The organism is Paractinoplanes ovalisporus (assembly GCF_016834655.1).
Lineage (GTDB): Bacteria > Actinomycetota > Actinomycetes > Mycobacteriales > Micromonosporaceae > Actinoplanes > Actinoplanes ovalisporus.
This window is the reverse complement of the sequence record NZ_JAENHP010000015.1, coordinates 1-225,491: the sequence shown is the minus strand read 5'-3', so window position 1 is coordinate 225,491 and position 225,491 is coordinate 1. Positions and strand designations below refer to the sequence as shown.

The 225,491-nt window shown below is 69.5% G+C and carries 214 protein-coding genes, 10 tRNA genes and 3 pseudogenes (1 of these 227 running past the window's edge); 107 read left to right on the top strand and 120 right to left on the bottom strand.

Features of this window, described 5'->3' with window-relative positions; genetic code table 11:
• The 3 genes from JIG36_RS34740 to JIG36_RS34730 all read left to right on the top strand — a co-directional run.
• Positions 1–771, top strand: partial view of a BUD32 family EKC/KEOPS complex subunit gene (locus JIG36_RS34740; RefSeq protein WP_203380648.1) — the 3' portion only. 249 nt of this gene lie to the left of the window's left edge; 771 of the gene's 1,020 nt are visible here — the last part of the coding sequence; the start codon falls outside the window, past its left edge; its stop codon occupies positions 769–771.
• Positions 772–810: 39 nt separating this feature from the next.
• The gene (locus JIG36_RS34735; RefSeq protein ID WP_203380647.1) at positions 811–1,539 is read left to right on the top strand and encodes a maleylpyruvate isomerase family mycothiol-dependent enzyme; all 729 of its coding nucleotides are present in this window, start codon (positions 811–813) and stop codon (positions 1,537–1,539) included.
• Positions 1,540–1,652: 113 nt separating this feature from the next.
• Positions 1,653–3,485: a CocE/NonD family hydrolase gene (locus JIG36_RS34730; RefSeq protein ID WP_307873030.1), complete on the top strand. Its 1,833-nt coding sequence runs from the start codon at positions 1,653–1,655 to the stop codon at positions 3,483–3,485.
• On the opposite strand, the gene JIG36_RS34725 is transcribed toward JIG36_RS34730, so the two are convergent.
• Positions 3,450–3,875, bottom strand: coding sequence for a MerR family transcriptional regulator (locus JIG36_RS34725; RefSeq protein WP_203380646.1), 426 nt, complete (start codon positions 3,873–3,875; stop codon positions 3,450–3,452). The two genes, JIG36_RS34730 and JIG36_RS34725, sit on opposite strands and share 36 nt — an antisense overlap.
• A gap of 59 nt (positions 3,876–3,934) precedes the next feature.
• Between JIG36_RS34725 and JIG36_RS34720 the strand changes: the two genes are divergently transcribed.
• Positions 3,935–4,633, top strand: coding sequence for an SDR family oxidoreductase (locus tag JIG36_RS34720; protein WP_203380645.1), 699 nt, complete (start codon positions 3,935–3,937; stop codon positions 4,631–4,633).
• On the opposite strand, the gene JIG36_RS34715 is transcribed toward JIG36_RS34720, so the two are convergent.
• Positions 4,630–5,319 carry a 4a-hydroxytetrahydrobiopterin dehydratase gene (locus tag JIG36_RS34715; protein WP_203380644.1) on the bottom strand — a complete coding sequence of 230 codons (690 nt, stop codon included), beginning with the start codon at positions 5,317–5,319 and terminating at the stop codon, positions 4,630–4,632. The two genes, JIG36_RS34720 and JIG36_RS34715, sit on opposite strands and share 4 nt — an antisense overlap.
• Positions 5,320–5,386: 67 nt before the next feature.
• Between JIG36_RS34715 and JIG36_RS34710 the strand changes: the two genes are divergently transcribed.
• Positions 5,387–6,163, top strand: coding sequence for an inositol monophosphatase family protein (locus JIG36_RS34710; RefSeq protein ID WP_203380643.1), 777 nt, complete (start codon positions 5,387–5,389; stop codon positions 6,161–6,163).
• Positions 6,164–6,167: 4 nt separating this feature from the next.
• On the opposite strand, the gene JIG36_RS34705 is transcribed toward JIG36_RS34710, so the two are convergent.
• The 5 genes from JIG36_RS34705 to JIG36_RS34685 are packed head-to-tail and all read right to left on the bottom strand — an operon-like array spanning position 6,168 to position 10,150.
• Positions 6,168–7,127, bottom strand: coding sequence for a DUF1152 domain-containing protein (locus JIG36_RS34705; RefSeq protein WP_203380642.1), 960 nt, complete (start codon positions 7,125–7,127; stop codon positions 6,168–6,170).
• Between the two features lie 3 nt (positions 7,128–7,130).
• A complete protein-coding gene (locus tag JIG36_RS34700) occupies positions 7,131–8,075 on the bottom strand; it encodes a DODA-type extradiol aromatic ring-opening family dioxygenase (protein ID WP_203380641.1) in 945 nt (314 codons plus the stop codon).
• The gene (locus tag JIG36_RS34695) at positions 8,072–8,941 is read right to left on the bottom strand and encodes an alpha/beta fold hydrolase (RefSeq protein ID WP_203380640.1); all 870 of its coding nucleotides are present in this window, start codon (positions 8,939–8,941) and stop codon (positions 8,072–8,074) included. Before JIG36_RS34695 ends, JIG36_RS34700 begins: the two co-directional genes overlap by 4 nt.
• On the bottom strand, positions 8,916–9,410 hold the full coding sequence (locus JIG36_RS34690) for a cupin domain-containing protein (RefSeq protein ID WP_203380639.1): 495 nt from the start codon (positions 9,408–9,410) through the stop codon (positions 8,916–8,918). The genes JIG36_RS34695 and JIG36_RS34690 overlap by 26 nt, the downstream gene beginning before the upstream one ends.
• Positions 9,410–10,150 carry an SDR family oxidoreductase gene (locus tag JIG36_RS34685; protein ID WP_203380638.1) on the bottom strand — a complete coding sequence of 247 codons (741 nt, stop codon included), beginning with the start codon at positions 10,148–10,150 and terminating at the stop codon, positions 9,410–9,412. Before JIG36_RS34685 ends, JIG36_RS34690 begins: the two co-directional genes overlap by 1 nt.
• Before the next feature lie 38 nt (positions 10,151–10,188).
• Here JIG36_RS34685 and JIG36_RS34680 point away from each other — a divergent pair, with 38 nt between their 5' ends.
• The 5 genes from JIG36_RS34680 (at position 10,189) to JIG36_RS34660 (ending at position 14,207) form a co-directional block, all read left to right on the top strand.
• Positions 10,189–10,956 (top strand): IclR family transcriptional regulator, encoded by a 768-nt coding sequence (locus tag JIG36_RS34680; RefSeq protein WP_203380637.1) that lies wholly within the window; start codon positions 10,189–10,191, stop codon positions 10,954–10,956.
• Positions 10,957–11,037: 81 nt separating this feature from the next.
• Complete coding sequence (locus JIG36_RS34675) at positions 11,038–11,505, top strand: cupin domain-containing protein (protein WP_203380636.1); 468 nt, start codon at positions 11,038–11,040, stop codon at positions 11,503–11,505.
• Positions 11,506–11,507: 2 nt separating this feature from the next.
• Positions 11,508–12,974, top strand: a complete 1,467-nt coding sequence (locus JIG36_RS34670; protein ID WP_203380635.1) for a flavin-containing monooxygenase — start codon at positions 11,508–11,510, stop codon at positions 12,972–12,974.
• Between the two features lie 150 nt (positions 12,975–13,124).
• Entirely contained in the window at positions 13,125–13,733 is a 609-nt protein-coding gene (locus JIG36_RS34665; protein WP_203380634.1) for a helix-turn-helix transcriptional regulator, read from the top strand.
• Between the two features lie 21 nt (positions 13,734–13,754).
• Complete coding sequence (locus JIG36_RS34660; protein ID WP_203380633.1) at positions 13,755–14,207, top strand: DUF3291 domain-containing protein; 453 nt, start codon at positions 13,755–13,757, stop codon at positions 14,205–14,207.
• A 189-nt stretch (positions 14,208–14,396) separates the two neighbouring features.
• On the opposite strand, the gene JIG36_RS34655 is transcribed toward JIG36_RS34660, so the two are convergent.
• Together JIG36_RS34655 and JIG36_RS34650 are read right to left on the bottom strand one after the other, a co-directional pair.
• The gene (locus JIG36_RS34655; protein ID WP_203380632.1) at positions 14,397–15,380 is read right to left on the bottom strand and encodes an MsnO8 family LLM class oxidoreductase; all 984 of its coding nucleotides are present in this window, start codon (positions 15,378–15,380) and stop codon (positions 14,397–14,399) included.
• Positions 15,380–16,753 (bottom strand): hypothetical protein, encoded by a 1,374-nt coding sequence (locus tag JIG36_RS34650; RefSeq protein WP_203380631.1) that lies wholly within the window; start codon positions 16,751–16,753, stop codon positions 15,380–15,382. The genes JIG36_RS34655 and JIG36_RS34650 overlap by 1 nt, the downstream gene beginning before the upstream one ends.
• On the opposite strand from JIG36_RS34650, the gene JIG36_RS34645 reads away from it, so the two are divergent.
• Positions 16,742–17,074, top strand: coding sequence for a hypothetical protein (locus JIG36_RS34645; RefSeq protein ID WP_203380630.1), 333 nt, complete (start codon positions 16,742–16,744; stop codon positions 17,072–17,074). The genes JIG36_RS34650 and JIG36_RS34645 overlap by 12 nt on opposite strands.
• Before the next feature lie 181 nt (positions 17,075–17,255).
• Here JIG36_RS34645 and JIG36_RS34640 read toward each other — a convergent pair whose 3' ends face one another.
• From JIG36_RS34640 to JIG36_RS34625, 4 genes are all read right to left on the bottom strand, one after another.
• Complete coding sequence (locus JIG36_RS34640; RefSeq protein WP_203380629.1) at positions 17,256–19,253, bottom strand: S9 family peptidase; 1,998 nt, start codon at positions 19,251–19,253, stop codon at positions 17,256–17,258.
• 27 nt (positions 19,254–19,280) lie between these two features.
• Positions 19,281–19,712, bottom strand: coding sequence for a helix-turn-helix transcriptional regulator (locus JIG36_RS34635; RefSeq protein WP_307873029.1), 432 nt, complete (start codon positions 19,710–19,712; stop codon positions 19,281–19,283).
• A 186-nt stretch (positions 19,713–19,898) separates the two neighbouring features.
• Complete coding sequence (locus JIG36_RS34630; RefSeq protein WP_236048802.1) at positions 19,899–22,793, bottom strand: helix-turn-helix transcriptional regulator; 2,895 nt, start codon at positions 22,791–22,793, stop codon at positions 19,899–19,901.
• A gap of 60 nt (positions 22,794–22,853) precedes the next feature.
• Positions 22,854–23,399 (bottom strand): hypothetical protein, encoded by a 546-nt coding sequence (locus JIG36_RS34625; protein WP_203380626.1) that lies wholly within the window; start codon positions 23,397–23,399, stop codon positions 22,854–22,856.
• A gap of 257 nt (positions 23,400–23,656) precedes the next feature.
• Here JIG36_RS34625 and JIG36_RS34620 point away from each other — a divergent pair, with 257 nt between their 5' ends.
• The 6 genes from JIG36_RS34620 (at position 23,657) to JIG36_RS34595 (ending at position 29,849) form a co-directional block, all read left to right on the top strand.
• Positions 23,657–24,790 (top strand): ROK family protein, encoded by a 1,134-nt coding sequence (locus JIG36_RS34620; RefSeq protein WP_203380625.1) that lies wholly within the window; start codon positions 23,657–23,659, stop codon positions 24,788–24,790.
• Positions 24,791–24,882: 92 nt separating this feature from the next.
• A complete protein-coding gene (locus JIG36_RS34615; protein WP_203380624.1) occupies positions 24,883–25,926 on the top strand; it encodes an ABC transporter substrate-binding protein in 1,044 nt (347 codons plus the stop codon).
• On the top strand, positions 25,923–26,753 hold the full coding sequence (locus tag JIG36_RS34610) for an ABC transporter permease (protein WP_203380623.1): 831 nt from the start codon (positions 25,923–25,925) through the stop codon (positions 26,751–26,753). The genes JIG36_RS34615 and JIG36_RS34610 overlap by 4 nt, the downstream gene beginning before the upstream one ends.
• Positions 26,729–27,451 carry an ABC transporter ATP-binding protein gene (locus JIG36_RS34605; RefSeq protein WP_203380622.1) on the top strand — a complete coding sequence of 241 codons (723 nt, stop codon included), beginning with the start codon at positions 26,729–26,731 and terminating at the stop codon, positions 27,449–27,451. Before JIG36_RS34610 ends, JIG36_RS34605 begins: the two co-directional genes overlap by 25 nt.
• Positions 27,448–28,782: an LLM class flavin-dependent oxidoreductase gene (locus JIG36_RS34600; protein ID WP_203380621.1), complete on the top strand. Its 1,335-nt coding sequence runs from the start codon at positions 27,448–27,450 to the stop codon at positions 28,780–28,782. The genes JIG36_RS34605 and JIG36_RS34600 overlap by 4 nt, the downstream gene beginning before the upstream one ends.
• On the top strand, positions 28,779–29,849 hold the full coding sequence (locus JIG36_RS34595; protein WP_203380620.1) for an LLM class flavin-dependent oxidoreductase: 1,071 nt from the start codon (positions 28,779–28,781) through the stop codon (positions 29,847–29,849). Before JIG36_RS34600 ends, JIG36_RS34595 begins: the two co-directional genes overlap by 4 nt.
• Here JIG36_RS34595 and JIG36_RS34590 read toward each other — a convergent pair.
• A complete protein-coding gene (locus JIG36_RS34590) occupies positions 29,833–31,308 on the bottom strand; it encodes a calcium-binding protein (protein ID WP_203380619.1) in 1,476 nt (491 codons plus the stop codon). The genes JIG36_RS34595 and JIG36_RS34590 overlap by 17 nt on opposite strands.
• Positions 31,309–31,402: 94 nt before the next feature.
• Between JIG36_RS34590 and JIG36_RS34585 the strand changes: the two genes are divergently transcribed.
• Complete coding sequence (locus JIG36_RS34585) at positions 31,403–31,714, top strand: hypothetical protein (RefSeq protein ID WP_203380618.1); 312 nt, start codon at positions 31,403–31,405, stop codon at positions 31,712–31,714.
• Here the strand turns inward: JIG36_RS34585 and JIG36_RS34580 are convergent.
• Positions 31,704–32,171, bottom strand: a complete 468-nt coding sequence (locus tag JIG36_RS34580; RefSeq protein WP_203380617.1) for an SAM-dependent methyltransferase — start codon at positions 32,169–32,171, stop codon at positions 31,704–31,706. The two genes, JIG36_RS34585 and JIG36_RS34580, sit on opposite strands and share 11 nt — an antisense overlap.
• 322 nt (positions 32,172–32,493) lie before the next feature.
• Here JIG36_RS34580 and JIG36_RS34575 point away from each other — a divergent pair, with 322 nt between their 5' ends.
• On the top strand, positions 32,494–33,234 hold the full coding sequence (locus JIG36_RS34575; protein ID WP_203380616.1) for an SDR family NAD(P)-dependent oxidoreductase: 741 nt from the start codon (positions 32,494–32,496) through the stop codon (positions 33,232–33,234).
• 94 nt (positions 33,235–33,328) lie between these two features.
• Positions 33,329–33,817, top strand: coding sequence for a MarR family winged helix-turn-helix transcriptional regulator (locus JIG36_RS34570; RefSeq protein WP_307873028.1), 489 nt, complete (start codon positions 33,329–33,331; stop codon positions 33,815–33,817).
• A 39-nt stretch (positions 33,818–33,856) separates the two neighbouring features.
• On the opposite strand, the gene JIG36_RS34565 is transcribed toward JIG36_RS34570, so the two are convergent.
• Positions 33,857–34,873: a LacI family DNA-binding transcriptional regulator gene (locus tag JIG36_RS34565; protein WP_203380615.1), complete on the bottom strand. Its 1,017-nt coding sequence runs from the start codon at positions 34,871–34,873 to the stop codon at positions 33,857–33,859.
• A 265-nt stretch (positions 34,874–35,138) separates the two neighbouring features.
• Here JIG36_RS34565 and JIG36_RS34560 point away from each other — a divergent pair, with 265 nt between their 5' ends.
• From JIG36_RS34560 to JIG36_RS54365, 8 genes are all read left to right on the top strand, one after another.
• The gene (locus tag JIG36_RS34560; RefSeq protein WP_307873027.1) at positions 35,139–36,470 is read left to right on the top strand and encodes an ABC transporter substrate-binding protein; all 1,332 of its coding nucleotides are present in this window, start codon (positions 35,139–35,141) and stop codon (positions 36,468–36,470) included.
• Positions 36,471–36,540: 70 nt separating this feature from the next.
• Positions 36,541–37,455, top strand: coding sequence for a carbohydrate ABC transporter permease (locus JIG36_RS34555; RefSeq protein ID WP_203380613.1), 915 nt, complete (start codon positions 36,541–36,543; stop codon positions 37,453–37,455).
• Positions 37,452–38,336, top strand: a complete 885-nt coding sequence (locus JIG36_RS34550) for a carbohydrate ABC transporter permease (RefSeq protein ID WP_203380612.1) — start codon at positions 37,452–37,454, stop codon at positions 38,334–38,336. Before JIG36_RS34555 ends, JIG36_RS34550 begins: the two co-directional genes overlap by 4 nt.
• Positions 38,333–39,796 (top strand): FGGY-family carbohydrate kinase, encoded by a 1,464-nt coding sequence (locus JIG36_RS34545; protein WP_203380611.1) that lies wholly within the window; start codon positions 38,333–38,335, stop codon positions 39,794–39,796. Before JIG36_RS34550 ends, JIG36_RS34545 begins: the two co-directional genes overlap by 4 nt.
• Positions 39,793–40,425, top strand: coding sequence for a class II aldolase/adducin family protein (locus JIG36_RS34540; protein ID WP_203380610.1), 633 nt, complete (start codon positions 39,793–39,795; stop codon positions 40,423–40,425). The genes JIG36_RS34545 and JIG36_RS34540 overlap by 4 nt, the downstream gene beginning before the upstream one ends.
• Positions 40,425–41,399: a ketose-bisphosphate aldolase gene (locus JIG36_RS34535; protein ID WP_203380609.1), complete on the top strand. Its 975-nt coding sequence runs from the start codon at positions 40,425–40,427 to the stop codon at positions 41,397–41,399. Before JIG36_RS34540 ends, JIG36_RS34535 begins: the two co-directional genes overlap by 1 nt.
• Positions 41,396–43,000 (top strand): fucose isomerase, encoded by a 1,605-nt coding sequence (locus JIG36_RS34530; RefSeq protein ID WP_203380608.1) that lies wholly within the window; start codon positions 41,396–41,398, stop codon positions 42,998–43,000. Before JIG36_RS34535 ends, JIG36_RS34530 begins: the two co-directional genes overlap by 4 nt.
• The gene (locus JIG36_RS54365; RefSeq protein ID WP_203380607.1) at positions 43,001–44,479 is read left to right on the top strand and encodes an FGGY-family carbohydrate kinase; all 1,479 of its coding nucleotides are present in this window, start codon (positions 43,001–43,003) and stop codon (positions 44,477–44,479) included.
• Positions 44,480–44,790: 311 nt separating this feature from the next.
• Here the strand turns inward: JIG36_RS54365 and JIG36_RS34520 are convergent, their stop codons facing one another.
• The gene (locus tag JIG36_RS34520) at positions 44,791–45,654 is read right to left on the bottom strand and encodes a universal stress protein (protein WP_203380606.1); all 864 of its coding nucleotides are present in this window, start codon (positions 45,652–45,654) and stop codon (positions 44,791–44,793) included.
• 42 nt (positions 45,655–45,696) lie between these two features.
• Positions 45,697–46,569 carry a universal stress protein gene (locus JIG36_RS34515; RefSeq protein WP_203380605.1) on the bottom strand — a complete coding sequence of 291 codons (873 nt, stop codon included), beginning with the start codon at positions 46,567–46,569 and terminating at the stop codon, positions 45,697–45,699.
• A 249-nt stretch (positions 46,570–46,818) separates the two neighbouring features.
• Between JIG36_RS34515 and uppS the strand changes: the two genes are divergently transcribed.
• On the top strand, positions 46,819–47,601 hold the full coding sequence (uppS, locus tag JIG36_RS34510; protein WP_203380604.1) for a polyprenyl diphosphate synthase: 783 nt from the start codon (positions 46,819–46,821) through the stop codon (positions 47,599–47,601).
• A 95-nt stretch (positions 47,602–47,696) separates the two neighbouring features.
• On the opposite strand, the gene JIG36_RS54360 is transcribed toward uppS, so the two are convergent.
• Positions 47,697–49,250, bottom strand: a complete 1,554-nt coding sequence (locus tag JIG36_RS54360) for a M28 family peptidase (protein WP_307873026.1) — start codon at positions 49,248–49,250, stop codon at positions 47,697–47,699.
• An 80-nt stretch (positions 49,251–49,330) separates the two neighbouring features.
• Positions 49,331–50,368 (bottom strand): LacI family DNA-binding transcriptional regulator, encoded by a 1,038-nt coding sequence (locus JIG36_RS34495; protein WP_203380603.1) that lies wholly within the window; start codon positions 50,366–50,368, stop codon positions 49,331–49,333.
• Positions 50,369–50,424: 56 nt separating this feature from the next.
• Here JIG36_RS34495 and JIG36_RS34490 point away from each other — a divergent pair, with 56 nt between their 5' ends.
• Entirely contained in the window at positions 50,425–51,234 is an 810-nt protein-coding gene (locus tag JIG36_RS34490) for a phytanoyl-CoA dioxygenase family protein (protein WP_236048716.1), read from the top strand.
• A 141-nt stretch (positions 51,235–51,375) separates the two neighbouring features.
• Here the strand turns inward: JIG36_RS34490 and JIG36_RS34485 are convergent, their stop codons facing one another.
• Entirely contained in the window at positions 51,376–52,092 is a 717-nt protein-coding gene (locus JIG36_RS34485) for a GNAT family N-acetyltransferase (protein ID WP_236048715.1), read from the bottom strand.
• 476 nt (positions 52,093–52,568) lie between these two features.
• Here JIG36_RS34485 and JIG36_RS34480 point away from each other — a divergent pair, with 476 nt between their 5' ends.
• Both JIG36_RS34480 and JIG36_RS34475 read left to right on the top strand, forming a co-directional pair.
• Positions 52,569–52,778: a dodecin gene (locus tag JIG36_RS34480; protein ID WP_202992302.1), complete on the top strand. Its 210-nt coding sequence runs from the start codon at positions 52,569–52,571 to the stop codon at positions 52,776–52,778.
• 172 nt (positions 52,779–52,950) lie between these two features.
• Entirely contained in the window at positions 52,951–55,188 is a 2,238-nt protein-coding gene (locus JIG36_RS34475; RefSeq protein ID WP_203380600.1) for a hypothetical protein, read from the top strand.
• Between the two features lie 327 nt (positions 55,189–55,515).
• Here the strand turns inward: JIG36_RS34475 and JIG36_RS34465 are convergent, their stop codons facing one another.
• Both JIG36_RS34465 and JIG36_RS34460 read right to left on the bottom strand, forming a co-directional pair.
• Positions 55,516–56,253, bottom strand: coding sequence for a phosphotransferase (locus tag JIG36_RS34465; RefSeq protein ID WP_203380598.1), 738 nt, complete (start codon positions 56,251–56,253; stop codon positions 55,516–55,518).
• Positions 56,254–56,481: 228 nt separating this feature from the next.
• On the bottom strand, positions 56,482–56,868 hold the full coding sequence (locus JIG36_RS34460; protein ID WP_236048714.1) for a MarR family winged helix-turn-helix transcriptional regulator: 387 nt from the start codon (positions 56,866–56,868) through the stop codon (positions 56,482–56,484).
• A 90-nt stretch (positions 56,869–56,958) separates the two neighbouring features.
• Between JIG36_RS34460 and JIG36_RS34455 the strand changes: the two genes are divergently transcribed.
• Both JIG36_RS34455 and JIG36_RS34450 read left to right on the top strand, forming a co-directional pair.
• Positions 56,959–57,783, top strand: coding sequence for a TIGR03086 family metal-binding protein (locus JIG36_RS34455; protein WP_203380596.1), 825 nt, complete (start codon positions 56,959–56,961; stop codon positions 57,781–57,783).
• Between the two features lie 229 nt (positions 57,784–58,012).
• Positions 58,013–58,513, top strand: a complete 501-nt coding sequence (locus JIG36_RS34450) for a DUF6624 domain-containing protein (protein WP_203380595.1) — start codon at positions 58,013–58,015, stop codon at positions 58,511–58,513.
• A gap of 470 nt (positions 58,514–58,983) precedes the next feature.
• Here JIG36_RS34450 and JIG36_RS34445 read toward each other — a convergent pair whose 3' ends face one another.
• Together JIG36_RS34445 and JIG36_RS34440 are read right to left on the bottom strand one after the other, a co-directional pair.
• A complete protein-coding gene (locus tag JIG36_RS34445) occupies positions 58,984–59,430 on the bottom strand; it encodes an NUDIX hydrolase (RefSeq protein ID WP_203380594.1) in 447 nt (148 codons plus the stop codon).
• A 24-nt stretch (positions 59,431–59,454) separates the two neighbouring features.
• Positions 59,455–59,706 (bottom strand): transposase, encoded by a 252-nt coding sequence (locus JIG36_RS34440; RefSeq protein WP_438870781.1) that lies wholly within the window; start codon positions 59,704–59,706, stop codon positions 59,455–59,457.
• Between the two features lie 228 nt (positions 59,707–59,934).
• Between JIG36_RS34440 and JIG36_RS34435 the strand changes: the two genes are divergently transcribed.
• Positions 59,935–60,513 carry an AAA family ATPase gene (locus JIG36_RS34435; protein WP_203380593.1) on the top strand — a complete coding sequence of 193 codons (579 nt, stop codon included), beginning with the start codon at positions 59,935–59,937 and terminating at the stop codon, positions 60,511–60,513.
• A gap of 420 nt (positions 60,514–60,933) precedes the next feature.
• Here the strand turns inward: JIG36_RS34435 and JIG36_RS34430 are convergent, their stop codons facing one another.
• Positions 60,934–61,458, bottom strand: coding sequence for an adenylyl-sulfate kinase (locus JIG36_RS34430; protein WP_203380592.1), 525 nt, complete (start codon positions 61,456–61,458; stop codon positions 60,934–60,936).
• A 190-nt stretch (positions 61,459–61,648) separates the two neighbouring features.
• On the opposite strand from JIG36_RS34430, the gene JIG36_RS34425 reads away from it, so the two are divergent.
• Positions 61,649–62,236, top strand: a complete 588-nt coding sequence (locus JIG36_RS34425; RefSeq protein ID WP_203380591.1) for a DUF4304 domain-containing protein — start codon at positions 61,649–61,651, stop codon at positions 62,234–62,236.
• A 167-nt stretch (positions 62,237–62,403) separates the two neighbouring features.
• Here JIG36_RS34425 and JIG36_RS34420 read toward each other — a convergent pair whose 3' ends face one another.
• Entirely contained in the window at positions 62,404–63,531 is a 1,128-nt protein-coding gene (locus JIG36_RS34420; RefSeq protein WP_203380590.1) for an MFS transporter, read from the bottom strand.
• Positions 63,532–63,596: 65 nt separating this feature from the next.
• Here JIG36_RS34420 and JIG36_RS53590 point away from each other — a divergent pair.
• Positions 63,597–63,803, top strand: a pseudogene (locus JIG36_RS53590) (GntR family transcriptional regulator); the annotation flags it as partial.
• 95 nt (positions 63,804–63,898) lie between these two features.
• The gene (locus JIG36_RS34410; protein WP_236048784.1) at positions 63,899–64,993 is read left to right on the top strand and encodes an aminotransferase-like domain-containing protein; all 1,095 of its coding nucleotides are present in this window, start codon (positions 63,899–63,901) and stop codon (positions 64,991–64,993) included.
• Here the strand turns inward: JIG36_RS34410 and paaI are convergent.
• Both paaI and JIG36_RS34400 read right to left on the bottom strand, forming a co-directional pair.
• Positions 64,927–65,340: a hydroxyphenylacetyl-CoA thioesterase PaaI gene (gene paaI / locus JIG36_RS34405; RefSeq protein ID WP_203380589.1), complete on the bottom strand. Its 414-nt coding sequence runs from the start codon at positions 65,338–65,340 to the stop codon at positions 64,927–64,929. The genes JIG36_RS34410 and paaI overlap by 67 nt on opposite strands.
• On the bottom strand, positions 65,333–65,587 hold the full coding sequence (locus JIG36_RS34400; RefSeq protein ID WP_203380588.1) for a hypothetical protein: 255 nt from the start codon (positions 65,585–65,587) through the stop codon (positions 65,333–65,335). Before JIG36_RS34400 ends, paaI begins: the two co-directional genes overlap by 8 nt.
• Positions 65,588–65,730: 143 nt before the next feature.
• Between JIG36_RS34400 and JIG36_RS34395 the strand changes: the two genes are divergently transcribed.
• Positions 65,731–66,948 carry a YndJ family transporter gene (locus tag JIG36_RS34395; protein WP_203380587.1) on the top strand — a complete coding sequence of 406 codons (1,218 nt, stop codon included), beginning with the start codon at positions 65,731–65,733 and terminating at the stop codon, positions 66,946–66,948.
• Positions 66,949–67,049: 101 nt separating this feature from the next.
• Positions 67,050–67,361 (top strand): annotated as a pseudogene (locus JIG36_RS34390) (hypothetical protein); the annotation flags it as partial.
• Positions 67,362–67,438: 77 nt separating this feature from the next.
• On the opposite strand, the gene JIG36_RS34385 reads toward JIG36_RS34390, so the two are convergent.
• Complete coding sequence (locus JIG36_RS34385) at positions 67,439–68,347, bottom strand: alpha/beta fold hydrolase (protein WP_203380585.1); 909 nt, start codon at positions 68,345–68,347, stop codon at positions 67,439–67,441.
• Between the two features lie 581 nt (positions 68,348–68,928).
• On the opposite strand from JIG36_RS34385, the gene JIG36_RS34380 reads away from it, so the two are divergent.
• Positions 68,929–69,219, top strand: a complete 291-nt coding sequence (locus JIG36_RS34380; RefSeq protein ID WP_236048713.1) for a hypothetical protein — start codon at positions 68,929–68,931, stop codon at positions 69,217–69,219.
• 36 nt (positions 69,220–69,255) lie between these two features.
• On the opposite strand, the gene JIG36_RS34375 is transcribed toward JIG36_RS34380, so the two are convergent.
• Both JIG36_RS34375 and JIG36_RS34370 read right to left on the bottom strand, forming a co-directional pair.
• Positions 69,256–69,663, bottom strand: coding sequence for a TIGR03618 family F420-dependent PPOX class oxidoreductase (locus tag JIG36_RS34375; protein WP_203380583.1), 408 nt, complete (start codon positions 69,661–69,663; stop codon positions 69,256–69,258).
• A 9-nt stretch (positions 69,664–69,672) separates the two neighbouring features.
• Positions 69,673–70,275 (bottom strand): DNA-3-methyladenine glycosylase family protein, encoded by a 603-nt coding sequence (locus tag JIG36_RS34370; RefSeq protein WP_203380582.1) that lies wholly within the window; start codon positions 70,273–70,275, stop codon positions 69,673–69,675.
• Between the two features lie 162 nt (positions 70,276–70,437).
• On the opposite strand from JIG36_RS34370, the gene JIG36_RS34365 reads away from it, so the two are divergent.
• Positions 70,438–70,677 (top strand): hypothetical protein, encoded by a 240-nt coding sequence (locus tag JIG36_RS34365; protein WP_203380581.1) that lies wholly within the window; start codon positions 70,438–70,440, stop codon positions 70,675–70,677.
• Here the strand turns inward: JIG36_RS34365 and JIG36_RS34360 are convergent.
• The 9 genes from JIG36_RS34360 to JIG36_RS34320 form a co-directional block, all read right to left on the bottom strand.
• Positions 70,674–71,450 carry an SAM-dependent methyltransferase gene (locus tag JIG36_RS34360; protein WP_203380580.1) on the bottom strand — a complete coding sequence of 259 codons (777 nt, stop codon included), beginning with the start codon at positions 71,448–71,450 and terminating at the stop codon, positions 70,674–70,676. The genes JIG36_RS34365 and JIG36_RS34360 overlap by 4 nt on opposite strands.
• A gap of 49 nt (positions 71,451–71,499) precedes the next feature.
• Positions 71,500–74,181, bottom strand: a complete 2,682-nt coding sequence (locus tag JIG36_RS34355) for an FtsX-like permease family protein (RefSeq protein WP_203380579.1) — start codon at positions 74,179–74,181, stop codon at positions 71,500–71,502.
• On the bottom strand, positions 74,178–77,333 hold the full coding sequence (locus JIG36_RS34350) for an FtsX-like permease family protein (RefSeq protein ID WP_203380578.1): 3,156 nt from the start codon (positions 77,331–77,333) through the stop codon (positions 74,178–74,180). Before JIG36_RS34350 ends, JIG36_RS34355 begins: the two co-directional genes overlap by 4 nt.
• Positions 77,327–78,004: an ABC transporter ATP-binding protein gene (locus JIG36_RS34345; protein WP_203380577.1), complete on the bottom strand. Its 678-nt coding sequence runs from the start codon at positions 78,002–78,004 to the stop codon at positions 77,327–77,329. Before JIG36_RS34345 ends, JIG36_RS34350 begins: the two co-directional genes overlap by 7 nt.
• Positions 78,001–78,873, bottom strand: a complete 873-nt coding sequence (locus tag JIG36_RS34340; protein ID WP_203380576.1) for an ABC transporter ATP-binding protein — start codon at positions 78,871–78,873, stop codon at positions 78,001–78,003. Before JIG36_RS34340 ends, JIG36_RS34345 begins: the two co-directional genes overlap by 4 nt.
• A 28-nt stretch (positions 78,874–78,901) precedes the next feature.
• The gene (locus tag JIG36_RS34335) at positions 78,902–79,786 is read right to left on the bottom strand and encodes an SDR family oxidoreductase (protein WP_203380575.1); all 885 of its coding nucleotides are present in this window, start codon (positions 79,784–79,786) and stop codon (positions 78,902–78,904) included.
• 429 nt (positions 79,787–80,215) lie between these two features.
• Positions 80,216–80,800, bottom strand: coding sequence for a TetR/AcrR family transcriptional regulator (locus JIG36_RS34330; protein WP_307873025.1), 585 nt, complete (start codon positions 80,798–80,800; stop codon positions 80,216–80,218).
• Between the two features lie 244 nt (positions 80,801–81,044).
• The gene (locus JIG36_RS34325; protein WP_203380574.1) at positions 81,045–81,620 is read right to left on the bottom strand and encodes a TetR/AcrR family transcriptional regulator; all 576 of its coding nucleotides are present in this window, start codon (positions 81,618–81,620) and stop codon (positions 81,045–81,047) included.
• Positions 81,617–82,543 (bottom strand): SDR family NAD(P)-dependent oxidoreductase, encoded by a 927-nt coding sequence (locus JIG36_RS34320; RefSeq protein WP_203380573.1) that lies wholly within the window; start codon positions 82,541–82,543, stop codon positions 81,617–81,619. Before JIG36_RS34320 ends, JIG36_RS34325 begins: the two co-directional genes overlap by 4 nt.
• Positions 82,544–82,672: 129 nt before the next feature.
• On the opposite strand from JIG36_RS34320, the gene JIG36_RS34315 reads away from it, so the two are divergent.
• From JIG36_RS34315 to JIG36_RS34300, 4 genes are all read left to right on the top strand, one after another.
• Positions 82,673–84,208 (top strand): caspase family protein, encoded by a 1,536-nt coding sequence (locus JIG36_RS34315; protein WP_203380572.1) that lies wholly within the window; start codon positions 82,673–82,675, stop codon positions 84,206–84,208.
• 138 nt (positions 84,209–84,346) lie between these two features.
• On the top strand, positions 84,347–84,610 hold the full coding sequence (locus JIG36_RS34310) for a hypothetical protein (protein ID WP_236048712.1): 264 nt from the start codon (positions 84,347–84,349) through the stop codon (positions 84,608–84,610).
• Positions 84,607–85,155: an RNA polymerase sigma factor gene (locus JIG36_RS34305; RefSeq protein ID WP_203380570.1), complete on the top strand. Its 549-nt coding sequence runs from the start codon at positions 84,607–84,609 to the stop codon at positions 85,153–85,155. Before JIG36_RS34310 ends, JIG36_RS34305 begins: the two co-directional genes overlap by 4 nt.
• The gene (locus tag JIG36_RS34300; RefSeq protein ID WP_203380569.1) at positions 85,152–86,021 is read left to right on the top strand and encodes a hypothetical protein; all 870 of its coding nucleotides are present in this window, start codon (positions 85,152–85,154) and stop codon (positions 86,019–86,021) included. Before JIG36_RS34305 ends, JIG36_RS34300 begins: the two co-directional genes overlap by 4 nt.
• Positions 86,022–86,075: 54 nt before the next feature.
• Here JIG36_RS34300 and JIG36_RS34295 read toward each other — a convergent pair whose 3' ends face one another.
• From JIG36_RS34295 to JIG36_RS34275, 5 genes are all read right to left on the bottom strand, one after another.
• A complete protein-coding gene (locus tag JIG36_RS34295; protein WP_203380568.1) occupies positions 86,076–86,753 on the bottom strand; it encodes a siderophore-interacting protein in 678 nt (225 codons plus the stop codon).
• Between the two features lie 122 nt (positions 86,754–86,875).
• The gene (locus JIG36_RS34290) at positions 86,876–87,283 is read right to left on the bottom strand and encodes an MmcQ/YjbR family DNA-binding protein (protein ID WP_203380567.1); all 408 of its coding nucleotides are present in this window, start codon (positions 87,281–87,283) and stop codon (positions 86,876–86,878) included.
• 66 nt (positions 87,284–87,349) lie between these two features.
• Positions 87,350–88,459, bottom strand: a complete 1,110-nt coding sequence (locus JIG36_RS34285; protein ID WP_203380566.1) for an acyltransferase family protein — start codon at positions 88,457–88,459, stop codon at positions 87,350–87,352.
• Positions 88,459–89,031 (bottom strand): hypothetical protein, encoded by a 573-nt coding sequence (locus tag JIG36_RS34280; protein WP_203380565.1) that lies wholly within the window; start codon positions 89,029–89,031, stop codon positions 88,459–88,461. Before JIG36_RS34280 ends, JIG36_RS34285 begins: the two co-directional genes overlap by 1 nt.
• A complete protein-coding gene (locus JIG36_RS34275; protein ID WP_203380564.1) occupies positions 89,024–89,533 on the bottom strand; it encodes a SigE family RNA polymerase sigma factor in 510 nt (169 codons plus the stop codon). The genes JIG36_RS34280 and JIG36_RS34275 overlap by 8 nt, the downstream gene beginning before the upstream one ends.
• A 198-nt stretch (positions 89,534–89,731) precedes the next feature.
• Here JIG36_RS34275 and JIG36_RS34270 point away from each other — a divergent pair, with 198 nt between their 5' ends.
• Entirely contained in the window at positions 89,732–92,344 is a 2,613-nt protein-coding gene (locus JIG36_RS34270) for a glycosyl hydrolase (protein WP_203380563.1), read from the top strand.
• A gap of 57 nt (positions 92,345–92,401) precedes the next feature.
• Here the strand turns inward: JIG36_RS34270 and JIG36_RS34265 are convergent, their stop codons facing one another.
• Positions 92,402–93,424, bottom strand: coding sequence for an SMP-30/gluconolactonase/LRE family protein (locus JIG36_RS34265; RefSeq protein ID WP_203380562.1), 1,023 nt, complete (start codon positions 93,422–93,424; stop codon positions 92,402–92,404).
• Positions 93,425–93,629: 205 nt separating this feature from the next.
• Here JIG36_RS34265 and JIG36_RS34260 point away from each other — a divergent pair, with 205 nt between their 5' ends.
• Positions 93,630–93,833 carry a cold-shock protein gene (locus JIG36_RS34260; protein ID WP_203380561.1) on the top strand — a complete coding sequence of 68 codons (204 nt, stop codon included), beginning with the start codon at positions 93,630–93,632 and terminating at the stop codon, positions 93,831–93,833.
• A 104-nt stretch (positions 93,834–93,937) separates the two neighbouring features.
• Here the strand turns inward: JIG36_RS34260 and JIG36_RS34255 are convergent, their stop codons facing one another.
• Positions 93,938–94,870 (bottom strand): hypothetical protein, encoded by a 933-nt coding sequence (locus tag JIG36_RS34255; protein WP_203380560.1) that lies wholly within the window; start codon positions 94,868–94,870, stop codon positions 93,938–93,940.
• A gap of 132 nt (positions 94,871–95,002) precedes the next feature.
• On the opposite strand from JIG36_RS34255, the gene JIG36_RS54355 reads away from it, so the two are divergent.
• The 4 genes from JIG36_RS54355 (at position 95,003) to JIG36_RS34235 (ending at position 98,742) form a co-directional block, all read left to right on the top strand.
• On the top strand, positions 95,003–96,493 hold the full coding sequence (locus JIG36_RS54355) for a GGDEF domain-containing protein (RefSeq protein WP_203380559.1): 1,491 nt from the start codon (positions 95,003–95,005) through the stop codon (positions 96,491–96,493).
• Positions 96,494–96,537: 44 nt separating this feature from the next.
• Positions 96,538–96,951, top strand: a complete 414-nt coding sequence (locus tag JIG36_RS34245) for a hypothetical protein (protein ID WP_203380558.1) — start codon at positions 96,538–96,540, stop codon at positions 96,949–96,951.
• Positions 96,952–97,047: 96 nt separating this feature from the next.
• A complete protein-coding gene (locus tag JIG36_RS34240) occupies positions 97,048–97,794 on the top strand; it encodes a hypothetical protein (protein WP_236048711.1) in 747 nt (248 codons plus the stop codon).
• Between the two features lie 405 nt (positions 97,795–98,199).
• Entirely contained in the window at positions 98,200–98,742 is a 543-nt protein-coding gene (locus tag JIG36_RS34235) for a hypothetical protein (protein WP_203380556.1), read from the top strand.
• A 215-nt stretch (positions 98,743–98,957) separates the two neighbouring features.
• On the opposite strand, the gene JIG36_RS34230 is transcribed toward JIG36_RS34235, so the two are convergent.
• Complete coding sequence (locus JIG36_RS34230) at positions 98,958–99,926, bottom strand: hypothetical protein (protein ID WP_203380555.1); 969 nt, start codon at positions 99,924–99,926, stop codon at positions 98,958–98,960.
• Between the two features lie 1,131 nt (positions 99,927–101,057).
• The gene (locus JIG36_RS34225) at positions 101,058–101,420 is read right to left on the bottom strand and encodes an ankyrin repeat domain-containing protein (protein WP_236048710.1); all 363 of its coding nucleotides are present in this window, start codon (positions 101,418–101,420) and stop codon (positions 101,058–101,060) included.
• Between the two features lie 60 nt (positions 101,421–101,480).
• Between JIG36_RS34225 and JIG36_RS34220 the strand changes: the two genes are divergently transcribed.
• From JIG36_RS34220 to JIG36_RS34205, 4 genes are all read left to right on the top strand, one after another.
• Positions 101,481–102,893: a Fic family protein gene (locus tag JIG36_RS34220; RefSeq protein WP_203380554.1), complete on the top strand. Its 1,413-nt coding sequence runs from the start codon at positions 101,481–101,483 to the stop codon at positions 102,891–102,893.
• Positions 102,894–102,978: 85 nt separating this feature from the next.
• Positions 102,979–104,121, top strand: a complete 1,143-nt coding sequence (gene ligD / locus JIG36_RS34215; RefSeq protein WP_203380677.1) for a non-homologous end-joining DNA ligase — start codon at positions 102,979–102,981, stop codon at positions 104,119–104,121.
• A gap of 11 nt (positions 104,122–104,132) precedes the next feature.
• Positions 104,133–104,927 carry an endonuclease/exonuclease/phosphatase family protein gene (locus JIG36_RS34210; protein WP_203380553.1) on the top strand — a complete coding sequence of 265 codons (795 nt, stop codon included), beginning with the start codon at positions 104,133–104,135 and terminating at the stop codon, positions 104,925–104,927.
• 9 nt (positions 104,928–104,936) lie between these two features.
• The gene (locus tag JIG36_RS34205; protein WP_203380552.1) at positions 104,937–105,722 is read left to right on the top strand and encodes an AAC(3) family N-acetyltransferase; all 786 of its coding nucleotides are present in this window, start codon (positions 104,937–104,939) and stop codon (positions 105,720–105,722) included.
• On the opposite strand, the gene JIG36_RS34200 is transcribed toward JIG36_RS34205, so the two are convergent.
• The 5 genes from JIG36_RS34200 to JIG36_RS53585 all read right to left on the bottom strand — a co-directional run bounded on the left by JIG36_RS34200 (position 105,709) and on the right by JIG36_RS53585 (position 113,874).
• Entirely contained in the window at positions 105,709–107,700 is a 1,992-nt protein-coding gene (locus JIG36_RS34200; protein WP_203380551.1) for an alpha-1,4-glucan--maltose-1-phosphate maltosyltransferase, read from the bottom strand. The genes JIG36_RS34205 and JIG36_RS34200 overlap by 14 nt on opposite strands.
• Positions 107,701–107,745: 45 nt before the next feature.
• Positions 107,746–111,663, bottom strand: coding sequence for an nSTAND1 domain-containing NTPase (locus JIG36_RS34195; RefSeq protein ID WP_203380550.1), 3,918 nt, complete (start codon positions 111,661–111,663; stop codon positions 107,746–107,748).
• Complete coding sequence (locus JIG36_RS34190) at positions 111,660–112,022, bottom strand: CU044_2847 family protein (protein WP_203380549.1); 363 nt, start codon at positions 112,020–112,022, stop codon at positions 111,660–111,662. The genes JIG36_RS34195 and JIG36_RS34190 overlap by 4 nt, the downstream gene beginning before the upstream one ends.
• Before the next feature lie 28 nt (positions 112,023–112,050).
• Entirely contained in the window at positions 112,051–112,644 is a 594-nt protein-coding gene (locus JIG36_RS34185; RefSeq protein WP_203380548.1) for a hypothetical protein, read from the bottom strand.
• A 141-nt stretch (positions 112,645–112,785) separates the two neighbouring features.
• A complete protein-coding gene (locus tag JIG36_RS53585) occupies positions 112,786–113,874 on the bottom strand; it encodes a calcium-binding protein (RefSeq protein WP_203380547.1) in 1,089 nt (362 codons plus the stop codon).
• Positions 113,875–113,958: 84 nt separating this feature from the next.
• Between JIG36_RS53585 and JIG36_RS34175 the strand changes: the two genes are divergently transcribed.
• On the top strand, positions 113,959–114,477 hold the full coding sequence (locus JIG36_RS34175) for a hypothetical protein (protein ID WP_203380546.1): 519 nt from the start codon (positions 113,959–113,961) through the stop codon (positions 114,475–114,477).
• Positions 114,478–114,503: 26 nt separating this feature from the next.
• On the top strand, positions 114,504–114,962 hold the full coding sequence (locus JIG36_RS34170; RefSeq protein WP_203380545.1) for an SUKH-3 domain-containing protein: 459 nt from the start codon (positions 114,504–114,506) through the stop codon (positions 114,960–114,962).
• A gap of 54 nt (positions 114,963–115,016) precedes the next feature.
• Here JIG36_RS34170 and JIG36_RS34165 read toward each other — a convergent pair whose 3' ends face one another.
• Positions 115,017–116,039, bottom strand: coding sequence for a zinc metalloprotease (locus JIG36_RS34165; RefSeq protein ID WP_203380544.1), 1,023 nt, complete (start codon positions 116,037–116,039; stop codon positions 115,017–115,019).
• A 192-nt stretch (positions 116,040–116,231) separates the two neighbouring features.
• On the opposite strand from JIG36_RS34165, the gene JIG36_RS34160 reads away from it, so the two are divergent.
• The 3 genes from JIG36_RS34160 to JIG36_RS34150 all read left to right on the top strand — a co-directional run bounded on the left by JIG36_RS34160 (position 116,232) and on the right by JIG36_RS34150 (position 118,656).
• Positions 116,232–116,726: a hypothetical protein gene (locus tag JIG36_RS34160; RefSeq protein WP_203380543.1), complete on the top strand. Its 495-nt coding sequence runs from the start codon at positions 116,232–116,234 to the stop codon at positions 116,724–116,726.
• Between the two features lie 114 nt (positions 116,727–116,840).
• A complete protein-coding gene (locus JIG36_RS34155; RefSeq protein ID WP_307873024.1) occupies positions 116,841–117,650 on the top strand; it encodes an oxidoreductase in 810 nt (269 codons plus the stop codon).
• Between the two features lie 7 nt (positions 117,651–117,657).
• Positions 117,658–118,656, top strand: a complete 999-nt coding sequence (locus JIG36_RS34150) for an AraC family transcriptional regulator (protein WP_236048709.1) — start codon at positions 117,658–117,660, stop codon at positions 118,654–118,656.
• A 4-nt stretch (positions 118,657–118,660) separates the two neighbouring features.
• On the opposite strand, the gene JIG36_RS34145 is transcribed toward JIG36_RS34150, so the two are convergent.
• The 8 genes from JIG36_RS34145 to JIG36_RS34110 all read right to left on the bottom strand — a co-directional run bounded on the left by JIG36_RS34145 (position 118,661) and on the right by JIG36_RS34110 (position 126,661).
• Positions 118,661–119,659, bottom strand: a complete 999-nt coding sequence (locus JIG36_RS34145; protein ID WP_203380541.1) for a radical SAM protein — start codon at positions 119,657–119,659, stop codon at positions 118,661–118,663.
• On the bottom strand, positions 119,656–121,857 hold the full coding sequence (locus JIG36_RS34140; RefSeq protein WP_203380540.1) for a phosphoketolase family protein: 2,202 nt from the start codon (positions 121,855–121,857) through the stop codon (positions 119,656–119,658). The genes JIG36_RS34145 and JIG36_RS34140 overlap by 4 nt, the downstream gene beginning before the upstream one ends.
• On the bottom strand, positions 121,854–122,327 hold the full coding sequence (locus tag JIG36_RS34135) for a hypothetical protein (protein ID WP_203380539.1): 474 nt from the start codon (positions 122,325–122,327) through the stop codon (positions 121,854–121,856). The genes JIG36_RS34140 and JIG36_RS34135 overlap by 4 nt, the downstream gene beginning before the upstream one ends.
• A 7-nt stretch (positions 122,328–122,334) precedes the next feature.
• Positions 122,335–122,985, bottom strand: coding sequence for a GGDEF domain-containing protein (locus JIG36_RS34130; RefSeq protein WP_203380538.1), 651 nt, complete (start codon positions 122,983–122,985; stop codon positions 122,335–122,337).
• A gap of 6 nt (positions 122,986–122,991) precedes the next feature.
• Positions 122,992–123,684, bottom strand: a complete 693-nt coding sequence (locus tag JIG36_RS34125; RefSeq protein WP_203380537.1) for an HAD family hydrolase — start codon at positions 123,682–123,684, stop codon at positions 122,992–122,994.
• Entirely contained in the window at positions 123,684–124,775 is a 1,092-nt protein-coding gene (locus JIG36_RS54350; protein ID WP_203380536.1) for an enolase C-terminal domain-like protein, read from the bottom strand. Before JIG36_RS54350 ends, JIG36_RS34125 begins: the two co-directional genes overlap by 1 nt.
• A 2-nt stretch (positions 124,776–124,777) precedes the next feature.
• A complete protein-coding gene (locus JIG36_RS34115; RefSeq protein WP_203380535.1) occupies positions 124,778–125,725 on the bottom strand; it encodes a radical SAM protein in 948 nt (315 codons plus the stop codon).
• A 240-nt stretch (positions 125,726–125,965) separates the two neighbouring features.
• Positions 125,966–126,661, bottom strand: coding sequence for a class I SAM-dependent methyltransferase (locus JIG36_RS34110; protein WP_236048708.1), 696 nt, complete (start codon positions 126,659–126,661; stop codon positions 125,966–125,968).
• Between the two features lie 281 nt (positions 126,662–126,942).
• On the opposite strand from JIG36_RS34110, the gene JIG36_RS34105 reads away from it, so the two are divergent.
• From JIG36_RS34105 to JIG36_RS34090, 4 genes are read left to right on the top strand one after another with little or no spacing between them, the layout of a single operon-like run.
• Positions 126,943–128,211, top strand: coding sequence for an MFS transporter (locus JIG36_RS34105; protein ID WP_307873023.1), 1,269 nt, complete (start codon positions 126,943–126,945; stop codon positions 128,209–128,211).
• Positions 128,208–129,218, top strand: coding sequence for an SAM-dependent methyltransferase (locus JIG36_RS34100; protein ID WP_203380532.1), 1,011 nt, complete (start codon positions 128,208–128,210; stop codon positions 129,216–129,218). Before JIG36_RS34105 ends, JIG36_RS34100 begins: the two co-directional genes overlap by 4 nt.
• Positions 129,219–129,260: 42 nt before the next feature.
• Positions 129,261–130,205 carry a GNAT family N-acetyltransferase gene (locus JIG36_RS34095; protein ID WP_203380531.1) on the top strand — a complete coding sequence of 315 codons (945 nt, stop codon included), beginning with the start codon at positions 129,261–129,263 and terminating at the stop codon, positions 130,203–130,205.
• On the top strand, positions 130,202–131,440 hold the full coding sequence (locus tag JIG36_RS34090; protein ID WP_203380530.1) for an ATP-grasp domain-containing protein: 1,239 nt from the start codon (positions 130,202–130,204) through the stop codon (positions 131,438–131,440). Before JIG36_RS34095 ends, JIG36_RS34090 begins: the two co-directional genes overlap by 4 nt.
• Before the next feature lie 6 nt (positions 131,441–131,446).
• On the opposite strand, the gene JIG36_RS34085 is transcribed toward JIG36_RS34090, so the two are convergent.
• Entirely contained in the window at positions 131,447–132,646 is a 1,200-nt protein-coding gene (locus JIG36_RS34085; protein ID WP_203380529.1) for a PucR family transcriptional regulator, read from the bottom strand.
• Positions 132,647–132,736: 90 nt separating this feature from the next.
• On the opposite strand from JIG36_RS34085, the gene JIG36_RS34080 reads away from it, so the two are divergent.
• The 3 genes from JIG36_RS34080 to JIG36_RS34070 are packed head-to-tail and all read left to right on the top strand — an operon-like array spanning position 132,737 to position 135,664.
• The gene (locus tag JIG36_RS34080; protein ID WP_203380528.1) at positions 132,737–133,807 is read left to right on the top strand and encodes a ferredoxin reductase; all 1,071 of its coding nucleotides are present in this window, start codon (positions 132,737–132,739) and stop codon (positions 133,805–133,807) included.
• 8 nt (positions 133,808–133,815) lie between these two features.
• A complete protein-coding gene (locus tag JIG36_RS34075) occupies positions 133,816–135,006 on the top strand; it encodes a fatty acid desaturase family protein (protein ID WP_203380527.1) in 1,191 nt (396 codons plus the stop codon).
• A gap of 10 nt (positions 135,007–135,016) precedes the next feature.
• Entirely contained in the window at positions 135,017–135,664 is a 648-nt protein-coding gene (locus JIG36_RS34070) for a maleylpyruvate isomerase family mycothiol-dependent enzyme (RefSeq protein WP_203380526.1), read from the top strand.
• A 172-nt stretch (positions 135,665–135,836) separates the two neighbouring features.
• Here JIG36_RS34070 and JIG36_RS34065 read toward each other — a convergent pair whose 3' ends face one another.
• The gene (locus JIG36_RS34065; protein ID WP_203380525.1) at positions 135,837–136,379 is read right to left on the bottom strand and encodes a hypothetical protein; all 543 of its coding nucleotides are present in this window, start codon (positions 136,377–136,379) and stop codon (positions 135,837–135,839) included.
• A complete protein-coding gene (locus JIG36_RS34060) occupies positions 136,376–136,735 on the bottom strand; it encodes a PadR family transcriptional regulator (RefSeq protein ID WP_203380524.1) in 360 nt (119 codons plus the stop codon). Before JIG36_RS34060 ends, JIG36_RS34065 begins: the two co-directional genes overlap by 4 nt.
• Positions 136,736–136,943: 208 nt before the next feature.
• Here JIG36_RS34060 and pdxR point away from each other — a divergent pair, with 208 nt between their 5' ends.
• Positions 136,944–138,359 (top strand): MocR-like pyridoxine biosynthesis transcription factor PdxR, encoded by a 1,416-nt coding sequence (gene pdxR, locus JIG36_RS34055; protein ID WP_203380523.1) that lies wholly within the window; start codon positions 136,944–136,946, stop codon positions 138,357–138,359.
• Here the strand turns inward: pdxR and JIG36_RS34050 are convergent.
• Positions 138,356–139,180, bottom strand: a complete 825-nt coding sequence (locus JIG36_RS34050) for an enoyl-CoA hydratase/isomerase family protein (protein ID WP_236048752.1) — start codon at positions 139,178–139,180, stop codon at positions 138,356–138,358. The two genes, pdxR and JIG36_RS34050, sit on opposite strands and share 4 nt — an antisense overlap.
• A 78-nt stretch (positions 139,181–139,258) precedes the next feature.
• Here JIG36_RS34050 and JIG36_RS34045 point away from each other — a divergent pair, with 78 nt between their 5' ends.
• The 7 genes from JIG36_RS34045 to JIG36_RS34015 all read left to right on the top strand — a co-directional run bounded on the left by JIG36_RS34045 (position 139,259) and on the right by JIG36_RS34015 (position 143,546).
• Positions 139,259–139,615, top strand: coding sequence for a winged helix-turn-helix transcriptional regulator (locus JIG36_RS34045; protein WP_307873021.1), 357 nt, complete (start codon positions 139,259–139,261; stop codon positions 139,613–139,615).
• An 80-nt stretch (positions 139,616–139,695) separates the two neighbouring features.
• Entirely contained in the window at positions 139,696–140,289 is a 594-nt protein-coding gene (locus tag JIG36_RS34040) for a hypothetical protein (protein ID WP_203380521.1), read from the top strand.
• Between the two features lie 102 nt (positions 140,290–140,391).
• Positions 140,392–141,309, top strand: a complete 918-nt coding sequence (locus tag JIG36_RS34035) for an NADP-dependent oxidoreductase (protein ID WP_203380520.1) — start codon at positions 140,392–140,394, stop codon at positions 141,307–141,309.
• A 225-nt stretch (positions 141,310–141,534) separates the two neighbouring features.
• Positions 141,535–141,738 (top strand): hypothetical protein, encoded by a 204-nt coding sequence (locus JIG36_RS34030; RefSeq protein ID WP_203380519.1) that lies wholly within the window; start codon positions 141,535–141,537, stop codon positions 141,736–141,738.
• Entirely contained in the window at positions 141,735–142,667 is a 933-nt protein-coding gene (locus tag JIG36_RS34025) for a hypothetical protein (protein ID WP_203380518.1), read from the top strand. Before JIG36_RS34030 ends, JIG36_RS34025 begins: the two co-directional genes overlap by 4 nt.
• Positions 142,651–143,172, top strand: a complete 522-nt coding sequence (locus JIG36_RS34020) for an RNA polymerase sigma factor (protein WP_203380517.1) — start codon at positions 142,651–142,653, stop codon at positions 143,170–143,172. Before JIG36_RS34025 ends, JIG36_RS34020 begins: the two co-directional genes overlap by 17 nt.
• The gene (locus JIG36_RS34015; RefSeq protein ID WP_203380516.1) at positions 143,172–143,546 is read left to right on the top strand and encodes a hypothetical protein; all 375 of its coding nucleotides are present in this window, start codon (positions 143,172–143,174) and stop codon (positions 143,544–143,546) included. Before JIG36_RS34020 ends, JIG36_RS34015 begins: the two co-directional genes overlap by 1 nt.
• Before the next feature lie 126 nt (positions 143,547–143,672).
• On the opposite strand, the gene JIG36_RS34010 is transcribed toward JIG36_RS34015, so the two are convergent.
• Positions 143,673–144,326, bottom strand: a complete 654-nt coding sequence (locus tag JIG36_RS34010; protein ID WP_203380515.1) for a response regulator — start codon at positions 144,324–144,326, stop codon at positions 143,673–143,675.
• A 70-nt stretch (positions 144,327–144,396) separates the two neighbouring features.
• Positions 144,397–145,560 carry a sensor histidine kinase gene (locus tag JIG36_RS34005; RefSeq protein ID WP_203380514.1) on the bottom strand — a complete coding sequence of 388 codons (1,164 nt, stop codon included), beginning with the start codon at positions 145,558–145,560 and terminating at the stop codon, positions 144,397–144,399.
• 157 nt (positions 145,561–145,717) lie between these two features.
• Between JIG36_RS34005 and JIG36_RS34000 the strand changes: the two genes are divergently transcribed.
• From JIG36_RS34000 to JIG36_RS33985, 4 genes are all read left to right on the top strand, one after another.
• Positions 145,718–146,173, top strand: a complete 456-nt coding sequence (locus JIG36_RS34000) for a DUF6326 family protein (RefSeq protein ID WP_203380513.1) — start codon at positions 145,718–145,720, stop codon at positions 146,171–146,173.
• A gap of 351 nt (positions 146,174–146,524) precedes the next feature.
• Positions 146,525–146,758 carry a hypothetical protein gene (locus JIG36_RS33995; protein WP_203380512.1) on the top strand — a complete coding sequence of 78 codons (234 nt, stop codon included), beginning with the start codon at positions 146,525–146,527 and terminating at the stop codon, positions 146,756–146,758.
• 264 nt (positions 146,759–147,022) lie between these two features.
• Positions 147,023–147,652, top strand: coding sequence for a hypothetical protein (locus JIG36_RS33990; protein WP_203380511.1), 630 nt, complete (start codon positions 147,023–147,025; stop codon positions 147,650–147,652).
• Positions 147,653–147,912: 260 nt separating this feature from the next.
• Entirely contained in the window at positions 147,913–148,314 is a 402-nt protein-coding gene (locus JIG36_RS33985; protein ID WP_203380510.1) for a protein kinase family protein, read from the top strand.
• Positions 148,315–148,405: 91 nt separating this feature from the next.
• Here JIG36_RS33985 and JIG36_RS33980 read toward each other — a convergent pair whose 3' ends face one another.
• Complete coding sequence (locus JIG36_RS33980) at positions 148,406–149,101, bottom strand: helix-turn-helix transcriptional regulator (protein WP_203380509.1); 696 nt, start codon at positions 149,099–149,101, stop codon at positions 148,406–148,408.
• 49 nt (positions 149,102–149,150) lie between these two features.
• Between JIG36_RS33980 and JIG36_RS33975 the strand changes: the two genes are divergently transcribed.
• The gene (locus JIG36_RS33975; RefSeq protein WP_203380508.1) at positions 149,151–149,813 is read left to right on the top strand and encodes an alpha/beta fold hydrolase; all 663 of its coding nucleotides are present in this window, start codon (positions 149,151–149,153) and stop codon (positions 149,811–149,813) included.
• Between the two features lie 87 nt (positions 149,814–149,900).
• Here JIG36_RS33975 and JIG36_RS33970 read toward each other — a convergent pair whose 3' ends face one another.
• The 3 genes from JIG36_RS33970 to JIG36_RS33960 all read right to left on the bottom strand — a co-directional run bounded on the left by JIG36_RS33970 (position 149,901) and on the right by JIG36_RS33960 (position 152,737).
• Positions 149,901–151,295, bottom strand: coding sequence for a Kelch repeat-containing protein (locus tag JIG36_RS33970; RefSeq protein WP_203380507.1), 1,395 nt, complete (start codon positions 151,293–151,295; stop codon positions 149,901–149,903).
• A gap of 470 nt (positions 151,296–151,765) precedes the next feature.
• Positions 151,766–152,203: an AAA family ATPase gene (locus JIG36_RS33965; RefSeq protein WP_236048706.1), complete on the bottom strand. Its 438-nt coding sequence runs from the start codon at positions 152,201–152,203 to the stop codon at positions 151,766–151,768.
• 72 nt (positions 152,204–152,275) lie between these two features.
• Positions 152,276–152,737: a hypothetical protein gene (locus JIG36_RS33960; RefSeq protein WP_203380506.1), complete on the bottom strand. Its 462-nt coding sequence runs from the start codon at positions 152,735–152,737 to the stop codon at positions 152,276–152,278.
• 51 nt (positions 152,738–152,788) lie between these two features.
• On the opposite strand from JIG36_RS33960, the gene JIG36_RS33955 reads away from it, so the two are divergent.
• Positions 152,789–153,322, top strand: a complete 534-nt coding sequence (locus JIG36_RS33955) for a hypothetical protein (RefSeq protein ID WP_203380505.1) — start codon at positions 152,789–152,791, stop codon at positions 153,320–153,322.
• Between the two features lie 63 nt (positions 153,323–153,385).
• Here the strand turns inward: JIG36_RS33955 and JIG36_RS33950 are convergent, their stop codons facing one another.
• Together JIG36_RS33950 and JIG36_RS33945 are read right to left on the bottom strand one after the other, a co-directional pair.
• Positions 153,386–153,754 carry a hypothetical protein gene (locus tag JIG36_RS33950; RefSeq protein WP_203380504.1) on the bottom strand — a complete coding sequence of 123 codons (369 nt, stop codon included), beginning with the start codon at positions 153,752–153,754 and terminating at the stop codon, positions 153,386–153,388.
• A 19-nt stretch (positions 153,755–153,773) separates the two neighbouring features.
• A complete protein-coding gene (locus tag JIG36_RS33945) occupies positions 153,774–155,234 on the bottom strand; it encodes an MFS transporter (protein WP_203380503.1) in 1,461 nt (486 codons plus the stop codon).
• A 99-nt stretch (positions 155,235–155,333) separates the two neighbouring features.
• On the opposite strand from JIG36_RS33945, the gene JIG36_RS33940 reads away from it, so the two are divergent.
• Both JIG36_RS33940 and JIG36_RS33935 read left to right on the top strand, forming a co-directional pair.
• Positions 155,334–155,966 carry a TetR/AcrR family transcriptional regulator gene (locus JIG36_RS33940; RefSeq protein WP_203380502.1) on the top strand — a complete coding sequence of 211 codons (633 nt, stop codon included), beginning with the start codon at positions 155,334–155,336 and terminating at the stop codon, positions 155,964–155,966.
• 241 nt (positions 155,967–156,207) lie between these two features.
• A complete protein-coding gene (locus JIG36_RS33935) occupies positions 156,208–156,570 on the top strand; it encodes a VOC family protein (protein ID WP_307873020.1) in 363 nt (120 codons plus the stop codon).
• A gap of 61 nt (positions 156,571–156,631) precedes the next feature.
• On the opposite strand, the gene JIG36_RS33930 is transcribed toward JIG36_RS33935, so the two are convergent.
• Positions 156,632–156,901: a hypothetical protein gene (locus tag JIG36_RS33930; RefSeq protein ID WP_203380500.1), complete on the bottom strand. Its 270-nt coding sequence runs from the start codon at positions 156,899–156,901 to the stop codon at positions 156,632–156,634.
• Between the two features lie 38 nt (positions 156,902–156,939).
• Here JIG36_RS33930 and JIG36_RS33925 point away from each other — a divergent pair, with 38 nt between their 5' ends.
• A complete protein-coding gene (locus JIG36_RS33925) occupies positions 156,940–157,692 on the top strand; it encodes a formylglycine-generating enzyme family protein (protein ID WP_203380499.1) in 753 nt (250 codons plus the stop codon).
• A gap of 3 nt (positions 157,693–157,695) precedes the next feature.
• Here the strand turns inward: JIG36_RS33925 and JIG36_RS33920 are convergent.
• From JIG36_RS33920 to JIG36_RS33870, 11 genes are all read right to left on the bottom strand, one after another.
• Positions 157,696–157,768: transfer RNA gene (locus JIG36_RS33920), tRNA-Val, on the bottom strand.
• A gap of 4 nt (positions 157,769–157,772) precedes the next feature.
• Positions 157,773–157,845: transfer RNA gene (locus JIG36_RS33915), tRNA-Lys, on the bottom strand.
• Between the two features lie 4 nt (positions 157,846–157,849).
• Positions 157,850–157,923: transfer RNA gene (locus tag JIG36_RS33910), tRNA-Ile, on the bottom strand.
• Positions 157,924–157,928: 5 nt separating this feature from the next.
• Positions 157,929–158,019, bottom strand: a tRNA-Ser gene (locus JIG36_RS33905).
• A 5-nt stretch (positions 158,020–158,024) separates the two neighbouring features.
• A tRNA-Asp gene (locus JIG36_RS33900) sits at positions 158,025–158,096 on the bottom strand.
• A 42-nt stretch (positions 158,097–158,138) separates the two neighbouring features.
• Positions 158,139–158,211 (bottom strand) — tRNA-Gln (locus JIG36_RS33895).
• Between the two features lie 12 nt (positions 158,212–158,223).
• A tRNA-Leu gene (locus JIG36_RS33890) sits at positions 158,224–158,296 on the bottom strand.
• A 6-nt stretch (positions 158,297–158,302) separates the two neighbouring features.
• Positions 158,303–158,375 (bottom strand) — tRNA-Phe (locus JIG36_RS33885).
• A gap of 8 nt (positions 158,376–158,383) precedes the next feature.
• Positions 158,384–158,456: transfer RNA gene (locus tag JIG36_RS33880), tRNA-Arg, on the bottom strand.
• A 247-nt stretch (positions 158,457–158,703) separates the two neighbouring features.
• Positions 158,704–158,826, bottom strand: coding sequence for a hypothetical protein (locus JIG36_RS53580; RefSeq protein WP_268919790.1), 123 nt, complete (start codon positions 158,824–158,826; stop codon positions 158,704–158,706).
• Between the two features lie 134 nt (positions 158,827–158,960).
• The gene (locus JIG36_RS33870) at positions 158,961–159,368 is read right to left on the bottom strand and encodes a cellulose binding domain-containing protein (protein ID WP_203380497.1); all 408 of its coding nucleotides are present in this window, start codon (positions 159,366–159,368) and stop codon (positions 158,961–158,963) included.
• Between the two features lie 97 nt (positions 159,369–159,465).
• On the opposite strand from JIG36_RS33870, the gene JIG36_RS33865 reads away from it, so the two are divergent.
• A complete protein-coding gene (locus JIG36_RS33865) occupies positions 159,466–162,459 on the top strand; it encodes an AfsR/SARP family transcriptional regulator (RefSeq protein WP_203380496.1) in 2,994 nt (997 codons plus the stop codon).
• On the opposite strand, the gene JIG36_RS33860 is transcribed toward JIG36_RS33865, so the two are convergent.
• Both JIG36_RS33860 and JIG36_RS33855 read right to left on the bottom strand, forming a co-directional pair.
• On the bottom strand, positions 162,389–162,874 hold the full coding sequence (locus JIG36_RS33860) for a hypothetical protein (protein WP_203380495.1): 486 nt from the start codon (positions 162,872–162,874) through the stop codon (positions 162,389–162,391). The two genes, JIG36_RS33865 and JIG36_RS33860, sit on opposite strands and share 71 nt — an antisense overlap.
• Positions 162,875–162,938: 64 nt before the next feature.
• Entirely contained in the window at positions 162,939–163,574 is a 636-nt protein-coding gene (locus JIG36_RS33855; protein ID WP_203380494.1) for a hypothetical protein, read from the bottom strand.
• A 167-nt stretch (positions 163,575–163,741) separates the two neighbouring features.
• Here JIG36_RS33855 and JIG36_RS33850 point away from each other — a divergent pair, with 167 nt between their 5' ends.
• On the top strand, positions 163,742–164,284 hold the full coding sequence (locus JIG36_RS33850; protein ID WP_236048705.1) for a hypothetical protein: 543 nt from the start codon (positions 163,742–163,744) through the stop codon (positions 164,282–164,284).
• Between the two features lie 42 nt (positions 164,285–164,326).
• Here JIG36_RS33850 and JIG36_RS33845 read toward each other — a convergent pair whose 3' ends face one another.
• The 7 genes from JIG36_RS33845 to JIG36_RS33815 form a co-directional block, all read right to left on the bottom strand.
• A complete protein-coding gene (locus JIG36_RS33845) occupies positions 164,327–165,091 on the bottom strand; it encodes a GntR family transcriptional regulator (RefSeq protein ID WP_203380492.1) in 765 nt (254 codons plus the stop codon).
• A 61-nt stretch (positions 165,092–165,152) separates the two neighbouring features.
• The gene (locus JIG36_RS33840) at positions 165,153–166,634 is read right to left on the bottom strand and encodes an FGGY family carbohydrate kinase (protein ID WP_236048704.1); all 1,482 of its coding nucleotides are present in this window, start codon (positions 166,632–166,634) and stop codon (positions 165,153–165,155) included.
• On the bottom strand, positions 166,628–168,073 hold the full coding sequence (locus JIG36_RS33835; protein ID WP_203380491.1) for an FGGY-family carbohydrate kinase: 1,446 nt from the start codon (positions 168,071–168,073) through the stop codon (positions 166,628–166,630). The genes JIG36_RS33840 and JIG36_RS33835 overlap by 7 nt, the downstream gene beginning before the upstream one ends.
• A complete protein-coding gene (locus JIG36_RS33830; RefSeq protein WP_203380490.1) occupies positions 168,070–168,909 on the bottom strand; it encodes a class II fructose-bisphosphate aldolase in 840 nt (279 codons plus the stop codon). The genes JIG36_RS33835 and JIG36_RS33830 overlap by 4 nt, the downstream gene beginning before the upstream one ends.
• A gap of 30 nt (positions 168,910–168,939) precedes the next feature.
• Positions 168,940–169,713, bottom strand: coding sequence for an ATP-binding cassette domain-containing protein (locus JIG36_RS33825; protein WP_203380489.1), 774 nt, complete (start codon positions 169,711–169,713; stop codon positions 168,940–168,942).
• Positions 169,710–170,735 (bottom strand): ABC transporter permease, encoded by a 1,026-nt coding sequence (locus JIG36_RS33820; protein WP_203380488.1) that lies wholly within the window; start codon positions 170,733–170,735, stop codon positions 169,710–169,712. The genes JIG36_RS33825 and JIG36_RS33820 overlap by 4 nt, the downstream gene beginning before the upstream one ends.
• A 1-nt stretch (position 170,736) precedes the next feature.
• On the bottom strand, positions 170,737–171,822 hold the full coding sequence (locus JIG36_RS33815) for a substrate-binding domain-containing protein (protein WP_203380487.1): 1,086 nt from the start codon (positions 171,820–171,822) through the stop codon (positions 170,737–170,739).
• Positions 171,823–172,312: 490 nt separating this feature from the next.
• On the opposite strand from JIG36_RS33815, the gene JIG36_RS33810 reads away from it, so the two are divergent.
• From JIG36_RS33810 to JIG36_RS33800, 3 genes are all read left to right on the top strand, one after another.
• Complete coding sequence (locus JIG36_RS33810) at positions 172,313–172,804, top strand: peptidase inhibitor family I36 protein (protein WP_203380486.1); 492 nt, start codon at positions 172,313–172,315, stop codon at positions 172,802–172,804.
• A 289-nt stretch (positions 172,805–173,093) separates the two neighbouring features.
• Positions 173,094–176,495, top strand: a complete 3,402-nt coding sequence (locus tag JIG36_RS33805; protein ID WP_203380485.1) for a neuraminidase-like domain-containing protein — start codon at positions 173,094–173,096, stop codon at positions 176,493–176,495.
• Between the two features lie 210 nt (positions 176,496–176,705).
• Positions 176,706–176,933 carry a hypothetical protein gene (locus JIG36_RS33800; protein WP_236048703.1) on the top strand — a complete coding sequence of 76 codons (228 nt, stop codon included), beginning with the start codon at positions 176,706–176,708 and terminating at the stop codon, positions 176,931–176,933.
• Positions 176,934–177,274: 341 nt separating this feature from the next.
• On the opposite strand, the gene JIG36_RS33795 is transcribed toward JIG36_RS33800, so the two are convergent.
• The gene (locus tag JIG36_RS33795) at positions 177,275–177,610 is read right to left on the bottom strand and encodes an immunity protein CdiI family protein (RefSeq protein WP_203380483.1); all 336 of its coding nucleotides are present in this window, start codon (positions 177,608–177,610) and stop codon (positions 177,275–177,277) included.
• 644 nt (positions 177,611–178,254) lie between these two features.
• A complete protein-coding gene (locus tag JIG36_RS33790; RefSeq protein ID WP_203380482.1) occupies positions 178,255–181,950 on the bottom strand; it encodes a DUF4365 domain-containing protein in 3,696 nt (1,231 codons plus the stop codon).
• A gap of 603 nt (positions 181,951–182,553) precedes the next feature.
• On the opposite strand from JIG36_RS33790, the gene JIG36_RS33785 reads away from it, so the two are divergent.
• Positions 182,554–183,363 carry a hypothetical protein gene (locus JIG36_RS33785; protein WP_203380481.1) on the top strand — a complete coding sequence of 270 codons (810 nt, stop codon included), beginning with the start codon at positions 182,554–182,556 and terminating at the stop codon, positions 183,361–183,363.
• 300 nt (positions 183,364–183,663) lie between these two features.
• On the opposite strand, the gene JIG36_RS33780 is transcribed toward JIG36_RS33785, so the two are convergent.
• Together JIG36_RS33780 and JIG36_RS33775 are read right to left on the bottom strand one after the other, a co-directional pair.
• A complete protein-coding gene (locus JIG36_RS33780; RefSeq protein WP_307873019.1) occupies positions 183,664–184,398 on the bottom strand; it encodes an XRE family transcriptional regulator in 735 nt (244 codons plus the stop codon).
• Positions 184,399–184,537: 139 nt separating this feature from the next.
• A complete protein-coding gene (locus tag JIG36_RS33775) occupies positions 184,538–184,705 on the bottom strand; it encodes a hypothetical protein (RefSeq protein ID WP_203380480.1) in 168 nt (55 codons plus the stop codon).
• Positions 184,706–184,830: 125 nt separating this feature from the next.
• Between JIG36_RS33775 and JIG36_RS33770 the strand changes: the two genes are divergently transcribed.
• Positions 184,831–185,379, top strand: a complete 549-nt coding sequence (locus JIG36_RS33770; protein WP_203380479.1) for an HD domain-containing protein — start codon at positions 184,831–184,833, stop codon at positions 185,377–185,379.
• A 3-nt stretch (positions 185,380–185,382) separates the two neighbouring features.
• Here JIG36_RS33770 and JIG36_RS33765 read toward each other — a convergent pair whose 3' ends face one another.
• The 3 genes from JIG36_RS33765 to JIG36_RS33755 are packed head-to-tail and all read right to left on the bottom strand — an operon-like array spanning position 185,383 to position 187,046.
• Positions 185,383–185,835 carry a hypothetical protein gene (locus JIG36_RS33765; protein WP_203380478.1) on the bottom strand — a complete coding sequence of 151 codons (453 nt, stop codon included), beginning with the start codon at positions 185,833–185,835 and terminating at the stop codon, positions 185,383–185,385.
• Positions 185,828–186,301, bottom strand: a complete 474-nt coding sequence (locus tag JIG36_RS33760) for an NUDIX domain-containing protein (protein ID WP_203380477.1) — start codon at positions 186,299–186,301, stop codon at positions 185,828–185,830. Before JIG36_RS33760 ends, JIG36_RS33765 begins: the two co-directional genes overlap by 8 nt.
• Before the next feature lie 10 nt (positions 186,302–186,311).
• Positions 186,312–187,046: a helix-turn-helix domain-containing protein gene (locus JIG36_RS33755; RefSeq protein WP_203380476.1), complete on the bottom strand. Its 735-nt coding sequence runs from the start codon at positions 187,044–187,046 to the stop codon at positions 186,312–186,314.
• A gap of 355 nt (positions 187,047–187,401) precedes the next feature.
• Between JIG36_RS33755 and JIG36_RS33750 the strand changes: the two genes are divergently transcribed.
• The 5 genes from JIG36_RS33750 to JIG36_RS33730 all read left to right on the top strand — a co-directional run bounded on the left by JIG36_RS33750 (position 187,402) and on the right by JIG36_RS33730 (position 191,862).
• Positions 187,402–187,596, top strand: coding sequence for a hypothetical protein (locus JIG36_RS33750; protein ID WP_203380475.1), 195 nt, complete (start codon positions 187,402–187,404; stop codon positions 187,594–187,596).
• A gap of 1 nt (position 187,597) precedes the next feature.
• On the top strand, positions 187,598–188,293 hold the full coding sequence (locus JIG36_RS33745; protein ID WP_203380474.1) for a DUF2637 domain-containing protein: 696 nt from the start codon (positions 187,598–187,600) through the stop codon (positions 188,291–188,293).
• The gene (locus tag JIG36_RS33740) at positions 188,290–188,610 is read left to right on the top strand and encodes a hypothetical protein (protein ID WP_203380473.1); all 321 of its coding nucleotides are present in this window, start codon (positions 188,290–188,292) and stop codon (positions 188,608–188,610) included. Before JIG36_RS33745 ends, JIG36_RS33740 begins: the two co-directional genes overlap by 4 nt.
• Positions 188,611–189,167: 557 nt before the next feature.
• Entirely contained in the window at positions 189,168–190,349 is a 1,182-nt protein-coding gene (locus tag JIG36_RS33735) for an FtsK/SpoIIIE domain-containing protein (RefSeq protein ID WP_203380472.1), read from the top strand.
• 124 nt (positions 190,350–190,473) lie between these two features.
• Positions 190,474–191,862: a recombinase family protein gene (locus tag JIG36_RS33730; RefSeq protein ID WP_203380471.1), complete on the top strand. Its 1,389-nt coding sequence runs from the start codon at positions 190,474–190,476 to the stop codon at positions 191,860–191,862.
• A gap of 576 nt (positions 191,863–192,438) precedes the next feature.
• On the opposite strand, the gene JIG36_RS33725 is transcribed toward JIG36_RS33730, so the two are convergent.
• The 6 genes from JIG36_RS33725 to JIG36_RS33700 form a co-directional block, all read right to left on the bottom strand.
• The gene (locus JIG36_RS33725; RefSeq protein ID WP_236048701.1) at positions 192,439–192,966 is read right to left on the bottom strand and encodes a nucleotidyltransferase family protein; all 528 of its coding nucleotides are present in this window, start codon (positions 192,964–192,966) and stop codon (positions 192,439–192,441) included.
• A gap of 29 nt (positions 192,967–192,995) precedes the next feature.
• A complete protein-coding gene (locus tag JIG36_RS33720; RefSeq protein ID WP_203380469.1) occupies positions 192,996–195,227 on the bottom strand; it encodes a transglutaminase TgpA family protein in 2,232 nt (743 codons plus the stop codon).
• A 55-nt stretch (positions 195,228–195,282) separates the two neighbouring features.
• A complete protein-coding gene (locus JIG36_RS33715) occupies positions 195,283–196,410 on the bottom strand; it encodes a DUF58 domain-containing protein (RefSeq protein WP_203380671.1) in 1,128 nt (375 codons plus the stop codon).
• Between the two features lie 212 nt (positions 196,411–196,622).
• The gene (locus JIG36_RS33710; protein ID WP_203380468.1) at positions 196,623–197,612 is read right to left on the bottom strand and encodes an AAA family ATPase; all 990 of its coding nucleotides are present in this window, start codon (positions 197,610–197,612) and stop codon (positions 196,623–196,625) included.
• 20 nt (positions 197,613–197,632) lie between these two features.
• Complete coding sequence (locus JIG36_RS33705; RefSeq protein WP_438870783.1) at positions 197,633–200,302, bottom strand: fibronectin type III domain-containing protein; 2,670 nt, start codon at positions 200,300–200,302, stop codon at positions 197,633–197,635.
• An 87-nt stretch (positions 200,303–200,389) separates the two neighbouring features.
• Positions 200,390–201,823, bottom strand: coding sequence for a fibronectin type III domain-containing protein (locus JIG36_RS33700; protein ID WP_203380466.1), 1,434 nt, complete (start codon positions 201,821–201,823; stop codon positions 200,390–200,392).
• Positions 201,824–202,011: 188 nt separating this feature from the next.
• Here JIG36_RS33700 and JIG36_RS33695 point away from each other — a divergent pair.
• Positions 202,012–202,096 (top strand) — tRNA-Leu (locus tag JIG36_RS33695).
• Here the strand turns inward: JIG36_RS33695 and JIG36_RS33690 are convergent.
• Both JIG36_RS33690 and JIG36_RS33685 read right to left on the bottom strand, forming a co-directional pair.
• On the bottom strand, positions 202,078–203,418 hold the full coding sequence (locus JIG36_RS33690; RefSeq protein ID WP_203380465.1) for a recombinase family protein: 1,341 nt from the start codon (positions 203,416–203,418) through the stop codon (positions 202,078–202,080). The two genes, JIG36_RS33695 and JIG36_RS33690, sit on opposite strands and share 19 nt — an antisense overlap.
• Before the next feature lie 38 nt (positions 203,419–203,456).
• Positions 203,457–203,912 carry a GNAT family N-acetyltransferase gene (locus JIG36_RS33685; RefSeq protein ID WP_203380464.1) on the bottom strand — a complete coding sequence of 152 codons (456 nt, stop codon included), beginning with the start codon at positions 203,910–203,912 and terminating at the stop codon, positions 203,457–203,459.
• A 269-nt stretch (positions 203,913–204,181) separates the two neighbouring features.
• On the opposite strand from JIG36_RS33685, the gene JIG36_RS33680 reads away from it, so the two are divergent.
• The 3 genes from JIG36_RS33680 (at position 204,182) to JIG36_RS33670 (ending at position 207,884) form a co-directional block, all read left to right on the top strand.
• Complete coding sequence (locus tag JIG36_RS33680; protein ID WP_203380463.1) at positions 204,182–204,814, top strand: TetR/AcrR family transcriptional regulator; 633 nt, start codon at positions 204,182–204,184, stop codon at positions 204,812–204,814.
• 388 nt (positions 204,815–205,202) lie between these two features.
• Positions 205,203–206,216, top strand: coding sequence for an SDR family oxidoreductase (locus JIG36_RS33675; RefSeq protein WP_203380462.1), 1,014 nt, complete (start codon positions 205,203–205,205; stop codon positions 206,214–206,216).
• Between the two features lie 168 nt (positions 206,217–206,384).
• Positions 206,385–207,884 carry an MFS transporter gene (locus JIG36_RS33670; RefSeq protein WP_307873018.1) on the top strand — a complete coding sequence of 500 codons (1,500 nt, stop codon included), beginning with the start codon at positions 206,385–206,387 and terminating at the stop codon, positions 207,882–207,884.
• 136 nt (positions 207,885–208,020) lie between these two features.
• Here JIG36_RS33670 and JIG36_RS33665 read toward each other — a convergent pair whose 3' ends face one another.
• A complete protein-coding gene (locus tag JIG36_RS33665) occupies positions 208,021–212,829 on the bottom strand; it encodes a diguanylate cyclase (protein ID WP_307873017.1) in 4,809 nt (1,602 codons plus the stop codon).
• A 70-nt stretch (positions 212,830–212,899) separates the two neighbouring features.
• Positions 212,900–213,478, bottom strand: coding sequence for a TetR/AcrR family transcriptional regulator (locus JIG36_RS33660; RefSeq protein WP_203380460.1), 579 nt, complete (start codon positions 213,476–213,478; stop codon positions 212,900–212,902).
• 337 nt (positions 213,479–213,815) lie between these two features.
• Here JIG36_RS33660 and JIG36_RS33655 point away from each other — a divergent pair, with 337 nt between their 5' ends.
• Complete coding sequence (locus tag JIG36_RS33655) at positions 213,816–214,733, top strand: carotenoid biosynthesis protein (RefSeq protein ID WP_203380459.1); 918 nt, start codon at positions 213,816–213,818, stop codon at positions 214,731–214,733.
• A gap of 450 nt (positions 214,734–215,183) precedes the next feature.
• Entirely contained in the window at positions 215,184–216,113 is a 930-nt protein-coding gene (locus JIG36_RS33650) for an alpha/beta hydrolase family protein (RefSeq protein ID WP_438870782.1), read from the top strand.
• Between the two features lie 90 nt (positions 216,114–216,203).
• On the opposite strand, the gene JIG36_RS33645 is transcribed toward JIG36_RS33650, so the two are convergent.
• A complete protein-coding gene (locus JIG36_RS33645) occupies positions 216,204–217,142 on the bottom strand; it encodes a LysR family transcriptional regulator (protein ID WP_203380458.1) in 939 nt (312 codons plus the stop codon).
• A 157-nt stretch (positions 217,143–217,299) separates the two neighbouring features.
• On the opposite strand from JIG36_RS33645, the pseudogene JIG36_RS54685 reads away from it, so the two are divergent.
• Together JIG36_RS54685 and JIG36_RS52545 are read left to right on the top strand one after the other, a co-directional pair.
• Positions 217,300–217,596 (top strand): annotated as a pseudogene (locus JIG36_RS54685) (SDR family NAD(P)-dependent oxidoreductase); the annotation flags it as partial.
• A 73-nt stretch (positions 217,597–217,669) separates the two neighbouring features.
• On the top strand, positions 217,670–218,056 hold the full coding sequence (locus JIG36_RS52545; protein ID WP_369076887.1) for an SDR family oxidoreductase: 387 nt from the start codon (positions 217,670–217,672) through the stop codon (positions 218,054–218,056).
• A gap of 194 nt (positions 218,057–218,250) precedes the next feature.
• On the opposite strand, the gene JIG36_RS33635 is transcribed toward JIG36_RS52545, so the two are convergent.
• From JIG36_RS33635 to JIG36_RS33625, 3 genes are all read right to left on the bottom strand, one after another.
• Positions 218,251–218,766, bottom strand: a complete 516-nt coding sequence (locus JIG36_RS33635; protein ID WP_203380457.1) for a PPC domain-containing DNA-binding protein — start codon at positions 218,764–218,766, stop codon at positions 218,251–218,253.
• A 31-nt stretch (positions 218,767–218,797) separates the two neighbouring features.
• Positions 218,798–219,880 (bottom strand): tartrate dehydrogenase, encoded by a 1,083-nt coding sequence (locus JIG36_RS33630; RefSeq protein WP_203380456.1) that lies wholly within the window; start codon positions 219,878–219,880, stop codon positions 218,798–218,800.
• Between the two features lie 98 nt (positions 219,881–219,978).
• The gene (locus tag JIG36_RS33625; protein ID WP_203380455.1) at positions 219,979–220,881 is read right to left on the bottom strand and encodes a LysR family transcriptional regulator; all 903 of its coding nucleotides are present in this window, start codon (positions 220,879–220,881) and stop codon (positions 219,979–219,981) included.
• A gap of 117 nt (positions 220,882–220,998) precedes the next feature.
• Between JIG36_RS33625 and dctA the strand changes: the two genes are divergently transcribed.
• The gene (gene dctA, locus JIG36_RS33620) at positions 220,999–222,345 is read left to right on the top strand and encodes a C4-dicarboxylate transporter DctA (RefSeq protein ID WP_203380454.1); all 1,347 of its coding nucleotides are present in this window, start codon (positions 220,999–221,001) and stop codon (positions 222,343–222,345) included.
• A 1-nt stretch (position 222,346) separates the two neighbouring features.
• Positions 222,347–223,453: a glycerate kinase gene (locus JIG36_RS33615; protein ID WP_203380453.1), complete on the top strand. Its 1,107-nt coding sequence runs from the start codon at positions 222,347–222,349 to the stop codon at positions 223,451–223,453.
• Between the two features lie 121 nt (positions 223,454–223,574).
• Here the strand turns inward: JIG36_RS33615 and aroQ are convergent, their stop codons facing one another.
• Together aroQ and JIG36_RS33605 are read right to left on the bottom strand one after the other, a co-directional pair.
• On the bottom strand, positions 223,575–224,180 hold the full coding sequence (gene aroQ, locus JIG36_RS33610; protein WP_203380452.1) for a gamma subclass chorismate mutase AroQ: 606 nt from the start codon (positions 224,178–224,180) through the stop codon (positions 223,575–223,577).
• Positions 224,181–224,327: 147 nt separating this feature from the next.
• Positions 224,328–225,269, bottom strand: a complete 942-nt coding sequence (locus JIG36_RS33605) for a MerR family transcriptional regulator (protein ID WP_203380451.1) — start codon at positions 225,267–225,269, stop codon at positions 224,328–224,330.
• Between the last annotated feature and the right edge of the window lie 222 nt (positions 225,270–225,491).

The following is a 225,491-nucleotide window of genomic DNA, read 5'->3' as shown; positions in this document are numbered from 1 at the left end:
CAGTACGGTTTCGGGTCGACCGGCTTCGGCGTGTGGCGTGAGGTCGCCGTGCACACGATGACCACCGAGTGGGTGCTGGAGGGCGGTTTCGGCGGGTTCCCGCTGCTGCACCACTGGCGGATCCGCCCCGAACCGCCGGGCCCGGCCGACGCCGCCGAACTGGAACGCTGGGTAAAGCACTGGGACGGCGACGAGGCGGTCCGTTCCCGGCTCGAGGCGATCAGCGCCGCACCCGAAACCGTCGTGCTGTTCATGGAACACATTCCGTCCACCGTGGACCAGTGGCTGGCCCGGCAGGGCGACGACGCGTACGCCTTCGTCGACCGCCTCCTGCACGACGGGTCCACGTTCATGCGGGCGCGGGGCATGACCCATTTCGACGCGCACTTCCGCAACCTGCTGACCGACGGTGACCGCATCTACTTCGCCGACTTCGGCCTGTCCACGCACGCCGGGTTCGCCCTCGACGCCGCCGAGTCCGCCTTCGTACGCCGGCACGCCGACTACGACCACGCCTACACGGCCACCCACCTGACCCGCTGGCTGGTGAGCACGCTGCTCGACGTGCCCTGGCCCGAGGTGATGGGGCGGCTGCGCGCGCACGCCTCCGACCCGGCCGGTCTGGGCCTGCCGGACGCGGCCACCCGCATCGTGGCCCGCCACCTGCCGGTCGCCCTGGTGATGGGCGACTTCTTAGACGCGTTCGAGACCGTCAGCAAGAAGACCCCGTTCCCGGCCGCCGAGGTCGCGCGGTCGCTGCCCGGCGGATAATCGCTGTCCCTGGCTCGCGCCGGGTGGTAGACAGCGTCGGTGGACAGGATCTTGGAGCTGATCGACGAGCGTTCCGCGGCGTTCCGGGCTGCCGTGGCCGCCGCACCCAGCCTTGACGTGCCGGTGCCCAGCTGCCCCGGGTGGACGCTCGCCGACCTGGTGGGGCACATCGGGAACGGGCGCCGCAAGTGGGCCGCCATCGTTGCCGCCGGGCCGGCCGACACGCCCGTGGCCTGGGAGGCCGTCGAACCGGGGGAGGATGTCGACGCCTGGCTGGCCGAGTCGACGCGGTTGATGCTGGACGCGCTGCGCGAGGCCGGGCCTGAGCAGGGCTGCTGGACCTGGTGGGGTGACTCGCAGTCCCCGCAGAACTGTGGCGCCGCCGCCCGGCACCAGCTGCAGGAGATCGCCGTCCACACGTACGACGCCCAGCTCGCCGGCGGCGCCCCGCAGCCGCTGCCCGACGAGGTCGCCCTCGACGGCGTCGACGAGTTCCTGCGGACCTGCGCGTCGACGACCAGCCCGTGGCCGCACGCCCCGGCCACCCTCGACCACCGGGTCACCGGGGGCCGCACCTGGCGGTTGTGGCTGTCGGCCGACGGCGCCCGGCTCGGCGAGCCCACCGACGCTCCGGCCGACGGCACCCTGGAGGGCACGGCCAACGAGCTGGTCCTGCTCTTCTACGGCCGCGTCGAGCTGGATTCGCTGAAGCTGGACGGCGACCGCCGGATCTACCAGCAGCTCATCGACTGGGACCCGTCCGCTTAGGTCATTCTTCGCGAGAAAGTCAATCCTCCGTACGGATCGGAGTTGACTGTGCCGTAAGGGCACATGTTCTGCTCCGGAGCGAGATCATTCCGCTCATCCTCGTGGAGGAGTTCGTGAAATCAGTACGCATGGCCGTCGTCGCCCTGGCCGGCGTCGCCGCGGTGACGGGGGCGAGCGCCGCCGCGGTCGCGGCCGGAAAGCCGGCCGTCGCCACCGCGACCAAGCCGGTCACCCACGCGCAGAACGACCGCGTGATCGAGGGTGCGGCCTGGACCCAGCACTACTTCCCGACCACCGGAGGCGCCGAGCTGCACGCCGATGTGCTGCGCCCCGAGGGGATGAAGGCCGGAACCAAGGTGCCGGTCATCCTCTCGATCGGCCCCTACTTCGGGCACTCGGGGGAGCGGAGCAAGGAAGACTGGAAGCACGCCGGCCCGTCCGACCGGTTCTACGACTTCCTCACGGGCACCAAGCTGTTCGACAAGGGCTACGCGTTCGTGATGGTCGACTCGCGCGGCTTCGGCGGTTCGAGCGGCTGCCTCGACTTCGCCGGCCGCGACGAGCAGGACGACGTGCGGGCCGCGATCGACTGGGCTTCGAAGCAGCCGTGGTCGACCGGCGCGGTCGGCATGTACGGCAAGTCGTACGACGCCATGACCGGCCTGATCGGCAACAACCTGAACCAGGACGCGCTGAAGGCGGTCGTGGCCCAGGAACCGGTCTGGGACCCGTACCGTAATCCCCATTCCAACGGCATCCCGCGGCAGAACTCGCTGACCGTGCCGGCCATCTACAGCAGCCTCGCCCTGCTGCCGCAGATGCCGGACGACGACGCCCGCTATAAGGCCAACGCCGCGTACGAGGCCAACCACCCGCAGTGTGTCGACCACTATGGATCCGGCTATCTGGTCAGCGACCAGCGGTCCCCGTTCTGGCGGGCCCGCGACCTGCCGAAGCAGGCCCGGGGCAGCGACACCCCGCTGTTCGTCACCCAGGGCTTCATCGAGGACAACACCAAGCCCGAGGACATGGACGAATACCTGGCCAACCACAACGGTCCGAAGCGCGCGTGGATGGGCCAGTGGAACCACGTACGGGGAAATGACAAGGACGACGCCGGGCGGCTGAAGATGGGCCGGGACGGCTGGTTCGCCGAGACCCTCGCCTTCTACGACCAGTACCTCAAGGGCGTGAAGCCGGCCGCGAAGTACCCGGCCTTCGCCGTGCAGGACAGCACCGGCAAGTGGCGGGCCCAGGACAAGTGGCCGGTCATCGACCGCACCGGCACCGTCTCGCTGGGCGGCGGCACCTACGTCGACGACGGCGGCACCGACGCGTACGCCGCTCTGATCGAGGCCGGCAGGCCCGTCCCGCCGCCGCCGGCGCCGGACCCCAACGACACCGAGGGCGGCGCCGGGGCGCTCGAGCCGACCATCCCCAAGGACCTGGCCGCGCTGCAGGTGAAGCGGATCCAGGCTGGGAGGACCACCTCGGCGATCTACAAGTTCTCCCAGCCGGTCGGTCAGGCGACCCGCCTCGTGGGCACGCCGCGGGTGTCGATCGCCGCTCGCGGGCCGGGCAACGTGATGGTCAAGCTCTACGACGTCGGCCCCGGCGGCCAAGCGGTGATCATCAACGAGAACGCGTCGGTGCTCACCGGCGGCCGCACGGCCTTCGCCCTCAAGTCGACCGACTGGACCCTGGCCGCCGGTCACGTGCTGGGCGTCGAGATCGGGGCCGTGCAGACCGGCTCGTGGTTCGACGTGCCGACGCGGGAGCGGATCCGGGTCGCCGACGCGCGGCTGACGCTGTCGGTGGACGACCCGGCCGACGACGTGGCCACCGCGGGGAAGCCGGCCGTGTTCCAGGCCACCTACCTCCAGCGGCACCAGGTCAACCTGACCGCGGCGCTACCGGCTTCCTTCTCGGTGCCCGCTGCCCGCTGAGGCCAGCGCGTCGGCGTAGTCCTCGACCTCCTGGTATGTGCAGCCGCTGGCCGGCGTGCCGGAGAAGGCGATGACCGCGTCGAGTCGGTCGCGGGCCCGGATCAGTTCGGTGATCTGGCCGTCGATGCGTTCGCGCTCGGCGGCCAGACGGGCCCGCGACTCCGGGGTGCTGACCTTGGCGTCGACACACGGCAGCAGCTCGGCGATCGTGCGGCTGCTCAGCCCGGCCGAATAGAGCAGCTGGATCAGCTGGACCCGCTCGACCGCGGGCTCCGGATAGTGCCGCTGCCCCGACGAGCTCCGCTCCGAATACAGCAGGCCCTGCTCCTCGTAGTACCGCAGAGCGCGGACGCTCACCCCGGCCCGATCGGCCAGCTCTCCGATGCGCATAGTGACTCCCGTCGCAGCCCTTGCCTCTGACGTCAACGTCAGGTTTTAGCGTAGCCGACATGCAGATCAACGGAGCAATCGCACTGGTCACGGGCGCCAACCGGGGCATCGGCCGGCAGTTCGCCACCCAGCTCGTCGAGCGCGGCGCGGCCAAGGTCTATGCCACGGCCCGCCGCCCCGAGACCCTCGACATCCCGGGCGTCATTCCGGTACGCCTCGACGTCACCGACCCGGCCTCGGTGGCCGCCGCCGCGCAGGCCGCCCCCGACGTCAACCTTCTGATCAACAACGCCGGCGTCTCCACGTACCACGGCCTGGTCGACGGCGATCTCGACAAGATCGCCCTCGAGATGGAGACGAACTACTGGGGTCCGCTGCGGATGATCCGGGCGTTCGCCCCGCAGCTCGGCGGGGGCGCCGTCGTCAACGTCCTCTCGGCGCTGTCGTGGTTCGCCTACCCCGGTTCCGGCGCCTACGCCGCGGCCAAGGCGGCCGCCTGGAACCTGACCAACGCCGTACGCATCGAGCTCGCCGCCCAGAAGACGCTGGTCACCGGCGTGCACCTCGGGGCCGCCGACACCGACATGATGGCCGGTTACGAGGGCCCCAAGGCCGACCCGGCCGACGTGGCGCGGATCGCGCTCGACGGCGTCGAGGCCGGCCGGATCGAGGTCGTGGTCGACGACTGGAGCGCCATGGTGAAGGCGTCGCTGGCCAACGACCCGGCCGAGTTCTACGCGACTCTGCCCAGCGCCTAGGAGGCGGTGCAGACGCAGGCGCGGTTGCCGTCCTGGTCGGCCAGCACCGTGAACGACGGCGCCTCGCTGTCGTCGACGATCTTGCCGCCGGCGGCGACGGCGGCCGCGATGCGCTGCTCGGCCACCTCGGGCGCGACCCAGACGTCGATGTGGAAGCGCTGACGCGGGGTGTCGTGCTCGTCGGTCTCCTGGAACCACAGGATCGGCACCCGGCCGGTCGCGTCGCGCACGTCGTCGCCGATCGTGCCGCGCCCCTTGGCGTCGGTGCTGCCGGTCAGCAGCGCGGCCCACATCGGGGCGACCGCCGCGGCGTTCGCGGTGTCGAGGGCCAGCTCGATCGTGGTGATCGAGGCCGGGTCGGCGGGGATCGACCGCTCGGCGGCGACCTCGCTGATCCGGCGGGCCAGGTCGAGGTCCTGCTGCGTGGTCCACTCGACGCGGTGCTCGGTGCCCTTGTCGTCGCGGTAGACGGCGTCGTCGCTGATCAGTTTGAGGTCGACGAAGCCGTCGCCGATCGTCACCCGGGGCTGGTGGCCCAGCGACTCGCCGGCCCGCGCCACCGCGGCCACAAAATCGGCGCCCGCGCCGAACGAGCCGGTCACGAAGCGGGCGTGCAGCCCCTGGCCCAATTTGCGCCAGTCGGCGAGGCCGGCGGCGGTGATCTGTTCCATGCTCAGCATTTCCATGGAATGCGACCGTAGACCCGGTTCCGGACGATCGGCGTCCGGTTCCGGGCTGATAGCGTGGCCGGTGATGACACGCGATCTTCACCAGGCCCGTGACCTCGCCGCCGTCCTGGCCGTCCGAGCCGGTCAGCTCCAGCTCGAGCGGCGCGACACGCTGCGGATGGGCGCACCCAAGGCCCACGCCAACGACGTGGTCTCCGACGTCGACATCGCCAGCGAGAGCCTCATCGTCGACGCCATCCGCGAGCAGTGGCCGGACGACGCGGTGCAGGCCGAGGAGGGGCACGGCGGCGAGGGGTCCAGCGGCTGGATGTGGGTCATCGACCCTCTCGACGGCACCCGCAACTACGTTTCCCGTACGGGACCCTGGTCGGTCTGCATCGCTCTTTATGAGGGGGACGAGCCGCGGGTCGCGGTCGTGCACGAGCCGGTGGCCGGCGAGACGTTCAGCGCCGTCGACGGTGGCGGGGCGTTCCTCAACGGCGAGCGCATGTCGGCGCCGGCCGGCCCGCCGTTGGGTCAGGCCCTGGTCGGCGTCAGTTTCCAGCCCAACCCGAAGACCCGCGCCCGGGCCGGCCGGGTCGTCGAGCGGCTGCTGCCCGTGGTCGGCGACATCCGCCGGCTGCCCGCGGCGCTCAACCTGGTCTTCCAGGCCGCCGGCCGGCTCGACGGCGGCGTGGCCCTCGACACCAACCTGTGGGACATCGCGGCCGGCGCCCTGATCGCCCGCGAGGCCGGCGTGGTGCTCGGCGGCCACGGCGACGACTTCACCACCGAACTCACCATCGGCGCCGCGCCGTCGCTGTGGCCCGAGCTGTCGGAGCTGTTCCGCGCCGCTGCCTAGGGCCCTAGTGCGGGTATGCGCGAGGGATGCGGGTCGCCACCGAAGAGCGGAAGGCCTCGATCCGGGTGATCACCTGGCGGCGGCCCACGGTGTGCTCGATGCGGTCGAGGTAGAGGCAGCGGGCGGCCAGCTTGTCGAGGTCGACGGTGAAGTAGACCGACATCAGCGGGTTCACGAACAGCGTGCTGCCGCTGGTGCGCCGGGTGAACTGCACGTTGCCGAACTCGCCGTTGGTGGCCGCCGCGATCTGCCCGTTGACGATGCTGGGGCGGTCCGGTGTGGCGGCCTGGGCGTGGGCGACGGCCTGGCGATAGAGAACGGCTTCCCGGCTCGTACGGGGAATGGAAAGCGCCCCCAGATAACCGTCCTCCCGGTCGAGCGCGGCCAGGTTCTCCAGCACCTGCACGTGGTTGACGCCGTCGGACGCGTCGATCCCGAATCCCAGGCAGGTCACCAGTTTCACCGGCACGTCGAGCCCGGCCACGGCACCCACACTGGTCAGGTCTTCCACGGGTGTGCCGAGCCCGTTCTCGTCGCCGCGCAGCAGAATGTCGGTGCCGCCGTCGACCAGCACGATCGCGTCGATGCCGAGCCGCTCGACCAGATAGCCGTACGCCTCCCGCAGTGTCTGCACACCGAGCGGCGGGAAGGCGTACACCGTCGAGGGAAGGTCTTGTGAGTCGAGCCAGCGGGCCAGCGCGCCCTCGGGGAAGTACCAGTCGGGCGTGGTCGTCGCGGGCGTCACCTCGACGACGTGCTCGTTGACCCACGCCGCACGGTCGACCAGTTCGAGCTCGGAGAACGACAGGTTGGCCAGGTGCACTTCGGCGCCGCGCTGCCACAGAGACAGCGCGAGCGGCAGGCCGGCATAGACGTCGAAGCCGCCGCCCGCGCCGGCGATGAGGATGCGGCGGGCCGGGGCGAGGGCGGCGAACAGGGGAGGGGTGCCGAGCGAGAACGTCACCCGTCAATGATCGTTGATGACCTCAACCTGGAAGGTGGTGCCGATGCCCATGCCGGTGATCCACTCGGGGACCGGCTCGTAGCTGTCCCACACCAGGGGGAGGCCCACGGCGGCGGCGCCGACCAGCCAGGTTCGGATCTCGTGGCCTCCGCTGCCGGCCTCGTGCTCCAGCTTGTCGTGACCCAGCGCGACGATCGGGGCGAGGTCGCCGTCGGTGAGCTGCCGCAGGAACCACCGGTCCCACTCGGCGTTCACCGGGGCCTCCGGGTTGCCGGCCATCGCCCGTACGCGGGGCTCCCGCACCGCCGCGAAGGCGCGCGCGTCCTTGCGGCCGTGGATCAGCGACTCGCGCTTGTCGCCGACCACCGACGGGTCGCGCGGGTCGTTGGAGGGCAGCCAGTGCGACAGGCCGCCGCTGGCCACGATCAGCACCCGGTCGTCCGATGAGGACTGTCGGATCGCCTTGCCCAGCGCGGTTCCCAGCGCCACGCAGCGGGCGAGCGTCGGCAGCGGGGGAGCGGCCGTGTTGAGCACGAGCGGCACAACCGGCACCGAGAAGCCGGTCGTCATCTCGTAGCTCTGCACCACGCCGTGGTCGACCGTGAGCGCGTACGACAGGGAGACGTCGAACCCGGCGTCGTCCAGCCCGTCCCGGATCGCCCAGGCCAGCCCGGACGCGACCGGCAACTCCCCCTCGAAGCTGCCGAAGTCGCCGAACCCGATGGCCTTCTCGACGCCGAGCACGAACGGCGGCATCTGGTCGTAGAAGTTGGCGTGGAAGTGGTCCGGCCCGATCACCACGACCGCGTCCGGCTTCTTTTCAGAGACCGCGGCCGCTACCCGTGCGGCGTCGGCCAGGAACTTGCTGCCCGGCCCACCTGGAATAGACGGCAGCAGCGTGGCGAACGGCGAGTGGGACATGCCGACGAAACCCACGATCTCACTCATGCGGCCGGATCCTTCCGAAGGACGAAGAAATCGTGGTGGGCGCGCAGGTATTCGGGGACCTTCTCCCACTGCGGCCAGTGCCCGGCATCGGCGATGACGTGCAGACGGGCGTCCGGCAGCCACGACAGCAGCATGTCGGCTTCGTCGAGCCCGCCGGTCGGGTCGTGCTCGGTCCACAGCAGCAGCGTGGGGGCGGTTATCTTACCGACCCAGCCCGGTTCCCACGCGTACGCCTTACGCACCACCGGATCCTGCAGCACGAGCGTGTTCGTCATGGCCTGCACGAACCCGGGCCGGCGGTAGACCGCCCGGCGCAGGTTCACGAGTTCGTCGGTCACCATTTCCTTGTGGTGGAACAGGAACTCGACCCGCCGCCGCACGGTCTCGTCGCTCGGGTCGCGCACCGCCGCCATCGTGCTGTCCCGCATCCGGGCCATCACCTCGGGCTTGTTGGCGATGTTGCCCGGCGTGTTGAGCACCAGCCGATCGACGCGCGACGGGTGGAACGCGGCCGTCCACGCCACCACCCAGCCGCCGAGCGATTCGCCGCTCAGGTGCGCGCGCTCGATGCCCAGGGCGTCCATCAGCCCGATCAGGTGGTCGGACAAGACGTCGATGGTGTACGGGGTGTCGGGCGTGCCGGACCAGCCGTGCCCGATCATGTCGTACGCGGTGACGCGGAAGTCCTCGGCCAGCCCGGCCAGATCCCGCGCGTACGCCTCCAGATGCCCGCCCGTCCCGTGCAGCAGGACCAGATCGGGCCCGGCGCCGGCCTGCAACACCCGCGTCCGTACGCCGTTCACGTCGACGAACCGCAGGGTGTGCTCGACCGTGGCCAGCTCACCCCAGATGCTGATGTGTGTCATGAACCTTCCTCGCCTCGTCCACGGTGACCAGTCCCGCGCTTTCCCGGCGCGCGATGCCGAAAAGGGCCAGCAGCCGCGAGTTCTCGATGGTGAGGAACTCGACCGGCTCGTCGGCGGAGTCGTTGTAGTGCCGGTGCCACGTCCACGGCGGCGTGTAGACGAACGCGCCCGTCTCCCACGACTCCGTCTCGTCCTCGAGCTCGGTGTGCCCGCGTCCGCTGATCACGTAGTGCACGGTCTCGTGGTAGTGCCGCTGCATGTCCGAGCTGAGCCCGGCCGGGATGGTCTGCCGGAAGATCTCGAACGTCTTCGTCGGCAATGTCCCGGCGATCCGCAGCGTGGTCGGGTTGTGCACCTTCGCCGCGGGCAGCGTCTTTAGGTCGGTGTCGTGCACGACGAAGGGCCGCTCCTCGCCGGGCTTGACCACATCCGAGATAGCGCCGAGGAATGCCGCCATGTCGAAGGACATCAGGGTGTCTCCGTTCTGCCGCCGTCGACCGTGAGCACGGTCCCGTTGACGTAGCTTGCGGCCGCCGAGGCGAGAAACGCGACGGCCGCGCCGATCTCCTCGGGCTGACCGGCGCGTCCGGCGGGCACGGTCGCCACGTCGGCGGCGTCCAGGTCGTCGTAGTTGCCGGCCCGCGCGCTCAGAACTTCGCGGCGCCGCTCGGTCGCGGTCGGGCCCGGCGCGACGCAGTTGACCGTCACGCCCCGGTCGGCGAACTCGCGCGAGAGCAGCTTGGCCGCGCTGGTGACGGCCGCCCGCAGCACCACGCTCGTGGCCAGGTCGGGCTGCGGCTGCCGGACGGCGGTGGACGTCACGAACACGATCCGGCCGAACCCGCGCTTGGCCATGGCCGGCAGCGCCGCCCGGGCAAGCCGCAACGGCCCGCGCAGCAACAGGTCGAACGCCTGCTGCCAGCCGTCGTCGTCGACGGTCAGGATGCGTCCGGGTGGCGGCCCGCCGGCGTTGAGCACCAGCACGTCGGCCGCCGCGGTCACGCGCGGGAGGTCGGTGGCGAGGTCGGCGACGACGGTGGTCACTCCGGCCCCCGTACGCTCGGCGATCGCGGCCGCCGCCTTGTCGAGCCGGTCCGGGCGGCGGCCGGCGAGCACGAGGTCGTGGCCGTCGCGGGCCAGGGCTTCGGCGGCGGCGAACCCGATGCCGGAACCGCCGCCGCCGACGAGGGCTGTTCTCCTGTGGGACACGGGGTTAGCCTGACCGCCATGACCGTGGAGGCCCTACCGTGAGTCCCGCTGAGCGGGACGGCAGCTCGCTGGGTGGTCTCGACCGGGCGGCCGCGATCCTCGGCGCGTTCGACGAGCAGCACCGCGAACTCAGCCTGGCCGCGCTGGTCGCCCGCTGCGGACTGCCCCGCTCGACCACCCACCGCACGGCCGACAAGATGCTCAAGCTGGGCTGGCTCGACAAACCGGCCGACCGCTACCGCGTGGGCAACCGCATCTTCGAGCTGTCCGGCCTGGCCCCGGTGCGCCACCAGCTGCGCGAGGCGGCCCTGCCCTATCTGCAGGACCTGCACCACGCGACCCGGATGACCGTGCAGCTGGGCGTGCTCAGCGGCACCCAGGTGCTGCTCGTCGAGAAGATCACCGGCCATCGGCCGATGCCGATGCTCTCGCAGGTCGGTGCGTTGCTGCCGGCCTACTGCTCGGCGCTGGGCCTGGCCATCCTGGCCTACAGCGACGAGGACGCCGTACGGGCGGTGGTCGAGGCCGGAATGCCGCGCCGCACCCCGCGCACGATGACCACGGCGACCGCGCTGCGCCGGGAACTGGCCGCGATTCCCGACCGGGGGCTGGCCGTCGAGCGGGAGGAGGGCAACATTGGGATCAGCTGCGTGGCCGCCCCGATCTTCGGCCCGCTCGGCGCCGTGGTGGCCGCGGTCTCGGTCACCGGGCCGACCGCGCTCGTGCGGGCCGACCGGGCCGGACCGGCCGTGCGGCTGGCCGCGGCCGCCACATCCCGGGCCTATTCCAGCTTTCCGTCCCGCTGAGCGGGACCCGGGTTTGGGCCCTCCGCCGCCGGGCCGCAGGCTGTGAGCCAGCTAACAGCCAGGCGAAGTGGAGGAGGAGCCGTGAGCCTTGGTGGCGGTTACATGCTCAGCTCGCGCAAAGGGACGCAGATCCCGGCGATCGGCCTGAACATCACGATGAAGGCCAACGGGTCCGCGACCCGCGACGCCTACTCGCTTTTCGAGTACGCGATCCCGCCGGAGACCAACGGCCCGCCCGCGCACATCCACACCCGCGAGGACGAGTCGTTCATCTGCCTGGCCGGGCGGCTCGACGTGTCACTGGGCGACGAGGAGTTCGTCCTCGAGTTCGGGGACTACCTCTACCTGCCGCGCAACGTCGTGCACACGTTCCGGAACCCGTACCAGGATGAAGCTCGGGTGATCTCGGTCGTGTCGCCGGCCGGGCTCGAGGCCTACTACCAGGCGCTGGGGGAGCTGCCGCCCGGGCCCAAGGACATGGCCACGCTCAAGCCGATCATGGAGGAGTTCGGCATCGAGCTGCAGTTGCCGCCGGGCGGGGGTCACTGACCATGCGCGTCGGGATCATCGGAGCGGGTGTGGCCGGCCTGGCCACCGCCAAGACGCTGCTGCAGGCCGGGCACGAGGTCGTCGTCTTCGACTCGGCGCCGGACGTGGGCGGGGTGTGGAGCCGCACCCGCCGCTATCCCGGCCTGACCACCCAGAGCGCCAAGGCCACGTACGGCCTCTCCGACTACCCGATGCCGAAGGAGTTCCCCGAGTGGCCGACCGGGGAGCAGGTCCAGTCGTGGCTCGAGTCCTACGCCCACGAGTTCAAGATCGAACCGCACCTGCGGCTCGGTGTCCGCGTCACTCGGGCCGTGCGCTCCTCGGCCGGATGGACGCTGGGCCTGTCGTCGGGCCCGGACGAGACCTTCGACAAGCTCGTGGTGGCCAACGGCGTGTTCTGCGAGCCCAACATGCCGGTCTTCGAGGGCCAGGAGGAATTCCAGGGCGAGATCCTTGCGGGTACGGAGATGCACGACGCCTCGCTCGCCCGGGGCAAACACGTTTTGGTCGTCGGCTATGGCAAGTCGGCCTGCGACGTGACCGTGCCGCTGAGCGAGGTCGCCGCCAGCACCGACGTCATCGCCCGGCAACTGCTCTGGAAGGTGCCCCGCAAGATCGCGGGCGTGGTCAACTTCAAGATGCTGCTGCTGACCCGCATGGGCGAGGCGCTGTTCCGCTACCACCGGTTGCGCGGCTTCGAAAAGTTCCTGCACGGCCCGGCCACCCCGATGCGCCGCGGCATGCTCAACTCGGTCGGCTCGGTGTCGGTGCGCCAGTTCAAGCTCAAGCAGCTCGGCCTGGTGCCGGCCGGCACCATGGAGGGCATCGTCAAGGGCGCAATCGGGCTGGCCACCGAGGGTTTCTTCGAAGGCGTGGAAGCCGGGAAGATCCGCGTGCACCGCGACACGACCATCGGGCGCCTGCGGGCCGGGGAGGCCGAGCTGTCGGACGGCACGGTCCTGCCCGCCGATCTGATCGTCTGCGCCACCGGCTTCCGGCAGGGGGTGCCGTTCCTCGACTCCTCCGTCCAAGAGGCGATCTTCGACGAGCGCGGCAACTTCCAGCTGTACCGGCAGATCCTGCCGCTCGGCGTGGACGGGCTCTACTTCAACGGCTACAACTCGTCGTTCTTCAGCCCGCTCAACGCCGAGATGGCGGCCGTCTGGATCACCGCCCACCTGGCCGGCCTGGTGCCGCTGCCCGCGCCCGAGGAGATGCGCCGCCGGGTCGAGGCCCAGCTCGCCTTCATGGACGAGGCCACCGACCGCCACCACAGCCGCGGCACCAAAATCATCCCGTTCTCGCTGAAGAACGCCGACGAGGTGCTGGACGACCTGGGCCTGAACATCGGCCGGGGCGTGCGCGCGTCGCACTGGATCAACCCGGTCGACCCGTCGGCCTACCGCGGCGTGACGCCGGCGCTGATCGCCCGGCTGCGCGCCCGCGAGAGCGTCCTCTCCGACGCCTGAGGACCGCATTTCTTCAGGCCTGAGAACTGCGCCGGCCCGCCTCGTGGCGGCGGGCCGGCGCGGGTCGTCCTATCCCCGGACACGCCCGGCCGCGGGAGCCGGTCTTTGCGGCCGGCGGACACGCCCGGGCGCGGGGGTAGCGTCGACGCCATGTCGCTGGAGGCCCTGGGGGCGTTGCGGGAGCCGCTGCGCCGAGCCGTCTACGAGTTCGTCGTCGCGCGGGCCGAACCGGTCGGCCGCAACGAGGTGGCCGAGGCGGTCGGTGTCGGCCGCACCCTGGCCGCATTCCACCTCGACAAGCTGGCCGAGGCCGGGCTGCTCGACACCTCGTACGCCCGGCGCACCGGCGGCCCGGGCGCGGGACGGCCGGCCAAGCTCTACCACCGCTCCGAGACCGAGCACGCGGTGACGCTGCCCCCGCGCGACTACCGCCTGCTGGCGACCGTGCTGGCCGACGCGGTCGAGCAGGCCGGGGCCGAACCCGCCCTCTATGCCGCCGCGCGGGAACAGGGCGCCAAACTGGCCGGGGGCGAGCTGATGCCCCGCCTCGAGGAACTGGGCTATGAGCCGTACGAGGACGCCGGCCGCACCATCCGCCTGCGCAACTGCCCGTTCCATGCCCTCGCCCAGTCGCACCCGGGTCTGGTCTGCGGCATGAACCTCGCCCTGCTGCAGGGCCTGACCGGCGCCGACGCCCGCCTCGACCCGGGTCCGACCGGCTGCTGCGTGGCCCTGTCTTCTAAAAACAATCCCGATTGACATAGAGTTTAGGCTGACCGCATGGCCGACCACGAACTCGCGCAGCTCAACATCGCCCGGCTGCGGGCCCCGCTCGACAGCCCCGAACTCGCCGACTTCGTCGCCCAGTTACCCGAGATCAACGAGCTTGCCGAGAGCTCACCCGGCTTCGTCTGGCGCCTGCAGGACGACTCCGGCGACGCGACCGCCCTCCGCCCGTACGGCGACGACGTCATCGTCAACCTCACGGTGTGGCAGTCGGTGGAGGCGCTGCGGAACTTCACCTACCGCACCGGCCACCTGGGCCCGCTGCGGCGCCGCCGCGACTGGTTCGTCCCGCTGGACGCCCCGCACCTCGTGCTGTGGTGGATCCCGGTCGGCCAGCGGCCCGACCTCACCGAGGCCGCCGACCGGCTGGACGACCTGCGCCGGCACGGACCCACACCCGAGGCGTTCACGCTGCGGGAGCCGTTCCCGGCGCCGGTCAACGCGTGATCAGCAACCGAGTCGGTCGGCCTCGTTTCGTACGGGCGACGCCGGGGTGCTGGAGCTCGACCACGAGCAACTCGATCTGCCGGCCGGCCCGCCCTGACGATCCTGACCTTCAGCGTCCGGCCGGGCAGTCCGGCCGCCGATTCGCCGGCCTTCCTCAGCAGCTGAGCCACGCCGCACGCCCCGGTGGGCTCAGCCCCTGAACAGCGCCGCCAGTGCCGCGTCCGAGGCGGCCAGGGCGTCGCGGTCGAAGGTGCTGCCCGCCGTGACCAGCTCGGCGGCGCCAGTGCGCTCGAATAGCTCGGCCAGCCGGCTTTCCACGTCGGCCGGCGTGCCCGCGATCGCCGCGGCCAGGGTCTGGTCGAGGTACTGCTGCTGGCGTGTGCTCCTGGCCGCCGCCTTGACCTCGGCCACCGGGATCAGGGGCGGGAACACACCCGTCGTACGGCTCTGGGCCATCGCCCACGCCTCCGGCAGCAGCAGGTCGGCGGCTTCGGCGGCGGTGTCGGCGACGAGCACGTCGAGGCTGACCGCCACCCACGGTTCGGCCTGCTGTTTCGACGGCTGGAAGGCGCGTCGGTAGCCGGCCAGCGCGGCCAGCCCCGGCCCGGGGTCGCCGCCGATGCCCAGGATCGGTCCGCCCACGATCACCGGCAACCCGAGTCCGGCCGCCAGCTCCAGCCCGCGGCCGGTGGCCAGCACGTAGACCGGCAGACGGCCCTCGGGCTGCGGGTGCAGGCTGACCTCCGCCGTACCGTCAAGAAAGCTCTGTAGCTCGGCCAGGTCGGCCGCGAAATCCCGGTCGGTCTGCCGCAGCGCCCGCCGCACCGGCGCGGTGAAGCCGGGGGAGCGCCCCAGCCCCAGATCGACGCGGCCGGGCGCGAAGGCGGAGAGCGTGGCGAACTGCTCGGCCACGACAAGCGGCTGGTGGTGGGGCAGCATCACACCGGCCGACCCGATCCGGATGGTCGTCGTCGCCCCCGCGACCGCGGCCAGAAGCACGGCCGGGGCCGAACCGGCGATCCCCGGAACGCCGTGGTGCTCGGCCACCCAGAACCGGTCATAGCCGAGGCGTTCGGCCCGCTCGGCCCGCGTCACCGTGTCGCGCAGCGCCGCCGATCCGCCTTCCCCGGCGCGGGTACGGGACCGGTCCAGCAGCGAGAGGCCGTTGATCATCACCCCTGGTTCAGCGCTGTCGGGGGAGGGCTTTGTTCCCCCGGCCCGGCGATCTGGTTGCGGGCGGCGATGGTGGCGGCGAGCATCATCTCGTCCGCGCGCATCTCGGCGTCGTAGTCGCCGATGTGGAACCCGCCGCGCCTCCGTCGGCCGATGAAGCCGTCCAGCCGGTCCAGGACCGGGCGCGCATGGACGCCCATAGCACCGAGCACCCGCAGCGCCCGGGGCCCGAGCAGGTCGTCGAACAGATACTCCGACAGCGCCTCCACCACCTCGGCGGCCGCCGCCGGACCTTCGTGGCGCCAGAGCGCACCCGCCGTGTCCACCTGCCCGAATCCAGGGGTACGGAAGAGGTTCCGCAGCTGCCGGTGCTGCCGGACGGTGAGCCCACCGTTCTCGCTGATCCAGGTCAGCAGCGCCGGGGCCAGACGGTCGCGGCGACGGTCCTCGGGGCGCCCGGCGAGATAGCGGTCGGCCACCGTCCGGTCGGACGTGATCCGGAGGAGGGCGAGCACCGCGTGTGGCGACGGGTGCTGCCGCAGCAGGGGGACCGCGTCCGCGGCGGCCGGACCGATCCGGCCCAGGATCCGGAACGTACTGGCCGGGGTGTCGTTTCCGGCGGCCCGCACCGTGGCGATGAGTTCCGGCACCGCGGGCGCCGCCGCCGGGCCGAATGCGGCCAGCACCCGCATCGCCAGACCCGGCGGGGAGTCCGGGCGGGCCGCCAGAAGCTCCCGGGCGGCCGCCACTGGTGCTCGCGGATCGGCGCCGGCCCGGGCGAGCGCGCGGAACGCCTCGCCCAATCGCGGCTCGTCGCGGACGAGCATCGACCGCACCAGATACGGGAACGCCCGGTGGTCGCCGACGCAGCCGAGCGCGGTCGCGGCCACCGGGCCGAGCTCGGGGTCGTCCAGACGTTCGGCGAGTGCTTCGACGGCCAGCCGGGACGCGGTCAACGAGGCCGCCACCGCCCGCAGCGCCGCGCCTTCCTCCCGCAGACCGGTGAGCACGGGGGTCAGCCGGCCGGGGGCCGCGCGCCACGTACGCATGGCCTCGACCGCCATCCGTACGCCTTCGAGCCTGACCTGCACCCGCGGGCTCTCGGCCGGATCGGTCAGCCGGTGCACCCAGGCATAGCAGTCCTCTTCCCGGTCGAGCCGGGTCAACGCCAGCGCCCACCGCTCGCCCCCGGTCCGCCCGCGCCCGGCCCCCGGAACGTCGGCTTCGAGATCGGCCCGGATCGCCGCGTTCCATGCTGCTTCTTCTGCGCCCTTGCCTTCGCCTCGGCTCAGGACAGCCACGTTGGCCAGCAGACGGACGGCCAGCGCCGGATCCGACCGCAGGCTCTCGAGAAGGGAACGATGCTGCGGCAACCGGTGCCAGGGCAGCGCATCCACGAGCGCGGCCCGCACCACCGGATCGCCCGCGACATCCAGGGCCGCCAGGGCCCGATCGAGTTCGGCAGCACCTACCAGTACCGTCGCCGCGGCCCGCCGGACCTGTGGATCCTCGTCGCCCAGAGCCGCCTCGGCGGCATCCGCCACGAGCGGCCAGCCGGGATTCTGAAAGCACAGATCATCCAGCAGCTCGAACAGCGTCCGCCGAACCGAAACCCGCCGATCCGCCGCAAAGCCCAGCAGCCGGCGGGTCATCACCCCGTCCCGATCCGCCGCGACCCCGTCGAAGACACGTGACCGCAAGTCGCCGGGATCCAGAACCTCACCCGAGTCCAGCCCGGCGTCCAGCCATCCCCAGTCGTCCTCGGCCGCGCTCACACCGCTCGGCGCAGGGCGCCCTTCCCGTAAGTCATGAACCGATCTTCACCCACGGCCCGCCCCACAGCAACGTCATTGCGGACGGTGACCTGAGCCGCGGCTAGCCGAGCGACTCCGGGCGCTGCCAGTCGTGGCCGAGGACGTGGTGGTCGAGGAAGGCGAGCACGGTCTCGTACCAGGCCTTCGCGTTGCCCGGCGTGAGGACCCAGTGGTTCTCGTCGGGATAGTAGAGGAACTTGTGCGGCACGCCCTGTTCCTTCGAGCGCGACACCAGGTCCCACCACAGGCGCAGGCCCTCGCCGATCGGGACGCGGTAGTCCTTGTCGCCGTGGATGACCAGCATCGGGGTCGTGATGGCGTCGGCGAAGCGGTGCGGTGAGTTCTCGTGCCGGCGCTCGGGGCTCATCTCGCGCGTCCAGTAGAACGAGTAGTCGGTGGTGGCCGAGAACTGGTCGAGCGCCCACAACGAGGCGTGGGTGACGATGGCGTCGAACCGGTCGGTGTGCCCGGCGATCCAGTTGGCCATGTAACCGCCGAACGAGCCGCCGGCCGCGGCGGTGCGGGTCTCGTCGATGTCGGGGCGGGCGACCACGGCGTCGGTGATGGCCATCAGGTCGGTGTACGGCGCCTCGCCCCACTTGCCCCAGCCACGCTTGATGAACTCGTAGCCGTAGCCGGTGGACAGCGCCGGGTCGGGCATCAGCACCGCATAGCCGCGGGCCACCCACACCCACGGGTTCCAGCGCCACGACCACGAGTTGAACGACGCGGTCGGGCCGCCGTGGATCTTCAGCACCAGCGGCACCGGGCCGTCGGCGCCCTCGGGCAGCGCGAGCCAGCCGCGCAGCGGGGTGCCGTCGGCGGCGGTCGCCGTGAAGTCTTCGAGCCGGCCGGGCAGCTCGGGCTGCTCGACCGGGCTGCGCAGGAATGCGAAGGGCGCCGGGCTCTCCAGGCTCACCCGCACGGGGGCCGGCGCGCTGTCGATGGCACTGCGCATCGCGTACGCCCACCGGCCGTCCGGTGCGATCCGCACGTCGTAGTAGAAGCCGTCGTCGGGGGTCAGCCGGGTGACCTGGCCGGTCTCGGCGTCGACCCGCCACAGCGGCGCACGCCCGTTGTCGTCGGCCGCCAGGATCAGCGCGGCGCCGTCCGGCGTCCAGCGGGCGGGCCCGGGCCACCGGTCCCACTCGGCGGTCAGCGCCCGCTCGGCGCCGCCATCGACCGGCACGACCGCCACCCACGTGTCGCCCGGCTCCTCCAGGCTGGACCGGGCGCGCACCGAGCAGGCCACGCGGGTGCCGTCGGGTGACAGGCGCGGGGACCCGTACTCGTGGCTGGGGTCGGCGGCGATCTCGCGGCGCGCACCGGTCGCCACGTCGATCGCGACCAGCGTGGTCCGCAGCGATCCGCCCGGCTCGTCGACCGCCCAGGTGGCCACGACCGTGCGGCCGTCGGCGCTGAGATCCCAGTCGCCCTCGGTGTCCAGCGCCGACCCGACGTGGCCGGTGAGGTCGCGCAGTTCGAGCTCGTCGACGTCGAGCAGGCCGGTCACCAGCCGGGGCCGCGCCGGACCGAGGTCGTGGTCCCAGAAACGCACCGGATAACCCTCGTGCAGCACCGCCGAGACCCCGGACTCCTTGCGCTGCTTGCGGACCTCCGGGTCGGAGTCGACACCCTCGGCCGCGGGCAGCATCGCCGAGGCGGCCAGGAACGTGCCGTTCGCGCTGACCCGCACGCCGTGCAGGCCCCCGGGCAGCTTGGCGATCACCTGCGAGTCGCCGCCGCCGGCCGGTTGCCGCCACAGCGCGGCCGACTTGTCGTCGTCGTCCTCGCCGTCGGGCGCGGGCCGGGCCGAGGTGAACAGCAGGTCGCCCTCGGGGGTGAACGCGGCCGCCGCCTCGCCCTTGACGCTGCGGGTCAGGCGCCGGGCGGGTCGCTGCCCCTCGGGGTCGACCTCCCACAGCGCCGTGCTGTAGCGGTTGTTCTCCTTGGTCGGCGTGCCCACCCCGACCACGAGCCGGCGACCGTCGGGCGAGAGCCACAGCCCGTCGACGTGCGGGAGACGGACGTACGCGTCAAGGTCAGCGAAGGCATTCACCGGTCCACTTCTACCACCGCCGCCGCTTCACCGCGCGCCCGCTCGGACAAGTCCCGCCTCGGCCAGGCGGGCCGCGGCGGCGGCACGGCGGGAGACACCCAATTTCGCGTACGCCCGTCCGACGTGTATCGAGACCGTGCCCGGGGCGACGAACAGCCGGGCGGCGATCTCCCTGTTGGTCAGCCCGTCGGCCAGGAGCGTCACCACCTCGGTCTCGCGCGGGGTGAGGGCGGCGATCCCGGGAACGTCCCGCTCGGCGGCGAAGGCCCGGTGCGCCCGCGTCAATTGCCGGCGGGCGCCCTCGGTGTCACCGGTCGCGGCCAGGGCAGCGATCGCCTCCAGCCAGCCGCCGTCGCCGGTCTCGAGAAGCCACGTCCCGAACTCCAGGCCGCCGTGCATCATTCCCCCTGCCCGGCCGCGCCGCACGACCGCCGGACCAGGCTGCCCCACCCGGCTCACCCGCACATCCGGGTGCTTACGGACCCTTCCCACGTAGGGGCTGGGACGCGGCCGCACCGGACTCAGACGCGGCCGTCCGGATCGCCGACATGAGCTCTCAGACGCGGCCGTCCGGATCGCCGCCATGAGCTCTCAGACGCGCGCCGATCGGCTCACCGCGACCGCCCGGGTCGCCGCCGCGAGCTCTCAGACGCGCGCCAAACGGCTCACCGCGGCCGCCCGGGTCGCCACGCCGAGCTTGAGATAGATGCGGGACACGTGGGTCTCGACCGTACGGATGCTGAGGTGCAGTTCGGCCGCGATGTCGGCGTTGGAGCGTCCCGAGGCGACCCGCGCGGCGATCTCGGCCTCGCGCGGAGTCAGGGCGACCGTCTCCTTCTCGCGGAGGCGGCGGATGCTCGCTTCCAGGTCACCGGCGCCCGAACCGTCGAGGACAGTCTCGGCCCGGTCGAGCGCACGCCGCACCGCGTCACCGGCACCGGCCCGCTTGTGCAGGCCCGCGGCCGCCACCCAGGCCCGCCCGGCGACCAGCAGCAGCTCGGCCTCGGTGAGCCGTCCGGCCGCCTGCTCGGCGAGCTGGGCGGCCGCGGCCGGGTCGTCGTGGCCGGTGGCGTACGCGCGGGCCAGCAGCACCAGCCCGGCACCCACCCCGCGGCCCGGGTCGGCGACCCGTCCGGCCACCGCGGCCCAGTGCGCGGCGTCGTCACCGTCGCCCCGGCCGGCGGCGACCTCGGCCAGCACCGTGCAGGCGATGAGCCGGTTGTGCGGATAGAGCGCGGGCAGCTCCGGGCCGCCACCCGCGGCCCTCAGCTCGGCCGCGCCGCGTTCCTGCTCACCGGCCGCGATCCGGGCGAAGGCCAGCATCGCCCGCGCGGTGGCCAGCCAGCCCCGGCCGGTCGCGGCCGCCGCCACGGCCTGCTCGCCGGTGGCGATGGCGGCCGGGAAGTCACCGGCGCAGCGTTGCAGCCAGCAGCGGGTGAGCAGCGCCAGGGCCAGCGGTTCGCCGGCCCCGGTCAGCCGGGCCAGGTCGACGGCCTCCTCGGCGATGAGCATGGCGTCGCCGATCCGGCCCAGCCGCGCCAGCATCAGGGCCTGCATCGCCAACAGGTACGGCAGCACGAAGCTGTGCCCGGTGCGGACCGCGATCTGCCGGCACCGGTGCAGCCGGCGCAGCGAGTCCTGCGGACCGTCGACATAGAGCCCGGCCCAGCAGAGCCAGGCGAAGACGTCGAGCCGGTCGGCGATCTCGGCGTCGGAGAGCGTGTCGATCAGCGCCGTCCGGGACAGTACCGCCCCGTCGCCGGTCATGCCGCGCATCGCCCCGGCGATCGCGGCCGAGGCCGTTCCCGGCACGAGCGCTTCGACCTGTGCGAGCCGGCGCCCGGCCTCACCCAGCTGCCCGCGCATCAGCGCGTAGGTCGCCAGTTGCAGCAGCAGGGCGTCGGCCTGTTCGGCGCCGGGCATCCGGTCGAGTTCGGCCGCGAGCAGGGCCTGCGCCTCCTCGTGCCGGTCGAGCAGCCGCAGCAGCGCCCCGGTGTAGGCGACCGCGGCCGCCCGTTCCGGGTGCCCGGATCCGATCAGCTCGTCCAGGACGAGGCCCATGCTGGCCCGGGCGTCGGCCAGCCGCCCGGCGGCGGCCTGCCGATCCGCGAGATAGCCGACGAGCTCCGCCCGGGAGGGAAGGCCGCCCCCGGCGAGGTCACGGGAGGGAAGGCCGTCCCTGGCGAGGTCACGCGAGAGAGGGCGGTCCCCGGCGAGGTCACGCGAGGAGGGGCTGGTGCGGTCGCGGCTGGACAGGCCGGTGCGGGGGAGGTTGGGCAGCAGCCGCAGCGCGGTCTGCATCCACTCGGCCGCTGTCGCCGGGGCCTGCGCGCCGACCGAACGGGCCGCCTCGATCAGCGTGAGCGCCGCGCCCACGTCACCGATCGCGGCCGAGCGGGCCACCTGGTGCGCGCGGGCCCGTGGGGGCGCCCCCACCCGTTCCAGGCAGGCGGCGGCGCGGGCGTGCGCGGCGAGCCGCCACCCGGCCGCGGCCGAGGCGTAGACCACGTGCCGGATCAGCGGGTGCCGGAAGCGCAGCCGACCGGTTCCGGCGACCACCTGGAGCACGTCGCGGGCCACCAGTTCGTCGACGCACCGCAGCACCGCGCCCGGCGGCAGCTCGGCGATCTCGGCGATCAGCGGCGGCTCGCACTCGTCGCCGCCGACGGCCGCGGCCGCCGCGACCAGGCGGCTGTCCGGGCCCAGCATCGCGAGTTCGGCGCCGAGGGCGGCCCGCACCTCGGGCGGCAACGCGGCCAGGGCCGGGTCCAGGTCGTCCGGCGTACGGGCACCACCCGCGGCCGCGATGCCGCAGCGCAGCAGCGCGTCGACGTAGAGCGGGTTGCCACCGCTGAGCCGGAACAACTGACGGGTCTCGCGGGGGTCGGCGTCCGGCCCGAGCAGACGCCCCACCTCCCCCTCCTCCAGTGGCGTCAACGTCATCCGGTGATGCGCGGCCCCGGCCGGACCGGCGGTGAGCGCAGCGGCCAGCCGGTCGGGCGCCTGGGCCGGGCGGTAGGCCAGCGCCAGCACGACCGGGCCGGCCGGCGGGTGGCGCACCAGGTAGTCGACGAGGTCGATGGTGGCCGGGTCACCCCAGTGCACGTCGTCGAGGATCAGCACCAGCCCGTCCGGTTCGGCCGCCACCTCGAGCAGCCGGCGCAGTGCCCGCAGCGTGCGATGGCGGGCGACCGCACTGTCATCCGCGGCCCGCCCCGGGCCGGCCCGCAATCCGTCCAGGATCTCGCCGAGCCGCTCGGTGTCCTCGTCGCCGAGCCGGTCCCGCAGCCGTTCGGCGTGGGTGCGGACGAAGTCGTCGAGCGCGCCGATCAGCACCGCGAACGGCACCTCGTGCTCGTACTCGCTGGCGCGGCCGGCCAGCGTACGGTGGCCCCGGGTGCGGGCATGGGCGGCCAGTTCGGCCAGCAGACGCGTCTTGCCGATCCCCGGCGCGCCCGCTATCTCGAGCACCTGCGGCGCGCGGGCCGCGGCCGCCACCGCCCCGATCGCCGTCCGCCACTCGTTCTCCCGGCCGACCATGGCCCGCACCCGACCGCCACCCTCCGCAACCCGTCGCCGGGGCGAGGGTATCGAAGGCGATCAAAGACGGGCGGACATCTGGCGGGCCAGCCCGATCATCGTCTCGGTGTCCTCGGCGGTCTTCGCCTCGTCGCGCGAGCCGGTGTAGACCTTCGCGATCTCGCCGATCCGGTCGCCCTGCCGGAACGACACGATCGTCTCGTGCCCGGAGGTCACCGCGTACGCCTCGTCGCCGAGCCCGCTCACCGGCTCGTTCCCTTCCTGGTAGGCCTTCTGCTCGTCGAACTGCCCCTGGGTCTTGTCCTGGTAGGCCGAGACCGTGGCGACCAGATGAAACCCGGCGCCGTCGGCCTTGAACCCGCAGTTCGCGACGATCGGTCCGTCGGTCGGCTCGGGCGTCTTGACGGTCGTCCCGAAGACCGCCTCCACTTCGGACGTCTTGAGCAGCGCGCACACCTTGGCGCCGCTGCCCTGGCTCGCGGCCTGGGCGGCGGCGACCGGATCAGCGGCGCCCGCAACGGATTCCGGGGCGTCTCCGCCGGAGCATCCGGCCACGGCCGCCACGGCCACGACCGCGCCCAAGCCCACCATCCTGGTGCGTGTCACAAATTCCTCTTTCGTCGTCCGGTCGGTAAGCGGGCCGGCCGTGCCCGGCTGCCAGCTAACTACGCCGCCGGCGGGGCCGGGATAGAGCAAACGGCATATTTCCCGGCCCGCGGCGTGCCGGGCGGAGAAGGCCGTGAGCGAGAGCGGTCCCGAGTCGCACCCATGCCCCGGCGACACCGCGGGCCGACTGTTACCGACCCTGAAACGTCCCGTCACGAGGCGCGACCCGGCGGCCGGCGGCGGGCTAGCGTGCGGAGATGACCCGGCACAGCGACTCGGCGGGTGCGGTGCTGCGCGCCGTTCTCGACCACGGGCCGGTTCCCCGCAGTTCGGTGGCGCGGGCGACCCGGTTGTCCGCGGCATCGATCAGCGGCGTCGCGGCCTCGCTGCTCGACCGTGAGCTGATCCGGGAGGCGCCCGAGGCGGCCGGCCCTCCGGGGATCGGCCGTCCGCACGTGCCGCTCGACATCAACCCCGAAGCGGTCGCGGTGGTCGGGGCCCACATTGCGGTCCCGCACGCCACGGTCGCCCTGCTCGACCTGCGCGGTCAGGTCATCGCCCAGCACCGCACGCCGCACGACGGGCGGGATCCGGCAAGCGTGCTGGCATCCCTGGCCGAGCGGATCCGGACGCTGCGGGAGAAGCGCGGGAAGCGCCGGATCCTGGGGGTCGGGGTGGCGACCGGCGGCTGGGTCGACGCGGTCACCGGCACGGTGGTCGAACACCCGGCCCTGGGCTGGCGCGACGTGCCGGTGGGCGCGACGCTGACGGCCGAGACAGGCCTTCCCGTACGGGTCGACAGCAACTCCCGCGCCCTGCTGCGTGCCGAGCAACTCTTCGGTGCGGTCGCCGGACGGGCCCGCCAGAGCGCCGTGCACCTGTTCGTCGGCAACGTGGTCGACGTGGCCTTCGCGACCGGTGGCGTGGTGCATCAGGGCCCCCGTTCGGCCGCCGGCGCCGTGGCTCACCTGAGCGTCGAGGGCTGCGCCGAGCGCTGCTCCTGCGGCCGGACCGGTTGCCTGCAAGCGGCAGTCTCCGAGCAGACGCTGGTGTGCCGGGGCGGGGCGACCGACCTGCTGTCCATGGTGGCCGCGGCCCAGAACGGCGACGCCCGCGCCCTGGCCCTGTTCGAGGAGCGGGCCCGCCTGGTCGGGCGGGCCGCCGCGCTGCTGCTCGACCTGTTCGACCCCGAGGTGCTGGTGGTGGCCGAGGCGGGCGCGAACCGCATCCCGGCCTGTCTCGAGGTGCTGCGGGCCGAGGTCGCGGCCTGGTCGACCGCGGGCGCCGACGTGCCCGAAGTGGTCCGGGCGACCAGCTTCCCGGCCACTGTCCTGGCCGTCGCCGGTGGGGCGGTCGCGCTCGATCAGGTCTACGCGCGGCCGCTGAGTTAATTCAGTCCGGCGTTTAGTTGCCTTCTTCTCCTAGCTGCATAGTATGAATTGAAGCGCGCGCCCCCCGACTTCCGCCTGAACGGAGCCCCCTTGTGAGGAGACTGTCATTCCTGCTGACCGCGGTGCTGTTGGCCGGGTGCGCGAGCGACGACGGCGGCGCCACCCTGGAGCTGACGGCCGCCCTGCCCGAGAAGGTTCCCAGCGGCACCGAGATCCGGATCGGCGACCCGGCGATCCAGGCCGTCCTCGGCGCCTCGGGCCTGGACAAGGAGCTGAGCGAGGCCGGGGTCGAGGTCGAGTGGGCCAACATCAGCGGCGGCCCGCAGAGCATCCAGGCCTTCCGCGCCGACAAACTCGACTGCAGCGCCGTCGCCGACATCCCGTCGCTGTTCGCCGCGTGGACCGGCACCTCGACCAGGATCGTGTTCCAGTCGGTCACCGTCGACCCGCTGACCCATCCCATCTATCAGCTCGGGGTCGCGCCCGGCGTCGCCGTGACGTCCCTGGCCGACCTGCGCGGCAAGAAGATCGCCTACAGCGCCGGCCAGGCCCAGGGCGCGCTTGTGCTGCGGGTGCTGCAGAAGGCCGGCCTGAGCCAGAAGGACGTGACACTGGTCGAGCTGACCAGCACCGGTGATTCGTACGTGACCGCTCTGGGCAGCAAGGCCGTCGACGTGGCCCCGATCGGGGCGGCCAACGCGAAGATCTACAAGGCGAAATACCCGGGCGCGACCGCGATCCTCACCGGCATCCGCGACGACGCGTCCACCCTCTACTGCCTCACCTCCTCGGTGCAGGACGCGGAGAAGGCGGCGGCGCTGAAGGTCTACGTCGGGCTGCGGGCGCGGGCGCTGCTCTGGCAGAACGAGAACCCCGACGGGTATTCGAAGGCGTATCTGCAGAAGGTGCAGGGGCTCGGGCCCGAGGACGCCAAGGATGTCATCGCCAGCGACGGCGTCAAGGGCATCCCGGCCACGTGGGACAACGCCATCGCCCGCCTCCAGGCCACCGCCGACCTGCTCGCCACCGAGCAGAAGCAGGAAAAGCTCGACGTGAGCACGCTGGTCGACCGGCGCTTCGAGAAGGTCGAGGCCGACGCCGTCGGCTCGCAGGTGGTCAGCGGTGATGCCGCATGACCGTCATCGAGGCCCCGGCCCCGGCCTTCGAGGGCGACGAACGGGTCGTACGCCGCCGGCTCGGCCCGGGCCGCCGCTTCCGGGGCGCCTTCTGGATCGGCCCGGCGGTTGTGCTGGCGCTCTGGTCAGCCGGCTCGGCCACCGGTCTCATCAAGCCGGCCATCCTGACCGCGCCGTGGGACGTGGTCATCGCCTTCCAGGACCAGTGGGTCAACCACGACCTGCTCGGCAACGTCCTGTCGTCGCTGGCCCGGGCCGCCTCCGGGCTGGCCTTCGGGGTGGTCGCAGGCGGCGTGCTGGCTGTGGTCTCGGGGCTCTCCCGGGCCGGCGAATCGCTGATCGACGGGCCCATCCAGATCAAGCGGTCGGTGCCCACGCTCGCGCTGATACCGCTGTTCATCGCCTGGTTCGGCATCGGCCAGGAGATGAAGATCGTGACCATCGCCCTGATCAGCCTGGTCCCGATCTATGTGCACACGCACAACGGGCTGCGCGGCATCGACGGCAGGTACGCCGAACTGGCCGAGACCATCGGCATCGGGCGCGGCGAGTTCGTCCGGCACATCGTGCTGCCCGGCGCCCTGCCCGGGTTCCTGCTCGGCATGCGGTTCGCGGTCACCTCGTCGCTGCTCGGGCTGGTCGTGGTCGAGCAGTACAACGCCACCGCCGGCATCGGTCACATGATCACGCTGGCCGAGCAGTACGGCCAGACCGACGTCATCGTGGTCGGCCTCGTCATCTACGGCGTCTTCGGCTACTGCGCCGACACCGCCGTCCGCCTCACCGCCAGGAGGGTGCTCGCATGGCGACAGACACTCGAGGGCTGACCACCACCCCGGCCGTACGGGTCCGCAACCTCCACCGCAGCTTCAACGACAACGGCGGCGTGCTCAACGGGCTCGACCTGGACATCGCGGCGGGCGAGTTCGTGGCGCTGATCGGGCGCTCCGGCACGGGCAAGAGCACCCTGCTGCGGGCCCTGGCCGGGCTGGACCGGGACGTCGCCGGTCGCGGGCGCATCACCGTCCCGCCATCGGTGTCGGTCGTCTTCCAGGATTCGCGGCTGCTGCCGTGGAAACGGGTGCTCGACAATGTCACCTTCGGTCTGCGCGGCCACGGTTCCGGCGAGCGGGGACGGCAGGCGCTGGCCGAGGTCGGCCTGGCCGGGCGGGAACGGGCCTGGCCGTTCGAACTGTCCGGAGGCGAGCAGCAGCGTGTCTCGCTCGCGCGTTCCCTCGTACGGGAACCGCAGTTGTTGCTGGCCGACGAGCCGTTCGGGGCGCTGGACGCCCTCACCCGCATCCGCATGCATGCGTTGCTGCGCCAGCTCTGTGCCGCCCACCGGCCCGCGGTCCTGCTGGTCACCCACGACGTCGACGAGGCCGTCGTGCTGGCCGACCGGGTCATCGTGCTCGACGGCGGCGTGGTGCGGGCCGACGTGCCCGTCGACCTCGGGACCCGCTCGCGGGACGACCTGCGCGCATATCTGCTCGACGAACTGGGAGTCGAAGGGGAGGGCCGATGAGCCGCCGACTGCATTTCAACCTGTTCCTGCACGACACCGGCCACCACGAGGCGTCGTGGCGGCTGCCCGGCTCCGACCCGTACGCCAATCTCTCGCTCGCCGCCCACCAGCATCTGGCCCGCGTGGCCGAGGACGCGAAGTTCGACTCGGTGTTCCTGGCCGACAGCCCGGTGCTCTGGAGCGATCCCGGTCGCCGCCCGGCCGGCAAGCTGGAACCGACGCTGCTGCTGGCCGCGCTGGCCGTCAGCACCAGCCGGATCGGGCTGATCGCGACCGCGTCCACGTCCTACAACGAGCCCTACAACCTGGCCCGCCGGTTCGCTTCGCTCGACCACCTCTCCGGCGGCCGGGCCGGCTGGAACATCGTCACCACCGCCGGTGACGCCGCTGCCCGCAACTTCGGCCTGGCCGACCAGCCGTTGCACCGCGCGCGGTACGAGCGGGCCGACGAGTTCCTCGACGTCTCCACCAAGTTGTGGGACAGCTGGGCCGACGACGCCACGATCGCCGACAAGCAGGCCGGCGTGCACGCCCTCCGCGACCGGGTCCACGAGATCGGCCATGAGGGTGACTTCTTCCGGGTCGAGGGCGCGCTGAACGTGCCGCGCTCGCCGCAGGCCTACCCCCTGCTGGTGCAGGCCGGGTCGTCCGAGGACGGCAAGGATTTCGCCGCCCGCTGGGCCGAAGCCGTCTTCACCGCGCAGCCCACCCTGGCCGAGAGCCAGGCCTTCTACGCCGACCTCAAACGCCGGGTCGCCGCGGCCGGCCGCGACCCCGGCCACGTCGTCATCCTGCCCGGCATCGTGCCGGTCATCGGCGCCACCGAGGCCGAGGCGCGCGAGCTCGACGCCGAACTCGACCGGCTGATCGCGCCGCGGTACGCCATCGGGACGCTCGCGCACACGCTGCGCGTCGACCCTTCGGTGCTGCACCTGGACGAGCCGCTGCCCGACGATCTGCCGGGTGAGGACGAGATCGAGGGCGCGAAGAGCCGCCGCACCCTCATCGTGGACTGGGCCCGCCGCGAGAACCTGACCGTGCGCCAGCTCATCGGCAAACTGGGCGGTGGTCGCGGGCACCGAACCTTCACCGGCACCCCGGTCCAGGTCGCCGACACCATCCAGCACTACTTCGACAACGGCGCCGCCGACGGGTTCAACATCATGCCGGCCGTGCTGCCCTCCGGGATCGAGGCCTTCGCCACCGAGGTTGTTCCCATTCTTCAGGAGCGCGGGCTTTTCCGTACGGAATACGAAGGCTCGACACTGCGCGAGCACTACGGGCTGCCCCGCCCGGCCAACCGCTTCGCCCTGCAGGGAGTCGCCCGATGAGTCCCACGTTCCTCTGGTACATCCCCAACACCGTCGAGCCCGGGCACCGCGGGGACGACGCCGTCGCCGGCTACGGAACCCTGGAACACAGCGTCGATCTGGCCCGCACGGCCGAGGAGCACGGCTGGTCGGGGGCGTTGATCGGCACCGGCTGGGGGCGGCCCGACACGTTCACGGTGGCGACGGCGATCGCGGCCCGGACGACCACGTTCCGCCCGCTGGCCGCGATCCGGCCCGGCTACTGGCAACCGGCGCACTTCGCGAGCGCGGCCGCCACGCTCGACCACCTCAGCGGTGGGCGGCTGCTCGTCAACATCGTGAGCGGGCGGGACAACCTGGCCGCGTACGGGGATGTCGAAGGGGACCCGGCGCAGCGCTATGCCCGTACGAAGGAATTCATGCACCTGGTTCGCCGGCTGTGGACCGAGGAGAACGTGACGTACGCCGGGGAGCACTTCCGGGTCGCCGGGTCCACTGTGGTGCCCCGGCCGTTCGGCGGCGGGCCCAGGCTGTACTTCGGCGGCGCTTCGGCGGCGGCGGAACATGTTGCGGCGACCGAGGCGGACGTGCAGCTGTTCTGGGGTGAGCCGTTGGCGGGCATCGCCGAGCGGATCGACCGGCTGCGGGCCCTCTCCGCCGACCGGGAGCTGCCGCCGCTCGAGTTCGGGTTGCGGATCACCACGCTCGTACGGGATACGACCGAGCAGGCCTGGCGCGACGCGGAAGCGAGAGTGGCCGCCATGGCCTCGGCGTCCGGCCCCGGCGACCTTCTGCGCGACCGGCACGGGCCCGCGGTCGGCCAGCAGCGCCTGCTCGACCTCGCCGAGCGGGGCGACGTGCTGGACAGCTGCCTCTACACGGCCCCCGGCCGCCACGGGGGCGGTGGCGCGGGCACGACATGGCTGGTCGGCACGCCGGACGAGGTGAGCGACGCCCTGCGCCGGTACGCGGACCTGGGCGTCACCCACTTCGTGCTGTCGGACACGCCGTACCGGACGGAGACCGCCCGCGTGGGTGACGCCCTGATCCCGCGTCTGCGCGACGCCGTCGTCAGCGCGCGTTCGTGACGGTCAGCGTGGGGATCTCGTCGACATCGGTCAGGAGGGCGCGATGCCCGACGCCGTCGTGGAACGAGAGCCACCGCACGTGCCAGACGCCGGCCGGTGAGGACGCCTCGATCGTGCCGCTGAACTCCCAGACACCGTCGGTGGCGGTGCCGGAGACGAGGCGCGTGCTCGACATGTAGGCGCTGGAACCGTGATCGCCGACCGGGGCCAGTGCGAGCGTCCAGTCGTTCGGGGTGGTGACGCCGGAACGGTCGTCGGTGATGCGCAGGAGCAGCCGTACGGTCCGGTCGGCGCCGTTGTCGACCGTCCGCGATGTCATCCAGCGGGCGCCGGCGAGGTCGGCCACCGGGTCGGCCTCGTCCGCGACGCCGGTGACGGTGAGCGCCATGTCCGTGGCCGACGCCGACGACTCGCGGCCGGCCCGGTCGACCAGCTCGATCGAGTTGACCATCCACTCGCCCGGGACCGCGTTGGCGGGCATCACGCCCGAGAACTCCCAGATGCCGTCGGTCGCCGTACCCGAGACCAGCCGGGACCCTCTCACGTAGACAGCCGGACCGCCGTTGTTGTTGGACAGGATGACGTAGCCCGAGGCGACGCCGGACCGGTCGTCGGTCACCCGCATCCGGAGCCGGACCGGGCGGGGCGCGCTGTTGTCGAGCGTGGCCGGCGTGACCCACCGCAGGGAGGAGCGGTCGAGCACCGGTCCCGCCTGGTCGGAATCCCCGGTCACGGTGAACGAGGGCAGCTTGGTGAGATCGGCCGGCGAGCTCAGCCGGTTGACCCGGTCCTCGGCCACACCACCGATCGCCCGGTACTCACCGGCCGGCAGGAAGGCGGGCACCACCGCGCGGAAGTCGTGGACGCCGTCGTTGCCGGTGCCGGAGAGCAGGCCCTGGCTGGTGAACCGGACGGTGACCGAGCCGTTGCTGTAGTTCAGCAGGGCGTACCGGATCCCGGCCCGGTCGTCGGTGACGCGCATCCGCAGGTGCAGGATCCGCTGGGCGGAGTTGTCGACGGTGGCCGGGCTGTCCCAGCTCGCCGTGCCGGTGTGCAGAACCGGCGCCTGAAGGTCGGAGCAGGAAGTGGCCGGGGAGGTGTCGGCCGCGTCGCGCAGGCAGCTGTTGATGCCCGGGCCGCCCTCGAGATAGTCGGCCCCGGCGCCACCGGAGATCCGGTCGTCGCCGGCGCCACCGTTGATGGTGTCGTTCCCGGTGCCGCCGTCGATGACGTCGTTACCGCCGAGGCCGTCGATGGTGTCGTTGCCACCGAGACCGCAGATGACGTCGTTGCCGGAGGTTCCGCGGAGCCGGTCTTTCCCGGCCGTGCCGACCACCGTGCAGGCCCGGCGCACGCCACCGGCGGTCGTGCTCGCCGAGGCGGCCTCGGCTGGGACCGGCCCGGTCATCGCCACTGCCAGCCCACCAACCATCACCGGCATCAGATAGCGCAGCCGCACCCGGTTCCCCTTTCCCCGCCTCATCGGTCGGCCGCACAGTCGGCATCCGGGACGGCGAGTTGAGGTCCGGACCGGGCGGGTCGAGGATGTCCGCGTGAACGACGATCGATCGGTGGCCGTGACCCGGCTGTGGGACGCCCATCTCGGCACGCCCTTCCCCGGCCGGTTGAGGTCGGTCGACGTCGCGGGCGTCACGATGGTGCTGCTCGACGCCGATGTGGCGGGCTGTGTCACCACCTGGCTGGACAACGGCGGCACCCTCGACGAGCGGCGGTGGGACACCCTCGCGACCTGCGAGCTTCACCTGGAACGGGTGCTGCCGGAGCTGTCCGGGGCGGAAGCCGCCTACTTCCAGCGTCTGCACGACATGGCGGTGCTGGTGCTGGAGTCGCCGCCTACGGCTTGAAGTAGTCCGCCATCATGTCGCTGACCCATCCCGGCTGCGTCACGCCTGTCGGGACGAACTCGGCCATGGCCGGCTTCAGGTCGATGACCGGGGTGCCGGAGATCGCGTCGAGCCCCACCACGGTCAGTTCGCGCCCCCGGACCGACTCGATCGCGCAGCAGGTCACCCCGATACGGTTCGGCCGTCGCGGGCCGCGTCCGGCGAAGATGCCGACGGGCGGAAGGTCGGCGCGGCCGCGATACGGGCGTGGTTCGCGGTAGTCGCCGTCATCGGTGAACCGGTCGAAGACGAACAGGACCTCCACGTGCGAGAAGCCCTCCAGCCCCTGCAGGCACGCCTCACCGAAGCGCTCGTCCACGGTGATCGTGCTGCGGACCGCACCCCAGTTGTCGGTGTTCTGAACATCCGTACGCTCGTTCCGGACCGTACCGATCGGGGTGATCTCGAAGCTGGGCATGCCCGGCAGGCTAGCGCGCCGGGGTCAGCAAGCGGTGCCCGGCGCTCGTGGGGAGTCGCGCTGGTGAGCCTGGCCCTGACCGCCGCCGCCATCGTCGCCGCGGCCCGGCAGACCTCGTACGCCGACCACATCGACCACCAGTACCGCGCTGGCCGCGGACTACCGGGCGGGCCGCCTGGACGGCGACCTGACACTGCTGCCCGACGCGCGCTCCCCGGCTGGTGGTGGGTGACCTGGACCGACGTGATGAGCATGACATGTCATCTATCGCCTCCAGGGGCTATGCATGACATGTCACGCAATTGAGCGTCAGGAGAAGGACATGGGACAGCTGGATGGCAAGACGGCTCTGGTCACCGGTGGCACCAGCGGGATCGGGCTGGCGTCGGCCCGGCGGCTGGCGGCTGAGGGGGCGACGGTCTTCGTGACCGGGCGCGACCAGGGCAAACTCGACGAGGCGGCCGCCGCCGGCCTGGTGGCGATCCGCAGCGACGTCAGCGACCCGGCCGACCTCGACCGGGTGTTCGCCACCATCGCGGAGCGCGGCCGCGGGCTCGACGTGCTGTTCGCCAACGCCGGCGGCGGTGAGTTCGCGACGCTCGGCGACACCACCTGGGAGCACTACGAGCAGACGTTCCACCGCAACGTGGGCGGCACGGTCTTCACCGTGCAGAAGGCGCTGCCCCTGCTCAACCCGGGAGCGTCGATCGTGCTGACCGGCTCGACCGCGGCCGACGGCAGCAGCTCGGCGTTCGGCATGTACGCGGCGACCAAGGCCGCGATCCGGTCGCTCGGCCGCACCTGGGCGGCGGAACTCGTCGGCCGGGGCATCCGGGTCAACACGATCGTGCCGGGGCCGGTCGAGACGCCGGGACTGGCCGGGCTCGCGCCCGACGCCTCGCAGGTCGACACCCTCTTCAAGGGCCTGATCGCGAGCGTGCCGATGGACCGGCTGGGCCGCCCCGACGAGATCGCCGACGCGGTGCTGTTCCTCGCGTCCGGCCAGTCGAGCTTCATGACCGGCGCCGCCCTCTACGTCGACGGCGGCGCGAACCAGGTCTGACCGCCGGTAAAAGCGACCAGGTCTGACCGCGTACAAAGCGACCAGGTCTGACCGCGTACAAAGCGAACCAGGTCTGACCGCCTATAAATGACGGGTGACCGATAGCCCGTGGCTGGACGACGACCAGAGCCGGGTCTGGCTCGCCTGGATCCGTCTGCAACTGCGCATGACGTACGAGATCAATCGTCAGTTGCAGGCGGACAGCGGGCTCTCGATGGCCGACTACGACGTGCTGACCGGGTTGAGCCAGATCCCCGGGAACCGGTTGCCGATCAGCGCGCTCGCCAACCACCTGGGCTGGGAGCGCAGCCGGGTGTCGCACCACGCGAAGCGGATGGCGACCCGCGGGCTGGTCGTGATGGCGCCGGCCGAGGCCGACCGGCGGGTGACCGAGGTGGCGCTCACCGACGACGGCTGGGGTGTGCTGCGCCAGGCCGCGCCGGGGCACGCGGCGCTGGTCAAGGAGCTGTTCTTCGGTGACCTGCCGAGCGCCGACCTGCCCGGGCTGGCCGGGTCGCTGGAGCGGATCTACGCCGGCGTCCTGAGGAACGGCACGCTGCCCCCGCCCCCGATCAACACCTGAGCTCGCCGCGTCGATCATCAGCGGCGAAGGACAGCGGGCTCAACCCAGCAGCGCCGACGAGAGCACGTCGTCGCGGGGCGGGGTGTCGTCCTCCGGCGGCAGGGTGGCGCTCAGCATCACCGTGCGGGCGGGCTGGCCGGGGGAGCGCAGGCGGTCGAGCAGCAGCTTGCCCGCGGCCTGCCCCAGCTCGTACGCGGGCTGGTGGATGACGGAGATGGCCGGGGTGAGCAGGCCCGTCCAGGGCGCGTCGTCGAAGACCACGATCTCGACGTCGAGGCTGGGCCGCAGGCCGCGTTCGCGCAGCACCTGCAGGACACCGACCGCCATCATGCTGTTGGCGACCAGGATGGCCTCGACCGGAGCGGCGCCGGCCCGGCCCAGCAGCTCGTCGGCCGCCTGGCGCCCGCCCTGCTCGTTGAACGCTGCGTAGTGGATCAGCTGTTCGTCGATCGGGAGACCGGCCTCGAGCAGGGCCTCCCGATAACCCAGCACCCGCTCACTCGCTGTGAACACGCGCCGGGGGCCGGTGATGCAGGCGATCTGCCGGCGGCCCCGGGCGATCATGCGGTCGACCGCCGAGCGGGCGGCCCGGCGGGAGTCGATCAGCACGGTGTCGACGGCCAGGTCGGGGCGCAGCGGACGGTCCATCGTGATCACCGGCAGGCCGCGGGCCAGCAGCTGGTCGACCGGGCTGGTGGCCGAGGTGGGAGTGATCAGCACGCCCGACACGCGGTACTGCTCGGCGCTGTTGAGGTAGGCCGCTTCCTTTTCCGGCTGCTCATCGGTGTTGCAGAGCACCAGCGAATAGCCCGCGGACTGTGCGACGTCTTCCACGCCCCGGGTGACCTGGGTGAGGAACGGGTTCTCGATGTCCGCGATGATCAGCGCCCAGGTCGCCGACGTCTGCTGCCGCAGCGAGCGGGCCAGGGTGTTGGGCACGTAGCCGAGTTGCTTGGCCGCCTCGCGGACGCGCTCGGCCGTCGCCGGGCGGACCGCCGGGTCGGAGGTGAAGACCCGGGAAACCGTCGCCGTCGATACCTCGGCGAGTCGCGCCACATCACGGATCGTGGTCAAGGTGGGCCTTTCCGGGGGCGAGGGAGTGCCACAGATTACCTGCTTCACAGGATCGGCCGTGACCCCGAGTGAAGGCGAATGTAAACGATCCCATGGAATGAGGGCAAGACGTTTCAGGTCTGTCACCACGCGATGACCATCAAACACAGATAGCCAGGTGAAGAGCTCTTGTGTGAGTGATGAGGTTCATGTAATCGTCTACATCCACCGGGCCTAAGCGGCCTCCACCCCCGTGGAAGGACCCTTCGTGAAACGGCACAAGACATTCATGGCGGTTGCCGCGGCGACCGCGCTCAGCATCACTTTGGCCGGGTGCGCCGGCGGCGCCAGCAAGGACGAGAGCTCCGGCGGCGAAAGCGGAACCTCGGGCACGCTGACCTTCCGGTCCTGGAGCCCGATCGAACAGACGACGAAGCAGATGGTCGACACCTTCACCGCGGCCAACCCGGGTTCGAAGATCGACTCGACCATCTTCAACTACCCCGAATACCTGGTCGACCTGCAGACCCGCGCCTCGTCGAACACGATGCCGGACATCATCGGCCTGCAGCCGGGCGCGCTCACCCAGCAGTACCGCACCAACCTCATGCCGCTGCAGGACTGCGCGTCCAAGACCTGGGGCGCCGACTGGCAGAGCAAGTTCTACCCGATCGGTATCGACCAGGCCCGCCTCGGCAACCCCGACGGCGACGAGAACTTCTACTCGCTCCCGCTGCTCGTGCAGACGGTCAACCTCTGGGCCAACACCAAGATCTTCGAGGAGAAGAACGCCCAGATCCCCAAGACCTGGGACGAGCTCAAGTCGACGGTCGACCAGCTCAAGGGCGGCGAGTACGCGCCGTTCATGCTCCCGGCCAAGGACAGCTGGCTGCGCAACGTCGTGTTCCTGCAGATCGCCAACAACATCGCCCCCGGCCTGCCGTACGAGGCCGAGGACGGCACCAAGTCGTGGGCCGACCCCAAGCTGGTCGAGGCGTTCTCCTACTGGCAGAAGCTGTTCACCGAGAAGATCGCCCAGGACGGCGCGATCGGCCTGGACGCCTACCCCAGCGGCGCCAACCAGTTCGAGGCCGGTAACGCGGCGATGATCCCGCTCGGCGCCTGGTGGATCCAGCAGTCCGACCCGAGCAAGACCGGCCTGCCCCCGCTGTCCGAGGGCATGAGCGGCTACCAGCCCTTCCTGTTCCCGACCATCCCGGGCGGCGCGGCCGAGTCGCAGTTCGTCGGCGGCATCGACGTGGCCCTGGGCATCAGCAAGAACACCAAGAACCCGGACCTGGCCTGCAAGGCGCTGACCGACTTCATCGCCGGCGCCGGCGCGCAGAAGCTGATCAACACGTTCAACGACCTGCCCGCCGTGACCGGTCTCAACCCGGAGAAGTTCACCAGCGACAAGCAGAAGCAGATCTGGGACACCTTCACCACCGACTGGATGCCGAAGGTGAAGTACTCCCGCTACCTGAAGAGCCCGGAGATGGACACCGCCCTCGGGGACGCGCTGTCGGCCGTCGCGACCGGACAGCTGACGCCGCAGGCTGCCGCCGAGAAGGTGCAGGCCGCGCAGCAGAAGGTGAAGTGAGCGGCGCGAGCCGCCCTACCTCCGCGGGCGGGAGCACCCCTCCCGCCCGCGGGCCACGGAGCTGAGCATCATGACCTCTGCAACCCTCGCCCGGCCGAAACCGCGCCGGGACTGGCTTCCCGGCACGCTGTTCCTGCTGCCGACGTTCGCGTTGTTCGCGCTCTTCGTCGTCTACCCGATCGTCTACAACGTCCAGGCCAGCACGCTCGACTGGGACGGCGTCAACGTCGGCGAGTTCGTCGGGCTCGGCAACTACACCGAACTGCTCAAAGACCCGATTTTCGTCACCACGCTGAAGAACTCCGGCTGGTGGATCCTGCTGACCATCGTGCCGCAGGCGCTGATCGGCTTCTTCCTGGCGCTGCTGCTCAACGAGAAGATCCGCGGCCGTTCGATCTACCGGGCCATCTTCTTCGTCCCCGCCGTGCTCTCGCCGGTCGTGGTCGGCATCGTCTGGCAGCGGATGCTCGACCCGTTCAACGGTGTCTTCGCCAAGATCGGCCGGGCCACCGGGCTGGAGTTCCTGACCAAGGGCTACCTGGCCGACCCCAAGACCGCCATCTTCGCGGCCATCGTGGTCAACGTCTGGATGTGGACCGGCTTCTCGATGCTGTTCTACCTGGCCGGCCTGCAGCTCATCGACGACAGCGTGCTCCAGGCGGCGAAGATCGACGGCGCGAGCACCTGGAAGACGGTCACCGCCATCATCTGGCCGCTGCTCAAGTCGACCCACCTGTCGCTGCTGCTGCTCGGCATCATCGGTTCGCTGAAGACCTTCGAGCTGGTCTACGTGCTCACCGAGGGCGGGCCCAACCACGCCTCCGAGATGCTGCCGACCTACACCTTCAAGCAGGCGTTCCAGCTGCAGAGCGTCGGCTACGCGTCCACCATCAGCGTGGTGCTGCTGGTCATCGCGGTGGTCAGCTCGCTGTCGATGGTGCGCGCGTTCGGCTCGGGCTTCCTCACCGGAGATGACAAGAAATGACCATCACCGACCAGCCCCAGACCAAGCCGGCCCCCACGGCGACAACCGATTTGCCCGTACGGGGGAAGAAGCGCCGCCCCCACTGGGCGCACCTGATCCTGACCCCGATGGCGGTGCTCTGGCTCATCCCGATCGTCATGGTGCTCGGGTTGTCGCTGCTGCCCACCTCGAACCCGTCGACCACGGCGTACGGGCTCTTCCCGGCCGAACCCTCGTTCGGCAACTACATCGAGATCTGGACCAACAACCCGATCCTGCGGAATCTGATCAACAGCGCGCTCATCACCGTGCCGTCGGTGCTGCTGGTGATGCTGTTCGGCTCGATGACCGCGTTCGCCCTGGCCCGGTTGCGGGTGCCGCTCAAGGCGGTCATCTTCGGGGCCCTGACCCTGGCCCTGATCCTGCCCATGTCGAGCATCGTGGTCTCGGTCTTCAAGATCCTGCAGAGCATGGGCCTCTACAACAACCTGCTCGGCCTGGTGCTGGTCTACACGGCACTCGGCCTGCCGTTCGCGGTCATCATCATCCGTACGTCGTTCCTGGCCGTGCCCGAGGAGATGTACGAGGCGGCCGTGCTCGACGGCGCCAACAAGTTCAGCGTCTACTGGAAGATCTATCTGCCGCTGAGCAAGCCGGCCCTCGCGGTCGTGGCCGTGTGGCAGTCCATGTCGAGCTGGAACGACTTCCTGCTCCCGCTGGTCACGTTGCAGGACAACGAGCTCAAGCCGCTGACGCTGATCCCGCTGGCCTACCGCGGGGTGTTCCTGAGCCAGCCCGGCGCGCTGTTCGCGATCCTGGTGCTCATCTCGATCCCGATCGTGGTGGTCTTCCTGGCCGTGCAGCGGCACCTGGTCAACGGCCTGTCCGGAGCGATCAAATGAGCCTGCTCGGCCTCGACCTCGGCACCAGCGGCGTGCGCGCCGTGGCGGTCGACCACGCCGGCCGCGAGCTGGCCGGGGCGGCGCGGTCAACGACGCTCGCCCGCCCCGGTCCCGGCCTGGTCGAGACCGACACCGAAGAGGTCCTGGCCGCGTCGATCGCGGTGCTGGCCGAGGTGGCCGCGCACCCGGCCGTGCGGGCCGACCCGCCCGAGGCGCTCTCGTTCAGCGTGCAGGGTGAGGCGGTCGTGCCGGTCGGCGCCGACGGGGTCGCCCGGGCGCCGGCCCCGGTCAGCATGGACCGCCGCGGTGCCGCCCTCGCCGCCCGGGTCGCGGCCGAGCTGGGCGAGGACACGATTCAGCGGATCACCGGGCAACCGGCGCACCCGATGTTCTCGGTCTACAAGGTCGCCGGCTGGACGGGCGCGACGGGCCTGCGCTGTCTCGGCGACTACGTTGCGGCCCGGCTCGGGGCCCGGCCCGCCATCGACACCAGCATGGCTGCCCGCACCGGCACGTACGACGTGGACGCCGGTGCCTGGTCGGCCGCGATCCTCGGGGCCACCGGCGTCGACGAGCGGCTGCTGCCCGAAGTGGTCGCTCCCGGCACGGTCGTCGGCAAGCTGACGACCGCGATCGACGGTCTTGTGGCCGGGCTGCCGCTGGTGGCCGGCGCGCACGACCAGGCGGCGGCCTACCTCGGCGGCGGAGGGCGGACCGGGGAACGAAGCGTGGTCAGCTTCGGCTCCAGCGACTGCCTCACCGTGGGCACCACGGCCCGGCCCCGCGCGCTGGTGGGGACGGGCCTGGCGACGTACGCGATGGGTTCGAGCGGCTGGCTCACGCTGGCCGGCACCGCGGCCGGTGGGTGGGCGCTCGACTGGTTCGCCCGGCTGACCGGCGGTGACCCGGACGAACTGTTCGAGCAGGCCGCGTCCGAGCCGCCGCGCGTGCTCGTGCTCCCGTACTTCGCCGGGTCGGGCACCCTCGACAACGACCCCCTCGCTCGCGGGGCCGTGGTCGGGCTCGACCTGAACACCAGCCGCGAGGATCTGGCCCGCGCGTTCCTCGAGTCGTTCGGCTTCGAGATCCGCAAGATCGTGGCGGCGCTGGGCGAGCGGGACATCGACCCCGGGGCCGTGCACGCGGTGGGCGGCGGGGCACGCAGTTCGCGCTCGCTGGGCATTCGCGCGTCGGCTGCCGGTCGGCCCCTTACGCCCGTACGGGGAAATGCCTCGGCTCGTGGTGCGGCGCTGCTCGCGGGAGTGGGCCTCGGGCTGTACCCGTCGATCGACGCTCTGCCCGCACCCGACGCCGGTCCGGCGCTGACCCCCGACCCCGCGACCACCGACTGGTACGCCGCACAGGCGCGGCGCTTCCGTGACCTCTATCCGACCCTGATCCCGCACGACCGCAGCTACCCGGAAACGCCGGACCTGCCGGAAACAAAGGAGCAACCGTGACCGACCTCGACCTCCAGGCCGTCAAGCAGAGCGTGCTGGACTACTGCCTGCTGTCGATGCAGTACGGCCTCAACTTCAACACCCAGGGCAACATCAGCGTACGGCTCGGCGAGAACCGCTTCCTCATCACGCCGACCGACCTGGAGTACGACCGGATGACCGCCGACGACATGGTCGTGGTCGACGCCGACGCCAACGTCCTCGGCGGCCCGCACCAGCCGTCCTCCGAGGTCACCGTCCACCTGGCCGTCTATCGCCGCCGCCCCGACGTGAACGCGATCGTGCACACCGAACCGGTCTTCGCCAACGTGTTCGGCGTCGCCGGCGAACCCATCACCGGCGCGCTGGTCAACATGGTCATCTACACCAAGGGTGACGTGCCGATCATGCCGTTCGCGCTGAGTAACCGCACCGAGTTCGGCGACGCCATGTGCGACGTGATGGGCGACCTCAACGCGGTCGTCTGGGCCAACCACGGGCTGCTGACCGTCGGCGACAACCTGCGCGACGCGTTCAAGACCACGGTCGCCGTCGAGAGCGCGGCCAAGGTGCTGGTGCACGCCCGCGCCCTGACCGACAAGCCGATCGTCCTGGACTACAAGTCCCTCGGCATCACCGGGTCGCTCTGATGGCCCTCGTCACCCTGCGCCAGGCGCTCGACCAGGCCCGCTCCGGCGGCTACGCGGTCGGCGCGTTCAACGTCAGCGACGTGCTGCAGGCCGAGGCCGTGCTCGACGCGGCGGCCGAGGCCGAATCGCCGGTCATCCTGGCCTCGCTGGCCGGCGTCACCGCGCACGCGAGCGACGAACGGTTCTGGGCCGGCCTGCACCGGCTCATCGACGGCTACCCGCAGCTGCCGATCGTGCTGCACCTCGACCACGGGCCCACGTACGAGACGTGCGTGCGGGCCATGGACAACGGGTTCAGCAGCGTGATGATCGACGGCAGCCTCAACCACGACGGCCGGCCCGCCACCTTCGACGAGAACGTGGCCGTCACCGCCAAGGTCGCTGCCGTGGCCCACCCGCGCGGCATCTCGGTCGAGGGCGAGCTCGGCACGATCGGCGGCTCCAAGACCGACGGATCCCGGGCGGCGATCGTGCTGGCCGACCCCGACCAGGCGCGCGAGTTCGTGGCCGCGACCGCCGTCGACGCGCTCGCGGTGGCCATCGGCACCTCGCACGGGGCGTACAAGTTCGACTCCCCGCCCGACGGCTCGGTGCTGCACATGGCCCTGATCGAGAAGATCGCGGCCCAGGTCCCCGAGACGCACCTGGTCATGCACGGCTCGTCGTCGTTGCCGGCCGAGCTGCGCGAGCAGAACAACCGCCACGGCGCGGGCCTGCCCGAGTCGTGGGGCGTGCCGGACGCCGAGAAGGTCCGCTCGATCGCCATGGGCGTCCGCAAGATCAACCAGGGGATGGACTCGCACCTGGCGTTCAGCGGGGCCGTCCGCGAATCGCTCGGCACCGACGGGCTCAACGTCGACCCCGCCCCCTATCTGCGCGCCGGTCGCGAGGCGATGCAGCGCATGGTCGCGGCCCGGATGCGGCTGTTCGGTTCGGCCGGTCAGGCCGGCTACATCGGGGGGAGCCAGTCATGATCGATCACGTCTACCTCGTCGCCAACGGCGACCAGCGCCTGTCGGCGAACCGGCTCTGCTGGCCCGCCCAGCAACGGTTCGAGGCGCTGCTGGTGGCCGCGCTGGAGGCTCGCGGCGTCACCGTCACCCGGGCCCACCCAGCCGAGACGCCGGAGGGCCACGGCTTCATCGCGTCGCAGGCCCAGGGACTGACCGTGTTCGCCGGCATTCCGGCCGACGCGCCGGTCGTGATGGCCGAAGGCGTCTGGATGTTCTCGCAGCAGGTGCTGGGTGGCCTGCTGCGGCACCGCGGCCCGGTGCTGACCGTCGCCAACTGGGAGGGGGAGTGGCCCGGACTGGTCGGCCTGCTCAACCTCAACGCCTCGCTGGCCAAGGCGGGCCGCGCGTTCGAGACGGTGTGGAGCCGCACCTTCGACGACGACTGGTTCTCCGACCGGCTCGGCGAGTGGCTGCGCGACGGCATCATCCGGCACGACGTGTCGCACGTGAAGCCGTTCGACGGCTCCTCGGTCGGCGGCCGCGCCCGCGAGGTGGCCGGCGAGGTCGTGGCCGGCATCCGCGCCCGGGGCGTCATCATGGGCGTGCTCGACGAGGGCTGTATGGGCATGTACAACGGCATCATCCCCGACGAGCTGCTGTTCCCGCTGAGCGTCTTCAAGGAGCGGCTGTCGCAATCGGCCCTGTACGCCGAGACCCTGCTCGTCGCCGAGGAGGAGGCGGCGCGGTCGCTCGACTGGCTCACCGAACGCGGGATGACGTTCCACTTCGGCACTGATGCCGAGACCGAGCTGACCCGCGAGCAGGTGATCCTGCAATTGCGGATGTACGCGGCCATCGCGCGCATGGCCGACCGGTTCGGTGTCGACGTGATCGGCATCCAGTACCAGCTCGGCCTGGCCGACGTGCTGCCCGCCTCCGATCTCGCCGAGGGGCTGCTCAACAACGCCGAACGGCCGCCGGTGACCCGGGCCGACGGCAGTGTCATCCGCGACGGCGAGCCGATCACCCTGTTCAACGAGGCCGACGAGGGCTCCGGGCTGGACGCGCTGCTCACCACGAGGATCAGCCGGGCGCTCGGCCAGCCGGTGGAGACGACCCTGCACGACGTACGGTGGGGGGACGCCGACGCCAGCGGCACGGTCGACGACTTCGTGTGGGTCTTCGAGATCTCCGGTGCCGTCCCACCCTCGTTCAACGTCGGCGGCTATGCCGGCACCGATTCGAGGCGCCAGCCCCCGCTCTACTTCAAGATGGGCGGTGGCACCGTGCGTGGCGTCTCCCGCCCCGGCGAGCTGGTCTGGTCGCGCATCTGGGTCGAGGGCGGCGAACTGCACATGGACCTCGGCCGGGCCACCGTGGTCGAACTGCCGGCGGCCGAGACCGAACGCCGCTGGGCCGCGACCACGCCCGAGTGGCCGATCATGCACGCTGTGCTGCACGGGGTGAGCCGCGACCAGTTCATGGCCCGCCACAAGTCCAACCACATCCAGGTCAGCTACGCGCTGGACGCGGCCGCCGCCGACGAGGTGCTGGCGGCCAAGGCGCTCGCCGCGCAGCAGCTCGGCCTGAACGTCAACCTCTGCGGGATCCAGGAGGACTGAGTGGACGTGTTTCTCGGCGTCGACGTCGGCACCGCCAGCACCAAGGGCGTGGCCGTCTCGGCGGACGGCCGGGTCGTCGCCCGGGCCCAGGTCGCGCACGGCACCAGCAACCCGCGACCCGGCTGGTTCGAGCACGACGCGGAAACCGTCTGGTGGGCCGACTTCCGGCGCGTCATCGGAGAGCTCACCACCGAGACCCGGCACCGTCCGGCCGGGCTCGCGGTCAGCGGGATCGGCCCGTGCCTGCTGCCCGCCGACGAGGATGGCCGGCCCCTGCGGCCGGCCATCCTGTACGGCATCGACACCCGCGCGTCGGAAGAGATCGAGCTGCTCACCTCGCGGTGGGGTTCGGAGGCGATCGTCGAGCGCGGCTCGGTGCTGACCTCGCAGGCGATCGGGCCGAAGCTGCTGTGGCTGTCTTTGCGGGAGCCGTCGGTCTTCGCGGCCACCCGCAAGCTGTTCATGGCGAGCTCGTTCCTGGTGCACCGCCTGACCGGGGCGTACGTGCTCGACCACCACTCGGCCAGCCAGGTCAGCCCCCTGTATGACCAGCGGAGCGGCACCTGGGACGAGAAATGGTGGGACGAGATCGCGCCGTCGGTGCAGCGCCCGCCGCTGGCCTGGGCCAACGAAGTCGCCGGCCGGGTGACGCCGTCGGCGGCCGCGGCGACCGGGCTGCCTGTCGGGTTGCCGGTGACCGCGGGCACGATCGACGCCTGGGCCGAGGCCGAGAGCGTGGCCGTGCGCGACCCCGGCGACGTGATGCTGATGTACGGCAGCACGATGTTCCTGATCGCGATGGCCGACCGCCGGTTGACCAGTGCCCACCTGTGGCCCGCGGTCGGGGTGCGTCCCGCGGTCACCTGTCTGGCCGGCGGCATGGCCACGGCCGGCTCGGCCACGGCGTGGCTGTCCGACCTGACCGGCGCCGATTTCGCGTCCCTCACCACCGAGGCCGCCGACGTCCCCGCCGGCAGTGAGGGCCTGCTGATGCTGCCCTACCTGGCCGGCGAGCGGACGCCCATCTTCGACCCCCGGGCCCGGGGCGTGGTGGCCGGGCTGACCCTGGCCCACACCCGGGGCCACCTCTACCGGGCGGCGCTGGAGGGCGTGGCCTTCGGCGTACGGCACAACCTGGCCGCGATGACTTCGGCAGGCGTTCGGCCTGCCCGTGTTGTTCCCGTCGGCGGAGGCACCACCGGCGACCTGTGGACCCACATCGTCAGCGACGTGACCGGCCTGGAACAGGTGCTGCCCCGCGAGACGGTCGGCGCCGCCTACGGTGACGCGATGCTGGCCGCCGAGGCGGTCGGGGCGGCCACCGCGTCCGAGACCGCGGCCTGGAACCCACCCGTACGCCACATCAAGCCCGACCCGGCCGTGGCCGGCCTCTACGACGCTCGTTTCGACGACTACCTGGAGTTGTACCGCTCGACGGCCCCGCTGATCCACCGCCTCGGAGAGGATGCGACCGGGTAGGTCCTTCGGCCCTGCCGCTGCGGGTTCGGCTGCGGAACGCTCAAGGGGGAAGGACTGATCGCTCGGACCTGTTGCGGCACCGGGTCCCGCCGGACCCCACCGCCCATGCACGCCGCCTCCCGGACACGGATCCGGCCGAGCGGCCGGGAACGGTCACCGAGGTGATGTCGCCCGGCCACGGTGACGGGGGATTACGCCGACGAGTCCGCGCGGGCGGTCGTCACTGTCCTCGCCCGTACGGTGCCCGGTGTGGTTTCGGTCCGCACCGAGGTGCCGACGGCCTGACCGGTGGCCCGGCCGTCGGTTCCGGCTCAGTGGTCGCCGTGGGCCACGGCGACGGTGCAGGCGGCGTGGCGCAGCAGGTGCTGGCTGACCGAGCCGAGCACCATGCCGCGCACGGCGCCACGTCCCCGGGTGCCGACCACCAGCAGCTGAGCGTCCCTGCTCGCCTCGACCAGCGCGGCCGCCGGGTGCTCGACCACGGCCTCGGCGGTGATGGAAAGCTCCGGGTGCTTCCGCCGCCAGTCGGCGACGAGTTCGTCGAAGGGGCGGCGCTCCTGTCCGGTCACCGCGCGGGCGACCATCGGGCTCTCCTCCCAGATGCCGGTCACGGGGGGCCAGGCTCGGATCACGCGGAGCGCGACGTTGCGGGCGACGGCCTCCTCCACGGCGAACGCGAGGGCGAGCTGCGCCGGCGCGGAGTCGTCAACGCCGACCACCACCGGCGCGTCCGCGGCCGGGTCGCCCCGCACCACGACGACGGGGCACTTGGCGTGGGCGCTGACGGCCACGCTGACCGAGCCGAGCAGGCCGGTGACGGCGCTGTGTCCCCGGCAACCGAGCACGATCAGGCTCGAGTCGGCGGAGCGGCCGATGAGCTCGAGCGCGGCGCTGTTGTGAACAAAGGTGATGTGGGTGGGCACCGACGGGTGGGTCTGCTTGGCCAGGGCGACGGCCTCGTGCAGCGCGCCGCGGATGGCCCGGTCGGTCTCGCCGTCGGGCCAGACCGACGGCGCCGGAACCGTCGAGGTCGCCGGCAGCCAGGTCGGCCACTCGTAGGCGTACAGGAATTCCACCGGGGCGCCGGTGCGCAACGCTTCGTCCAAGGCCCATCGGGCGGCTGCCTTGGCGTCCGGGGAGCGGTCGTAGCCGACGGTGATTCTGCGGGCGGTCATGATGGCGTCTCCTCTCGGGAGGGTCGTGCCGGGCTGTTCCCGTCAGGCCGGGCGCGGCCGGACGACGTGGACGGGGCAGGCGGCGTGATGCAACAGCTGTAGGGTCGTGGAGCCGAGGAACGCGCCGGCGAGCAGTCCGTGGCCGCGGTGTCCGACGATGACCAGGCGGGCGTGCCGGGACGCTCGTTCGAGGGCGAACCCGGCGCTCTCGTGGGTCACCACGGTGGTGATCGGGACGTCCGGGTATTTGGCGGTCCAGGGGGCGAGCTGTTCCTCGAGCCGCTCACGCTCGGCGGCATCCTGCTCGGGGGTGTCCACCGTTGGCGGTGCCACGTCGGACAGCCACAGCGGGATGACCGGCAGGTAGCTGCGCACGATGGTCAGCGGGCAGTTCTGCTCGGTGGCCGCGGTGAAGGCGGTGTCCATGACCAGGTCGGCGGAGGGCGAGTCGTCCATCCCGACCGCGATCGGTCCACCGGCGGTGGCGGCGTGACCGCGGACCACGACGACGGGGCAGGCGGCGTGGGTGGCGACGCGCTGGCTGACCGAGCCGAGCAGCAGCCCGGCGAAGCCGCCGCGGCCGCGGCTGCCCAGCACCAGAAGTTCGGCTTCGCGCGCGGCTTCGAGCAGCCGAGGGGTGGCCTGCCCGATCAGGGTGCTGGTCTCGATGGTGACGTCCGGCGCGATCTCACGGGCCCGGTCCCAGGCCGCGGCCACGACCGCCTCGGCCAGTTTGCGGGCGACATCGACGTATTCGTTGCCGGCGGAGTAACGCGCCTCCTGCCAGTCCCAGTCGAAGGCGTACACGATCCGCAGGGGCCGACGGCGGCGCGCGGCCTCGTGCGCGGCCCAGTCCACGGCGACGGTGCTCGGCTCGGTGCCGTCGGTCCCGACGACGATGGCTCTGGTCCTCATGGCTCCTCCTTCTCGAGCTCTCCTTTCATCGTGATCCGTGTCGATATTCCGCAGGCAGTGCGTGAGGTCCCGTACCGGCAGGACTTCCGGCCCGCGTATCGGGCGTGCGTCAGCGTCCGGCCGTCCCGACCCGCACGCTCCACGGCACTGAGGGGCGCCGGGTCAGGGCCGGCGGCGCTTTGTGAGGGTTCTGTGCAGGAACCGGGGAGACCACGGAGTTCGGGGCTTCGCGGTGGTTGGATCCGGCGCATGTGGAAGTCAGTGAAGGGCGCCGCCTATTCGCTCTACGCGCGGCGTCTCCGGGCCCAGTTGGACGGCGCGAGCCTGCCGCGGCACGTGGCGATCGTGATGGACGGGAACCGGCGCTGGGCGCGTCAGGCCGGGTTCGCCGACACCCGGGTCGGGCACCGCTACGGCGCCGAGCACCTCGACGAGGTTCTTCAGTGGTGCGCCGACATCGGTATCAAGCACGTGACCGCGTTCGTGGCGTCCGTCGACAACCTGCGGAAGCGGGACTCGGGTGAGGTCGACAACCTGATGCGCATGATCGAGGAGGTCGTCGCCGAGCGGCTGACCCGGTCGTCCAGCGTCTGGCAGGTGCACACGGCGGGCCGGCTCGACGTGCTGCCCGACTCCACCCGGCACGCGCTCAAGCTGGCCGAGGAAGCCACCCGGCACCACGAAGCCGGGTTCCACCTCAACGTGGCCATCGGCTACGACGGGCGCGAGGAGATCCTCAACGCGATCCGTTGCCTGCTGGAGGAGGAGGGGCGAGCCGGGCACAGCATCGACGACATCGCCCAGCGGCTGAGCGCCGACCAGATCGCCACCCACCTCTACACCAGCGGGCAGCCCGACCCCGACCTGGTCATCCGGACCAGTGGCGAACGGCGCATGTCCGGTTTCCTGCTCTGGCAGGCCGCCTACTCCGAGCTGCATTTCACCGACGTCTACTGGCCGGGCTTCCGGAAGGTCGACTTCCTGCGGGCGCTGCGGTCCTACGCCGCGCGCCACCGCCGCTTCGGCGCCTGAAACCGGCCGCTCAGCGGGGGAGCAGGTGCTACGACGCGGAACGGCCGCCAGGGGCATACCGTTCGTATGCCCCTGGCGGGTGGTGCGACGAGCTTCTAGAAGTGGGCGTGACCGTGCACGTCGACCGCGGCCGGAGCGGAGCGGGCGGCGGCGGCCGCGGGGCGCGGCGGGATCGAGGAGATGTCCTGGGCGAAGGTCGCCACCGCGGTCGCGACGGCGTCGGCGTTCGTGTCGAGGGCGAACGTGTTCACGTTGCCGACCAGCTTGTACTTCTTGCGCAGCTGGGCATAGACGGCCTTGTCGGCGCCGTCGCGTTCGGGCGTGAAGCTGTCGCATGCCTGGTGGTAGCACGGGTCGTAGGCCACCCCGGCGATGCCGCCCCACTTGGTGACGTCGTCGGCGGTCTTCTCGACCTCGGCCCCGGTGAACAGGCCGCCGGCCGGGATGCCGGTGCCGATGAACGGGCCGTAGTCGGAGCGGCCGGTGAAGTCGGAGGCCGCCGTGGCCTGCTTGCGGGCCGCGAAGAACTTCAGGAAGACCTGCTCGATCTGGGCCGAACCGGCCGGCCCGGGACCGGCGCCGGTGGCGGCCGAGTCGTCACCGTCGTACACACCGAATGTGTAGTTGGGTGAGCCGATCATGTCGAAGTTCAGATACAGCTTGATCTTCGCGTGGTCGGCCTCGGACAGGCTGTTCACATAGAACGTCGAGCCGACCAGGTTGGCCTCCTCGGCGCCCCACCATGCGAACCGCAGCTTGTTCTTCGTCTTGAGGTTGCGGGCCTGCAGCGCGGTTTCGAGGATGCCGGCGCTGCCGGTGCCGTTGTCGTTGATGCCCGGCCCGGCCGGAACCGAGTCGAGGTGGGCGCCGGTCATGACGACGTTGTCGGCGTTGCCGTACCGCGATTCGGCGATGACATTCTCGGTCTGGCGCACCTCGGCCACGGTGTCGGTCGTGATGGTGACGGTCAGGCCCGCCGTGCCGGCGAACGCGACCCCCTGCGGGTAGGACACCGCGATGACCGGGATGCCGACCGGGTCGCCGAGCGTGCCGAGGAAGAGTTCCTGCCGGTCGGGCGTATCGGTGTTGCCCTGGTTCATCATGATGACGCCGATCGCGCCGGCCGCCTCCGCGTTGGCCGCCTTGACGCCGAAGTTGCAGGTGCCGCGCTGCACGAGTGCGATCTTGCCGGCGACACCCACGAAGTCGGCGGCCTCACAGCCCGAGCTGCTGGTGTTCGGCGTGGTCAGCTGCAGGTCGACCGGGACGACGGCGCCGGTGGCGGTGCCCGGGCCCGAGCAGTCCATGACGTCGTAGTCGACCTGATCCACGTACGTGGTCGGGGTGGGTGCAGTTTGCGCGAACGAGGAAGCGTCGTCCTCGCAGAAGTTGAACGAGAACGGCTGGCGGGTCACCTTGTAACCCGCCGCCCGCATCAGCGTCGCCACATAGTCGGCGCTGCGGGTGAACCCGGGCGTTCCCGAAGCCCGGGTGTTGCCGTTGAGCTTGGCGATCGCCTGGAAGGCCACCAGATGCCGCATGACACCGGCCAGGGTGACGGCCTTCGCCAGGTCCTTCGTGGAATTGCCGGAAGCCTGTGCGGGCTGCGCGACGGTGAATCCGCCCAGCAGCACGGCCACGGCGGTCACCGATAACAGACGAATGGAGCGAGACACCACGTTGTGCTCTCCTCTGCTTCAGAGATGATCGTGATATCCACCAACCTAAATTAATCGATTGGTTGACCGGCACCACCATTTGACGGAGCGCTGCCTCGCACTTCGAGGTGGTGCGGCACGATGATCCGGCGCGCGGGCGGCGGATCATCGCGGCGGCTGACCCGCTCGGCCAGGCAGGACAGGGCGGCGCCGGCCAGCGCGGCCTTGTCGGGCGAGACGGTCGTCAGCGCGGGATTGGCGTACCGGCCGTCCTCGATGTCGTCAAAACCGGCCACCGCGATATCACCCGGCACGCTCAGCCCGCGTTCGATCGCGACGTGCATGGCGCCGAGGGCGAGCTGGTCGCTGAAGCAGAACACGGCGTCGACCCGGGCGCCGCCGTCGAGCAGCCGGTGCATCGCCGCGGCGCCGTCGGCCCGGTGCAGGCTCTCCACGTCAAGTTCCAGTTCCTTCCCGTACGGGATTCCGGCCGCGGCCAGCGCCTGCCGGTATCCCTGGGCCCGCCGTGCCGCCGTGCCGTTCTCGAGGTGTGGCTGCAGCCCGATGGCGGCGATGCGGGTGCGGCCGCTCGCGATCAGGTGGGTGGTCATGGCGGCGGCCGCGGCCACGTTGTCGATGGCGATGTGGTCGTAGAGGCCCTCGGCGTCCTGCTCGCCCAGCAGCACGAGCGGGGCGCTGTCGGGCCGGCGGGTCAGCTCGGCCGGCGACAGGGCCCACGGGCTCACGATCAAGCCGTCGACGGCCTGACCGCGTACGCCATCGAGCAGTTCTCTTTCCCGGGAGGGATCTCCGCCGGTCTGCTGCACCAGAAGCGTCCACTCGTACGTCTCGGCGCCGTCGGCCAGATGCCCCGCCAGCTCGCCGAAATAGGGCGAAGCGATCTCGGGCAGCACGAGCGCGACCAGCCCCGACCGACCGCCGCGGAGGTGGCGCGCGGCGGCGTTCGGCTTGTACTGCATCTCGTCCAGCACCCGCTGCACGCGCTCACGGGTCTCGGGCGCGACCAGCGGAAAGCCGGACACCACGTTCGACACCGTGCGGACGGAGACGCCGGCGCGCTCGGCGACCTGCCTCAGGTTGGCTCCCACGCGGCCATCCTACCCAGCACTTGCAACGTGGCATGCCACGTTGCAATATGAGAGTCATGAATGTTGGCGAAGCCGCCCGCGAGGCGATCTACACCGATGGCATCACCGCCCTGCGCGGCGCGTTCAGCGCTTCCTGGGCCGACACCATGCGCGAAGACATCGAGACCGCGTTCGCCGAGGCCAAGGACCGCCCCGGCGGCGCCGTGGGCCGCGGCCCGAAGCGGTACTACGTGGAAATTCACCCGGAACAACTACGCGGCTTCGTCGATCTGGTGACCCATCCGTGGGTGACCGCGGTCTGCACCGCTGTGCTGGGCCCGCAGTACGAGATCGTCGAGCTCGGCTTCGACATCCCGTTCGCCGGTGCGGTCAACCAGCCGTGGCACCGCGACTTCCCGATGCCCGCCGTCACCCGCGACGAGGGCCGGCTCAACTCGCTCGCCTTCAACCTGACCGGCGTCGACACCACCGACGACATGGGCCCGTTCGAGATCGCCCCCGGAACCCAGTTCGACGACAGCCCCGAGTTCGGCCACGAGATGTTCCCGCCGAAGCCGCACTACGCCCGCTACAACGAACTGGCCGTCCGCAAATACCCCCAGCGCGGCGACATCTCGGCCCGCTCGGCGCTGACCATCCACCGCGGCACCGCGAACCGGTCCGAGCTGTCCCGCCCGGTGCTGGTGCTGGGCGTGGACGCCCCCGACGCCACGAACGGCGACAAACACGACATGGCCGTGACCCGCCCCTATTGGGAGGCGCTGCCGCCGGAGGTCCGCGACCACCTGCGCTGCCCCGTGGTCGACAAGCTGACCCCGATCACCCAGAAGCACACCATCGAGGGCCTGGTGATGGGCGAGGCCTGACCCCCGATTCTGGTCGCGTCCTGTCCATGTACGGGGCCGGATCCGGTCGCGGTTCGGCTTTGTCACGCCCATGGCCGGGCTGGTTCCTGGTTCTGGTTTGGTTGCGTGGTGGGTCGGGGTTGGTTCCTGGTTCTGGCTTGGTTACGCGGCGGGCCGGAGCCAGTCCTGGTTCTCGCGCAGCACCGTGAACCCGGCCGACTTGTAGAGCGCCACCGCCCCCACGTTGGCCGACGGCGTCACCACAGCGACCGCGCTCGCCCCACGCCCGGCGAGCGCGGCGCACACACCCCGTACGACATCGCGCCCGTAACCGTGCCCCCGGTGATCCTCATGCGTGCCCACCGGTTCGAGCAGCCCGCACCGCCCCACCCCCGCGAACCACCCGGTCGCCGCGGCCGCCGGCTCGCCCGACGGCGTGCGCACCAGCATTTCGACGGCCAGCCCCGCCGCGGGCGAAGCGTGCATCCGCTGCCACTTGTCGAGCGTGAAAATGGAGTTCGCAAACGAGGCCCTCTGAACCAGAACCCGATCCCCGGCCGATGCGTAGTCAACCGCTTCGGCCCGGCTCTCCACCGCCCGAGGCGCCCAGGACATGACCGACCAGCGTTCCTCGTCGCGCCCCCACCCCGGCATGGGCACACCGTCCACCGCCCGGTCATCCCCCTCGGCCAGGTCGGCCGCCAGAGCCTGCCGGTCGGCCCCCGGCGCCGCAGTCACCCGCAGCACGCCACCATCGGAATAGCCCGCCGCCACCGGTTCGTCGTCGACGGTCCAGAGCAGAAACTCCGCCCCGTCGAACCGTGTCTGCCACCCGAGATCCCCCGGATGCACACCTCCGCCCGGCGCATCCACGGGCATCCACTCAGCGAGCGGCCGGAGAGCTCGCCCCAGGTCAGCCGTACCCAGTCGGTGCCGTACAAGAGACCCCATAGCCCGGCACCGTAGCCAGCCCGCCCCGCCGCCGCGACGCATTTTCAGCGAACCGGGCTCACGTCAGCGGAGGGGCTGTGGACGACAGCGAGAAAGTGTCAGACCCGCCTGGTTGACTCACCCCACCCAGTGACCGGGGTGGGGTGTGTAGGGGAGTGGCGTGGCTGTGGATGGCGGCGGAAAAGTGTCGGACCCGCCTGGTTGACTCGCCCCACCCAGTGACCGGGGTGGGGTGTGTAGGGGAGTGGCGTGGCTGTGGATGACCACGGAAAAGTGTCAGACCTGCCTGGTTTGCTCACCCCACCCAGTGAACGGGGTGGGGTTTGCAGGGCCGGCCATAGTTTCCGGGGGCGCGGTCGGCCGGGGTCTGGTTGAGTGGGGAGATCCGACTCGAGGAGGCTGTCATGGGCAATCACGTCTACCGGCTCACCGAGGTCGTCGGGAGCAGCCAGGAGAGCGTCGACGACGCCATCCGCACGGCGATCCGCAAGGCGGCCCAGACCGTACGCAATATCGAGTGGTTCGAATCGCAGGAGATCCGGGGCCAGGTCGTTGACGGTGACGTCGCCTACTTCCAGGTCCGTGTGAAGATCGGCTTCCGCGTCGAGGACTGACAAAGCCTAGGACTGACAGAACAGTGCCGAGGGAGCACATGGCGGCTCCCTCGAGCACGTACTAATACCCGCTCCAGGGCGTATTTCTGACTCCGCCGGCGCCTGCCCGCGATGCGAATGTGGGCCGTTGCACCGCAACCGTCGACGAAACACGCCCGTAGGGAACATCGCCATGAACCGTGCGGCACAAGGAATCCTGACCGTAACCCTCATCGCTGCCGTGGCGGCGAACGGAACCGTCGCGCGTGCTCAGCCGAGGGCGCCCTCGACGAACCTCGGGTGGCAGACCGACGAGGACGGCGACGGCCTCACCCGTGAGGTCGAAGCCGCCGCGGGGACCTGCTCCTCCCGTACGGCTTCGGCGCCGGGTGTGGATTGTGCCGCCCTGGCCGACCCCAGAGACACCGACGGCGACGGCATCTCGGACCGGATGGAACTGGTGGGGACACCGTCGCTTCCGCTGCCGTCGTGGGGCGCCGATCCACGGCACAAGGACCTCTTCGTCGAGGTCGACTTCATGCGCCGCACGCTGGCTGAGAACAACGCCGGGACACGGCGCTTCATGAGCGCGGCGGTGGCTCGCAAGTTCGCGGAGTTCTACGGCGACCACGCGACCACCGACCCCGTGGTGCGGGCCCGGCACGCGGCCTCGCTGCAGAACCCCGACGGCAAACCCGGTATCTCGGTTCATCTGGACATCGGCCGGGCGCCCGAGACCGCGGCCGACGCGACGATCTTCGGGGACTGGGGCGGATATACGGCCGTGGACGCGGTCAAGGAGGGCGACACCTACCGGGGGGTGCGCGCGAGCCAGGCCTGGCCGATCCACATGCGGGCCGAGCGGCGCGGCATCTTCCGCTACCACCTCGCCTACAGCGGTGGCGGTGGACAGACCGCGCCCGGTTTCACGGCGTCGTACAACTTCGACAGCTCGTTCGTGGCGCCGCACGAGACCGGTCACTCACTCGGGCTGGGGCACGCCGGCGTCTACGGTCTCGAACCGGACGTGAACTGCAAGCCGAACTATCCCAGCATGATGAACTACGCCTTCGGCTCGGGATCGACCGGTTTTGCCGACGGCCGGATCACCGAGGGGCCCACCCTCAACAATCTGTCGGTCCAGGAGCACGGTGTGGCGGCCAACGCCTCGGACGCGTTCTTCGACCGGCTGACGACCGTGTTCGGCTACTACGTGGACCGGGTGCGGGGTCACGTCGACTGGAACCGCGACGGTGAGTTCGCGCCGGCCGGGGAGTACGTCAGCGCCTACGTGAATCTGTCGCTGGGCGGTGGCGGCTGCGAGTACACCCGGTGGAACAAGACCCGGGTCGCCGATCTGCGGAGTGCCCAGTCGCCGGCCCTGGTGCGGCATTCCGGCCGGCTGTACGCGTTCGTGGTGTCGAACGGTCAGGTCCGCTACTCGACGTCGGCCTCGGCGTGGGCCTGCCCGGAACCGGAGCCGCAAGGCTGCCGGGGCGCGACCTGGTCGAGCTCGCAGGGTGCGGGCGCTCCCGGCCGCATGGTGACGGTCGACGCGGCCGAGGTCGGTTCCGCGACACGGCCGGTGCTGCTGGTCGTGGCCGGCGACGACCAACGCAACCTGTGGCAGCGGCGCAGCGTCACGGTGGCCGGCCAGGAGCAGTGGACGCCGTGGACGCGGCTCTCCGGACAGGCTTTACCCGGCAGCGGCCCGACGATCGTCCGCGACTCCACCCGTACGCTGGTGTTCGCGGTGGCCCCGGACAACCGGTACGTGACCTGGAACGCCGGAAGCGCCGGAGTCACGGGACTTCCGGCCCCGATCTTCTCCTCGGCCGGAGGCGCGTTGTCCCGCCCGGCCGGCTCGATGTTCCGTCCCGGCGCGGTGATCGCGACGCTCAACGGGCAGGCCGGCCTCTACGCGCTGTTCGCTGGTGCCGACGACAAGCTGGACCTGTGGTACCGCAACCTGGGGACGCGCCGCTGGGAGAAGACCGACCTCATGGAGAGCCGGCCGGGACCGGTCGCGGGTGCGCCCGCGATGGCGTGGGTTCCGCCGGGCCGGATCAGCGAGCAGGGCCGTCTCTACATCGTCTACGCCCGCGGTTCCGACCGGGTCGCCCGCATGATGATGTCCCACGTCCGGGTCACCGGTGGCGTGAAGCGGCAGCGGGTGGGCCTCGACGTCCACTTCGACAACAAGTGGCGTACGGCCTCGGGCGTCGACCTGTTCTACGAGAAGCCGTTCAGCATCAACGTGGCCGCCGCCATCACCTATGCGAGCAGCGGGGAGGTGTGGCTGCACCCCAAGGCCGACGGGATCAACAACAACGCGTACCGCAACTACGACGACTGGTCGGTCCTGCGGGTCGGGGTCTGCAAGGACGTCGTCAACCCGGGCGGGCTGGTGAGCAACCCGATCCGCTGTTGATCCCTGACGGTGCACCGCAGTCAGTGCAGCCAGTTCGACCGGGTCTCGCTGGTGTTGCCGCCGGCCACGTCACCGTTGCTGACGCGGGAACTGTTCTACACGGCTGTACTCGGGCCAGGAGCGGCCTGCGCATCGTGGGTTCCGAGGAGGCCGTACGGGTGGCCGTCACGACGCCCATCGCCCGCGCGAGTGGCCTGTTTTCCTCGGCGGTCCAGCGTTGCTGGGCGGTGAGCGCCCTGGCGTTCCCGTTGCATTCCGCGCTGCCACTTCAGGCGTGCGGGCTTCTCATGTGGCTCGTGGTGCCCAGGTCCTTTGTGTGTCGGATCGTCACATCCGGGCTCGTAGCACGTCGAACTCGCAGCCCGGGGCGGACGGGTCGAAGCCGTGCTCGATCAGCCAGCGTGACGCGCACAGGCTGCGCAGCGACCACCAGGCGCGGATCACGTCGACGTCGACATCGGTGCCGTAGCCGGCCAGCAGATCGTCCAGGCGGTCCTCGTGGCCGAGGGTCAGGGTGGCCAGGTCGTGCAGGGCGTTGCCCCGGCCCGCCTCGGACCAGTCGATGATGCCGGTGACTTCGTCGTCCTCGGTGAACACGTGACTGATCTGCAGGTCGCCGTGGGCGAAAACCGGCTCCCACGGCCCGAGCGCGACCTCGGCGATCTCCCGGTTGCGCGCGACCAGATCGGCCGGAAGCAGCCCCCTCGCGACCAGCAGTTCACATTCGGTGTCGAGTTCGGCCGCCGTCTCGTCGCGGTTCGGACCGGGCCAGGGCGGCAGCGGCGCTTCGTGCAACGCCCGGATGGCAGCACCGGCCGCGGCCCACGCCGCCGGCGAGGCGGTCGACGGCTTCCCGAGGCGCCCGAGGGCCTGACCACGCACGGCAGCGATCGCCAGCGCGGGCGGTTGATACCACCGGATCTCCGGCGTCGGTACCGGTGCCAGGGCCATCGCCTCGACCTCGACGTCGGTGCGTCGCCGGTCGGAGTCGACCTTCAGAAAAACGTCACCCACGCGCAGGGTCGCGCGTTCGGTGTGGGCCACCACCACTTGGACCTCGTTCATGACGCCATCCGCGTGGCCCGTTGGCGCAGCGTCATTCGGTTTAGCTGGGCGTCGGATCGTTCGGGTGGTGTCTTCGGTTTGCCGGGCGTTGGGCCGTTCCGAGGGTGTGTTCGGGTGACGTTTTCGGTTTGCCGGGTGTCGGCCGTTCCGGGGGTGTGTTCGGGTGGTGTCTTCGGTTTGCCGGGTGTCGAGCCGTTCCCGGGGGCGTGTTCGGGCGGCGTCTTCGATTTACCGGGGCGTCAGGCCGATCAGAGTGCGTACGAAGGCCTCTCGATCGCCGGGTGGGAAGGCGGCCAGCAGGTCGGCTTCGGCGGCGCGGATCTCGGCCTGGACGGCCTGGTGCAGACGGCGGCCGGCCGGGGTGAGGGCCAGGAGGCGTACGCGGCGGTCGTCCGGATCGGGCTCGCGGTCGATGAGCTCGCGCTTCTGCAGCTCGTCGAGCACCGGGATCAGCCGCGTCTTGTCAGCGCCGATGCCGGCCGCCAGGGCCGCCTGGGTGCGCATGGGCCGCTCGCGCAGCGCGGTCAGCACGGCGTAGGCCCACATCGAGATCCCGTGCCGGTCCAGGATCGGCCGCTCCATGGCCAGCAGCTGACGACCCAGCCGAAACACCATGGCGCCAAGATCTTCGCGCTCCTCCACGGTTCTACTCCTACCACCCTCGCTCCCTTGACTCTTTAGTAAGCGCATGCACATGATAGGCGCATGCTTACGAATAAGCCGGATCCAAGACCAGCTGACGCTGCTGCCGTCCGTGCCGGCGTCGCCCTGGTAGCGCGTGTCACCGATGCCGACCTGACCCGCACCACGCCGTGCGCCGGTTGGGACTTGGCCGCTTTGCTGGAACACATGACCGACCAGCACCACGTCTTCGCCGCAGCCGCCGTCGGCGGCCCAGGCTCGGCGTCGTCGAGTGGCAGCGTTTCGAAGCCGATGCCATCCGACAGCGGCATGCCGGAGTCGCTGCCATCGAGCAGTGGCATGGCGGAGTCGGGGCGGTCCGGCGGTTGCACGGCGGAGTCGGGGCGATCCGGTGGCGGTATGCCGAGCTCGGTGCAGTCGAGTGGCGGGCGCCTGGAGTCAGTGGCAGCGGGTGGTGGCGTCGCGGAGTCGGCGCGGTCGGGCGGCGGTCGGCCGGAGCTGGTAGCCCCTGCAGGAGGCGTCGTTGAGCGTTACGAGCGGGCGGCCGAGGCGGTGGTGGCGGCCTTCGCCGCGGTCGGGGAGCTGGAGCAACCGTTCATGATTCCCGAGTTCGGCCGGCCCGTGCCCGGCCGCATGGCGATCGGGTTTCACCTGGTCGACTACGTCGTGCATGCCTGGGATGTGGCCCGCACCCTGGGCATGCCCTACACGCCGGGCTCCGGCGAGCTGGCCATGGCGCTGGCCGTTTCCCGCGCCGTTCCGAACGGCCCGGAACGCCTCGCCGCCGGCTCGCCTTTCGCTCCCGCGCTGCCGGTCCCGCCCGGCGCTGATCCGATGACCGAGATCCTGCTGCTGCTCGGCCGCGACCCGGAAGCTCGTCCCCGGTGAACTGCGGCTCCTCAGCGGCCCAGACGAGCGCCACCCGTTGTGGTCGGCGGTGACCGACGGCGCCGAGCAGGTAGCCCGCAGCCTCGTGTCGCGCCTTCAGGTTCCGTCCCGCCGTTCGCCGGACACGGTGGGGGAGCTTGGCGCCTCATCAATTCTTTACCATCGATACACATCAATGCCTGAGTGGGACCGCCCCGGCCGGCCCGAGCGGTGTCCTAGCGTGCCCGTCATGACTGACGACGAGCTGGCCCAGGAACTGATCACGATGACGGACGAAGACCGGCAGCTGCAGGGCGGCGCCCTCAGCAACGACTTCGCCGCCCAGTTGGCGCATCGCCGGGTCACCGTACGCAACGCGGACCGCCTGGCCGAGATCCTGGACAGCCACGGATGGCCGGCGACCAGCGCAGTCGGTGCCGAAGCCGCCCGCCGGGCCTGGCTGATCGCCCAGCACGCCGACCGTCAGCTGGACGTTCAGCGGAGGGCGATGACGCTCATGACCCAGGCCGTGAACGCCGGCGAGGCGGATCCGCAGCACTTGGCGATGCTCCGGGACCGCATCCTGGTCAACGAGGGCCGCCCGCAGATCTACGGCACCCAGATCGCCGGCGTGATCGACGGCGCCCCCGTCCCGTGGCCCTGCGAAGACCCCGACCGCATGGACGACCGCCGCGCCGAGGTCGGGCTGGACCCGTTCCTGGTCCACGTCACCCGCCACGCACCCGCCTGACCACACAAGCGAGCGTCCGCACCGTGCAGCTCGGCGCGCATCCGCCGGGTTGTGCACTTGAGCGTTCGCGTCGCGTCGCATGCGCGTGTTCGCTTGGCTGGGTGTTGGCTTGGCTGGGTGTTGGCTTGGCTGGGTGTTCGCTTGGCCGCGCGTTCGAGCGTTGTGCCGTTGAAGCTCCGCCGCCGCCCAAGCCGAAGAAGCCAGTGGTGTCCAAGCCGAGCGCGCATCTCCGCCGGGCTGGTCGTGCGCGTTTGAGCACTCGGATCGTGTCGCGTGGTGCGCGTTCGTCTGGCTGTTTATGTCGTGTTCGCGACGTGCGGTGCGCGTTTGGCCGGCCAGGTGCTTGAGCGCTTTGGTTGTATCGCCGGCTGGCTTCGGTCGCGAGAACCGGGCTCTGGCGCGAACTTGGTGATGATGATGACGGGCTGGTAAGGACGCTTTCGTCGACGTCTGCGCTCGAGCGATGTGGATTACCAGCCGCGCAGGGCCAGACGCTCGCCTCGACTGATGGCCCCCAATGCTTCTCCTACATAGTCCACAAGATCGGCCGGAAGCATCTCATCGTCGATCCATCGCAGCTCACTGCATTTGTCCGGCTCGGCGATGCGCGGCTCGCCGTCCCAGCTGTCCACGAAGAAATAGAGATGAAGATATTCGGAATCATCCACGTCTTCGGGAGCGGAATGCATGACCAGAGCCAGATGACAGCTGGTGGGGTCGGCTTCGATCCCCAGCTCCTCTTGCAACTCCCGAACCAGGCCGGTGACGGCATCCTCGCCACCATCGAGGTGGCCGGCCGGAAGGCTGAGTTGTCCGTCCCGGTAGCCGGTGCCCGTCCGACGCATCACCAGCAATCGCTGTTGGTCGCGAAGGATCCCATACACCGCAACGGCGGCTCGGAAAGGCTGGAACGGCACCGAGAGAGCGTATCGATCCGGTAATCAGTCGGCGAGCAGTACCCGTTTGCGGAGGAGATCAAAGCCGGCTCGGCCATACATCTGGCGTTTGATCATCTTGATGCGGTTGACGTTGCCCTCGACCGGTCCGGAACTGAAGGGCCGGCTCAGCCCAGCGGTGACCGCGGCGAGGTCGGCGGTCAGGCCGGTGGCGAAGCGGCTGATGCCGGGCAGTGCTGCCTGTTCGGCTGTGGTGATCCACGCGCCGAATCTCTCGCCGTGCAGGTGAGTCATCATGTCGGCGAAGGAACGGACCAGTTCGACAGCCGGGCGCGGCGGGGTCGGCCATTGCGTCCATCACACAGTTCGCGCCAAAGCCCGAAACTCGCGACCATCGAATCCATCCGATCGAGGTGGTACCCGAAGTCGCGATCAACCCGCAGGTCAACGCGTCACTCGAACGCGAAGTAGTCCCTCGTCGCGGTAGATCCGGGTACCCCAGGTCAGGGTCGATATGGTGACGAGATGGCGCGACTCGTCCATCTGAACGGCCCGCCGGGCATCGGGAAGTCCACGCTGTCGGCTCTTTTCACCGACCGGAACCCGGGCACCCTGAACCTCGATATCGACGCCCTGCATCGCCTGGTCGGTGGATGGCAGCACGAGCAGACCGACACGTGGCCACTTGTGTGGTCCCTGGCCCGGGCGATGGCGGCCACCCATCTGGACGGTGGGCGCGACGTCGTTGTGCCTCAGTACCACGGCCAGCTCGATGAGATCGCAGCACTCGAGGACCTCGCCCGCATGCACGGGGCGGACTTCCGTGAAATTGTCCTGCTCGACGAGCAGGAAGCGGCGATCAATCGTTTCAACCTCCGCGCCAAGGACAGCGACGATCCGTGGATACGCCATCACCACCGTCTCATCGAGTTGAGCGGCGGCGCTGCCGTGCTCGAAACCATGTACGTCAACCTGATCAAGGTTGTACGTCAACGCCCCGGAACGACGGTAGTGCCAAGCACAGAGGGTGCAGTGGCGGAGACATACAAGCGTCTGTCAGACGCCTTGCGCGAGCCGAGCTCCCGGCGACCCGACTCGAGGTGAAGCCCGACAGCGGGACCCGATTTTCTCGCCGAGATGGGACCGAGACTTGCGCTCACAACCAGCCGGCCGTGGCTGGCTGGTTGTGAGCGTGTGAGCGTTTGAGCGTTCGGTTCGTGTCTTGTAGTGCCCATTCGTCTGGCTGTACGCGTTCGCGTTCGCGTCGTGTGGTGCGCGTTTGGTCGGTCGGGTACTTGAGCGTTTTGGTTGTGGCGTCGGCTGTGGCTGGCTGGTTGTGCGCGTTTGAGCGTCCGCGCCGTATCGTGTGGTGCGCGTTTGAGCGTCCGCGCCGTATCGTGTGGTGTGCGTTTGGCCGGACGTGTGCTTGGGCGTTCTGGCTGTGGCGTCGGCTGTGGCTGACTGGTTGTGTGTGTTGAGCGTTCGCGCTGTGTTGGTCCGCTGCGTGTTTGCCTGACTGTGCGATCAAGCGCTCGCGCACCAGCCGGTCAATGTGATGATCTCCTGGGCGATGCCGGCGACCGGGCGGGCGTCGGTTGGCACGCGGTGTACCCAGCTTGCGACCGTTTGTTCCAGCTCGCGGGCCATGCGGTCGCTGCGTTCGATGTGCAGGTCCAACGTCGTGCCTATCTCGCGTCTCGCCAGTCTTGCCCGCGCCGTTGCGTCGTCGGCTGTCAGGAGGACTGCGGCTACCGACGGTTCGTCGCCCATCGCCGCGGTCAGGTTTTCGACGGTGCGCACGCTCACGGTGTTCGTGTAGATCAGGCGGTGGTAGCCGAGTGCGCGGTAGTTGGTCCACATCGCGGCCAGATTTCGCTCAGCCAGGTTGTGTTCCCACGGTGGAGGGAAGGCCAGGTCGAGGTTGTCGCCCTCGATCAGGCAGTGCCGGACGCCGGCCGCCGACAACTGGGCGTGGATCTCGTTGCCGACACTGCTTTTCCCGACGCCGGAACGGCCGCCCAGAAACAGGACCTCGCTTCGAGTCGTCACCCGGGCACGCTACCGGTTGGCGCACCACGAGGCGGCCCGGCCATGGCGGTGCAGGCGGCGGGAAGGCCACCGCGGCGGAGAACACGGCGTGCGTTCTGGGCTCTGGCTCAACCGCGTGAACGAGCATGTCGTCGGTTCTTGTTCGCCGTGCTCTGATAGCCCTGTGACAGCCAGAGAAGCCTTTGGGGCGATGGTCAAGACGCACGTTGGTCCGCCGCTGCGGGAGGCTGGATTCAAGGGTTCGGCTCCGACTTGGCGGTTGAGGTCACCGGCCGGTGATGTCGCGATCGTCAATCTGCAGAAGTCCTCGTACAACGACGGCGACGAAGTCAACTTCTACGTCAATCTGGCCGTGCTGCCCGCAGCGTGGTGGGAGTATTTGATCGACGAAACACCGCAGAGACGGCCGGCCAATCCGGTCGAGCGGGATGGCCTGCTACGGCGTCGTTTGGATCCGCCGGTGAAGTTTCGTCTCCGGGACGGCTGGGTCGTCGGCGGCGCGGATGACGCGGATGACGGGGGCATCGTCCTGGGCGAACAGCTCGAGCAGGTTGCGATTCCCGAGTTGCGGGCGCTCCTGGATCCGGGCGGCCTGGCCGCCTTCGTCGAAGGTGACGCACCTGGATGGTGGGTGACGCGGCGGAAGGAACTCGCCCTCGCCTACGCAGTGGCCGGCGAAGGAATGACTCCGCGACTGCAGCGGGTCCTCGACGATTTCGATCGCTCGCCGCACGATCCCCGTGATGCGAAACAAGCGGCCTGGCTCCGCAGGCGGTGATGGCTGAGCGAGCGAACGAGCGAACGAGCGAACGAGCGAACGAGCGAACGAGCGAACGGACGAGCGAACGAACGGACGAGCGAGCGAACGGACGGACGGACGAGCGAACGGACGGACGGACGAGCGAGCGAAACGAGCGAAACGAGCGAAACGAGCAGGCGTCCAGCTCAGCCGGGCACGTCAGCGGTCGGCCGTGCGAAGGCGGGAGCGGACGCGGGGAAACGGGCCGCGGCAATGAGGGCGGCCACCCCGGCAGCCACCCCGCCCAGGACGAAACCCGTTGCGGGAGAAGCGAAATCGGCCAGGAAACCGGCGGCCGCGGCCCCGACGGCGGTTCCGATCGCGGTGGCGGTGGCGAGCCAGGCGAAGGCCTCGGTGGCGGTTCCGGCCGGGGCGGCGGCGTCGACCATGGCGTAGGCGCTGGCCAGGATCGGGGCGATCGCGGTTCCGGCCAAGGCGATCAGCACAGGTGGGGCGACGGCCAACAACAAGTGGCCCAACCCCAGCGCGGCCAGCAGGAGCGCGAACGTGCGGCCGTCGCGGGCGCCGCCTCCGAGGCGGGCCGCCAGCACGCCGCCGGCCAGGGAACCGGTGCCCCACAAAGCGAGCAGCCAACCCGCGTGGGATCCGGACGACGCGGTCACGGCCACCTCGGTCGCGCCGAAGACGATGCCGACGCAGGCCAGGACGACCACCAGCGCTCGCATCAGTGGGGAGGCAAGAGCGGTTTCCCTCGTACGGGGGAAGGAACTTGATCTCCAGGAGCGGGAGACCGGCGAGAGCGCGAACGCAGCGGTGGCCACGACCAGCACTGCCCCGGCCGAAGCCAGCGCCACGCCCGTGCCGGCCAGGGAGCCGACGCCGAGGGCCAAGGGCGGGCCGGCGATCCACGTCAGTTCGGTCGCGGCGGCGTCGACGGCATAGGCGCGGTGCTCGGATCCCTTGTGCAGCAACGGAATCAGCGTCCGCATGCAGGCGCCTACGGGTGGGGTGGCCAAGCCGAGCAACGCGGCCAGGGCCAGCAGCGCGGGCAACGGCGTACGGGAAGGAACCAGGGCGAAGGCAGCGAGCGCGAGCCCGGCCAAGGACGCGGAACCGAGCAGCACCACCGTCTGGCCGCGCCGGTCGGCGAGGCGGCCGAGCAGGGGACCGCCGAAACCCTGGGCGACGGCGAGCGCGCCCGCGGCCGAACCGGCGGCGGCGTACGAACCGGTGAGGTGTTCGACGTGCACGAGCAGGCCGATGCTGAACGTGGCGAGCGGCAGGCGGGCGACGACCGACGTGGAGAAGAGCATGCTTCGACCCTCGCGCCGGACTGGTACAAAGAACAGATCCAGTCCCGGCGCGAAAGAGGGGACCAGTGGAGCTGCTGCTGACCGTCGCGAGGGAGCAACCGGGCACGCTGAGCGCGCAGATCCGGGGGCAGGTGCGCGATGCCGTACGGGCGGGGACGCTGCGCCCGGGCACACCGGTGCCGTCCACCCGCGACCTGGCCCGGCAGCTCGGCGTCTCACGGAAGGTGACGGTCGACGCGTACGCGCAACTGGCCGCCGAGGGTTATCTCGCGCTCCGCCAGGGCGCGCAACCGCGGATCGCGCCCGGGCCGTTCCCCGGCGCCGCCACGATGCCCGCTCCGATCGGAGCGATGTCCTCCGCTTCGACCTGCGCCCCGCCCGCCCCGACGTCTCCGCATTCCCGCGCGCGGCCTGGGCCCGCTGCCTGCGCGAAGCGGTCGCCGGCATCACCGCCGACGATCTCGGCTATGGCGACCCGCTCGGCAGCGGCGAACTGCGTGACACCCTGGCCGACCATCTGGGCCGGGTGCGGGGCGTGGTCGCCGTCCGTGACCGGATCGTGGTGACCACCGGTTATCTGCAGGGCCTCGGGATGATCTGCCGAGCCCTACGGGCGCGCGGTGCCCGGCGCATCGCCTGCGAGGACCCGTGCAACGTCGAGGAAGCGCGGATCGCCGCCCGGGCCGGGCTCGAACCCGTACGCGTACGGGTGGACAGTCTTGGTCTGAAGGTGGACGAGCTGGCGTCGGCCGGGGTGGACGCGGTGATCCTGACGCCCGCGCACCAGCACCCGACCGGCGTGGTGCTGGCCCCGAAGCGACGGGCCGCGCTGGTGGCGTGGCTGCGGGCGACGGGGGCGATCGCGATCGAGGACGACTACGACGCCGAGTACCGCTACGACCGTCCCGCCGTGGGCGCGTTGCAGGGTCTCGACCAGCAACACGTCGTCTATGCGGGCACGGTGAGCAAGGTGCTGGCGCCGGCGCTGCGGCTGGGCTGGATGGTGCTGCCGCCCACGCTCGTGCCCGCCGTGCGCGAGGAGAACCAGGGCGTGTTCCGCATCGAGCAGCTGGCGTTCGCGCGCTTCCTGCAGCGGGGCGAGCTCGATCGTCATTTACGGCGCATGCGTACGCGATACCGCCGTCGCCGGGACGCCATGGTGGCCGCCCTCGGCGAGTTCCTGCCTTCGGCCACCGTACGGGGTATCGCCGCCGGTCTGCACGTGACGGTCGAGCTCCCGGCGCCGGTGGACGTCGCCGCGGCCCGCGCGCGGTGGATCGCCCTGGCCACGATGGCCGACTACGCGACGGACCCGGACGGGTGGCCGCCCACGCTCATCCTCGGTTACTCGCAGATGACCGAGGACCGATTGCGAGCCGCCGTACGGGAATTGGCTCAGCTGATCGGACGCCCGAGTGACCGGCTGCGCCCGCGGAACTCGGCCAGCACCGTTCCGTCCTGACGCGTGACGGTCACGTCGTAGAGCCCCGACCGCCCGCGCCGGGCCCGCTCCACGGCGTGGGCGGTCAGCTCGTCACCGGCCTTCCCCGACTCGAGAAACGTGATGTCGAACCCGGCGGCAACGGTGATTTCCCCGTACGTGTTGCACGCGACCGCAAACGCACTGTCGGCCAGCGACGCGAGCAGCCCGCCGTGCACCAGCTCGTAGCCGTTGAGCATGTCGTCGCGCACCACCATGGCGAGCACGGCCCACCCGGGCCCGACATCCCGCAGCTCGATGCCGAGCCCCCGGCTGGCCGTGTCGCGCCCCAGCATGATCTCCGCATAGCGGCGAGCGTCCTCAGCCATCCAGCGAACCTAACACCACGCCCGCGTACGCCCGTTGCCCCTCGTAGTCGGGGTGGAGGCTGGTCGGCCGGGGCCGTTGGTGGAGCGTGTCGATCTGCCGCCCGTTGATCCACGCATCGTCCCTCCTGCACACCGCCGGTGTCACCGACGCGCTCGGCAGCGTGGACGAGGGCAACGGGTCGCTGAGCGAGTGGCCGGAGAACGCGTCGATGTTGCGTCCCGGGTCGACGACGGCGGCGTAGCGCACAACGGTCGGCGAGCCCTCGGGGCGCTCAGGGCCACGCTGCCCGCCCGACGTGGGGAGCGGTGGCGGCCGGTGGACGTGCCGGTCTGCGAATCCGTGGTAACTTGAACGTGTTCAGTTGAACGTGTTCAAGAAGTGAGGTCGCCATGGATCGGCTCAGTGGGGCTGGGTGGGTGGGGCTGCACGCCGTGGTGGCGGTGTGCGTGCTGCTGTTCGTGCCGCTCGGGCTGGGGGCGCTGGGCCGGGCCGGTCGGCTCGCGCGCTGGTGGCCGGTGGTGGCGGTGCCGGCCGTGGTCGCGATGGTGGTGCCGCGCGGGCTCGGGGCGGCCTTGCTCTGTGTGCCCTACCTGGTGGCCTGCTGCGCGGTGCCGGTGCTGCTGCGGCGCGATCGGCTGGTGGCCTTCGCCGCGGCCTGCCTGCCCGTGGCGGCGGCCGGGCTGCTGGCCGAGCGGGGTGGTTACGCGCTGCTCGGCTTCCCGCCCGGGATCCTCGGGCTGACCGCCGCGCACTTCCACGTCGCCGGGTTCGGGGCGTTGCTGCTGCTCGCGCTGCTCTCCGACCAGAACCGCTATCTGGCCCCGGCCGGCGTCGCGATCGTCGGATTCGGATTTGTCGTCGGCGGAGAGACCGGTGACCTGATCGAGCTTCTCGGCGCCGGGGTGCTCAGCGCCGGGCTGTGGCTGGCGATCGCGACCCGTACGGGAAAAGCGGCTCGTCTCCTGCTCGGTCTGAGCCTGGTCACGATGGGGCTCGCGCTGCTCTACGCGTCGGGGCAGGTGGTCGACCTGCCGCACCTCAACCTGACCTGGATGGTGCTGACCCACGGCGTGCTCAACGCGGCCGCGGTGCTGGTGGCGCTGTTCGTCGCCTACGCCGGCCGCGAGCAGTCGCACACCTGGACGCACCACGTCGGCGCCGGTCGGGAACGCTTCGAGGCGGCCTCGCGGGCGCTGCTCACCTGGGAGATGCACCGCCGGGCCGGGGCCTGGGTCGACCCGGCCACGCCGCCCGCCTTCACCGGTCAGCACATGCGTTCCGACCTGGGGTTCGGCCGCCTGCGGGTGCCGGAGCCGTGCGAGGTGCTCGAGGTGGTGCGCGACCCGGCACGCACGTCCCTGCACTACCTGGCACTACCCGGCCACACCTTCCACGGCGACGAACGCTTCACGGTCCGGCTCGACGACGACGGCACCGTACAGTTCGTCACCGAGGTCACCGCCCGCCCGGCGCGTTGGATCAGTCAGATTGCCGGGCCGGCCGTGCCGTTGGTGCAGTGGCTCTTCATCGCGCGTTGCGCCCGAGCCCTGACCCGGGCCGACGCCGCCAGTCAGGCCAGCCCGCGCCGAGGCGTGGACGCCGTCTGAGGCTGCCCGCTGCGTACGCGCCCTGACCCGGGGCGACAGTTCCACCGGGGCCCGCCCGCGTCGAACGCGAGGCGTCGCACGGGACACCCGCGACTCGCGGCGACCAGCAGGCGCTCGAGCAGCTGCGCACGGTCAGCCGCGTGATCACCGAAAGCCCCGCGCTGCGCGCCCGCGAACTGCTGTCGATGACCCGCATCGCCGACGCGCCGGCCGAACACCTCGCGGCCGACACCGGAGACCCGCTGACGGCCCGGGTGGTCGCCCACTCGTTGCTGGCCGTCCAGCGGTCCCTGGTCCTGCTGGTGCGCGAGATGGTGCTGGCCGGCGAGCTTCCGACCGGCGTGGCCGAGGGCGTTCGCTCTGCTGGAAGGGGGATCGGCGCATACGCGACCCGCCCGGCGGCAGTGGCCTGACTTGGCGGTGCACGTGATAAGTGGGCTGGGCGGCCAGGGCGGCGCTCCACATGTGCCCCGGCCTGTGCGGCCGGAAGTCAGCCCGTGTGGCGGATGGTCGAGTCGGCGATCCGCTCGGTGAGCCCGGGCGAGAAGAACGGGTGGTGGCCCATGCCCGGCACGATCTCCAGCCGCGCCGCCGGGATCTGCGCCGCGAGTGCTTCGCCGTGAGCTGGGGGGAACAGCGGATCGGCGCTGCCGTGCAGGACCAGGGTCGGAGCGGTGATGGCGGACAAGGAGGCCCGCCGGTCGTCGTCCCAGCGCCGTCCGGCGAGATCATGATTCGAGGCGGCAGCGATGTTGTGGGCCCGGGCGTAACAGTGTTCGACGAACTGACGTGCGGCGGGTTCGTCGAAGGGCAGGACATCACCGTTGAGCACTCGCCAGGTCTCAATGTCGGCGTCCATGCGCAGCTGCGGCGTCGTGCCGGGCGTCCTCGCCGAGGCCATCACGTGGTCGAGGAACCGGGCCGTCGGGGGCGGGAGTTCATCGGCCCGGGCGGGCTGCCCCGCCATGGCTCGCGCCCACGCCGGGCCGGGGTTGTTGGCCATCGGAGACGACGCCATCAGGGTCAGTGTGTGCACCCGGGCCGCCCGGTGCACGGCAAGCCACTGCCCGATCGTGCCGCCCAGCGATATCCCGACGATGTGCGCGGCCGTGACGCCGTAACCGTCGAGAACGGCGACCGTGTCGGCTGCCATGTCGGCCAGCGCGTACGGATGCGTGGCGAAGTCAACGCAGTCGGAACGGCCGGTGTCGCGATGATCGAACCGGATCACTTGCCGACCGCCGGCCACGAGCGCCTCCAGCAGCTCGTCGGGCCAGCCGATGCCCTGGGTGGATGTGCCCATGACCAGCAGAACGGCCGGGTCAGCCGGGTGGCCGAAACGCTGCGCCCACAGTCGCAACCGCCCAGGGCCGACAAACTTCTCGTCACCAGTAAGCATGCCGGGCACCGTAGCGACTACCGGATCGGCGACAAGCCACTACCGGCGGTAGTCAAGAATCGGGGTCATGAGATAATGGTGGAAGGTGAGAGGGCGACCTCGACTCCACCGAACTGGCCCTGCTGAAGGTTGCCCGGAGCAGGGGGATGACCTGGCAGGACATCGCCTTCGGCCGGGTCTGGGAAGCCGGCGGATGCGCGCCGCCGGGCCCACCAACTCGGGCTCCGACGCCTCGGACCGCGAGACGCGCCACAGGGAGAACGCGAAGAAGCCGAGCAGGGCGAAGCCCAGCAGCAGCGTGATCTGCCCGGTCACCGGCACCACGAACGCCACGATCGACGCCACGGCCAGGAGACCGAGCTCGACCCGGCGCCCCGATTCAAGAACAAGTTCCCGCACCCCGTACGACCGGAGCGCCGCGACGCCACGACCAACGCGATCAGCACCACGACCGACCAGCCCAGTAGGCCTCACTTCGACAGCGGCGCAAACTGCCGGCCCCCGACCTGCCCACCGGCTGAACCGGGGCAAAACCGCGTCGTTATCCTCGGGAGCCGGACGGCGGGAGGATGGCGGAGACGATGACGGCGCTGCGGTGGTACGGCGGGATCGCGCTGGTGGTGTTCGGCATCGTGCCCACCGTCATGCTCGCGCTGCTGGTCAGCGGTGGGCACACCCCGTCGTCGGTGGGGTGGCTGCTGATCGGCGGGATTCCGCTCGTCGGGGCCGCGGCCGTGTTCGCCGTACGGGGAATGGTCGACGCCAACCCCGAGACGGCCTCGCGCCGGCTGCACCTGAGCATGGCCCTGGTGGCCGGCGCGGACCTGCTGATGCTGGGCGGCAATGCCCTGATCAGGATGGGCGCGAACTGACGGCCGAGGCGCGACCGCCGATCGAGGGCGGGCGGGTCAGTCCGACAGGTCGCCCCAGACGTGCCAGCGCTCGACCACCAGGCGGCCGCTGACCCGGGGGTAGTCGCGGTTGGGATACGGGTTGCCGGTGTAGGCCCGCGACAGCGCGTCGATGTCGGCCAGGTCCTCGTCGTCGGTCAGCTTGTCGATGCGGCCCTGCAGGCTCACGTGGGTGTACCAGTTGTCGCCGGCCAGCACGGTCAGTGAGACGCGCGGGTCCTTCCGCAGGTGCTTGAGGCGGGCCCGGCGGCCGTCGAGGTTGAGCAGGATGCGCCCGTCGTCCTCGTACAGATACCAGGTGGCCACGGTGACGGGCCGCCCGTCGGCGGCGACGGTGGCCATGACGGCCGGGTTCGGGAGCCGGAGCAGGGCGACGACCTGCTCCGACAGGGGTTCGGTAGACATGCCGGAAGCCTACGGGGCGGCCCCGAGGTAGTGCTTCCAGAGCAGTCTTGCGGCGATCGCCCGCCACGGCCGCCAGGGTTCGGCCCGCAGCATCGTCTCGGCCGTCGACGGCAGGGCCTCCAGCTGCCACAGCTCGGCGATGGCGGCCCGGACGGCGAGGTCACCGGCCGGCCACGCGTCGGGGCGGCCGAGGGCCGACAGCCGATAGATGGCCGACGTCCACGGGCCGATGCCGGGCACCGCCTGCAGCTGCCGGTCGACTGCGTCGTCGTCCAGGCCGGCCAGCGCGTCGAGCCGCAGCGAACCGTCGACGATGGCGGTGGCCAGGGCCCGGGCGTAGCGCGCCTTCTGCCGGCTGAACCCGGCCGCGCGCAGCTGCTGGTCGTCCAGGGCCAGCAGGTTCTCGGCGGTCAGCGGGTCGGCCAGCGCGCGGACCCGGTCGAAGGCGGCGCGGGCCGAGGCGAGCGACACCTGCTGCTCCAGCATGATGTGCACGAGCGAGGCGAACCCGGGCGGGCGCGCCCACATCAGCGGCTGACCGATGGCGGCGAAGCGCGGCTCGCGCCGGGCGAGTTCGTCGACGCCACGGCGCATTTCGGCCTCGGAGAGCATGCCTACAACGGTAGTGATCCGTCCGGGTGGCGGCGGATGGCCGGGTGGCCGACCCCCTGCGGTGGAGAAACCGATCTTGAAGTCGCGTCGCCGCCCGTTCCGCGCCGTCTGCGCTCACACTTTCGATCATCGTTCGTGACGTCGGCAACGGGGGAGACACAGATGGCGGTTGTTGTCAGCATTGACGGTCTGGTCGACGAGTTCGTCTCGACCACACGCCGCCACGGGGTGGAGGTCGAGCGGTGTGCCGTCGAGGACGAGGTGCGCGAGCGACTGGCCGACATCGCGGAACGGCTGGGCGTCAGCGTCGACGCTGTGCTCCGCGACTACGTACGCGGTGACTGGGGAAGCCAGATGGCGCTGGCGGTGCTGGCCCAGATCCGTGACGAGAGGTTGCTCTAGGGTTTCCGGGCCAGGCCGCCGAACTGGTAGACGTCGGTGTCGGCGGCCGGGTCGCCCGGTTCGGGGCGCCAGCGGGTGCAGGTGACCACGCCCGGTTCGAGCAGGTCGAGGCCGTCGAACCAGCGCAGCATCTGAGCCTTGTAGCGCAACGTGATCGGGGGTGTGGCGGTGGCGTTCCACTGTTTCGCGGCCGCCGCCGACTCCTCGGGTTTCACCTCGAGCGTCGGGTGCGCGACGGCCAGATAGCTGCCGGCGGGCACGGCGGCCATCAGGCGGGAGACGATTCCGTACGCCTCCTGGTCGTCGGAGATGAAGTTGAGAACCCCGAGCAGCAGCACCGCGACCGGCTGGTCGAAGTCGAGCGTGCGCCGCGCCTCGGTGAGGATCGTGGTGGTGTCGCGCGCGTCGGCGTCGATGTAGTCGGTGACGCCCTCGGGGCTGCCCTGCAGCAGGGCCCGCGCGTGCGCCAGCACCAGCGGGTCGTTGTCGGCGTACACGACCCGGGTCGCCGGCGCGATGGACTGCGCGACCTCGTGGGTGTTGTCGGCGGTGGGCAGGCCCGAGCCGATGTCGAGGAACTGCCGGATGCCGGCGTCGGCGGTCAGATGCCGCACGGCGCGTTGGAGGAACGCCCGATCGGCCCGCGCGGAGGCGACGATGTCGGGCAGGAACTGACGCACCTGGTCGCCCACGGCCCGATCAGCGGCGAAGTTGTCCTTGCCGCCGAGCCAGTAGTTCCAGATCCGAGCGGTGTGCGGCACATCGGCGTTCATCGACCACCCTCCTCAATGGATCGACCATAGATCACGACCACTACGGTCGTCACTGACCGCCGACCCGGAGGATCTCGCTCAGGCGGCGGCGCCGGCGGACGGCCGACTCGGCCGCCACGACCGTGACCACGGTGACGGCCAGCGCGACCACGGTGACCGCCTCGATCGTCCACCACGGCGTCACCGTGGCGGGGTCGACGGCCTGGCCGGTCAGCCGCCGCAGCGCCAGCGGGCCCAGCGTGAGCCAGCCGAGCAGGGCGCCCAGCGCCGGGCCGCACAACGCCGCCAGCACCGCGGCCGGCAGCAGCTCGCCCACGGCCACGCGGCGGGTGTCGCGCCGGCGCAGGCCCAGGGTTCGCAAGCGGGCCAGGGTTTCCCAGCGCTGCGGGGCGCTGGCCGTGGCGGCCAGCGCGAAACCCAGCAGGCCCAGGACGAGCAGGATCGCGGCGGCCACCAGGCTGAGCCGCAGCAGGCCGGAGCTCAAGGGGGCCTCCCGGCGTTCGGCCAGCAGGTCGGTGCGGGCGGTGACCTGGGCCCCGGACGACCTGGCGGCCTGCGCGGCGCCGGGGCCGGTGGCCCAGACGGTGTTGGGCTCGAAGACCATGCCCGCGGCGGTGGCGGCCGCGGCGTCGACCACCACGACGTCGTCGCCGGCGCCCAGGGCGGGAGCGGCGCCGGCCGCGGTCATGTTGATCGCCTTGTAGGCCGGGCGGGGCAGGCGGAACGCCATGCCGGGGGTGAGGCTTCCATCCCCCGTACGAACCAGGGCCGGAACCAGGTCCCCGGAGCCCGAAGGGATCGGAGGCAGGCCCGGCAGCGGAGTGTCGGCCAGCAGCGCCCGGAAGGCCGCCGTGTCGACGACGATCAGGCGGGCCGTGACCGTGGTGTCGTCGCCGATGAAGCGGGCGTTCTCGGTCACCTGAGCCGCGACCGCATGCCGCACACCGGGGGCGGCCGCGATCTTCTTCGCCACCTCGGGCGTGGAGCTCGCGGCCTCCGAGCTCACGTTCAGGCGTACGTCCGCTCCGGTCGTCTGCCAGGCGCCCTCGGCCAGGCCCTGCTGCGTGGTGGCATAGAGGGTGGTCGCGAAGGATCCGAGGGCGATCGCGGTGGTCAGGGCGAGCACGGGCAGCACCCGCGAGGCCGTGGCAGCCGCGCGGGCTGCTCCGAACAGGGCCAGCGGCGAACGGGAGCGCAGGGCGAGCCGCAGCACGAGCCGGGTGCCGGGCGGCAGCAGACGCGCGAGCATCAGCGCGACGGCCACGGCGCACAGGGCGGGGGCGGCGGCGGGCAGGTCGGCCTCGACACCGCGCTGGTTCAACGCGACGAGCGCGGCCAGGGCCAGCGCGACCACGGCCGCGTCGAGGGCGAAGCGCCGGATCACCTCGGTGCGGCGGGCCCACCGGCGGGCGCTGCGGTTCGCGGGCGTACGGCGGTCACGGGTGGCCCGGGCCGCCGCCAGCGTGCCGAAGACGGGCCCGGCGCAGAGCGCGACCAGCACGAACGGCACCGCCCAGGTCAGCGCGGCGCTGCCCACCAGCAGCACGGTCAGCCCCAGCCCGAGCAGGGCGGCCGGCACGGTGACCGCGAGCGATTCGACGACCAGCTCGGCGGCGAGCGCGGGCAGCGAGGCGCCACGCTGCCGGGCGGTGGTCAGGGCGGCCGCGCGGCGGCGGGTCAGCAGCTCGGCGGCCAGCGCGACCACGAGCAGGGCGACCGCCAGCACCCCGATGAGCAGCACGGACGCCTGGGCGGTGGCGGTGGCGATCTGGTCGCGCAGGTCGCGCAGCACGCTGTCGAGCTGGGTGGCCCACTTCAGCGACGTGTCGCGGGCGGCCGAGACCGCCGATCCCGCCTTCAGCGTGGCCACCTCGGCCGCCAGGGCCTGCGCGGACTGCCAGGTCAGGGTTTCCGGGTCGGCGTCGAAGCGGACCGCACGGCGCAGCTGGTCGGAGCGGAAGGCCAGGCGGGCGTCGGGCAGCGACTCCGGCGAGAGCAGGCCGCCGAACCGGGTGCTGCCGAAACCGTCGCGGTTGGCGGCCGGGTTCAGCACCCACGGCGCGAGCCGCCAGGCCGGATCGCCGGCGTCGACCGGCCGGAAGACTCCGCTGACCCGCACGTCGTACGGGTTGCGGCGCTCGTCCTGCACCGGGATCCGGTCGCCCGGACCCACGCCGAGGGCGGCCGCCTCCGGCTCGGACAGCCCGACCTGCACCGGCCAGGGGCGGCCGTTGAGCGGGACCTCGAGGAACTCGTCGTCGGTCGCGGCCTGCGGCTCCCGGCCCGCGACCCAGGTGACGGCGGGCGTGCCCTTGGTGGTGAGCAGATATTCGAGCTGGAGCCGGCGCTGGACACTGCCGTCGGTGACCATCAGCGAGATGCTGGAGACCGTGGAGACCGGTGGCAGCAGGGCGGAACGCAGCCCGGGGTCGAGGTCGCCCTCGGCCAGGGAGCCGAGAGCGGCCACGTCCTCCGCGAGCTTCGGGGCGCGCATCCGGCCGCCGGTGGGTCCGTAGTCGTCCGGCCAGTCGGCCTCGACCCGTACGGCGGCGTCGTCCGAAGCGTTGCGCACCGCCTCCCGGGTGGCGTCGTCCGATGTGGATCGGACCAGCGGCGGGGTGGCGCCGGCCAGCAGGACCACGGCGCTGACGACCAGGGCGACCAGCATCAGCGGCCCGGCGTCGGCCCGGGCGCGGCCGCGGATGCTCGGCCAGTGCAACGGCAGCCTCATGACGCCACCCGCAGATGGGCGGCGTCGGCCCGGCTCGCCTGCACGAAGACCGCGGCCCCGACGGCCAGCGCGCAGGCGCCGACCAGCACGGCCAACAGGATCGCCTCGGCGCCCCAGGGCCAGTGCGCGACCGCGGCCGGAACGGCGGCGGCGCCGGTGTCGGAGCGGATCAGCAGCGGCGCGACCAGATACGAGGCGAGCGCGCCGACCCCGGTCCCGGCCGCGAGCAGCGGCAGCACCACGAGGGCGTGCTCACCGATCAGCGCGGCCCGGATGCCGTTGCGGGACACCCCGATCCCGCGCAGCCGGGCCACCTCCACCGCCCGCGCCTGCACGTCGCAGACCACGTGCAGCAGCACTCCGCCGAGCAGCAGCACGACCGCGGCCACCACCAGCACGCGCAGAACCGCCGGATAGGAGGCGCGCAACGGGCTGCCGGTCAGACGGTCGGTTTCCCCCGTACGCGTCGACACCGCCCCCAGACGCAGCGCACCGGCCCGCTCGGCGGCGTCGGCGCGCGCCGGATCCCCGACCCACCAGTCGGTCACGGGCGAGTTCACGTTCCCGCGTACGGCCATGACCCGCGTCAACGAGTCCACGTCGGCCAGCACGGCGGCGGCCCCGGGGGCGGACGGCACCTGGGGCACGATGTCGCTCACGACGGCGTCCACGGCGGTCTGGTCGACGGCGAAGGTGAGCTCGGAACCCCGGTGGGCGCCCACGGTCGCGGCGAACCGGGACGAGACGACAACCGGGATCGGCCCCGGGTCGGGGAAGGCCGTGGCGACCAGCACGCGGCTGGCGGGCGTGGGGTCGGCGAAGCTCACGGCGGCGCTGAGCCGAAGCCGTACACCGTCGAAACTGACCTTCTCGCCGTTGAGCTGACTGGTCTCGGTGGAGGCGGGCCGCACCGACCACGCGGGTCCGGCCGGGCCGCTGTCCGTTCCGGCGGCCGGCAGGGTCAGGGTCGCGTCGACGGCGGCCACGTGCTGAACTCCCGTCTCGCCGAGGATCGGCAGCGCGACCCCGACCAGCCGCAGCCCGGCGATCGGCGCGCACCCGGCGATCGGGTGCCGGCGGCCGTCCAGCGGCAGCGGGTCGGGGGTGCAGGCCGTCCGCAGCCCGGTGGCGTCCTCCAGGATCAGCTGCGGCGAGACCGTGACCGGCTTGCTCCCGGTGACCGTTCCGGTCAGCGTCAGCGATCCGTTGCGGGGCAACGCGACCCCGGTCACCGGCGCCGAGGGCCGCAGCGGACCGGTCACCTCGGCCCAGTCCCGGTCGTCGTCGATGCGGCCGCGCAGCAGGGCGTCGGCGTGGCGGGTGTCGACGGCGACCAGGCGGGGCACCGAATCGGGGCCGCCGAGCCACTGGCCGACCACGATGTTCTGCCGGGCGACCGGCCCGACCGTGCCGCCGGTGGCCTCGCGCACCACCGCGCTCTGCCCGGTCACCGGCACCGCGGCCAGCGAGACGGCCAGGTCGGTGCCCACGGACAGGTCGGCCTGGTCGCGCTGGGAGGTCTGCCAGGTCGAGCCGAACGCCGTCCCGAACGTGGCGGCGGCACAGCCCAGGCAGATCAGCAGTCCGGCGGCCAGGGCCTGCGGGCGCCGGGCGGCCCCCGAGGCGGCGAGCGCCGGCGTGAACCCGCGCGCCCGCCCGGCCAGCCGCTCGGCGAGACGCAACAGGGGCGGCAGGATGCGCAACGCCACCGCGGCTCCGGCGGCCAGGATGAGCGCGGGCGCGAGAACCCGTACGGCGTCGGCCCGATAGCCGCCCGCGGCGGGCTGGGACCGCAGTTGCCACCAGCCGACCGCGGCCAGGCCCAGCAGCAGCACGTCGAGACCGGAGCGGGCGAGCAGTTCGCGCTGGGAACGGCGGTCCCCGCTGCCGGTCGCGGGCCGGGTCGCCAGCAGCATGTGCAGCCCGGCCAGGCCCACCGCGCCGCAGACGACCACGAGCAGCTGAGCCGCGGTCACGGTCACGCCCGCGGTGAGCCCGGCGCCGGCCAGCGGAGGCAGGTGGGTCAGGGCCGAGTAGAGCAGCGACGATCCGGGCACGGCCAGGGCGACGGCGAGCACGGCGATGCCACCCGCTTCGGCCGCCGCCACCGCGGTGAACTGCCGGCGGCTGATGCCGATCGCGGCGAGAAGGTCCGATTCCCCCGTACGCACCCCGGTCGTCAGCCGCACCGCCAGCGCGAGCGCGATCACCGTCAGGAGCAGCCCGATCACCGCCAGCGCCAGAACCGCCCCCGAGGTGAGCTGCTGCTGGTTGCGGGCATTGATCAGCACCTGGGGCAGCGGCGACGAGACCCGCTCGATCTCGATGCGGTCGCCGAGCGTGCCGCCCAGCCGGCGGTCGGCCCGCAGCAGCGAGGCGGTCAGCTCGTCCAGGCCACGGCTGGTCGGCGCGGACAGGTCGGGCCGGGCCGAGACCTCGAGCCGGCTCAGCGCGGACCCGCCGGCGAACAGCTCGTCGAGGTCGACCAGGAACGGTCCGTACGCGTGGATCTGCCGCGCCGACGTGCTCTCGGCCGGGTCGGGGTCGTAGCCGGCGCCGCCCAGCGGATCGCGGTCCCAGCCGGCGTCCTGCAACGGGCGGACGACCGCCGCGACGACGACGGTCACCGGGGGTCTCGGGTCGCGGCCCAGCTCGGCCCCGAGCCGTACGGGATCACCGACTTTCAGCCCGAGGAGGCGGGCGGTGCTCTGCAGGACGGCGGCCTCTCGCGGTTTCTGAGGCCACCGCCCCGACACCAGGGCGGCCCGGGCCGGCAGGTCCTCGATGCCGGCCAGATATCCGCCGCCCTTGACGCCCGACCCGGCGTCGTCGGCCACCGGCAGCAGCCGCATCGCCGACGAGGCGCGGGTGACGGTCGTCGCGGTGAACGGCGCGACCGACGAGGTGAGCACACTCCTGGTGTCGTCGGCGACCGACCGCGCGTCGGCCGCGCCCACCCCCGACACGTACGCGGTGACCGTGACGTCGTCCGGATCGGCCCGGGTCGCCGACACCTCCACCGCCCGCTGCGAGGTCTGCGTGATCAGCAGCGCGCTCGTGCCGAGCAGGGTCGTGCCGATCACCAGGACCACCAGCAGCGAGCTCAGCAACGGCCACTGGGCGCGGGCCCGCCGGGCGGCCAGGATCAGCACGTGACCTCGCCGTCGGCGATCCGGATGACCCGGTCGGCCAGTGCCATCATCACGGGGTCGTGGGTGGCGACGACCGCGGTGACGCCCTCGGACTCGACCACACCGCGCAGCAGCGCCATCACGGCCAGACCGGTCTCGGCGTCGAGCTGGCCGGTGGGCTCGTCGGCGATGAGCAGCCGGGGCGAGGCGGCCAGGGCCCGGGCGATCGCCACCCGCTGCTGCTGGCCGCCGGAGAGCTCACCCGGGCGCTGCTGGGCGTGGTCGGCCAGCCCGACCAGATCGAGCAGCAGGGCCACCCGCTTCTCCCGCTCGGCCGGGTCGGACTTGGCCAGGCGCAGCGGCACCCCGACGTTCTCGGCCGCCGAGAGCACCGGGATCAGGCCGAACGTCTGGAAGACGTACGAGACCCGTTCGCGGCGCAGGCGGGACAGGCCGTCCTCGTCGAGGCCGGTGACGTCGAGCCCGTCGACCACCACCGTGCCGGCGTCGGGGCGGTCGAGCCCGCCGATCACGTTGAGCAGCGTCGTCTTGCCCGAGCCGGACCGGCCGACCAGCGCCACCATGGTTCCGGGCTCGACCTCGAACGACACGTCGTTCAGGGCGTGTACGGCGGACGGGCCGGTGCCGAAGGTGCGGTGGACACCCTGGACGCTCAGCAGGGCGCCGGTCACGCGTCGGGCCGGATCGTGATGTGGTCGGGCTCCAGCGCCAGCCGGACCCGTCTGGTCAGCGCGAGCGCCTCGCGGTAGTCGCGTGGCACCTGGATGCGCCCGGCCCGGTCCATCACGGCGTACTCCTCGGCGATCACATGGGTGCCGCCGTCCTCGGCGGTCGCGGTGCGGCGCAGCACCTCGCTGCTGGTACGCCCGTCGCGGATGGCCACGGTGCGTTCGACCTGCCCGCTGACGGCCGGGTCGTGGGTGACCACGACGACGGTGACGCCGAGGTCGCGGTTGACGTCGCGCAGCGCGGCGAACACCTCGGCCGAGGTGGCGGTGTCCAGTTCCCCGGTCGGCTCGTCGGCCAGCAGCACGTGCGGCCGGTTGGCCAGCGCGACGGCGATCGCGACCCGCATCTGCTGCCCGCCGGAGAGCTGCGCGGGCCGCCGGTCGGCGAAGCTGCCCACACCGAGCGCCTCCAGCAGCTCACCGCTGCGCTGACGGCGCTCGGCGGTCGACACCCCGGACGCGGTCATCGGCAGGTCGACCATCTGCCGGGCGTTCAGATAGGGGATGAGGTTGCTGGCGGTCTGCTGCCGCACGAACCCGACGGTCTGCCGGCGGTAGCGCACCCGGTCCCGCCGCGACATCGACAGCAGGTTCCACCGGTCGACCCGGGCCCGGCCCGCGGTCGGGGCGTCGATGCCGGCCAGGATCGACAGCAGCGTCGACTTGCCCGACCCGGAGGCGCCGACGACGGCCACCATCTCGCCCCGCTCGACGACCAGGTCGAGGCCCTGCAGCGCCTGCACCTCGACCGGCCCGGACTGGTAGATCCGGACGAGGCTCTCGCACTCGATCAGAGCACCGTCGGCCGACATCGCTTACCTCCGCATTTCAAGATCCTTGTTATACCCGATAGGCGCCCGACAGGATGTCCTCGACCAGCGTCGGGCCGGTCGGGGTCCACTGCAGCAGTTCCCGCGTACGGGCCGAGGAGCCGATCAGGTCCTGGCCGAAGAACCCGCCGACGACGCCGAAGTGCTCGTCCGCCTCGTCGGCACCGACCGCGCGCACCGGCAGGCCGAGGAAGGTGCCCAGCGCCTCGGCGATCTCCCGGGTGGCCACGGACTCCTCGGCCACGGCGTGCATGCGGGTGCCGGCGGGCGCTTTCTCGAGGCCGAGCCGGATGAGGCGGGCGGCGTCGGACCGGTGGACGGCCGACCAGCGGTTGGTCCCGTCGCCGATGTAGGCCGAGAAGCCCTGCTTGCGGGCGGCGGCGGCCAGCCAGTTGACGAAGCCCCAGTCGCCGGCGCCGTGCACGCTGGGCGCGAACCGGACGGCGATGCCGCGCACTTTGCTTTCGAGGACCAGGTTCTCGCTGCCGCCGCGGTCCGAGCCGGGGCCGACCGCCGGGGAGGGGTCGTCTTCCCTCACTGCCCGGCCCTCTGTGATGCCGGACAAGCCGTTGGCGACCACGAACGGGCGATGGGTTCCCTCGATGGCGGCCAGCATCGTCTCGACGGCGGCGCGTTCGGCGCGGTCGCTCTCGTCCGGATTGGCCCAGTCGTGCTTGTTGGCCAGGTGGACGACGGCGTCGGACCGGCTCGCGCCCGCACGCAGCGAGCCGAGGTCGTCCAGGTCGCCGCGCAGGGCGGTGGCGCCCTTGGCCGCGAGCGTTTCGGCGGACTTGTCCGAACGGGCCAGGCCGATCACCTCGTGGCCGGTGGCGAGCAGTTCGTCGACGGTCGCCGAGCCGATCCAGCCGGTGGCTCCGGTGACAAAAACACGCATGTGCGTGCCTCCTTCATGAGTTCCGAGTCATCGTGCCTCGAAACTGTATACCAAAACGGTGCACGGTGTCTCGTTATTAATGTCACCCCTTCGGTAGAGCCCGGGTGTTGGCAAGATGCGCGTTTGTGTCGCGCTCAGGCGTGCATGTGGTGCGCGTGTGTCGCGCTTAGGCGTGCATGTGGTGCGCGTCTGTCGCGCTCAGGCGTGCATGTGGTGCGTGTTTGTGTCGCGCTCAGGGTGGACGTGGTGCGTGTTTGTGTCGCGCTCAGGCGTGCATGTGGTGCGTGTTTGTGTCGCGCTCAGGCGTGCATGTGGTGCGCGTTTGTGTCGCGCTCAGGCGTGCACGTGATGCACGTTTGTGTCGCGCCCGGGGGCACGTGGTGCGCGTCTTCTGTCACTTGGAGGCGTGCGCGTGGTGCGCGGTTCCTGTCACGCCCAGGCGTGGACGAGGTGCGCGGCGAGCGCGTCCGTCTTCAATCGGCGGCCGGAGAGGGCGGCCAGGACGAGCGGGCCGCACAGTTCGGCCACGGCCATCTCGTCGTCCAAGGGGACCATGGCCAGCTGCGTACGCAAGCTGTCCAGAACGACCCGGGCCGGTGCGGCCAGCAGATCCTCTTGCGCCATCAGGTCCCGTACGGCGGGATCGTGCTGAGCCTCCCCGAGCAGCGCCCGATAGGCGGCTCCGGCGGGGGAGTCGGTGAGGAAGCGAGACAGCGCGTCCAGAAAGTCCGTGACCGTCCGGGCCGGCTCGGTGCTCGGGGTGACCGCCAGTTCGCCCCGGGCGTCGGCCGCGCACGCCTCGATGAGGATGTGCGCCTTGGTCGGCCACCAGCGGTAGACGGTCTGACGGCCGACGCCCGCCCGCTCGGCAATGCCCTTCATGGTCATCGCCGCGTAGCCCACCTCGAGCAGCAGATCGTCGACGGCGTGCAGCACCGCCAGGCGCGCGTCCTCGCTGCGCGGCCGGCCCGGTGCGCGTTCGATCACGACCGGGCCCCGCCGTTCCTCAGGCACTCCCGCACGATCGAGCTCCCGCCGTTGTCCGCGCCCTGTGGCGTCGGTGTGCGTGCGTGGTTGTCCGCGCGTTCTTGCGCGTTTGGGTTGCCGGTGTTGTTCGGGCGTTGTGTCGTCGGTGTGCGTGTGTGGTTGGCGGCGCGTTTTTGCGCGTTCGGGTTGGCGCTGTTGTCCGCGCGTTGTGGCGCTGGTGTGCGCGGGCCGTTGTCCGGGCGCTTCTGCGCGATCGAGCTTCCGCCGTATCTCACGAGCGGGCCCCGCCGGCGAGGAGGCGGATCAGGATCTGCAGGCCGGTGCCGATCTCGGGCCAGCCGGTCTTGGGCAGGATGCGTCCGCTGGCCTCGGCGTCGATCAGGCCGTGGGCGGTGGCGAACAGGAGGATGGCGAGCTCGTTGCCGTCCGTGGCGGGTAGCAGGCCGGTCGCCTGACCGTCCGCGACGATGGCGCCGAACTCGCCCAGCGCCTCATCCGCGGTCCGGGCCAGCGACTCGCCCAGCCCGGCGATGTCGGGGCGGTTGAAGAGCAGTCGATAGCGCGCCGGATGGTCGCGGCTGAAACGGACCGCGACGTCGAGCGCGTCGAGCAGGCGTTGCTCGGGTTCGCGGTCCGAGGCGCGGACCTTCCGCCATTCGTCGGCCAGGGCGTGGAAGTCGGCGTTCGCTACGGCCGCGAGCAGCTCGTCACGACTGGCGAAATGCTTGTAGGGCGCGTTGTGGGAGACGCCGACCGCGGACCCGACCGCGCGCAGGGTGACGGCGGCGTCCCCGCCGGCGTCGAGCAGGTCGGCCGCGGCGGCGATCAGTCGCTCGGCGGTGTTCATCGAAGCTGTGCGGGTTCCTCGTCCGGTCGCAGGTGTACGAGCCGCTTGGAATCGTCCCACAGCTTCGCCGCGCGCTGTTCGTCGTAGGAGACGCGGGCCGACCGTACGGCCGAAAGGTTGTTCTCCTGGGCCTGGAAATACTTGCCGGTGACGCCGGCGTAGTCGGGCCCGGCGGCCAGCGCGGCCAGGGAGGCGCCCGAGAACGCGGTGTCGGAGGTGGTGACGCCGATCCGCCGCGACACCCACTTCATCGCGGCGCTGGTCGCGAGCCTCCGGGCCGGCCCCGGCAACCCGCGCAGAAGCCCGGTCTCGGGCACGGACCCCGGGTCGTACGCGATCGAGGAGACCTTGCTGCCGTGACGACGCAGACGGCGGTCCATCTCGTACGCATACATGACCGTGCACAGTTTCGAGGTGGAGTACCGCTTCCCGGCCGACAGCGTCGCGGCCCTGGACAGGGCGACAGCATCCGGCTCGACGGCCTTGCCCACCAGCCGCCCGTCCATCGAGTCCGGATCGTGGGTCCCGCTGGCGGTCCAGACCACGCGGCCGTGGTCGCTCAGGCGGGGCAGCAGCAGCTCGACCAGCAGAAAATGCCCGAGACAGTTGGTCGCGAAGGTCGTCTCGTACCCGTCCGCGCTGAACGTGACATCCCCGTCGAACCGGCCGCCCGCGTTCAGGAGAACCGCGTCCAGCTTCCGGTCGACCTGCCCGGCCGCGGACCGCACCGACGCCAGCGACGACGTGTCCACAGCCAGGGTCGTGGCGCTCACCCCGTGACCAGCGCGCAGCTCGTCGGCGACCGCCCGCATCCGGTCGGGGCTGCGCCCGGCCAGAACCAGGTCGACCTTCTCGGCGGCCAGCGCCCGAACCGCGGCCAGCCCGATGCCCGAGTGCCCGCCCGTAATCAAGATCGTCGTCATGCCGCTTCCTCCGGTCCAGGTTGACGCTGTCAACCTACGCGTCCAGGTTGACAGCGTCAACCTCGCTCGGGTGATCGTCGCTGAAATCCGACATCGATCGGCGCTCGGAAACGGGTTCTCATGGAGGTCATGAGGCCGGGTCGATTCGCGCTCGTCATCGCCTGTGATGAATACGAGAACGCCTCGCTGCAGCGTCTGAGCGCGCCGGGTGCGGACGCCCGCGCGCTCGCGGCGGCCCTGGGTGACCCGTCCATCGGGGCCTTCACCGTCGACACGGTCGTGAATGCTCCGCACGGCCGGGTGACGCGCCGCGTGAACGAATTTCTGAGCGACCGGAAACCGGCCGACCTCGTGCTGATCCATTTCAGCTGTCACGGGCTCAAGGACAACAGTGGCGAGCTCTACCTGGCCGCCGCCGACACCGATCCGCGACTGCTGCCGGCCACCGCGCTCTCGTCCACGGTGCTGTCCGGGTTGGTCGCCGACTGCCGGGCCCGGAGCCTGGTCCTGCTGCTCGACTGCTGCTTCGGCGGCGCCTTCGAGCGGGGCTTCCTGCGACGCGGCGGCGCGGCGGTGGACGTACGGGACCGGTTCGACTTCGCCGGGGCGGGCCGTGGGCGCGTGGTCATCACGGCGTCGACCGCTCTGCAGTACGCGTTCGAGGGTCCCGACCTCAGCGGTACGGGCGCGCCGGGCACGTCGGTCTTCACCGGCGCGCTCACCGAGGGCGTCGTGACCGGGGCAGCCGACGCCGACGGGGACGGTTACGTGGCGCTGGGCGAACTCTTCGACTTCGTCGACGAGCGGGTGCGCGAACGCAACCCGAACCAGACGCCGAGCAAGTGGGAGTTCGGAGTGCAGGGCAAGCTGCTGATAGCCCGTACCGCCGCCGGTCCGACCGAGCCCGCCGCGACCGCCGGCATGCCTCCCGACGCCGGCACCACGATCCCCGTGCCTGGCGATCCTGCCGCCGGGGCCGGGGTGGGTGGGCCTGCCGCCGAGGACGCCGTCCCCGGCCGAGGACGCAGCCCGAAGACGATTGCCGTCGCGGCCGGCGTCGTGCTCGCGGCGACGGCGACGGTGATCGGAATCTGGCGGCCTTGGATGGGGGACAGTGAGGCGAACGGTTCGGCGCCGCCCGGTGGTGCGAGCAGCTCGAGCCCGACCTCGGCGGCCGCGAGTCCCGAAGCGAGCGCCGCACCGGACAAGCTGCCCGCGGCCGCCGCCAACTGCTCGGAGAAGAACCGGCTCCCGCTCATCGCCGCCGACCACGATCCCGTGACCGCCCCGGCGGTCTACTTCAGCGTGTGCATGGACGAGGTGGAGGGTAAGCGCCGGGGCGTGGCCAAGGTCGACTCCACCGTGCCCGGCCTGCGCGACGCCTCGGTGGACTGGCAGGTGACACTGCACAACTGCCGGGACGCGAAGGACGCACGGCGCCAACCACCCGGCGGTCAGGGCGAGTTCGAGCGGTGGGAGTTCGACATCGGCCAAGCGGGGTCCATGGCCACCGCGCTGTTCCCCCTCGAAGGCCCATGGCGGACTCAGGCCATCGCCGACAAGTTCCAGGTCACCGACGCCGCCGGAACAAAGTGGAGCCTGCCCGAGGACCCGCAAGGCAGCCATCGCCCGTTTGTCGGCTACACGCCCGCCGAGTGCAAGTAGCGACAACCCGTTGAGTCTCGCCCCCGTTATGCCCACGGGCGCTATCTCTCTCATCGGGTGATGCAGGCGGTGGCCACCCGATCGGATGCATGACGGCGGTACCGGTTGCGCCCAAGGCCCCCTCACAACCTTTCCCTTATGACGGAGATGGAGGGGTTAGCAGTGATTCTCGTGGACTGGACGCCCGTACTGGTCGCGTTTGCGCCGCTGGCGGTGTCCGTTGTCGCCGACATTCTTGGCCGCTTCCGGCGGACGCGTAACGCATCGGTCGTCAGAGCGATGAGCACCTTGACCGCGCAACTGGCCGCCGCCGGAACCGGCGGGACGGTCACCCATGTGGACCGGCGGGGCTGCCGCTGGGTGGTCACGGTCGGCGCATCAACCGGAGCTAGCGAATCGTGAACGCCGGCCATCGCGACGATGAGAAGCGTCGTCAGCTCAAAGGGCTGATCCACCGCTACCACACCAGGATGGTGCGCTGGATCGCCTTCAAGACCGGCGACCGTGAGGTGGCCGAAGAGCTTGCTCAGGAGGTGTGGGAGCAGGTGTGGAAAGGGATCCGGGTGATCGTCGACCAGAAGGATCCGTGGCCGGAACTGCGCCAGATCAGTTACGACCGGGCCCGTACGCGTGTGCAGATGCAGATCCGTCGCAGCAGGAAAGTGCCGCCCGCGGAAAGCGCCTACGGGGACGGGCCGGCGGACGAGGACTCGATCAACTCCGCCGACGTCCGGCTTGACCTTTGCGCGGCGCTGAGTGAGCTGACTCCTCGTCAGCAGCAGGCGCTGTATCTGCGCTATACGCAGGACCTGAACACCGCCGATGTCGGACGGGAGATGAACATGACTCGCCAAGGTGCGGCTGCACTGCTGGGAAAGGCCCGGGAGGCGCTGAGGTTGTCGCGCCGGCTGCGAGGGTGGAACGACGACGAACAGGTGAGCTCGTGACGTTCGAAGACCGGAAGTTGACCGAACTCGACGACGCGCTGCGTGAGCTCGGCGCCCATGCCAGGGTCACGCACACCCGAGCCGAGCTCGACTCCGTGTACGAGGCGGTTCTGGCTCGGGTCGCGCCGGTGGAAGAGCCGCAGACACCCGCGGTGCCGAGGCCGCGGGGGCGCGAAACGCCGCGACCGTCACGGAGCCGGTCCGGCTGGCTCGGCGGTGTCGGCCTGCTGGGGGTAGTGGCTTTGACGGTGGCGGTGGTCGCGGTTCCGCGGCCGTTTGTCCTCGACAGTCACCTCGCCGGGCGTCCGCCGGTGCCGCCGGTCGCGAGCAGCCTTCCGCAGGCGGCGCCGGTTTCGCGTGCGCCGGTGGCCGGCACCACGCGGCCTCCTCAGCATGAGGTGTCGAGCCCGTTGCGGAGTGATGCCGGTCCCGTCTCCGCGCCACAGCCGACGCCGTCGTCATTCCCTGAACCTGCCGTCACCTCGACCCGCACCCGCGACGTCGAAACGGAGCGCCCGATCACCGCGCTGACTCGTGTCTCGGTGGCCTTGGGGGCGGCGACGGTCTCCCCGGCTCCACAGAAGGCGACGTGCGCCGAGGGCCTGACGATGACGTTCGTGCAACCGGTCTCCCTGAACGAGCCCGGCCGGCTCACCTACCGGTGGCTGCGGTCCGACCAGGCCATCGCGCCAGACAAACACCTCGACTTCATGTCTGCCGGCACGCAAGCCATCACCACGACCTGGCAGCGCTGGGGCGAGGCGGGCGAAGTGATCGACGGCTGGCAGCAGCTGGAGGTTCTGGCGCCGGACGCTCAGAAGGGCGAGCGCATCACCTTCCGTGAGGTGTGCCCGGCGAACGGCTGACGGCGGAGATGACCGTGAAGGCCGACAAGACAACACGCTGGAAGGTGGCCCGGCTCAGTCGCGGCCGGCGCCGAAACCGGGGCGACCCGCTGCCCATTGGGGCTGGAGGAGGACGGCGCGACGGGGCCAGCCCCGCTGCTCCACGAGGTGACGCTGCACCAGCCGGCACGTGTCGCTCTCGCCGGCCACGTAAGCGACGCCCGGCCGGGCCGGCAATGTCAGCTCCTGCACGGCGCGCAGCAGCACCCGCGACGCCACGGCTGAGGCGCCGCCCCGGTGGACCCACGGCAGGGGAGTGAAGGCGCCGAAATCCGGCACCTCGTTGGCGGCGTCGGTGGTTTCGAAAACGCCGTACGTCGGAGCCTCGTGACCCAGGGCCGCCCGCATGGCCAGCAGCGGCACCGCGCCCGTCTCGTCGCCGATGAACAGGTGGTGGGAGGCCGTCTCGTCCAGCGTGATTTTGCTGCGCGGGGGCTCCACGGTGACGCGGTCGCCCACCGCCACCTCGCGGGCCCACGTGCACCCGGGCCCGCCGGCGTCGTGCAGCGCGATCCGCAGCGTCACCGAGGCCGCCCCAGGATCATGCCGCCACAACGAGTAGACCCGCCGCTGCGGAACCTGGACCACCAGGTGGGCGCCGGGCCGGCAGCGCAGACGGCGCAGTTCCGGGCCGATCAGCTCGATCTGCCGGATGTGTGCGGCCACGTCGGACACCGCACGCACCCTGGTCATCAGGGCGGTCTGCCGCGAATAAGGCATCAGCGCGGCACCGGGAGGAGGGGACAGGGCATCAACAAGGCTCCGGGAGGAGGGGACAGGGCATCAACAAGGCTCCGGGAGGAGCGGACAGGGAATCAACAAGGCTCCGGGAGCTGGACGGCCAGGAACTTGGGGGCCTGCATGCGGTAGCTGTCGGTCACCAGCTCGGCGATCTCGGTCCAGTCGGTGTGGTCGCCCAGCACGGCGGCGGCCACATTCCGGCCCCACGGCGCCCGGAAGAACGGGAACGCGGCGGTCAGGCCGAGCAGGTCGTCGGCGGGCACGCGGAACGTCATGACGATCGGGGGCTCGCCGTTGACGACGTGGCGGGCGTATTCGGAAAACCGTACGGGATCGGGGGTGTAGACGTGGGCGACGGTGCGGGTGCGGATGCGCCAGCGGAGGCCGATCCAGGCCGGTTCCTCGTACGCCTCGGGGAGCCGGCGGCAGATCGGGCGCAACCGGTCGAGGATCTCGGGTGGCACGTCTCCTGGATGGGACATGCGCCGACCCTAACGAGTGGGTACGACAAGACGGCCCCGACGGCGGGGGACGACAAGAACGGCGGCCTACTTCAAGGACCCATGAAGCTCCACCGGCCGGGGAGCGCGGGCCGCGGGGATCCGTACGGGGGAAGGCATCGGCCCGGCCGCCAGCAGCAACCGGCGACTCAGCGGCCGCTCGACGTAGCGGTGCACCAGGCAGGCCAGGCCCAGCATGAGCACGGTCGTAGCGGCGACCACGACCCAGACCGGCAACGCGGTGTGCACGTACGCGGCCCGGATGACGATGTGGCCCAGCTCGTTGTGCAGCAGATAGAGCGGATACGTCAGGGCGCCCGCGATCGTCAGCCACCGCCACTGGATACGGTCGGTGTGACCCAGCGCGACCGCCAGCAGCACCGCGAAGGACAGCGTGACGATCAGCAGGCCCGGCCACGACGGGACCGGGAAACCGGCGTTGACGTCGTGCATCCGGTCGTCGACGCGGGCCAGGCAGACCAGCCAGGCGAACCCCGTGATGCCGTACAGGAGAGGGGTGGGTCCGAATTTGTGGATCAGGAACAGGGCCATGCCACCGATGAAGTAGGGGGCGTAGTCGCTGATCGTCAGCGCGTTCAAGGCGGGGCTGCCGAGGGTGGGCGCGAGCACGGCGACAGTCATCCACACCGTGCACAGCAGCACCGCCCGGCGATAGGTCAGACCGCCCCGGGCCAGCACGAACGCCATGATCAGATAGAACTTGAGCTCGATGAACAGGGTCCAGTAGACGCCGTCGACCGGGTCGTGGCCGAGGGGCTGCTGCATCATCGTCAGGTTGACGGCGAGGTCGAGCAGGCTGGGCCGGTCGTCCGACAGGGGAAACGCCATGACCGCCAGGCCGGTGATCACGACGGCCGCCCAGTAGGCGGGGAACAGCCGGCTCACCCGGGAGGCGAAGAACTGCCCGAGCGTGCGGCCCCAGCTGCTCATGCCGATGACGAAGCCGCTGATCAGGAAGAACAGTTCGACGCCGAGGAAGCCGTAGATCGTGACGTGGACCGTGGTGGGCAGGAAGTACTCGGGCAGGCGGACGCCGTCGATGCGCCACGCGACGGTGTAGTGGTACGACAGCACGGCCAGGGCGGCGAGCAGGCGCAGGCCGTCGATCGCGGCCAGCCGGGGGCGGGACCGGGCCATCAGAGCTTCTCCAGTCTCAGCGCGTACGCGTCGAACTGGCCGATCCCGCTCAGGATCACGCGGACCGACCCGGCCGAGGGCACGGTGATTTCGAAGTCACGGGCCACGCCGTCGTCGGTGCATTGCAGGGTCTGCTGCTGGTCGACCGTCTCGTTCACCATGACCGTCACCGGGAGCGGCGCCGGGCCGGCGCAGCCCACCCGCAGCCGGTAGTTGCCCCCGTCCGCCTCCAGGCCGACGTCCTGGTCGTGCTCGGCCATCACGTCGGAGTGGCTGGCGCCGGGCACGAGGGCGGCGGCGATCTCGGTCTTGTCAGCCCGGCCGCGCCAGAGCATGTCCGAGGCGTACGTGGAGGCGGACGCGCTGGCGGCGGGCGTGATCGTGCCGTCGAGGTTGCGCTGGCTGACGATCCAGGTGCCGCCGACGGCGATCACGACGGCGGCGAGGGCGGCCGCCCGCACGGTGGCCCGCCGGTGCACGGTGCGCCGGGCGGCCTCGGCGCCGGGCGGCCGCACCTGGGGCAGGGTGTCGCGGCGCAGGTCGTCGAAGAGGGAGTTCAGCGGGTCAGGCACGGCGGACCTCCTCCGAGGGCTGGTGCAGCTGGGCGGCGAGGCCGGTGCGGCCGCGATGCAGCCAGGACTTGACGGTGCCGACGGCGACGCCTTCCCGTTCGGCGATCTCGGCCACGCTCATGTCGCCCAGGTAGTGCAGGACCACCGCGCGGCGCTGCACCGGCGGCAGCGCGGCCAGTGCCTGCACCAGTTCGATGCGCACGGTGGTGGGGCCGTCGACCACGGGCTCCTGCGGTCGCTGGCGGCGCAGGAACGACAGCGCCGTACGGGAGCGCCGCCAGCGGCTGACCGCCAGGTTCCAGGCGACCCGGCGCACCCAGGCGACCGGGTCGTCATAGCGCGAGACCTTCGACCAGCGGCGCAACGCGCGGCAGAACGCCTCCTGGACGACGTCCTGGGCCTCCTGCCGGTCGCCGAAGTACGCGTACAGCTGCACGGTCAGGTCGGCGAACTGGGCCGCGTACACCGCGTCGAAGTCCGCCGAGACATCATCGGCCGGCATCGTCGTCGGTGCTCCCCTCGTCCGGGTCCTGCGTCGTGATCGTCACGGCGACTACACGCGTCACCGGCGATCAAGGTTGCACCTGATTTTTGCCCGTCTACCGCCGGATGCTTCCCGAACACCGTGTATTCACGTTCGTCAAAGCCCAGTACCGTGAGAGCGCTCTCCCCGTTCCCCCAGACTCGGAGTCCGTCCCTGATGAAATCCCGACGAAAACTCGTCTCCTCCTTGGCCGCGGCCGCGCTCGCGGCCGGAGCCGGAGTACTTGCCGTGACGTTGACCAGCACTGCCGAGGCGGCCACGGTCGGCGCCGGCAGCTACACCGAGACCCTTCCGGCCGGCGCCAAACTGCCCACCGGTTGTGGCGCCATGTCGACCAACCCCCGCCAGTACGTCACCTCGAACGCCCCGGGCGGCGCGGTGCCCACCAACGACTGGTGGTCCTCGCTGCTGTTCAAGAAGGGCGACGACTGCAACTTCTCGCAGCCGCTGTTCGCGGGCCCGGCGTCCTACCGGCCCACCGCGAACGGTCTGGGCCTGTCCTACCAGACCGACGCGGCCATCAGCGGCAGCGGCACCGGCGTGGGGGAGTACCACTACCCGTACGCGCAGCACATCGTCGTCGGCGTGGCCGGGCTGAACGCACCCCGCGCGCTCGTCGACGGCTGGAGCGACTGGACCGTCACGCCCAGCTGGACCGACGGCGCCCGCACCATGAAGGCCACGATCGGGCACGGTCTGCCGCTGTCGTACTACCGCATCACCGGCGGTGACGCCCAGCTGAGCATCGTCGGGCCGCCCACGATCTGGCAGAACGGCAACGGACGGATCGGCTTCTCGATCGGCGGGCACGACTACGTGGCGTACGGCGCCCCGGGGTCGACCTGGACGCAGTCGGGCAACAACCTGCGCTCGACGCTGAACGGCCAGGGTTACTTCTCGGTCGCGGTGCTGCCGACCGTCTCCAGTGCGAGCACGGCCGACAAGATCGCGCTGGCCGACCAGTACGGCACCTACGCGCACAACCACGTCACCGGCACCCGCATGACGTACAGCTACAACCAGGCCAACGGCACGGTCTCGACCACGTACGCCTTCACCACGCAGAACCTCGGCGGCAGCGGCGGCAACGGCACGGTCATCGCGCTCTACCCGCACCAATGGCGCTACCTGTCCGGATCAACCCCGCTTTCCCGTACGTACGTCTCGCCGCGCGGCGCCATGAAGATCGTGCTCGGGACGCAGTTCCAGACGTCGATGAAGTATTCGGGTGTGCTGCCCGAGCTGCCGGCCGTCGGCGACTCCAGCGGCGCCGACCTGACCCAGATCACCACGCTGCTCACCAACGAGCTGAACAACCCGGCCGACTTCAAGGGCAACGACACCTACTGGACCGGTAAGGGCCTGGGCCGGGCGGCTCGGATCGCCGAGATCGCCGACCAGCTGAACATCACGTCCGTACGGGACTCGGCTCTGAACGTCATCCGCACGCGTCTGACCGACTGGTTCACGGCGTCGGCGGGCAAGAACGAGCGGGTCTTCTACTACGACAAGAACTGGGGCACGCTGATCGGCTACCCCGCTTCGTACGCCTCCGACGAGGACCTGAACGACCACCACTTCCACTACGGCTACTTCATCGCGGCCGCGGCCACCCTGGCCAAGTTCGACCCGGCGTGGGCCTCGACCTCCCGGTACGGCGGCATGGTCGACCTGCTGATCCGCGACGCCAACAACTACGACCGCAACGACACCCGGTTCCCGTACCTGCGGGACTTCGACATCTACGCGGGTCACGACTGGGCCTCCGGGCACGGCGCGTTCGGTGCGGGCAACAACCAGGAGTCCTCGTCCGAGGGCCAGAACTTCGCCAACGCGCTCATCCAGTGGGGTCAGGCCACCGGCAACACGGCCATCCGCAACGCCGGCATCTGGATCCACACCACGCAGGCGGCGGCGATCAACGAGTACTGGTTCGACGTCCGCAACGAGAACTTCCCGGCCAACTGGGGCCACAACTACTCGGCCATCGTGTGGGGGTCGGGCGGGGCGTACGCGACCTGGTTCTCCGGCGAGCACGAGATGATCGTCGGTATCAACATGCTCCCGATCACGGGCGGCCAGCTCTATCTCGGCGAATACCCGGCGGCGGTCCGGAACACGTACGCGGAAATGGTCCGCAACAAGGGCGGCGAGCCGACCGTGTGGCGGGACATGCTGTGGCAGTACCTCGCCCTGGGTGACCCCGACGCGGCGATGGCCAAGTGGCGGGCGGCCGGCAACTACACGTCCGAGGAGGGCGACAGCAAGGCCCACACGTTCCACTGGATCCGCAACCTGCAGGCCCTCGGCCAGGTGGACGCGTCGGTCGCGGCCAACCACCCGTTGGCGAAGGTGTTCAGCAAGAACGGCGCCAAGACGTACGTGGCCTCGAACATCACGAACAGCGCGCTGACCGTGACGTTCACCGACGGGCGGACGCTCGCCGTCCCGGCCGGCAAGACCGTGGCGAGCGGCGCGGTGAACTGGTCCGGCGGTAACGCGACCGGCGGCGGTGTTTCTCCGACCACTCCGCCGACGACGCCTCCCACTACTCCGCCTACTACTCCTCCGACCACTCCGCCCACGACTCCTCCGACGACCCCGCCCACGACCACGCCGCCGACCGGCACGGCTTGGGCGGCCAACACCTCGTACGCCATCGGTGCCGTCGTCACCTACAGCGGCGTGCGGTACCGCTGCATCCAGGCCCACACCTCGCTGGTGGGCTGGGAGCCGCCGAACGTTCCGGCGCTCTGGCAGCGGCTCTGAGCCGTCCCGCTGGGGCGGTGGGCATTCACCGCCCCAGCGGGACCCTTTCTCACTTGCTCAGCTCAGCTCGACGCGGGCGATCGCCTTTTCGGTGAGACTGCCGAGCCACAGGGTGTCGCCGTGCCGCCGCACACCGGTGGCCATCACGTAACGCCCGGCGGGACCGTGCAGCGCACGCAGCACGGTCCCGTCGCCGTCCACCTCGGCGGCGATCGTGTGCGGCAGCGGTTGCGGCTGCAGGCGGACCGGCAGCACGGCCGCGATCCGGCGCAGCATCGGATGTGGCAGCAGCTTCTCGGCGAGCGCCACCCGCGGGCTGGCCAGCGCGATCCAGTAGGTGCCGTCACCCGCCGACGACATGTTGTCCGGATAGGCGGGCAGGTCGTCCAGCACCGTCTTCGCGCCGCTCGGCAGGGCGAGCCGGACCAGGGTGTGTGACACGGTCTCGCACAGCAGCAGCGCGTCCTCCGACGGCGTCAGCGCGATCCCGTTGGGGAAATAGAAGCCTTCGGCCACTACGTCCGTACGGCCGGAGCCCGGCTCGTAGGCCAGCACGCGCCCGTTGGGCCGATGTTCGAGCAGGTCGCGCCGCCAGTGCGAAACCGGGAACCGGGTGGAGCTGTCGGTGAAGTAGACCGTGCCGTCCCGGGCCACGGCGGCGTTGTTGCACAACAGGATCCGCTCGCCGCCGACCCGGTGCGCGAGGTCGGTGATCGTGCCGTCGTCGGTCAGCCGCAGCAGCCCCCGGTAGGCGTCGCAGACGATCAGGCTGCCGTCCCGCGGATCGACCTCGATGCCGAGCGGCCGCCCACCGGTGTCGGCCACCAGTTCCGGCACGTCACCGGCGTGTGCGTCGGGCCGCCAGCGCCAGATGTGGCCCTGCTCGGTTCCCGTGTAGATGTGACCTTCCGGCCCGACCACGACGTCTTCCGGCCCGTGCCCGTCCGGCAGTTCCAGCTTCTCGACCTCGTCGAGCCGCGTGTCGTCGGGCGCCCACACGCCGTCCAGCGGCGGGGGAGTGGTCGCGGGTAGCTTCGCCGGCCGGATGAGCCACGGCGCGGGCGGACGGGGGATCGGCATCCTCGCATCTTCGCCGCACCGGCCGCGCCACGAAAGTGGCAGCCCGTGCTCACCGTGCTACGTTGGTGCCGTTGCAGTTCTGATTTCCTTTTGGACGTGTTCTCTCGACGCCTGACGGGTCTTTGAGCCCGCTCGGCGTCTTTTTTGCTTTCACGGGGCGATCACGGCCGCGACATGTCCTTCCCAGTTTGAGAGGAAGTAGCACATGGCTACTGGCACCGTGAAGTGGTTCAACGGCGACAAGGGCTTCGGCTTCATCACGCAGGACGGTGGTGGCGCCGACGTGTTCGCCCACTTCTCCGCCATCGCGACCTCGGGCTACCGCAGCCTCGAGGAGAACCAGCGCGTGGAGTTCGACGTCGAGCAGGGCGCGAAGGGCCTCCAGGCGGCCAACATCCGCCCGCTCTGATACGGGTGTGACGGCGGCCGGTCACCCCTGGCCGCGGATACGCGATCGCGTGATCTTCCAGGGGTGACCGGCCGCCTCGTCATCGCACCGCCGCCGGCGGCAGATCAGTCGATCGATCCCAGGTCGTCCAGGCCGGCGCCGAAGTACGGCAGGGTGGACAGGTCGATCTTGGTGGCGTCGGCCGGGGCGTCGATCGGGGCCGGGTCGCTCACCTCGAGGCGGGCGGCCACGCGGCCGGTCGCGCCGTCGACGAACTGCAGCACGTTCATCTCGGCCGCGGTCAGCTTGCCGTTGTCGATCCACAGGTCGAGCACGACCGGCTTGTCGGCCGGGGCCTTCTTCGGAAACTCCGACGCCATCGACGGCTGGACCGCCGCGACGAACCGCTTGGCCTCCTCGTACGCCTTCGTGGTGGACGAGGTGACGACGAGGTGCTTGTCGTCGTTGCTGTCCCGCACGACCTGGGCGCCCTCGAGCAGGTTGGTAGCGCTGGTCGTGAACTCGGCCAGGGCCTTCTCCTGCTCGGCCGTGGTGCCCTTGGCCGGCGTTTCGGTGAGGGCGGACGGGTCGAGCGAGACCCACTTGCCGTTGAAGAAGGCGTCGTAGTCGCTGCCGCCGCCGCTGAGCTCCTTGACCTCGGCCGGCGTGGCGCCGAACTTGGCCGCGAGCTCGGTGACCGGCGCCTTGACATAGACCAGGCCGCCGACGAACCGGACCTCGGTGCCGCTCACCCCGTCGATGGTGGCGGCCAGGCTGGACTTGTCGTCCTCGGTGCCGGCGCCACCCTTGTCGTACGACATGGTGATGGACGAGTTGAACATCTGCTTGACCACGGCGGCGTCGGCGTCCTTGCCGGCCGCGGCGACCAGATCGTCCGGGTTGCCGGTCAGCTTGAGGGTGAAGCCGGCCTGCTGGGCGTCGGCCAGCTGCTGAGCCGCGTTGCGCAGCTCCAGCTTCGGCTCGAGCGCCTGGAACTGCTGGGCGGCACAGCCACCGAGAAGCGCGACGGTGGCGACACCGGCGAGAAGAGTACGCATTGATCCCCGTTTCGATAAAGGCTGATTCAGCGTACGGGGGCGGATCAACCCGGTTTCCGACCGGCTTCGCGGCAACCGAGGGGCAACCCCAAGGCTTTCCCGTACGCAACCAGGCGCCCCGAAGCTGGTCGAGTGACCATCGCCCTCGCCCGGCACCGCTCCGCCGCCTGGCAGCTGTGCCTGGCCGCCGCGCCGGTCGCCGTTCTGCTCTACTACGGCCTGCTGCAACTGGGCAGCGAGTGGGCGGCCGCGGCCGTGGTCGTCTACGGCAGCGCCAACGGCCTGCTGGGTCTCTGCTCACTGGTCGCCGCCCGCCGCCACCCGGCGCTGCGGCCGATGCTCTATCTGCTCGCCGCGGGCGGCCTGTCCTCGGTCGTGGGCGACCTGATCTTCTACACGCTGGCCCTGCGCGACGGCGAACCCCCGTTCCCGAGCGTCGCCGACCTGTTCTACCTGGCCCTGTTCCCCTTCGTAGCGGGCGCTTTCCTGGTCGTCATCCGCCGCCGCACTCCCGGCTGGGACGCCGCCAGCGTGATCGACGCGGCCATCGTCACGGTCAGCGCCGGCTACCTGACCTACGAGTTCGTGATCGCCCCGACCACCCGCGTCACCACCGGCGACCTGGCCTCGATGGTGGCCGTCGCCTACCCGGTCGGCGACCTCATGCTCATCACGGTCGGCGCCCGGCTCATGCTCGGCGCCGGCCCCCGCACGCTGCCGCTCAAGCTGATCGGCGTCTACCTGGGCGCGCTGCTCTACGCCGACAGCACGTACAGCGTGCAGACCCTGGCCGGCTCCTACCGCACCGGCAACTACCTGGACGCCATCTGGATGGTCGGCTGCTTCCTGTTCGCGGCCGCGGTGCTGCACCCCGACCTGCCGAAGATGGCCGAACGTTCCCCGACCGCCACCCCCGACGCCACTCCGGCCCGCCTGCTGCTGCTGGCCGGCGCCGCCGTCATGGCCCCCGGCAGCATGATCGTGCAGTACCTGCGCGGCGACGCGCCGCACGTCGTGGTCGGCGCGACCGCCTGCATCGTGCTCATCCTGCTGGTGCTGGGCCGCATGGCCGGCCTGGTCGGCGCGCAACGGCACACCGCGATCACCGACGAGCTGACCGGCCTGCGCAGCCGCCGCTTCTTCGTCCAGGCGCTGCGCTCCGAGACCACCCGCCGCGGCCGCTTGAGCTTGCTGCTGCTCGACGTCGACCACTTCAAGAGCGTCAACGACACTTTCGGCCACGACGGCGGCGACCGCGTCCTGACCGAGGTGGCCCGCCGCCTCGCCGACTCCGTACGCGGCGACGACCTGGTCGCCCGTTACGGCGGCGAGGAGTTCGCGGTCCTGCTACCTCGAGCCGACGAGGCCCGAGCCGCCGAGATCGCCGAACGCATCCGCGAGCGGATGGCCCGCGATCTGATGCCGGTCGGCGACGGCCGCACCCACCGGGTAACGGTCTCGATCGGCGCCGCCACCATGCCCACCACCGCCCCCGACGAGGCAACCCTGATCCGCCGCGCCGACGAGGCCCTGTACGCAGCCAAACACGCCGGCCGCAACCGGGTGGTCACCGCCCAGCCGGCCACGGAAATCCTCAACAACGAGCCCGTGGCAGTCGATTGAGCACTCGTCGATCACCCGCGCAACGCCAACCCAGGGATGTCGTGATGAAGAAGGCCGCTCTTTTCCTCGCCCCGCTCGTCGCCGCGAGCATGATGGCCGCACCGGCCCAGGCAGCCGGCCACTCCATCCTGGTCGGAATGACCGCGGCCCAGGTGGAGGACGCCAACTCCCGGTGCGGGGACGACGCGGCGATCCGGACGACGGTCAAGCTGCGCAAGAAGCACATCGCTTCTTTCCTGGCGGTGGACCTCTACATCGGCAAGACCTGGAAGGGTTCTCGTACTCACGATGTCGACGTGGACGGCAAGACGAAGGTCTCGTTCCTGACCTGCGTGCCCTACAAGATGTTGTTCAGCCCCAAGACGGGTGCGTACTACAACACGAAGATCATGGTCACGACGATGCCCCGCTCCCGCGATTCGCGGACGGCGACCATCAAGCAGTTCGACGACTGTTGAACCAGGGTCATCCTCCCTGGGCGCGTCGCCTTGAGCGGCGCGGCGAGTGCCTACCGGCCGCTCACGCCCGTTCGCCAACTTCAGCGCTCACAGGCGATGACCGCCGTTTCTGCCCACGCCGGCTTTCCGGTTGGTTCGACGGCGCATCCAGAGCAGCCCAGCGATCTGGACGACAAGACCAAGGGCCATGCCACCCGATGCCGGCTGATGGCATACCGTTTCGCGGTGATCGATACCTCGACTGAGCTTTGGGACCCGCCGCCGTCCCGGCCCAGCCTCGCGCCCGCTTGGATCGGCGCGTCCCTTTCCTCCGTGATGATCCTCGCGCTCGTCGCCGCGGGTGGCGTGGTCGTCTATGCATCGAACGACGAACGCTACCGCGAGACCGGTGACGTCTGTTCCCGTCTCGACATCTCGGCCGTCGCCGCTCGCCTCGGCGATCCCTCGCTGCGACCGCGGCCGTCGGTGAACGCCGGTGCCTGCGCCTACGTCGTCGAGAACAAGAACGGCCTCTGGGCCGGCTACGGCAACGTGCAACTCGCGTACGGCGCGAACGCGGCCGCTGCGTGGATCGGGTGGCGATACAACAAAACCGAGGGGAGCCCGCGCGATGTCCCGAATCTGGGACGAGCCGCGCGCCTCGACTCGCAGGCAAGGAACGTCGACGGCACGGCGGTCTGCTCCGTGCACCTCGACGTGCTCGACTCGAACCTGAGGCTCACCGCCAGCCTCGGCACCGACGCCGACATACCGTCGCGTCCGTGCGACGACTTGGAAGCGCTCGGCAACGCCATGATCGAAAGCACCCGAACGTCCCTGACCCGCCTCGCCGAGCGCCTCTGACCGCGGGTCAACACTGACTGGTCACGGCTCAGCCCGCCGTTTGACCCCCATCGCTGGTCGGCGTCGCTGCGGCACGCCCCGCTGCATCACCGCAAGCCGCCAAGCCGAGTGTTGGCGAACGGGCCGGCCAAGGGTGGAGCCGAGCCGAGACCGCGCGTTGTATGCGGCGGATCCGGATGCCGACCACTCGGCGGCGGCGGTACGTAGCACTGGGGGCGCCGAGCCGCGTATGCGCGGACAAGGGGGCGACATCAGCCAACTGCGGGTCGGCTTCCCAAGCCATGATCAGCCGATGGCGGCCCGGCACCGTCGGCGTATAGTGCGGAGCCGATCTTGATCGGATGACGACTGCCCGAAGCTTGAAGGAGCACGATGTCAAGCTCGGTCCGCCGACGGGCACACACGGTGACCGCTGTCCTGGCCGCCCTGGCCGCCCTGGCCGGGTGCAGCGCCACGACGAGCGCCGACGAGACGCCGCAGCCGCTGACCGACGAACAAGCAGGCGCGGCGTGCCGGCGCAGCCTCACCGAGCTCAACGGCGAGACCGCTAGCCGGCTCAAGCAGCGCTTCGTGGCCCACGACGGTGACAATCAGATCCGCGTCTACGTTTCCGAACCCGACGAGTGGATCAGCACCTGCCGGGTCGGCGCCGCCGGGGTAGAAGAGACGTTCGGCGGAAGAACGAACGTCGGGCCACCCGACCGGATCACCTTCTACGGCGGGGCGGACGCAGTACTCAAGGCACACTTGCTGGTCGGGCGCCTGCCCTCCAAGGCGACCTCGATCACGGCATCACTGCCGTCCGGTGCCACGCTCACCGGCTCCACCGACGGCAACTTGTTCGTGATCTGGGCGCCAGGCACCGCGGTCGAGGGTGCCCAGCTGACCGCACACGCCGCGGACGGCACGACGGTCACCACCGGGACGGCTCCGGGCCTGGGCGACTGAACGCGGACGCGTGCGGCGTCAGCACGCGCGGAACGCGGCAGATCCGGATGTTGCCGGCGCCGGACGCTCGGGCTCATGCTCTTTGATCACGCCGGTGGGCGACGTACCCGCAACCGCCCGCCGCCCCACAGGGCCGAACGGGTAGGCGCCCGCGCCACACAGTGCTGGTTCGGGCCCGGCGCTGACGCCACCGATGAACTTCATCAGCGGAGAGGTCAGGTAGGGATCGTCCAGGCGAGACAGAAGCAGCAACACCCGCCGCATCCGAGCAAGATCGCAGCGCCAACAATCCTGCCGATTGACATGTCGAGCGCCCGACCCCTAATGAGGCCGGACGTCGGGTCCACGCCGTAACCACCGCAGCTCTCACACAGCGAACCGAACAGCAGCGGACTCGGGTTGCGGCCGGAGCCACCGCAGACAGGGCATTCCGGACCGGTGCCCGGCGACAGCGTCGTTACCTGCCCCGCGTACGTAAACGCCTCGAAGGACAGAAGCGCAGCGAGCGGCCCCAGCGTCGCAATGACCACATAGCTGAAAATTACGGCATCCCCAGCGTTCTTGATTCCTGCCGAATCGGTGCACACCACCGCCGGGGCGTTGCTGGGAACGCCGTTGAAGCCTGTGGCCTTGGAGATCTTCTCCAAGGCGTCGTTCCACAAGGCGGTGCCGTTAAGCCAGTCCGGCAGGGCCGCGGTGACAGCCTTTGTGGCCGGGTACAGCGCGTCGAGCCAGCCCGGTATCGCGTTCAGACTCGCGAGCACAAAACCGACGATATATAACCCCGCCAGCACCTCCACAAAGACGCCCGCGACTCCATCAACGCCGCGGAGCACGACCGGCCAGCGGTGCCGGTGAAACCGCTGCGACCAGCGCCACTCCAAATTCCACAGACGTGCGAAGAACATCAACAAGACGAATGCGAACAGGAATGTCGCCAGGAAGACTGGCCACGCGTACTGCGCCCTGCTGCATCGGTCGGTGTACTCCGCTACGGCGCGAGCTCCGATCACAGACGCGATCCCGGTGGCTAGTCCACTGATGATTAGTTTGGCGGGTGCTTTTACCACGAACCCGCCCAGCCACCCCTTATACCCCACCCGGACCAGGAAGGCGAGTGGCAGCAACGTCGTGAGGATGAATCTAAGCAGCGCTAGTCCGACATTACCCAAAGTGTCAAGCATGTGCGGGTGTCCCCACGTCGCCGTTAACATTGATGGCGCTGGCTGCCTGCGGCTGCCATTGCTTCGGGCTGCTTTCCGCCGCGGGCTGCCACCGTTGTGTCTTGGCACCAAATGTGTCTCTGATGGACCTATGGTGCTGTAGCGGCCCGAATCTAGCTAGAGTCGCGTAGGGATCGTCACCGTAGAACCGCCGCTGCGACCAATCCTTAGCTTCGCGATCCTGTAGTAAATAATTGTGGGAATCGTCAGTAATCGCCGCCTGTTGATATTTTTTGGTGCCATTCATGTTAGGAGTACTGAACTACGTGAAAGGCGTTGCAGGGATGGGCCGGTGGGCTAGACTCACCCTCCGAACGAGCGAGGGGGGGTCGTCCGTGTGCCGGCCCGTTCCGCAGGGCGCTCCTCGCAGTGGTCGCAGGCCGCCGACTCGAGGTGCGGCCAGTTACGCCGCAGTATGTTGCCCGAACTGAGCCATTACCGGGCGGAGAAGCAATCACAAAAATATGCCGCGGTCTTGGGCTTAGCACAGCTCCGGCGCCAAACGGCATGATCGGTTCCCTCGACAAGAGATGATCAACCAAGGGCGATCTCATGATCCACCGGGGCTCATCAGCCAGCCGCACAGGTTAAGGAACAAGCCCGGAGATGGTCGATCTGGCCGGGTTCGGTCATTGCGAGGGTTGAAATTTGCGAAGCGCCCGGCTCCTGGCTTGATCAGGTTCACTGTTCTCGGCAGATCCGTCCGTGTGGTCAAGGCGGGCGCCGCGACAGCGGAGTGTCGTGGCACGGTGGTCGTCGATGACGATCGCGCCTGAACGAGGTGACCGCCGGCGCGTCCGGTAGCGGTAATCGTCGGAGCGCGCCGGTACCGTGAAACCGTGCCAAAGATGGCCGTGCAGGACGTGACCGGGATTGTCGGCGGCCTCGCTGCTGACGGGATCACCGTGTGGGTCGACGGCGACTGACCCGGCTCCGAAAGACCTTCTCGACGTTCATGCCCTGGCCGGCAAGTTCGGCTACGAGATACCCCCGACCCACACCGGCCCGTCCGAAGGACCCGCAGACGCCGGCCTGACGGAAACGTAGCGACACCACCGTCGAGCATCTTCGGCGCCGGAGGCGTGCGGCGGTCTATCGTCCGGGCATCCGGCTGCGGTCGTGAGTCGTGTGTGTCCACGCCTGCAGCAACTCCACCGCCAGCCAGTGGCCGTATTGGCGGGCGAGGCTCAACGCCGTCGCGCCGTCGTGCATGGTTGCGCCGGGGTCGGCTCCGCGGGCCAGCAGGAACGCGGTGGTGTCGACATGGGCCTGCTTCCCGCTCTGCGCCGCGCCGTCGCCCTCCATGTCCACGGCGTGAATGAGCAACGTCATTCCCTCCGCGTTCGCGTCTTCGATGTCCGCGCCTTCGTCGAGCAGCTGTCGCAGACGCGGCAGATCCCCGAACTCCACGGCGAGGTGGGCCGGTGTAATGGACGGATCACGGTCGACGGTCACGACCAACGAGGATACGTCCGGGCGGCGCGGCAACGGGGTGTCGTGGCACGATGGCCGTCGATGACGATCGAGCCTGACGACCCGCGGCTGCGGTTCAACACCCTTACGTGGGCTGACGTCGACCCCGACCGGCACCCGTTCGATGCCGATGCCGTGTTCGATGTCGTACGGGCTTTGGCCCCGGCCGGCGGCGTGCCCGCGCCCTACCGGTACGACCCCCGCCACCGCTTCGACAACGCCGGGCACGACGAGCGCTGGAACTGGCAGCGCGCGATGACGATCGCTCTCGTCGAGCACTACGGCGACTGGGCCCGCGGCTGGGCCGCCCAGACCGCCGGGCGTACGGCGGACGGCGCGCTGGTCGTGCGCTGGAGCGGCGCCCAGGATTCGATCACGACGCCGGACGAGACGCTCGACGCCGTCGCGGGGGCGTTGTCGGACTGGCGGACGTTCCTCGAAGAACTGGCCGAACTCTTCGAACGGTATCTGCCGCTGCCCGCCGACCCCCGCGCGGCCGCCAAGGCCTGGGAAGCCACGACCGCATCGCTGGTCGCGACGGTGGCGGCGCGGTCCGGCGAGGACGAGTTCTGGCATCCGGTCTGCGTCCTGGCCCTGAAGTGGTTCCTCACCGTGGCTGAGGTGCCGGGGGAGGACCACGACGCGCTCGTCGACGAGGCGGTCGGCGGGCGGTTCTGGAGCTACGTCTCACCGCTGGGCGCCGAGGTCGCCGACGCCGCGGAGTCCCTGGCGGCGGCGCTGACCGGCGTCACGCCGCCACCGGACGACGCGTGGCCCGACACCTGGCCGCAGGACTGGCCGAGCCGGCGCAGCACCGAACTGCCGGCCGCCGAACGGGCCCCGCGGATCCTCCCGCCGCCGGTCCCGGACGCCCTCGCAACCTGGCTGCGGGTCCGGTCGGCGACCCGATGGGAGCACGCCACCGAGCACGTCACCGGACCGGCGCGCACCGCCCGCGACGGCATCGCCAGAATCCTTTCGAACCACCGGTACAACGCCTTGGACCTGGTGCGGGCGGACGTCGCCGAGGGCGGCCCGCTCACGTTCGCGCGGCTGGAGATGTGGCAACGGAAGGTTCTTGCCGTTACCACCGCGCCGTTCCGCACCACGCCCGCCTATGCCCGGGACGGCCGGGAACGGTACGCGTACCGCGACGAGCTGCCGGAGCTGTTCGAGGCCTGCCTCGCCGAGGCCACCGACCCGGCCGTGCCGCTGCCGTCGCGGGCCGCGCGCGTGTATCTCGACGTGCTGCATTTCCACCCGTTCGCCGACGGCAACGCGCGGTCGGCGGCGCACGCGGTGTACTTCGTGCTGGCCCGCGAGGGAGTGGTGTTGGACCGGGCGGCGGCGCTGCTGATGACCCGCTGGCCCGCCGCCGACTCCCACGGCGCCGAAGGGCTGGCCCGGCTCATCGCCGTGCTGATCCAGCAGACAGCCGCTGAACAGGGAAAATGACACCGATGTAGTTAGGTGATCTTTCCGCGTACCGGTTGCCGGGCCGGAGGAAGTGGTGATCACTGGGAAGGTGATCTCCGCGCCGATGCTTGCGGCTGCCGGGCCGCTTCCGGGCGGTCCGGGGTGGGCGTTCGAGTTCAAGTACGACGGCGTGCGTGCCATAACCGAGGTGTGCGGCGGGCGGATCGAGGCCCGGTCGCGCAACCTCAACGACATCACCGCCAGCTATCCCGAGCTGGGGGAGTTGCCCGGTCTGCTCAACGGCCGCGACGCGATCCTGGACGGCGAGATCGTCGCGCTCGAGGGGGACCGGCCGTCGTTCGCCCTGCTCCAGCAGCGCATGCACGTCGACACGCCGAGCCAGGCCCTGATCGGCGCCGTCCCGGTGCTCTACTACGTGTTCGACCTGCTCGGGCTGGACGGCGAAGACCTCACCCCGCAGCCGTACGCGACCCGGCGTGACCTGCTCTCGGGGCTGGGTCTGGTCGGTGCCCACGTACGGGTCCCGGCCCGCTTCACCGAGGCCGACGGGAGAACCGTGCTGCGCGCCGCCGAACTGGCCGGCCTCGAAGGAGTCGTCGCCAAGCGGCTGGCGTCGCCGTACCGTACGGGAAAACGCTCCTCCGACTGGACCAAGATCCCGCTCGTCAAAACCCAGGAGGTGCTGGTCATCGGCTGGAAGGCGGGCTCCGGTCGCCGCTCCGGCACGATCGGCTCGCTGCTGTTGGCCGTCTATGACAACGCCGACCGGCTGGTGTTCGCCGGGCACGTGGGCACCGGCTTCTCCGACAGCGCGCTGCGGCACCTGCAGACCGAGCTCGCAGCGCTGTCCCGCCGCACCCCACCGATCGAGGGCGTGCCCCGCGAGTATGCGCGCGTCGCCCACTGGGTCGAGCCGGCCCTGATCGGCGAGGTCGCGTTCCGCAACTGGACCCCGGACGGCCGCCTGCGTCACCCCTCGTGGCGGGGCCTGCGGACCGACCGTTCCCCGGCCTCGATCCGCCGCGCGCCCGAACCCGTACCGCCGCCCAGCCAGGGCACGGTGATCGGCGCGATGCAGACCCCGGACGGCCGCTGGCGGGTCGAGGCCGTGCGCCGTGGCCGGCAGGACTTCTACCGCATCATCCACGGCGACAACGTCATCGACGGCCTGGCCATCGCGACCGTGGAGCGGCTGCTGGGCGAGGCCGGCGTAAACCTCGGTGACCTGATCGAGGGGGCCGCGTAGGGTGTCTCGCCGTGCGCATCGTGAGCGTGAACGCGTGGGGCGGGGCCCTGTTCGACGAGCTGGCGGCGTGGCTGCCCGCGAGCGGCGCCGACGTGGCCTGCCTGCAGGAGGTGACCCGCACTCCGGGCGTGACCGGCTGGACCAGGTTCGAAGACGCGGAACGGTCCCTGCCGCAGCGGGCCGACCTGTTCGGCGACGTACGGGCCGCGCTGCCCCGTCATCAGGCCCTGTTCCTGCCAAGTGACGCCGGTCCGGTCGAGGCCTCGGGCCGGCGGCACCACCAGGAGTTCGGCGTGGCGACCCTGGTGGCCGAGCACCTGCCGCTCGTCGGCGTCGACACGGCGTACGTGCACGGCGCATTTGTCGATCACGACGAGTGGACGTCGACCCACCGCCCGCGCAACGCGGTGGCCGTGCGCACCGTCGACCGTCCGTCCGGCCGCGCGATCTGCGTCGTGCAGGCCCACGGGCTTCGCGACGAGGCGGGCAAGACCGATTCCCCCGTACGGCGTGAGCAGGCGCTGAAGCTGGCCGAGCTGGTCGCGCGCATCCGCCGTCCCGACGATCTGGTCGTGCTGTGCGGCGACCTCAACCTGCTCCCCGGCAGCGAGACGTTCACGATCCTGGCCGCCGAGGCGGGCCTGACCGACCTGGTGGGCGCCGCCGACACCCGCACGTCGCGCTACACCAAGCCCGTACGCCACGCGAGCTACCTGCTCGTCTCGGACGTGGGCGCGGTGAAGCACTTCGAGATCCTGACCGCGCCCGAGGTCTCCGACCATCGCCCCCTGATCCTCGACATTTAGGGCCCCCACATGCAGACGCTTCCGCACACGGCCGCCTCGCTGGCCACCGACCTCCGCGCCCTCGGTCTGGCCCCCGGTGACACCGTCATCGTGCATTCGTCGATGCGGGCGGTGGGTTCCCTGGCCGGCGGGGTGCAGGCCGTCGTCGAGGCCTTCCTCGACGTGCTGACCCCGGCCGGGACCCTGGTGGTGCCGACCCACAACCCGGCCAACTCGGACCCGGCCGAGTGGACCCGGCCGCCCGTGCCCGAGGCGTGGTGGCCGGTGATCCGCGAGCAGAGCCCCGGCTTCGACCCGGCCCGCACCCCCAGCCAGCACATGGGTGTGTTCCCCGAGCTCGTCCGCACCTGGCCCGGCGCCCGGCGCAGCTCCCACCCGCAGGTGTCTTTCGCCGCGCTGGGTGCGAGCGCGGCCGACGTGACCGGCAACCACCCGCTCGAGGACGGGCTCGGCGACGGCTCGCCGCTCGGGGCCGTCTACCGCGCCGACGGCAAGATTCTGCTGCTCGGCTGCGGTCACGACCGCAACACCTCGATGCACCTGGCCGAATGCCGCCAGACGCCGCCGGTGATGGCCGACCACGGCGCCGCGGTCCGCGAGCCGGGAGGCGGCAGCCGCTGGGTCACCTGGACCGCGCCGGACGCCGACGCCTCGGACTTTCCCCAGATCGGCGCCGCCTATGAGGCGCAGGGCGTTGTCGACCTCGGAACGGTCGGCAGCGCGCCGGCCCGGCTGATGCCGCAGCGGGCGGTGGTCGACTTCGCCACCGCGTGGCTGCCGGTCAATAGGGCCTGACGTGGATGATGTGGACGGCCTCGGTCTCCGGGCCCAGCCGCACGAAGGCGTTCTGACCCCAGTTCCAGTGCTGGCCGGTGATCAGGTCGTGGGCCACGAACGTGTCGGTCCAGCCCAGACCCAGCTCCGGCATGTCGAGGCGGATCGTCGTCTCCCGCGTCTGGGACGGGTCGAGGTTGGCCACCACCAGGATGACGTCGTCGCGGTCGTAGACCCGGCGGGCCTTCGAGAAGACCAGCACCTCGGGGTCGTCGGCGGAGTGGAAGCGCAGGTTGCGCAGCCAGTGCAGGGCCGGGTGGGCGCGCCGGATCTCGTTGAGGCGGGTCAGGAACGGCGCCAGTGACTGCTCGCCCCGCTCGGCCCAGCGGCGGTTCTTGTACTGGTACTTCTCGTTGTCGATCTGTTCCTCGGCTCCGGGGCGGGCCACGTTCTCGACCAGCTCGTAACCGGCGTAGATCCCGTACGTGGGAACCAGGGTCGCCGCCAGCGCCGCCCGCATCACCCACCCGGGCGGCCCGCTGCGCTGCATGAACGGCGTCAGGATGTCGTGCGTGGTCGGCCAGAAGCTGGGCCGCATGTACGCCGCCGCGGGCCCGGACAGCTCGCGCAGATACTCCTCGATCTCGGCCTTCGAGTGCCGCCAGGCGTAGTACGTGTACGACTGCTGGAACCCCACCTTGGCCAGGTTGTGCATCATCGGCGGCCGGGTGAACGCCTCGGCCAGCCAGATGATCTCCGGGTGGTCCTGGGCGACGTCGGCGATCAGCCACTCCCAGAACTCGACCGGCTTGGTGTGCGGGTTGTCCACCCGGAAGATCGTCACGCCGTGGTCGATCCAGAGCTGGATGATCCGGCGGACCTCGGCGTAGATGCCCTCGGGGTCGTTGTCGAAGTTGAGCGGATAGATGTCCTGGTACTTCTTCGGCGGGTTCTCCGCATAGGCGATCGAGCCGTCGGCCCGGGTGGTGAACCACTCCGGGTGCTCGGCGACCCACGGGTGGTCGGGCGCGCAGTTGAGCGCGATGTCGAGCGCGACCTCCATGCCCAGCCCGCGGGCCCGCTCCACGAACGCGTCGAAGTCGTCGAACGTGCCCAGGTCGGGGTGGATGGCGTCGTGACCACCGTCGGCGGAACCGATCGCGTACGGGGATCCGGGGTCGCTCTCGTTCGCGCGCAGGCTGTTGTTGGCGCCCTTGCGGTTGATCCGGCCGATCGGGTGGATCGGGGTCAGGTAGATGACGTCGAAGCCCATGCCGGCCACGGCGTCCAGGCGCTCGGCGGCCGTCCGGAAGGTGCCGCTGACCCAGCCGCCGGCCGCCTCGTCGAAGTGGGCGCCCTCGGAGCGCGGGAAGAACTCGTACCAGGCGCCGTAGAGGGCTCGTTCCCGTTCGACCAGCCACGGCGTGCGCGGGGTGGCCGACACGTGCTCGCGCAGCGGACGTTCCCGCAGCTCCCGCACGACGGACGAGGAGAGACCGGCGTTGAGCCGTACCTCGGGGGAAGTCGCAGTGTCACGCAGCGCGGCCGCCGCGTCGTCCAGCACGGCCACCTGTTCCTTGGTGCGCACCACCTCGGCGACCGCACGTTCCAGAACGCGGGCGCCCTCCTCGAGCATCAGTTCGACGTCGACCCCGGCGCCGACCTTGATGACGGCGTCGTGGTTCCAGGTCCCGTACGGGTCGGACCAACCCTCGATCCCGTACGACCAGAGCCCCGCGCTGTCGGCCGAGACGGTCACCGCCCACGCGTCCAGCCCGGCGTTCACCCTCGTCATGGGCAGCCGGCGTTCCCGTCCGGCCGGGTCGACCAGCACGACGGTGGCGTTGACCGCGTCGTGCCCTTCCCGGAAGACCGTGGCCGTGACCTCGAATTCCTCGCCCACGACGGACTTGGCGGGGCGGTTGCCGCCGTCCACGACCGGGGCGACGTCAACCACAGGAATCCGGCCGATGCGGCGATGCGTCGGTGAGGCGCTCATGCCCCGACGCTAGAGGATCCCCGGGGTGGCCGCTCGGTGAGCGCGCTAGTCTCCGCACTTCGGAGGGCCGGGTTCGCCCGGGGCGTACCGCTGCCATTCGTCGCCGGTCGGGCCCCCGAAGCGGGCGCAGAACTCGTGGTGGGCCACTGTCGGGCTCGGCACGAACCAGGCGCGGGTGTGGAACTCCTCGTCCACGGAGACGAAGAAGGCGTTGTCCTCGCTCAGCGCCAGGCCCTCGATCTTCTTGGTGTGACCCGGGCGGCTGCCGATCAGACGGCCGGTGCCGGCGTCCCACAGCCGGACCCCACCGGTACGGGCGTGACCGGAAGCGATCACGGTGCCGTCGGCGTTGAACGCGAGCGCCGTGATGTCCTCCGCGCCCGGGTCGAACATCTTCCTGATCGAGCGGCCCGTCTTCGGATCGCGCAGGTCCACGGTCGATCCGTCGCCGACCGCCAGCAGATCGCCGTTCCTGGTGTAAGCCGCCACGTCCGGATCCTCACGCAGATCCGCGCCGATCTCGCCGGAGAGCGCTCCGGTCGTGATGTTCCAGAACCGGATCCGGGTGTCCGAACCCGCTGTCATCAGGGTGCCGTCGGGGCTGAACTCCAGATCCGCTATGAGGAAGTCGTCGCCGGTGCGGATCTCGCGGACCTGGCGGCCGGTGGCGATCTCCCAGACAAAAACCCGGCCGTCGTTGTCGGCGGAGGCCAGGTGGGTTCCATCCGCACTGAACGTCATGTCGGTGCCGGCCGACGGCAGAGGTGGCACGATCTCGCGGCCGGTGCGGACGTCCCACAGCCGGATCAGGCCTTCGTTGCCCGAGGTGGCGGCGATGCCGTGTTGCCGGTCGGCGGCCAGCCAGTACACCCCGTCGGCCGAACCGCGCAGGGGGACACCGTACGGGCGTCCGGATGCCGCCTCCCGCAGCTGAACCGTGTTCTCGTCGTCCGTGTCGGCGATGAGCGACGAGGTGGGCGTCATCGTCACCGCCAGCCGCCGTGCACCGGTGGTGTCCAGCGGCGCGGTGGTGGCGCGGCCGGTGCTGGAGTCCCAGAGCCGGACCGTCCCGTCGGCGCCGCCGGTGGCCAGGACCTTGCCGCTGCCGTTGAACGCCACCGACCACACCGTCGCGTCGTGGGCCGTGATCGGTGCCCCGAGGGCGACGCCGGCCGCCGGATCCCACAGGCGGGCCGTCCGGTCGACCCCGGCCGACGCGACCCGCGTGCCGCCCGGGCTGTAGGCCACCGAGAGCACGGGTTCCTCGCCGGTGTCGACCCGCTTCGAGCGGCGTGTTCCGAGGTCCCAGAATCCGACCCCGCCGTCGTTGTCACCGGTGGCGAGCCTGGTGCCCGCCTGGTTGAAGGCCAGGGTGCGGACAGCCGACCGGTAAGCCGGATCGTCGTCCGGGTTGGACAGGCTGAAGGCGACGGCGCCGGATCGTGGGTCGCGCAGCTCGACCGTTCCCGAGTGGGCCGCCGTGGCGAGCCATCGGCCGTCCAGGCTGAACGCGACCGCCTCGACCCGGTTGGGATATCGCATGGGGGTGCCGACCGGCTTTCCCGTACGCCGATCCCACAACCGCACGCTGCCGTCCCCGCCGCCCGTGGCGAGCCGGGTGCCGTCGGCCGAGAACGCCACGGCGTTGACCCGGTTACTGGACGCGGCGAGCGGCGACCCGATCGCCCTGCCGGTGGCGGTGTCCCACAGCCGTACGGTGCCGTCGACCGAAGCCGTTGCCAGCGCGTCTCCCTGGGGCGTGTAGGCGAGCGCCAGTATCGCCCGTGTGTGCGCGGAGACCGGCGGCCCGGCGGGTCGTCCCGTGCCCGCCTGCCAGAACCGGATGGTGCCGTCGTCGCTGCCGGAGACCAGGTGCACGCCGTCGGGGGAGAACGCCACCGTCGTGACCGGGGCGGAGCCGCCGGCCAGCACGGACTGCTGTCCGGTGAGGAGCGTGGTCATGGCGGCACCGGCCTCGGTGGTCGGCGACCCCTGCCAGGCGGCCGCCGCCAGCCGCCGGGCCGTCGCCGGCCGGGTGGCGTCGATGCTGACGCTCTGGGCCGTGAGCTGGCGGGACAGGGCGATGACGTGCTGCTTGTCGGCGCGGCGGGCGTAGACGATCGCCAGCGTCGCCGCCACCGTGGCCACGACGGTGAGAACGGCGAGGCCGGCCTGGAACGTCCGGCGGACCACGACCATCCGGCGCGCGGCCCGTCGGCTGGCCGTGACGAACGCTGCGGTGTTCGCGGGCAGGCGCCGGTCGTCCAGCCACCGCTCGCCGTCGGTCAGCTCCCGGCTTCCGAGCAGTTCGTTCGCCTGCTGCCGCCCCTCGACCCGTTCCAGCCACCGGTAGAAGCCGTCGTCCTGCTCGACCCACTTCTGGAGCCGGTTCCAGTCCCGGATCAGGGTGTCGTGGGCCAGCTCGGCTCCCGGCTCGCCGTCCAGGTCGCGGGCCACCACCAGCCGCCGGTCGATGAGGGCGGCCAGCACGTCGTCGGCGCCGTCCCCGCCCAGGGTGCGCAGCTCGTCGCGGGTGCGCGGACGGCGTACGGCCGGAACGTTGCGCGCCGCCTCAGCCGGCCGGACCATCGCGATGAGCACGTCACGCACGACCGCCTCGGGCAGCCCGCGGATCGCCCGGTCGCACCACGTGGTGATGCTGCCGCTCAGCCTGCCCAGCCGTTCGTAGGCGGCGTGGGTCAGCCGGCCGTCCGACCGGTCCTCCCAGAGCTGTCTGAGCGCGACTTCGAGCAGCGGGAGCACCACCGCGGAGGCTTGCGGCTGTGTGGCGCGGACGTCATCGATGATCCGTTCGGGCAGGCCCGGCTCGATGCCGAGGCCGACCTCCTTGGCCGGCGCCTCGATGATGTCGTGCAGTTCGGCGGGGGCGAGGGTGGCCGGAACGTTGATCAGCCGGCCGGCGAGCGCCAGCAGGTCCGGCGCCTGCTGGGCCAGCCGGGGGTAGAAGTCGTCCCGCATCACCAGCAGGACCGTGCGGCCGGGCCGGGCGCCCAGAGCCTCGATCCCCGCGCCGGCCCCTTCGCCGGTCAGCGTGGCCTCGAACTGGTCCACGACCAGCAGTTCGTGCTCGGGCCCCGGGCCGGCCGGCACGTCGTCGCCGGCGCGGATCACCGTCGTCGACCAGCGCGCGCTGCCGGGCAGTCCGCCCTCGGCGAGCGCGGGGAGCAGGCCGGCCCGCACCAGCGACGACTTCCCGGCGCCGGAGGGTCCGAGCAGGATCCTCAGTTCGGGCCGGCCGTCCAGACCTTCGAGCAGCTGCCTGACCGCGGCCGTCCGGCCGTGGAAGAACCGTTGGTGCTCCTCGCCGAACGGCTCCAACCCCAGATAGGGGCAGGTTTCCTCCGAGGCCGCCATCGGGCACGCCGACAGCAGCGCCGCGCTGGAGGTGACGTACGTGATGCCGGTGCGCCGGGCCAGCCGATCGGGCCGGCTCACCGCCGAGACCATGCCGATCACCACTTCGGCGACCTCGTCCCACACCGGGGCACCGCTGAACCCCACGGTGACGTCGTTGGCCGCACTCAGTTGCAGCAGACCCGTGCGCAAGAGGTCGCCCGCCTCGGCGTCGCCGAACTCGCCCTCCGGCCCGACCGGGAAGCCGAAGGAGCGCACCGAGTGACCTCGGCGCCCCTCGGACCGGCCCAGCGGAAGCGGTCGCAAGCCGGCGGGCGTCTCGATGAGCCGGACGACGGCGATGTCCTCGGCATCCGGCGGCGACCAGCCCTCGGCCTGAACGCGCCCGGTCACGCTCGGCGCGCCCGGGGCCCGGGGAAACACGAGCCGGACCTTGGAGCCCGGGCCGCCCACTGCCACATGGGCGCACGTGAGCACCAGATCCTTGGCGACCAGGAACCCGGCGCCGGTGGTCTCCCCGTCCGAACCGGTGACCCGGGCTACGGAGACCGCCCACCACGGCCCGGGGAGGCCGGGTTCGGCGCTCACGGTTGATCGGCGGCGGACTCCTCAGGCGCGACCGGCTCGACCAGGCCGTCCTGCCGCCACTTCATCTTGACCTTGATGTTGCCGCTGAGCGCGGTCTTGGTGATGACCGCGCCCGCCGCGGCCGACAGCGAGACGCCGAACTCGACCTCCAGTTCGGCCGGCTTGGCCCGGCTGAGCTGGCCGAGCAGCGCCTCGGCGGTGTCGGTCACCGGTTCCAGCAGTTCCTGCAGGCTCGCCGCGGCGTCGCGCACCCGATCGCCCACCTTGCCGGCCTTGACCGGGCCGTCGTCGAAGTCCTCGTCGGACTCGACCAGGATCGTGCCGCCACCGGCCAGGCGGATGCGAGCCAGCTCAGTCATGGATCTCCTCAGTGTTCACGGTCGGACGTCAGGAATCGAGCACGCGCCAGGGCTTCGGAAAGTACGCCCAGTGGCCGTTGACATGGGTCAGGCCGTTGAACGCCATCCCCAGATCGTCGCCCGGCCGGACCACCTTGATCGAATACATCGTGAGGCCCGGCTTGAGATAGTGCTTGATCTTGTTGTAGCCGCCCGGAAAGTTCTGACGGACCGCGGTTGTCCACTTGCGGATGTCCTCGGTCTTCGCGCCCCAGACCCGTACCTCGGTCTGGTCGGGATCGGCCCACGGCTTCGGCGTCGTCGGCATCGAGGACCACATCTGCTTCTCGTAGGCGCGCTGCGCCCGCTCGGCGAAGTCGGGCTCGAACAGGGCCTGATAGTCGGCCGTCGTCGGTCGCAGCGACTGGAGCAGCGCCAGATCACCGGTGGCCGCCATGTGACCTATCAGGTCGCTCGCGCCCAGATCGGTGGCCGGGTAGGCCGCCTGCGGATCGGCACTGGCGGACGCGGCCGGGGAACTGGGCTGGTCGGGGTCGGAGCCGCCGCAGGCGCCGACCGCCAACGCCAGGGCGAGGACAAGACCGCCCAGCCCCGCTCGCATCGATCTCGGAACACGTGACATGACCACTCCCATACCGGAGGAATGCGCAACCATGGCACGGCGGCGAGATCAACTTATCGACGGAGGCGGATCAATTCTGTCGTCGTTCCGACTGATTCTTTTCGGACGTCCTTCCGTCGTCGCCGCAAGTATGAAAAGGCGCTACGGGCCGACGGTGCTTTCGCAGCCGACGTGCACATCGCCGCGGGTCAGGTAGCAGGTGTCGGCGCCGGCGCCGGCATCGAGCTGGTCGATGGCGTCGAAGTCGTCGTCGCTGCCGTAGAGGACGTCGTCGCCGTCGCCGCCGTAGAGCTTGTCGGAGCCCTGATCCCCGTCGATGGTGTCGTTGCCGCCGTAGCCGAAGATCGTGTCGTTGCCCTGGATGCCGTTGAACGTGTCGTCGCGGGCGGTGCCGCCCATCCAGTCGGCCCCTCGGGAGCCGACGAGGACTTCGATGTCAGTGCTGATCGTGTCGCGTTCGCCGGGCAGGCCGTCGTCGCCGGTCACGCCGTCCGCGTCCATGCGCACCCCGGTGGAGTAGGCGCTGTAGGTGACGACGTCCTGGTCGGGGCCGCCGATGAACCGGTCCGCATCCGCCTTGACCTGGGCACCGGAGGGCTGGGACGGGATGAACGCATCGCTGCCCGGGCCGCCGTTGTACGTGTCGTTGCCCGGGCCGCCGTGGAATCCGTCCTTGCCGTTGCCGCCCAGCACGACGTCCGTACCGGGACCGTCCTTGATCTCGTCGTTGCCGTCCCCGCCGGACACCCGGTCGTTGTCGTAGCTCGCGTCGATCTGGTCGTTGCCGGCCATGCCCCAGATGGCGTCGTTGCCGCCGTCGCCCTTGAGGATGTCGTTCCACGGCCCGCCGACGATCTTGTCGGCGCCCGTGCCGCCGTCGGCCGAGATGGGCAGGTCGGCCTTGTTGACCACGGTGTCGTTGCCGTCGTACAGATAGACCCGCACCCAGGACAGTTTCGGGGCCGTGCACCGTACGGTGGTCGCGTCCACGGCCTTGCATCCCTTGCCGGGCGTGATCGTCGTACGGTCGTCGATCGTCACGGTCGTGCCGGAGCGGGTCAGCACCACGCCGTTCGTGCGGCCCTTCCCGGCCTGGTACTGCACGATGTTCGTGCCGACCACGGTGGCGAGCCCGTTGGTCGCGGCCTGCGCCGGTGTCGCCACCGCCACGAGGGCGACGAGCCCACCGCCCCCCAGCAGTGCCGTGACAATCTTGCCAATGTGCCGCATCGGATCCCCCGTGATCGCTCGGAGCAGGGATCATAACCGCTTGTGCGGGGCGGGCGGGTCGACAGCGGCGTCGACAATGACGGCATGGATCTCACTGCTGTGCGGGCCGATGTCGTCGTCCTCGACGAGATGCTGCGCGAGATCGCCCGGCGCCCGGTCGACCTGAGCGATCCGAACTGGGCGGCCGCCCATCGCCGGACGCCGCCGCTCGAGGAAGCCGGTGTGACAGCCGAAGCCACCGAAGCGTTGGAGGCTCTGCTCGACGCGTACGAGACCGGCGGTGCGCCGACGCGCGAAGAGGTCCGCGACATCTTCCGCACGTACGGCTCGTTCAGCTGGGCCGCCCACCTGCCGTACGACTGGGAGACCGGGCCGGAGTTCCGCCGCCGCCTGGTGCACGTCTCCGCGCGCGACCAGGGCGCCGACCCCCGCGACGAGCTCATGACGATCTGGTGGCTGTGCAACCGCGCCCGCGAGCGGGGCATCGACGTCGAGCCCGTGCTCCGCGAGGTGGCCGCCCTGTCCTCCGACGTGGATCTCTACGGTTTCGGCTCCATGCAGACCCTGATCATGCGAGGTCTCGAGCAGCACGACCTCAGCTGAAGCCCGGCCCGTCTACAGTCGTTGCCGTGGAGAGTTCGGACCGGCTTCTGCCGCAGACACGCCGCATCCTGGGTGGGGCCGGGTGGTATTCCGGTCGCCGGGTCGACACGTCGCGGTGGAGTGCGGAGCTCGCGGCCGACGGCTACCCGCCCCTGCACGCGGCCGCCGTCGAGTTCCTGGCTGAGTTCGGGGGCCTCTCCATCCCGTACGGTGGCTCCGGCATCTCCCGCGCCCGGGAGGCGATCGCGTTGGTGCCGACGCTGTGCGACGGCGAAGCCGACCGATTCATCGAGTGGGGGCAGGACATCGGCCACGACCTCGCCCCGATCGGCGAGCTGGCCGGCGGAACCTGCTCGTGGACGAACCTCGGCATCGACGAGCGGGGCGAGATCTACACCGTGATCGACGGGCTGGCCACCTTCGGCCGCATGCCGGACGCGCTCGACTGGCTGATCCTCGGCTACATGCCGCGCGATCTGATGTGAAGCCGGGCGGGCCGGCGCTTGTACGCCGCGGCCCGCCCGGATCGGGTGCCGGGATCAGAAGGCCCGCAGCAGTTCAGTAGCCCGGTCGTAGTAGGCCGAGTTGCCGCCGCCGAGGGCGTCGGTGCCACTGCCGAGGTCCATCAGCTCCTTGAGGGCCTCGTTGGCGCGCGCCGACAGCTCGTCCGCGACCTCGGGGTAGAGCAGCCGCAGACCGCGGACGTCCTCCTCGGAGAGGTTGATGCCGTCGCCCTTCGGGGCGCACGAGCTCGGGTTCGACTTGTAGAAGAACGCCGCGAACTGGTACAGCATGATCGACTTGTTGTCGAACGGGCCCGCGACGAGGGTCGGGTCCTCCGACGTACGCAGGTTGTGGTCGACCTTGGGGCGCGGCCACTCGTTGGGCGGGCCGGCCAGATAGGTGTAGATGCCGGGCCGGCGCCCCGCCGCGTCGGGCACGAACACGCCCCGTGCGTCGGTGGTCGGAACGTAGCCCGCGTCGTCCTCCCAGCGGAACTCGTCCTCGCACGGGCCGCGCATGTTCTGGTGCTCGTGCGTGAACGCGATCGCATGCAGGAACTCGTGCCGCACCACGCCCTGCCACCGGGCCGGCAGCACCTCCTTGAACTTGCCGAGGTTGAGGCTGCGCTGGTTGGGGCGTCCGCCGGACAGGTCGAGCGGCGACCCCAGCGTGGGGTCGTTGCTGTCGGTGCCGACCATGGACCAGAAGCCCGGCTGGTCGAAGCTGACGCGGATCTCGGCCGCGTACGTCGTGTCGTTGGTGGTCCACCGGCGGAACTCACCGGTGGTCGCGTCGAGCCCGAAGTCGAGCACCAGGTTGGCGTTGTCGGTCAGTTGGGCGGTCGCTTCCACGATCTTGGCGTGCAGAGCTTTGTCGCCGTCGAGGAACGCGACGCGCACCCGGGAGCCGACCGGCCACCGGGCCAGGTCGGAGACGATGAATTCCAGCCCGGTCGACTGCGCGGCGACCTGTTGCCGCCAGCGGTCGCGGACCTCGAGCGCAGCCACCAGCCCATCGGGCAGGCACTCGAGCGGTTCTTGTTCGGCTACGTCGGACATAGCAGTCACCTATCCCAGGTCGAATGCTCAAACCGTCGTCCCGCCCGCAGGCCGAGTCAATGACAGATCAAAGACTGTCTGACCTGCTATATCGGCGGAGGTTGATGCGTGGAACCAGGGCTCGTACGGTGGTTGTCTACGGTGGACGGGGGCGATGCCGTGTTCGGGCGGCGCAGATCCAACGGACCGACCATGATCGCGGAGGCGGTTCTGGTCGTCGACGAGGCGGCTCTCATGCGGAGGTCGCCCGACAGTTTCGGCAAGGCCGCCTATCACCTGCGCGTGTTCGGCCCCGGGGCCGGGCTGCCGGTGATCATCCTCGGCGATCTGGGAAATCACTACGCGGCCTCGGTCACCAACCGGTTCGACGAGATCGCGTTCATCGTGCTGCAGTGGGCCCTCAAGCGCCGCGGGCACAGCCACGCCGAGCTGCGGTCGCTGGCCCGGTGGGTGGAGTACTACTGCGAGGGCGCGCACGGCGGCAGCCTGCCCGAGAGCTTCGCCGAGATCTGGTTCGATCCGCCGTCCCGGCCCGGCGGGTTCCCGGCTCTGCGGTCCCAGCAGCTCTACCACGACGACATCGAGAAGATGGCCGGCGGCCGGGTCGCCTCGTGGCGGGCCCGCGACTACACGGCCGAGGTGCTGACCCGGCGCGGCATCGGCGTGATCCGGGCCGGGGCGCTGTGAGGGCTGGCGTGAACGGCAAGTGGGGTGGCGCGTTCGGCTAGTGAACGGCGGCCGACCTCTTCCTAGCGTCAAAGGCAGGGGGCCGGTGGGGCCGCCGCGCTGGGGAGGCCAGTTGTGAAGACCGTTCTGGTGACCGGAGCTTCGTCCGGGATGGGCAAGGCCGCGGCCCGCAGGCTGCTGGCCGACGGTCACGTCGTCTATGCGGTGGCGCGCCGGGAGGAGAGCATGCGGGATCTCGCTGAGCTCGGCGCGGTGGTGGTGGCCGTGGACGTCACCAGCGAGCCCGACGTCGTGCAGTTGGTCAAGCGGATCACCGCCGAGCGGGGCGGCGTCGACGTGCTGGTCAACAACGCCGGGTTCGGCCTGTTCGGGGCGGTCGAGGACGTCACCCTGGATGAGGCGCGCTACCAGTTCGAGGTCAACCTGTTCGCCCTGGCCCGGCTCGCCCAGCTGGTGCTGCCGGGCATGCGGGAACGCCGGTCGGGCCGGATCGTGAACATGTCGTCGATGGGCGGGCGGATCTACACGCCGCTCGGGGCCTGGTACCACGCCACCAAGCACGCCCTGGAGGGCTGGTCCGACTGCCTGCGGCTGGAGCTGGCGCCGTTCGGGATCGACGTCGTCATCATCGAACCCGGGCTGATCGACACCGGGTTTGCCGACGTGGCCGCGGGGCCGGTTCTGCAACGGTCCGGGGCCGGTCCCTATGCGACCATGGCGAAACGGGTCGTCGAGGGGACGCGGCAGCAGTACGCGAACGGCGCCACGCCGCCGTCGGTGATCGCCGACGTGATCGCTGAGGCGATCGGGGCGCGGCGCCCGCGGACCCGCTATGTCGCCGGCAAGTACGCGAGGATGCTGATATTGATGCGCAGATGGCTCGGCGACCGGGTGTACGACCGTTCGGTCATGTCCCGGTTGTAGGCGTGTGATGAGCCCGGACCGTTTCACCGTCGGCCCTTCGGGGCGGGCGCTGCTGGCCGACCTCGGGATCAGCCTGCCCGACGTGCTGCGCCGGGCCGGGCTGCCGATGGCGGTCTACGCGCACGAGACGGCCGAGCTGAGCACGGCCGAGTTCTACGCGTTCTGGCGGGCCCTCGAGGAGCAGGCCGGCGATCCGCTGCTGCCGATCCGGATCGGTCAGGCGATGCGGGCCGAGATCTTCGACCCACCGCTGTTCGCGGCGTTCTGCAGCCCGAGTCTGAGCGTGGCCGCCGCCCGCCTGGCCACCTACAAGAAGCTCATCGGGCCGCTGCGGCTGGTCGTGGACGGCAACGGCGGCGACCTGCGGATCGAGATGCACTGGCCCGACGCCGGGCAGGCTCCGCCCGTACTGCTGCTGATGGAGTTGATCTTCTGGGTGGCGCTGTCCCGGATGGCGACGCGCGACGAGATCCGGCCGCTTCGGTTCGCCGCCCCGATCGACCCGGGCGCCGTCCCCGCGTCCGCTTACCGCGACTATCTGGGCACGCCGATCGAGCACTCCACGATTCCTGTCGTCACCTTCTCCCGTACGGACTCCGAACGCCCTTTCCTGACCTCGAACGACCGCATGTGGGAGTACTTCGAGCCCGCTCTGCGGCGGCGCCTGACCGAGTTCGAGGCCGAGCCGTCGACCGCCGAACTCGTACGCCAGGTGCTGGTACGCCTGTTGCCGGCCGGCTCGGCCACCGTGGACGCGGTCGCTCGCGAACTGGCCCTCAGTGGCCGCACCCTGCAGCGCCGTCTGCGCCTCGAGGCGACCAGTTTCCAGGAGGTGCTGCGCGGCACCCGGGAAGAGCTGGCCCGGCACTACCTGTCGACGTCGCGGATGAGCGCGGGGGAGATCTCGTACCTGCTCGGCTATGACGACACCAACTCGTTCTACCGGGCGTTCCACGCGTGGACCGGCAGCACCCCCGACCAGATCAGCCGGGCGGGTCGGCGCTGAGGCGCTAGGCCCCCCGCACGGTCGGCGCGGGGAGCGGCACGCGGTGAGTGTCTGGGCTGCTCTTGCTCGCCTTGATGCCCGCGATGCAGGTGCAGCTGCCTCGCGTGCAGGTGACCGGGCCGACGGGGAATGCGAGGTTCCGGTCACGAATGGAGCCGAGCGGCTCGCCGACGCCGCACACGCTCCGTAGCACCTGGTCGAACTCGACGAACAAGGTCTCCTCACCGATGGCGCACTCCCAGCCCTGCCAATGGTTGTCCTCGCCGAGAATCAGCTCGATCGGCGTGACCGGGGTGGCGTCGCCGCCGGCGGAAAGCCGCAGCATGTCGCCCTTGAGCGTGGTGCCGCGGGGGAACCGTACGGGGCGCTCTCCGCCCATGTTGGCGCGCCAGAGCACGTCGGTGGCGTGTTCGTCGTAGCCGCCACTCATCCGCCGCCAGTGCTCCATCATCGGCTTGTAGTGCACCGTGGCGGCCGGATGCCGTTCCCGCAGATCGTCGCTCATGGCCAGGCACTCCGCGAAGCGATCCGGAATCATGACCACGTTCACCTGGGTGGGGATGACCGCGGAGAGCTGGGCGACGCGGTCGGAGAAGTGCTGTTTGTCGGCCTGCTCCAGATGGAACGACAGGAGGGCCTCGTCGAGATGGGGCAGCGCTTCGGCCCACCACGCCTCGGGCCGGCTGCCGTTGGAGAGAATGGCCACCGAGGCGCCCATCGCACGGGTGGCCGCAGCCAGTTCGACGAAGCGGCGGTAGCGTGACGGTTCCCCGCCCGAGTACAGGAACGTCACGTCCTTGCCGAGGGCGGTGTAGTGGCTGGTCGCCCGCCGGGCGAAGTCGACCATGTCGTCATACTCCGGCCAGCGGATGCGGCCGTCGTGGAGGATGTCCGGGCAGTAGGAGCACTTGTAGTTGCAGATGCTCGACATCACCCACTCGATGACGACGCGGTCGCCGTCCTCGGTGTCCTGCGGCCGCAGCGCAACAAATTCCGGGTTCACGATTCTCCTGTCCGCGTAGTCGGCAGATGGTCCTGCAATGAGGGGTCGCGGCGGCGCACGAGTCGTTCGGCGGCCGCGGCCAGGGACGGCGCGTCCAGGCCGCAGTGCTCGAGCAACGCCCGGCCGGAGATGTGGCGGCCCGGATCGAGGTACCCGCGTACGTGGCACCGGCCGGACAGGCCGGCCCGGTCGAACAACAGGGCACGCACGGGCATCGCGGTAGTGGTCGACGCGATGATTACCGCGGATCTCTGCCCGAAGATCATCCGTTCGTCGGCCGGGGAGAACCGCCGACGCGCCCCGGGCACGCCGAACGCCGCCAGATCGTGGATGACGACTTGGCGCACTGTCCGGTACGGATCGTCCGCGCGCAACAGAGCCGCCGCGCCGCTGAGTTGCGGGTGCGTCACGTCGCCGATGCCGATCAGCACGACGTCGGGGTCGGCGTCCGGGTCGTCGTCGGTGAGGATCGAGTAGCCCATGTCGAGCTCTTGCGCGATCGTGCCGGTCGGCAGCCGGACGCCAGGCTCGAAGTACTTGCCGGCGACGACGACGTTCAGGCCCCCGGCGTCCTCCATGACGCGATCCAGTGTCGCTTCCAGGCGAAGGTCGTCGGCCGGAAGATAGATGCTCGTCCCGGGAAAGCCGGCGTCCAGCAGCGCCGTCAGGAACGTCTGGTCCTGGTGGGTGTAGGTGTTGTTCCAGCCGAGGCTGGTCAGCAGATAGTTGCAGCTCCCGGTCGTATTGGGGCGGCCGCCGGCGGCCAGCCGGCGATATTTGGCGTACTGCCGGACCAGGGACGAGTTGAGTACGGCGAAGGCCTCGTACGAGATGAACAGACCTGACCGACCCGTTTCGAGATAGCCCTGCAACCACAGGTGGCACAGCTCCTCGTTGAGCACCTCCACGCTGTGGCCCGCCAGCACCGGATGTTGAGGGTCCAGGGTGTTGGAGATCAGTTCGTCGGGCGAGAAGACACGCCACGGCCGCTGCCGGCGCCCGAGAGACCGCAGGACCGCAGCCGCGAAGGTGCCGTCGCGCTCGTCGTCTGGTCCGGCCGGCTCGGGATCGGCGACCGGCACGACATCCGGGGCCGGAGCCGGCTGGGCCGGAGCCGGCTGGGCCGGCCGCAACGCCCGCTGGATCGAAGGCGCCGGAGCGCCGTCGGCGTCGATCAGGGCCGCCGGTTGATAGGAACTGAGCCAGCCGCAGAGCGCTGCGAACTCCGAGGCGTTGTCCCGTGGTCGCTTCAACGGCGCCTTGTGCACCCGGGGCGTGCCCAGGATCTGGCGGCCCTCGACGCGGTCCGGGACGCCCAACCCCTTGGGCATCGTGACCACAACGACATGTCTGCGGTCGCCGGCGAGGTCGTCGGTTGCGGCGAGGGCGTCGGCGAAGGTGTCACGTAGGACGCCGACGTCGGTGCCGTCCACCAGATGCGCGGTCCAGCCGAGCCCGCCGAAGTACGCCCGCAACTGATCCGCGCTCATCCTTCCCAACAGCGATCGATCACCCATTCGCAGGCCGTTGGCCAGGACCACGGGCAGAACGAAGCCGTGCCGGGACGAGCCGTCGACGCGCATCGCGTTGGCGCCCAGCCACGCACTTGCCAGCGCGCCGGTTTCGCATTCGCCGTCGCCGATCAGGGGGACGGCGAGCCGGCCCGGCGCGTCGAGAACCGCCCCGCAGGCGAAGGCCAGCGAGCCGCCCAGCTGCCCACCCATGTAGAGCTGGTGCGGCAGTTGCGGTCCGATCTCGGTGCCCAGGCCGTGCCGCCCGCGCGGGAACTGCCGGACGAGCCGCTCGAGCGCCTCCCGGGACCAGGCGAACCGGGGATAGCGGCGACCCAGCTCTCCGCTGAGGTAGGACATCGCGAGCGCGCTCGGGCCGGCATGCCCGGCACCATGGACGATCATCACCTCGTCACCGGCGAGACGAGAGCGCAGCGGAGCGAGGGCGGCGATGACAGCGTTGACCGGAGGGCACACGCCCCAGTGCCCGGCCGGATCCACCCGGACGTCCGATGTGTTCAACGGCCGCTCCAGCAGCACGTTGTCGTCCAGGTACAGCTGGGCCGCGCAGAGGTAGTCGAGCGCGTTCTTGAGCGCTCGCAGATCGACCGGGTCGGCAGTGGTCAGGTCGGCGAGCCAGGCCGATCTGACCTCTGCCGTACGGTGGTCGATCGTCCCGGCGGTCACGTCTGCTCTCCGGACACCGGTTGCAGTGAGGCGAGCACATGCTGTTTGCGCGCCTGCCGGATCTGCGGCGTGGAGGCCTCTCGGAGCATCGTGATGATGAGTGCGAGTTCGTGGTCCGGCACCCCGGTGAGGTCGAGCGCAGCGTCGTGGGCCTCCTCGACCAGGTCTCGCGGCAGGTGCAGGTCACCACGAGCCGCGAGTGGCTTCAGCCGTACGGACAGGACCGTGCCCGACGCGACCGAGGCGACCGCACGGTCGAGCAGGATCGCCCGGCCGTCCGAGCTGATCACCACCCGTGTCTGCGGCGGTCCTCCGTCCAGCTCCGTCCGGTAGCGGACGCCCCGGGAGCGACCCACCGGCGCAGTGAACGGGAGCAGGAGCACGGCCCGCCCGCGGACGTCGGCGACTCGGCCCTCGGTGGTGATCGCCTGTCCCGGATCGCTGGGCAGCACGGGATAGGAGGGAGTCATCGGAACCTCATCTCTGCGGGACCGGGAAGGTGATGAGGAAGCCTCGAACCGTCTGCCCGGCCGCGCGCACAGAGGCCTTCTCCCGGAACAACGCCTGATCGACGGAACCGAGCATCAGATCTGCCGTCTCCCGGGCGTCCTCCCGCGCGGCCAGGACAGTGTCGTGCGGGAAGACGCCATAGCCGAAGGAGACCGTGCGGGGAAGCCGGGCGATCATGTCGTCGCGCAGGGAAGCCAGTCGCTCGGGGAACCGGGACTGCTCCCGGCGGTCCAACCGGACCGCCACGATCACTTCATCGCCGCCGAAAGTGGCCACGCACCCGACGGGGTACGGGGTGTCGTCGAACCACTGTGCGGCCACCGAGCCGAGTTCGTTCATGAGCGCGCATCCGGCCATGTGACCGAAGGCGCGAGGGTCGACGTCACGGGAGCGTTCGACGTACTCCTTGAGGCCGTCGACATCGCCGATCGCCAGGCCCAGACTCTCTCCCGCGCCGAAGCAGTCGTTGATCATCGCGGGCAGGGCGGCGTTGAAGTCCGGGAAAGCGACCAGGCCTGTGATGGGATCCTGTCGCGCCGAGAGGCACCAGCCGCGCGTCGGCAAGGGCTGCGGCGTGCGCTCTTCCCAACGGCGCGGATCCAGCTGTCGTGGCAGCATGCTCAGTTACCCCCGTGTTCTCATCGGCCGGCCGGGTGCATGGGGTGGCATCGGGCCGATGCCCAGGAGCCCGGGAAGCTCGTACAGGTCGCGGATCGTGGGAACGGACAATTGCTGATTCGTGGCCGCCGCATCCCGGTGCAGCCAGACCGCGGGCGATCCGGCCCTCGACGCGGCCACCACGTCGGTCTCGTACGCGTCGCCGACGTGCAGGATCCGGGATGCGGAGATACCGAGCGCGTCGGCGACCCGCTCGAACGCCGCCGGGCTGGGTTTCGCCGCACCGATGTCGCAGCTGAGGAAGACGGCGACGTCGAGACCAGGTACAGGGCAGATGCTCGGTGGGGCGACCGCGCCCAGGACGTTGCTGAGCATGGCGAGCCGGACGCCGCCACCGGCCAACCGGGCCAGGGCTGGGGCGGCGTCGTCGAACACGATGGGCCGCCGAGCCTGATCCTGCAGGGCAGCGAGCAGATCGAGCAGGCGGGACTGTCGATCGCCGGCGTCGAAGGCGTCTGTGAGGGACTCGGCAAGCTCCTTGACCGAGCTCCGCCTCGCCTTGAACGGTTGAAGGTGGTCCCGCACCTCGGTGAAGTCGCAACCGAGCAGCGTGGCGAGCTGCCGGGTGAACGAACCCTGGGGCGTCCGGACGACCGTGCCACCGATGTCCAGGCATACCACGTCGATGTCGGTCGGCATCAGCTCGTCACCTCCGGGGCGACGGGGTCGACGGCGCGGAACCGCAGTTCTTCTCCGGCGTGGCAGGACAGCCGCCCGCCGGCCGGTTTCGCCGGGTCGGCACTGCACCTCTGCCGCCGCGGTTCCTGAGTGAGGTGGTACTCCACCCACGGCACGGCCACCTCGTCGGTATGCGCGGCCAGGAGCAGCGCGGAGCGCAGTGTGCCGCCGTGGGGAATCGTCGGCACGCCCAGTTCACGAGCGGCTCTTGTCGTGGCGAGGGCCTGCGTGATGCCACCGCCCCAGCCGACGTCGGGCTGCCACACGTCCACACGGCCCGAGCCGAGCAGTCGCCACTGGTCGGCGGGCTCGTAGGCGTGTTCGCCGGCTGCGATGGGAGGCCAAGTCGCGTCCGGCTGCCCCAGGCCCGCCATGTCGCCGCACGGCTCCTCGACCCACCGCACGCCCAGTTCACCCAGCACGGGCAGTAGCCGCCGCGCGGTCGCCTTCGACCACGTGCCGATGGCGTCCACCATGACGGGCGAGGGATCGGCGGCGCGCAGAACACGCTCCAGGGCGCGCAGGTCATCGCGGCTCACGTCACCGCCGGCGTCGGCGACCAGGCGCCACTTCTGACCGGCGTACCCCTCGTCGCGCAGCCATCGGGCCAGTTCAGGGGCAATCTGAGCGGTGAGGTCGAAGCCCATCGCGGTGGCGTAGCAGGCGACGGAGGTGCGTCCGGGTTCGGTGGCCGGGACGACGGCGAGTCGGAAGGCGAGCTCGTCCACCGCGGCCTGCGCCAGCCGGAAATGGCTCCCGCTGCGATGCCGTCCCTCGCAGGGCAGATGGCCGTCCGGCCGGGGCAGGGTGGTGAGGCTGCTGAGCGACGGGCCGAACTGGTCCTTGACCAGCTGGGTGACGACTGGGCTGAGCGGACCGACGACCGCCTCGTTGCCGGCCGGATCGCGGGCGCTCAGGGCGAACAACGAGCGCTCCTCCGGCCATGTTGTGTCCGGCCGGATCCATGGTTGCGCCCACGCCGGAACCGCCGCGTCCACCGGGGCGGGTTCGAGCTCCCGGATCGTCACCGTGACTGCTGCCTCGGCCCGCACGGTCAGATCCTTGCGCCGGTGATCTGTTCGTCGGCGAAGGTGAAGTACCACAAGGGGCGGTAGTTCTCCCAGGGCTTCGGCCGCAGCCCGGAGTCGTGGAACAGCCGCTCGATCTGTTTGCGCATGGACAGGTAGTAGTCCATCTGCTGCCCTCCCGGCGTGACGTACATATCCATGAACGCGCTGTGCGGCTGGAAGATCTGGAACCGGGGGAAGGTGGTCGTGTGCGGGGCGTACTGCTCGAGGTACTTGACCGCGAGGTCTTCCGGGTCCAGCCCGACGATGTACGTGTAATCGGCCAGGACGCCCGCATGACCGCATTCGCGCAGGATGTCGATCACGTCCGTCGGCGTAAGGCTGGCCTTGGACTCCTTGAGCACTTCCGGCCGCCGTCCGAAGCACTCGACCGTCGTGGTGAGGTGGAACGGCCCCGCGGCGGCGACCTGCTCGATGGCCTCCGGCGAACGCATCACGCTGGACAGGAAGTGGATGTATCCGGTGCAACCGTGCCGGCCCATCGCCTCGCGTACCTCGGCGAGGTGCTTGAGGGCGAGCGACTCGTAGTGAAAGCAACCGGTACAGATCGTCACCTTGTCGATGCCGGACATGTCCGGCAAGCTGAAGTCCTTCACCAAGGCGGCCAGATAGCTGTCCAGGTCGTCGAGGGCAGCCAGGCGCGGGTCGGACGCCGACTCCATCGTGTTCGGGCAGAACGCACAGCCGATGCACTGGCTACGGGCGTTGGAGTTCAGCGTCAGCACCTTCGTGCCGTTGCGGAAATAGCCGAGGACGGCGTCGTCATCCTCGAGGGCTTCGACCGAGGCGATGCGGCTTCCCTGGAAGTACAGCGCGTCCTCGGTGAGCTCGAAGGGGGAGTCGATCCGGCCCAGCGACAGGATCAGGAAGACGTCGGTGTCAGAACGGGTCGCCAGCCGCAGTTTGATACGCATTCGTGGCTTCGGGATGCGGGATCTGACCCCGCATTTGTTGAGGGCGATCAACAGGATGTCCTCCTCGTTGACATCCCACTTCCGTGACAGAGACCGGAGTTCTTCGAAATCTTCGAGAATTGCCGTCATCGAAACAACCTCCGAGCATGGCAGGGCTGAGCCTCACCATGGACGAATCCGCGATGAGGCCGTCGACGTTATGCGATGCGAATGGGCAGCCGAATGCTGGCTATCGCACGGTCATCTGGCCGTGAGAAGGTAGAACTGAATTTCCTCGGGATATGTGCCCGACGGGTCGAATGCGAGAAGGCGTTTGCGCACCGCTTCCTCGAAATCGTCGTGTCCCTCGTCGCCGACCACGTGACGGCCCGCGAACGACGTTGATCGAAGATAACCCAGGATGCCGTCGATCGACCAGTGGAAAATGGTTGAGAACTCGGTGCTGTCAACCTTGTAACCGCAGTCGCGCAACACGTCCTCATGCCGCTTGGCCGGTTGCTTGAATATGCCGTCCGAGCCGGCACGCCGCTGTGGACCCAGCCGCTGCTCGATCACCGCCCGCACCTCGTGCTGCCACGCGGCGCCGCTGGTCCAGGTGCTGGGGCTGCCGGCGACGACGAGGGGGCCACCCGGCTTCAGCCACTCGCGGGCGCGGGTAGCAATCAGTTCGCGATCCATCCAATGGAATGCTGCGCCGATCGTGACGGCGGCCGTCGAATGTGCACTGAGCTGGACAGACTCGGCCGTCTGAATGCGCCAGTCGATAGTCAGGCCGACGGGGGTATGCCGCTGCCCGACCGCCACCATGTCCGGATCCGGATCCACGGCGACGACCTCGCGCCCTCGTTGGGCGAGCGGTACCGCGAGGTTGCCCGGGCCGCATCCCAGGTCGAGGACAGCTCCTTCGCCGGCCCCGGTGTCGATGTCGTTGATCAATGCATCCGGATACGGTGGCCGGTGCACTGCGTAATCCTCAGCTGTTCCTGCGAATCTACTCACATTCCCCCGTTCACAACCTGTTCAAGCGAACCCTACACGACACCGGTAGTGATGACAGTCCATCGAATAGAAGGTCGCCGTTGAACTGCCCGAACGTCCTCGATAAGGCTTCCCGGCTTGCGTCCGAGGCTGAACCTGGCAAGCTGGCGCGTGGACACCGATCCGGTGCGGTGCCGCCGCAGTCGTCCGGCGGTGTCCTCGAAAGTGGGGAGCGGTTCGTGCGGCCATCACCGGTTACCGACGTTGCCGGGCAACGAAATTTCCGCCGGTACTGGATTGGTCAGATCGTTTCCGGCTCCGGCAACGAGATCACGTCCTTCGCCATTCCCGCATTGGCCGTGTCGGTCTGGGGCGCCACCCAATCGCAGCTCGGTCTGATCAACGCCGCGCAATTTTTTCCCTCGGTCTTTGTCATCCTGTTCGCGGGCGCCTACTACGACCGTTCCGACACGAAGGCAACCCTCGCCGTGGCCAATTTGTGCTGCGCCGCGTGCCTGCTGGCCATGCCCCTCATCGCGATCCGGGGCGAGTCCGATGCTCTGCTCGTTCTCGGGATCGCCGCATTCGCCCTCGGCGTCTTCCGGGTATTCGTCAACGTGGGCAGCGCGAAACTCCTGCCCGAGATCGTCAGCCCTACCGCCCTGACTCTGGCCAATTCGCGGGTCACCGCCACCACGGCCGCCCTGGGCATCGGCGGCGCCGCTGTCGCCGGGCTCGCCGTCGATCTGGTCGGCAACAACTGGGTTCTCGCACTCGACGCGGCGACATTCGTGGCGAGCGCTCTCCTGCTGATCGGAATCGTGACGTTCCGGACGACCCCGCCGCGCGGGCGCCGCCCGGTGCGGGCCGACATCGGGGAGGGTCTGCGCATCGCGTTCGGGGACCGGACACTTCGCAGCCTGGCGTTGATGGCCTCCTGGTTCAACCTCTGCGAGCGGATGGTGCTGACCGCGCTGTTCTACTATCTGCTGGCTGATCAGGGCCGGACAGCCACCACGCTCGGCGTCTGCCTGGCCGCCGGCGGTGTCGGCGGCCTGCTCGGGGGGCTGGGATCGCCGGCCGTGATCCGGGCGGTCGGGGCGGTGCGGGCCATGCAGTGGGGCATGGGCGCCGGTGCGCTCGGCTTGGCGACGGTGGCGCTGTGGCCGGGCAGCGGGGTGCTCGGCGTCATCGGATGCGCCTTGTCCCTGTTCCTGCACGGATGTGGCATCGGCGTATACAACCCGCTGTCCAATTCGGTGCGGCAGCTCGCCTCGCCGCCGGAGGCTCTGGGGCGGGTGGTGGCTTCGTACCGGCTGGTGTCCATGGGGTCGATTCCGCTGGGTGCGGTGCTGGCCGGCTACCTGGCCGCCGCCGCCGGCGCCCGGCCCACAATCCTGATCGCCGGTGCCGCCTGTCTGATCGTCGCCGTCTATTACATCTGGTGGGTCCGTCATCGGATGGACTCACGTTGGCTCGTCTTTGTGGAGGAGGGCAGAAATCGATGACGTCGGTGTCCAGGGATGTTCGCCCGGAGGACCGCGTACTCGGTCAGGTCAACGATCTGGTGTCCGGGGCCTGGCGTTCCGCGCTGCTGGAAGGGGCACTGGCGGCCGACGTGCTGGCGGACCTCGCCGCGGGCGGCCTCACTGCGGCCGACCTCGGCGCTCGTGCCGGTGCTGACCCGCAACTGGGCGACGGGATGGCGGCGGTACTGACGGACCTCGGCCTGATCGTGGTCGAGCAGGGCCGGCTGCAGCCGACGGCCGCCCTGACGGACCTTCTCGTCAGCGGGCAACTGGGGTTCGTGCGCGCGCGGCTGACCGCCAATCGCCTGCAGGCCTCGCAGTTCGCTCAGCAGCTGTCGACCGGAGCGTTGCGGTCGGGATGGCTTCCGCCGGACGGCGAGTACGTCCGGAGCCAGGCCGAGCTCAGCGGCACCGGGCTCGTGGGATTTTTTGAGCGGCATCTGCTGACGTGCTCCGCCGCGCTGGACAGGGTGTTGCGCCACGGAGCCGGCCCTCGCTTCCTGGACGTCGGATGCGGCGCCGGTGAACTGTCCATTCAAATGCTCCGGGCGTTTCCCCGGCTTTCCGCGGTCGGGGTGGAGCGCGTGGGCTGGATCGCCGAGCTGGCCCGGGAACGCGCTCGGGCCGCGGGTGTCGAGCAGCGATTTACCGTGCTCGACGGCGACGCTCTCACCGTCGATCCCGGTGCCGCCTTCGACCTGGTCTGGCTGCCGCACGCTTTTGTGGGCCCCGATGCTCTGCGCGCGCTGTTGAGCAGGCGGCGTTCGTTGCTCAATCCGGATGGCGTGGTCTGGCTCTTCGGAGTGGTGCGGGACCCGTCGTCCGAGCGTGACCGGCTGACCCGGATGAGATCCGCCTGGTGGGGTGGGACAGTGCTGAGCGGCGAGGACGTCCGGGTGCTGGCCGACGAGCACGGATTCTCCTCGGTGCAACAGGTGCCCAATCGTTCCATCGGAGAGTTCGATCATGTTCTTCTCGGGAGATGACATGCCGTCTCCGTTCCGGTTCGTCCACAGGGGGGTCCGGCCATGACGCCGGTAACGTCGGTCACCGAGAGCTACGGGGCGCGTATCGGGTGGATCCAGCCGGAAGACGCAGCCGGCCTGAGGCGCCGCGACGTTCCGGACGATGTGAACCTCGTCCGGGTACGTCTGGACCAGCGCGACGACGAGCAGTGGGAACAACTGCGCCGGGCCGGATTCGTAGTCAAGCCGGGATACGTGCACTGGGTCAGCGACGTGGGTGAGTCCGAGCAGAGTTATGCCGCCGGGCTGGCCCGCCGGGCACGCCAAGCGGTTTCGTACGCCCGTCGGCACGTCGACGACGAAGGCGTGACCATCGGCTGCCGACCCCTCACGGCCGGGTCCTTCGACGATTTTCACGCGCTCTATGTCCGTCAGGTTGCCGGCATGCGCTGGGGCTGGGACTTCGCGGGCGTCAAGCGCGACGAGGTACTCGGCGATCTCGACCGGTACATGATGGTGTCCGGAACCCGGGGGGACAACCTGGTCGGCGCCTGCATCGTCCGCCTCGAGCCGGAGAACAGTTTCGCCCGCGCCCGGTTCACCGCCTATGCGCCCGAGCAGCGGTCCCAGGGTCTGTCCCGCGTTCTCATCTGGTCGGCTCTGAACGAGGTCCGTGACCGGGGCCTGGCCCGGTTCAGCCTCGGCGTCGACCCGAACCTGTACGGCCATGTCGCGGAGCCGGGTCTGATCCGCTTCAAGGCACGGCTGGGATTTGTCCCCGTGCCCTCGCACCACCTGGAACCGGACCTCGGCGGCGACCACGCCGAAGCGGTGGTCGGGGCGGACTTTTTCGCCGATCCCTGTGTCGCACTGGAGTACCGCGACACCACCTCGGCGTACGGCGTCGCGGTCATCACCGATCGAGGCGACGCCGACCTCGCCGGGTACACGACCTCGATCGCGCCGCTCGGCGTGCGGCTGGCGCCCAGCCCGCTGGCGAAACGATGAGCCGCCCCCGCAACGCCTTGCTGCTCAAATGGAACCGGCGACTCGTTGAGGCGCTGGTCGCCCAAGGTGTCTCCTACGCCGTAGTGGTCACGGACTACGAGCTCGAACGTCGTCGCTTCACCCTGGCGGATCTGCGGGACGCCGAGGACATCTATCGGATCCGGTCACACGACTCAGCCTCCGACGTGTACGGGGTCGCGGCGCGTCTGCTGGCCGAGGACCGGTGTTACGACCTCGTCCTGAGCCCCAGCGAATTCAGCCACTACGCCCTCGCGGTCCTCGCATCGGTCGTTCCCGGTACTCCGATGACCGCTCGGCAGGTTCTGGAGACCCGGGACAAGCGGGTCATGAAAGGTCTGTTCCGCCGGGCCGGCGTGCGCAGCAGTGAGGAGTACACATCGGCCGCCAAGGCCGCTGCCGCGCTCGCGGGGGGCCTCGAACCGGTGGGGGTGGTGGTGAAGCCGGTCGACGGGGCCGGTGCACGGGCCACGGTCATCGCGACCTCAGCCGCGGAGCTGACCCGGGCCGTCGACCAACTCGCCGGGCGGGCACAGTTGGAGTCCGGCCTGGACGGCGAGGAGTATCACGTCGACGCCGTCTGGAGCAGAGGGCGGGTGACCTGGTTCTCCGTCTCCCGCTATCTCCGGCCGCGGGCCCGGGTGATTCCCTCCACCACCCGCAACGGTGCGATCCTCCTCGACCCGGACAAGGAGGCCGACCTGTACGCATCCCTCCTCGACGACCAGAGGCGGCTCATCGAAGCGGGTGGCTTCGAGACCGGCATCAGCCACGGCGAGTTCTTCCTCACGGGGCGTGGCCCGGTCTGGACAGAGATCGCGAGCCGCCCGGGTGGAGCCTTCGTCGACCACATGGTCGGCGCGGCCACCGGACGGTCACTGACCGAGCGATGGGTGGATGCACTGCTGGGCGACGATGGTGACGTGGAGCCGTCACCCCGCGATCCGGAACGCGTGGTCGGGTGGCTGAATCTCGGCCCCTCCCGCAGCGGCACCGTTGTGTGTGCCCCGGCCGTGGAAGAGGTGTCGGCCTGGCCGGGTGTACTCGAGGCGGATGTCCGGTTGCATACGGGCGATCAGTTCGACATCGCTGATCCCAGCTCGTGGTCCTGTCTGGTCGTGCTCGAGGCGTCGGACAGCACGGAATGGGAGCAGCGACGGCAGGTTGCCGAGATGCTCGCCCAGCGGGCGTTCCAGATGGCTCCGGAGCGTTCCTGACCTCGTTCAGCCGATCGGGTCGGGCGCCGACAAGGCGATGATCAGCGAGGACGTCCAGTCCGGGTCCTGCAGGCGGTCGCCGTAGAGCTCGCGCAGGCGGCTCATCCGGTAGCGCACGGTCTGCGGGTGGATGAACAGCTCGGCCGCCACCTCCTCGCGGCGGCCCTGATGACGCAGCCAGCTGCGCAACGTCTCGACCAGCTTGGCCGCGGACGCGTCGGAGGCGGCGGCCAGCGGGGCCAGCATCCGGGTGCGCAGGTCGGCCAGCGCCTGCGGGTCGGCCGTCAGCACCAGTTCGGCCAGGTGGTCCTCGCTGTCGACGACGCCGCGGCCGGACGCGAGGCGGGGGATCTGCAGGATGCGTACGGTCCGGTCGTAGGACGCCTTGACCTGGGCCCACGGGCGGGCCGGGCCGACGATCGCGCTCTGCCCCCGCAACAGGCCCACCAGCGCGTCGCGGGAGGTGCCCTCGGCGTCGGGGACGAGCAGCACCGAGCGGTCCTGCGCGCCCGGCCCGGCGTCGCTCAGCTGCAGGGTGCGCCGGTCGAGCAGGTCGATCACGGCCCGGCTGGCGTGCTCGGGCACCAGCACGGCGGTCAGCGTGCGCGGCGGGAACCAGTCGGCGCGCAGAGCGGCCTCGGTGAGCGCGGGCTCGGCCTGACCGGCCAGCAGGGCCTGGGCGAGCTGTTCGAGCAGGCGCAACCGGGCCCGGCCGGAGGAGGCGAGCTCGTCGGCGTGCCCGGCGACGCTGGCCGCCGAGAGTTCGTCGATGTAGGCGAAGACCAGCTCGGCGAAGTGCGCGATGGTGGCGGCCGGCTGCCCGCTGCTGACGCTGATCTTGGCCAGCTCGTGCCATGAGACACGGGCGCCCACCCGGTACGCACCGAGCAGCGCGTCGAGCGTACGGCCGCTGCGGGCTTCTCCCCGTCCCAGCGCGTAGGCCGCCGCCAGCGCCGGCGCCAGGGGTGACTGCGGGTCGGGGCCGTGCCCGCGCGAGACCAGCTCGAGGAACGTGCCCAGGGCGGCCCGCACCGCGCGCTCGATCTTTGCGCCCAGAACGCCGGCGAATGCCTCCTTGTAGGCCGGTACCTCGGCCATGATGGCGTCGATGGTCTGGGTCGCCACGTGCGGCAGCCGCGAGCGCAACGGCCTAACCACAGCCGGTGCCAGGCGAAATGTTCTCACATCGGGGAGGGGCTCAGACATGGCAACTCTTGTTCCTCGTGAACAAAAAACACGGGCTGTTTCACTTCACCTGGTCAGGAATCTACCCCTCGGACGCAGGAAGCTTGTTACGTGGCTGTGATACGCACCCTCCGCGGCGGCGCGTGGCGCGTGGTCGAACTGATCACGACTCCGGTTGTGCCGGCGGACTACCTCGACGTGATCGCTCCGCTGCGCAACGCCCGGGTCCTGCGGGCCAAGATCGACGCGGTGCGCCCGGAGACCGACCGCAGCGCCACCCTGGTGCTGCGGCCCGGCCGGGGCTGGGTGCCGCACGAGCCGGGACAATACGTACGGGTCGGCGTGGACGTCGACGGCGTCCGGCAGTGGCGCTCCTACTCGATCACCAGTCCGCCCGCGCGGGCCGACGGCCGGATCACCATCACCGTCAACGCCGTGACCGGCGGCCTGGTCAGCACCCACCTGGTACGCCGGGCCCGCCGCGGCATGATCGTGCATCTCGACCCGCCCACCGGCGAGTTCCGGCTCAGCGATCCCCGCCCGGCCAAGGCGCTGTTCGTGACCGCGGGCAGCGGCATCACCCCGGTCATGGGCATGCTGCGCAGCGCCCTGCACGAAATGTCCGACGTCGTGGTCGTGCACTCCGCGGGCACCGCCGACGCCGTCGTCTTCGGCTCCGAGCTGCGCGCCCTGGCCGCCGCCGGCCGGATCCGGCTGATCGAGCGGCACACCCGCGCCGACGGCCGCCTCAAACCGGCCGACCTCGACGAGCTGGTGCCCGACCTGTTCGACCGGCAGGCCTGGGCCTGCGGCCCCAACGAGATGCTCGACGACCTCGAGACCCACTGGGCCGACAGCGGCGCCACCGACCGGCTGCGCACCGAGCGGTTCCGGCCGGCGCTGATCAGCGCCGGCGGGGGCGGCACGGTCACCTTCACCCAGTCCGGCACCGTCGTCGAGACCGACGGCTCCGAACCGCTGCTCGACTCCGCCGAGAGCGCGGGCGTGCTGATGCCCTCCGGCTGCCGGATGGGCATCTGTTTCAGCTGCGTCCTGCCGTTGCGGGAGGGCGCCGTGCGTGACCTGCGCGACGGCACCCTCACCGTCGCCGAAGCGGGCGACAGCATCCCCGTCCAGACCTGCATCTCGGCCGCCGCCGGCCCCTGCAAGATCGAAAACTGAGGACCCGCATGACGACGATCCAGCGCAAGAAGTCCAACCCGATCGCCCACCTGACGCCCGAGGACATCGAGCAGATCGGCATCGAGCTCGACGCCATCCGCGACGAGGTCATGGGCAGCCGGGGTGAGAAGGACGCCGCGTACATCCGGCGGGTGATCGCGTGGCAGCGCGGGCTCGAACTCGGCAGCCGCGGGGTGCTGCTGTTCTCCCTCTTCCCGCCGGCCTGGCTGGTCGGCACGGCCGGGCTCTCCGTGGCCAAGATCCTGGAGAACATGGAGATCGGCCACAACATCATGCACGGCCAGTGGGACTGGATGCGCGACCCGAAGATCCACTCGACCAAGTGGGAGTGGGACCACGCCTCCCCGGCCGAGCAGTGGAAGCACTCGCACAACGAGCTGCACCACACGTACACCAACGTGGTCGGCCGCGACAACGACCTCGGCTACGGCATCATGCGCGTCGACGAGGACCAGAAGTGGCACCCGGCGCACCTGGGCCAGCCGTTCTACAACTTCGTCAACGCGTGCTTCTTCGAGTACGGCATCGCCGCGTACGACCTCGAACTGGGCAAGAACCTGCAGACCAAGGAGCGCCGGCGGGACCCGAAGTTCCGGGCCGCGCTCAAGGGCGTGCGCCGCAAGATCGGCAAGCAGATGCTCAAGGACTACGTGGTGCACCCGGCCCTGTCCGGCCCGTCGTTCCTGCACACCATCGCGGCCAACTTCACCGCCAACGTCGTCCGCAACATCTGGGCGCACTCGGTGATCATGTGCGGCCACTTCCCGAACGGCGTCGAGACGTTCGAGAAGACGTCGATCGAGGGCGAGACCCGCGGCGAGTGGTACCTGCGCCAGATGCTCGGCTCGGCCAACATCAGCGGCAGCAAGGCCATGCACCTGATGACCGGCAACCTGTCGCACCAGATCGAGCACCACCTGTTCCCCGACATGCCGAGCAACCGCTACAAGGAGATCGCGCCCAAGATCCAGGACCTTTTCCAGCGGTACGGGCTCTCCTACACCAGCGGCCCTCTGCCCAAGCAGGTGGCGTCCGCCTGGTACAAGGTCTTCCGCCTCGCGCTGCCCAACCGTGGCGAGGCCGCCGTCCGCCGTCCCGTGGAGAAGAAGGCGCCCGCCGTGGCCAACCGCTGGCGTCGCGCCGAGAACCCGGTTCCCGCCGCCACGGTTCATCAGTAACAATCCGGCGGTGGATCATCTGGCGATTCTGCGCGACGAACTGGCCGTTTTTCAGCGCTGCCTGGAGGGGGATCTGAGCGCGCCGGTCGAGCACTGCGGTGACTGGACGCTGCGTGATCTGGCCGAGCACCTCGGGCAGGAGAACCTGTGGGCCGCCACAGCCGTCCGTGAGCGGCGCGGAAACTACGAGCCGCAGCCGACGCCGGCCGACATCGGGCCCTGGTTCGCCTCGACCGCGGCGGAGCTCACCGAGGCGCTGACGGCCGACCCGTCGGCGCCGGCGTGGACCTTCGCACCACCCCGTACGGTGGGATTCTGGCGCCGGCGCCGTTGCCTGGAGACCCTCGTGCACCGGTGGGACGCGCAGCACGCGCTCGGCATCGCGGAGCCGCTGGACCCGGCCCTGTGCGCCGACGGGGTGGCCGAAGTCCTCGACATGTTCGTCCCGCGTCAGATCAACCTCGGCCGGATGGCCCCGATGGCGGCCGCCGTCCGTTTGACCGCCACCGACACCGGCACCTCCTGGACCCTCGGCCCGGGAGAGCCGGTCGCGGCGGTGAGCGGGACGGCTGAGGACCTTCTGCTGATTCTGTGGAACCGCCGCCCGGTGCCCGACGCCGCCGCCCGCGAACTGCTCCGCGGCCCGCTGGTGCCCTGACGCCTGTCTCGTAGCCGCTGCTCGCCGACACCACCACCGCCGCGTCGGCGAAGCGATAACGGGTTCACGCCTTCGATCCCCAAGGGCCCTTTCCGCGTACGGTCGTGGGGAAGCTCGGCCGTGCCGCCTGCCCCGTCGGCCGCGCGGCCCGGCATTTCATCGACGCCCGGGATCAGGTCGGCTGAGCGGCGCCCGGCGGCTCCTCAGGGCCGGCGCCGAGGACGACGATGCCCGCTGCGACCGCCCCCGCCGCCACCGCCGCGACGGCACAGACGGGGATGAGCCACGGCGCGACACCGTCGAGGTGCGAGCCCGGCCGCAAAGCCGAGTGCAGTGAATAGACCGGCCCGTCATAGCCGAGATGCTGACCGAACATCAGCGCGAGGGCGTCGGCCCGCGACGGAAGGCCGTTTTCGCCGAGCCGGCTACCGGCGGCCGCACCGAACAGACCCAGCACCAACGTCACCAGGCCGGCGGCGATCACCGCGAACGGACGGCCCGACGGCAGCCGGAACCGCTGACGCACCCCGCTGACGACCAGATGCCACGACTCGCCGGCCGACGGGCGCGACCGGCCCGGCCCGGCCATCTCCAGCATCGTGGTGATCATCTCGGTGCCGTGCGCACGCCGGTAGCGTCGCGAATAGGCCAGCAGCAGACGACGGTAACGGCGTACGAGCCGCTCGTCGGCCGTCGGCCAGGTTCCGTCGCTCATGCCGCGCCTCCCGCCGTTGTCGCAAGACGGGGGAGCCCCGGGACGATGCCGGACCGCCGGCGCAACTGTTCGCGGGCCGCATCCGCGTGGCGCTGAAGCCGTTCGACCTCTGCGCCGAGAGCGGTGGCGCCGTCCGTGGTGAGCCGGTAGTAGCGGCGCAGCCGGCCCTCCACGCTCTCCTCGTGGTCGGCTTCGATGAGCCCCTGCTCGGTGAGCCGCTCGAGCGCGCCGTAGAGGGTGCCCGGCCGCAGCTTCACCTCGCCGTCGGAGAGCTCATCGACCACCTGCACGATGCCGTAGCCGTGGCGGGGCCGATCGGCGAGCCCGGCCAGAATCAGAAACGTCGGTACCTGCATGGCCGCCGACCGTACGCCAGCCGAGATATATCGTCAACCGATACATCGGCTCCCGACTGGTCGCCGGCATTCCAGCATCCATCAACGCCTCCCCGTGGGCTGACTGTCACCCGGCATTGCTGAACACTGATCACCGTAGGGCTCACGGATCTTTTTCCCTCAGAGCCAATTCGGCGGCAGTTTGACCGGTCCACTTAGGATCTTGGTCGTGGATGTCGCCGTCCGGCTCGACCGGAGCACCGGGCTGGCTGGGCAGATCTACCGGCAACTGCGCGACGCCGTTCTCGACGGGCATCTGCGCCCGGACGAGGCTCTGCCGTCCAGCCGCGAGCTGGCGGAGCAACTGCAGGTCTCGCGCAACACGGTGACAACCGCGTACGAAAGGCTGATCGCCGAGGGCTACCTGACCGCAAGGGCGGGCGCCGGCACATTCGTCAACGCTCAGTCCCGTACGGGCCCGGCTGTGCCTCTGCTGTCATCCGGCGCGCTCACACCCCGCGCGATGTGGTCGCGGATGCCGCTGCCACCCGACTACGACGACGCGCCCGAATTCGACTTCCGGGTCGGTGCGCCCGACGCGCGACTGTTCCCGTACGCGGCCTGGCGAAGGCTCCTCACCAACCAGTTCCGCACGTCGGTGGTCGGCACCGGCATGCCGGTCGAACCGGCCGGCCACATCGGGCTCCGTACGGCCGTAGCCCGTTACCTGCGGGCCTCCCGCACCATCGAGACCCGGCCGCAGGACGTGCTGGTGACCTCCGGGGTGCAGCAGGCGCTCGACCTCATCGGCCGGGTACTGCTCGAACCGGGCGCCACGGCCGCGGTCGAGACGCCCGGCTACGTGCCGCCGAAACTCGTGTGGAAGTCCCAGGGCGTACGGGTGGTGGGTGTCCCGGTCGACGAGCACGGCCTGGTCGTCGACGCGCTGCCCCCGGACGCGCGGGTGGTCTATGTGACGCCGACCCACCAGTACCCGACCGGCGTGCCCCTGGCCCTGCACCGGCGGATCGAACTGCTCGCCTGGGCGCAGCGCCACGGCGCGGCCATCGTCGAGGACGACTACGACAGCGAATTCCGTTACACCGAGCAGCAGCTGGAACCGTTGCACAGCCTCGACCGCAGCGGCCGGGTCCTCTACGTCGGCTCGTTCTCGAAGGTTCTGTTGCCGACGCTCCGGCTGGGCTACCTCGTCCACCCGTCGTCGCTCGGCCACGCCCTGCACGCCGCCAAGTTCCTCACCGACTGGCACACCAGCCTGCCGATCCAGGCCGCCATGGCCGGCTTCATCGAGCAGGGCATGTTCGAGCGGCACCTGCGCCGGGTCCGCCGGGTCTACCGGCAGCGCCACGACCGTATCCGAGCCGCCCTGGCCGGCCCGCTCTCGGCTCATCTGACGGCCCTGCCGTCCATGGTCGGACTGCAGCTGAGCGCGATGATGCGGGGAGCCGCCACGGCCGAGGCGCTCACCCGGGCCCGCCGCAGCGGCATCGGCGTGGCCGGCTTCCCGGAGGTCTCCCTCGCCGCGCCCGACTCGCCCGGCGTCGTGTTCGGGTACGGCATGATCGACACGCCCCGCATCGACGAGGGGCTGGCCCGGCTCCAGCGGTTTCTGGACGGCGGCTAGAGCCGCCGGAACAGGCCCTCCAGGTCCCGCTCGCCCTCGCGGGTCTGGGCGCCGGCGGCGAGTCCGGCGCCCATCAGCTGGGCGGTCACCGGGCGGAAGATCAGGCCCGCCCACGCGTCGTTCTCCCGCGTCAGGCCCTCGGTGAGATCGCGCGGGGGCATGGCCTGCTTGGCCGCCGCGATCACACCGTCCGGCAGCGCGGCGATGGTCAGAGCAAGGCGTTCCACGTACGCGTCCAGCTCGTCAGCGGGCACGGCCCGGTTCACCCAGCCGTACCGTTCGGCGGTCTCCGCGTCGAACAACTCCCCACCGAGCACCACCTCCAGAGCCCGGTTCCGCCCGATCCGCTCGCTCAGATACTGCGTGGCGCCCCCGCCCGGCACGATCCCCATCAACGCCTCGATCTGCCCCAGCCCCGCCGTCCCGATCGCCGCGAACGCCATGTCGGCCGCCACCACGAACTCGGCGCCACCGCCGTGCGCCAACCCGGCCAGTTTGACGATGGTCACCTGCGGCTGGTGGCGCAGCTGCTCGCCGACCGCCTGGAAGACGTTGACCCCGTCCGGCAGCCCCGCCATCAGCGGCGCCAGAGCCTCCGGCGTGGCCGTCATGTCGATGTGGGCCAGGAAGAACTCCGGGTCGGCGCTGCCGAACACGATCACCCGTACGGTGTCGTCGCCCGCCAGCCCGCTCAGCAGGTCCCGCAACTCCGTCATCACGGTCACGCCGAGCAGATTGACCGGCGGGTTGTCGATCGTGACGAAGGTGACGCCGTCCTTCCGGCTCACCCGCAGAGTCTCGTACGCGTTGTGGTTCATCATGGTCTCCACGATGAAACCGCCCCTGAGCTGCGTCAATAACGCACTTATGGGACACCAGGGATGCTGGAGGATACCGCCGTGGACGCCCCCGTCTTCCGCTCCGACTGCCCGAGCCGGCCCATCCTCGACCAGATCGCCGACAAGTGGTCGATGATGGCGCTGTCCGTCCTGGACGAGCCGCGCCGCTTCAACGACATCAGGCGCGAACTCGAGGGCGTGACCCAGCGCGTCCTCACCCAGACCCTGCGCCGCCTGGAACGCAACGGCATGGTCGAACGCCGGGTGCTACCCACCTCACCGGTGGGCGTCGAATACTCGCTGACCGCCCTCGGCGAGTCGCTGCGCGAGCCGTTCGGCCACCTCTACGCGTGGACCGTCGACCACGCCGACGAGATCCAGGCGCGCCAGAACGACTACGACGCCCGTACAGAATGAACCGATCGCCCCGCCCCACCTCCAGCGCGCTTACGTATCGTCGTTGCCGGATGAGAGGCGCGGCTGAATGCGAGTAGGGCATGGGCACTGATATCGCCGGCGGGGTGGAGTTGCGGCCGCTTGGCCCGGGCTCGCCGTGGCGGCTGGCCGACGTCGGTCTGGACGAGCTGCCTCGCCACTATGACGCCTTCGGGCTGCTGTTCGGCGTCCGGAACTTCGCCGGGTTCACTCCGGTGGCGCCCGGCCGCGGCCTGCCGGACGACGCGAGCGCGGAACTGTTGCGTCTCCGGCTCACGGACGACGAACACGATCACACCTGGGTGACCGGGACCGAACTGGCCGCCATCGACTGGGACGCGCCGGCACCCCGCGTGGACGACCGGATCCACCAGTACCAACTGACCGGCGACCGCATGGTTCCGGCGGGCAAGTCCGGCCGGAACGGGGAAGCCTGGCATGCGGTGGCCGGCGCGGATGCCGATTCCCGGGGCAGCAGCTACCCGGAAGGCACGCAATGGCGTTCCGGCAGCCGGATCTGGCGGGTGGAACGGCTCCGCGCCCGCGATGTGCTGGACGCCGACCGCGAGCTGCGGGCGTTACTGGAAACCGTGCGCGGCCTCGCCGGGCAGCACGGTGGCGACAACGTACGGCTGGTGGTCTGGTTCGACAGCTAGCACCCGTCGGCCTCCGTCACGCCTCGGCCCGCCGCGCCGGCACTTCCACGTCGCGCCTCGGTCCCGCCCGGCGGCACTTGAACGACCGAGGAGACTGTCCTCATGAAAGCCATCGTGGTGAACGACCAGGCCGCGGGAATGGCCGGGATGACGCTGGTGGAGCGACCCGAGCCGACGGCGGCGATCAACGACGTCATCGTCGAGGTGCACGCGTCGGGCTTCGTACCGACCGAAATGGCATGGCCCTCGACCTGGACCGATCGGCGCAACCAGGACCGCACACCGTCGATCCCCGGCCACGAACTGTCCGGCGTGGTCAGCGCCCTGGGCTACGGCACGACGGGTCTGTCGGTGGGTCAGCGGGTGTTCGGCCTCGCGGACTGGCATCGCGACGGCACCCTCGCCGAGTTCGTGGCCGTCGAGGCGCGCAACCTCGCGCCGCTGCCGGGCGACGTCGACTTCACCGTCGGCGCGAGCCTGCCCATCTCGGGCCTGACCGCGTGGCAGGGCCTGTTCGACCACGGCCGTCTGCAGGCGGGGCGCAGCGTGCTCGTGCATGGGGCGGCCGGCGCCGTCGGGACCATGGTGACGCAGCTGGCACGCGAGTTCGGTGCGTACGTGATCGGCACCGGACGCTCCGCCGACCGCCCGAAGGCCTTCGACTTCGGCGCCCACGAGTTCGTCGACCTCGAGAACGACACCCTGGAAGACATCGGCGGCGTCGACCTGGTCTTCGACGTCATCGGCGGAGACATCCAGGAGCGGTCCGTTCGTCTGGTCCGAGCCGGAGGAACGCTGGTGTCCGTCGTCGGGCCGGTCGAGGCGCGGCCGGCCGACGGTCTGGCCGTCGACTTCGTCGTCGAGGCCGACCGGGCCCAGCTGACCGAGATCGTCCAGCGGGTCCGCGACGGGCGCCTACGGACCAACATCGGCCACGTCGCCCCGCTCGACGACGCCGTCGCCGCCCTCAACCCGACCGAACGAAGCAAGGGCAAAACCGTGGTTCTCGTACGTCCATAGCGACCCCATGACCGGGAACCATCGTCTGACAGCGGCCGTGTCCGAACGCCCCGCCGCCTGGCTGCCGTCAGCTGTTCCTGCCGCGCCGGGCCGCGTACTCCGCCACCGCCTGCGACCCGCGGTCGGGCCGGGCGAGGTGAACGCGGCCCCCTCCTCACCGCCGCCTCGTCGCGGCCCAACACTTCTCTCGCTCGTCCGTAGTACTGGGTGAGAGGGGTGACACGGATGATTGATCTCTATCTGCTCGCGACGGTACGGATGAAGGAGTTGCGGCACGAGGCCGAGCTCGCACGGCGGGGGCGGGGCCCGCGCGACGACGACCGGGCGTCGGTGAGCCGGCCGCGGATCGTGCTGGCACAGTGGCTGATGGCCGTGGCGGAGCGCCTGTGGCCGGAAGCCGGACGCGACGTGGCGGGAGTGACGCGATGACCGACGAACGAGGCGTGATCGAGGGACAGGGTGTGCTCGACCTCAGCCACCTGAGCAGTCCGGACGAGCTGGCCGCGATCACCCGGATCAGCTCGGTCGGTGCCGTGGTGGTGCCCGAGTCGCTGGCCGGTGCGTACGCGGGAATTCCGGTTTCGGCAGTGGGCGGCACCGTCTATGTGCCGGACGGGCTGACGGTGCGCGTGCACGTCGGGCCGCTGGTGGTCGGCGGGGACGGCATCGGGTCGCCGGACGAGATACTGGTGGTGGTCGGCGTCCTGGTGATCACCGGGACGGTCGCCGGGGAACTGCCGGCCCGGATCAGCGTCGTCGGGTCGGTCTTCGCTCCGCGGGGCAGCGAGGCGGCGCTGGGCCGGGTGTTCGGCGGTGGTGTCGGCACGCTCACCTACTACCGGTATCGGGAGGGCCAGTCCGCCCCGAACGTCAAGATGCTCAGCGGCCAGGTGCGGCTGACCGGAGCCGCACTGGCCAACCCCGGCGGCGAACCCGACGACATCCTGATCGCCGCCGGCCAGGTGATCATCACCGGCGAGGTGGGATCCATCGGCTACGGCCAGATCTTCGCGGCCGGGCAGGTGCTCGCTCCGCAGACGGCGCAGGGAGAACTCGAGACCCGGTTGGAGGCACAGGGCCAGACGGTCTGGTACCGCTCCGGCGACCCCCGGGTCTTCTATGACGACACCGAGCTCGGGCCGGACTATTTCCGCCTGCTCGACCATCCGATCAGCCTGATCTCGTTCGGTGACCTGACGATCGGCCCGGGGGTCACGGCCGAGCTGCTGAAGCAGAAGGTGACCGACATCGTCGTGCTCGGCGACGTGCGCGCAACGGCCGAGACCGTGTCCGCCGTCCAGGTGCTGGCCACGGATATCTACGGTCAGATCCAGGTCGCTGATGGACCGCGCGGCTGAGTTCCGCCGGCTCTACGACACGCACCGGACGGCCGTGCACGCCTATTTCACCGCCCGAACCGGCGATCGCTGGCTGGCCGCCGACCTGATGCAGGAGACTTTCCTGCGCGCGTGGCGGCGGTTTCCCGAACTTGCCGGACGCCCCGACGACGCCCGGCGGGCGTGGCTCTTCACGGTCGCTCGCAACCTGTCGATCGACGAGCACCGCCAGGCCCGCACACGTGTCGCAACCGACGCCGCCCTGCGCGCCGAAACGGCCGACGTGGCCGCGCCCGCAAGCACTTCGGTGATAGCCGCCGAACGGGTCGCCGTGGTCAGCGAGACGATCAAGCGCCTGCCCGAGCAGCAACGGATCACCCTCACCCTGGCCGCGGCCGGCGGTCTGACCAGCGCCGAGATAGCCACCGCACTGGGCGTCCCGGCCGGAACCGTCCGCTACCGGTTGTCTTTGGCCCGCCGCACGCTGGCCGAGGCATTGAGCACCTACGACGACGTGGAGCAGTGATGAACCTCGACGACACCCTTCGAGCGTGGGCCGCACACGAGGTCGCCTTGCCCGAGACCGCCGCCGAAGAGGTCTTCCAACAGATCGTCGAAACCCCGTGGGCGGTTTCCCCAACGCGTTTGTCAGCTGCCCAGGTCTCTCAGCAGATCGTCGGGACACCGTGGGCGGGTTCCCCAGGACGGCCGGCAGCCGATCCGGTCCCCCCGCAGGTGGTCGGGATGCCGTGGTCGGTTTCGCCGCGACGGCACACGACCGGACTGAACACGCGCTGGTGGACCCGATTCTCCGGCCAGCTGGCAGCCACCGTGGTGGCCAGCACCCGGCCGCCCATGTCCGGGCTGCGGCGAACGGCCGTCGCGGGCCAGCCCTCATGACGGTCCTCATCGTCTCGTAGTCTGTGGCTGGGAACGCAGCACCGCGGCCCGGAATGCCTCGGGCGAGGCGAGGTGCTCGAAAGGAAGCTGCCGTGACGAGCGCGTCTACGACGCCGAGGCCGACCCTTACGTCACGCGGTTGGTCTGGTAGGCCCAGAGAGCGAGCTCGACCCGGTTGCGGGTGGCGAGCTTGGTCATGAGGCCGGCGAGGTGAAACTTGACCGTACTCATGCTGATGTGCAGCTCCCGGGCGATCTCGGCGTTCGTCGCGCCCCGCGCGACCAGGCGCAGAACGTCCTCCTCCCGATCGGTCAGCGGCGTAAGCGGCTGCGCGGGCGTGACCGCCGGGTCGGCACCGGCGAACGTGGCGAGCAGCCGCCCGGTGACGGCCGGGTCGATGAGCGCGTCCCCGTTCACCGCGGCGTGGATCGCCTGAACCAGCTGTTGCGGTTCGGCGCCCTTGAGCAGGAAGCCGCGGGCACCCGCGCGGAGCGCCCCGTAGACGTTCTCGTCGGTGTCGAACGTGGTGATCATGACAACCGCGACGGGCTCGGCGACGTCCGGCCCGGCGAGCATCCGAGTGGCCTCGATACCGTCCAGGACAGGCATCCGGATGTCGAACAAGCACACGTCCGGACGCAGCCGACGGGCGACCGCGACCGCTTCCCGTCCGTCCGCGGCCTGGCCGACGACCTCGATGCCCGGCTGACCATTGAGGATCGTCGACAGCCCGGCCCGTACAATGCCCTGATCGTCGGCGATGAGAACACGGATGCTCATGCCGCGGCTCCCGCGTGGGGAGGGACGGCCCGTTCGGTGCCCTGGTTGTCGGCGATGACGATAGGGATGCTCATGCCGCGGCTCCGGTGCGGGGAAGGATGGCTTGGACGCTCCAGCCGCGATCCGGATTCGGCCCGGCGGAGAGCGTGCCGCCCAGGAGCCCGATCCTCTCAGTCATACCGACCAGCCCGAAGCCGGAACGGCCGGCGGCCGAACCGACGCGCGCGCCGTCATCGGTGACCGTCAGCCGTACGTCGGTGGCACTGCCGATCACCTCGACCGCGACCCGGGTGGCCAGCCGGGCGTGGCGTTGAGCGTTGGTTATCGACTCCTGCGTCACGCGGTAGAGAGCGCCCTCGACCGCCGGCGGCAGGTTCGCCAGGTCACCGCTCAGCTCGACGCCTATGCGCAGCGCGTCGGTGCTGTCCGCGGCGAGGCCCACGATGTCGGCGATCCGGCGCTGGGCCGCCACGGCCGGTTCCCGCCCGCGGTCACGCAGCGCGGTGACCATCGTGCGCATCTCCGCGAGGGTCCGGGCCGCCTCACGGTCGATGACCTCCAAGGCCTCGGTCGCCCCGCTCAGCGACGACGAGCGTGCGAGGAAGAGCCCGGCCTGCGCCTGGATCGCGATCGCGGAGACATGGTGGGCGACGGTGTCGTGCAACTCCCGGGCCAGCTGTTCGCGTTCCTGAAGCTTGGCCTGCACGATCAGCTGTTCGCGTGCGGCGGTCCGGTGTGCGCGGACGATGGTCCGGTAGCGCATGGACGCCCCGAGGGCGGCCGCCAGCAGCACGATGGCGACCCCGGCGACGGTCTCGGCGATCCCGGGAAAGTCGACGCTGACGATGACGGTCAGCGCCACGGCCAGAACCGCCACCCCGATCACCGCGTCGCGGCCGGCACCCCACCGCAACAGCGAATATGCCAGCAGGAGAACCGCCCACCCGCCGGACAGGTTGACGGGTTCGCTTCCCACGGCGAACGCGACCACCTCGAGCACGGCGAACCCGCCGAAGGCGAACACCACGGCCGGCATCGGGTGCGTGCGCCGGACGAGGACAGCCAGCGCCAGGCCACAGCCGAACGCGATCGCGACCGGCCGCCAGACCAGCTCGCGCAGGGCCACATCGAGCACGAGCACGGCCAGCACCAGCGCAGCGGGCGCCCAATCCCGCCGGGTGTACGGCGATGAGCGCCGCCCGGCCGGATGCAGTGTGCTCGCGGCGTTGGACATGACGCCACACTAGCGATCGCGGACCCGGTCCACCCCGGCCACGCGACCAGCCGACTGCCTGGCCGATGTGCCAGGGAAACACCGTCCGGAGGACTCGGGCGCCCAGCGTCGGTGCGGCCGAGACTGTGACGACCAGCCCGACCAGAGGAGGCCACCGGTGACCAAGCTTCGCGACAACAAAGTGGACGTCAAGGTCGTGCTCGGCGGCCTGTGGGTCACCACGCTGCTGGTGTTCGCCTACGTCGACATCTTCGGCTTCTACCGCGCCGATCTGATCCACGGCGTACTCGCCCGTGAGGTGGGCGGGTTCGCGATCGACCAGATGTTCCTCGTGCTCACGACGCTTTACATCGTGGTCGCGGCGCTGATGGTCCCGGTCTCGTTGCTCGCCCCGGCCCGCACCAATCGGATCGCCAACATCGCGGTCAGCCTCTTCTATGTGGCGACCGCGGGTGCCTCACTCATCGGCGAGACCTGGGCGTACTACTTCGTCGGCATCCTGATCCAGATAGCGCTCCTGCTGGTCATCACCCGCGTGGCCTGGACCTGGCCGCGAGACGCCCGAACCGATGCGTCGATGCAATACGCGAGCGAGGGAAAATGGCCTTCCTGACCCCGGTACGGAATGAACCGACGTTGACCGTGGGCGCTTGCCCAGCTGTCCGGTGCCTCCCGCTGGCCCACCAGCTGACCGTCCTGGCCCTTCGGCTCGTGGGCGGTGGCGGTGATGACGGAATATGCGGCCTGGCCCGTTGCTCGATCCGAGGCCGAGCACCCGTCTCGGCGCGGCAGGCCCGCGGCCATGACGTCGGCCGCCTTCGTCGGAAACGGCCACCGAATACGAATCCGTTCGTTGTTGGAATAGAACCCGTGCAAAGCCGCAAAGGCCCCTTAGGAAGAATTCGCCGAGAGGCATTTCACGACCATTTGACTTCGGCCCCAACGGATGATCATGATCTGGGCCATGAACACCCGCGCCGTGAAGTCGCCCTGGTCCGGCGCCCTGACTGCTCTGGCGGGCATCGCCGTCGTCAGTGTCATCGCACTGGTCAAGGACTGGAGCTTCGGCTCCTGGTCCTGGGCCGCAGCCTTGTGTGTCGTCACCGGGGTCTCGTCCGCTGTCACGCAAGCACGCCGGAACCGGCGGCTCGACCTCGCGATCGAACAACGTCGAGCAGAGGCGGCAAGCTCGCGCTAAGTCGCGCACCTTTCCGCGGCGCGTCCGCCCCACCGCTTCCATGCGGGCAGCGCCGACCGGTTCCGATGGGTGATCGCGCGCGGCACAACTCTGGTCCCAGGACGCGCGCACCTGTCTATGGGGGCACCGGCCGACCACGCCGGCGAGATCTTGTCGTGGCGGCGCGACTGCGACGTCCGTACGGGAATGAACCGGCCTTGGCCCTCGCCCGTGGTGGCTGTGACGCCGGCTGTCGGAGCCGGCTGCCACCCGAGGGAGCACGCCATGCCGATCGACAAAATGGGACGCGAATGGACCCGGGACGGCCGCCCGGTCGGCTGGTCGGACAGCCCGTCCTATCGCAACGCCGGCAACGGGGGAGGGGCCATCGGCTTCTTCGGCGGCATGTTCGTGCTGGCCATCGCGGCCCTGATCCTTGGTGTGATCGCGTTCGTCGGGGCGCGGGCGTGGGAACTTGTCACGGTCTGGGAGCCCGGCGACGGCACGTACGAGGTGAGCGGCCAGATCCCCAGCACGATCGCGTCGCTGCACAACATTGTCGTCAAGGACGACACCATGACCGTCACCTTCGAACTGACCGGCAATTCGACCGGAATCAACTGTCCCGCTGCCGGTTCCGCGCCGCGGCTCGGGTTCGGGGAGAACGTCCGGATCGTCGCCACTCACCTGTGGGACGTCTACGACAACGACACGTTCCGCCCCACCGACTGGGAATGCCGGGGCAAGGAGGGGCAGTCCCTGACGTACGCGGCCGGGGAACCGATCCTGTTCTGGGCCAGTTTCCCGCTGGAGGACGAGTTCGATCTGGAACTGAACGCCGTCATCACGAGCGACAAGAACAGCCACTGGTCGGAGCCGTTCAAACTGTCCGACCTGCCCCGGTCGGACGCGTGATCGCCCACGAGGCTTTCGCCGATTTCGGTGTGACTGCCCGAGCGTTTGCTCACAAGGCGTTGGCGGATGTCGGTGTGACTGCCCGAGCGTTTGCCCGTGAGGCGTTGGCGGATGTCGGCGTGACCGTCCGAGCGTTTGGCGACGAGGCGTTGGCCGATGTTGGCGTGACCGCCGGCGTCGAGGAATTCCGGCTAGCCGGTAGTGGCGTTGGGTGCTCACCAGGACGACAGAACACGCCGCGCCGAGGATCGTCGAACACCATGACAGCTGTTTCGTACGCCCCGACGCAGAGCGCCCTGAGCGGCCGGACGCTGGCGGCCGCGATCCGCGAGGACGGGCCCTTGCCGGTCGCTCAGGTGCGCACGATCGCCGTACAGCTCCTGGAACTTCTCGAAGCCGCCCACCTCAGCGGTGTTGTCCACGGCAACATCCACCCCGGAACGGTTCTGCTCAGCGATGACGGACAGGCTTCCCTCCTGCACGCCTCTGGCCACGGCATCACCGACCCGTCGCGCTCCGGCGACCTGATCTCGTTGGGCGCCACCCTGTTCGCCGCTTCCTCGGGCCGGCCCGGTCCGCTGCGCCCGCTCATCGAGGGGCTGCTGGCCCCCGACCCCGCCCACCGCTGGAACATCGCCCGGGCCCGGGCCGCCCTGATCTGACGAGCCGCGGGCCACAGCACCCGCGATCGTTCCCGCCCTCGGAGCAACAGCGGCACAGGAGAAGCGGAACATGAATCGGTCCGGGGTGTCGTCAGAAGTTGCCCACTGCCTTGGCTGTTGGGGGCGGCGTGCCGATGTCCTCGACCGGGATCGTGGCCGACCGCTCCCGGGTCAGGCGCGCGGACGACACCCGGTCCAGGCGGAACCAACGTATCGCCCGGCGGGTTCGGCAGTGACCGACGAGATACCAGTGGCCTTGCGTCCGGGCGAGAACAACCGGGTCGATTTCCCGTACGGAAGCAGTGCCGTTCTGCCCTTGGTAATGCACCGCGAGAATGCGCTGCTCATGCAGGGCCCGCTCGACGGTGCGCCGGATCCGTGTGTCGCCTGGCGGCTCGGTGTGGTCGATCCAGACGCGGTCGTTGACCACGGTGGCGCGCTTGCGGGCCTGCACGTCCATCACGCTCAGGGCTTTGACCAGGGCCGCCCGCGCGTGCCCGTCGAACGGCTGGCCCTGATGCGCCGCCACTGCCGCGGCCAGCCCGGCCACCTCGGCGTCGGTGAAGTTGACCGGTGGCAACGTGGCCGCCTTGTCGACGACGTAGCCGCCACCCGGCCCCGGACGCGCCCACACCGGGAACCCCCCGTGCTGCAGTGACGCGATGTCCCGCTTGATCGTCCGCGTGCTGACCTCGAAGATCTCGGCCAGCCGCTCGGCCGTACGCCCCGAACTTCCGGCCCGGCGCAGTTCCTCCCGCAACGCGTACAGCCGGTCGGTGCGGTTCATCGGCAAATAGTGACATACCAGTGACACCACCGGCCAGCAGGATGAACCCATGAACACTTTGCTGATCAGCGGCGCCGGCCTGCCGTCGTGGATCTGGGACGACGTCCGGCCGCAGCTGGGCGAGACCTGTGTCGCCGCCCGGCCCTCTCACGGCGCTGGGCTGCGGGCCTACGCCGAGGCTGCCCTCGAATCGGCGCCGGACGGCCGGTTCGCGATCGTCGCCCACTCGGCCGGCGGCGTGATCGGCGCCGAGCTGGCGGCGCTGGCCCCCGACCGTGTCAGCGCGTTTCTGGCCGTGTCGGCCGTGATCCCCCAGGCCCGGGGCTCGTTCCTCTCCGCGCTGCCCGCCCCGAACCGCTGGCTGCTGAGCGCGGTGATGCGTGTAGCCGGCACACGCCCGCCGAACTCGGCCATCCAGCGCGGCCTGGCCCACGGCCTCGACGCCGGGACCACCGCCCGCCTGATCGCCGACTTCACCCCCGAGTCGCCCGTCCTTTACCGCGGCCGCACCACCCACCGTTCCTGGACCGGCGCCCGCGGCTACATCGTCACCGACCAGGACCGCGAACTGCCGCCCGCGATACAGCGCACCTCAGCCGAGCGTCTGGCGCCCACGTGGACGACCCACCTCACCACCGGCCACTTGCCGATGCTGGAAGACCCCAAGGCCCTGGCCGGCGCGATCACCCAGTTCCTCGATTCGGCCCAATGATCAACACCATTTCCCGTACGGGGAAACGCGGCAGCTCTGTGTCACTCCGACGACCTGGTCTCCGGCTACTCCTCGACTGTGCGCACTTCAGCCCGGCGTGTGGTGGCCGAGTTGGTCGGCGTACCGGGTGCCTGGTGGGTTCTCGAAGCTGTCACTCACCGCGTCGTAGGCCCCGCCATGGACCAGGACGCCGCCGGGAAAGACCAGTTTCGAGTTCGCCATCGAGACGGCGCGTGTGCTGATGAAGGCGGTCTGATACCCGGCCGGATATTCCGGATGCTGGGGAAGCCAGCCGGGTGTTTTGTGGCTCCGATCGGGACCACGGTGCAGTGTCCCGTCATGAGAGCGGAAGACGTACGTGTCGTAGAGGTCGTCACCGTTGCTGTCCTGCCCACCGGCCAGCACTGCGCGGTTGCCGGGCACGGCATAGCACGGAAGCTGGTTGCGTCCGCCGTCTCCCGTGACGCCCCCGGATCCGTTCCCGGACGGGATTCGGTCGGGGGCGATGACATACGTGCTCTCCGCCGGACGAGGACGGGCCGTCATCACCAGGATGCTGCGACGGCAGAGGATCGTCTTGAAATAGTCCGCGCCGTCGGTATGCGTGGCCCCTCCGGCGATGACAACTTTGCCGTCGTCCATCACCGCCACGCCGACGCCGTTGGTCCGGCCGCCGTGCGAGTTCGGCGTGGTGTTGTCCTCACCCGCGACGACCGGCAGCGGTGCGCCCGTCCGCCATTCTCCAGTCTCGGGCTCGAAGTAGTCGGTGTCCACCGCCTGCACCGACACCCCGTCGGTGGTGGTTCTCCAGAAGACATGGCCACCGACCACGAACACCCGGCCGTCACGGAGGCGGACGGCGTTGCCGAACAGATGTCCACGCCCCAGGGTGGTTCGGTGGTGATCGCTGACCCGCCTCGTGTAGTCCCAGCGGCCCTGCACCACGACCGTGTCTCCGGTGGGAACCGCGGTGCGCGGATCGACCGCCTCGACCGTGGAGGTGTGCTCGGCGTCGTAGACGAACGCCTGAACACTGCCGGCGCCCGTCGTGGCTCCGTCGTCACCACGTCCGCCGACCGCGAGCAGCCTTCCATCACGCAGGCGGGTGACCGGTGTGAACAACCATTCCTGCCGTTCGGGCAGGTCCCCGGTGCGGGACCACTTGTCGCGGCCGGGGTCGTAACGATAGGACAGCCGATTGGCGCCGCCGGGTTGGGACAGGCTCCCGCCCGTCACGATGACGTGGCCGTTGCTCAGCACCCCCACCGCGACGTTCCGGTCCATGCGCTTGGCCGGAGGCACCGGCGCGACCTCACGGAACCGCCGTGTCACGACGTCGTAGACGATAACCCGGTTGCTGTCGGCCGGATCGTCCGGTGTTCCGCCGGCCCAGAGAACCTGTCGATCGTTCAGCTTCACGCCGCACGCCCCGTCCTTACCGACCGGAAGCGTGTCCGCGGAGAGCAACCAATCAGCGCTCATGCTGGCCAGTGTCGAGCACCGGGTGCTCGCGCGTTCCGGGAGAGTCCCAGATCCGTCGGTAGGCACCTTGCACAAGCAGCCACGCCGCCCACCGGCTGATCAACGGGTCACCGCTGCGCGCCGCCGACGTCAGACATCGAAGCGAACCGGCTGATCGTCGCCGCCATCACCAGCCCACCCGGACGCACGCCGACGTCTCACAGGACCGGATACCTCAGCCCGGCACCGGATGAGGTCCTTCTTCGGCCGCCGATCCGGGCTCCGCCGCGATCGTGACGTGCCGCCCGCCCGCTTCGAGGTCAGGCGTGCACGTCCCCGGCGGCGGCGCGTCGATCCGGACTCCGCCGCGACCATGACATGCCGCCCGCCCGCTTCGAGGTCAGGGGCGAAGGTCCCCGGCGGCGGCGCGTCGATCCGGCTCATCGATCCGGCCCGTCAGCCTGATCAGCGTGAGAATCCGATCAGCGCGCTCAACGGGCCAGAGCCTCGATGACGTCGGCCAGTTCCGAGGTCGGGCGGCACCCGTCGAGTTCGAGCGTGGCGCCCTGACGCAGAAGCGGTTCGACCGTCCGGACGTACTCGGTGATCTCGGCTCGCTGCTCGGGTGTGCGCCCGTATGGATTCGCCCGCCGCGCCACCCGCTGCAGTAGCACCTCGATCGGAGCACTGAGCAGAACCACGTGATCGAAACGGTCGTAGAAGTGGCCCTGGTTCTCCACGGTTCCGGACACGACGACACCGTCGTTCGACGCGAGCAGTTCGGTCATGCGCGGCTCATCCCACCGGCCGTCGTCCCGAGTCCAGCCGTCGTAGTCGGTGTCCACAGTGAGCAGGCCCCGTCCGCCGAGTTCGCGCAGAACGGTTGTCTTGCCCGTCCCCGACATGCCCGTCACTAGAACCCTGGCCATGCCCCGTACGCTAGCGCCTGATCAGAGTTGCCCGACGCGCGCCACCACCCCCAGCCGCGTCAAACCGCGACGTCACGACAGTTTCAGCAGCACGCCGCGACTGGCGAGGTGCTGAGTGACCGAGGCGGCGATGGCCCGCTGACTGGTCGCCTCTTCGGTGTTCTGCACCCTGGCGCTGACCTCCGCCCACTCTTCCAGGGCGTGGACCACCAGCTTCCACTGGACGCGGCTGAGCGTGACCGTCGCCGTCTGCCCCGGCGCGGGCCACGTCTCGAAACCCTCGACGGTGTGTGGCCAGCCCTCGACCTGGTCCCACCCGGCCTGGCGGATGCTGGTGGCCAGCCTCGTCACCCGGGGAAGGTCGGGCGATCCGAACGACGCGCCCGGATCCCCTTCGTCGTCGAACTTCCGCATCTCCGTCGCGGCACTGTCGATCGCCGTCTGGGCATGGTTGTCGAGAGTGCCGTCGATGGTCAGCCAGTCTCGGATCAGCATCTGGATCGGATAGGTGGTCGGCCCCGTGGAGTTCGTCATGCGGTGAATCCTGGCCCAGGGGTACGACAGTTTTTCGCTTAGGGTGCGCCCATGCGATCACTTCTCACCGCGATCACCGCCCACGACGAGGCCACGGATTACCTGACCTGGCCGGGCGACTTCGAGCTCGACCGCAACGACCACGTCGAGCCGGTGCACCTCGCCTCGGGCGCGACGCTCGAGGGTTTCGCGGGCGACGGAACCGGCGGCACATACTTCTTCTGCGGCGACGGGGGAGAGGAACGTCCCGTCCTGTACGCGGATTCCGAAGGCGGCGCGGCCCTGATCGCGATCGGCCTGGAGGAGCTGTTGCAGCTGCTGCTGGTCACCCCGTGGTGGCGCGACTTCGACGATTTCACGGCCGAGGAGTGCCGCAAGCTGGAGGCCGAGTACCTGGAGGACATTCCCGAATTGTTCGCCCTCCGCGACCGGGCCGCCGCGGCCCTCGACATCACCCTGCCCACCGAGGCCGAAGTCCTGACCCGCCTGCGCCACACCGCAACCGTGACCGGCCAGGACTTCGTTCTGATCTTCACTCCGGAGGGCAACCCTTACGACAACCTGTTCAACCGCTGGGGAGCGTGAACCGCACCGGCCGGCGACTGCCGAGATCTCAACAACCATTTCCCGTACGGAGGGCCCGAGAGGTCACCGAGGATCGGCCGTGTCCCAGACGTACTGGAACTGGCCGGGACTGAGCTGCCAGCTCTCGAGGACCGTCAGCAGCTCCGGCTCGTCGGCCGCGGAGGCACTGCGCACGCGAACCGCACCGATGTCGTAGTCGTAGCCGTCGATCAGGTCGGCGTCGTACTCCCAGTGCTCGATCCGGAAGCTGCGGGCCGTGCTGCGGTGCGTCCACCCCTCACGGTGCGCCTGGGCGTCGTCGGCGACCTCGCCCGGGGTGATGTCGACGAAGGCACGTCGCTGCGGTGCCGACGCCGCCACCTCGACTGCCAGCCGCCGGCCGAGCCGAAGAGCGGTCAGCTTCTCGGTCGGCCAGTCCGGGCGATCAGTCACCCGGTGAGGTTAACGCCGGTCACGGCTGGCGTGCGGGCACGCTCAATCCGGCCGCGCCCAGGACCTCGTCGGCCTCGACCTCGGGGACGGTCAGCTTCGGCTCGCGCACCCGGGGGAGCGCCCACGCGACCAGGGCGGCGGCGAGGACGGCCAGGACCGCGCCGGTCACGAAGACCGCCACGAATTGCGTTTCTTGCGGGAGAGGCACCGTACGGGAAATGGGGTTGCGGGTCATCATGGTGATCACGAAGGCGGTGCCGAGCGTCATCCCGACCGAGCGGGCGATCGAGTTGACGCTGTTGGCGATGCCGGTCTCGGCCGGTTCGACGTGGGCGATCAGCAGTGCCGGCAGGGCCGCGTAGCCGAACGTGACGGCGGTGTTGACGATCAGGGCGCCGGCGATGACCTCCCAGGTGGCCGAGTGCAGCACCGCGAGCATCGCGAAACCGGCCCCGGCCAGCACCGCCGCGATCACCAGGGTCGCCTTCGCTCCGAACCGGGCGACGAGACGGCCGCCGAGGGGTGCGGTGATCACGCCGGTGGCCGTGCCGGGAAGCAGGTAGACGAGGCTGGCCGCCAGCACGGACGCGCCGAAGCCGTAGCCGGCGATCTCGTGCGGCGTCTGGACGAGCGCGGAGACGGCCAGGAAGACGGCGAACATCGAGAAGCCGAGGAACAGGCCGGCCGCGTTGGCCACCACGATCGGACGGTGTGTCAGCATGCGCGTGCTGACCAGGGGATGGGCGATCCTCCGCTCGTACAGGACGAAAGCAGTGAGCACCACAACCGAGGCGGCCAGGGAACCGAGGACGCGCGGTGAACCCCAGCCCCAGCCGTTGCCCTCCTCGAGCGGCAGCAGGAGCAGCACCAGGCCGAGGCCGAGCAGGGCGGCGCCGGCCCAGTCGAGACCTCCGGTGGCCACGCCGGCGCGGCGGGGGAGTTGCCACACCCCGGCCAGGCCGATCGCGGTGAGGGCGGTGGCCAGCCAGAACAGGCGGTGGTAGTCGCCGCCGTCGCGCATCAGCAGGCCGGTGACCGCCAGGCCGAACCCGGCGCCGACCGAGAGCATGCCGCTGACCAGGGCCATTGCGCCGGTCAGCCGCTTGGGCTCCAGCTCTTCGCGGAGCATGCCGATGGCCAGCGGGAAGAGCCCGAAGCTGGCGGCCTGGGCGACCCGGCCGAGCAGCAGCAGCGGAAGGCTGGAGGTGGTGGCGGCGAGGACCGAGCCCAGGAGTACGAGGATGAGCACGCCCAGCATCACCGGGCGGCGGCCGTGCAGGTCGCCCAGCCGGCCCAGCGTCGGGGTGAACACGGCCGCGGCGAGCAGGTTGGCCGTGACGACCCAGCTGGCCGCGCTGGTGGTGACGCCGAGGTCGGCCTGGATGTTGGCGACGACCGGGACCACGAGGGTCTGCAGCGCCGAGACGAGCAGCACCGCGTAGCAGGCGACGGGTAGCGCGAGACGCGCTTTGAGGCTCATGACCCCGAACGCTAGACGCGTAGCCCAGCATTCTCAACACTGTGTCGAAAATTAAGGATGTGACGTCGATTCCAGCCGATGGCCTGTAAAGTCGACGCCGTGCCAGCCATTAAGAGCCGCCGTGCCCCCACCAAAGGCGACCAGCGTGAGCGGGCCCTGATCGACGCCGCCCGGGCCGTCTTCCGCGACAAGTCGATCAGCCAGGTCACGATCGACGAGCTGGCCGGCGCGGCCGGCATCGCCCGTTCCGGCTTCTACTTCTACTTCGAGTCCAAGCAGGCGCTGCTGGCCGCGCTGGTCGACCAGCGCCTGGCCGAGGCCGACCTCGAGATGGCCGAGTGGCTGGCCTCCGACGGCCTCGACCGCGACGCGTTGCGCCGGGGCCTGGCGGGCGGGCTGGCCCGCTGGAAGGTCGACGGCCGCTGGTTGCGCGAGGCGTTCATCACCCCCGACCCCGGCCCCGAGGTCCAGCACGTCCGCGACCGCCTGGTCGACGAGGGCTGCACGATGTTCAGCAAGCGCATCGAGCGGGACGCCCGAGCCGGCCGTACGGTGTCCGGCCCACCCGACCTGATCGCCAAGATGGCCGTGCACCTGCGCAGCATCACGTTCGCCGACGCCTACGCCAACCCCGGCCGCCACAACGAGGACGAACTGCTCGACACGTTGACCGACGCCATCCTGCGCCTGGTCTACGGCGCGTCCCCCACCGGCTTCGACAACGAGCAGTAGCGTCCGCCCGCCGTCCGGTGGAGGGCCGCACCCTTCCATGCCTCACGGTCATCACATCAAACCAATTTGATGTATTCTGCGGGCTGGGGATCGGCGCCCGGAGAGTTTCCCGAGCCCGGAGCTCTCACCGAGTTCGAGCGGGTGCCGGCCAGCTCGCCGGGTGGATCGGTTTCCTGCCGCACACCCTTGCGACCAGACCGGAGGAGTCATGACCGGGCCCGCCGATGATGGCACCGTCAGCGTGCGTTATCTCGTTGACGACGTCGCCACAGCACTCGCCTTCTACACCACCCACTTCGGATTCACCCCGATCACCACCTTTCTGCCCGCGTTCGCCGACGTACGCCGGGGCAACCTGCGGCTGCTGCTGTCCGGTCCGGACAGCTCCGCCGCCCGGCCCATGCCCGACGGGCGCCGCCCGCAGGCCGGTGGCTGGAACCGGATCCATCTGATCGTCGCCGACATCGACACCGAGGTGGCCCGGCTGCGCGCCGACGGCGTCGGATTCCGCAGCGACGTCATCTCCGGTCCCGGCGGCCGGCAGATCGTGCTCGACGACCCGGCCGGCAACCCCGTCGAGCTGTTCGAACCGGCCGGCAGCTGAGTCACCCGTCGTCCGATGGTCTTGCCGGCGCCCCCGTGAGAAGCTCGTGACAGCAGCCGTCCTAGATGCGGTGCCGCGGCTTGGGGCCCGCCGCTTCCAACTCCTCGGCGATGCGGACACGCAAGGGCTGCAGCACGTCCGAAGCCCGGTCGCCGGACTGCCGCACCGCTCTTTCGGCGGCGACCATTTCCTCGACGTACGGCCACTCGACGAGCGCACGACTGCTCGCGAACAGCAGGGCGGCCACGTCGCTCGCTTCGATCATGCCGTCGTGGAGCCGGTCGAACGCGTCGAGCAGGTTCGTCAGCATGCGGTGCTCGTCGATCGGCATGCGCCGAGCCTAACGGCGGCCCGCTAGGATTCCGCGCCATGTGGATCGAGGAGACCGTGGCCGGCCAGCCCGCGTGGCGGCACGAGGCGTCCGGTGTGGTGTTCCGGAAGGTTCCGGGTGGCACGTTCCGGATGGGGCTGTCGGACGAGGAACTGGACGCGGTCCGCGCCATCGAGCGCGCCGGCGGTGTCGAGGACACGGTCGACTCGTTCCTGGAGGGCGCGACGGATGCTCAACCCGTACGGGAAGTGCACGTCGAACCGTTTCTGATCGCCCGGCACCCGCTGACCGTCGCGCAGGTGCAGCATTTCCTGCCCGACTATGACGACGACTACGCCGAGAATTCCAGCACGACGGCCCGGCTCGAGGACGCGCTCGACGACCTCCTGGCGGCGTTGCCGTTCCGGCTGCCGAGCGAGGCCGAATGGGAGTACGCGGCCCGCGCCGGCACCACCACCCTCACGTTCCGTGGCGACGACAAGCCGTCCGAGGACGATCTGCTCGACAACTTCGCTTCCGAGGCCCGTACGGCCGAGGCCGAGAACGCCTTCGGACTGGCCGCGATGGGTTCGGCCAACGAGATCTGCGCCGACGTGTGGATCCCCGGTTTCGCCGGAGCGCCGTCCACCGCCGAGCCCCGCACCGGCGACGGCCCCCGAGCAGTCCGCGGCGGCGCGGCCGACCTGTCCCCATGGCAGGGCTGCGACGAGTGGCTGCTGCTGCTCTCCGCCACCCGCTACGAGCACTACCAGTTCACGTCGGTCCGCCCCGCGGCGCCGCTGCCGACATAAGAGTGTCCCGGGCTGGGTTCGAACCAGCGACCTCCGCCGTGTCGGGGCGGCGCTCTTCCAGCTGAGCTACCGGGACCACGTACGCCGCCAGGGACTCGAACCCTGAACCCGCCGGTTAAAAGCCGGCTGCTCTAGCCATTGAGCTAGCGGCGCGAAGTGTCGCCGGGTGGGTTCGAACCACCGGCCTCCGCCTTATCAGGGCGGCGCTCCAACCTGCTGAGCTACGGCGACTTGAGCGGAGAGCGAGGGATTTGAACCCCCGACAAAGGTTTCCCCTTGCTGCGGATTAGCGGTCCGCCGCCTTGAACCGGACTCGGCCAGCTCTCCACGCGCGCCCCGTACCGGGATCGAACCGGCGACCTCCCGCTCGACAGGCGGGCGCTCTCCCATTGAGCTAACGGGGCCTTCCAACAAGCCCATTGAGTTGACGGGACTTGCCGCAAACGCTGCGGGCGGAGGATTCGAACCTCCAACCTCCCGGTTCAGAGCCGGACGTGCTGCCAGTTGCACCAGCCCGCATCGGTGATGCCGTACCGCGGGCGGGATTCGAACCCGCACTGAGCCGAGCTTGAATCGGCTGCCTCTGCCGTTGGGCTACCGCGGCGTACCGTGCCTCCCGCCGGAATCGAACCGGCGACCTCACACTTTTCAGGCGTGCGCTCAACCATCCGAGCTCGAGAGGCGTGTGACGTGTCCTCGGAGAGATTCGAACTCCCGGCCCTCGGATCCGTAATCCGATGCTCTATCCGCTGAGCTACGAGGACGTGCACTGTGGATTTGTCAAGGAGCACAAAAAAGCCGCCGGGCCCGGATCGGGGTCGGCGGCTTCGGCCTGGCTAGCTTCTCGCTAGCGGCGCCACCGACCCCGGCTGCTGACAAAGCGCACGACCTGATCGCGCGACATGAGTCGCTGCGAGGTGATCGAGGCTTTGCTCAACATCGGAATGCTCCTGACGTGGTCGTCGGTGGTGATTCCCAAGGTAGGCAACCCGCGCGCGGCGGACAACGCATTTATTCGCGGTCGGATTCGTCCAGTGCGGCCGCAACCCGGTCCTCGGCATCGCCGGCGTCGAGTTCGTACTCCTTCTGCCGTGCGCGCATCCGTTTCAGGCCGCACGCGCGAAGCCGTTCCACGAAGGATTCTTCACCGAGCCCGGCGACGATAAGGAGAACCCGGCCGGCGTGGGCGGGATGCGGCTGATGGAATGGCTGCTGTTCGAGCGCCCCGCGACACGCCAGCAGTATCGCAGGGTGGCGTAGGTCGTGGGTCAGGAAACCACCTGGCACGGGAGATCGTTGACGGTGAAGCGCGTCGGGGCGGCGCTCGTACCGTCGGCGCGGAATCCGATGTGGATCGAGCCGCCCGGCTGGACCACCGCGTTCCACCCCTGGTCGTGCGTGGTGACGACGCCGCTGCGGGCCGACAGCAGGTCGGCATTCCAGATGTCGACGATCGTCGCGCTCGTGTCCAGCGGGAAAAGGAAGGTCCAGCCCCGGATGGTCTCGGTACCGATGTTCAGCACCGTGATCGCGGCGGTGAACCCACCGGTGTATCGGGACGCCTGATAGACCACCCCGCACGCCGCGACGTCGTCGGCCCGGGCGGCCCCGGCCGGTCCGGCGACGCCCGCCATTGTCAGCGCCACACCCAGCAACGCCCGTCCGATTCGCGACATATGCTGCTCCTCTCCAACGCTTGTTTCCGGTTTGCATCGACAAATATCGTTGAGTGCTCAGTGTCGGCGGCCCGACTGGACGGGGACTGGACGCGCGATGACGCTACGGATCCAGGTGCTCGGGCCGATGCGCGTCTGGCTCGACGACGAGCCGCTCCCGCTCGGCCCGCCCGCCCAACGCGCCGTGCTGGGCCTGCTCGTGCTGGCCGGCGGGCAGCCGGTCGGGCTGGCCGATCTGATCGACGCGTTCTGGGGAGACCGGCCGCCGGCCAGCGCGCTCAATGTCATCCAGACCCACGTGAAGCGGCTCCGCCGGCTGCTGGAACCGGGGCGGGCGCCGCACTCCCGCAGCGAGGTGCTGCCCTATCTGGGCAACGGTTACCGCCTCGGTGTCGCCTCGGAACAGATCGACATCATGCGGTTCCGCCGCCTGGTCCGCCACGCCGCCGGCGGTGGGGAAGTGGCGGCTCTGACCGAGGCGCTGGCGCTGTGGCAGGGGCAGCCCTTCGCCGACGTGCCGCTGCTGGCCGACCACCCGCGGGTGCGGCCGATCGTGGCGGAGCACCGGGCCGCGCTGGGCCGCTACGGCGCCGCCATGCTGGCGGCCGGGGCGGTGGACCGGGCGATCGGCGCGTTCGAGGAGGCCGTGACGGCCGATCCGCTGGACGAGGCGGGGCAGGCTCGGCTCGTACGGGCGTACGCCGTCGCCGGACGCCGGGCTCAGGCGTTCACCACCTATCACGCGGTGCGGCGCCGGCTGGCCGACGACCTCGGCGTCGACCCGGGACCCGAGCTGACCGCCGCGCATCAGGAGCTCCTGAACGAGGATTCGCGGGCGCAGGTGGCGGTCAGTTCAGCCGCCGCGGTCAGCCGTACGGTGCCCGCGGAGTTGCCGCCCGACGTCCCGGGTTTCACCGGACGGGAGCACGAACTGGGTGAGCTCGACCGGCTGACCCTCGCCCCGGAACCGGACACCATCGTGATCACCGTCGTGTCCGGCACCGCGGGCGTCGGCAAGACCGCTCTGGCCGCCCGATGGGCCCACCGTGCCCGCGCCCGCTTCCCGGACGGCCTGCTCTACATCGATTTGCGCGGCTACGACCCGGAACAGCCGGTGGCCCCGGGCGCCGCCCTGGCCCGGTTCCTGCGGTCGCTCGGGCTGCCGGGTGAGCAGGTGCCGAGCGACGTCGAGGAACGTGCCGCCCGCTACCGCAGCCTGCTCGACGGCCGTCGTGTCCTCGTTCTGCTGGACAACGCCGCCTCGGTCGACCAGGTGCGGCCGCTGCTGCCCGGATCGGTCGGCAGCGCCGTGCTGGTGACCAGCCGGGACCGCCTGCCCGGCCTCGTCGTGCGGCACGGTGCGCGCCGGCTCGACCTCGATGTCCTGCGCCGCGAGGATGCCCTGCAACTGCTGCGGCGGTTGGCGGGGGAGTGGGCCACCGCGCAGAACGCCGCGGCCGAGGCGCTGGCGGCGCAGTGTGCCCGACTGCCGCTCGCGCTGCGGATCGCGGCGGAACTGGTGCACCAGCGGGCACCGGGCGCCCTGACCGAGGTGGTGGTCGAACTCGACGACCACCGCCGGCGGCTGGACCTGCTGTCCACCGGGGATCCGCACTCCGACATGGGCGCGGTGTTCTCCTGGTCCTACCGTGACCTGCCGCCCGCCGCGGCCCGCATGTTCCGTCTGCTCGGGCTGCATGCCGGCACGGACGTCGACGGGTACGCGGCGGCCGCCCTCATCGACGGGGAGGAGGCGACCGCCCGGGAGAGCCTGGCGCTGCTCGCGGGCCGGCATCTGGTGCAGCGCAACGGTGACCGGTACGGCATGCATGACCTGCTCCGGGCGTACGCGAAAGATCTGGCGGTGAAGGACGGCGAGGCCGATCTGCCGCGCCGCATCCTGGAGTTCTATCTGTCCACCGCGGCCATGGCGATGGATGTGCTGTATCCCGCCGAGCGCGGCCGCCGGCCCAGGGTGCCGCGTCCCGCGCGTGCGTTGCCCTCGCTGGACGAAGCCACGGCGCCGGCCTGGCTGGACACCGAGCGCGCCAACCTGGTGGCCACGGCGGTGCACGCGGCCGAGCACGGGCAGGCCTGGTTCCCGGTGCAACTCGCCCTGGTGCTTCTGCGCCACCTGGAGAGCGGCGGGCACTACGCGGATGCCGTCACGCTGCACGAGCACGCGTTGCGCGCCGCCGAGAGCGTTGCCGACCGGCACAGCGCGGCCCAGCTGCGGATCAACGTCGGGGTCGTGGCGATTCAGCAGGGCCGGTACGCCACCGCCAGCGCCGAGCTACAGCAGGCGCTCACCCTTGCCGACGAGGTCGGCGATTCCCTCGTACGGGTCCGCGCGCTCGGCAATCTCGGGCACGTCTACCAGTGGCAGGGCCGGTATGCCGAGGCCGCGCGCACGCTCGCCGAGGTGGTGACCATGGCCCGCAATGCCGACGACCGGGTCACCGAGGCGCGTGGCCTGGGCAACCTCGGTCAGGTGCGGCTGCGCCAGGGCCGGCATGCCGATGCGGCCGACGACCTCCGTACGTCGGTCGCCATCTGCCGTGACATCGGTGACGCCGTGGGCGAGGCCTACGCGCTGGTCTACCTCGGCCATGTCGAGTCCGCGCTCGGCCGGTACGACGAGGCGGGCGGGCATCACGAGCACGCTCTCACGCTGTTCCGTGGTGCGGCCGAGCCGGCCGGGGAGGCGTACGCCCTGGACGGCCTGGGCGGCGTCGACCTGCTGCGTGGTGACCATGAGCGGGCCCTCGGCCGGCTCAGCGAGGCGCTCGCGTTGTTCCGGCGGATCGGGGAACGGGCCGGTGAGGCGCGGGTGACCAACAGCCTCGGCGAGGTCGCCGCGGCTGCGGGCCGCCCCGCCGAGGCACGGGTGCATCATCTGTCCGCCCTTCGCCTCGCCGAGGAGATCGGTCACCGGTTCGAGCAGTCGCGCGCCCAGGCCGGATTGACGTCAGTGGCCGCGGTCAGATCGCTCCGTCCGGCCGGTCTCCCCGGCCGGTCTCTCACGCCGGTCGATGCTCGGACCGGTGGGTCAGGGTCGCGCCGGTCCAGAAATCCTCCAGGACCGCCGTGACCGACACCTGCGTGGTCACACAGGTGAATCCGGTGACCTTCAACCCGGTCACCCGGATCGGCACCTCGGCGACACCGTCGACCGTGCCCTCGTCGCTGATCGCGTGGTCCTGCACATCCACGGCGGTCGCCGACCGGTGCAGGCGAAGCGTCGAATCGCCCCGGCGGCAGACGGCGTCGGCGTCGACGGTCACCGTGACGGCGATCGTGGTCATGTCCGTCTCCAGCGTCACGTCCGCCTCGCGGAACGTCACCGTGGCGACGGTCCCGTCCCAGTGGGCCTCGGTGGCTTCGGGAACGAAGGACGCCTCAGCGCCCGCGAAGGCCGCGCTGGGGCCGCTGATCAGGAGGAGAACGGCGGCCACGGCAGAGGTCGCCAGGGCGCGGCGGCCGGTGCTGGATACCGAAATGTTCATGGAGGCCTCCTCGGCCGAAGGGCGGTTGGTGGCGGGCCCCACCAACCGCCCCGGAAGTTGTCGGTCAGAGCGGCTCGAAGTCGACCGGGACGTCATCGCCGTCCTGGTCCTTGGCGCCGCCGGAGGCCCCGTTGACGACCGTGAAGTCCTTGGTCGTGCCGTTGAGTTGCAGCCTCAACGTCTCGAACCCGATGCGCAGAGTGGACACCCCGTGCAGCGCGGCCGCCGACACCTTGAACCGGATGTCGATGGCGACGTCGATCAGCTGCTCGCTGCGGAAGGTCTCCTTCAGCACGCTCTGACTGGTGTCCTTCTTGAAGCTGAGCGCCCACACCTTCCAGCCGGACGACGACGGAAGGTTGTAGACCTGCCACAGGCTCCGGAAGTTGTACGTCCGAAGGGTGCCCTGAATACGGCCCTCGAGGTCGAAGCCCTGCGACTGGATGACGATGTTCTGCAACGAGCTGAAGCCGTGGAACGCCGTGATGTTGTCCTCGGCCGCCGCCAGCCGCCCGACCTTCGGGTTCGACAGGATGACGCTGAACTGACCGTTGGTGACGTCGATGACCGACGAACTCGACGAGCCGGAGGCGGCGGCCGGCGCCGCGACAGCCAAAACTCCGGCGGTGGCGAAGGCCGCGACACTGGCGGTGAGCGCCACTACGGTCCGGGCACAGACTTTCCACACACGATTACGCATGTCCCCTCTTTCATTCCGCTGCGCGTTTGTCCGTCGCGCTGTGATCCATTGCGGAAAAGCTATTCAGCCGGGCTGGACACGCACTGGACATCACCTGGACGCCGCGATCTGTGCTCGGGTTGCGGGCGGCAGCAATGATGGCCGGCATGCGACGCATATTGACTGCGATGATTGCGGTGGTGGTGGCCCTGCTGGCCGCGACCGGGCCCGCCGCGGCGGGACCACGGGGGATCCCGGATCGGCTCATGCTGCAACCGGACGACCTGGGTGGCGCGGTGCCTGGGCCGGTCGAGGAGGGACTGGCGTGGCCGCTGCTGCCCCAGCCCTGCGCGGACCGTCCGATCCCGCACCCCGTGGCGAGCAGAGCCCAGGCCGCCGACTACGACACCCGGTTCCGCATCTATCAGAACGTGGCCCGCTTCCGCGGTGACGGCGCTCAGCGCTACCTCACCGAGCTGAAGTCCCAACTCACCGACTGCGGCGTCGGCGGCGCCGACAACGGCTTCGACCCGGTCGCCGAGGACCACCTGGGCCCCGACACCGTGTTGTTCCTCGGCAACTACGACCTGGGCGACCGCTGGGTCGCCTACGTGGCGGCAGCGGTGGGCCGCCACGTCGTAGTGATCATGGTGTCCGACTCGTATCTGGGCGCCGGCGATCCGACCCTGGCGAACGGGCTCGCCCGGGCGGCCATGGCCCGCCTCCGATAGTCAGAAAACCGGCCCGGACCGCATGGTCCGGGCCGGGTGGTTCTAGGTGGACTCGGCTCCGCGGGTGGTGGCGTCGACCACGATCGGCACGATGTCGGTCCGTAGCCAGGTCTCGTAGTGGTCGTAGGGCACGTGCAGCTTGTCCCACGTGGTGGAGCGGATCCGCAGCAGCGGCGTGGACTGCGGGACCTTGAGGTGCTCGGCGATCTCCGGGCTCGGGGTGACAGCGTGGATGACCCGTCGTGCGCCGGCGGCCGCGTAGCCGCCCGCGCGCAGGGCGAGCGTCAGCGACGACGTCCCGTCGCGAACGCCGGTGGCGGCGGCGACCACGCCGGCCACTGCCGGTGGCGTCCAGTTCGTGCTGAACAGGGCCGGGGTTCCGGCGACGCTGCGGACCCGCTCGAGAACAAATCCGACGGAACTGCGCGGAATGCGCAGGGCGGCGGTGATCTCGTCGGAGAGTTGCTGCTCGCCGGAGTGCACCACCGTGGTGGTCACGTGCGGATCGCCGTGCCCCAGACCGTTCTCCAGGAAACCGCCCAGGCCCTCGATCAGCCAGCCCTTCGGCGCCTCGGACGCGGCCACGAAATAGCCGCGCCGCGCCACCTTCTGGGCGTAGCCGTTGGCCTCCAGCATGTCGAGAGCCTGGCGGACGGTGGGCCGGGAGAGGGCGTAGTCACGATGCAGTTCGCTCTCGCCGGGCAGTCTCTGCCCCGGTTCCAGCTCCCCGTCCTGGATCATGCGCAGCAACAGGTCGTAGAGCTGCACGTAGTAAGGCACCGGAGAGGCCCGATCAATGCCTGTCATCGCACCTCCCATCGGCTCCGACGAATCTTACGGACCAGTGTCATGACAAGATCGGCCGGACTCAACTCGCGGCCGCGTTACGGAGCCGGTCGAGCGGGGACACCGCGGCCATCGGGGGTGCCGGGTCGTAGGCCAGAGCCTTCCGGGCGGCCCGGTGCTGGCTCATGATCAGGCTCGAGGTCTCGGCCCGCGGCACCTCCCGGACGACCGGATGCCAGTCCGGGAAGTGTCCGCTGAGCGCCCCGCCGGCCTGGACCGCCGCGCCGATCGTCACGTATTCGCCCGGCTCGGGCAGCAGCAGGGGAACGTCGATGATCTCGGTCAGCACCTGCTGCACGGCGGGGCTCCGGGCGGCCCCGCCGATGAGCAGGAGCCGGTTCACCGGCACGTCGCAGGCGCGGATCGCCTCGATCATGACCACCTGGCTGGCCAGCATGCCCTCGATCACCGCGCGCGCGAAGTTCGGCCGGGTGAAGTTGGCCAGCGTGGCGCCGTGCAGCGAGGCCGTCGCCTCCGGCAGGTCGGGAGTGCGCTCACCCTCGAAGTAGGGGAGCAGGGTGAGACCGCCGGCGCCGGGCGCGGCCTGCAGGGCCAGGGCCGACAGTTCGTCGTAGTCGCAGCCCAGCACGGCGATCCCGGCATCCAGGTCGCGGGCGGCGTTGAGCGTCGCGCCCAGCGGCAGATGGTCACCGGTGGCGTCGGCGTAGCTGCAGATGACCCGCGAGTAGTCGTGCACGGGTTGCGCGCTGCGGCTGTAGACCACCCCGGACGTGCCGAGCGACATGACGGCGTCGCCGACCCGCAGTTGCAGGGCCAGGGCGGCCGCGGCGTTGTCCCCGCTGCCCGCGCCGATCACCACTCCGGCCGGGATGCCCGGGATCCCCGGGGACGTGACGCCGGCGCGGTCCAGCGGACCGAGCAACCGGGGCAGAATCACGTTCTTGCCGAGGGCGTGCTGCACGAGGTCGGTGCAGTAGTCACCGGTCTCACCCGACCAGTATCCCGTGCCACTGGCCTCCGAGCGGTCGGTGACCAGCCGGCTGAAGTCGGCCCGGCCCGGTCCGAAGCCCATGAGGCGCCAGGTGAGCCAGTCGTGGACGACGGCGACGGCCGCGGTGCGACGGGTGCTCTCCGGGTCGGTGTCGCGCAGCCAGCGCAGCTTCACGACGGTGTCCGACAACGTGATCGGCAGTCCCGTACGCCGTACCCATTCGCCGGATCCGAGCTCGGAGTTCAGCGCCACGACCTGCGGGTGCGAACCGGTGTCGTTCCACAGCGGCGAGTCCCGGACCACCGCGCCGTTCTGGTCGAGGAACACCGGGGTGTGCTGCTGCCCGCTGACCGACAGCGCCGACACGTCGTGCAGGCCACCGGCTCGCTGCACGGCCAGCAGCAGGGCCTGCCACCATTCCTCCGGGTCGACGATCTTCTGGGGCGGGTGCGGCGCCCGGCCCTCCCGGATCAGCCGGCCGGTGTGCAGTTCCCGGACCTCGACCTTGCAACTCTGGGTCGAGGAGTCGATCCCGGCCACGAGCGTCACCATGCGATGTGCCCGAGGTTGCGCATGACCGGTCGCACCGATTCACGCCATTCGCGCAGCTGGGCGTGCCGGCCGGGGTCGGCCTGCACCGCCGAGGGCCGGCACGAGTCCCAGCTGCCGGTCTGGGCCGAGGCCAGGGCCTGAGCACCCCGGGACACCACTTCGGGGAACTTCGAGACGCTCAGGTCGGCTCCGAGGAAGTCGGCCTTCAGGTGCAGCCAGAGCCGGTTCTCGCTGGCCGGCCCGATCACCTTGATCGTGGTGGTGTCGGTCCGGAACAGTTCCAGCACCGTGCTGAACTGGATGGCCAGGCCGAGGAAGCAGCCGAACACGATGTCCTCGGCCCGGACGTCGCTGCTGAGGTTGGCGATGAGCCCGCGGGCCTTCGAGGATTTCTCCGGCGGCGGGCTGCCCCGGAACTGGGGCACGACGACCGGGATGGCCGCCAGGTCGATCTTGCCGGACAGATACCGTTCGCTCAGGGCGGCCACGCACGTCGCCAGCATCGACTCCGACATGCCGAGCATCCGCTGCAGGGTCTCGAAGGCCGAGCCGCCGGTGGGGATCGAGGCGAACAGGGTGTAGCCCGAGCCGTCGCAGGCGAGGCCGTTGGCGAGCATCGACCGGGCCGAGTAGCTGTCCAGGCTCGGCTCGTCGCTCAGCAGCAGCACACCCTCCGTCGTACCGGTCGAATTGAGCACCTCGCCCTTGCGCAGACCGGCGCCCACCGCGCCCACCATGTGGTCGTGCCCGACGACATGCACGCTGACCGACGACGGCAGCTTCGTCTCGCCCGCGATCTCCTTGGAGATCTCCTGCCCCTGATCGGCGTGCCGCAGCTCCGGGAAGAGCCCGGGACTGACCCCGGCCAGCTCGCACATCTCCTCCGACCAGACGCCCGCGCGCAGATCGAGGGCCATGGTCCGGCTGGCCAGCGAGTACTCGGCCCAGCGCTCGCCGGTCAGCCAGGCCGCCACGTATTCGGAGACGTTCAGCCAGCGCAGATCATCGGTGCCGCCCGGGGTGTTGGCGACCGCCCATGCGACCTTCGACAGCGCGTAGTTGGCGTTCGGCGGAAGTCCCGTCACCCGGTAGATCCGCGACCGCGCGCTGTTGCCGAGCCCGTTGATCAGGGCGGCGCCCCGCTGGTCGTGCCAGAGGATCATCGGTGAGCGGAGCTGGAGATCGGCTCCGACCAGGCCCCCGGACTCGCCGACACCGGCGATGGCGATCCGTTCGACGGCGTCCTTGTGCGCCGGTTCCAGGTTCTTGACGAATCGCATGATGATCGCCAGAAGGGCGTCCACGTCGTAGACGATCCCCCAGGCGTCGGTCACGTTGGGCGTGGGCTGCTTGTCCGACGCCAGCTGATTGCCGTCGGCGTCGAAGAAGCCGAGCTTGACCCGGGTCGTGCCGATGTCGATCGTGATCGTGGGCTTCATGACAGCTTGGGGTTGAGCGTCCGGATGCGGGCCTCGACCACGTCGGTGATCGCCGTGACGGCCTGACGCGACACCCGGATCAGCGAGGTCTCGTTCGGGTTGGCCGCGTACGCCTCGCCGAACGTCCTGATCATGGCGTTACGCAGGTCGCTGGCCACGTTGACCTTGACCACCCCGAACTCGTTGAGGCGGGCCAGCTGCTCGGCCGGCAGCCCCGAACCGCCGTGGATGACCAGCGGGACGGCACTGGCCTGCTGGACCTGCCGCAGCAGCTCCTCGTCGATGCGCACGTCGGGGGCGTAGCCGTGCACGTTGCCGACCGAGACCGCCAGCAGCTCGGCGCCGGTCGCCTCGACGAACGCCGCCACCTGGGCCGGGTCGGTGGTCGCCTCGCGCTCCGGCCCCTGGTCGTCCTCCTTGCCGCCGATGCTGCCGAGCTCGACCTCGAGCGCGTACCGGGCCGGGGTGAGCTGCCGGGCCTTCTGCGAGAGCGACACGTTCTTGTCGTACTCGTACCCCGACGCGTCCATCATGATCGAGGTGAACCCGGCCGCCAGGGACTCGCTGACGTCGTCCAGCGTGCGGCCGTGATCGAGGTGCAGCGCCACCGGGACGCCGACCGAGGCGAGCCGCCGGCTGACCATGTCGTAGATGTACTCGTAGCCCGACAGCACCGCGTTGGTCGGGGCGACCTGGATGAAGGTCGGGACGCCGGTGTTCTCGACGGCCTGGACGATGCCCATCGTGGTCTCGATGTTGGTGGTGTTGAAGGCGCCCGCCACCAACCCCCGCGAGACGCACTCGTCGATGACTTCAAGCCCACTGACGAGACCCATGTCAAAATCCCTTCATTTCCCGTACGGGGTTCAGAGCGTCTTCGCGCCGGTCATGATCGCGACGCCTTCCGTCATGTCGTGGCTGGACGGCGTGATCACACCGGCCGATCCGCCGAGCCGCTGAATGTGGATCCGGTCGGCGATCTCCCACACGTGCGGCATGTTGTGGCTGATCAGGATCACCGGCAGGCCCCGGTCCCGCAGTGCCTTGATCGCGTCGATGACAAGACCCGATTCCCGTACGCCGAGGGCAGCCGTCGGCTCGTCGAGGACGACCAGCTTGGAGCCGAACGCGGCGGCCCGGGCCACGGCGATCGCCTGGCGCTGACCGCCGGAGAGCGTCTCGACGCGCTGGCCGGGGTTCTGGATGGTGCGGATACCCAGCTGCTGCACGGCTTCCATCGACTTCTGACGCATCGACTTGGTGTCCAGCAGGCGCAGCACCGACCCGAGCGGGCCCGGCCGGCGGATCTCCCGGCCCAGGAACATGTTGGAGGCGATGTCCAGGGCCGGCGACATGGCCAGCGACTGGTAGACCGTCTCGATGCCGACGTCCTTGGCGTCCTGGGGCCGCTTGAACGAGACCTGCTTCCCGTCGAGCTCGAGCGTTCCCTCGTCGGGCACCAGGGCCCCGGTCAGGCACTGGATCAGCGTGGACTTGCCGGCGCCGTTGTCGCCGATGATCGCCAGCACCTCGCCCGGGTAGACGTCGAGGTCGACGCCGCGCAGACCGACGACCTTGCCGAACGTCTTGCGCAGGCCACGGGCGGACAGCACCGGGCGCTTCTGCAGGGTGTCGGTCACGAGCGCACCTTCCTGATCCACTGGTCGGCGGCCACAGCAGCGATCACGAGGATGCCGACCGCCAGAACGCGGTACTCGTCGTCGAGGCCGACGAGGGTCAGCCCGATGGCGAAGCTCTGCACGATCAGGGCGCCCAGAACCGTGCCGACCACGCCGCCCCGCCCGCCGAAGAGGCTGGTGCCGCCGATGACGACGGCCGTGATGCTGGCCAGGTTGGCGTCGACGACACCGTTGGGTGAGGCGGCCCCGGCCCGGCCGATCAGAACCCAGGCGGCGATGCCGTAGATGACCCCGGCCACCAGGTAGACGCTGACCAGCACCCGGCTGACCGAGATACCGGCGAGGCGGGCGGCCTCGGGCGCGTCACCGACGGCGAAGACCCGACGGCCCCACGCGGTGAACCCGAGGGCATAGCCGACGGCCACGTAGATCAGGGCCACCACGATGATGCCCACGTTGAGATCGAGGCCGAACAACGGCACCCGCTCACCGGCGGCGGTCATCCACGACGGCATCTCGTCGCCCTGGACCGTGGACCCACCGGTCAGCATCAACGTGATCGCCGTGAACACGCTGAGCGTGCCCAGCGTGACGATGAACGGGGGCAGCTTGACCCGCGACACCAGCAGCCCGTTGAGCAGACCGCAGATCGCGCCGATGAGAACGCCGACCAGGATCGCGGCCGGCGCCGGCAGCACACCGTTGGCGGCCAGCAGCGCCGAGGACATGCAGGCCAGGATCGCGGCCGCACCGACCGACAGGTCGATGCCACCGGTGATGATGATCAGCGTCTGGCCGACGGCCAGGGCGGCGATGACGGCGGTCTGCTGCAACAGCAGCGAGATCGCGCGGGGCTGGGCGAACGCGGGGTTCAGGATGGTGAACACCACGATCGACAGCACCAGCAGCACCAGCGGGCTGACCCAGGAATGCTCGTGCAGGATGTGCTGAGCCCGCTGCAGCGGGGTGGCCCCGCGGCTCTTCGCCGCGGGACCCTTCGTCTCGACGTCGGTGGCGGTCATGTCACCAGCAGATCTTCGAGCCGTCGGCGGTCGAGGTCGACTTGACGCCGTCCTCGGCCTTGTCGGTGATCAGCGCGGTGCCGGTGTTGTAGAAGTCCAGCCCCTCGGACACCGCGGGCAGCGCCTTGCCGGCCACCTTGTCCGCGACCGCCTTCACGCCCAGCTCGGCCATCTTCACCGGGTACTGCTGCGAGGTCGCGGCGATGACGCCCTTCGTCACGTTCTCGACGCCGTCGCAGGAGCCGTCGATGGAGACGATGGTGACCTTGTCCTGAAGACCGGCGGCCTGCAGCGCCTTGTACGCACCGGACGCGGACGGCTCGTTGATCGTGTAGACGAGGTTGATGTTCTTGTTCTTCGTCAGGCAGTTCTCCATGGCCGTCCGGCCGCCGTCCTCGGCCCCGGTGGTCGGCTCCTGGCAGGCGATCGTGTAGGTGCCGTTGTCGCCGTACTTGCCGGTCTTGGCCTCGTCGCCCTTCTTGGTCTTGTCGGCCAGGTCGATGCCCATGCCCTGCAGGAAGCCCTGGTCCCGGTTCAGGTCGGTCTGGATGGTCCGGTCGCTGAACTGGTCGAGCATCGCGATGACGGCGGGCTTGCCGGCCATGAACGCCTTCGACCACTGGCCGATCAGCTCACCGGCCTCGAAGTTGTTGGTGGCGAAGGTGATGTCGGCGGTGTCGATCGGGTCCGGCGGCGTGTCCAGCGCGATGACCGTGACCCCCTGGGCCTTGGCGTCGTTCATGGCCTTGTTGACCGCGGGACCGCTGGGCAGGATCAGGATGCCGTCCTGGCCCTTGAGCACGGCGCTCTCGATCTCGTCGATCTGCCCCTGCTCGTCGCCGTCCTTCTTGGCGGCCACGACGGTCAGCTCGACGTTGTCCTTCGCCGCCTCGGCCTTGGCCCCGTCGGCGAGAGCCGTGAAGAACGGGTTCTGCAGGTCCTTGAGGATCAGCGTCACCTTGGCCTTGTCCGAGCCACCGGCCGAGCCGGAGTCCGAGCCGGAGCCGCAGGCGGCCACGCTGACCACCAGGGCGCTAGCGGCGGCGAGAGCCGTTATGGCACGTCGAGCTCGTGGAATTCGCGTCATTGAAGACTCTCCTTGGCTGGAGGCTGCACGGCCTCGCGAGTTGTCGACGTGACTCTAAGCACCACCCGTACTTCATGTCGAGACTGTACGTACAAATATTACGAGCAGGTTTTATCTTGGCTGACTGAACCGTCATAAATATTGCTTAAACCGGGCAAAATTCCGCCTCGGTGTCAGCGCACCCTCATCTTGGGGTGGTCGAGTCAATCCGGCTCGCTGACCGCGAGGGGGTCGCCGAGCTGGGCACGCGTCGGCTGTCGGGCGCTCGGGGTGGGCGCGATGTCGCGCTGCTCACCGCCGCCCCAGTCATCGTCAACCGTCGATTGTCTCCGGGTTGTTCAGAGTTGATTGTCTGACCAACCTGAGCAGGGGCCAGACAACTCCTTGGGCGCTAGACAAAGGTCTCGACCGCAGCGGTCTATGTCGATCACCGAAGGATGGAAGGGTTCCCATGCTGAGAAACAAACACCGGGTCGCGGGGCTGTTCGGCTTGCTGGCCGTCCTCGCGCTGTTCACCGCCCTGCTTCCCATCGGCACGGCTCAGGCGGAAGGAGTCGAGACGAAACTCGTCGCCCAGTCCCGGGCGACGGCCGTCAGCGCGGACAAAGCCGGCGCACTGAAGGCGGACGCGGACCCGGCGCCATCGACCGACGGGCCGATGAACAGCTCAGGGGTGAGGGTGTTCCGCGACCGGGCCCTCTTCGCCTATGACTGCCCCACCCAAGCCTCGGCCTGCTTCTACAGTGGACTCGACGGCACCGGTTCACGTGAGTGGCTGATCGGATGCGGTTTCGTGGGCCTGGGCGGCAGTTCGGTCATGGACAACGTCCACTCGCTCAAGAATCAAAGAGGCGCTTCAGCCTCGCTCTACAACTGGAACGGCAAGGGCTATGAGCTGAAGGGCTGGGTCGTCGGCACCAACCCGGGCACGGGCAATTTCCACGCCAACCTGGGAGTCGACGTCGTGAACGTCTTCTGCTGATCCTTCTCGAAACCGCAGTATCCGGTCGCCGTCCCCTGACGGCGACCGGGCGGCCGAGCCCCGGAGTGCTGCTCGTCAACTTCGTAGGGACCGGTCGGACGGTGTCGCTCCGATGATCGGCGGAGGTCCGCAACCCGTTGCCAGGCCTACAATCCAGCCGTACCGGTGTGCCCGACTATGACGAGCGTCGATCTTCAATTGCTCGAGGATGCACGGATTCGGTCCGATCAGACGCCTCTCCTCCGCGTACCCGCGGCCGATCCCCGGATCATCACATGGAGGCTTTCCCATGATCCCGGAGACTTCGTCCCCCAGTCGTTCGCAGCCGATCGATGTCCTCGATTCGGTGGCCGGCGAGGCATCCCGGTCGGTCTACTCGCCGGCGGCCTACCTGGCGGATCTGCTGAGGGTCGTGGGTGATGAGAAGGAACTGGCCGAGCGCCGGCCCGACCTGGCCGGCGCTCCGACCGCCGCGAACGGCTACACCGAAGTGCCCTACCTGGACATCGTCAACGAGATCCTGACGCACGAGCTCGAACGTCGCGGGGCCGAGGTGCCGAAGCCGTCGCGGAACCGGCCGGGCGACGTGAAGCTGCGAACCCGCGACAAGCTGGTCACCGCGGTGCTCGCCGAACTGGGTCGGCACCAACCTCGCGAGCTGTCCGACTGGTTCCTGATCGACGTCGAGACCGGCGCCCAGGTGATGACCTCGCGGGTCCGCGAGGCGATCACCGCGGTGCGGCTCTACCTGCAGCGCCACCTGCCGGGCCGGGAGGCCGACGGGATGCGCGGCTATCCGGAGTGGGCCGCCGACCGCAAACGCCTGCTCCACCCGGAGAACTACCTGCGACCGTCGCTCCGGCCGGACAAGACACCGGCGTTCGCAGCCCTGGAACGCGACCTGCTCGACGACGAGCCCGGCGACGCCGTGATCGAGCAGGCGTTGCGCCGTTACATGGACGAGTACACCGAGACGTCCCGGCTGATCGTGGCCGGTGGTTTCGTCGACACCCCGGACAGCGACGCGGGCGGGGCACGCCGGGTGGTGGTGATCGGCCGCAGCCGCACCGAGCCGCGCCGTTTCTCCTACCGGCACGCCGAGCTCGACGCCACGACGGAGCGGTGGTCGCCCTGGCTGCCGATCGACGTGCCGATCGATGCCGACCGGGTGCACCCGGTGTGGGCGTTCGGCCGGCTCTTCGTGTTCTGGGTGGAGGCTGAGCGGCAGCAGGTACGGATCCGCTACTCGTACCAGAAACTCGACGAGGAATGGGCGCCGGTGCAGACCCTGGGCACCGGCACCCGCGAGGACGGCACCATCGGCGCGATCAATTTGCTCGTACGTCCGCAGTCAGCCGCTATCACGGTGTCCTGCTCGTACACCGTGTCAGTGGCCGGACAGAGCGACCGGGGCGGGGCGACGCTCTTCATCCTGCACCCCGAGCTGTGGGTCGACGCTGCGCCGGCCGACGCGGCCTTGGCGTACGCGGCCGATCTGAAGGCCCGCACCGAAGCGGCGGGGGCCACCGACCGGGTCGCCCGACTCTTCGTGGACCCGATCGCGGCGGCCGACGTGGTCCGCTTCGACGTGCCGGACGGTGCCGAGTCGTGGCCGTGGTTCAGCGCCGACGTGCGGGGCGGCAGTTTCCTGGGCCGGCCGGTGGTGATCACCGAGCCGGAGGACGCGCCGCTGCGGCCGCTGCGGGGCAACCTCGACCGGTTGCCCGAGTGGGACCGGATCGACGCAGCGTTCGAGCTACCCGGCGGAGACCGGTACTTCTTCGACAACGAGCGTGGCCGGTACACGGTCGTCCCGGCGCGGGGCGGGCGGATGACGGCGGCGCAGCCGATCAACAGCCGGTTCGGCCGGCTGCCGTCGGCGTTGCCCATACCCGGCCCGGTCGACGCCGTGCTCACCCGGCCCGGCCAACACACCTACGTGTTCATCGGCGACCGCTGCCTGCGCTACACCGGGCAGGCGTTCGGCCAGGTCGACGCCGGCTATCCCCAATCCATCGCGCAGGCCGCCGCGGCCGAGCGGCTGCCGGCCTGGCCGCGCATCGACCTGGCTTTCACCGACGTGGACGGCACCGAATGGTTCGGCCAGGAGCGGGCCGATCTCATGGTCAGCTCGAACGACCTGGACCGTCCGATCCGGATGGCCGACTTCCTCCAGCAACTCAAGCTGGGCCCCGACTTCGGCCGCATCGTCACGATGCTGGTGTCCGGGCCGCGCACCTACGTCATCGGCGAGACCCGGTACGCCCGCTACACCAACCGGCGGACGCGCAACTGGTGGGACGGACTCGACGCAGGCTACCCGCGCGAGCTGCGGGGGAACCCGGACCGGCTGCCCGACGACCGCACCATAAGCGAAGCGTTCGCCGAGCAGGACACCGTCCACTACATCGACAACCGCGGCGCAACCCTGCTGACGGTCACACTGGACGGCAGCCGCAACGAGCGACCGCTCTACGCCACCAGCGAGATGGCCGACAACTCCCGGGTGGACGCCGCCTGGCTGACCGACGACAAGCTGTACCTGACCAGCGGCCGCGAGGTGCACCGCTACACGCTTCGCGCCGACCAGACGATCGCCGAACACCCCGACCCCGGGTATCCGCAGCAGATGCCGCGGCCCATCTCCGCCGCTTGGAGCCGCGGCGACCAGCTGTACCTGTTCAGCGCAGACCGCTACTGCCGGATCCCGGTCGGCCAGGAGCCGAGCACGCTGCCCGCCGCGCAACCGGTGGCGGGCGCGTGGGCCGAGCTGCCCAACCCCACTGCCATACCGTTCGACGCCGCCCTCGACAGCGCCGACGGGCTGTTCCTGTTCGTCCGCGACAGCTACTGCCGGCACGCCAAGGACCTGACCGTGCTCCGCCCGTACGAACTCGCGGCGCTGCCGTTGGAGCTCATCCGGCTGACCACCGGCACCGCCGCCGACCTCAACCACAAGCTGCTCACCGGCGGCCTGCCCGCGCTGCTTTACCCCGCCACCCAGCAGACCGACGAGCAGCCGGTCAGCACCGACGAACAGCTGACCGACGCGGTCCGGGTGCGCGCCCCGATGGTCGACTTGAGTCGCCTAACCAGCGGCGCCGGCCTGGACTTCAGCGGCGCGAACGGGCCGTACTACTGGGAGATCTTCGCTCACCTGCCGCTGCTGATCGCACAACGGTTGCAGGCCGCGCAACGCTTCGCGCAGGCCCGTCGCTGGTACGAGTACGTCTTGGCTCCGGCCGATACCGACGCGCCTTGGCGGTTCCAGCCTCTGCGCACCCTGAACGTGCCGGCGGAGCGGGAGCGATTGCTGGCCATGTTCCGGCAGCGGCCGTCCGACCCGTACGCCATCGCCAGGCTGCGCCCGGCCGTCCACCGGCATGCTGTGGTGCTGGCATACGTGGGCAACCTGCTGGAATGGGCGGACCTGCTGTTCGGCCAGAACACCGAGGAAAGCACGGCCGAGGCATGGCTGCTCTACCTGTCGGCGCAGGACCTGCTCGGCGCCGGGCTGCTCGACGATGCGCCCTGGGACCAGGAGCTGACAGAGGAACTGACCGGGGGAGTGTTCACGATCCCCGAGAACGAGGTGCTGGCCGAATACCGGTCCCGGATCGCGGACCGACTGCACAGGATCCGCGAGTCGTTACCTGTCGGCAGCGACACTCCATCCATCCCCATCCGGTGACCCCCGAAGGTCATGCTCCAGGGTTTCGATCACCTCTACCATGGCCCGCCGAGCGAAACGTAGCTCATGCGGCGTCGTGGAAGTGCTGGCGGTTTCCGGACGTCGGACGCCCTCACCGAGCGGTGGTCAGGCCGTGCCACCAGCCCCGCAACAAAGATCGCCGGGTAACTCGGCCCGGTTTCGCCAAGCCGGCATGAAACCATGATCGCCATGACCGCCGACGAACACGCCGACCGGGCCGCCGAACTGACTGCCGAAGCCGAACGCCTCTACCAGATCTGTCTGGTCGACTACCACACCAACATCAACGAGGACGACCACTCAGGGGAGCCGTACGTGCCCGGCGCCGACCTCGCCATGCTCACCGCAACCACCCAACTGGCCCAGGTCCACGCCACGCTGGCCCTACGAACCGAAGCGATCGCCAACGGTCGGTGACAATCCCAGCGCACACTCAACAAACCCGATTCCGGCCGGTCCAGGGCGCTGAGGCGTATGCCGGCCCGGGCCACCGGTGATGTCCCGAGCGAGGAGAAGGGCGTCGACCTCGCGGTGGCCGATCGGGCAAGTGTGGGCGAAGTAGTCCTCGCAGATCTCGAGCAGCAGCGGTAGCAGGCCGTCGTCGGGCTCGGCGGGCTGCATACTGCCCTTTCCGTTCGCTCAGCATGGAAAGAAGCCAGGGGTTCAGGCCTGCATCCCGAACCCGAACGCTGGAGCGATCCGTCATCGCGGCGAACCGAACGGAGCGCAAACTGACGCACCCGCGGGAGCTGGTGCAATCAGGGTCCGCGACGATCGCGGACGGGCCTCGCATCCGTGTCCTCGGCATAGCTGATCTCGATGTCCGGCAGCTCATTCTGCAACTCGTAAGCGAGCGTCAGCCCTTCCTGCCGCCAGCTTTGCTCCTCATCAACGCTGGTGAACTCGAAGTCCGTCAGCGCGATGCCATTGAAGCGCTCGTTCCACGCCCGCAACCGTTGGACAAGCTGCGAGCTGACACCGAGATCTTGGAGAACGACCGGACCCATATGGTCAAGGTCCGAGTCCCAGACGGGGTCGTCGCTCATGTACTCAGCCATCACGCGAAGAGCGTGAGGGCGATACGCCTCCTCCATCTGGTGATGGTGGCATGCTCGGAGGCCGGCGCGCCGCCGACTGCGGCACGACCCAAGTCGGTATGACGAAGCACCCACGACCAGGGCAGGTCCCAAACTCCGCTACTCGCGCTCAGAACCACTCGCGGACCGCAGGAACTGAGACCCGCAGCGGTCATCGTCCCGCAAACGAGGGATTCTGTGGTGGTGGCCGGTCAGACTTCCAGGCGGAAGGTCTCGGCGAGTGATGTGGTGCCGTCGACGTGGGTGCCCCGGCTGGCGGCGAGATTGTCGCGGAGTCTTTTCGACATTGGGCAATCGCGCTCGCTGCCATAGAAGCGTCGCCCGGAAGCGTGCCTCAGAACCGCGACCGCCGCACCGTGGGGTTTCAGGGGGCTCGGCCCCCTGAGCAGACATGACAAAACGCCCTGGTTTGCGCTTTCCGCAAACGCAGGACGCCGCGTTTTGTGTCCGGAGCCCAACACGCTGGCTTTCCACACGGTGATCACTACTAGAGAGCTGCGCTTTTATACCGTGACCCCACCGGGATAGCCCGTTCACTGCCGCGTTAGCCGCCGCAATCCTTTGCCGCCACGGCGCTAGGATCGCTCACGTGCTTCAGTCCGAATCCGCGCTCTCGGCGCGCACGAACGAGCCGGAACCAACTACTGCTCTGCGCCCAACTGATCAATTCTCTCCAAGATATATTCCGTCAGCTCGACTGGTCGCTCAATGCCTCCGGCAGTCGCCATGGTTCCGATCGCTGCGGGGACCTGCAAAACAGGGTCCGGCAAGCCGGAATCGACTGCCACCCTTCGGGCTTGCTTTAGACCTTCCACAGCCACCTCCGCATCTATGCCATTGCCGAAACCGACAAGGCCAATGTAGGCCAAGAGCTTACTAGCCACTTCAGGGACTTGTAAGGAACGAGCCGCCCCCACCATCGCTGCATATTGCCACTCCGAGAGAGAATCGGGATCATTTTGCCCCACGACTTTGTAAAAGACTAGCAGGTCTCGAATAGGCTGCGTTTGCCATGCCCACCAAGACGGCCGGCTCAGAACTAGGGCGCCAGCACGCGGGCGCCACTGATCCTGTTCGGCCATGACTAGTAGATCCTCGAGATGCAAAGGTACATCGACAATCATGTCTGAGGCAATAGCGCGATTGAGCGCAGCCGTTTCGGAAAGAATCAGCTGCAGGTGAACTCCGTCTCGGTTGTCCAAAATCCGACGGTCACGCAGGCAATCAATTAGTGCAGGAGTTCCAAAGCATGGAATGTTGAACTGTCGGGCAAGCCGACGCAGACCGATGTCGTCACTCCAAAGCGCAAAGCCACCATCGTGCGCTAGTTGAATAGGCTCCGTCCAGGTATCATCCATTGGCCCGTGCGGCACATTGTCGAATAGACTCAGATGAGAAACAACGCGCGAGCTGACACGCTCAGAAAAATCTTCGACCGCCTGTACGCGACGGAGTTGCCTCAAGTATTCGGAGTCATCCAGGCTCCAGAAAGTCGCAGCGTTCCGAGCCGAGTCCCATCCGAGCGTTCCTGGACTGCCTGCGAACCCACGAATATCAAGGGCTGCGCGGTGAATATCTCTGAGTGTCCCTGATGAAGCTAAAATCCTCATGAACTGACCTTCGAGGCTACCCGAGTTCACCGGCCCGCTTAATACACAGAGCGTTGATGCGTCGACCACGACCGCACCTCCAATAGCCTCATTAGCCGCCTTTATGTCACGGTCATGTTCTCCCTCATCTGAGGCGCCGGAGACAAGGTAGCCCAAGGTTCTTTGCACCAGCATCGTCGTATAACTTGCCCCTCTTAGGCTGGCAAGAAACGCACGAGGAATTCTGCCATCACGGGCAGATTGCACGACCTCTAAGAGCTGGCTAGCATCCTCTGCATCTAGCTGTGCACCGCTTTTCATATGTTTGACTAACTCTACGGGATCGCCGTTAAGGACCGTTACTCCAGTCGCCTCGCCAAATTGTTCTACTAGGTCTTGCAGCGCAGCAAATGCTTGTACATGTAAATCAGCTGAAACGGGAAGCTGCGCCAGCCGCCGCCGCTCTTCAAGATCTTCACCTGTATCGGGGCTACGGACCGCTTGGCCAGATTCACCTTCCGGCTGCACGCCGTGCGTCCTCATAACGATATTACCTAGCAGAGCAGTTGAGACGACTGGATCATTGATTCGCTGCGCCAGAGTCAAAGCTTCTGAGGCGATTGCTTCACCCCAGGGTACGGCTGAGTTTGCCTGAAGCCACAGCCTAGCCTCATCCACCGTTACCACGGTAGGTTTATGAGCTGATATTGTTTGGGCTGCTCGCGATAGCCGGCCCTGATTGACTTGCGCAAGAACAATGCGCCACACATCATCAGATGTCGGTAAAGGGCGCATCTCAAGCGCCTGGGTTAAAAGCTTCTCAGCTTCCTCCCACATATCGCGGTCAGCAGCGCACTTACCAAGAAATGTCAGTAGACCGGCCCGCTCAGCAGGAAATCCCGAAGTTATGTCAATAGCAATACGAGCAGCCAGCTCGGCAGTTTCGCTGCCAGCCTCGATTAACAGTTGAGCCCGGGAAATAAGTAGGTAAGGTTCATGGCTGTACTCAAATAAGGCTTGGCAATTGTCCGCTGCCTCCATCAGCCTGCCCGCCGCAGCCAACTTCACCATAAGAAATTCTGCAGCAGTTGAATCACCACGGGCCAAGCTTCGAAGTTTCGGCACAGCCGCGTCAAGGTCCGACGACGCAACGACGAGCGCGTCGATCAGATGGATGTATGATTCCGGGATTATCGACGCATCGACAAATGGCCTGATCACACTACGTTTGTCGTGCCCAAGAGAAGCGAGCTCGATCGCTGACTTGGCAATCGCTTCGTAGTCTTTGGCGGCAATCGCTCTAGAAATCTCAGCGTTCCACAGTTCCGACAGCTCTTGTGTTGTCAAAACAAGGAGACCGGCATGCACCTTAACTACCTTGTCCTCAAGCTCATCGCCTAAGTGGTGAGAGAGATCCTCAGCCATAGCTCTTTGCCCAGAGGCCCACGCTGCCAGAACCGCTTGGCGACAAACGTCCTTGTTACTGGCTTCGTCGGCATTGGCAGAGCCCCTTGGAGCGAGCGTGCACACCGTCAACACCTTGTTGAATTGACCATTCAAGCCATAGGCCTTGATGAGCACAAGTAGCACCGGGATAGTCGGTCCTGCCCAAGACCTTCTTTGCGCGAGTGCCATTTCTAGATGCCTTACCGCTTCAACCAGATCGCCAACCTGACGCATACCGGAGCGCGACCTACGCAAAAGCTTATCCGCATAAGCCAGCATTGCTTCACTATTCTGGGGCTCAACCTCAATAGCAACGCGGGCGTGTCGACAGGCCGCCTCGGGATCGCCCGACCTAGTCGCTTGCTCGGCAAGAAATGATTGAACCAAGTAGCTACTACGATTTTGCGGGCTATCCCTTTCGAGAGATTTGTCTGCAATCAGAGGTCTAGCATCTTCCAGCGGGTGTTCAAATAAAGCCTTTGCAACAAGCAACTCAAGCGATACAGGATCCATCTCAACCGAGCGCGTAAGAAAGAACTCGGCGCGCGTTCGGTTCACATAAAGAACATTTATAGACGCTATAGCCCACAGCTTTCCGGCACGCGCCGGATCGGCTTGAGCTGCGAGGTCGAAGGCCTCCGCACTAAGCTCGGGTAACCCATGCTCGGCCGAGTAAGCCGCTAAGACTTCCCACGACTTGGGAGCTTGGCGCTGTATCCAGCCTGGACTCGCGGCCAGTAGTGACTCTACGGTCCCTTGCGGATTGTTCCGTCCCTCCGCAAGGTGAAGCGCCAAGATGGCGAGATCTAGATGTTCATTCGGCGACGCATTGGTGAGCTTCGTTCCAACAGACGGCGGCAGTTGGGTGAGCGCGAAGTCAAATAGGTTTTCCGCACGGGATTGAATGCCGCTAGCGAGTTCGGTCCACTCCAAGTCGGCTTCCAATACTTCGTTTGATCGAGGTATTAGAACTTTGTATCCCTTGCCAGTTGTCGAGACGGTACGGCTTGATATAGCTTGCCAATAGCATTCGCGTTGCTCAGTGTCGACCAAAACAACAATAACCGGCAACGCGTGGTTTAGCCAGAGCTTCGCCTTCTTGGCGTCGAAACGAAACGTCCACCCGCCTTCGACCGGCTCCGAGAAATAGCTCGGCCCGCTTTTAATCTGAATCGCTAATAGTCGACCGGTGCCGACTTCGCCCATGGCTTTCTCAACGTGTGCGTCAATTCCCTGGTCGCTAACTTCTTGTTCACGGAAGAACCATCCAATGCTCAGCGAGGCGCCTTCTACGATATTCACGCCGCGGCGGTTCCTGAACTCCGTCATGGCTATCCTGAGAGTGAGTTGTGTAGTGGGACCCGCAACATGATACGCACGTGTCGGGCATGTCGCCATTCCTTCGAACCTCCGGATGGATGGTCCGACAATAGATCTCTCTTGAGACGAAGTTCCTGTGCTTCTCTCGTCGGTGAACCGCTGGCGATGATCATGAGGTGTCACCAACGAACTCCAGCCGCTACGGAGTCGAACCACTGCCGCGGGCTTCACCCGCAATGCCCGATTCTCATTTGCTTGGCAACTGTGGGCGTCAAGATGCGCTAGGACGTCGGGAACTGTGGTGCTCACGATCGCATGACAGCATCGGTGTGAGATGCAGGCCGGTATCCAGTAGCGCGAACTTTGGGACACCGGCCGCCGACCCATCCGTGCATACCCCCGGATGAGCCTGCGGCCGGCCCGCGCCCAACCCACTTCATCTCGTACGGGTCGGGTCCAACACCAACTGCCGTACGCACGGGCCTCTTGCCCCAAGGCACGGGTCGAGCCTCGGCCGGCAACTGTCGGCTTCGCTGCCATGGAGGGCGCTGGAGCTCTTACGACTCTGTCCACTATGGTCCACGCGTGTCAGACAATCCATTGCAAGATCAAGCCGCGCCCTCGGAAGCAGACCATCAACAGGTAGACGACCAGTTTGAGCCAACCCCACTAACTGCGTGGGAGCGCGTGGGCGCGCTTCTCTTCGGCACTCTCGCCGGTGGCGGCGGTGCCTGGTCGGTCTTCGCCACGGACAACCAAGCGGGGTCGGCCGTACTGGTCCTGAGCGGAGCCGCCTTCGCCCTCATGGGCTTACAGGGAACACCTCTGATCAGATTGGGTACTGGGGAACACGGTGTTGAGCTTGAGCGGCGTCGACGACGCGTCGAGAGGGCGATCGAACAGGCGCGGACAGAAGACAGCGTCGAAGTGGCAGCGGGCATCGTCGAGGCCGCCTCCATTATTGAGCCTTCACTCATGCAGTTGCCACGCTACAGAGCGGACCTTTATCTGACTCGATTAACGCTTGCACTCCAAGCGGCAGGAGCCACGGTAGTCCGGAATGATCATGATCGCGGTCCTGATTTGACGCTCATTGTTGACAGAAAAATGGTTGACGTGGAGGTAAAGTACGGCGAGCGGGGTAGCCTCGGCATGAACGCCATCTATCAAGCTCAAAGCTTCGCCCGCGGCAGCGTGGTACCCATACTGGTGATTACCAACCTTCCTCTTTCGTCCAGCGTTATGAGCAACAACCAGTCTGTCGTTCCTGTTATCCCAAACGACTCCGAAAGGCCCACTGTAGAAGCCGTTACTTGGACGGGAGAAGCCGATAACCCGGTCCTAAGTAGGGCACTCCTAAGGGCACTCGCGCGCATAGCTCCGAGTGATGAGTAGCGCCGAAGCGCGATGGGCGATTCCGCATGAACCTGTCGCCGAAAGTGATCGGCCTTGAGCTGGGAATGCAAGGCAATAGATCAAGATCCCGCGAACGAGGGAACACGGTAGGTCCGGCGGACGTCTGCGACGCCAAGATGCGCCGGGACGTCCAGAAGGATGCGGTGCTCATTACCGGGTGGCTCAGGCAGTGTGGGCAAGACAGCCGGTATCCAGATCGCGCGAGCATTGGGACACCGGCTGCCCGAGGCCCCGGCCGTGCGTGCCCCCAGATGAGCGTGCGGTCGGGCTGCCCAACGCCTACGCCTCAACGGACGCGTCGGAACACGAGGCCCAGACCCGCTCGAAAGAGTCGAGGTAGGTTGCGGCCATTCCCTCAGGAACATGTCGCCGCACGTGCAGTACGGGCGCGTGTGAAGCTGGCCGTCCGAAGACATGGGCGTTGATCAGTAGGTCGTTGTCTGCGCGGTAGATCGAGTTGTAGAGCACCGTGTCGTGCAGCCGCAGCTCAGCGCCAGCATCGACGACTGGTCGAAATCCGACCAGCGCAGTGCGGATACGAGCACTCATACCGTTCCCGATGCGCTCTTCCGCGCCGCGATCAAGCACGTGGGCGCCCTCCGGCTTTCCGAGAGCGATGCGCACCCGTACGCCAGCCTCCGCCTTGTAGCGCAGTTGAGCGGATGCGGCCACGTCGTCGGCGAGAAAGAGGGCGCTGTAGGCGAGGAGATTGATCTCCTCGCGGGCGCTGACGAAGAGGCGTGTCCAGGTATCCACCGGCACGGCGGATCGATGGGGGTAGACGGTTACGACCTCGTCGGCGTGGTGCCCATCGGCCGCGGCCGGTGGGAGGTCTGGCCACAGGTCGTACTGGGACCATCCCGTCAAGCCGGCGAGAGCGTTGCGGTGGCGCGGGTAAGGCTTACGCCCGGTCATCCAGCGACGCACGGTCTTCGGGTCGACGCCAAGTCGTGCGGCAACGTCGATCTCGTTGATGCCCGCGCTTCGCATCGCGCGGGTGAGTGGACTGGTCACGCAACGACTCCCATCGCTGGCGATGACCCATCGTATCCAAGAAGTCCCAAGACGTCCTAGCGCCGTGGTTCACGCGGCGTGATCTGGCACGAAGACTCTCAAGCAGACATCGTGCGTCGAGGGATAGGACTGGGCAGGCTCAGTGAGTCAAGATGACCAAGCGAATGAAGAGGTAGCGCGGCGTGCTACTGATCGGCTTGCGCTTGCGCTCGAAGACGCCGGGTTCGATGTAGGCCAAGACTTCCCGGCGCTGCACGACGCCATGGGCCGCAGCGGTTACGCCGTCGTCCGGATCGGCGATGTCCATCCGACTGTGGCCGGTCGGCTCGCCGTTCTATTAGCGGGGCGTTCCGCTCAGTAGTTCGATCTAGGCGAAGGAGCAGCAACAGGACGTCACGTGCGCTCGACGGTACGTTCACATAGGCTCGCTATGTGGATCAGGTTGAGCGTGCCCGCGACCTCACGCGCTCGCTGTTGGCTGAGCCGATCCCCCGCCGTTGGTTCCACAGTCAGGGAGTTGGACGGAAGGCCGAGACGGTCGCGCATTTGGTTGGTGATGACGCGTCAGCCCTGATCGCTGCTGCTTGGCTGCACGATGTCGGGTACGCGCCGGACCTGGTGGTGACTGGGATGCATCAGCTCGACGGTGCTCGCTATCTGCGCGATGTCGCCCAAGCTGATGACCTGGTGTGCCGGCTGGTCGCCCATCACTCGTGCGCCTTCATCGAGGCTAGGAACCGCCGGTTGTCCGACCAGCTTGAGCAGGAGTTCCCACCTGTCGGCGGCCTGGCCGCGGATGCGATCACTTATGCAGACATGACTACGACGCCGGATGGGGAGCCCACCGACGTGGAGCTGCGGTTGGCCGAAATCCTTGCCCGCTACGGCGACGGCGACCTCGTTGCCGAATCGATCCGGGAAGCGAGCCCGTTGATCACCAAATCAGTGCGCATCGTGTCTGCCGCGCTCCATCGCGCCTGAGGATCATTCGGTTCGGGAGAGGGCTCCCTGCTCGTCGCGGCTCCATCGGCGGCCTGAGCTGTCCAGGAACTCGATCTGTACCGGTTCCGGCTCTACGTACGTTCGGAGCCAATCGGCCGGCGCGGGACGTTGGATGGTTCGGCCTGGTGGTACGAGGCCGATGAACTCTGAGCGCTGTTCCTCGTTGCCGTATGCGGGCATGGGCAGTTCGACCTCGTAGATTGGCATGCCGCTGGCGTTGTGGATGTGGAACGCCAGCTCGCGTTCGCCGTCGGGCTTTCGGGTCATCTCTACCCAGGCGCTGATTCGCTCGGCCTGCACTCGGCGCGCGTCTTCAGAGCGTTCGGCCTCTCGCCGGTGCTCGCGGCGCAACAGCATGAAGCCGACGAGGAACGCGCCGACCGTGCCGACTGCGGAGAACGAGTCTGCGAAGGCACCGAGCCAGTCGCTATCCAAGGTGCACGTCCGCTGAGGTCATGAAGTGCTTCAACCTCTTGCGCATCGAGCGGTCCATGGGCAGCGCTTCGGCCTCCGACGCGGCGACCCACCGGACCTCGGTCGTCTCCGGGCTGGCTGCGAGGGTGCCGCCGATCGGGCGGGCGGCGAAGACGACGGAGAACTCCTGTCGTACCTCGCCGTTGCTTGCGTAGAGGATGACGTGTCGTGGGTCGGTGAAGATGCCGACCAAGCCGGTGACCTCGACGTAAATTCCGGTCTCCTCGGCTGTCTCCCGTATGGCGGCGTCTGGCAAAGACTCCCCCAGGTCCATCGCACCGCCGGGGAGCGCCCAGTTCCCGTTGTCCGAACGCCGGACCAGCAGGAGACGGCCGGCGTCATCTGTGACGACGACGTTCGCTGACGGGACGAGGGACGTTGCTGCTGGCGCATCAGGGTCGTCGTAGAAGTCCGTACGTCCGGCCATGCGCCTCAACCTAGGCCAGCGGGGTCGCGTCGTTCCAGACGCGCTCGAAGCTGTCCAGGTAGGTGTTGACCATGCCGCCGCCGGCGACTCGGCGTAGGTGCAGCACCGGCGCTTGCGAAGCGGTGACGCCGTAGATGTGGGTGTTGACCAAGACCTGATCGTCGGCGCGGTAGATCGAGTTGTAGAGCACCGTCCGGTGCAAGCGGAACTCGATGCCGTCGATCTGGCGAAGTGGGCGGTACAGCACGACGGCGTTCTTGATCTTTCCCGCTTGAGCGTCGTCGACGCCCTCGTCGGCGCCGCGTTGCGCCACGACCTCGCTGTCCGGGTCGCCCAGGAGGATGCGGACCCGTGCGCCGGCCTCGGCCTTCTGGCGGAAGATCCGCTGGATGCCGGTGTCCTCGGAGAGGAACAAGCCGCTGTAGACCAAGACACCGATGTCTTCCTCGGCATGATCGAACACTCGGCGCCACAGATCGGACGGGACGGTCCAGCGGTGCGGGTAGATGTTGACGATCTCGCTCTCGCTTGCGCTGGCGAGTTGATCAGGATTGAGCGCGTCGGGCCACAGGTAGACCTCGTCAACGCCTAGATGGGCGGCAACCGCGTAGCGGTGACGGCGATAGGGCGTCCGGCCGTTGATCCAACGCTCCACGCTCTTGGGGTCAACCTCAAGCGCTTCCGCCAGCCCAGCAGGAGTGATGCCGCGTTCAAGGATCGCGGTGCGTAGTCGCTCGTTCGGCATCGTCTTCCCGTCGGGACGTCCCAGCCAGCATGGTCACCCTACGAAAGACGTCAACAACCCGTCCAGTTAGCAACTGCTGACGCCCCGGCCGCCGGCCGCACTCTCGATGGCATCGATGCGAACCGCGCATCGCCGATCGAGAGGAGCCAGTGATGGAAACCCAGCACTTCGCCAGTGAGACCCCGACCTGTCTGTGCGGCGCTCGGCTCGGGGCAGGACACCCAACGATGTGCCGCAAGTGCGTTGCCCGGACGCGCTGGAACCGGTGGCATCTGGCGTGTGGCGGCCACGGAGGCGCCGACAAGGCCATCCGATCGCGTCGGCGCCGCAACCGTGGCGATGACGGCGTTGACGCATGACGATTGCCGTCTCAGCCGTCCTTCTGCTCGGCGTCCTCGTGTTCCTGCTCTGGCGGTACGCCCGGCTGCCGCTTTGGCAGGCCGCCGTCTGTGCCGCCTTCGGCTATTTCCTGGCCTCGTCGTCTATCGGGCCCGAGATCGGCGACGGACTCCGGGCACTGGCACGGTTCGTCGCAGGCCTGGACCTCTGACGTGGCCAGCGAATCGACGATCCGTCAACGCGATTGGTGGGTCATCGTCGGGATGGCCGTCGCAGCGATCTCCGCGGCGGTGGCCAGCTTCGCCGGTCTCCGAGGGCTGGCGGAGGTTGCGGGTTGGCCCGACCGGCTGGCGTGGCTGCTTCCCGTCACCATCGACGCGTACGCCATGACCTCCGCGCGGGTGTGGCTGGCCGGAACGCTCGGGACCCGGCGCGCACGCGGCTTCGCTCGTGCGAACGCGATCGGCGCCATCGTGACGAGCATCCTCGGGAACGCCGGCTATCACCTCATCGCGGCCGGCATCGTCTCTGTTTCCTGGCCGGTCGTCGTATTCGTCGGCGCCGTCCCGGCCGCCGTACTCGGACTCACTGCCCACCTACATGCGCTCACCACCGCCGCAGAGCCTTCCGCCGACGAACCAGCTGCACCGGCCAACGATCCGCAGTCCCGTACTCAAGTCCGGACCGAGCGACCGAGGCGACGGACCGAGGCCGAGCTACTGCAAGCCGCTCGGAGAGCCGACGCGCGACACCGAGCCGAACACCATGGACGCCCAATCAGCCGCGACGGACTGCGCTCGGCCCTGCACATCGCTGGGCCGAAGGCAACCGAGCTTCGGCGACGCCTCGCCGACGAGGCCACAGCCCCAGTCAACAACGACCGGAAGGAGGCATCAGCCCGCCCATGACGAACCAGCCGCGCATCCCGCGCCCGACCATCGACCCGGAGGCCGTACTCACCCACCTACACGCCGCACGAAGCCGACCCACGCCAGCCGCCGTTTGGACCGCCATCGCCGACGTTCCGGCGCTGCTCGCCGAAATTGAACGCCTCGCCGATCTGCTGAGCCGTACCCGATGGGACTTCGCCGACCTGCTCGCGGCCGCCCAAGCCACCATCGCCGCCGACTACGACGGCGAAGCTGACCCGCTGTCCTACCTTCGCGATGCCGTCACCGAGCACCGCCCATGGCCTATGCCGGATGATGGGCAGCCGGGCGCATGAGAGCCTACGGGCGCCGGCACCGCCGGTGGAGCCGACGCAATCCCCAACCACTGCTCTTCGTGCCCCGCGAATCGCTCCTTCGCCTCGTCATGACCGCGATCGGCCGAGCCTTTTCCGATACCGGTCAGAAGCTGCCCCGATCTGCGCCGGTCTCACGCTGATGGCTACCGGACTGCTGCTGTACCACTCCCATCGCACCTCTTGGCCGTTGGTAGCGCTGATCGCGGCCGGAGCAACAATCGCGGCTGGGCTCCGCAGACCTCCCTGGGGAATCGAACGCTGGACGGAGCGTGCGTACGCGACGACCTCTACCGCCGTCGCAGGCGGCTGGCTCACCGCAGCCACAGCGCTCAGTCCAGGACACTCCCCACTGCCCACAATCCTCGTGCTGGCAACCATCGCGCTCGGGTGTTCCGTGGTGGGCGCATCGGCGGCGCCGTGCCCGCGTCCGCGTAGACCGCGTCATCCATGCCTGGCCCAACCTCGCGGACACGATCGGGCTCAACGGCTCCCGCGTCATGTCGGCAGTCGTGGACACCTGGGGCTGGAGAGCCAGGATGAAGCTACGGCCCGGACAAAGCGTCGCCGACATCGTCGCCCACGTGCCAGCCATCGAGTCGGCCTTGGGCACCCGGCCCGGCGCCGTGCGTGTCGAGCAAGACCCGGCCCATGCCGGCCGCTGCACGATGCGCGTCCTGGCCGTCGACCCGCACGCCGGCGCCATCCCGTGGCCCGGCCCTACAGCAACGACGCTCGCCGACCCGATCGAACTGGGCGTCTTCGAGGACGCGACAAGCGTCCGCGTGCCGCTCCTGCGACGGCATCCACTGATCGGTGGCACCACGGACTCAGGTAAGAGCGGTGTCCTGAACGTCATCCTTGGCAACCTCGTCGCGTGCACCGACGTCGTGCTCTGGGGCATCGACCTCAAGGGCGGCATGGAGCTCCAGCCATGGGCGCCGTGCCTCGCTCGGCTGGCGACCACACCCGACGAGGCCGCTCGGCTGCTTGCCGACGCCGTGGCCGTACTGGAAGCCCGCGCCCACGCGTCCAGCCGCGACAACTCCCGCGTCTGGGAAACCACGCCAGACGCACCGGCACTGGTAATCGTCATCGACGAGTACGCGGAGTTGGTCGACACGGTGCCGGACGCCGTCGGCCACGCCGAATCGATAGCGCGGCGCGGCCGAGCGCTCGCCGTCGACTTGCTTGCCGCTACACAACGTCCGACGCAGAAGGCGATGGGCGGTGGGGCGTTGCGCTCGCAGATGAGCGTCCGTGTCTGTCTCCGAGTCCGCGAGCGTCGCGACGTCGATCTCATCCTGGACAAGGGCATGCTCGCCGCCGGCTGGCACGCCCACACCCTGGACGCCCCAGGCAAGCTCTACGTCCTGGCCGACGGGCACAACCAACCACGACGCGCCCGCGCCTACCTCGTCACCGATGACCACGTGCGCGACACGGCAGCTCGCTACGCCGACCGACGACCGGAACTCGATCCGCTGTCACAGGCGGCGATCGACCGTCCCTCTCGTGCCCTCGAACCGCCGAAGGCCACGTCAGCCGACCCAGAATCAGCCCTCCTGAGCGCACTCGATGAGGCGCCCGACGGCGGACTGGCCATCCCGGAACTCATCAAGGCGACCGGCATGCGCCGTACGTGGATTTACGCCCGACTTCAAGCGCATGCCGCCGCCGGCCGCGCCCGGCAAGTCGCGCGGGGGCGGTGGAAGGCGTGAACTGATCGTCCGTGCGGACGTCCGTCCGCTCGCGCGCGTCTGCGCATATCAGCGCGCGGACGGACGACGGACGGACGACCGCACGGACCCGTCATAGAAGGAGAAAGGAGGCCTGGAGATCACCATGGATGACACGACCGCAGAGGGGAGAAATCGCAGCATACGAACGTGCGAGACGCTGGAAATCGAGAATGGGCAGCTCAAGACGTCCCAAGAAGTCCTACTCTCGGAGGCTGCCGCAGATGTGCTGTGGGCGCATCATCGACCGAGCCCGGAAGACTCGGCAGACATGAGGTTCGCCTTCTACGGACGCGTGTCGACCGAGGACCAACAAGACCCGCAGTCGTCGAAAGCCTGGCAGCTTTCCCGCGCACGCAGCCTGATCGAGCCAGCCGGTGGAGAGATCGTCGCCGAATTCTTCGACATCGGCCAGTCGCGCTCCCTGCCATGGAAGCGGCGCCCGGAAGCGCTGCGCTTGCTCGACACGATCAAGAGCCCTGCTCGCGACTTCGACGCCGTGGTGATCGGCGAGCCACAGCGCGCGTTCTACGGCAGCCAATTCGGCATGACGTTCCCGGTCTTCGTCCACTACGGCGTCGGCCTGTGGGTGCCCGAGATCGGCGGAGCGATCGACCCCGGCTCAGACGCCCACGACCTCGTGATGGCGCTCTACGGCGGCATGAGCAAGGGCGAGCGCAACCGCATCAAGGTTCGCGTCCGCTCGGCGATGAAGGCGCAGACCGAGTTGGAAGGCCGGTTCCTCGGCGGGCGCCCACCGTACGGCTACCGGCTCGCCGACGGTGGCCCGCATCCAAACCCCAGCAAGGCGGCCGAAGGAAAGCGACTCCACCGTCTCGAACCCGACCCGGTCACGGCACGGGTTGTGGCACGGATCTTCAACGAGTACGTCGCAGGCCAAGGCATGACCTCGATCGCGCGCGGACTCACGCAAGACGGCATCGCGTTCCCGTCGGCCTACGACCGGGCACGCAACCCGCACCGGCACACACAGGTATGGGAGACGACCGCGATCCGCGCCATCCTCCAGAACCCGCGCTACACCGGCCGCCAGGTCTGGAACCGGGCGCGCACGGATGAGGTTCTGATCGACGTCGATGATGTTGCGCTCGGTCACGAGAACCGTCACCGCTGGAACGACCCGAGCCAGTGGACATGGTCGCGCGGGGGTCCCACACACCGCTGGTCAGCACGGATCTCTACGAACGCGCCCAGCGAACCGTCAAGACGCGTGGCGCCATCGGCGAGGGCGGCAAGGCTCCGCGACGGAGCCGGCACGCCTACCTCTTTCGCGGCCTACTGCGGTACGGCCTGTGCGATCGCATTATGGAGGGCAGCGTCAACCACGGACGCATCTACTACCGGTGCAAGGCATCCCACGACAACTTCAGCCAGCACGGCATCGCGCACCCGACCGTCCTCTACCTCCGCCAAGAGTCGATCACGGACCCGGTTGACCGGTTCCTCAGCGAGGAGCTGGGAGGCGACAACCTGACCGAGACGCTTCACCGCATCGCCGATGCAAGCCACCGCGCCGCGCTCGCCCAGCATCAACAGCACGACGAGGCGCCCAAAGCTGCGCGAGACGAGTAACGATTGCGACGCCAAGGTCGCCCGATACAGGACCGCCCTCGAGGCCGGAGGAAACCCGAAACTTGTGGCCAAGCTGGATCAGCGAGACAACCGCGATCAAGAAGGCGGCGCAGGCACGACTCGGCTTCATCGAGGCGCCACCCGAACGAATGAGCGAAGAGCGGATGGCCGCAATCGTCGAGGCTCTCGAAAGGCTCCTCGGCCTGCTAGGGCAAGCGGAGCAGCAACACCGCGCCGACCCATCGCGTGCCTCAGAACCGCGACCGCCGCACCGTGGGGTTTCAGGGGGCTCGGCCCCCTGAGCAGACATGACAAAACGCCCTGGTTTGCGCTTTCCGCAAACACAGGACGCCGCATTTTGTGTCCGGAGCCCAACACGAGCGACATTCATACGGTGACGTGTTGCCCGACGGGGCCGCACGGCGCACGATCGTGGCTGCGGCTGACCGGGACCGGCGAGCGCGATGGCTGCCCGGTCTCAGCTTGAACGCGCCACCCGTACGCCGGGCCAGCGTGTCAGCGGGTCGTGCCGGCGGAAACGGGCCTGGGACTGCTCCTCGCTGATCCGTCGCGGGTTGCGCCGCCACACGCCGTTGAGCAGGTCGTCCAACCCGAGCGGCGCGCACACCTCGATCCGGTCGCGGGCGTCCAGCCGTACGGCAACCGCAGTGGCAGTTTCCGGCCAGGTGCCCACCGCGTCCTCGATCGACGTGAGCGGCTCGACCGGCTCCCCGCCGAACTTGCGCGCATACCAGGTGTGCACGGCCGCCTGATTCTTCGCCTCCCACGGAATGCCCGGCCGGTGTTCGCTCAGCAGCGCGGTCACCCGGTCGTCGTTGGCGCGGCTCACATCCCGCGAATCGAAGAAGACGACGTCCACATCGCGCACTTTCCCCGGCTCGAATCCGGAGCCGAAAAGCGTTCCCCACACGAGATCCCGCAGAACTCCGGCGCCGGCCCGGGCGTCCGGCCGCACTTCCCGTACGGCTTGGAGAACGTCACGCATCCAGGCATTCGACTGCACCAGCGTCTCCATTACCGCCATCGCAGCGGCCCCGGGTGAATGCTCCACCAGAAACGGCGCCACCGGCCACGTTGTGAGCGCAACGCATCCGCGTACGCGACCGCCTGGGAACCCGCCCGCGCGGCCTGACCATCGTCGGCGGCGCCCGGCGCGAAACCGACCGTGTTGATGCCCGCAACAAGATCGTCGAGCGGCGGCAGATCACCGGTGGCGGGCTCCGGCACGGCCTTGCGCAGACGCTTGCGGGGCGGTTGCGGTTTCTGCGCGTACGCCGCCGCCTCCGTTGCCGCCAGATGCGACGGCACCGGCTGCCCCGCCAATCGCAGCGCGTCACGGAACTCCGACCACGCTCCGGTGATCCGCTCGTCGGGGCTGCCTACGGTGAGTCGCCGCCGGCGCAGCGAACGCCGCATCAGCACGATCGTCCCGGCCGCCGCGACCAGCAGGAGCAGCACCGTTCCCGACGCGCCCGACGCCACCACCACGGTGGACGGCCCGCCGCCTTTCGCGGCCGCCAAGACCGCGGGTGGCCCCGACGACGACGGCGTCTCCGAGGGCGCGGGCGGTTCGGACGGTGGGGTCGGCGGCTTGGTCGGCTTGGGCGTGAAGTCCTCCTCGACCGGCCGCGGGTTCTTGCTCTTGGGCAGCGGGTCGAACGCCACCCAGCCCAGCCCGTCGAACAGCACCTCCGGCCAGGCCAGCGCGCTCGCGGCCGTGACCGTGCCCCCCGCGGCCGGCGCGTCGAACCCGACCACGACCCGGCTGGGCAGGCCGGTGAGCCGGGCCAGCAGCGCGAACGACGCCGCGAACTGCTCGGTCGTGCCGACCTGGCCGCCCTGCTCGCGCGGCCCGAACAGGAAGAAGTTCAGGTTCGGGTAGGCATGCCCGCTCGGCGCGTCGGCAACTTTGCGATAGTGGTCGGCCAGGAACTCCTCGATCGTGAGCGCCCGGTCGAACCCCGCGCCGTTACCGTCCGCAAGCTGGTCGGCCAGCCGCTGAATACCGTCCGGCACCGGGGTTCCGACGGCCAGATACCGCGCGACCGCATCGCCCGAAGGCACGTCCGCCGTCGGCAGCAGATTCAGATCGGGCGTCTGCAACTCCGAGGTCACCGTGTATTTCAGCCCCGCCTGCAGCCCCTCCGGCCGGATCATGGTCCCGGTCGCCGCATCAAAGGCAACCCGAGCTCCCTGTACGCCCGTAGGAGTCGGCACCACCGGCAGAAGCCGCCCGGTCAGGCCGTCGATGATCACGTCCTGCCGCACCTCGGTCAGCTCGGTGTCGGGCAGCCGCGGTTGCGCCGGCAACACCCGGCCCGCATTGCGGTACGTCGCCCCGACCCGCCACGTCACACCGTCGTAGTCGGGCAGCACCGCCAGCCGCAACCGCAGCCGCTTGCCCGGCGACGCCGACGCCCGCGATACCTTGAGCAACGGCTCCTTCGGCGTCAGAGCCCATCCCGAGATCCGGTTGAGCGGACTCTCGTCCAAACTGTCCACCTGCGGCGGCTCGACATACTGCCTCGGATCAACCGGAGTCTCCCCGACCCGCCCTCCGATCAACGGCCCCACCGCAACAATCAGCACAAGGACGGCGACCAGCCCCGCTGCAGCACCCGCAAGAGCCCTTCCCCGTACGGCTTTAGTAATCGCCTCCGTACCAGAGTCCGGAGCCTGGGCCGGCCGCGCACTGGCCGCCAGCGCCACCACGGCCAGCGCGGCAAAGATCAGCGTCGGCGTGCCGGCCGTGTCCGCGTTGGGCCCCACCACATAAAGCGCGCCGCCATAGAGCGCGGCCACCGGCAGCAACCCCAGCAACACCCGCCCCGCCCGGACCGCGATCTCGGCCCCCGCCAGCCCCGCCAGCCAGGCCGCGATCACCGGAACCACAATCGTGTCCGGGGTCGGCTCGACCGGAATCATGGCCGTCAGCAGCCGCGGAATCCCGTTCTGCACACTGTCGCGGATGATGACGGCCAGCGGATCGGTGAGCTCGGCCTGATTCGCCGCCAACCGCAGAGCCAGCACGGCGTACGCCGCCATCAGCACCGCCGACATCGGCGCGACCACCCAGTTGGGCACGCGCCGGCAGGCCAAACTGAGCCCGACCGACCCCACAGCGGCCCCGGCCATCAACTCCAGCAGCAGCGGCCCGGCGAAGATCCGCCCGAGAACCGCCCCCGACAGCGCGATCATCCCCGCCAGCGTCACAGCTACGACGGCCGCGCGGGCCCACTTCACCATCCGCGCACCTCGCCCCAAACGGCCGCGACGCGGGCCACGGCGGGCTGCTCCCGGCTCACCATCCGCGGACCCCGTCCCAGGCGGCGGCGAACTCGGAGCCGTCGGCGGCCTCGATGACGATCAGGCCGTCGCCGCCGGAGACCGGGGCGCTGTCGCGGTCGCCGAACAGGCCGGCCATGACCACCGGGTACGGGCCGCGCAGGGCGCTGACCGCACCGAGATCGTCACGACCGCCCGGGCCGGTCAGGAACACCAGCGTGTCGCCGAGGCGCTGAGCCCGTACGCGGCGAAGGGTTGCCGACAGATCGCCCGGGCGCAGGTCGGCCTGGGTCAGCACGTCGAGGTAGGGGCCGCTCGCCACGCTGGTGACCAGGTGCAGGCTGACCGGGATGTCCTCGCGAACGGCGGCCGCCACGATCGACGCGGCGGCCTCACACGCGGCCTCGAACGACTCGGCCGTGCCGTCACGCACCTCCGGATGCACACTCGCCCGGTCGTCGAGCAGCACGACGATCGTGGGTTCGGAGGTGTCGAGCTGCTCGCGGACCATCAGCTCGCCGACCTTGGCGCTGGACCGCCAGTGGATCCGGCGCATCTCGTCCCCGATCACGTATTCGCGCAGCGAGTCGAACGTGATCGTGCCGTGCGGGACCTTGTCGATGCGCCCGTCGAGGCTGCGGGCCATGCCGGCCGGGACCGCCCGCAGCAGGTGGATGCGGGGGTGGACCCAGACTTCGGCCAGACCCCCGTACGTGCGGGCGAGCGTGATGAGCCCGAGCGGATCCCCACGGGTGACGCGCAGGGGTCCGATCGGCACGACGCCGCGCCGGCTGGTCGGCACCGGGTAGTGGGCAGTGGTGTCCTTGCCGGGCCGCAATCGCAGCAGCGGTACGGGGACAGCGTTGTTGCCGCACCGGTCGGAGGCGATGAGGTTGGCCGCCCGGACCCGGCTGGTGTTGCGCACGGTCAGGGTCATCTGGGCCGGTTCGCCCCGGGCCACCCGGTCGGGATCGGCGACCCGCTCGACACCGAGGCGCGGCCGCCAGAACGCGAACACGACCCCGCAGGCCAGCGCCACCCCGGCCGCCGCCCCGAGCAGGGCCAGGTCCGGGTAGCCGTACTGGAATCCGGCCACCAGCAACCCGACCGCCGCGACGACAACACCGTAGCCGCGGGCCGTCACGCCCGTGGCGCGCCGCCACTTGCGCAGCCCACCGCCGACTCGCGCCTGTGCCGCCCCTCTGCCTCGCCCGGCCGCCGTGTCCGCGCCCGGTGGTGCTCCCGTGGGGCTGCCGCCGGGCGTGTCCGCGCGCGATGGGGCGTCCGAGGGGCCGCCGCCGGTCGGCGGAGCGCTGCCGACCGGCAGCGGCGGCTCTCCGGCGGTCGCGGGCGTGCTCACGCCCCGGCCGTGACGCGGTTGTTGTCGGGCAGCGGCACCGGCACCGACCGCACCGCGTCGGCCAGCACCTCGGTTGCCGTCACCCCGCGCAGCTGGGCGTCGGCCGACAGCAGCACCCGGTGCGCGAACACCGGCTCGACCAGCTCCTTGAGGTCTTCCGGCAGGACGTAGCCCCGCCCGTTGATCAGCGCGAACGCGCACGCCGCCCGGGTCAGCGCGATCACCCCGCGGGGGCTGACCCCGACCCGAACCTGCGGATGGTTGCGGGTGGCGGCCGCGAGCCTCACCGCGTACGTGTAAAGCGGGTCGGCGATGTGCACCCGCATCGCCATGCGCACCATCTCACCGACCGTGGCCGTGTCGGTGACCGGCTCGAGCGCGTCGGGCGAACGCATCGCCGCCCCGCGCAGCACCTCGACCTCGACCTCTTCGCTCGGGTAGCCGACCGACAGCTTCACCAGGAACCGGTCGAGCTGGGCCTCGGGCAGACGGTAGGTGCCGTCCATTTCGACCGGGTTCTGAGTGGCGACCACCAGGAACGGCTGCGGTACCGGGTGCGGCACGCCGTCGACGGTGACCCGGCGTTCCTCCATCACCTCGAGCAGCGCCGACTGGGTCTTGGGCGAGGCCCGGTTGATCTCGTCGGCGATGACGATGTTGGCGAACACCGGCCCCGGGTGGAACTCGAACCCGCGGCTGGCCTGGTTGAAGATCGTCACACCGGACACGTCGGACGGCAGCAGGTCGGGCGTGAACTGGATGCGCCGCCACTGCCCCTTGATCGAGGCGGCCAGGGCCCGGGCCAGCGTGGTCTTGCCGACGCCGGGCACGTCCTCGAGCAGCACGTGCCCCTGCGCGAACAGCGCGGTCAGGGCCAGGCGTACGACTTCGGGCTTGCCCAGCACGACCGCGCCCACCCGGTCGGCGAGCGCGGCCGCCACCTCGGCGAACCCATGGATGTGCTGGGGCGGCAGTTGTTCCGTCACGGTTGGTACCTCGGGGTTGCTCAGCAGGTTGGCAGGTCGTTCAGGTCATCCCCGCCTTCGAGGTTGAGCCACGCCCACGGGATGTAGTTCTTGCCGCTGTAGTTGACCTGGATCCACCAGGTGCTGCGCTTCTCGTTGTTGTAGATGTACGCGTAGATCGACTCGCCCGACTTCTTGCAGTACGCCTGCAGACGCGTGCCCGGCTTGGCCCAGCCGACCTGCTTGTCGTCGTCCTGCTTGGTGACGGAGAAGATCTCATTGCCGTTACGGCCGTCGACGTCCTTGTCGCAGTAGGTCGCGGTCTCCCCGTTCTGACCGTTCTTGCACGTCGCGATGCCGTAGAGCGCGTCCGTGGTCGCGCTGGACTGCGCGGTGACCGTGCCCGCCGCGTTCTTGGCCGTCACCGTGAACGTGTATTTCGTGCTCGGCTTGAGGCTGGCCACCTTCAGGCTGCTGCAGCTGCCCGAAGCCGTCCCGCCGCCACCGCTCGCGGCGACCGAGCAGCTGGCCGTGCCGCCGCCCGCGTCCACGCTGAACGACACCGTCGCCGTGTTGAACGTCGGGTTCACGCCGGTCATGGTGATGCGCGGCAGAGCCACCGTACGGGCGGTGGCCGTGCCCGGCTCACCCTCACCGGCCTCGTTGACCGCGCGCACCTCGACCGCGACCGTGGCCCCCGAGTCGAACCCGGTCAGCGTCGTCGCCGTGCCGTCGGTGACGTCGGTGCTCTTGCCACCCGCGCTCACCACGTACTTGGTGATCGGCCGCCCGTTGTCGGCCGCCGGCTGCCACGCCACCTGGATCGAGCCGGCCTGGTCACCCGCGGTCGCCGCGTCGGTGCCCTCGGGCTTACCCGGCTTGTTGTACGGCACCACGCTGCCGCTGACCGGCGACGCCTTCGACCCGGCCCCGCGCTCGTTGATCGACACGACCGTGAACGCGTACTGCTTGCCGTATTCGAGCTGGCCGTCCTTGATGGTCAGCGACGCCTCGGCCGAGTCGCCGATCGGGGCGCTGCCGCCCTCGGAGATCGCCGTCACCGTGTAGCGCCGGATCTCCAGACCCTGCCCGTTGGCCGGCGGCCACGAGACCACGACGGTTCCGTCCGGTTTGGCTTCGGCGGTCACCGCGGTCGGGGCGTCCGGCACCTCGGAGGTCGGTTTCACGGCATTGCTCGTCCGGGCCGGGCCCTGCCCCTTCTTGTTCACCGCGCTCACCGCGAACTGGTAGGTCTGGCCGTTGATCAGGCCCGTCACGGTCAGCGCGCGCTGGTCGGCGCCGACCTGGAAGGTGCGTCCCGCGCCCACCACCACGTATCGGGTGATGGCCGCGTTGTTGTCGTTCGCGGACTGCCAGGTGACCCGCGCCTCGGCGTTGCCGGCGGCGGCCCGTACGTTGCGCGGCGCGCTCGGCTTGGACACCACCGGCTTCTTCGGCTTGGGCGGCGGCGGAGGAGCCTGCGGCGGTGCCGGCGGACGGTCGCCACCGAGCACGTCATCGGCGTACTTATCGACCGTGCGCACCGCGTGGGAGTTGTCGACGACCCGGGCGATCGACGAGCCCGGCGCGTTGATGAACAGGTAGCCCTCGCGGACCTCGAGTTCGAGCGGCCCACCCGGGTTGGGGAACGAGATGTCCTTCTGCCGCCGGCCGGCCGAGTCGAACACGTGCACCTGGCCGCTGTTGTCGGCGACGTAGAAGTAGCCCTCCCACGCCACGGCCGGCTGCAGCCCGTCGCTGTCGCCCGGCACCACGAACTTGCTGCTGACGACCTTGTCACGCACCACGTAGACCTGGCGGGAGTCGGGCACGGTCACCGGCACCTGCTTGCCGTCGGTGTGCGGGGCCATCGCCCCCGGTCCCGCCAGCGGCAACGTCGCGCTGCTGAACCCCGGCTCGCTGTCGCGCACGGTGTGCAGCGCATTGGTCGTACGGTCGAGCACCGCCACGCCGTCTTCCAGCGTGGACAGCGTCAGGTCGTGGGCCGGCTGCGCCACCGGCTCGGTGCGGCTCTGCACCGGCGTCTTCGGGGCGGCCGCCTCGGACGAGTTGACGGCGGCCGGCGTGATCGCGGTGACAGTGCCCTCGCTGGGCGCGGCGATCCAGAGCTTGCCCTTACCGTCGAACACGCCCCCGGTGATGCCCGGCGGGAACCGCAGCGGATTGCCCAGCGCGCCGAGCGTACGGGGATCAAGCTGTTGAACCTGGCCCTGAACAGTGTCGATGACAAAGACAGCGTCCTCATGCAGCGCGACCCGCACGCCGATGCCCGAGGTGCTGGAGGCGTTCCAATATTCCTGCAGCGTCGTCAGATCCATCGACCCGATCGCGCCGGTCGTCACGTCGCGCAGGATCACGAACCGGTCGTTCTGCACCACCTGCACCTGGTGGCCGCGGGCCTTCGGGACGTCGACGCGGGTGTCCACCTTGGCGGTGACGCCGTTGATGCGTGCCACCTCGCCCTTGGCCTTGGACCACACCCACGAGGCGGCGTCGAAGCTGGCGACGGCCTGATCGGCCGAACCGAGACCGAGCACGGTGAGGCCGAGACCGCCCGCAAGACTCAGGACAGTGCCCATCGTGACCAGATAGCCACGACGCCAACGACGTCGTGGTCGGTCCAATGTCACCCCGTCTGCGCTGGTCACTGCCGTTTCCTCCCCCGTCGGCTCGGTCCAGGACCCGGCCATCATAGGGGGAGGCCGATGGGTGGTTCTACCCGTTGTGGATAACCCCGGTCGCGCTCCGTGATCAAGGTCGCGGAGAGTGGCAGAGGTCTATCTAGGAGTAGCCGAGGCCCGTGACGTGCAGGCCTGAGGCGAGGTCGCGAACTTGTTTCCGGTATAGACGGCTACCACTGCGAAGCAGTAGTTCAGGTTCGCGTTCAGCCCACTCATCTCGAACGATGTTTTACCTGGTCCGAGCGTGCCCGCCGGCTTCAGCTCGAGCCCCGGACGCCCCATGATGACCATGAAGGAGACGGTCCCGTCGGTCGGATCGGACCACGTGACCCCGATGGTCGTGCCCTTGTCGGAGAGCTCCACATCACTGGGCGGCGGCCCCGCCAGAGTTGGCACGTTGCCGGTGTCAGCAGGGTCACTCGTCCGATTGGCGAGAACAAAAACAAGTGCCGCCACCGCCATGACAGCCGCCAGAACCGCGGCGATAGCCGCAAAGATCCCCAGGCCACGGCGGGTGGGCGCGCTTGCTTGCCCGTACGGGGGTGGGTTTTGGTGCGCGGGTGCGAACACTTGGCCGCTAGTTGGGGCGGTTGGATGCTGCTGCATGGGCACGTTGGGCCAGGGCGCCGGGCTCTCGTACACGCCCGGCTGCGGGGCATGGCGCTGCTGCGGCACGGCTGCTTGATACTGCTGCGGCGCTGGTGCGTGGCGTTGTTGCGGCACCGAGGTTTGGTGCTGCTGCGGCATGATCGTCGGCTGGGCGATCGTCGGCTCGTTCAACGGGGCGGTCGCCGGCTCGCTCCAGACTTGCTGGTTCGCAGGCGACGGCGGCTGCACGGTCGACGGCCGGGTTTGCGGCACCGCGTTGAACACGGTCGTCGGCGCCTCATGCGGCGGCAGTTGCTCCTGCCCCACCGGCTGCTGTTGTCGCACTGGTTGCTCTGGTCGCGCCGGTTGCTCCCGCCACGGCGGTTGCTCCCGCCACGGCGGTTGCTCCCGCCACGGCGGTTGCTCTTCCCGCGGCGGCGCGACACTCCCGAACCGGGGTGCCGCCGGCTCGGCTCGCGGCGGGGCAGGCTCCCCCCGTACGAGGGAAGGCTCTTGATCCGGCCCCAGATAGGCCCGAGCCTTGGCCACCGCCGGATGCCCGTCCCCCAGAACGGACGGCCCCAGCTCGGCAACGCGGGTGAAGGCCTTGCGGGCTTCATGCCGGTTGCCCAGCTCCTCAGCCACCACACCGATCTCATGAGAGATCTGCAGCATCAGAGCGTCCGAGTCCCCCAGCCGCCACTGCCCAGCTGCGTAAGCCTCCTCAAGCACCCGCCGAGCGGCTGACGGATCATCGGCCCGCTGAAGCAGAATCCCCAGCTCATGCGCGGTAAGAAGAACGTCCGGATCGTCCTCGGAAAGATTGACCTTCCCCAGTTCCACCGCCTGCTCAAGCAGCGCCCGAGCCCCCGCAAGGTCCCCCGACGAGGCCAGGGCATGGGCACGCTGCCGCGCAGGAGCAAGAGGAGAGGCCTGAGACACGCAGGCCATGCTGCCCGCAACACACAACAACCGCCAGACCCGCCCCCACCCGACCTCGCCGATTGCCCCGTTTTGTCAACCACCCCACCCTCCCTGAACCCCCTCCCGGGGGCCGTGTAGAGTTCCTTCCTGTGCGGCCCGCTGGGACGCCGATCGCCTCTGATCGGTTAACCTGGGACGCAGTGCAGGTCCGGGTGGCGGAATGGCAGACGCGCTAGCTTGAGGTGCTAGTGCCCTTTATCGGGCGTGGGGGTTCAAGTCCCCCTCCGGACACAAACTAAATCCCCACGGTGTGCGCCTAGGTCGATCATGGCGTGCACCGCTTCGTCTTCCGGTTGATAGTTGAGCCGTAGGTTGAGTTGTCGGTAGACCTCGGCCTTGTCGTTGGGGTCGGCGTTGGCGAGAGCGCTTCGGATGTCGCCGAGTCTTTTGATCAGTGCTGTGATGTCGTCTCTGGTGAGCCGGGCGGGCTTGTCGGTGATGGTGGCGAGTTCGGCCTCGGCGAGGCGACGTTCGGTCTCGGTGTCGGTGATCCAGGCGGTGACGACGGTGGGGTCGGCTCCGGCGTCGAGGGTGGCGCGGTAGCGGTTGAGCTTGGTCTCGCATTCGGCGATGCGTTTGCGGGCTTGTTCGCGGAGCAGGTCGCTGTGATCGGTGGGCTGGCTGTTGGTCAGCATGGTGATCGTGTGGTCGAGGTTGGTGGGGGAGAAGGCTGAGGCGAGCCAGGCGTCGATGGGTCCGACGACGATGTCTTCTCGCAGGAACACGTTGATCGGGTGATCGACCTTGTTCGCGATGGCGTATTCCTTGGCGTAGCGGCACCGGTAGTAGGCGACGCCGTGGCTGTGCTGGCCTTGCATGCGTCGCTGGCAGACGTCGCAGTGCACGCGTCCCCGGAAGATGTAAGGGTGCCGTGTTCGGTGCTTGAGGTGCGGGGTGCTGTGAGTGGCGCGGCGGTGCATCAGCGACTGCGCCTGTGCGAAGGTTTCGTCGCTGACGAGGGGTTCGTGGCTGAGTTCCTTGGAGGTGATCCTTTGGTTCGTGGGGTTCCAGCGCATGATGTTGGTGTAGCCGAGCGAGACGTCGCGGACGTCGACCAGGACTTCGTCGGTGCGCTGTTTGTTCCAGACCTGTCGGCCGGTGTATCGGGGGTTGGTCAGGATGGTGCGAACGGCACTCTTGGACCAGGCGATGCCGGACCGGTGTGAGTTGCGCTTCGGGTCGGCGGCCGAGGGGCAGGGGATGTTGTCGTTGGTGAGTGCTTCGGCGATGGCGAAGATGCCGTTACCCGCGATGTAGTCGGCGAAGATGCGTCGCACGATCGGCGCCGTGCTCGGCTCGGGAGCGAGGCCGCGAAGCCGGCGGCCGTCAGCTGCCTTCGCCGGGTTGGGGTGCGGGCCGAGATCATGCAGTGTGTAGCCGTACGGTGGTCTGCCGCCGAGATAGCGGCCTTCGAGCTCCGTTTGCGAAGCCATTGCGGTCCGGACTCGGACCTTGATCCGGTTACGTTCACCTTTGCTCATGCCGCCGAAGACGGACATGACCAGGTCGTGGGCTTCGTTGTCGGGGTCGATCGGTCCGCCGACCTCGGGCACCCAGAGTTGGACGCCGAAGTGGTGGAACAGAGGGATGGTCAGCCCGTACTGATTGCCGTAGAAGGCGCGGTGGGGTTCACCGATGACGACCGCTTCGAAGCCGCGGTGCGGGTCGGCGAGTGCCTTGAGTAGACGACTGGCCTCCGGCCGCCGTGATAGGCGGGGTGGAACTGGAAGCCGATGTCGGGGGTGGCACGGGGATTCGCCGGCAACCAGATACCCACGTCGCCGATGACGCGGTCGTCGGCCACATGGTGGACGGCGAGGGCATGCCACGAGTCCAGCGCGCCGTTGTCGAGCACGGATTGGGTTGTCAGGTAGTCGGCCGCCTGGGCGGCAGTCATCGGTGAACCGAGCAGATGCCGCCGCACGATGGGATCGGACTGGTATCCGAGGAAGTCGTCCAGATCGTCGGTCGTGAAACGGCGAAGAATCAGGCGTGGGGTTTTGACGGCGGTCTCCTTCAGCTTTTCTCGTACGAGGTCCGCGTTCACGTTGCTGCCAGGTGACGCGCAGCATCGCCTTGTACATCTTGCGCCGCGCGGGCGGGTCGGGCAGGGGCTGCGCGGCCGTGGCGGCGCAGGCCTGCAGAAGGTAGCCGACGAGGCGGCGCCAAGTGTCGGGGGCGGCGTCGCCGGTGGCGGTGCGCACGCCGGCGTTGGCCTTGAGGAACATCGGCATGTCCTCGGTGGCGCAACGCCCTCGATCGAGCGAGATTGTGGAGAAATGCTGGTGCGGCCAGTTGACTCCGTAAGCTCATGGCGTGCCGGGCAGGGAGACGAGAGATACTTACCATCATGGTGCTCTCCGCGAGGAGTTGATCAATGCCTGTCTGGTTTTGATCGAGAGTGAGGGGATCGGCGCCGTCAGTTTGCGGCGGGTTGCTCGGGAGGCTGGGGTTAGTGCTGGAGCGCCTTACCATCACTTCGAGGATCGAGCGACCCTGCTGAACGTCATCACCGCTCAGGGTTTCGGAATTCTGGTGGGGGACATGCGAGCGGCTCGCGACGGGGCGGCTACTGCGGTCGAGGCGCTCGGGGCGATCATCGAGTCGTATGTGCGGTTTGTGCGCGGGCACATGGGCTATGCGCAACTGATGTACCGCCCGGAGCTGATTGAGACGACCAAGGGTGGACCGGCGGCGCAGGCGTTGGCTCAGGAGGCTATTCAGCTGACCACGGATACGGTGCTGGCCGCGCAGCGCGAGGGTGGGGCTCCGGCCGGTGACCCGATGCCGCTCGTGACGTTGGTCTGGTCGCTGTGCGCAGGTTTGGCCATGCTTTCCGCGGACGGGCCGTTGGAGCAGATGTCGGCCGAGCAGGGTTCCGACCTTGGCGAGTTGGCTGCTCAGGTTTCAGCGTTGTTCCAGAGGATGCTTGCCTGCTCCGCAGCATGAGAAAAGCCGGACGGTTGGGCTGTCGGTGGTGCTGGACGGCCGTCGTGCCGGCTGGCCTTGCCTTCGAGTGGTGCTTGGAAGAATTTTGCATAAAGGCAAGCTGGGTGCCTCAACTGGCCGTGGACGGTGCCGATGAAGAGGCTGCCTCGAAGCGAACGGACCTTCGCACTGCGGTGGTCATGCTCACGTCGAGCCCCGTTGCGTAAATGAGAACGTGTTCCGTATTCTCACCTGAGAGGGTGTTCCGCTTAGCCGGATTGCCTGCACCGGCCCGCAGCGAGGGGGGTCGTGGCTGAGCGCTTCCGGGGGCGGTGACTCCTCCGGGTTCTTTTCGTATGCGCTCGAGCTTTTCCTGCCCGAAACTAAACACTGCATAGATTGCGGAGAGATGATCATGAAGGTTCTCGTCACCGGCGCGACCGGCTACCTGGCCGGGCACTGCATCAACGAGCTTTTGACGCACGGTTACTCGGTGCGAGGCACGGTGCGAAACGTGAAGACCGCTGATGTCGCCCACTTGCGGGCGATCGCTGACCGCATCGGCGGCGACCTCGAGTTCGTCCAGGCCGACTTGTCGGCCGACGCCGGCTGGCACGAGGCGGTGGCGGGATGTGACTACGTGTGGCACACGGCCTCGCCGTTTCCCAGTACGACGCCGCGTGACGAGGACGAGGTGATCCGGCCCGCAGTCGACGGAACGTTGCGGGTACTGCGGGCAGCTGATGCCAGCGGCACCGTTCGCCGCGTTGTCATGACCTCCTCCGGGCTAGCCGTCTATGGCGGGCCGGGTGAGAACCGAGTCTTCACCGAGGACGACTGGACCGACGTGCGTACGGCGGCGCCGTACGCCAAGAGCAAGACGCTGGCGGAACGTGCGGCCTGGGACTACGTCAAGACTTCCGACCTCGAGCTCGTCGCGATCAACGCAGGCTCGATCATGGGTCCGGTGCTGCGGGCCGAGGCGGGGAACTCGGTGGAGATCGTCCGGCGGCTGATGGCCGGTGCGCTGCCGGCCGTGCCGAAACTGGGCTGGGGGATCGTGGACGTCCGGGACCTGGCCCGGCTGCACCGTCTTGCGATGGAGACGCCTGCGGCGGCGGGGCAGCGCTACATCGCTGGTGAGAAATTCATGTGGGCCCGGGAGATGGCGTTCGTGCTGGCCGAGCGTTACCGGTCGCGGGGCTATCGGATCCCGACGGCGGCGATGCCGTACCCGATGATGTGGCTCATCTCGCGCTTCGACCCGAGCGTCCGGTTGGTGCTGCACTTCTGGGGGCGCCAGGAGCGGGTGAGCGCGGCCAAGGCATGGCAGGAATTGGGCTGGGTGAGCCGGCCGCCGTCGGAGTCCGTGCTCGACACCGCGGCCAGCATGATCGACGTCGGTCTCGTACCCCAGCGCTGACTTTCCCGACACTTCGGCCATCAATGACCGTGGACCATCCCGGCTGAGGGTGAGCGGTCCAGGAAACAACACTTCGGCCGGCATGCAGGTGGGGCGCCTGCACATCCCGAAAACGGTAGGCGCCACCAGGCTCCACGACTCCCTACGAGCTGAAAGAACAGGCAAACCGTGACTGCTCAACTGCACACGCCGGCCGGAACCGGGGCGAGCAACGCTTCAAACCCTAATCACTCCAGGCGATGGCTGATTTTGACCGTGCTCGGGCTCGCCCAGCTGATGGTGGTGCTCGACGCGACCATCGTCAACATCGCATTGCCCTCAGCCCAGGCCGACTTGGGATTCTCCAATGAAGACCGGCAGTGGATCGTCACCGCCTACGCGCTCGCCTTCGGGGCGCTGCTGCCGCTCGGCGGCCGAGTCGGCGACCTGATCGGTCGCAAGACCGCGCTGATGGTGGGCCTGGTCGGCTTCGCGATCGCCTCCGCCGTCGGCGGCGCGGCCGAGTCGTTCGAGATGCTGGTGGTCGCTCGCGCCGTACAGGGCATCTTCGGTGCGCTGCTCGCTCCCGCCGTCCTGTCTCTGCTGACGACGACTTTCACGGACGCCAAGGAACGGGCGCGAGCGTTCGGGATCTACGGCGCGATCGCCGGCGCCGGTGGTGCGATCGGTCTGCTTCTCGGCGGTGTGCTCACCGAGTACCTGGACTGGCGCTGGTGCATGTACGTCAATGTCATCTTCGCCGTGCTCGCCAGCATCGGTGCCGTCCTGTGGCTGCACAACCAACGCCAGACCGGCCCCCGTAAGAAGCTGGACGTGCCCGGCACCATCGCCGTCTCGCTGGGCTTGTTCGCCTTGGTCTACGGTTTCGCCAACGCGGAAACCCACGACTGGAGCCACCCGACTGTCTGGGGCTGGTTGGCCGCCTCGGTCGTCCTGCTCGCCGCTTTTGTTGTCATCGAAAGCCGCGTCTCTCACCCGCTCATCCCGTTGCGAGTGCTGCGCGATCGCACCCGAAGCGGAGCGCTCATCTCGATCCTCATGCTGGGCAGCGGCATGTTCGCCGTCTTCCTGTTCCTCACCTACTTCTTGCAGCAAAACCTCGGATTCTCACCGATCCGATCCGGAGCCGCGTTCCTGCCCATGATCGGTGCCCTGTCGGTCATCGCGACCCTGGCCAACAGCCTGCTCATCCCTCGCGTCGGCCCGCGTCCGCTGATTCCGGTCGGCTTCCTGATCGGTGCCGCCGGCATGGTGTGGCTCACCCAACTCGACGCCGGCTCGACCTATGTCGGCGACATCCTCGGCCCCTTGCTGATCATGGGCTTCGGCATCGGCCTGGCCATGGCCCCCGCAATGACCGCCGGGACGGCTGGCGTCGACGCTGACGATGCCGGCGTCGCCTCGGCTTTGGTCAACACCGCTCAGCAGGTCGGTGGCTCGGTCGGTACCGCAGTGCTGAGCAGTATTGCGGCGTCGGCTCTCACCGACTACCTCACCGGCAAGAACGTCACGCCCGACGTGGTCGCGGCGGCCACGGTCAGCAGCTACACCACCACGTTCGCGTGGGTCGCCGGCTTCTTCGCCGCTGGTGCGATCATGAGCGCCTTGATGCTGCGCTCGGGTGTGCTCGACAACGACCCCGACTCCGCCCCGGCCGTCCATATGTGACACCAACACTTGATGGCCCGAAGGTCACTTCGGGCCATCATTGCGTGATTCGCCGGGCTCCCGAACCCGGCGGTGCCCGAACCGGCTCTCTATGGCGTCTGAGATGGCGTAGCGGGCCGAGCATCATTCGAGAATCTCACCGGACGAGCGTGGCGATCCGGTTGCGTCCTAACCGTTTGGCCTCGTACAAGGCCTGGTCGGCGGTCTCGATGAGGTGATCGGGCTGCGTGTCGGCTGACGGTATCAGCGACGTCACGCCGACGCTGATCGTCACGATTCCCGAGGCCACCGCGGCATGCGGTACCCGCACATCGGCCACCGCCGCGCGGATCCGCTCGGCTGCCCTTGACGCGTTGTCGTCGTTGGCTCCTGGCATGATGACGCAGAACTCTTCCCCGCCGTATCGGGCGACCAGATCGCTGCTTCGCGCACCGGCGAGAAGGGTCTGACCGACCTGTCGCAGGCACTCGTCACCACCTTGGTGGCCGTAGTGGTCGTTGTAGGCCTTGAAGTTGTCGATGTCGATCATTGCCAGGCCCAACGATGTTCCGGTGCGCAGCGAGCGTTGCCATTCGGCCTCGAGAACCTCGGCGATCCGGCGACGATTGGGCAGGCCGGTAAGAGCGTCAGTGATGGTGAGCAGTTCAAGCTGGCGATTGGCCTGGGCCAGTTCCTCGGTGCGCTCGGCGACCTTGCGTTCAAGTTTTGCGTACAGCCGGGCGTTCTCGAGCGAGACCGTCAACTGGCCGGCCAACATCGCCACGGCATTGACCCGGGCGGAGGTGAACGCGCGGCGGCTGAGCATGTTCTCCAACACCAACATGGCGACGGGCATGCCCTGGCTGAGCACCGGCACGACGAGAAGGGAACAATGCTCGGCACCGGCCAGGTACGGATCTCGAGCCACCCGATCGTCCTGCGACGCGTCATCGACCAGCATCGGCTCACGGGTGCGTTCGACGTACCGGATGGCCGAGAGCGGAAGCAGCGTGCGCGCGTCTACCTGGGTGTGTGAGATGGCGGGGCGCGAACCGGCCGCCGGCAGGACCCAGCCGTCTCCGTCGGAGTCCCATAGCAAGAGGTGCACAGCGGTGGCCCCGGTCATGGCGCCGAGGACGTGCTCGACAGCGGTGCGCAGCCGGTCGATTTCTGTCTCGGAGCTCAGGGCGCGGGCCGCTTCGAGGACTCCGGTGGCGTCGAGTGTGTCGCTCGACAGATTCAAGCTCTGTGACTGCCCCATCTGTGGCTCGAAGGCGGCTACCAAGAACTCATGCGCACTGGCGAGGTGGCGAACCTTACCGTGCGCACCCCAGGACGCGTATCTGTGCAGGGCGTCGGACAGCAGTTGCCGCCCCACGTGCTCCATGCCGTGGGCCAGGTAGAACAAGCCGGCGTGCTCGGCGAGGAGAGCGGCGTGAAAAGGCCGGTTGACAGCGGCCACATCGACCAATGCGGCGTCGAAGGCTTTTGCTGCGTTCTCGAAACTGCCACTGGACCACGCCAGCATGCCGTCGGTGAAATGTTGCAGGTGGCGGAAGTTGCTGACCTGCTCGGCCGCGCGCGCGGCCAAGAAGTCACGGCTCGCGACCAGATCCGACAATGCCGCCGCCCGCAGAGCAGGATCGGCGGCAGAGCGGGCACGAAGCGCGGCGCCCAAGGCCGCCACCAGGTGGGCCTGGACAGTGAGGTACGAGATGGTCACACCCGTACTGAATTCACTGGCATGGGCACCGGACCGCGCCAACTCGGCCTCGTCGTGATAGACGGCGGCGGTCAGCGCTCGGAGGACCGCGCCGACAAGACGTTCGGAGGCCGCCATCAGACCGCCGGATTCAGACCGGCTGTCATCGTCGTCGCCGCTGGGCAGTCGTGGTTCAGCGGCGTCGGTCCGCAAAGACTCTGCCAGCCGCCGGTAGTCGGAAAAGACGCTGAACAGAGGGGCCATGCCGGTACGCTCAGCCACCGCTTGAGCAGAGTCGACCTCGGCCTCGAAGGAGTCCAGATCCGCGCAGTCCAGGGTTTGTGGGATCGAACCGAAGTAGGTGCCGGCGGCCTCAACCACCAGCCCGCCCCTGAGTAGGTTCTCGCGTGTCTCACGGGCCAGGCGCAGACCTTCTTCCAGCGACTCGTACCACGTGAAGGTGGTGAGTAGATGCGCTGCCTGCACTCGGGCGGTATCGAAGTCCCAGTGGCGCGCTGTGCCGACGGCGGTGATCCGGCTCATCGCGTCGTGGCTGGCCCGATAGTCCTTCCGGTCGGCGAGCACCTCGCCGATGTGGCTCATGGGGTGGATCAGTTCAGCCGCCGCGCCGTGGTTGGTCCAGATCGAGACTGCCACTGTCGTGAGCCACTGCATGGTTGTTCGGTCGGCATAGAACGCCACCAGAGCCAGCCGGTCGATGAGCCGGGTCACCGCGAGCAGGCGGGAATCGTTGAGCAGGGGCCGTCGAAGGTCGTAGTCGGGGTCCGTTTCGGCAAGCCATGCCAGCGCGGTGCTGAAGCCGGCGCTCGCGCTCTGGTTCATCTGTCCCGGCGCAGGTACGTCGATGCCGAGGGAGGACAGACCTCGGAGCCCGAGGGTGAGTGCCTCGCCGGCACGGCCTCTGACCGCTAGGCCGGACACCTGCATGATGTAGGCCTCGTTCAGCTCGGACGCGTCGGTCCGGTCCAGGTCCATCCCGGCGAAGACGGCATCGGCGTCGGCATACCGGCCGAGGCTGCACAGTGCCACGTGCCATGCCGCCTGGGTTTCCCGGTATCCGGAGTCGGTCACAGACAGCAAAGATGAGGCCGCTGACAGGAAGGCCTCAGCACTCGTGTGGTCGAACAGCGACCGCATAAGTCTGCCTGCCTGGCGCAGGAGAGCGGCTGCTAGCGGGCGCTCGTCTTTGTCGGTGACCAGCGCTGCTGCGCGGCGGTACTGCTGTGCGGCGGTGAGGGAAAAGCCTTCGTCCTGCGCGAGACGCCTCGCAATGTCGAGGGCTAGGCGCTCGTGGCGGTCCGGTGTGATCCGGCCGAAGGCCGCCTGCTGCACCCGATCGTGGGAGAAGGCCACCACGGGTGCTTCCTCGGTGCCGATCGTGACGAGGCCTTCCTCGACAGCGGGCATGAGGTCGACCCGGACGGAGTCGACGCAGCGATCGGCCGCGACGTGCACCAGATGCAGTGTCGCGCTCTCGCCGAGGCGTGCCATGACGTCGAGCAGAGTCTGTGTCTTGTCGGGAAGAGCGTCGATGCGTGCGGTGACCATGTCGACGACCTCGCTGCGGCCGACGAAGCGCCGAATTGTTCCCGGGTCCCAGGTCCAGCGATCTCCGTCAGGGACGAGCGCACCGTCGCGGCGCAGGGCGTTGATGAGCTCGACCGTGTCGAACGGGTTGCCCTTGGTCCGATCGGACAAAGCCCGCGCCAGCGGTTCCGCCTCTGCCGGGGGCATGCGCAACATCGCGGCGATGAGTTCACTCAGGCTGCTCGGAGACAGATTGTCGAGGTGAAGGTGATGCGCATCGATGCTGGCGTGGTGCAACTTGGCGATTACGGCGCTGAGCGGGTGCGCCGCGTCCACCTCGGCGTCGCGATACGCCCCGATCACGAGCAGCCCGGCGAAATTCGTGTGGAGGATGCTGTCGAGGAAGCGATACGCGGGCGGGCCGGCCCACTGCAGATCGTCCAGGAAAATGATCAGAGGTGTCGCCGGTCTGGCCACGACGCGGATGAGGTCGCTGCTCATCTGGTGCAAGCGGTCAGCCATGTGCAGGGGATCGTCGTCCACCTCGGCTTGCACGCCGAGCAGCGCCGCGAACGGTGGCAAGGCCGTTGCCGCCAGCCGGGCGTTCGGGCCGAGCGCCCGGACCAGGTCGACGCGCAGCCGGGCAAGTTCGGTGTCGGACTCCGTCAGCAACTGATTGCCGAGAGCGCAGAAGGCCTGGCGGACGGCGTCGCTACCGATGTCACGCTGGTACTGGTCGAATTTGCCGGCCACCAGATGGCCCCTGCACTCGGTGATCGCCGGCCGGAGCCGGTTGACCAGGCTGGTCTTGCCTACGCCGGGCGGGCCGGTGATCAGCACGATGCCGGATGCGCCGGACGCCGTCCGCGCCACGACCTGCTCGAGCTCACCGAGCGGCTGCTTGCGGCCGATCAGGCGAGACGGTGCCTCCAAGTGAATAGGGAAGTCCCGTTCGGCCAACGTCAGTGCGATGTCTGTACCCGCAACATAGGCGTCGTGGATACGACGGAGATCGTATTCAAGACCCTCGGCGCTCTGGTACCGCTGTTCAGGTTCCTTCTCCAGCAGGCGCAGCACGACCGCCGCGAACAGTTCAGGGACCTCAGGGTTGGCTTGTGCCGGAGACGGCGGGACCTTCGCCAGGTGATCATGAATGAGGTGTAGTGGGTCGCGGTCGCTGCCGAAGGGCGGGCTTCCTGTGGCCAGCTCAAAGAGGGTTGCGCCCAGCGCATAAAGATCAGCGCGATGATCAACGCGCCGGCCGGTGCGGCCGGTCTGCTCCGGGGCGAGGTACGGCACGGTGCCGGCGACATCGCCGCCTACCTCGGTCGTCGGAACGGACAGCTCGAAATCGATCAACGTGGGTGAGCGGCGATCGGGTGAAACGAGGATGTTGCCGGGATTCACGTCGCGGTGCACGATGCCTCGCCGATGGATCCCGCCCAGAACGCCCGCCAGTTCGCATGCCAGCCCGAGCAACGGCTCAACGGGCCAGGGCGCCGGCAATTCGCTGATAATCGTTCCGCGCGGGTCGAGCACTGTCACCGCGCCGGGTTGCTGATCGGGAGTCAGGCGTGGGACGCCGGGCACGCCGGCGAGCTGGCGCAGCACAGCCAGCTCGGCACTCAGTCGCTGAGCCGCGTCCAGCCCCAGTGGGTACTTACGAATCAGCGTTCCGTCACGGACAACCCTGGTCCGCATGCTCTGGTAGAGCACAGCACTCACTCAGTACTGATCGGCAACATCGGTGGGTCCGTTAACACCTTCATGCCGGGGCGCCGCGGGCTCAGCGTGTGTCGTGGCCGAAGCGCAAGCCGTCGATCACCAGGGCCACCATGCGCTCGTTACTTTCTGAATCACCTGAGGAGCACAGGCGCTTGATAGCGCCGAGGAGCTCCCCCGGGTCGACGTCGCCGCGGATCTCGCCGGCGTCCGCAGCCGCTTCGAGCAGGGCGCCAAGGGTCGGCTCGAACCGCTCCCGGAAATAGGCCGGGAGCTGAACGAATGCCGGATCTCCGGCGTGCACCGAGACCGCAAGCCCCCGTCGGCCGCCGAGGAAGCCGGTCAGCTGGCGTACCCAGGCAACGAGGGCCTCGAACGGATCGTGCTCGGCCCTCAGCTCGGTGGCAGCGTCGGCGCAGGCATCGACGTCCTGCCGGAACACGGCGGTGATCAGGTCGGCTCGCTCCGGAAAGTGCCGGTAGAAAGTAGCGAGCCCGACGCCGGCCCGCGCGGCGATCTCGCGAACCGGAGCATCCGGACCGGAGGCAGCGAAGACCTCCCGCGCCGCGTCAACAAGCGCATCGATGTTGCGCTGGGCGTCGGCGCGGGTGCGCCGGGTTCGTCCAGCTGCCGTCGGACTCACTCAAGCCCCCCTGTTGCAAGTGAGAAGATGTTCCGTATATTTACTATCTGATAAGACGTTCCGCTTACTGGATAGTACGGCATGGGGTGGCCCGTGCACTACCGCAGTTCCAGGCCGGACTTCTCAGGTCCTCGGGCCCGGTCGCCGTGGCATGGCGTTGACGAGTTCTACCTGAGCCGATCTGACATCCGAGGCATGCTCGCCGGCCTGCCGTCGGGCGGCGACGCGTACGGCGCCCACAACCGACTGAGCCGGAGCGCCGGGATGGCCTCGAGTGTGAGCCACCGCAAGTCGGAACCGCGTCCCCTTCCCGGGGCGCCGAATGAGAGGAAAGAACGTGACTGCAACGAGCCGTACCGCCGGCACCGGTGTCGTCGAAGGTCCGCCACGGCGAAGTGGGTGGGATCTTGCTGCCCGAGTCTTCACCGGTGTAGCCGTGCTGCTGACCGTGGCGATGCCCATCCTCGGAATGACCAGGAATGCTGTCCTTTTCGCGGCGATCCCGGTCAGTGCTGTCATAGCCGGGCGCCGCTACGGATGGCGCGTGGCCGGGCTGTACCTGGCCGTGACGTTCCTCGTGGCGAACGTCTTCGAGAACTTGAGCATCAATACCGGCTTCCCCTTCGGCACATACCACTATCCCGGTTCGAGTTTGCGGATCGTGGACTTCCCGGTGATCGTCGCCGTGACGTACTGCTCACTCGGAATGATTTGCTGGCTCATCGCGGCAGCCCTGCTCGACAACGCCGACCTGCGCCTGGGTGACCGGACTGCCGCGGGTTGGCGGGTCAATGTCGTGGCTCTGCCCGTCCTGGCTGCCGCCTTGATGACCATGTTCGACCTCGGCATCGACTCCGCGGCCTCCACGATCCAGCAGACCTGGATCTGGGAGAACGGCGGGGGAGTCTTCGGAGTGCCGTGGACCAATTACCTCGGCTGGTGGTTCGTCACCTACGTCTTCTTCCAGATTTTCGCTCTTGTCCTGACGCGGCGCCGGCCCTCCGATCTGCCGACCGGGGGAGAGCGGCGCGAGCCACTGGCCCTTGCTCTCATCGTCTACTTCATGATCGTCGCCGTCACCATGATCCAGTTCTTCACCGTGGACGCCGCCACCGTGACCGACGCGGCCGGGCAGGTCTGGAACACCGACGACATCTACGCAACCCTGTTCAGCTTCAACCTCTTCGGTCCGGTCGTGCTCGTCGTTCTGGCGGCCGTGAAGCTGGCTCGTGGTGACGCTGATCGCCGTCGGTGACCTCGCTGCATCGGCCGCTGGACGAGTCTCTCACGCCGCTGCCCCGATGTTGCCGTTTCGCCTGCCCGTCCGCCCTGCGTCTGCGCTGGCCAGGGGCAGTGAGAATCGCCTTCGGGGCTCTTGCGTAAGTGGGAAGGCGTTCCGTATAGTCGCTAAGTGAGAAGCCGTTCCACTTATGGTTGGTCCGGCCGACACCTCTCGCAATCCAGACAGGGAGCACTCATGAGTATCGAAGAAAAGGAATCCGCAGCCGATTCTCAGGGCGCCGGGCAGCCGGCAACACAGGCCGCTGCCCGGACGGGATCGCGCTACCGGTTCCGGGCGGGGGTGGCAGCCGCCGTTGCGCTGGCCCTGCTGCCGATCGGTTGGATCGCCACCGGAGCCGGCGCCAGCGCCGCCGGCAAGAGCCCCGCAGCGAACCGTGGCGCTCCGACCACACCCGAAGGGGGCATCCCGGTCAGCAAGCCCACCCCTTTCACCACCTTCCAGCCCCTCACGCTGGCCGTCCCCCATCGGCCGGTGAACCTGGAGATCAAGGTTTCCGCGCCGGTGACCGGCAGGTCGCTGCCCATCATTCTGCTGTCACACGGGCACGGTGAAACGAACTACCTGTCCTCGATGCACGGCTACGGCCCGCTGGCGGATTTCTACGCCGCACATGGCTTCGTCGTCATCCAGCCCACGCACCTGGACTCGAAGGTGCTGGGCCTGCGCGAGGCCAACAATCCGGAGGCGCCGCTCTACTGGCGGTCCCGGGTCAACGACATGCGGTACATCCTCGACCACCTCGACAAGATCGAAAAGTCTGCGCCTGATCTCCGCGGCCGCCTCGACAGCAAGCGGATCGCCGTCGTCGGACACTCCCTCGGAGGTACGACCGCGACCATGCTCCTCGGTCAGAGCGTGACCGATCCGGCGACCGGACCTTTGAAGCTCGCCGACAGCCGGATCAAGGCCGGCGTGGCGATGGCCCCCGCCGGCAACGGCGCGGACCTCACCGAGCCCGCGAAGGCGCAGTCACCGGCGCTGGCGACCATGAAGTTCGACAAGATGACCAAGCCCGCTCTGATCGTCTACGGCGACGACGACTTCAACCCGGCCTTCTCCGCACGTAAGAACTGGCGATCCGACGCCTACTTCCAGAGCCCCGGCCCGAAGAGCCTGCTGACACTCTTCGGCGCCCAGCACTCGCTCGGCGGTGTTTCGGGTTACGACGCCAAGGAGACGACCGACGAGAACCCGCAACGGGTGGCTGTGGTGCGCGCGATGTCGTGGGCGTACCTGCGCAGCCAGCTCTACCCCGGCGACCGGGCGTGGCCCGCGGCCGTCGCTGCGCTCAACCGTGCGTCGCAGCCGTTGGGCAAGGTCGAGTCCAAGTAGTTCAGGCGATAGCGTCCCGTCGGCCACCGACGAGAGCTGCCCCGCTGGGCCCGCGCACGAAACAGTGCGCGGGCCCGGCGCTCTTCGTCGTTACTGCATTGCCGGACTCGGCCGCGATGACCCGGACGGGTTGCGTGGTCCACCAACCGGCAGGTATGTGCGAGCCAGCGTCTCGAAGGCTCTCACCAGGTGACTGCTCTCCTGCGCCCGGGTAGCGATCACGACGTGGCTGGGTTCGACCCCGTGCAGCGGGACCGAGGTGACATCGGGTCGCAAGCGGTTGAGATAGGGACTTGCCGGAACGACCGCGAGGGACTCGCCCGCGGCGACAGACTCGATCCTGTCCTCGAGGTCATCGATAAGAGGCCCGTCGGGCGCAGGCTTGCCGTCCGAACGGGGTTCCATCCTCCAGAACGCGTTCCAGGCCGGGTCGAGGGTCCGCGGCAAGGGCTCGTCGACGATGTCATCGATGGTGACGCTCTCCTTGCCGGCCAGACGGTGGTCGGCCGGGACGAGCACAACCCGCGGTTCGTCGTACAGAACGCTGACCTCGAGTCCCTCAAGCGGCAAAGGCAGTCTGCCGAGCACGACATCCACGTCGCCCTGAAGCAGGGCCGACGGCGGCCGGTCACATGTCAGGTGCTGCGTGTGTACTTCTGCCTCGGGGTAGAGGCGCCGCAACGCCCGGACGGCCGGCGTGACGATGATGTTGGTGATGTAACCGATGGTGATCCGGCTGGGTGACTCCACTGCGCGTGTCTGAGCCAGGGCGTTACTCGCCGAGCGCAGCATGTCCAGGGCGAAAGATTCGAACACCTTCCCGGCCTCCGTCAGGACGGTGCCCCGGCTGGACCTCTCGAGCAACCGCACACCGACCTGCTGCTCCAAGCGGCTGATCTGTCGGCTCAGTGCCGGCTGCGTGCTGTGGAGCGCTTCCGCGGCGCGCCCGAAATGGCGATGATGTGCCAGCACAGCGAAGCTGCGGACAAGTCTCAGGTCCATATCCACGAGCGGCGGCAAGTCATGCACGTCATACATTTTAAGCCGCTAACGGGAACACCTCGAATGATACGGAGCTCGCAACAGGTGTTGACGAACACTCATTGGACCGTCCGTCGAGGGCAGGCGCAGGCTGGGCTCAGCGGTCAGGGCACGAAGAAAAGCCCGCCGTTTACCATTTGCGTGAATGGAGATCACCATGCCCAAGCCCCTCGCCCTGATCACCGGAGGAACCAGCGGGATCGGCCGTGCCACAGCAGAACTGCTGCATGATCGGGGATACCGAGTGCTGGTGACCGGCCAAAACCCGGACACCCTCGCCTCGGCTCGCCGCGAGCTTCCCGCCGACGTCACTGTCCTGCAGGCTGACTCCCGGTCCCTGGCCGACGCCGACCGCGTTGTGGACGAGGTCCGGAATGGATTCGGCTACCTCGATTTCCTCTTCCTGAACGCAGGGATCTTCCGCTCGGCGCCTATCGAAGAAGTGGACGAAAAGGACCTTCGACGATCTGTTCGCGGTCAACGCCAAGGGACAGTTCTTCACCCTGCAGAAGCTGTTGCCGCTGCTCTCCGAAGGAGCATCCATTGTCTTCACCGTAGGAATCGCTGCGACCCGTGGCGCCGCAGGCGGCAGCGTCGGTGCGGCGAGCCGCGGTGCCCTGCTGGCGATGGTGCCGTCGCTCGCCTTGGAGCTCGCACCCCGGCGTATCCGCGTCAACGCCGTGAGCCCGGGACCGATCGCGACCCCGATCTGGGCCAAGACGGGCATGCCGGCCGAGATGCTCAGCCAGGTAACCGAGACCGTCGCGGCCGGTGTGCCCCTCCGGCGCCTCGGTACGGCTCGCGAGGTAGCAGAAGTGGTTGCTTTCCTGGCGTCCGACGCGGCCGGGTATGTCACCGGAGAAAACCTTGTGGTCGGCGGCGGAAGCGGACTCGCCTTCTGATCACCTGGTACTCCCGGCCGAACCGGTGTGATGCCGTCGCCGGCGTCGGTCACCTCAAGAACCACCAAGCCGTCCGTATCGCCTGCCGACGAGTCGTCCGACCGGGCTGCGAGCGAGGTGCTTAACCGTTCGCAGCCGGTCGTGCGGACGCGTTGCTACTCGGCGGGCTCGAAATTCGAGGTACCCCATCGCTGTCAGGTTTTGGCAATACGGTCAGGAAGATTCATCAAGGTGAGGCCGGAGTGGTCGTCGTACTTCTTGGCGACTGTGGCCGGTTCGACGGTGACCGTGACTTCCAGGGTGGGTGAGACGATCGCATAGACGAGGTGGCCGCCGCGCACGGATGCGTCCTCCAGGCCGACAACCATGTGGCAGTGCACGATGGGTTGGTCGCCGGCCGTGCCGAAGTCGCCGATGAGTGACAGCGCTTCGACCTGACCCGGAATCGGGATGACCTTGTACTGCTTGCGATGGAGGTCGTACCAGCCGAGCCGAACGTCGCGCAGGGCTCCGATCGCCGTGAAGTGACCTGCTCCGACCTTGTAGGCGCGGGCGAAGTCATTGAGGGCGGTGGCGACTTCGTCGCCGCGGGACAAAGCGACGAGGTAGGTCTGCCGGCCCTCGGATTCGCTCAGGAGCTGGACGCGGACGCCGGGGGCGCTTCCGGTCGGTGTGACCTTGGCGGGGTCGAAATACTCGATGTCGGTCATGGCGCAGATCCTCGATGATCGATGTGCTTCCTCAGGATGCGATGTTGCTGATGATGGCGGCGGTGACTTCGCGGGTCGTGGCGGTGCCACCCACGTCGCGGGTCCGCACACCGTCGCCGGTGACCACCTCGATCGCGTGCCGGACGGCCTTGGCCTCGTCGTGCAGGCCGAAGTGGTCGAGCATCAGCGCGGCGCTGCCGATTGCGCCGACCGGGTTGCACACGCCCTGACCGGCGATGTCCGGAGCGGATCCGTGCACCGGCTCGAACATCGACGGGAACCGGCGCTCAGGGTTGAGGTTGGCGCTGGCCGCGAGGCCCAGACTGCCCGCCAGAGCGCTGCCGAGATCGGAGAGGATGTCGGCGTTGAGGTTGGAGGCGACCACGACGGAAAGTTCCTCCGGGCGCAGCACGAATTTGGCCGACATAGCGTCGACGAGCACGCTCTCGGTTTCTACGTCCGGGTAGTCGGCGGCGACGCTAGTGAAGACCTCGTCCCAGAGCACCATGCCGTACTGCTGGGCGTTGCTCTTGGTGACGCTGGAGACCTTCTTGTGCGTGCGGGTGCGGGCCAGGTCGAACGCGAAGCGCATGATCCTTTCGCAGCCGTACTCGGTGAACAGGGCGGACTGGATGGCGACCTCACCGCTGCCGGGACGGGCGCTGAGGTTGCGACCGCCGATGCCGGCGTATTCGCCCTCGGAGTTCTCGCGCACCACGACCCAGTTGAGTTCAGTGGTGTCGGCCTTGCGCAGCGGGCTCTGGATGCCGGGTAGGAACTCGACGGGCCGGACGTTGGCCCACTGGTCGAAGTTCTGGCAGATCTTCAGGCGCAGGCCCCAGAGGCTGACGTGGTCGGGCACGGTGGGCCAGCCGACCGCGCCGAAGTAGATGGCGTCGAAGTCCTTGAGCTGGTCGAGGCCGTCCTCGTCCATCATCCGGCCGGTCTTGGCGTAGTAGTCGCTGCCCCAGGGGAACTCCTGCCATTCGAAGGTGAAGCGGCCCTGCGATGCGGCAGCGAGGGCGTCGAGCACGGCCCGGCCGGCCTCGACGACCTCGATACCGACACCATCGGCGGGAATGGCGGCGATCCGGAACTTCTGCGGTGTAGTCATGGCGGGTCTCCGTTGTCGAGGTTGGTGTTGATTCGAGTCAACGCCCGCGACTGGCCCGGCGTCCAAGACGGAACCTCGATGGCATCGATAGGCGGCGCCTATCGGTTAATGCTGGCGACGTACCTCTGGACGCACCCGACGAAAGCGCGGGCCGCCGGAGTCAGTTGCCCCCGGCGGACGACGAGCGAGATCTTCAACAACGACGGAGGGTCGATCTGCCGGACCCGGGCACCGGATCGCCGCGCGAGGGGTGTCCACGACGACGGCATGACGGCGTGACCGACTCCGCTGAGCACCATGGGCAGGATCGAGGTCCGGTGTTCCACCTCGACGACAATCTCCACGTCGACGCCGCTGGCCAGCACATCGTCGACGAGCTGGCGCATGAGGCTACCGCGCTTGCTGACGATCAACCGCATGCCTGCCAGTTCGGTCCGATGAACGGTGTCGCCCGCAAGGGCGTCTGCGGCCGGCTCATCAGGCGGGGACAGCAGTACCAGCGGTTGGTCCTCCAGGTGTAGCACCTCGAGACCTCCGGTGTGCGGCTCGGAGGCGGCGCCGAGCAGGCCGATCTCGACCGATCCGGTCTTGACGGCGTGCACGACCTCCTCCGGGGTGAACGCCGCCTCGATCATCAAACTCATCCCCGGATAGGTTTGGGTGAAGGTCCGGGTGATCGTCGACAGCGGCTCCATGCCGGGGCTGGGCATGGCCGACAGCTCCACCCGCCCTCGTTGCAGCCGTTGTGTCGACCGGGCAGCGGCCTTGGCGTGCTCCAGGTCCCGGATGACCTGCCGGGCCGGTTCGACGAGCTGCCGGCCGGCGTCACTGAGCACGATGCCGCGGCCCACCCGATGAAACAGCGGGACGCCGAGCTCGCGCTCCAGCTGACTCATGGCCTGCGACAGCGAGGGCTGTGCGAGGTGCAGTTGCTCAGCTGCTCGGTTGAAGTTCAGATGATCGACGACGGCCAGGAAATAGGACAGCTGACGTGCATCCATCACGGCCTCCCAACAGTATCGATAGGCAAAACCTACTGGAGGTCTAGCGAATATGTCTTAGACGTTTCGGCTAGGTTGCCCCCACCGTGTGAGTCATCACACAACCTGAGGAGCCTCATGGAAACGTCAGCTCCGGGCGCCCGCCCCCGGTGGTACCGGCAGCTCTACTTCTACGTCATCGTCGCGATCGTGCTCGGCATCGTCGTCGGCGCCGTCTGGCCCGATGCCGGGGTCGCCCTGGAGCCGATCGGCACATCCTTCGTGGGCTTGATGAAGATGCTGATCGGGCCGGTGGTCTTCCTGACCATCGTCGGCGGTATCGCGAGCGTCGCCGACCTCAAGAAAGTCGGCGTCACGGGCATCAAAGCCCTCACCTACTTCCAGGTCGGCACCATCGTCGCGATGGCTACCGGCCTGGTCGCCATCAACATCTTCCGACTGGGCGAAGGCGTGAATGCCGATCCCGCCTCGCTGCAGGCCGACGAGGATGTCACCGCCCTGGTGCACGCGGGTGAGGAGTCGCACTGGTGGGACTTCCTGCTGCGGGTCCTGCCGGACAACATCCTCGCGCCCTTCGCCGAAGGCGAGATCCTGCAGATCATCTTTATCGCCGTGATCTTCGGAATCGCACTGAACGCGGTCGGATCCGTCGGCGCCCCGGTGCTCAGCGCCGTACACCGGTTGACCGCCGTCGTCTTCAAGGTTCTCGGTTTCGTCATGAAGGCGGCTCCGCTCGGCGCGTTCGGCGCCATGGCCTACGCCATCGGCAAGTACGGGCTGCAAACCCTGACCAGCCTCGGCTCGCTGATCGCGCTGTTCTACGTCACCTCGGCGTTGTTCGTGATCGTGGGCTTGGGCGCGGTCATGCTCTATCTGCGGCTCAACATCTTCCATCTGCTGCGCTACCTGCGAGAGGAACTGCTGCTGGTTCTTGGCACCTCCACCGCTGAGCCGGCCCTGCCCGGCCTGATGCGCAAGATGGAGTACGCGGGCGTCGACAAATCGACCGTTGGTCTGGTGGTACCGACCGGGTACTCCTTCAACCTTGACGGCGCCGCCATCTACCTCTCACTGGCCGCCCTTTACATCGCCCAGGCCACCAACACCGATCTCTCCATCGGCCAGCAACTCGGTTTGCTCGCCATCATGCTGCTCACCTCCAAGGGCGCCGCCGGTGTGGCGGGTGGCGGTTTCATCGCACTGACCGCGACCCTCGCGACCGTCGGCACCATCCCTGCCGCCGGCATCATGTTGATCTTCGGTATCGACAAGTTCATGTCCGAGTGCCGTGCCCTGGTGAATTTCTGCGGCAACGCTGTGGCCACGCTGTTCATCGCGCGCTGGGACAAAACCCTTGATCACGAGCGGGCCCGCGCCGTCCTTCGCGGTGACACCGTCCCACAGGCCGACGTCGAAGCGCAGCCGGTGGCGAAGGACCGCGAGCCCACCACAATCGGGGCGTGAAGTGCGAGTCCTCGTCGCCCCCGACAAGTTCAAAGGGTCCCTGAGCGCCGTGCAGGTGGCCGCGGCAGCCGGTCAGGGCCTGGCGACCGCCGGCGTCCAGGCCAGCCTGCTACCCCTGGCCGACGGCGGCGATGGCAGCGTCGCGGCTGCGCTCCACGCCGGGTTTACCGCGCACGACGTCGCCGTGCGCGGAGCCGACGGTCGTACGGTGAAGGCCCAGTTCGCCTCAGACGGGCGGACGGCCGTGGTCGAGGTCGCAAGCACATGCGGGCTGGCCACGCTCGACGCCGGCACATTTGCCCCGACCACCGCGTCCAGTCACGGTTTCGGGCAAGCAGTCGCCGCGGCGGCAGCGACCGGCGTGCGGCGCATTGTGCTGGCGCTCGGGGGAAGCGCCTCCACCGACGGTGGCAGTGGCATGCTGGCCGCCCTGGGGGCCCGCTTCCATGACGTCGCAGGAGCGGAGGTTGAGCCGTGCGGTGACACGCTGGCCGACATCGCTTCGGCCGACTTCGCCGCGATCGCGATGCCTCGCGACGTGGAACTGATCGTTGCGACCGATGTCGCCAACCCGCTGCTCGGACCGGACGGAGCCGCCGCCGTGTTCGGCCCGCAAAAGGGCGCAAACACCGACCAGGTTCGCCTGCTCGAGGCGGGCTTGAAAAGCTTCGCCAGTACCGTGGCCGGGCCGGCAGCAGGCAGCGAGCCTGGCGCCGGCGCCGCCGGCGGCATCGGCTTTGCCGCGATGCTGCTCGGCGCACGGCCCGTGTCGGGTGCCGAGTTCTTCCTCGATCTACTCGGATTCGACACCGAACTTGAACGCTGCCAGGCTGTGCTGGTCGGCGAGGGCAGCATGGACGCGCAGACCCTGTGGGGTAAGTTGCCCGCCGTCATCGCCGCGCGCGCAGCACCGCGCCCGGTTTACGCCATCGTCGGACACTCGACGCTCAGTGGCTCCGAGCAGAGTCAACTCGGCATCGGCCACCTCTGCACCCTGACCGGAATGACTACGGGCGATCCGAGCCGGGATCCTGATTTGAGCTTCACACTCGTTCGCCGAGCCGCCGCCGCGATCGGTCAACGCCTCCGGCACCCCGCTGAGACGTGATCCGATTCCGGGTGGGCGATGACCGGACCTGTATTCGACAGCAGTGGAAGACGAAAGGTGCGTAAGCCGGGCCTTCGCAAACCTCGCAAAGGCCCGGTGCGCGGTGTCAGCGTCGCGACGGTCAGAGGTGCCGAGGGCAGACCGGCTCCGCAGCACCCCGCAAGGCCTGCCCGTGGAGCTGATCGAGGTCGTAGAGGCGTGCGGCGATACGGACGGCAACGGCCCGTTCGAGGTGGCATCGCCTTTCTGTAGCGCGCAGCTTGGCGGTGGCGGCCAACTGGGCGATGAATGCGGACGTGATCCGGTCGAGCTCAGGCCGAACCTCGGTGGCGAGGTCGGGCCGCTCGGTGGGTGCCTGCTCAGGATGTGCGGTCCACCGGTCGAAGAGGCCTTGCTGCACTACCTTGCTCATTTCGATCTGGGCTCGGAAGAACGTGACCGTGTCCGTGGTGTCGAGGCCGGCTTGGACGGCCAGAGCCGCGGCCTGGTCAAGGACCTGCTGCTCGCGAACCGGGTCCACGATCGGGGTGGTCGTCCCGAATTTTGCCGCGGCGACCTTGTCAGCCAGCAAGATGCGCTCAGCGGACAACCCGACGAGTGCGGTCAACCCGACACCCGGCGGATGCTCCGCCGGGTGTGCTGCAGCCGCCGTCGCACTTGAGGTCAGCGTCCCGGTCATCATGAGTCCGGCGAGCACGGTGCGGAACACTCGGGAGTTGTTGAACACGGAGGTCCTTTCGGGGCAGTCCGGTCTTTCGGGCACTTTGTCGCGCCGATGCGCAGGCATCGACGATCGTGCACGGCTGGACGGGTGAAATCTGCAAATCCGCACAAAGCCGCACGGCAACGGTGTCAGTCCGGATTCCGGGTTCGGTCAGCCCAGGGCGGCGACGGCTTTCTGCAGCCAGGCTGAGGCCGGGGCGGCTCGCACGTCGGGGAGGGTTGTGCCATTGATCGTGGCGGTCAGCGCGTGGTAACGGCCAAGCAGATCGGCGTGCCGAGTGGCGCCCTGTGCCGGGAAGCCCTTGATGATGTGACGCTGCACTTCGGGGACGTCCGAGTTGCCGGTGTGCGCCGCGACCGCCGCGACCCATCGTGCCGCCAACTCGCGACCTCGAAGGGAATCAGGCAGCACGTTGGCTTCGGCTGCGGTCCTGGCCTGCATGAGGATGTCGTGTTGCTCGTCCATGTCCGTCGCCGGCTGCTGCTCATCCGGCGGGCCGGCAGCAAAGGTTTCGTGGAGGAACTGGCGGACCGCTTTCCGGAATTCGCTTCGCTGCACCAGTGTCGCCAGTTCGATCCACGCTTGGAGCTGTTCACCGGACGGGCTCATCGGCAGTTCGGGTCGCAGCGGGCGCAACTCGCCCACAAAGTCATGCAGGACCAGACCGTCGGTCGTTTCGCGCCAGAAGTCCTCGATGAGCTGAGCACGGTCCTCGTCCGCCATGGACACGAGTTGGTGCATGAGGAGGACCTGGTCGGTTTCGGTGTCCTGATGGACGATGGCGCGCAGGACTGCTCGCCGGGCCTCGAAACGGTTCAGCTGCGCCTCGACGATATCCAGATGGGCAGCAGCAAGCGCCTGGAGCGTGAGCTCACCGGAAAGCAACCGCCGGATGTCGTCCAGACCCGCATCCAACTCCCGCAGCGTGCGGATCAGCTCGAGGCCGGCGATGGCGTGCAGGTCGAAGCGCCGGTGCCCGTGTGTGGTGTGTCTTGACGGCGCGACGATTCCCGCGTCGCAGTAGAAACGGATTGCACTGACGCTCAAACCGGTCCGCTTGGCGACCTCGCCGATGGTGTAGAACTCGTTCATGACGACCACTGTTGCGTCTCAAGCGGCTTGAGTTTCAAGTGATACCGCCGAGCAACTCAGTCGAGTCCCAGAATCAGTCGGGCGTAACGTTCGCGTGAGTTCCCCCCGGTTTCCGGGAGCGGGGGTTACCTGGCTCCGGTCGGGGCAGGGGTGAGGTTATCTGGCTCGGTCTGGGTGTGCCAGGCGGTCTCGTATTCATCGGGGCTGAGGTAGCCGAGTTCG

What these genes read in the sequence shown, in the direction of transcription:
- JIG36_RS34725 (WP_203380646.1), bottom strand. Translation starts at nt 3,875, where the DNA reads ATGCGCATCGGAGAGCTGGCCGATCGGGCCGGGGTGAGCGTCCGCGCT.
- JIG36_RS34720 (WP_203380645.1), top strand. Translation starts at nt 3,935, where the DNA reads ATGCAGATCAACGGAGCAATCGCACTGGTCACGGGCGCCAACCGGGGC.
- JIG36_RS34715 (WP_203380644.1), bottom strand. Translation starts at nt 5,319, where the DNA reads ATGGAAATGCTGAGCATGGAACAGATCACCGCCGCCGGCCTCGCCGAC.
- JIG36_RS34710 (WP_203380643.1), top strand. Translation starts at nt 5,387, where the DNA reads ATGACACGCGATCTTCACCAGGCCCGTGACCTCGCCGCCGTCCTGGCC.
- JIG36_RS34700 (WP_203380641.1), bottom strand. Translation starts at nt 8,075, where the DNA reads ATGAGTGAGATCGTGGGTTTCGTCGGCATGTCCCACTCGCCGTTCGCC.
- JIG36_RS34695 (WP_203380640.1), bottom strand. Translation starts at nt 8,941, where the DNA reads ATGACACACATCAGCATCTGGGGTGAGCTGGCCACGGTCGAGCACACC.
- JIG36_RS34690 (WP_203380639.1), bottom strand. Translation starts at nt 9,410, where the DNA reads ATGTCCTTCGACATGGCGGCATTCCTCGGCGCTATCTCGGATGTGGTC.
- JIG36_RS34670 (WP_203380635.1), top strand. Translation starts at nt 11,508, where the DNA reads ATGCGCGTCGGGATCATCGGAGCGGGTGTGGCCGGCCTGGCCACCGCC.
- JIG36_RS34665 (WP_203380634.1), top strand. Translation starts at nt 13,125, where the DNA reads ATGTCGCTGGAGGCCCTGGGGGCGTTGCGGGAGCCGCTGCGCCGAGCC.
- JIG36_RS34660 (WP_203380633.1), top strand. Translation starts at nt 13,755, where the DNA reads ATGGCCGACCACGAACTCGCGCAGCTCAACATCGCCCGGCTGCGGGCC.
- JIG36_RS34655 (WP_203380632.1), bottom strand. Translation starts at nt 15,380, where the DNA reads ATGATCAACGGCCTCTCGCTGCTGGACCGGTCCCGTACCCGCGCCGGG.
- JIG36_RS34645 (WP_203380630.1), top strand. Translation starts at nt 16,742, where the DNA reads ATGCTGCGGCAACCGGTGCCAGGGCAGCGCATCCACGAGCGCGGCCCG.
- JIG36_RS34630 (WP_236048802.1), bottom strand. Translation starts at nt 22,793, where the DNA reads ATGGTCGGCCGGGAGAACGAGTGGCGGACGGCGATCGGGGCGGTGGCG.
- JIG36_RS34620 (WP_203380625.1), top strand. Translation starts at nt 23,657, where the DNA reads ATGACCCGGCACAGCGACTCGGCGGGTGCGGTGCTGCGCGCCGTTCTC.
- JIG36_RS34610 (WP_203380623.1), top strand. Translation starts at nt 25,923, where the DNA reads ATGACCGTCATCGAGGCCCCGGCCCCGGCCTTCGAGGGCGACGAACGG.
- JIG36_RS34605 (WP_203380622.1), top strand. Translation starts at nt 26,729, where the DNA reads ATGGCGACAGACACTCGAGGGCTGACCACCACCCCGGCCGTACGGGTC.
- JIG36_RS34600 (WP_203380621.1), top strand. Translation starts at nt 27,448, where the DNA reads ATGAGCCGCCGACTGCATTTCAACCTGTTCCTGCACGACACCGGCCAC.
- JIG36_RS34595 (WP_203380620.1), top strand. Translation starts at nt 28,779, where the DNA reads ATGAGTCCCACGTTCCTCTGGTACATCCCCAACACCGTCGAGCCCGGG.
- JIG36_RS34580 (WP_203380617.1), bottom strand. Translation starts at nt 32,171, where the DNA reads ATGCCCAGCTTCGAGATCACCCCGATCGGTACGGTCCGGAACGAGCGT.
- JIG36_RS34575 (WP_203380616.1), top strand. Translation starts at nt 32,494, where the DNA reads ATGGGACAGCTGGATGGCAAGACGGCTCTGGTCACCGGTGGCACCAGC.
- JIG36_RS34555 (WP_203380613.1), top strand. Translation starts at nt 36,541, where the DNA reads ATGACCTCTGCAACCCTCGCCCGGCCGAAACCGCGCCGGGACTGGCTT.
- JIG36_RS34550 (WP_203380612.1), top strand. Translation starts at nt 37,452, where the DNA reads ATGACCATCACCGACCAGCCCCAGACCAAGCCGGCCCCCACGGCGACA.
- JIG36_RS34545 (WP_203380611.1), top strand. Translation starts at nt 38,333, where the DNA reads ATGAGCCTGCTCGGCCTCGACCTCGGCACCAGCGGCGTGCGCGCCGTG.
- JIG36_RS34535 (WP_203380609.1), top strand. Translation starts at nt 40,425, where the DNA reads ATGGCCCTCGTCACCCTGCGCCAGGCGCTCGACCAGGCCCGCTCCGGC.
- JIG36_RS34530 (WP_203380608.1), top strand. Translation starts at nt 41,396, where the DNA reads ATGATCGATCACGTCTACCTCGTCGCCAACGGCGACCAGCGCCTGTCG.
- JIG36_RS34520 (WP_203380606.1), bottom strand. Translation starts at nt 45,654, where the DNA reads ATGACCGCCCGCAGAATCACCGTCGGCTACGACCGCTCCCCGGACGCC.
- JIG36_RS34515 (WP_203380605.1), bottom strand. Translation starts at nt 46,569, where the DNA reads ATGAGGACCAGAGCCATCGTCGTCGGGACCGACGGCACCGAGCCGAGC.
- uppS (WP_203380604.1), top strand. Translation starts at nt 46,819, where the DNA reads ATGTGGAAGTCAGTGAAGGGCGCCGCCTATTCGCTCTACGCGCGGCGT.
- JIG36_RS34490 (WP_236048716.1), top strand. Translation starts at nt 50,425, where the DNA reads ATGAATGTTGGCGAAGCCGCCCGCGAGGCGATCTACACCGATGGCATC.
- JIG36_RS34485 (WP_236048715.1), bottom strand. Translation starts at nt 52,092, where the DNA reads ATGCCCGTGGATGCGCCGGGCGGAGGTGTGCATCCGGGGGATCTCGGG.
- JIG36_RS34480 (WP_202992302.1), top strand. Translation starts at nt 52,569, where the DNA reads ATGGGCAATCACGTCTACCGGCTCACCGAGGTCGTCGGGAGCAGCCAG.
- JIG36_RS34475 (WP_203380600.1), top strand. Translation starts at nt 52,951, where the DNA reads ATGAACCGTGCGGCACAAGGAATCCTGACCGTAACCCTCATCGCTGCC.
- JIG36_RS34465 (WP_203380598.1), bottom strand. Translation starts at nt 56,253, where the DNA reads ATGAACGAGGTCCAAGTGGTGGTGGCCCACACCGAACGCGCGACCCTG.
- JIG36_RS34460 (WP_236048714.1), bottom strand. Translation starts at nt 56,868, where the DNA reads ATGGTGTTTCGGCTGGGTCGTCAGCTGCTGGCCATGGAGCGGCCGATC.
- JIG36_RS34455 (WP_203380596.1), top strand. Translation starts at nt 56,959, where the DNA reads ATGCTTACGAATAAGCCGGATCCAAGACCAGCTGACGCTGCTGCCGTC.
- JIG36_RS34450 (WP_203380595.1), top strand. Translation starts at nt 58,013, where the DNA reads ATGACTGACGACGAGCTGGCCCAGGAACTGATCACGATGACGGACGAA.
- JIG36_RS34440 (WP_438870781.1), bottom strand. Translation starts at nt 59,706, where the DNA reads ATGATGACTCACCTGCACGGCGAGAGATTCGGCGCGTGGATCACCACA.
- JIG36_RS34435 (WP_203380593.1), top strand. Translation starts at nt 59,935, where the DNA reads ATGGCGCGACTCGTCCATCTGAACGGCCCGCCGGGCATCGGGAAGTCC.
- JIG36_RS34425 (WP_203380591.1), top strand. Translation starts at nt 61,649, where the DNA reads ATGGTCAAGACGCACGTTGGTCCGCCGCTGCGGGAGGCTGGATTCAAG.
- JIG36_RS34420 (WP_203380590.1), bottom strand. Translation starts at nt 63,531, where the DNA reads ATGCTCTTCTCCACGTCGGTCGTCGCCCGCCTGCCGCTCGCCACGTTC.
- paaI (WP_203380589.1), bottom strand. Translation starts at nt 65,340, where the DNA reads ATGGCTGAGGACGCTCGCCGCTATGCGGAGATCATGCTGGGGCGCGAC.
- JIG36_RS34395 (WP_203380587.1), top strand. Translation starts at nt 65,731, where the DNA reads ATGGATCGGCTCAGTGGGGCTGGGTGGGTGGGGCTGCACGCCGTGGTG.
- JIG36_RS34385 (WP_203380585.1), bottom strand. Translation starts at nt 68,347, where the DNA reads ATGCTTACTGGTGACGAGAAGTTTGTCGGCCCTGGGCGGTTGCGACTG.
- JIG36_RS34380 (WP_236048713.1), top strand. Translation starts at nt 68,929, where the DNA reads ATGACGGCGCTGCGGTGGTACGGCGGGATCGCGCTGGTGGTGTTCGGC.
- JIG36_RS34375 (WP_203380583.1), bottom strand. Translation starts at nt 69,663, where the DNA reads ATGTCTACCGAACCCCTGTCGGAGCAGGTCGTCGCCCTGCTCCGGCTC.
- JIG36_RS34370 (WP_203380582.1), bottom strand. Translation starts at nt 70,275, where the DNA reads ATGCTCTCCGAGGCCGAAATGCGCCGTGGCGTCGACGAACTCGCCCGG.
- JIG36_RS34365 (WP_203380581.1), top strand. Translation starts at nt 70,438, where the DNA reads ATGGCGGTTGTTGTCAGCATTGACGGTCTGGTCGACGAGTTCGTCTCG.
- JIG36_RS34360 (WP_203380580.1), bottom strand. Translation starts at nt 71,450, where the DNA reads ATGAACGCCGATGTGCCGCACACCGCTCGGATCTGGAACTACTGGCTC.
- JIG36_RS34355 (WP_203380579.1), bottom strand. Translation starts at nt 74,181, where the DNA reads ATGAGGCTGCCGTTGCACTGGCCGAGCATCCGCGGCCGCGCCCGGGCC.
- JIG36_RS34340 (WP_203380576.1), bottom strand. Translation starts at nt 78,873, where the DNA reads ATGTCGGCCGACGGTGCTCTGATCGAGTGCGAGAGCCTCGTCCGGATC.
- JIG36_RS34335 (WP_203380575.1), bottom strand. Translation starts at nt 79,786, where the DNA reads ATGCGTGTTTTTGTCACCGGAGCCACCGGCTGGATCGGCTCGGCGACC.
- JIG36_RS34325 (WP_203380574.1), bottom strand. Translation starts at nt 81,620, where the DNA reads ATGAACACCGCCGAGCGACTGATCGCCGCCGCGGCCGACCTGCTCGAC.
- JIG36_RS34320 (WP_203380573.1), bottom strand. Translation starts at nt 82,543, where the DNA reads ATGACGACGATCTTGATTACGGGCGGGCACTCGGGCATCGGGCTGGCC.
- JIG36_RS34315 (WP_203380572.1), top strand. Translation starts at nt 82,673, where the DNA reads ATGAGGCCGGGTCGATTCGCGCTCGTCATCGCCTGTGATGAATACGAG.
- JIG36_RS34310 (WP_236048712.1), top strand. Translation starts at nt 84,347, where the DNA reads ATGACGGAGATGGAGGGGTTAGCAGTGATTCTCGTGGACTGGACGCCC.
- JIG36_RS34295 (WP_203380568.1), bottom strand. Translation starts at nt 86,753, where the DNA reads ATGACCAGGGTGCGTGCGGTGTCCGACGTGGCCGCACACATCCGGCAG.
- JIG36_RS34290 (WP_203380567.1), bottom strand. Translation starts at nt 87,283, where the DNA reads ATGTCCCATCCAGGAGACGTGCCACCCGAGATCCTCGACCGGTTGCGC.
- JIG36_RS34285 (WP_203380566.1), bottom strand. Translation starts at nt 88,459, where the DNA reads ATGGCCCGGTCCCGCCCCCGGCTGGCCGCGATCGACGGCCTGCGCCTG.
- JIG36_RS34275 (WP_203380564.1), bottom strand. Translation starts at nt 89,533, where the DNA reads ATGCCGGCCGATGATGTCTCGGCGGACTTCGACGCGGTGTACGCGGCC.
- JIG36_RS34270 (WP_203380563.1), top strand. Translation starts at nt 89,732, where the DNA reads ATGAAATCCCGACGAAAACTCGTCTCCTCCTTGGCCGCGGCCGCGCTC.
- JIG36_RS34265 (WP_203380562.1), bottom strand. Translation starts at nt 93,424, where the DNA reads ATGCCGATCCCCCGTCCGCCCGCGCCGTGGCTCATCCGGCCGGCGAAG.
- JIG36_RS34260 (WP_203380561.1), top strand. Translation starts at nt 93,630, where the DNA reads ATGGCTACTGGCACCGTGAAGTGGTTCAACGGCGACAAGGGCTTCGGC.
- JIG36_RS34255 (WP_203380560.1), bottom strand. Translation starts at nt 94,870, where the DNA reads ATGCGTACTCTTCTCGCCGGTGTCGCCACCGTCGCGCTTCTCGGTGGC.
- JIG36_RS34245 (WP_203380558.1), top strand. Translation starts at nt 96,538, where the DNA reads ATGAAGAAGGCCGCTCTTTTCCTCGCCCCGCTCGTCGCCGCGAGCATG.
- JIG36_RS34240 (WP_236048711.1), top strand. Translation starts at nt 97,048, where the DNA reads ATGACCGCCGTTTCTGCCCACGCCGGCTTTCCGGTTGGTTCGACGGCG.
- JIG36_RS34230 (WP_203380555.1), bottom strand. Translation starts at nt 99,926, where the DNA reads ATGCTTGACACTTTGGGTAATGTCGGACTAGCGCTGCTTAGATTCATC.
- JIG36_RS34220 (WP_203380554.1), top strand. Translation starts at nt 101,481, where the DNA reads ATGACGATCGAGCCTGACGACCCGCGGCTGCGGTTCAACACCCTTACG.
- ligD (WP_203380677.1), top strand. Translation starts at nt 102,979, where the DNA reads ATGCTTGCGGCTGCCGGGCCGCTTCCGGGCGGTCCGGGGTGGGCGTTC.
- JIG36_RS34205 (WP_203380552.1), top strand. Translation starts at nt 104,937, where the DNA reads ATGCAGACGCTTCCGCACACGGCCGCCTCGCTGGCCACCGACCTCCGC.
- JIG36_RS34200 (WP_203380551.1), bottom strand. Translation starts at nt 107,700, where the DNA reads ATGAGCGCCTCACCGACGCATCGCCGCATCGGCCGGATTCCTGTGGTT.
- JIG36_RS34190 (WP_203380549.1), bottom strand. Translation starts at nt 112,022, where the DNA reads ATGACTGAGCTGGCTCGCATCCGCCTGGCCGGTGGCGGCACGATCCTG.
- JIG36_RS34185 (WP_203380548.1), bottom strand. Translation starts at nt 112,644, where the DNA reads ATGTCACGTGTTCCGAGATCGATGCGAGCGGGGCTGGGCGGTCTTGTC.
- JIG36_RS53585 (WP_203380547.1), bottom strand. Translation starts at nt 113,874, where the DNA reads ATGCGGCACATTGGCAAGATTGTCACGGCACTGCTGGGGGGCGGTGGG.
- JIG36_RS34175 (WP_203380546.1), top strand. Translation starts at nt 113,959, where the DNA reads ATGGATCTCACTGCTGTGCGGGCCGATGTCGTCGTCCTCGACGAGATG.
- JIG36_RS34165 (WP_203380544.1), bottom strand. Translation starts at nt 116,039, where the DNA reads ATGTCCGACGTAGCCGAACAAGAACCGCTCGAGTGCCTGCCCGATGGG.
- JIG36_RS34160 (WP_203380543.1), top strand. Translation starts at nt 116,232, where the DNA reads ATGATCGCGGAGGCGGTTCTGGTCGTCGACGAGGCGGCTCTCATGCGG.
- JIG36_RS34150 (WP_236048709.1), top strand. Translation starts at nt 117,658, where the DNA reads ATGAGCCCGGACCGTTTCACCGTCGGCCCTTCGGGGCGGGCGCTGCTG.
- JIG36_RS34135 (WP_203380539.1), bottom strand. Translation starts at nt 122,327, where the DNA reads ATGACTCCCTCCTATCCCGTGCTGCCCAGCGATCCGGGACAGGCGATC.
- JIG36_RS34130 (WP_203380538.1), bottom strand. Translation starts at nt 122,985, where the DNA reads ATGCTGCCACGACAGCTGGATCCGCGCCGTTGGGAAGAGCGCACGCCG.
- JIG36_RS34125 (WP_203380537.1), bottom strand. Translation starts at nt 123,684, where the DNA reads ATGCCGACCGACATCGACGTGGTATGCCTGGACATCGGTGGCACGGTC.
- JIG36_RS34115 (WP_203380535.1), bottom strand. Translation starts at nt 125,725, where the DNA reads ATGCGTATCAAACTGCGGCTGGCGACCCGTTCTGACACCGACGTCTTC.
- JIG36_RS34100 (WP_203380532.1), top strand. Translation starts at nt 128,208, where the DNA reads ATGACGTCGGTGTCCAGGGATGTTCGCCCGGAGGACCGCGTACTCGGT.
- JIG36_RS34095 (WP_203380531.1), top strand. Translation starts at nt 129,261, where the DNA reads ATGACGCCGGTAACGTCGGTCACCGAGAGCTACGGGGCGCGTATCGGG.
- JIG36_RS34090 (WP_203380530.1), top strand. Translation starts at nt 130,202, where the DNA reads ATGAGCCGCCCCCGCAACGCCTTGCTGCTCAAATGGAACCGGCGACTC.
- JIG36_RS34085 (WP_203380529.1), bottom strand. Translation starts at nt 132,646, where the DNA reads ATGTCTGAGCCCCTCCCCGATGTGAGAACATTTCGCCTGGCACCGGCT.
- JIG36_RS34075 (WP_203380527.1), top strand. Translation starts at nt 133,816, where the DNA reads ATGACGACGATCCAGCGCAAGAAGTCCAACCCGATCGCCCACCTGACG.
- JIG36_RS34065 (WP_203380525.1), bottom strand. Translation starts at nt 136,379, where the DNA reads ATGAGCGACGGAACCTGGCCGACGGCCGACGAGCGGCTCGTACGCCGT.
- JIG36_RS34060 (WP_203380524.1), bottom strand. Translation starts at nt 136,735, where the DNA reads ATGCAGGTACCGACGTTTCTGATTCTGGCCGGGCTCGCCGATCGGCCC.
- JIG36_RS34050 (WP_236048752.1), bottom strand. Translation starts at nt 139,180, where the DNA reads ATGATGAACCACAACGCGTACGAGACTCTGCGGGTGAGCCGGAAGGAC.
- JIG36_RS34040 (WP_203380521.1), top strand. Translation starts at nt 139,696, where the DNA reads ATGGGCACTGATATCGCCGGCGGGGTGGAGTTGCGGCCGCTTGGCCCG.
- JIG36_RS34035 (WP_203380520.1), top strand. Translation starts at nt 140,392, where the DNA reads ATGAAAGCCATCGTGGTGAACGACCAGGCCGCGGGAATGGCCGGGATG.
- JIG36_RS34030 (WP_203380519.1), top strand. Translation starts at nt 141,535, where the DNA reads ATGATTGATCTCTATCTGCTCGCGACGGTACGGATGAAGGAGTTGCGG.
- JIG36_RS34025 (WP_203380518.1), top strand. Translation starts at nt 141,735, where the DNA reads ATGACCGACGAACGAGGCGTGATCGAGGGACAGGGTGTGCTCGACCTC.
- JIG36_RS34020 (WP_203380517.1), top strand. Translation starts at nt 142,651, where the DNA reads ATGGACCGCGCGGCTGAGTTCCGCCGGCTCTACGACACGCACCGGACG.
- JIG36_RS34015 (WP_203380516.1), top strand. Translation starts at nt 143,172, where the DNA reads ATGAACCTCGACGACACCCTTCGAGCGTGGGCCGCACACGAGGTCGCC.
- JIG36_RS34010 (WP_203380515.1), bottom strand. Translation starts at nt 144,326, where the DNA reads ATGAGCATCCGTGTTCTCATCGCCGACGATCAGGGCATTGTACGGGCC.
- JIG36_RS34005 (WP_203380514.1), bottom strand. Translation starts at nt 145,560, where the DNA reads ATGTCCAACGCCGCGAGCACACTGCATCCGGCCGGGCGGCGCTCATCG.
- JIG36_RS33995 (WP_203380512.1), top strand. Translation starts at nt 146,525, where the DNA reads ATGAACACCCGCGCCGTGAAGTCGCCCTGGTCCGGCGCCCTGACTGCT.
- JIG36_RS33990 (WP_203380511.1), top strand. Translation starts at nt 147,023, where the DNA reads ATGCCGATCGACAAAATGGGACGCGAATGGACCCGGGACGGCCGCCCG.
- JIG36_RS33985 (WP_203380510.1), top strand. Translation starts at nt 147,913, where the DNA reads ATGACAGCTGTTTCGTACGCCCCGACGCAGAGCGCCCTGAGCGGCCGG.
- JIG36_RS33980 (WP_203380509.1), bottom strand. Translation starts at nt 149,101, where the DNA reads ATGAACCGCACCGACCGGCTGTACGCGTTGCGGGAGGAACTGCGCCGG.
- JIG36_RS33975 (WP_203380508.1), top strand. Translation starts at nt 149,151, where the DNA reads ATGAACACTTTGCTGATCAGCGGCGCCGGCCTGCCGTCGTGGATCTGG.
- JIG36_RS33970 (WP_203380507.1), bottom strand. Translation starts at nt 151,295, where the DNA reads ATGAGCGCTGATTGGTTGCTCTCCGCGGACACGCTTCCGGTCGGTAAG.
- JIG36_RS33965 (WP_236048706.1), bottom strand. Translation starts at nt 152,203, where the DNA reads ATGGCCAGGGTTCTAGTGACGGGCATGTCGGGGACGGGCAAGACAACC.
- JIG36_RS33960 (WP_203380506.1), bottom strand. Translation starts at nt 152,737, where the DNA reads ATGACGAACTCCACGGGGCCGACCACCTATCCGATCCAGATGCTGATC.
- JIG36_RS33955 (WP_203380505.1), top strand. Translation starts at nt 152,789, where the DNA reads ATGCGATCACTTCTCACCGCGATCACCGCCCACGACGAGGCCACGGAT.
- JIG36_RS33945 (WP_203380503.1), bottom strand. Translation starts at nt 155,234, where the DNA reads ATGAGCCTCAAAGCGCGTCTCGCGCTACCCGTCGCCTGCTACGCGGTG.
- JIG36_RS33930 (WP_203380500.1), bottom strand. Translation starts at nt 156,901, where the DNA reads ATGCCGATCGACGAGCACCGCATGCTGACGAACCTGCTCGACGCGTTC.
- JIG36_RS33925 (WP_203380499.1), top strand. Translation starts at nt 156,940, where the DNA reads ATGTGGATCGAGGAGACCGTGGCCGGCCAGCCCGCGTGGCGGCACGAG.
- JIG36_RS33870 (WP_203380497.1), bottom strand. Translation starts at nt 159,368, where the DNA reads ATGTCGCGAATCGGACGGGCGTTGCTGGGTGTGGCGCTGACAATGGCG.
- JIG36_RS33865 (WP_203380496.1), top strand. Translation starts at nt 159,466, where the DNA reads ATGACGCTACGGATCCAGGTGCTCGGGCCGATGCGCGTCTGGCTCGAC.
- JIG36_RS33860 (WP_203380495.1), bottom strand. Translation starts at nt 162,874, where the DNA reads ATGAACATTTCGGTATCCAGCACCGGCCGCCGCGCCCTGGCGACCTCT.
- JIG36_RS33855 (WP_203380494.1), bottom strand. Translation starts at nt 163,574, where the DNA reads ATGCGTAATCGTGTGTGGAAAGTCTGTGCCCGGACCGTAGTGGCGCTC.
- JIG36_RS33850 (WP_236048705.1), top strand. Translation starts at nt 163,742, where the DNA reads ATGATTGCGGTGGTGGTGGCCCTGCTGGCCGCGACCGGGCCCGCCGCG.
- JIG36_RS33845 (WP_203380492.1), bottom strand. Translation starts at nt 165,091, where the DNA reads ATGACAGGCATTGATCGGGCCTCTCCGGTGCCTTACTACGTGCAGCTC.
- JIG36_RS33840 (WP_236048704.1), bottom strand. Translation starts at nt 166,634, where the DNA reads ATGGTGACGCTCGTGGCCGGGATCGACTCCTCGACCCAGAGTTGCAAG.
- JIG36_RS33835 (WP_203380491.1), bottom strand. Translation starts at nt 168,073, where the DNA reads ATGAAGCCCACGATCACGATCGACATCGGCACGACCCGGGTCAAGCTC.
- JIG36_RS33830 (WP_203380490.1), bottom strand. Translation starts at nt 168,909, where the DNA reads ATGGGTCTCGTCAGTGGGCTTGAAGTCATCGACGAGTGCGTCTCGCGG.
- JIG36_RS33820 (WP_203380488.1), bottom strand. Translation starts at nt 170,735, where the DNA reads ATGACCGCCACCGACGTCGAGACGAAGGGTCCCGCGGCGAAGAGCCGC.
- JIG36_RS33815 (WP_203380487.1), bottom strand. Translation starts at nt 171,822, where the DNA reads ATGACGCGAATTCCACGAGCTCGACGTGCCATAACGGCTCTCGCCGCC.
- JIG36_RS33805 (WP_203380485.1), top strand. Translation starts at nt 173,094, where the DNA reads ATGATCCCGGAGACTTCGTCCCCCAGTCGTTCGCAGCCGATCGATGTC.
- JIG36_RS33800 (WP_236048703.1), top strand. Translation starts at nt 176,706, where the DNA reads ATGACCGCCGACGAACACGCCGACCGGGCCGCCGAACTGACTGCCGAA.
- JIG36_RS33795 (WP_203380483.1), bottom strand. Translation starts at nt 177,610, where the DNA reads ATGGAGGAGGCGTATCGCCCTCACGCTCTTCGCGTGATGGCTGAGTAC.
- JIG36_RS33775 (WP_203380480.1), bottom strand. Translation starts at nt 184,705, where the DNA reads ATGGACATCGCCGATCCGGACGACGGCGTAACCGCTGCGGCCCATGGC.
- JIG36_RS33760 (WP_203380477.1), bottom strand. Translation starts at nt 186,301, where the DNA reads ATGGCCGGACGTACGGACTTCTACGACGACCCTGATGCGCCAGCAGCA.
- JIG36_RS33755 (WP_203380476.1), bottom strand. Translation starts at nt 187,046, where the DNA reads ATGCCGAACGAGCGACTACGCACCGCGATCCTTGAACGCGGCATCACT.
- JIG36_RS33750 (WP_203380475.1), top strand. Translation starts at nt 187,402, where the DNA reads ATGACGATTGCCGTCTCAGCCGTCCTTCTGCTCGGCGTCCTCGTGTTC.
- JIG36_RS33740 (WP_203380473.1), top strand. Translation starts at nt 188,290, where the DNA reads ATGACGAACCAGCCGCGCATCCCGCGCCCGACCATCGACCCGGAGGCC.
- JIG36_RS33735 (WP_203380472.1), top strand. Translation starts at nt 189,168, where the DNA reads ATGAAGCTACGGCCCGGACAAAGCGTCGCCGACATCGTCGCCCACGTG.
- JIG36_RS33730 (WP_203380471.1), top strand. Translation starts at nt 190,474, where the DNA reads ATGGATGACACGACCGCAGAGGGGAGAAATCGCAGCATACGAACGTGC.
- JIG36_RS33725 (WP_236048701.1), bottom strand. Translation starts at nt 192,966, where the DNA reads ATGCGTGACGTTCTCCAAGCCGTACGGGAAGTGCGGCCGGACGCCCGG.
- JIG36_RS33720 (WP_203380469.1), bottom strand. Translation starts at nt 195,227, where the DNA reads ATGGTGAAGTGGGCCCGCGCGGCCGTCGTAGCTGTGACGCTGGCGGGG.
- JIG36_RS33705 (WP_438870783.1), bottom strand. Translation starts at nt 200,302, where the DNA reads ATGGCCGGGTCCTGGACCGAGCCGACGGGGGAGGAAACGGCAGTGACC.
- JIG36_RS33675 (WP_203380462.1), top strand. Translation starts at nt 205,203, where the DNA reads ATGATCATGAAGGTTCTCGTCACCGGCGCGACCGGCTACCTGGCCGGG.
- JIG36_RS33635 (WP_203380457.1), bottom strand. Translation starts at nt 218,766, where the DNA reads ATGACCGACATCGAGTATTTCGACCCCGCCAAGGTCACACCGACCGGA.
- JIG36_RS33630 (WP_203380456.1), bottom strand. Translation starts at nt 219,880, where the DNA reads ATGACTACACCGCAGAAGTTCCGGATCGCCGCCATTCCCGCCGATGGT.
- JIG36_RS33625 (WP_203380455.1), bottom strand. Translation starts at nt 220,881, where the DNA reads ATGGATGCACGTCAGCTGTCCTATTTCCTGGCCGTCGTCGATCATCTG.
- dctA (WP_203380454.1), top strand. Translation starts at nt 220,999, where the DNA reads ATGGAAACGTCAGCTCCGGGCGCCCGCCCCCGGTGGTACCGGCAGCTC.
- JIG36_RS33605 (WP_203380451.1), bottom strand. Translation starts at nt 225,269, where the DNA reads ATGAACGAGTTCTACACCATCGGCGAGGTCGCCAAGCGGACCGGTTTG.